At 28.1% G+C, this 179,008-nt stretch carries 162 protein-coding genes, 4 tRNA genes and 1 pseudogene; 51 read left to right on the forward strand and 116 right to left on the reverse strand.

The features are described 5' to 3' along the window. Positions 1 to 256: 256 nt before the first annotated feature. The 6 genes from FDK22_RS13835 to FDK22_RS13860 are packed head-to-tail and all read right to left on the reverse strand — an operon-like array spanning position 257 to position 6,876. Positions 257 to 2,167 carry a sensor histidine kinase gene (locus FDK22_RS13835; RefSeq protein WP_138153579.1) on the reverse strand — a complete coding sequence of 637 codons (1,911 nt, stop codon included), beginning with the start codon at positions 2,165 to 2,167 and terminating at the stop codon, positions 257 to 259. Between the two features lie 46 nt (positions 2,168 to 2,213). Next, positions 2,214 to 2,813, reverse strand: coding sequence for an ABC-type transport auxiliary lipoprotein family protein (locus tag FDK22_RS13840; RefSeq protein WP_138153580.1), 600 nt, complete (start codon positions 2,811 to 2,813; stop codon positions 2,214 to 2,216). Next, positions 2,813 to 3,757, reverse strand: a complete 945-nt coding sequence (locus FDK22_RS13845; protein ID WP_138153581.1) for an MlaD family protein — start codon at positions 3,755 to 3,757, stop codon at positions 2,813 to 2,815. The genes FDK22_RS13840 and FDK22_RS13845 overlap by 1 nt, the downstream gene beginning before the upstream one ends. Further along, the gene (locus FDK22_RS13850; protein ID WP_138153582.1) at positions 3,747 to 4,490 is read right to left on the reverse strand and encodes an ABC transporter ATP-binding protein; all 744 of its coding nucleotides are present in this window, start codon (positions 4,488 to 4,490) and stop codon (positions 3,747 to 3,749) included. Before FDK22_RS13850 ends, FDK22_RS13845 begins: the two co-directional genes overlap by 11 nt. Before the next feature lies 1 nt (position 4,491). Next, positions 4,492 to 5,577, reverse strand: coding sequence for an ABC transporter permease (locus FDK22_RS13855; protein WP_138153583.1), 1,086 nt, complete (start codon positions 5,575 to 5,577; stop codon positions 4,492 to 4,494). A gap of 9 nt (positions 5,578 to 5,586) precedes the next feature. Beyond that, the gene (locus tag FDK22_RS13860) at positions 5,587 to 6,876 is read right to left on the reverse strand and encodes a M20/M25/M40 family metallo-hydrolase (protein WP_138153584.1); all 1,290 of its coding nucleotides are present in this window, start codon (positions 6,874 to 6,876) and stop codon (positions 5,587 to 5,589) included. A 116-nt stretch (positions 6,877 to 6,992) separates the two neighbouring features. On the opposite strand from FDK22_RS13860, the gene FDK22_RS13865 reads away from it, so the two are divergent. Further along, entirely contained in the window at positions 6,993 to 7,556 is a 564-nt protein-coding gene (locus FDK22_RS13865; RefSeq protein WP_138153585.1) for a flavin reductase family protein, read from the forward strand. Between the two features lie 26 nt (positions 7,557 to 7,582). On the opposite strand, the gene FDK22_RS13870 is transcribed toward FDK22_RS13865, so the two are convergent. Further along, complete coding sequence (locus FDK22_RS13870) at positions 7,583 to 9,838, reverse strand: methyl-accepting chemotaxis protein (protein ID WP_138153586.1); 2,256 nt, start codon at positions 9,836 to 9,838, stop codon at positions 7,583 to 7,585. Positions 9,839 to 9,916: 78 nt separating this feature from the next. After that, a complete protein-coding gene (locus tag FDK22_RS13875; protein ID WP_138153587.1) occupies positions 9,917 to 11,152 on the reverse strand; it encodes an MFS transporter in 1,236 nt (411 codons plus the stop codon). Between the two features lie 244 nt (positions 11,153 to 11,396). Here FDK22_RS13875 and FDK22_RS13880 point away from each other — a divergent pair, with 244 nt between their 5' ends. After that, complete coding sequence (locus tag FDK22_RS13880; RefSeq protein WP_138153588.1) at positions 11,397 to 11,711, forward strand: hypothetical protein; 315 nt, start codon at positions 11,397 to 11,399, stop codon at positions 11,709 to 11,711. A gap of 322 nt (positions 11,712 to 12,033) precedes the next feature. Here the strand turns inward: FDK22_RS13880 and FDK22_RS13885 are convergent, their stop codons facing one another. The 5 genes from FDK22_RS13885 to FDK22_RS13905 all read right to left on the reverse strand — a co-directional run bounded on the left by FDK22_RS13885 (position 12,034) and on the right by FDK22_RS13905 (position 18,943). Then, complete coding sequence (locus tag FDK22_RS13885; RefSeq protein ID WP_138153589.1) at positions 12,034 to 12,882, reverse strand: DUF5718 family protein; 849 nt, start codon at positions 12,880 to 12,882, stop codon at positions 12,034 to 12,036. A 301-nt stretch (positions 12,883 to 13,183) separates the two neighbouring features. After that, the gene (locus FDK22_RS13890) at positions 13,184 to 14,167 is read right to left on the reverse strand and encodes an HpcH/HpaI aldolase/citrate lyase family protein (RefSeq protein WP_138153590.1); all 984 of its coding nucleotides are present in this window, start codon (positions 14,165 to 14,167) and stop codon (positions 13,184 to 13,186) included. 23 nt (positions 14,168 to 14,190) lie between these two features. Beyond that, positions 14,191 to 15,264, reverse strand: coding sequence for a MaoC family dehydratase (locus tag FDK22_RS13895; protein ID WP_138153591.1), 1,074 nt, complete (start codon positions 15,262 to 15,264; stop codon positions 14,191 to 14,193). 9 nt (positions 15,265 to 15,273) lie between these two features. Further along, the gene (locus tag FDK22_RS13900; protein WP_138153592.1) at positions 15,274 to 17,793 is read right to left on the reverse strand and encodes an aldolase/citrate lyase family protein; all 2,520 of its coding nucleotides are present in this window, start codon (positions 17,791 to 17,793) and stop codon (positions 15,274 to 15,276) included. A 16-nt stretch (positions 17,794 to 17,809) separates the two neighbouring features. Next, positions 17,810 to 18,943 carry an HpcH/HpaI aldolase/citrate lyase family protein gene (locus FDK22_RS13905; RefSeq protein WP_138153593.1) on the reverse strand — a complete coding sequence of 378 codons (1,134 nt, stop codon included), beginning with the start codon at positions 18,941 to 18,943 and terminating at the stop codon, positions 17,810 to 17,812. A 371-nt stretch (positions 18,944 to 19,314) separates the two neighbouring features. Between FDK22_RS13905 and FDK22_RS13910 the strand changes: the two genes are divergently transcribed. Further along, positions 19,315 to 20,052 (forward strand): IclR family transcriptional regulator, encoded by a 738-nt coding sequence (locus tag FDK22_RS13910; RefSeq protein ID WP_171013003.1) that lies wholly within the window; start codon positions 19,315 to 19,317, stop codon positions 20,050 to 20,052. A gap of 3 nt (positions 20,053 to 20,055) precedes the next feature. On the opposite strand, the gene lipA is transcribed toward FDK22_RS13910, so the two are convergent. After that, a complete protein-coding gene (gene lipA, locus FDK22_RS13915) occupies positions 20,056 to 20,964 on the reverse strand; it encodes a lipoyl synthase (RefSeq protein WP_171013004.1) in 909 nt (302 codons plus the stop codon). After that, positions 20,936 to 21,688, reverse strand: a complete 753-nt coding sequence (locus FDK22_RS13920) for a lipoate--protein ligase family protein (RefSeq protein ID WP_228711727.1) — start codon at positions 21,686 to 21,688, stop codon at positions 20,936 to 20,938. The genes lipA and FDK22_RS13920 overlap by 29 nt, the downstream gene beginning before the upstream one ends. A gap of 291 nt (positions 21,689 to 21,979) precedes the next feature. Between FDK22_RS13920 and aceE the strand changes: the two genes are divergently transcribed. The 3 genes from aceE to lpdA are packed head-to-tail and all read left to right on the forward strand — an operon-like array spanning position 21,980 to position 28,181. Next, positions 21,980 to 24,652 carry a pyruvate dehydrogenase (acetyl-transferring), homodimeric type gene (aceE, locus tag FDK22_RS13925; RefSeq protein ID WP_138153596.1) on the forward strand — a complete coding sequence of 891 codons (2,673 nt, stop codon included), beginning with the start codon at positions 21,980 to 21,982 and terminating at the stop codon, positions 24,650 to 24,652. 10 nt (positions 24,653 to 24,662) lie between these two features. Continuing rightward, positions 24,663 to 26,396, forward strand: coding sequence for a dihydrolipoyllysine-residue acetyltransferase (aceF, locus tag FDK22_RS13930; RefSeq protein WP_138153597.1), 1,734 nt, complete (start codon positions 24,663 to 24,665; stop codon positions 26,394 to 26,396). 9 nt (positions 26,397 to 26,405) lie between these two features. Further along, positions 26,406 to 28,181 carry a dihydrolipoyl dehydrogenase gene (gene lpdA / locus FDK22_RS13935; RefSeq protein WP_138153598.1) on the forward strand — a complete coding sequence of 592 codons (1,776 nt, stop codon included), beginning with the start codon at positions 26,406 to 26,408 and terminating at the stop codon, positions 28,179 to 28,181. Between the two features lie 445 nt (positions 28,182 to 28,626). On the opposite strand, the gene FDK22_RS13940 is transcribed toward lpdA, so the two are convergent. From FDK22_RS13940 to ccsA, 4 genes are all read right to left on the reverse strand, one after another. After that, positions 28,627 to 29,601 (reverse strand): GGDEF domain-containing response regulator, encoded by a 975-nt coding sequence (locus tag FDK22_RS13940; protein ID WP_138153599.1) that lies wholly within the window; start codon positions 29,599 to 29,601, stop codon positions 28,627 to 28,629. Between the two features lie 2 nt (positions 29,602 to 29,603). Next, positions 29,604 to 32,438, reverse strand: coding sequence for a transporter substrate-binding domain-containing protein (locus FDK22_RS13945; protein ID WP_138153600.1), 2,835 nt, complete (start codon positions 32,436 to 32,438; stop codon positions 29,604 to 29,606). 63 nt (positions 32,439 to 32,501) lie between these two features. Beyond that, entirely contained in the window at positions 32,502 to 33,239 is a 738-nt protein-coding gene (locus FDK22_RS13950; RefSeq protein ID WP_138153601.1) for a response regulator transcription factor, read from the reverse strand. Positions 33,240 to 33,347: 108 nt separating this feature from the next. Next, the gene (gene ccsA / locus FDK22_RS13955) at positions 33,348 to 36,155 is read right to left on the reverse strand and encodes a cytochrome c biogenesis protein CcsA (protein ID WP_138153602.1); all 2,808 of its coding nucleotides are present in this window, start codon (positions 36,153 to 36,155) and stop codon (positions 33,348 to 33,350) included. A gap of 137 nt (positions 36,156 to 36,292) precedes the next feature. Here ccsA and cmoB point away from each other — a divergent pair, with 137 nt between their 5' ends. After that, entirely contained in the window at positions 36,293 to 37,207 is a 915-nt protein-coding gene (gene cmoB, locus FDK22_RS13960) for a tRNA 5-methoxyuridine(34)/uridine 5-oxyacetic acid(34) synthase CmoB (RefSeq protein ID WP_138153603.1), read from the forward strand. Position 37,208: 1 nt separating this feature from the next. On the opposite strand, the gene FDK22_RS13965 is transcribed toward cmoB, so the two are convergent. From FDK22_RS13965 to FDK22_RS13975, 3 genes are read right to left on the reverse strand one after another with little or no spacing between them, the layout of a single operon-like run. Then, entirely contained in the window at positions 37,209 to 38,183 is a 975-nt protein-coding gene (locus FDK22_RS13965; protein WP_138153604.1) for a GGDEF domain-containing protein, read from the reverse strand. Between the two features lie 8 nt (positions 38,184 to 38,191). Continuing rightward, on the reverse strand, positions 38,192 to 39,061 hold the full coding sequence (locus tag FDK22_RS13970) for a GGDEF domain-containing protein (protein ID WP_138153605.1): 870 nt from the start codon (positions 39,059 to 39,061) through the stop codon (positions 38,192 to 38,194). Positions 39,062 to 39,068: 7 nt separating this feature from the next. Further along, entirely contained in the window at positions 39,069 to 39,662 is a 594-nt protein-coding gene (locus FDK22_RS13975) for an MBL fold metallo-hydrolase (RefSeq protein WP_138153606.1), read from the reverse strand. A 70-nt stretch (positions 39,663 to 39,732) separates the two neighbouring features. Between FDK22_RS13975 and FDK22_RS13980 the strand changes: the two genes are divergently transcribed. Beyond that, positions 39,733 to 40,551: a ferritin-like domain-containing protein gene (locus FDK22_RS13980; RefSeq protein WP_138153607.1), complete on the forward strand. Its 819-nt coding sequence runs from the start codon at positions 39,733 to 39,735 to the stop codon at positions 40,549 to 40,551. A gap of 42 nt (positions 40,552 to 40,593) precedes the next feature. Here FDK22_RS13980 and trpB read toward each other — a convergent pair whose 3' ends face one another. Next, positions 40,594 to 41,814, reverse strand: a complete 1,221-nt coding sequence (gene trpB, locus FDK22_RS13985) for a tryptophan synthase subunit beta (RefSeq protein WP_138153608.1) — start codon at positions 41,812 to 41,814, stop codon at positions 40,594 to 40,596. A 92-nt stretch (positions 41,815 to 41,906) separates the two neighbouring features. Continuing rightward, positions 41,907 to 43,037 (reverse strand): molecular chaperone DnaJ, encoded by a 1,131-nt coding sequence (gene dnaJ, locus FDK22_RS13990; protein WP_138153609.1) that lies wholly within the window; start codon positions 43,035 to 43,037, stop codon positions 41,907 to 41,909. Between the two features lie 73 nt (positions 43,038 to 43,110). On the opposite strand from dnaJ, the gene recR reads away from it, so the two are divergent. The 3 genes from recR to FDK22_RS14010 all read left to right on the forward strand — a co-directional run bounded on the left by recR (position 43,111) and on the right by FDK22_RS14010 (position 46,406). Beyond that, complete coding sequence (gene recR / locus FDK22_RS13995) at positions 43,111 to 43,683, forward strand: recombination mediator RecR (protein WP_138153610.1); 573 nt, start codon at positions 43,111 to 43,113, stop codon at positions 43,681 to 43,683. A 167-nt stretch (positions 43,684 to 43,850) separates the two neighbouring features. Next, positions 43,851 to 45,353, forward strand: coding sequence for a PAS domain-containing sensor histidine kinase (locus tag FDK22_RS14005; protein WP_138153612.1), 1,503 nt, complete (start codon positions 43,851 to 43,853; stop codon positions 45,351 to 45,353). 126 nt (positions 45,354 to 45,479) lie between these two features. Beyond that, positions 45,480 to 46,406, forward strand: a complete 927-nt coding sequence (locus FDK22_RS14010; RefSeq protein WP_138153613.1) for a dUTP diphosphatase — start codon at positions 45,480 to 45,482, stop codon at positions 46,404 to 46,406. 38 nt (positions 46,407 to 46,444) lie between these two features. Here FDK22_RS14010 and FDK22_RS14015 read toward each other — a convergent pair whose 3' ends face one another. Next, entirely contained in the window at positions 46,445 to 47,608 is a 1,164-nt protein-coding gene (locus FDK22_RS14015; RefSeq protein WP_138153614.1) for a TsoY family (seleno)protein, read from the reverse strand. A gap of 137 nt (positions 47,609 to 47,745) precedes the next feature. On the opposite strand from FDK22_RS14015, the gene FDK22_RS14020 reads away from it, so the two are divergent. Next, positions 47,746 to 48,585 carry a GGDEF domain-containing protein gene (locus tag FDK22_RS14020; protein ID WP_138153615.1) on the forward strand — a complete coding sequence of 280 codons (840 nt, stop codon included), beginning with the start codon at positions 47,746 to 47,748 and terminating at the stop codon, positions 48,583 to 48,585. A gap of 26 nt (positions 48,586 to 48,611) precedes the next feature. On the opposite strand, the gene FDK22_RS14025 is transcribed toward FDK22_RS14020, so the two are convergent. From FDK22_RS14025 to FDK22_RS14055, 7 genes are all read right to left on the reverse strand, one after another. Continuing rightward, the gene (locus tag FDK22_RS14025; protein ID WP_138153616.1) at positions 48,612 to 48,887 is read right to left on the reverse strand and encodes a c-type cytochrome; all 276 of its coding nucleotides are present in this window, start codon (positions 48,885 to 48,887) and stop codon (positions 48,612 to 48,614) included. 118 nt (positions 48,888 to 49,005) lie between these two features. Further along, positions 49,006 to 50,583, reverse strand: a complete 1,578-nt coding sequence (locus tag FDK22_RS14030) for an AMP-binding protein (RefSeq protein ID WP_138153617.1) — start codon at positions 50,581 to 50,583, stop codon at positions 49,006 to 49,008. Positions 50,584 to 50,594: 11 nt separating this feature from the next. Next, on the reverse strand, positions 50,595 to 51,782 hold the full coding sequence (locus FDK22_RS14035; RefSeq protein WP_138153618.1) for a glutamate mutase L: 1,188 nt from the start codon (positions 51,780 to 51,782) through the stop codon (positions 50,595 to 50,597). Positions 51,783 to 51,790: 8 nt separating this feature from the next. Further along, entirely contained in the window at positions 51,791 to 53,158 is a 1,368-nt protein-coding gene (locus FDK22_RS14040) for a methylaspartate mutase (protein ID WP_138153619.1), read from the reverse strand. Further along, entirely contained in the window at positions 53,158 to 53,568 is a 411-nt protein-coding gene (gene glmS / locus FDK22_RS14045) for a methylaspartate mutase subunit S (RefSeq protein ID WP_138153620.1), read from the reverse strand. The genes FDK22_RS14040 and glmS overlap by 1 nt, the downstream gene beginning before the upstream one ends. A 62-nt stretch (positions 53,569 to 53,630) precedes the next feature. Beyond that, positions 53,631 to 54,845 carry a sensor domain-containing diguanylate cyclase gene (locus FDK22_RS14050; RefSeq protein WP_212745009.1) on the reverse strand — a complete coding sequence of 405 codons (1,215 nt, stop codon included), beginning with the start codon at positions 54,843 to 54,845 and terminating at the stop codon, positions 53,631 to 53,633. Between the two features lie 85 nt (positions 54,846 to 54,930). Continuing rightward, positions 54,931 to 55,965, reverse strand: coding sequence for a sensor histidine kinase (locus FDK22_RS14055; protein ID WP_138153622.1), 1,035 nt, complete (start codon positions 55,963 to 55,965; stop codon positions 54,931 to 54,933). Positions 55,966 to 56,029: 64 nt separating this feature from the next. On the opposite strand from FDK22_RS14055, the gene FDK22_RS14060 reads away from it, so the two are divergent. Further along, positions 56,030 to 56,779, forward strand: coding sequence for a response regulator (locus FDK22_RS14060; RefSeq protein ID WP_138153623.1), 750 nt, complete (start codon positions 56,030 to 56,032; stop codon positions 56,777 to 56,779). Between the two features lie 54 nt (positions 56,780 to 56,833). Beyond that, on the forward strand, positions 56,834 to 57,217 hold the full coding sequence (locus FDK22_RS14065; protein WP_138153624.1) for a response regulator: 384 nt from the start codon (positions 56,834 to 56,836) through the stop codon (positions 57,215 to 57,217). Positions 57,218 to 57,240: 23 nt separating this feature from the next. On the opposite strand, the gene FDK22_RS14070 is transcribed toward FDK22_RS14065, so the two are convergent. The 7 genes and pseudogenes from FDK22_RS14070 to FDK22_RS14100 form a co-directional block, all read right to left on the reverse strand. Next, the gene (locus FDK22_RS14070) at positions 57,241 to 57,741 is read right to left on the reverse strand and encodes a gamma carbonic anhydrase family protein (protein WP_138153625.1); all 501 of its coding nucleotides are present in this window, start codon (positions 57,739 to 57,741) and stop codon (positions 57,241 to 57,243) included. Between the two features lie 72 nt (positions 57,742 to 57,813). Beyond that, the gene (locus FDK22_RS14075; RefSeq protein WP_138153626.1) at positions 57,814 to 60,402 is read right to left on the reverse strand and encodes a M14 family zinc carboxypeptidase; all 2,589 of its coding nucleotides are present in this window, start codon (positions 60,400 to 60,402) and stop codon (positions 57,814 to 57,816) included. 3 nt (positions 60,403 to 60,405) lie between these two features. After that, the gene (locus FDK22_RS14080; protein WP_138153627.1) at positions 60,406 to 61,908 is read right to left on the reverse strand and encodes a helix-hairpin-helix domain-containing protein; all 1,503 of its coding nucleotides are present in this window, start codon (positions 61,906 to 61,908) and stop codon (positions 60,406 to 60,408) included. Between the two features lie 26 nt (positions 61,909 to 61,934). Further along, on the reverse strand, positions 61,935 to 62,849 hold the full coding sequence (locus FDK22_RS14085) for an ATP-grasp domain-containing protein (protein WP_138153628.1): 915 nt from the start codon (positions 62,847 to 62,849) through the stop codon (positions 61,935 to 61,937). Between the two features lie 26 nt (positions 62,850 to 62,875). Continuing rightward, positions 62,876 to 63,967: a M20 family metallopeptidase gene (locus FDK22_RS14090; protein ID WP_138153629.1), complete on the reverse strand. Its 1,092-nt coding sequence runs from the start codon at positions 63,965 to 63,967 to the stop codon at positions 62,876 to 62,878. Positions 63,968 to 64,090: 123 nt separating this feature from the next. Beyond that, positions 64,091 to 65,329 (reverse strand): argininosuccinate synthase, encoded by a 1,239-nt coding sequence (locus FDK22_RS14095; protein ID WP_138153630.1) that lies wholly within the window; start codon positions 65,327 to 65,329, stop codon positions 64,091 to 64,093. A 111-nt stretch (positions 65,330 to 65,440) separates the two neighbouring features. Continuing rightward, a pseudogene (locus tag FDK22_RS14100) lies at positions 65,441 to 66,868 on the reverse strand (methyl-accepting chemotaxis protein); the annotation flags it as partial. A gap of 138 nt (positions 66,869 to 67,006) precedes the next feature. On the opposite strand from FDK22_RS14100, the gene FDK22_RS14105 reads away from it, so the two are divergent. Genes FDK22_RS14105 through lptB form a run of 4 tightly spaced genes read left to right on the forward strand, consistent with a single transcriptional unit; the run spans position 67,007 to position 69,397 of the window. Next, positions 67,007 to 67,258: a S4 domain-containing protein gene (locus FDK22_RS14105; RefSeq protein ID WP_138153632.1), complete on the forward strand. Its 252-nt coding sequence runs from the start codon at positions 67,007 to 67,009 to the stop codon at positions 67,256 to 67,258. Between the two features lie 3 nt (positions 67,259 to 67,261). Next, on the forward strand, positions 67,262 to 68,245 hold the full coding sequence (trpD, locus tag FDK22_RS14110; RefSeq protein WP_138153633.1) for an anthranilate phosphoribosyltransferase: 984 nt from the start codon (positions 67,262 to 67,264) through the stop codon (positions 68,243 to 68,245). An 8-nt stretch (positions 68,246 to 68,253) separates the two neighbouring features. Then, positions 68,254 to 68,673: a tRNA (adenosine(37)-N6)-threonylcarbamoyltransferase complex ATPase subunit type 1 TsaE gene (gene tsaE, locus FDK22_RS14115; RefSeq protein ID WP_138153634.1), complete on the forward strand. Its 420-nt coding sequence runs from the start codon at positions 68,254 to 68,256 to the stop codon at positions 68,671 to 68,673. Next, positions 68,666 to 69,397, forward strand: coding sequence for an LPS export ABC transporter ATP-binding protein (lptB, locus tag FDK22_RS14120; RefSeq protein ID WP_138153635.1), 732 nt, complete (start codon positions 68,666 to 68,668; stop codon positions 69,395 to 69,397). The genes tsaE and lptB overlap by 8 nt, the downstream gene beginning before the upstream one ends. Here lptB and FDK22_RS14125 read toward each other — a convergent pair. Genes FDK22_RS14125 through FDK22_RS14135 form a run of 3 tightly spaced genes read right to left on the reverse strand, consistent with a single transcriptional unit; the run spans position 69,394 to position 72,985 of the window. Beyond that, a complete protein-coding gene (locus FDK22_RS14125; RefSeq protein ID WP_138153636.1) occupies positions 69,394 to 70,686 on the reverse strand; it encodes a diguanylate cyclase in 1,293 nt (430 codons plus the stop codon). The genes lptB and FDK22_RS14125 overlap by 4 nt on opposite strands. 52 nt (positions 70,687 to 70,738) lie before the next feature. Next, entirely contained in the window at positions 70,739 to 71,461 is a 723-nt protein-coding gene (gene kdsB, locus FDK22_RS14130; protein ID WP_138153637.1) for a 3-deoxy-manno-octulosonate cytidylyltransferase, read from the reverse strand. Positions 71,462 to 71,488: 27 nt separating this feature from the next. Beyond that, positions 71,489 to 72,985, reverse strand: a complete 1,497-nt coding sequence (locus FDK22_RS14135; RefSeq protein ID WP_138153638.1) for a PAS domain S-box protein — start codon at positions 72,983 to 72,985, stop codon at positions 71,489 to 71,491. A gap of 71 nt (positions 72,986 to 73,056) precedes the next feature. On the opposite strand from FDK22_RS14135, the gene polA reads away from it, so the two are divergent. The 5 genes from polA (at position 73,057) to FDK22_RS14160 (ending at position 78,332) form a co-directional block, all read left to right on the forward strand. Beyond that, complete coding sequence (polA, locus tag FDK22_RS14140) at positions 73,057 to 75,759, forward strand: DNA polymerase I (protein ID WP_138153639.1); 2,703 nt, start codon at positions 73,057 to 73,059, stop codon at positions 75,757 to 75,759. A gap of 100 nt (positions 75,760 to 75,859) precedes the next feature. Next, positions 75,860 to 76,555 carry a response regulator transcription factor gene (locus FDK22_RS14145; RefSeq protein WP_138153640.1) on the forward strand — a complete coding sequence of 232 codons (696 nt, stop codon included), beginning with the start codon at positions 75,860 to 75,862 and terminating at the stop codon, positions 76,553 to 76,555. A gap of 42 nt (positions 76,556 to 76,597) precedes the next feature. Beyond that, positions 76,598 to 76,792, forward strand: coding sequence for a hypothetical protein (locus FDK22_RS14150; protein ID WP_138153641.1), 195 nt, complete (start codon positions 76,598 to 76,600; stop codon positions 76,790 to 76,792). Positions 76,793 to 76,795: 3 nt separating this feature from the next. Continuing rightward, positions 76,796 to 77,056, forward strand: a complete 261-nt coding sequence (locus FDK22_RS14155; protein WP_138153642.1) for a DUF2116 family Zn-ribbon domain-containing protein — start codon at positions 76,796 to 76,798, stop codon at positions 77,054 to 77,056. Next, positions 77,034 to 78,332 (forward strand): response regulator, encoded by a 1,299-nt coding sequence (locus FDK22_RS14160; protein ID WP_138153643.1) that lies wholly within the window; start codon positions 77,034 to 77,036, stop codon positions 78,330 to 78,332. Before FDK22_RS14155 ends, FDK22_RS14160 begins: the two co-directional genes overlap by 23 nt. Here the strand turns inward: FDK22_RS14160 and lgt are convergent. The 8 genes from lgt to FDK22_RS14200 all read right to left on the reverse strand — a co-directional run bounded on the left by lgt (position 78,325) and on the right by FDK22_RS14200 (position 85,805). Next, positions 78,325 to 79,143, reverse strand: a complete 819-nt coding sequence (gene lgt / locus FDK22_RS14165) for a prolipoprotein diacylglyceryl transferase (RefSeq protein ID WP_138153644.1) — start codon at positions 79,141 to 79,143, stop codon at positions 78,325 to 78,327. The two genes, FDK22_RS14160 and lgt, sit on opposite strands and share 8 nt — an antisense overlap. Then, complete coding sequence (locus tag FDK22_RS14170) at positions 79,144 to 80,445, reverse strand: (Fe-S)-binding protein (protein WP_138153645.1); 1,302 nt, start codon at positions 80,443 to 80,445, stop codon at positions 79,144 to 79,146. Continuing rightward, positions 80,445 to 81,812, reverse strand: a complete 1,368-nt coding sequence (gene hemN / locus FDK22_RS14175) for an oxygen-independent coproporphyrinogen III oxidase (protein WP_138153646.1) — start codon at positions 81,810 to 81,812, stop codon at positions 80,445 to 80,447. The genes FDK22_RS14170 and hemN overlap by 1 nt, the downstream gene beginning before the upstream one ends. A gap of 19 nt (positions 81,813 to 81,831) precedes the next feature. After that, positions 81,832 to 82,758, reverse strand: coding sequence for an ornithine carbamoyltransferase (argF, locus tag FDK22_RS14180; protein WP_138153647.1), 927 nt, complete (start codon positions 82,756 to 82,758; stop codon positions 81,832 to 81,834). A gap of 69 nt (positions 82,759 to 82,827) precedes the next feature. Then, positions 82,828 to 83,358: a 5-(carboxyamino)imidazole ribonucleotide mutase gene (purE, locus tag FDK22_RS14185; protein WP_138153648.1), complete on the reverse strand. Its 531-nt coding sequence runs from the start codon at positions 83,356 to 83,358 to the stop codon at positions 82,828 to 82,830. Further along, positions 83,351 to 84,508, reverse strand: coding sequence for a 5-(carboxyamino)imidazole ribonucleotide synthase (locus FDK22_RS14190; protein WP_138153649.1), 1,158 nt, complete (start codon positions 84,506 to 84,508; stop codon positions 83,351 to 83,353). The genes purE and FDK22_RS14190 overlap by 8 nt, the downstream gene beginning before the upstream one ends. A gap of 19 nt (positions 84,509 to 84,527) precedes the next feature. Next, positions 84,528 to 84,809, reverse strand: coding sequence for a P-II family nitrogen regulator (locus FDK22_RS14195; protein ID WP_138153650.1), 282 nt, complete (start codon positions 84,807 to 84,809; stop codon positions 84,528 to 84,530). Between the two features lie 15 nt (positions 84,810 to 84,824). Beyond that, positions 84,825 to 85,805, reverse strand: a complete 981-nt coding sequence (locus FDK22_RS14200) for a sodium-dependent bicarbonate transport family permease (RefSeq protein ID WP_138153651.1) — start codon at positions 85,803 to 85,805, stop codon at positions 84,825 to 84,827. Between the two features lie 201 nt (positions 85,806 to 86,006). On the opposite strand from FDK22_RS14200, the gene FDK22_RS14205 reads away from it, so the two are divergent. From FDK22_RS14205 to FDK22_RS14215, 3 genes are read left to right on the forward strand one after another with little or no spacing between them, the layout of a single operon-like run. Beyond that, positions 86,007 to 88,118: a ribonucleoside triphosphate reductase gene (locus FDK22_RS14205; RefSeq protein WP_138153652.1), complete on the forward strand. Its 2,112-nt coding sequence runs from the start codon at positions 86,007 to 86,009 to the stop codon at positions 88,116 to 88,118. Next, the gene (nrdD, locus tag FDK22_RS15930; RefSeq protein WP_138153653.1) at positions 88,099 to 88,257 is read left to right on the forward strand and encodes an anaerobic ribonucleoside-triphosphate reductase; all 159 of its coding nucleotides are present in this window, start codon (positions 88,099 to 88,101) and stop codon (positions 88,255 to 88,257) included. Before FDK22_RS14205 ends, nrdD begins: the two co-directional genes overlap by 20 nt. Continuing rightward, positions 88,238 to 88,909: an anaerobic ribonucleoside-triphosphate reductase activating protein gene (locus tag FDK22_RS14215; RefSeq protein ID WP_138153654.1), complete on the forward strand. Its 672-nt coding sequence runs from the start codon at positions 88,238 to 88,240 to the stop codon at positions 88,907 to 88,909. Before nrdD ends, FDK22_RS14215 begins: the two co-directional genes overlap by 20 nt. 5 nt (positions 88,910 to 88,914) lie before the next feature. On the opposite strand, the gene FDK22_RS14220 is transcribed toward FDK22_RS14215, so the two are convergent. The 3 genes from FDK22_RS14220 to hemB are packed head-to-tail and all read right to left on the reverse strand — an operon-like array spanning position 88,915 to position 91,792. Next, a complete protein-coding gene (locus FDK22_RS14220; RefSeq protein ID WP_171013005.1) occupies positions 88,915 to 89,595 on the reverse strand; it encodes a response regulator transcription factor in 681 nt (226 codons plus the stop codon). After that, on the reverse strand, positions 89,585 to 90,799 hold the full coding sequence (locus FDK22_RS14225; RefSeq protein WP_138153655.1) for a PAS domain-containing sensor histidine kinase: 1,215 nt from the start codon (positions 90,797 to 90,799) through the stop codon (positions 89,585 to 89,587). The genes FDK22_RS14220 and FDK22_RS14225 overlap by 11 nt, the downstream gene beginning before the upstream one ends. Positions 90,800 to 90,820: 21 nt before the next feature. Then, a complete protein-coding gene (gene hemB / locus FDK22_RS14230) occupies positions 90,821 to 91,792 on the reverse strand; it encodes a porphobilinogen synthase (protein ID WP_138153656.1) in 972 nt (323 codons plus the stop codon). A gap of 60 nt (positions 91,793 to 91,852) precedes the next feature. Here hemB and ribA point away from each other — a divergent pair, with 60 nt between their 5' ends. The 10 genes from ribA (at position 91,853) to FDK22_RS14275 (ending at position 99,713) form a co-directional block, all read left to right on the forward strand. Beyond that, the gene (gene ribA, locus FDK22_RS14235) at positions 91,853 to 92,428 is read left to right on the forward strand and encodes a GTP cyclohydrolase II (RefSeq protein WP_138153657.1); all 576 of its coding nucleotides are present in this window, start codon (positions 91,853 to 91,855) and stop codon (positions 92,426 to 92,428) included. Next, complete coding sequence (gene rsmG, locus FDK22_RS14240; RefSeq protein WP_138153658.1) at positions 92,428 to 93,003, forward strand: 16S rRNA (guanine(527)-N(7))-methyltransferase RsmG; 576 nt, start codon at positions 92,428 to 92,430, stop codon at positions 93,001 to 93,003. Before ribA ends, rsmG begins: the two co-directional genes overlap by 1 nt. Before the next feature lie 5 nt (positions 93,004 to 93,008). Then, positions 93,009 to 93,227: a PP0621 family protein gene (locus FDK22_RS14245; RefSeq protein ID WP_138153659.1), complete on the forward strand. Its 219-nt coding sequence runs from the start codon at positions 93,009 to 93,011 to the stop codon at positions 93,225 to 93,227. Positions 93,228 to 93,235: 8 nt separating this feature from the next. Then, positions 93,236 to 93,610, forward strand: a complete 375-nt coding sequence (locus FDK22_RS14250) for a hypothetical protein (RefSeq protein WP_138153660.1) — start codon at positions 93,236 to 93,238, stop codon at positions 93,608 to 93,610. 133 nt (positions 93,611 to 93,743) lie between these two features. Further along, positions 93,744 to 95,081 (forward strand): c-type cytochrome, encoded by a 1,338-nt coding sequence (locus FDK22_RS14255; protein WP_138153661.1) that lies wholly within the window; start codon positions 93,744 to 93,746, stop codon positions 95,079 to 95,081. A 10-nt stretch (positions 95,082 to 95,091) separates the two neighbouring features. Beyond that, positions 95,092 to 96,288, forward strand: a complete 1,197-nt coding sequence (locus FDK22_RS14260) for a hypothetical protein (protein WP_138153662.1) — start codon at positions 95,092 to 95,094, stop codon at positions 96,286 to 96,288. Between the two features lie 64 nt (positions 96,289 to 96,352). Continuing rightward, complete coding sequence (locus tag FDK22_RS14265) at positions 96,353 to 97,021, forward strand: response regulator transcription factor (protein ID WP_138153663.1); 669 nt, start codon at positions 96,353 to 96,355, stop codon at positions 97,019 to 97,021. 195 nt (positions 97,022 to 97,216) lie between these two features. Then, positions 97,217 to 97,375 (forward strand): hypothetical protein, encoded by a 159-nt coding sequence (locus FDK22_RS15780; protein WP_171013006.1) that lies wholly within the window; start codon positions 97,217 to 97,219, stop codon positions 97,373 to 97,375. Further along, positions 97,368 to 99,383, forward strand: coding sequence for a glycine--tRNA ligase subunit beta (glyS, locus tag FDK22_RS14270; RefSeq protein ID WP_138153664.1), 2,016 nt, complete (start codon positions 97,368 to 97,370; stop codon positions 99,381 to 99,383). The genes FDK22_RS15780 and glyS overlap by 8 nt, the downstream gene beginning before the upstream one ends. A 111-nt stretch (positions 99,384 to 99,494) precedes the next feature. Continuing rightward, positions 99,495 to 99,713, forward strand: a complete 219-nt coding sequence (locus FDK22_RS14275) for a hypothetical protein (RefSeq protein ID WP_138153665.1) — start codon at positions 99,495 to 99,497, stop codon at positions 99,711 to 99,713. Positions 99,714 to 99,729: 16 nt separating this feature from the next. On the opposite strand, the gene FDK22_RS14280 is transcribed toward FDK22_RS14275, so the two are convergent. The 4 genes from FDK22_RS14280 to FDK22_RS14295 all read right to left on the reverse strand — a co-directional run bounded on the left by FDK22_RS14280 (position 99,730) and on the right by FDK22_RS14295 (position 100,254). Then, a tRNA-Thr gene (locus FDK22_RS14280) sits at positions 99,730 to 99,806 on the reverse strand. A 179-nt stretch (positions 99,807 to 99,985) separates the two neighbouring features. After that, a tRNA-Met gene (locus FDK22_RS14285) sits at positions 99,986 to 100,062 on the reverse strand. A 20-nt stretch (positions 100,063 to 100,082) separates the two neighbouring features. After that, positions 100,083 to 100,159: transfer RNA gene (locus tag FDK22_RS14290), tRNA-Met, on the reverse strand. A 20-nt stretch (positions 100,160 to 100,179) separates the two neighbouring features. Continuing rightward, positions 100,180 to 100,254, reverse strand: a tRNA-Gln gene (locus tag FDK22_RS14295). Between the two features lie 109 nt (positions 100,255 to 100,363). Between FDK22_RS14295 and FDK22_RS14300 the strand changes: the two genes are divergently transcribed. Then, complete coding sequence (locus tag FDK22_RS14300; protein WP_138153666.1) at positions 100,364 to 101,395, forward strand: bifunctional 3,4-dihydroxy-2-butanone 4-phosphate synthase/GTP cyclohydrolase II; 1,032 nt, start codon at positions 100,364 to 100,366, stop codon at positions 101,393 to 101,395. Positions 101,396 to 101,459: 64 nt separating this feature from the next. On the opposite strand, the gene pckA is transcribed toward FDK22_RS14300, so the two are convergent. From pckA to FDK22_RS14320, 4 genes are read right to left on the reverse strand one after another with little or no spacing between them, the layout of a single operon-like run. Next, positions 101,460 to 103,046 (reverse strand): phosphoenolpyruvate carboxykinase (ATP), encoded by a 1,587-nt coding sequence (gene pckA, locus FDK22_RS14305; RefSeq protein WP_138153667.1) that lies wholly within the window; start codon positions 103,044 to 103,046, stop codon positions 101,460 to 101,462. Positions 103,047 to 103,064: 18 nt separating this feature from the next. Next, on the reverse strand, positions 103,065 to 104,402 hold the full coding sequence (locus FDK22_RS14310; RefSeq protein ID WP_171013007.1) for a sodium ion-translocating decarboxylase subunit beta: 1,338 nt from the start codon (positions 104,400 to 104,402) through the stop codon (positions 103,065 to 103,067). Positions 104,403 to 104,433: 31 nt separating this feature from the next. Further along, the gene (locus FDK22_RS14315) at positions 104,434 to 106,248 is read right to left on the reverse strand and encodes a biotin/lipoyl-containing protein (RefSeq protein ID WP_138153668.1); all 1,815 of its coding nucleotides are present in this window, start codon (positions 106,246 to 106,248) and stop codon (positions 104,434 to 104,436) included. Positions 106,249 to 106,253: 5 nt separating this feature from the next. Next, entirely contained in the window at positions 106,254 to 106,493 is a 240-nt protein-coding gene (locus FDK22_RS14320; RefSeq protein ID WP_138153669.1) for an OadG family protein, read from the reverse strand. Positions 106,494 to 106,809: 316 nt separating this feature from the next. Between FDK22_RS14320 and FDK22_RS14325 the strand changes: the two genes are divergently transcribed. Beyond that, positions 106,810 to 107,466 carry a S24 family peptidase gene (locus FDK22_RS14325; RefSeq protein WP_138153670.1) on the forward strand — a complete coding sequence of 219 codons (657 nt, stop codon included), beginning with the start codon at positions 106,810 to 106,812 and terminating at the stop codon, positions 107,464 to 107,466. Here the strand turns inward: FDK22_RS14325 and FDK22_RS14330 are convergent. The 5 genes from FDK22_RS14330 to mobB are packed head-to-tail and all read right to left on the reverse strand — an operon-like array spanning position 107,463 to position 111,998. Further along, a complete protein-coding gene (locus FDK22_RS14330) occupies positions 107,463 to 108,458 on the reverse strand; it encodes a peptidoglycan synthetase (RefSeq protein WP_138153671.1) in 996 nt (331 codons plus the stop codon). The genes FDK22_RS14325 and FDK22_RS14330 overlap by 4 nt on opposite strands. After that, positions 108,458 to 110,425: a methionine--tRNA ligase gene (metG, locus tag FDK22_RS14335; protein ID WP_138153672.1), complete on the reverse strand. Its 1,968-nt coding sequence runs from the start codon at positions 110,423 to 110,425 to the stop codon at positions 108,458 to 108,460. The genes FDK22_RS14330 and metG overlap by 1 nt, the downstream gene beginning before the upstream one ends. Positions 110,426 to 110,453: 28 nt before the next feature. Beyond that, entirely contained in the window at positions 110,454 to 110,657 is a 204-nt protein-coding gene (locus tag FDK22_RS14340; RefSeq protein WP_138153673.1) for a hypothetical protein, read from the reverse strand. After that, positions 110,647 to 111,495: a class 1 fructose-bisphosphatase gene (locus tag FDK22_RS14345; RefSeq protein WP_138153674.1), complete on the reverse strand. Its 849-nt coding sequence runs from the start codon at positions 111,493 to 111,495 to the stop codon at positions 110,647 to 110,649. Before FDK22_RS14345 ends, FDK22_RS14340 begins: the two co-directional genes overlap by 11 nt. After that, positions 111,495 to 111,998, reverse strand: a complete 504-nt coding sequence (gene mobB, locus FDK22_RS14350; protein ID WP_138153675.1) for a molybdopterin-guanine dinucleotide biosynthesis protein B — start codon at positions 111,996 to 111,998, stop codon at positions 111,495 to 111,497. Before mobB ends, FDK22_RS14345 begins: the two co-directional genes overlap by 1 nt. Positions 111,999 to 112,078: 80 nt before the next feature. Here mobB and FDK22_RS14355 point away from each other — a divergent pair, with 80 nt between their 5' ends. Then, a complete protein-coding gene (locus FDK22_RS14355; RefSeq protein WP_138153676.1) occupies positions 112,079 to 112,567 on the forward strand; it encodes a hypothetical protein in 489 nt (162 codons plus the stop codon). On the opposite strand, the gene FDK22_RS14360 is transcribed toward FDK22_RS14355, so the two are convergent. The 6 genes from FDK22_RS14360 to bamA form a co-directional block, all read right to left on the reverse strand. Then, entirely contained in the window at positions 112,521 to 113,960 is a 1,440-nt protein-coding gene (locus tag FDK22_RS14360; RefSeq protein WP_138153677.1) for a hypothetical protein, read from the reverse strand. The two genes, FDK22_RS14355 and FDK22_RS14360, sit on opposite strands and share 47 nt — an antisense overlap. Beyond that, entirely contained in the window at positions 113,960 to 114,238 is a 279-nt protein-coding gene (locus tag FDK22_RS14365) for a YggT family protein (RefSeq protein WP_138153678.1), read from the reverse strand. The genes FDK22_RS14360 and FDK22_RS14365 overlap by 1 nt, the downstream gene beginning before the upstream one ends. Continuing rightward, positions 114,235 to 115,509 carry a glutamate--tRNA ligase family protein gene (locus FDK22_RS14370; RefSeq protein ID WP_138153679.1) on the reverse strand — a complete coding sequence of 425 codons (1,275 nt, stop codon included), beginning with the start codon at positions 115,507 to 115,509 and terminating at the stop codon, positions 114,235 to 114,237. The genes FDK22_RS14365 and FDK22_RS14370 overlap by 4 nt, the downstream gene beginning before the upstream one ends. Before the next feature lies 1 nt (position 115,510). Then, positions 115,511 to 116,746: a M16 family metallopeptidase gene (locus FDK22_RS14375; RefSeq protein ID WP_138153680.1), complete on the reverse strand. Its 1,236-nt coding sequence runs from the start codon at positions 116,744 to 116,746 to the stop codon at positions 115,511 to 115,513. A 63-nt stretch (positions 116,747 to 116,809) separates the two neighbouring features. Next, complete coding sequence (locus FDK22_RS14380) at positions 116,810 to 117,880, reverse strand: dehypoxanthine futalosine cyclase (protein ID WP_138153681.1); 1,071 nt, start codon at positions 117,878 to 117,880, stop codon at positions 116,810 to 116,812. After that, positions 117,880 to 120,132 (reverse strand): outer membrane protein assembly factor BamA, encoded by a 2,253-nt coding sequence (bamA, locus tag FDK22_RS14385; protein ID WP_228711728.1) that lies wholly within the window; start codon positions 120,130 to 120,132, stop codon positions 117,880 to 117,882. The genes FDK22_RS14380 and bamA overlap by 1 nt, the downstream gene beginning before the upstream one ends. A 111-nt stretch (positions 120,133 to 120,243) precedes the next feature. Between bamA and FDK22_RS14390 the strand changes: the two genes are divergently transcribed. Next, the gene (locus FDK22_RS14390) at positions 120,244 to 121,074 is read left to right on the forward strand and encodes a prephenate dehydrogenase (protein ID WP_138153683.1); all 831 of its coding nucleotides are present in this window, start codon (positions 120,244 to 120,246) and stop codon (positions 121,072 to 121,074) included. 4 nt (positions 121,075 to 121,078) lie between these two features. On the opposite strand, the gene folP is transcribed toward FDK22_RS14390, so the two are convergent. The 5 genes from folP to FDK22_RS14415 are packed head-to-tail and all read right to left on the reverse strand — an operon-like array spanning position 121,079 to position 124,807. Beyond that, complete coding sequence (folP, locus tag FDK22_RS14395) at positions 121,079 to 121,888, reverse strand: dihydropteroate synthase (protein ID WP_138153684.1); 810 nt, start codon at positions 121,886 to 121,888, stop codon at positions 121,079 to 121,081. Further along, positions 121,885 to 122,520, reverse strand: coding sequence for a DNA polymerase III subunit delta' (locus tag FDK22_RS14400; RefSeq protein ID WP_138153685.1), 636 nt, complete (start codon positions 122,518 to 122,520; stop codon positions 121,885 to 121,887). Before FDK22_RS14400 ends, folP begins: the two co-directional genes overlap by 4 nt. Further along, positions 122,520 to 123,071 carry a HobA family DNA replication regulator gene (locus FDK22_RS14405; RefSeq protein ID WP_138153686.1) on the reverse strand — a complete coding sequence of 184 codons (552 nt, stop codon included), beginning with the start codon at positions 123,069 to 123,071 and terminating at the stop codon, positions 122,520 to 122,522. Before FDK22_RS14405 ends, FDK22_RS14400 begins: the two co-directional genes overlap by 1 nt. A gap of 10 nt (positions 123,072 to 123,081) precedes the next feature. Then, positions 123,082 to 124,293: an aspartate kinase gene (locus FDK22_RS14410; protein ID WP_138153687.1), complete on the reverse strand. Its 1,212-nt coding sequence runs from the start codon at positions 124,291 to 124,293 to the stop codon at positions 123,082 to 123,084. Between the two features lie 16 nt (positions 124,294 to 124,309). Next, positions 124,310 to 124,807 carry an RNA pyrophosphohydrolase gene (locus FDK22_RS14415; RefSeq protein WP_138153688.1) on the reverse strand — a complete coding sequence of 166 codons (498 nt, stop codon included), beginning with the start codon at positions 124,805 to 124,807 and terminating at the stop codon, positions 124,310 to 124,312. Positions 124,808 to 124,862: 55 nt separating this feature from the next. Between FDK22_RS14415 and hemW the strand changes: the two genes are divergently transcribed. The 5 genes from hemW to FDK22_RS14440 are packed head-to-tail and all read left to right on the forward strand — an operon-like array spanning position 124,863 to position 129,613. Continuing rightward, on the forward strand, positions 124,863 to 125,927 hold the full coding sequence (hemW, locus tag FDK22_RS14420; protein ID WP_138153689.1) for a radical SAM family heme chaperone HemW: 1,065 nt from the start codon (positions 124,863 to 124,865) through the stop codon (positions 125,925 to 125,927). A gap of 46 nt (positions 125,928 to 125,973) precedes the next feature. Beyond that, entirely contained in the window at positions 125,974 to 126,798 is an 825-nt protein-coding gene (gene prmC, locus FDK22_RS14425; RefSeq protein ID WP_138153690.1) for a peptide chain release factor N(5)-glutamine methyltransferase, read from the forward strand. A gap of 25 nt (positions 126,799 to 126,823) precedes the next feature. Then, entirely contained in the window at positions 126,824 to 128,791 is a 1,968-nt protein-coding gene (locus FDK22_RS14430; RefSeq protein ID WP_138153691.1) for a M3 family metallopeptidase, read from the forward strand. A 54-nt stretch (positions 128,792 to 128,845) separates the two neighbouring features. Then, on the forward strand, positions 128,846 to 129,331 hold the full coding sequence (locus tag FDK22_RS14435; RefSeq protein WP_138153692.1) for a hypothetical protein: 486 nt from the start codon (positions 128,846 to 128,848) through the stop codon (positions 129,329 to 129,331). Between the two features lie 3 nt (positions 129,332 to 129,334). Then, on the forward strand, positions 129,335 to 129,613 hold the full coding sequence (locus FDK22_RS14440) for a hypothetical protein (RefSeq protein WP_138153693.1): 279 nt from the start codon (positions 129,335 to 129,337) through the stop codon (positions 129,611 to 129,613). 6 nt (positions 129,614 to 129,619) lie between these two features. On the opposite strand, the gene FDK22_RS14445 is transcribed toward FDK22_RS14440, so the two are convergent. The 31 genes from FDK22_RS14445 to FDK22_RS14595 all read right to left on the reverse strand — a co-directional run bounded on the left by FDK22_RS14445 (position 129,620) and on the right by FDK22_RS14595 (position 167,947). After that, a complete protein-coding gene (locus FDK22_RS14445; RefSeq protein ID WP_138153694.1) occupies positions 129,620 to 130,672 on the reverse strand; it encodes a tyrosine-type recombinase/integrase in 1,053 nt (350 codons plus the stop codon). 74 nt (positions 130,673 to 130,746) lie between these two features. After that, entirely contained in the window at positions 130,747 to 131,832 is a 1,086-nt protein-coding gene (gene cheB / locus FDK22_RS14450; protein WP_138153695.1) for a chemotaxis-specific protein-glutamate methyltransferase CheB, read from the reverse strand. 18 nt (positions 131,833 to 131,850) lie between these two features. Then, positions 131,851 to 132,534 carry a chemotaxis protein CheD gene (locus FDK22_RS14455; protein ID WP_138153696.1) on the reverse strand — a complete coding sequence of 228 codons (684 nt, stop codon included), beginning with the start codon at positions 132,532 to 132,534 and terminating at the stop codon, positions 131,851 to 131,853. Next, positions 132,531 to 133,376, reverse strand: a complete 846-nt coding sequence (locus tag FDK22_RS14460) for a CheR family methyltransferase (RefSeq protein WP_138153697.1) — start codon at positions 133,374 to 133,376, stop codon at positions 132,531 to 132,533. The genes FDK22_RS14455 and FDK22_RS14460 overlap by 4 nt, the downstream gene beginning before the upstream one ends. A gap of 5 nt (positions 133,377 to 133,381) precedes the next feature. After that, positions 133,382 to 135,469 (reverse strand): chemotaxis protein CheA, encoded by a 2,088-nt coding sequence (locus tag FDK22_RS14465; protein WP_138153698.1) that lies wholly within the window; start codon positions 135,467 to 135,469, stop codon positions 133,382 to 133,384. A gap of 14 nt (positions 135,470 to 135,483) precedes the next feature. Beyond that, entirely contained in the window at positions 135,484 to 135,852 is a 369-nt protein-coding gene (locus tag FDK22_RS14470) for a response regulator (protein ID WP_138153699.1), read from the reverse strand. A 237-nt stretch (positions 135,853 to 136,089) separates the two neighbouring features. After that, entirely contained in the window at positions 136,090 to 138,273 is a 2,184-nt protein-coding gene (locus FDK22_RS14475) for a polyribonucleotide nucleotidyltransferase (protein ID WP_138153700.1), read from the reverse strand. Further along, the gene (locus tag FDK22_RS14480; protein WP_138153701.1) at positions 138,274 to 138,930 is read right to left on the reverse strand and encodes a phosphoribosyltransferase; all 657 of its coding nucleotides are present in this window, start codon (positions 138,928 to 138,930) and stop codon (positions 138,274 to 138,276) included. A gap of 3 nt (positions 138,931 to 138,933) precedes the next feature. Continuing rightward, positions 138,934 to 141,081 (reverse strand): LPS-assembly protein LptD, encoded by a 2,148-nt coding sequence (locus FDK22_RS14485; protein ID WP_138153702.1) that lies wholly within the window; start codon positions 141,079 to 141,081, stop codon positions 138,934 to 138,936. Continuing rightward, a complete protein-coding gene (locus FDK22_RS14490) occupies positions 141,074 to 141,505 on the reverse strand; it encodes an RDD family protein (protein ID WP_138153703.1) in 432 nt (143 codons plus the stop codon). Before FDK22_RS14490 ends, FDK22_RS14485 begins: the two co-directional genes overlap by 8 nt. A 14-nt stretch (positions 141,506 to 141,519) precedes the next feature. Further along, complete coding sequence (purD, locus tag FDK22_RS14495; RefSeq protein WP_138153704.1) at positions 141,520 to 142,788, reverse strand: phosphoribosylamine--glycine ligase; 1,269 nt, start codon at positions 142,786 to 142,788, stop codon at positions 141,520 to 141,522. A gap of 240 nt (positions 142,789 to 143,028) precedes the next feature. Beyond that, positions 143,029 to 143,664, reverse strand: coding sequence for a uroporphyrinogen-III synthase (locus tag FDK22_RS14500; protein WP_138153705.1), 636 nt, complete (start codon positions 143,662 to 143,664; stop codon positions 143,029 to 143,031). Beyond that, positions 143,657 to 145,246, reverse strand: coding sequence for a SulP family inorganic anion transporter (locus FDK22_RS14505; RefSeq protein WP_138153706.1), 1,590 nt, complete (start codon positions 145,244 to 145,246; stop codon positions 143,657 to 143,659). The genes FDK22_RS14500 and FDK22_RS14505 overlap by 8 nt, the downstream gene beginning before the upstream one ends. Before the next feature lie 26 nt (positions 145,247 to 145,272). Continuing rightward, complete coding sequence (der, locus tag FDK22_RS14510) at positions 145,273 to 146,706, reverse strand: ribosome biogenesis GTPase Der (RefSeq protein ID WP_138153707.1); 1,434 nt, start codon at positions 146,704 to 146,706, stop codon at positions 145,273 to 145,275. 73 nt (positions 146,707 to 146,779) lie between these two features. Next, entirely contained in the window at positions 146,780 to 147,322 is a 543-nt protein-coding gene (hpf, locus tag FDK22_RS14515; protein WP_138153708.1) for a ribosome hibernation-promoting factor, HPF/YfiA family, read from the reverse strand. Positions 147,323 to 147,401: 79 nt separating this feature from the next. Continuing rightward, entirely contained in the window at positions 147,402 to 148,547 is a 1,146-nt protein-coding gene (locus tag FDK22_RS14520) for a TolC family protein (protein ID WP_138153709.1), read from the reverse strand. Continuing rightward, a complete protein-coding gene (locus FDK22_RS14525) occupies positions 148,540 to 149,244 on the reverse strand; it encodes an efflux RND transporter periplasmic adaptor subunit (protein ID WP_138153710.1) in 705 nt (234 codons plus the stop codon). Before FDK22_RS14525 ends, FDK22_RS14520 begins: the two co-directional genes overlap by 8 nt. 12 nt (positions 149,245 to 149,256) lie before the next feature. Continuing rightward, complete coding sequence (locus FDK22_RS14530) at positions 149,257 to 152,334, reverse strand: efflux RND transporter permease subunit (RefSeq protein ID WP_138153711.1); 3,078 nt, start codon at positions 152,332 to 152,334, stop codon at positions 149,257 to 149,259. Between the two features lie 88 nt (positions 152,335 to 152,422). Continuing rightward, on the reverse strand, positions 152,423 to 153,295 hold the full coding sequence (locus FDK22_RS14535; RefSeq protein WP_138153712.1) for an EF-hand domain-containing protein: 873 nt from the start codon (positions 153,293 to 153,295) through the stop codon (positions 152,423 to 152,425). Positions 153,296 to 153,378: 83 nt separating this feature from the next. Beyond that, positions 153,379 to 154,716, reverse strand: a complete 1,338-nt coding sequence (gene fliD, locus FDK22_RS14540; RefSeq protein WP_138153713.1) for a flagellar filament capping protein FliD — start codon at positions 154,714 to 154,716, stop codon at positions 153,379 to 153,381. Positions 154,717 to 154,725: 9 nt separating this feature from the next. Then, positions 154,726 to 155,997, reverse strand: coding sequence for a flagellar hook-associated protein FlgK (gene flgK, locus FDK22_RS14545; RefSeq protein ID WP_138153714.1), 1,272 nt, complete (start codon positions 155,995 to 155,997; stop codon positions 154,726 to 154,728). A 10-nt stretch (positions 155,998 to 156,007) separates the two neighbouring features. Continuing rightward, on the reverse strand, positions 156,008 to 156,376 hold the full coding sequence (locus FDK22_RS14550; RefSeq protein WP_138153715.1) for a hypothetical protein: 369 nt from the start codon (positions 156,374 to 156,376) through the stop codon (positions 156,008 to 156,010). A 9-nt stretch (positions 156,377 to 156,385) separates the two neighbouring features. Then, a complete protein-coding gene (gene flgL, locus FDK22_RS14555) occupies positions 156,386 to 157,519 on the reverse strand; it encodes a flagellar hook-associated protein FlgL (protein WP_138153716.1) in 1,134 nt (377 codons plus the stop codon). A gap of 15 nt (positions 157,520 to 157,534) precedes the next feature. Next, positions 157,535 to 159,529 (reverse strand): flagellar hook-basal body complex protein, encoded by a 1,995-nt coding sequence (locus FDK22_RS14560; RefSeq protein WP_138153717.1) that lies wholly within the window; start codon positions 159,527 to 159,529, stop codon positions 157,535 to 157,537. 132 nt (positions 159,530 to 159,661) lie between these two features. Further along, positions 159,662 to 160,420: a flagellar hook assembly protein FlgD gene (locus tag FDK22_RS14565; protein ID WP_138153718.1), complete on the reverse strand. Its 759-nt coding sequence runs from the start codon at positions 160,418 to 160,420 to the stop codon at positions 159,662 to 159,664. A gap of 84 nt (positions 160,421 to 160,504) precedes the next feature. Next, a complete protein-coding gene (locus FDK22_RS14570; protein ID WP_138153719.1) occupies positions 160,505 to 161,785 on the reverse strand; it encodes an ArsS family sensor histidine kinase in 1,281 nt (426 codons plus the stop codon). Then, positions 161,778 to 162,461 (reverse strand): response regulator transcription factor, encoded by a 684-nt coding sequence (locus tag FDK22_RS14575; RefSeq protein WP_138153720.1) that lies wholly within the window; start codon positions 162,459 to 162,461, stop codon positions 161,778 to 161,780. The genes FDK22_RS14570 and FDK22_RS14575 overlap by 8 nt, the downstream gene beginning before the upstream one ends. 64 nt (positions 162,462 to 162,525) lie before the next feature. Next, positions 162,526 to 164,493 carry a DNA translocase FtsK gene (locus FDK22_RS14580; RefSeq protein WP_420836720.1) on the reverse strand — a complete coding sequence of 656 codons (1,968 nt, stop codon included), beginning with the start codon at positions 164,491 to 164,493 and terminating at the stop codon, positions 162,526 to 162,528. A gap of 290 nt (positions 164,494 to 164,783) precedes the next feature. After that, positions 164,784 to 165,731 carry a UDP-3-O-(3-hydroxymyristoyl)glucosamine N-acyltransferase gene (gene lpxD, locus FDK22_RS14585; protein WP_138153722.1) on the reverse strand — a complete coding sequence of 316 codons (948 nt, stop codon included), beginning with the start codon at positions 165,729 to 165,731 and terminating at the stop codon, positions 164,784 to 164,786. Between the two features lie 31 nt (positions 165,732 to 165,762). Further along, entirely contained in the window at positions 165,763 to 166,260 is a 498-nt protein-coding gene (ilvN, locus tag FDK22_RS14590) for an acetolactate synthase small subunit (RefSeq protein WP_138153723.1), read from the reverse strand. Further along, positions 166,253 to 167,947, reverse strand: a complete 1,695-nt coding sequence (locus FDK22_RS14595; protein WP_138153724.1) for an acetolactate synthase large subunit — start codon at positions 167,945 to 167,947, stop codon at positions 166,253 to 166,255. The genes ilvN and FDK22_RS14595 overlap by 8 nt, the downstream gene beginning before the upstream one ends. Before the next feature lie 149 nt (positions 167,948 to 168,096). On the opposite strand from FDK22_RS14595, the gene FDK22_RS14600 reads away from it, so the two are divergent. Continuing rightward, positions 168,097 to 168,909, forward strand: coding sequence for a flagellin (locus FDK22_RS14600; RefSeq protein WP_138153725.1), 813 nt, complete (start codon positions 168,097 to 168,099; stop codon positions 168,907 to 168,909). On the opposite strand, the gene FDK22_RS14605 is transcribed toward FDK22_RS14600, so the two are convergent. From FDK22_RS14605 to FDK22_RS14615, 3 genes are read right to left on the reverse strand one after another with little or no spacing between them, the layout of a single operon-like run. Then, positions 168,902 to 169,816: a Ppx/GppA phosphatase family protein gene (locus FDK22_RS14605; RefSeq protein WP_138153726.1), complete on the reverse strand. Its 915-nt coding sequence runs from the start codon at positions 169,814 to 169,816 to the stop codon at positions 168,902 to 168,904. The two genes, FDK22_RS14600 and FDK22_RS14605, sit on opposite strands and share 8 nt — an antisense overlap. Positions 169,817 to 169,823: 7 nt before the next feature. Then, positions 169,824 to 170,381, reverse strand: coding sequence for a CDP-alcohol phosphatidyltransferase family protein (locus tag FDK22_RS14610; RefSeq protein ID WP_138153727.1), 558 nt, complete (start codon positions 170,379 to 170,381; stop codon positions 169,824 to 169,826). Next, complete coding sequence (locus FDK22_RS14615; RefSeq protein WP_171013008.1) at positions 170,381 to 171,502, reverse strand: GGDEF domain-containing protein; 1,122 nt, start codon at positions 171,500 to 171,502, stop codon at positions 170,381 to 170,383. Before FDK22_RS14615 ends, FDK22_RS14610 begins: the two co-directional genes overlap by 1 nt. Before the next feature lie 104 nt (positions 171,503 to 171,606). On the opposite strand from FDK22_RS14615, the gene FDK22_RS14620 reads away from it, so the two are divergent. The 4 genes from FDK22_RS14620 (at position 171,607) to trxC (ending at position 174,203) form a co-directional block, all read left to right on the forward strand. Further along, the gene (locus FDK22_RS14620; protein ID WP_138153728.1) at positions 171,607 to 173,151 is read left to right on the forward strand and encodes a SulP family inorganic anion transporter; all 1,545 of its coding nucleotides are present in this window, start codon (positions 171,607 to 171,609) and stop codon (positions 173,149 to 173,151) included. A 90-nt stretch (positions 173,152 to 173,241) separates the two neighbouring features. Continuing rightward, positions 173,242 to 173,529, forward strand: coding sequence for a hypothetical protein (locus tag FDK22_RS14625; RefSeq protein WP_138153729.1), 288 nt, complete (start codon positions 173,242 to 173,244; stop codon positions 173,527 to 173,529). Then, entirely contained in the window at positions 173,519 to 173,770 is a 252-nt protein-coding gene (locus tag FDK22_RS14630) for a flagellar basal body rod C-terminal domain-containing protein (RefSeq protein WP_138153730.1), read from the forward strand. Before FDK22_RS14625 ends, FDK22_RS14630 begins: the two co-directional genes overlap by 11 nt. Position 173,771: 1 nt before the next feature. Then, positions 173,772 to 174,203, forward strand: coding sequence for a thioredoxin TrxC (gene trxC / locus FDK22_RS14635; protein ID WP_171013009.1), 432 nt, complete (start codon positions 173,772 to 173,774; stop codon positions 174,201 to 174,203). Position 174,204: 1 nt separating this feature from the next. Here the strand turns inward: trxC and FDK22_RS14640 are convergent, their stop codons facing one another. Genes FDK22_RS14640 through FDK22_RS14650 form a run of 3 tightly spaced genes read right to left on the reverse strand, consistent with a single transcriptional unit; the run spans position 174,205 to position 176,191 of the window. Further along, the gene (locus tag FDK22_RS14640) at positions 174,205 to 174,939 is read right to left on the reverse strand and encodes an N-acetylmuramoyl-L-alanine amidase-like domain-containing protein (protein WP_138153731.1); all 735 of its coding nucleotides are present in this window, start codon (positions 174,937 to 174,939) and stop codon (positions 174,205 to 174,207) included. Continuing rightward, positions 174,936 to 175,433: a 2-thiouracil desulfurase family protein gene (locus tag FDK22_RS14645; protein WP_138153732.1), complete on the reverse strand. Its 498-nt coding sequence runs from the start codon at positions 175,431 to 175,433 to the stop codon at positions 174,936 to 174,938. Before FDK22_RS14645 ends, FDK22_RS14640 begins: the two co-directional genes overlap by 4 nt. Then, positions 175,433 to 176,191, reverse strand: a complete 759-nt coding sequence (locus tag FDK22_RS14650; RefSeq protein ID WP_138153733.1) for a tRNA 2-thiocytidine biosynthesis TtcA family protein — start codon at positions 176,189 to 176,191, stop codon at positions 175,433 to 175,435. Before FDK22_RS14650 ends, FDK22_RS14645 begins: the two co-directional genes overlap by 1 nt. A 144-nt stretch (positions 176,192 to 176,335) precedes the next feature. On the opposite strand from FDK22_RS14650, the gene FDK22_RS14655 reads away from it, so the two are divergent. Beyond that, positions 176,336 to 176,536, forward strand: a complete 201-nt coding sequence (locus FDK22_RS14655) for a hypothetical protein (protein WP_138153734.1) — start codon at positions 176,336 to 176,338, stop codon at positions 176,534 to 176,536. A 190-nt stretch (positions 176,537 to 176,726) separates the two neighbouring features. Here the strand turns inward: FDK22_RS14655 and FDK22_RS14660 are convergent, their stop codons facing one another. Together FDK22_RS14660 and FDK22_RS14665 are read right to left on the reverse strand one after the other, a co-directional pair. Next, positions 176,727 to 178,595: a HAMP domain-containing methyl-accepting chemotaxis protein gene (locus FDK22_RS14660; RefSeq protein WP_138153735.1), complete on the reverse strand. Its 1,869-nt coding sequence runs from the start codon at positions 178,593 to 178,595 to the stop codon at positions 176,727 to 176,729. 31 nt (positions 178,596 to 178,626) lie between these two features. Beyond that, the coding region (locus tag FDK22_RS14665) for a glutamate synthase-related protein (RefSeq protein WP_240534060.1) at positions 178,627 to 179,008 on the reverse strand (382 nt) is incomplete at its 5' end.

Here is a 179,008-nt window from a genome sequence, read left to right on the forward strand (position 1 = left end):
ATTTTTTGCTGATTCACTTTGTTCTTTTTCATATGCTTCTACCATCCCTTTAACAAAATCTTCAGGGTGATAAAAAGATATATATTGACATGCGTCTGCTATACTTTGTATTATATCTTGTTCTGTGATTTTTCCCATTCCCAAGTCCTTTTATAAATTTTAAATTTCAATGATTATATCAAATATGAGATTATTAAAAAGAATGAGAATCATTAAAATAATAGGAACAAGCTATCATAGTTACGCAACTTCTCATTTAAACTAGGATTAATTTTATTGTAACCTTAGCCCCTAAGAATTTTTTATCGTTGTAATAGTATTCATGGTTCTTTATATCAATTGAACCATTTAAATGTTTTGTGATAATCTCTTCTGTCATATAAAGTCCAATTCCTGTACCTTGGGATTGGTGTTTAGTTGTAAAATATGGCTCAAAAATGTGTTCGATAATCTCTTTAGGCACACCTCCTGCATTATCTAGAATAGTTAGTATTATCTCTTGATTTTCAATATATGAGTCTATAAAGATATATTTCTCTTCTTGGTCTATTTTTTCTAATTCATCTTTAGCATTATTTATAAGATTTATAACAACTTGAATAAGTTCATTTTTTAATCCATAGGTTTGAAAATCTTTTGTGTTGTTTTTAACTATAATATTTTTATATATCAGTTGAGGGTTAACTATATTTAATGTGGCTTCAATAACATCTTTTATGGAAAATTCTATTTTTTCTTTATTTTTTGAGAAATAAGTTCTAAAATCTTCAATTGTATTAGATAAATATCTTGTTGCATCATTGATATGTTTAATACTTTTTTTAAAGTCATCATCACTTAAAACTCCAATCTCTTTTTTTAGTTCTATTCCTGTAGAAGTACTAAGTATCATTGAAAGTGGCTGTCTCCATTGATGGGCTATATTATTTATCATTGAGCCAATTGCAGCCATTTTTGATTGATGAGCTAAGGTTTCATTTTGTTTGGTAATATATTCAAGTTTATCATTAATCTCTTTTTTATAACTATCAAATTTGTTTTTTAAAACTCTTGAAAGATTTATAGAAAGTATAAGTAATACTAAAGAGAAGATAATTGTTATTAAAAAAATTTGTTCTAAATCTTCGTGAAACTTTTCTTTTAATAAGTTTTTCTCTTTTTCTACTCTTTGTTTTACATCATCTTCATAAAACCCTTTTCCTATTAACATATCCCATTTATCAAATCCCCTTACATAACTTGTTTTTTTCATAGGCATATCTATCCCAGGCTTTTTATTTTGTATATAAGTTATATATCCACTTCCATTATTTTTTGAAGTATTAATAGCATCAATAATAGTTTGATTAGTTCTTGTATCTTTAGCTTCAAGGGAATTTAAACCAATAATATCTTTTTTTATGTGAGTTAAATAGTTTCCATTATAGTCAAGGGCAAAAATATATCCATTGTTTGGATATTTTAAATCACTAATAAAGTTTAGTATTTTTGCTTTTTGGTCATTTTCAAAATCTTCTATATATTCACCAGTACCAATAACCCAATTAAAAGGTTCAAAGTGTTTATTAAATCCTAGTTTCTTATATTGTTTTTTCTTATCAGAAGGTTTATAATATTTCCATTGATAAAAACCTTCTTTTTGGGTTTTTACAATATCAATTATATTTCTTATTACATATGCTCCATTTGCATCTTGATAATTATAGAAACTTGTCCCCTCTAGTTCTTTTGCCAAAGGAAGTAAAATACATTCATGATCAAAGTTATAAATAAAAAAATATCCTCTTTTATTGTTAAACCTAATCTCCCTTAAGGCATCTGAAATCATTTTTTTAAGTATATTATTATCAAGTTCTTTGTTTTCATTATAGATATTCATTGCAATAGAGTAGGCTTCATTAACTCTATTTTTAAGAGAAGTTTTCAAGTTGTTTTCGGTGGAATGTTGCTCTTTTTGAATTAGATGATAGATTCTATCAACTTGGCTTTTTATAATTTCTTTGTTGTTTTTTATATATTCTTGTTCAATAAATTTTTCTTGATTTTTAAAATTAACTTCATTGTTTAGGTATAAAGATATTGATAGAAGAATAGAAATAATTATTGCTAAGATAGGGGGAGCATATTTAATGATCCTAATTATTTTATCTTCATTTTTTATATTCATATTGTATTTATTTCTTAGTAATTTAGTCAATTATACAATATTTTCATTAAAAACCATTTTCAAGGGATGAGGAAATAAAAATATTTAAATCTTTTAAAAATGTTGAAACTAAGCTATTTTGTGTTTCAACAAATCCAATGGCATCAATAGTTTTAGTTTCTTTTTTATAATTAAAGTTTTTGTATTCAACTTTTTTATTCTTATTATTGATTAAATAAACTCTTATTGATAGTTTTGCAAATGATTTTTTGTTTTCAATACTTTGATTAAATTCAAACAATTCACTATGTAAAGTATAATCACTTGCAAGTTTTATCTTTGAAGTTGTGATATATTTAAATCTATTTTTTGAGTTTAGGTATGAAGCTATACTTTGTTGTATAAGTTTAGTTGGCTTATCACTCCAACGACTTAGTACATATGAATCACTAATAAATCCATCTTTTTTGTAACTAATAGCCTTACTATTTAAACTTTCTAGTGTTCTTGGTTCTAAAATCATAATACTTTTATCAAAAAAAGCTTGTTTTTCTTGACTTATATCTGGGTTAAGATTATAGGTTTTGTATGCTGGCAATTCTTTTGTAATACTAAAGCACCCTGTAAATAGTATTGAAATAAATAAAATAGATAAAAGTTTAAACATTATTTTAATTCTCCCGGTCCAAAGTTTTTCTCTCTTGTATTAAAAATCATATCTCCTCCATTTGAGTTAAAACTTTCAATTGTAGAATCGATTTTTTCAATGGTTTGTTCTAAATCCCCTAATACTTTCTCTATACTTTGAGATGATTTTGCAGTATTACTAAAATCACTAATTAAATCTTTTACATCATTTTTCAATACTTCATCAATATTTTTACTCAATAAACTTAAGTTTTTAGAAAGTTTTTCTATCTCTTTTAGTGTTTTAGATACATCGTTTTTTACAACATTATCAATAGATTTAGTCATCTTATTAACATTGTTAACTGTTGTTTTTACATCATTTTTTAATAGTTGATTTGAATTTGTAATTAGCTGGTTAAAGTTATTCGATGACTTATTTAAATTGTCCAAAAGTTTTTCAATATTTTCAATATTTTTATCATCAAGTAGAAGTTCAAATCTTTTTAAAACCACTTCAATTTGTGAACTTATATTTCCTGCACTTGAAGTAAGTTTATCAATAAAAGATTTTTTTAAAGGTAAAACAGCAAATGAGTTTTCTTTTACTTCTACTTGTTTTGCATCATGAGTCCCACCCTCTATCTCTATAAGTTTATTTCCTGTAACACCTTGAGATTGAATTATTGCATAAGAGTTTGTTTTTATTATTTCAGGTTTTGTAATTTTTAATATAATCTCTATTTGTTCAACATTTTTAGGGTTGATTCTAATATTATCAACCAAACCTATATCTAAACCTTTGTATTCAACAATTGAGTTTTTATTTAAGCCTGCAATAGAAGCTTCACTATATATTCTAAACTCTTTTGCATTTAATTCTTCAACATCATATCTTGCAAGCCAAAGAATAAAAAGTATCATTGAAATTGTAAATGTAAGAACAAATATTCCAACAACTGTGTATTTAGCTTTATTTTCCAAACTTATCCTTTTGAAGTTTTAAAAACTTTTTTATTGTATCATCATTTGAATTTAATGCATCCTCATAGGTTCCAAGCATTGATAGTTTACCATTTGAAAGGATTAAAAACCTATCTAAAACATTTTTTATAGTATTTAATTCATGGGTAATCATAACAACTGTTAATCCTAACATATCTCTAAGTTGTGCTATTAGTGTATCAAAAGCCTTTGCACTAGCAGGATCTAATCCTGATGTTGGCTCATCTAAAAATACTATTTCAGGGTCTAAAGCTAAACTTCTAGCTAAGGCTACTCTTTTTTTCATTCCCCCACTTAACTCTTGGGGATAAAGTTTACCAACTCTTGAATCAAGACCAACCATTTTTAATTTTGTATAGGCAATGTCATCAATCAAATCTTTAGGTAAATTTGTGTTTTCTTTTAACATAATACCAATATTTTCAATTACATTTAAAGATGAAAATAATGCACCAAATTGAAATAAAACACCCCAGTTTTTTTTAATATTATCCCTATCATTCATATTTAAATTTTTTATGTTTTTGCCAAAAATTTCAATATCACCTTTTTGTATGGCATCCAACATAATTATTTGTCGAAGCATTACAGTTTTACCACTACCACTACCACCTAGGATACCAAATATTTCACCTTTTTTTATATTAAAAGAGATGTCATCATGAACAATTTTTTCTTTAAATGAGGTTGAAATATTTTTAACTTTTATCATTTTAGAACCCTAGTTGTATTGAAAGTAAAGATATTATAGCATTGATTATAATTAACCAAAAAATTGAATCAACAACGGCTTTTGTGGTATATTTTCCAATATCTGTACCACTTTTAACTTGTAATCCTCTATAACATCCAATAATAGCAATTAAAATACCAAATAATGGAGCTTTTAAGATACCAAGTAAAATATGCCTAATCTCTACATATTCATAAATTCTTTCTATAAACTGAGTATATGAGATACCAAGATGAATTTTAACTATAACCATTTCACCAATAAGTGAAGCCATATCAGCAAAAAATACTATTAAAGGTAAAACAATAATTAAGGCAATGATTCTAGGAATTATTAAAAATATATCAATATCAAAGCCCATTGTTCGCATTGCACTTATCTCTTCTGTTATTTTCATTGTTCCAATTTGAGCTGTATATGATGAAGCACTTCGTCCTGCAATTATAACAGCTGCTAAAAAAGGAGCAATCTCTCTAAACATACTCATTGTAGACATCTCAATAACTATTATTGCTGCACCAAATCTATTTAATTGTTCTGCCCCTTGATATGCTGTAACAAATCCAACTAAAAATAAGGCTAGAGCAACAATTGGTAAAATAGGAATAGCTGCAATCTCTATTTGATGAACAATAGATTTGAATCTAATTTTAGAAGGATGTTTTAAAAGATAAAAAATATAAACTATTAATTTTCCTATAAAATATAAAAAGTTTTTAAAAGAGTTTGAGGAATCAAATACCTCTTTCCCTATCTTTTCTAAAAATGGGGATTCTTTTGAGATAATCTCATCTTTATGTACATAATTACTTTTGTATAAATCAAACATTTTTTTATGTTTTGATGAGATGTTTTCAAGTAAAACTTCTATATTGTTTTTCTCAAAAATTATTACATATTTTATTAGTAAGATAATTCCTGATGAATCAATCTGTCCAAGTTTTTGAAAATCAAAACTTACAGTTTGAGAAGCGATGTTTTTTTTAAAAAAGTCATCTAATTCTTTTATTTTAGGTGTTAGTGTTGCATATTCCCAATCTTCTTTAACTGTAAATTGATTTATCAATGGGGTCCTTTAAAAAGTGTCAACGATATCTTTTACGATTTTACCAATGTTTAGTATCGATTTGATTTCAACTTTTTCTCTTGTTGAGTGTGGGTTAAATATATTTGGACCAATTGAAGCAATTTTCATATGTGGAAACTTGTCCTTAAATATCGCACACTCTAATCCTGCGTGAATTGCTTCTAAGGATGCATTAGGATTGTGTTTTTTATAAATATCTAAAATCATATTTGTAAACTCATTTACATCTGGTTTCCATGCTGGATATTTTCCATCAGTTTTTACTTCAAAACCAAAAGACTCCAATAACAAAATGGTTTCTTTTTTTAATAGTTCTAGATATGAATTTGACATTGAACGACCACTTAATTCAATCTCTATATCATCTATATTTGTTTTTATTTTTGCTAAGTTAATTGAGTTTAATACTACATTTAAATCTTTATCAAATGCTCTTACACCATTTGCAAATGTATAAATGAAATCACAAATATCACTTGACCAAACATTTAGATGTTCAGTTTTAGAATCAATTTTATTTATACAAATATTTTCATTTGGTATTATTTTTGGTTCATTTTTAAATGCAACAATTGCTTTTACATTTACTGGAATTGAGTTGATTCTCTCACCTCCATTTATGTCAAGAATTAGACCATTATTCTCTTTTATAGTTTGTGCAATTAATTTAATCCCATTTGGTACATTTAAGTGGATATCAACTCCACTATGACCACCTGGTAAGTTAGAGACTGTTACTTCATAAAGCTGATAATTTTCATTATTCTCAATAATTTGTTTTGAAGAGTTTTTTGCAAAAAAGTCTACTCCTCCAGCACAACCAATACAGATTTCACCTTCGGCTTCACTATCAATATTTAACATATACTGTGCATTTAATTTATGCTCCAAATTGTTTGCTCCAATTAATCCTATCTCTTCATCACTAGTAAATAAAAACTCACAGTCATAACCTTGAGTCATTAGTGAAAGCATATAAGAACAACCAATTCCATTATCTGCTCCCAATGTTGAGTTTTCAGCCTTTAAAAAGTTTTCCTCTTCAACAATTTTAGGAACACAATTATCACTTAAACAAACAATATCATAATGATTCTGTAAACATAAATTTGCTTTTGAATTCTCTTTTTTACATAAAATATTATTAAACTTATCAACTAAACAAAGATATTCATTTTTTGAAGCAAAATTTTTCATATAATTTATAAATGGTTCATGGTTCCCACTACATCTAGGAATAGTTGTGATTTCTTTGAAAATATCTAAAACATTATTCACAAATAGCCTTTTTTAGGTACTATTATAACTAATAATATAAAAAATTTCCTTATATTTTTAAGCTTTGTTAAAAAATATTATATTAAGATAAATAAATTAAAATTTAGGGAAGATAAATGATTATAGATTATAAAGATGTAAACGATTTAAATAGATATAAAATTATGTCTGATACAGTTGTACCAAGACCAATTGCATGGATTGTAACAGAAGATGATGGTGTGATTAATGCAGCTCCATTTTCATATTTTGTACCATTATCAAGTAATCCTGCTGTTGTTATTGTTTCTATTGGTATAAAAGAAGAGGGCGTTCCAAAAGATTCTTTACATAACATTTTGAAAAATAAAAAAGCAACTATTTGTTTTGTAAATAAAGATAACACAGAAGATGTAAAACTTTGTGCAAATATGCTTGATAAAAATGAGAGTGAAATTGAAAAGTTTCAAATAGATGTTCAAAAACCTTTAGAGGATTTTCCTCCAATGATAAGCTCAACTCAAACTGCTTTATTTTGTGAGTTTTATCAAAAAGTTGATATTCCAGGGAAAACTACACCAATTATATTAGAGGTAAAAAAACAATATATTGAGGATGGTAGATTAGATGAAAGATATCATGTTCATGTTGAAAATGTAGGTAGAAGTGGAGCTTTTTTTAAAGCAATGGTAGACTTATAAAACTAAGAGTTTATCTCTTAGTTTTATTAAAATTTATTTTCAGATACTTTTTTAACAACATTTTGTGCTATGTTGTTAGTTTTTATTGCAATAGTATTTGTTACTTCAGCAATAGCTGCATTTTCTTGTGTAAATTTATCTAATTGACCAACAGCGTCAGCTATCTGATTCATTCCTATACTTTGTTCTTTAGCCGCATTTGCTACATCACTTATAAGGTTACTTGTGTCATGAATTTTTAATTCTAATTCATTAAATCCTTCAATCATTTTATTACTAATATTTTTACCATTATCAGCTTTTGTTGTAGCATTTTCAACTAAGTCTTTAATCTCTTTGGCTGCTTCTGCACTTCTTGCCGCAAGGTTCCTTACTTCTTGAGCAACTACAGCAAATCCTTTACCTGCTTCTCCTGCAGTTGCTGCTTCAACAGCTGCATTTAATGATAAAATATTTGTTTGGAAGGCAATTTGATCAATTACTGAAATCGCTTCGTTGATATTCATAACTGTAATATTAATATCTTCCATTGCATTTACAGTGTTTGTTGCTAAATTCTTACCTTCTGTAGCAGAACTTCTAGTCTCGTTTGAGATAATAAGCATCTCTTGTGCTTTTTGACTTGTACTGTCAATATTACTTGTAATTTCATCAATTGATGCCGCTGTTTCTTCTAAAGAAGCAGCTTGAGAAGTTGCATTATTTGATAAAGTATTTACATTTGATGTTAATTCATTTGCATCATTTTGAAGCTGCATACCATCATTATGGCTTGTTCTAAGCATCTCTGTAATCATATCATTCATATTAGATATTTCATTTCCAATTTTACCTGAAGAAGATTTATCTAGTTTAGCAGTAAAGTCTCTTTTTGAATAACTTTCTAATACTTTACTTATAGTATTTAAATCTTTTCCTAAAATTGATTGAAGATTATCTAGCATTTGGTTAAGTAAGTCTTTTAATTCATTTAGTGAATCAGTAGATGTTGTTTTATTGATTCTTTTACTCAAATAACCTTGGCTTACTTCATTGGCTACAGTTTTTACCTCTTCAATAATCATATTATCTTCAATTATTGAAGTTTTTATCTTATTTATATTTTCATTAATGCTTCTAGCCATTTGTCCAAATTCATCATTTGAAGATATATTAATAGTATCAACATCAGAGGATTGTTTATTTAAAAATCTAAAAAATGATTCTATTCCATTTGAAATAGAAGAAAGATTCGATTTTAACACTGTTATTGAAAAGTAAACTACAATAGCTATAATTAATATTCCAACTAATGAGAAAATAATTGAAATATTTCTAATGAAGTTTGCATCAGCTAAATACTCATTTTTAGGAGCATTTACAAAAATAGACCAGTTAGTTCCCTCTTCACCTACCTTAAAAGGTTTAACAACATATTGTGAATCAAATCCATTTCCAAAAGATTTTTTTTCAAAAGAGTATGGTTTTAATTGTTTCACTTTTTTCAAAGCTTTGATATAATCAGGATCATTTTTAGAAACTTCTAAAAGTTCTTTATTAACAACTTCTTTTTCTGGGTGTCCTAAAATTATTCCATAATTATCAACAATAAAAAAATATCCATTATCATATATTTTGGTTTTTATTGTCATTTGCAAAAATTTATTTAAATCAATCTCTGCTCCAACTGCACCAGCAAATTCACCATCTTTATATAAAGGCATCGCAATTGTTGTCATTAGGGTATCAACTCCTGCAATAGGATAGACATAAGGTTTTGTAATAAAAAGTTTACCAGCTTCTTTTGGTCCTTTTATCCAACCATTTTCCTCATTATATGATGATCCAGACTCAATTATAATACCATCTTTTCCTCTTGTTATATATGGAGAGAAACTTCCATCTTTTGCATACCAGTTTTTTGGATGTTTACCATCATTTACGTTTGTTTCATATAAAATATTAGCTTCTTTTGTAGACCACCATATACCAAGTAATTGTTCATTGTCTTTCAGCATAGATTTGAACATTTCAATTGATTCTTTTTCTTTAAGGATTGTATTGTGATTTATAGCTTCTTGAAATTTAGCCCATATTGTTTTTACTAAACTTATTGATAAATTAACATCACCTTGAACTTTTGATGCATAATTACTTGAAACTTCATTAAGGTAAGTTTCTGCACCTTTTTGTGTTGTTTCATAAGAGTATTTTTCTAATATAAACATAGTTAAAGCAAATACAACAATAGTTGCACCTAGTACCCTAAGTAATAACTTATTACCAAAACTAGAATTTTTCATGTTTCCCTCGCCTCCCCTTTTTTTATTATTTTTCTTTATTATATAATAAAAAAGTATTAGAAGGGTATTATTTTTTAACTAGTTATCAAAACTTTCATCTTGTCTTGGATCCATTTCTGGTAATTCAGCCCCTGACGCAACAGGCATATTTACAAAGACACTAAGTTCCTCATGTGGAATTTTGTCTTTTGTTAAAGCATAAAAACTTAAAAATAATCCAAGTATTGTATAGCTTATAAATAAAAAGTTTGGATTGAAATAACTTATTCCAAAACCAATTAGTAATGGTGCAACAAAAGAACCAATACCATAGGTAAAAAGTAGGGTTCTACTAATCTCAATAACATCTTTATTTTCATCAACTACGTCATTTGCCCTTGCAACTGATAATGGATACATAGCAAAAATAGTAAGACCTAATAAAAATCCTAAAATATTTAAATACTCATTAGTTTGAGAAAAAAGTATAAATAAAATTGAAGTAATGGCTGTAATAAATGCTGTTATAGATATTAATTTTCTTCTTCCATATTTATCTGATAGTAAACCAATTGGCCATTGAGAAATTAATCCTCCTATTAATCCTATTATCATAAAAAATGATACTGTTTCAACTGAATCACTTTTTAATAGAATATATACAGGTAGCATTGCAAAAAAACCACCTACAAAGTATCCACTAATAAAACTCCCAACCGTAGCAAGTGGAACTACTGAATATATTTTTGGAAAACTATATCTTTCAAAGGGTTTTAAAATAGGCTCTTTTATTTTTGTTAGAGATATAAAGATAACTGAAACTAGAACTAATACAGAACCAATAGTAAAAATAGATTGTTTAAAATCTTCATCAATATTTAAAAACAATTGTCCAATTGCTGTTGAAAGATAAAAGATTATTGTATAAATTGCTAAGATTTTACTTCTATCTTCCTCATTACTTTTTTCATTTAGCCAGCTTTCTATTATTATTAAAAGTGCATAAAAAGAAAACCCAGAGATAATTCTAAGAACTATCCATAAAGTAACATCAAAAAATAAAGAGTGTATTAAAAATGTTATTACCATAAGTGAAGTAAAGGCAGCAAAACTTCTAATATGACCAACAGTTGAGATGATTTTTTGACTAAAAATTGATGATAAAACTGCACCTAGAAAAAAAGAGCCATTAATAAGTCCAATTATTGAACTACTAATGCCCATTTCTTTTAAATATACACCTATAAATGTAAGTATCATTCCATAACCAATTGCTAAAAAAGCAATTGCAAAAAACATAGATGAAATAGGGAAGATAATTTTTTTTAAACTCATATTGTTACTCATTGTAGAAAATATTTAATTTAGTAATAAATTTTCGTATTATAAAACAATAGAGATTAAACTCTATTATTTTTATTCAATAATTCTTTTAAGTTTGAATATTTACTTAAAAAAAGTATCTATTAGTAGTGGTTTTTTTAAATAAAATTTTATTTCATATTGTTATAACAATTTGAATTAATTTTAAGTTTATTTATGTATAATCCTCCTCCAAAAAACATTACAGAGGAGATAAATGCGAATCACAATTACAGAAGCTGAGTTTGAGGCTATTCAAAAAATATTAGTTCAAAATGATACAATGTTATATAATAGGTTTAATGAGGAGTTTAAAAAATCAATTTTATCATGTACTCCAAAAAAAATAAAAGCAACAAAAAAAGCTAATAATGTAAAAAGAAAAAGAAGTAGAACAGCAATAACAAATGCTGTTAATATGTTAAGATTTGAAAATAAAAAAATTACTATATATAATGTAGCTAAAACAGCAGAAATTAGTTATAACACTGCAAAACAATATAAAGACTTTATTATGGCTCAATCAGCTTAAACTCAAATATTTTATAATATTCATTTTTATGGTTTTTCAAAATGATAAAACAAAATGAAACAAGAATACCCTTTTTTCTTATTTAGAAATTAAAATATTTTAGTTATATTTATTTCAAATTGATATATCGTAATTAAAAAGAGAAAAAATTCTTTATCTAAGTCAATTATGGGCTAGTTTTATGATTTATTCAAAATGTTTTATCAAAGTGAAAGAGTATTTTAAATTTTAGTTATTTCAAAAAATTAATGGCTTTAAAAAATTAAAGACTAATTATTTCAAAATGATAAGATATTTTATCATTGTAAGTAAGGCATGAACCTTACTTTACAATTTGATGAAGTTTTGAGCATCTACTTAAAAAAGTATCCATCCCACACATATCATTATACATATCATCAAATGAATGAAAGTGTGCATCATAAATGTATACAAAGATCTCATCATCTTTTTCTAAAAAGTGTTTTTTCCCAAATTCTGCATAGGCTGTTGCACCTGCTGCAATTAATAAGCCTTTAGCATCTTTTGCATTTTTCGTAAATTGCGTTAACTCTTCTAATGGCCCAGCATCTTCTTGTGTATTTAATTTTTCTATCATCCAATCTTTTAATTGTTTAAAGAAGTATGAATAGGAATTAACAGCTGAAGTAGTACCATAATCATGTACTATCCCATTTCTTCTTATAAATGAAGCTATATGGTACCTATTTAAGATACCTTCTTCGGTGAAATTATCAATCTTAATTGCATCCCTTGAGATACCTTTTGTATTATTTCCCCAGTTTTTTTTAGTACTTAATTTATTTCCATCTTGTATTCTTATTGAAAAATCATTAAAAGCTGAAAAATATTTTGGAATAATATCTACAATTTTTTCATCTTTATAAACAAAGTCACAAATTAATGCAACTTCAGCTTCAACTTGTAAATTATCCTTTTCTCTTCCATGGGTTTTAATAGTCTCATCACATATTGGAAATGTACCTAAAAATGAATCATGACCTGGAATATAGAAGGGAAACATACCCTTTGGAGCATCTTTTTCTTTTGTTTGAATAACTGCAAATTCATCAGCTTCTCCAGCTTCTCCCAAATGATTTGCAAAGTTTCCTGCAACACCAAACCCTAAATAATCTTTTAATTCTTCTATATCTATATATATTTTTTCCATTTTATTACCTTTATTTTTTTTGTTTTAACAGTGAATTTTTTTTGTTTGTGATTATTTAAAATTGTGAGGATTTTTTTGAGGTTTACATTTTGAAAGTTTGATTTTTATCTATCGTTCGCGTGTAAAATGACTCTCACAATTTAAATTTTTGACTACCTTGACTGCTCCACAGAGCATGGCTAGTTTAATTGTGACAGTTTGCATTAGTTGTTTCATGTCTTTTTCCCTTTGTTTATTTGGGAAAAGAGATTACTCTCTTTTCCCAAAAGTATAATTTAGAAAATATATTTAGTTCAATATTTTAAGAAAAAAATCTAGTATTTACTTCATCCATTAATTTTGCACCAGAGAAATGTGCTCTTTGAACTAGTTCCCAAAAATATCTATAAGTAGCTCTATCGTGTAACTCACCATCATATTGGATTGGTCCCCACTCAGCATCTTGCGCATTTAATAAAATATTTTGTGCAGCTTCTAACTCTGTGAAATCTGGTTTCATTGCATCAACAATTGCTTGTACTTGTGTTGGGTAAATTGACCACATTCTCATAAATCCGAATTCATTTCTTGCTCTTTCAGCATCTTTATAAGTTTGGTATGGGTTTTTAAGATCAAGTGTTACATTGTGACAAGGAATAACATGGTTTTGAATTGCTGCTTGTGCAACTCTTGCTTTTGCAGCACCAATTAATCTGTGATCAAATTGACCTGGAGATCTCATATTAGATGCTGGGATTGCTCCTTGGTAACCAGAAACAAAGTCCATTAAACCAAAGTCTAAAACTTGAAGCCATGGTAAAGTTGCAATTTTTTCAACATCTTGTAAAGCTCCATGAGTTTCAATTAAGATATGAATTGGAATCTCTCTTGTAATACCAGATTTTTTAGCTACTTCTTGAATATACTCAATTTGAGTTTTAACATCTTCATAAGAAGTTGATTTTGGTAATGTAATATATGCTAATTTTTCTCCAGCACCTGGAACTAAAATATCAACATCTTGTCTCCAATCTGGGTGTGAGAAATCGTGAATTCTTGTACCAGCCATTGCGTATGGGTTAGCATCAGAGTTAACAACTCTAACAATCATTTCTGCGTGTTCAACTTCTTTTCCAGTTTCTGCTCCATCTTCACAGTCACAAGTAATATCAAATACAGGTCCAAGTTTCTTTTGCATCTCGAAACCTTTTAAAATTAGTTTCTCGCTTCCTGCAAAATGCTCACAAGTTGGGATAATTGGTAAAGATTTACCTGATTCAAATAGTGCTTCGTTTGGATGTGTCATAATTATTTCCTCTCTTTTATAAATTATTGTTTTTTAGTTTTTTTCTTTGGAACGATTACAGTGTAATCTAAATCAAGTACTACATTTTTTAAGTACTTACCATCTTCACCTTTTGGTGACTCAATCTCATCTGACTTTTGATTTTTAATAGCAACAGTTCTTAATCTTAATAATCCTAAATCATCTCTACTATGATCAATTACATCTAAAACCTCTGTATATGCATAGATTGTATCTCCAGCATATGTTGGGTTACAGTGAGCTCCTGAGTTAATTGCATAAACCCATTGAGCATTTTGTAAACCATTAAATGAAATTGCTCTTGCAATTGAGATTACAATACCACCATACATTAATCTTTCACCCATAGGAGTAGATTTCATCATATGGTCATTGAAGTGTACTTTTGCATTGTTTTGGTATAACTTTGTTGCTAAAGTATGGTCACTGTCATCAATTGTAATACCCTCTGGGTGATTTAATCTTTCTCCAACTTCATAATCTTCGAAGAAATATTCACCACCAGTTGCATTAGTATCAACCATGTCAATCTCTGGAATATTTATATCTTCAACTATTGGTGTTGATTCAGCAAATGTTGGAACCTCATTGATACCAATCATAGTTTCTTTATCTTTTTTGTGAACCATAACCCATCTTTTGAAGTTTAATACCTCTTTATCTTGTTCGTTATATCCAATTGAATGAACATAAACAACTCCAGATTTTCCATTTGAATTCTCTTTTAATCCAATTACAGTTGATTCCATTCTAACTGTATCCCCAATAAAAACAGGGTTTGGAAAAGAGATTTCAGCATAACCTAAATTTGCAATTGCATTTAAAGATATATCCTGAACCGATTTACCAAATGTTAAGTGAAACATTAAGATATCATCAATTGGTCTTTCGTTGTATCCAATCTCTTGAGCTAATTCATCAGATGAATGTAAAGCAAATCTAGAACCAGTGAAGGCGATGTATAAAGATACTTCACCTTCAGTTATTGTTCTAGGAAGAGGGTGGATAATTTTTTGTCCAATTGAAAAATCTTCAAAAAAGTTACCAACATTTATTTTTGTACTAATTTTAGACATCTACTTTCCTTATTTTCCAAATAGGTTTTGACCTAAAGATTTATATGTATCATAAAGGGTAATCATCTTTTTAGCCCATTTAATTCTACATTTGTCAACAAGTTTATCTTTATATTGGATAACCTCTTTACCATCTTTTTCAGCTTCTTCATATTTAGAAATCATCTCTTCATACTCTTGAACCTCTTTTTGAGTTGGAGTAAAGATATCATTTATATATTCAACTTGAACTGGATGGATTAATGCTTTACCATCAAATCCTAAGTTAAACGCATCTTTTGTTGAATCTTCACAAGCAAACTCATCATGTACATCATTGTGTGGTCCATCAATAACAGTTTTACCATAAGCTTTTGCAGATAATGCAATACGCGCTAGGTAATTAAACATAGCTTTTGAACCTTTTTTAATGTCAATTTGAAGTCTATTTGCTAAACTATTCGAACCAACAACAATAACTTCAGTTTTCTTTGAAGCTTCACAGATATCAGGTGAATTTAAAATCGCTAATGGAGTTTCAATCATCACCATCATTGTTAAGTCAGGATTAACTTCATTAATTAATCTTTCTGCTTCTAAAACTTGTTCAACTGTTTCGATTTGAGAAAATAAAATTGCATCAATCTCAATCTCTCGTGCAAGTTCTAAATCTTTTGTTAACTCTTCAGTTCCAATATTATTAACTCTTAAAACTCTTTCTGATTCACCAAACTTTGAACCCTCTTCAGCATAAACTTCTCTAATCGTATTTCTTGCAATCTCTTTTTGCTCATGTAAAATTGCTTCTATATCAAATACAACAGAATCAGCTAAAACTGTTTTTGCTTTTTTTACATATTTTTTATTATAAGCTGGAACAAACATCATTGATCTTCTAGCTTTATATTCAACAATCTCTTCACCAGTTTCAACTGCATGATATTGTTCATGTAATTGTTTTACAAGTTGCTTTCTTAATACTTTTCCATTTTTAGTTCTTGGATAATCTTTCATTCCAAAGATAACTTTTGGAGCTTTATATTTAGCAAGATTTGCTTGAGAAAATGCAAGAATCTCTTGCTCTTGTTCTTCAGTTAAATCTTCATGTCCAATAACTGCAATAGCAACTAAAGTTTTATCTTTTTCTAAATCAAGACCAAAGGCAACACAATCAGCTACTAAATCGTGAGTTTTTACAACTCTTTCAATCTCATGTGGAGATACTCTAAATCCAAATGTGTTAATGATGTCATCTTTTCTACCAATAAACCAGATATATCCATCTTTATCTCTTTTTGCATAATCACCTGTAAAAAAGTATCCATCGTGTCTAGCTTTAGCTGTTTCTTCTTCTAATTGCCAGTACTCTAAGAATAAACCTGGATCATCTTCACCAATACAAATCATTCCCTCTTCTTCTAATCCAACTTCTTCTAAAGTATCTGGATCAAGTAGTTTTACAGTATGTCCTGGTTGAACAAATCCTGCACTTCCAGGTCTAATTGGATTGTTTTTAGAGTGAGAAATATAATATGAACACTCAGACATACCAATTGCTTCAAAAATATCTTGATTAAATCTTTCTCTCCATAAACCTAACATCTCATCAGATAAATGTTCACCAGCAGACATGCAATATCTTAATGATGGACAATCATTGATAGAAAAATCAGTTTTTTGTATGATTTGTCTATAGATTGTTGGAACCCCAATAAAAATTGTACATTGGTGTTTTTTAATTAAATCAATCCATGTTGAAGCATCATTTGCCCCCTCATATGCAATTACAGTATGACCATTAAATAATGGATCCATAAGTGCAGAACCTAATACATATGTCCAGTTGAATTTACCAGAGTGCATGATTCTATCATTCTCTTTAAAATCAAACCAATATTCTGTAGCAGGAGTTCTTCCAACTAAAGATCTATGTGAGTGTAAAACTCCCTTTGGGTATCCTGTTGTTCCAGATGTATATACTAAGTATGCAGGCTCACCAGATTTTGACGGGTAATGATTAGGTGTCTTATCTGTAGTTGCTAAAATCTCATTTAAAGCATATACTTTCATCCCTTTTGGAACTTTATAATTTGCAACACTATCAGTCCCTGCAACAATGATTGTTTTTAAATTGTCAACATTTTCTAAATATGGAACTAGATTTTCAAACATAGTTGCACTCATAACAATTGCACTTGCTTGAGAATCTTCTGCAAGATATTTAACCTCTGAACCACTTAAAAGTGTAGAAGTTGGTACTGCAATAATTCCCGCTTTAATAGCTCCAAAAAACGAAATAGGGTAAGCTAGTGAATTTTTTAAACAAACTAATACTCTATCCCTTGCCCCAATCCCAATTGATGTTAGGAAGTTACAAACTTGATCAGACTTTTCAGATAACTCTTTATAAGTAATCTCATCAGTACCAAGTTTATCATCTTCAATAATCATTGCAGTACTGTTTTCTTTAGCTGTTCCTAAATGACTTGATGTACACGCAACACCAATATTTAAAAATTCAGGTACTTCAATTTTTACATTTGAACTCATAATTTCAACTCCCTAATTAGATTTGACCATAAGGCCAGTTTTCTTTAAATGTATGTAATGGCATTTTATTTAATACTGTTACAGCAAACTCATAATCTTTCTTACTTAAACTATTAAGTGCATTTGCTCTTAAGATGTTTTGTAATGATTTACCAAACATTGGTGGATCTAACATTTCACCTTCATATCTAATGGCACCACTTAATAAAGCATCTGTTTCAATAGCTGCTTTTAAAATATCAATATCTTTTGCAATCTCTTTTGGAGATGGAGTAAAGGCAACTTTACAAACATTGATATGATTAGGAGTAATAACTTGTTTACCTGTTAATCCCATTGCATATTCTCTTTGTGCATGTGCATATACATGTCTTGATGCATCATCACCATGTAAATCTAACCATCTTCTAATATCTTTTTTCTCAACACATGAATCAGGTAATGAATTTGGTGTAAGTAATACTTCAACCCCACCAATAACACCTTTACCTTTAATTCTAGCTTCCATTGTAAGCATATTAAAGAATGTTTCTAATTCATCTATCCAACCCTCTGGAGTAATTTTGTAAGCCATAGCTTTTGAGAAGTCATGGATACCAAATACAACATGTTGTACAGTTGAATATTGCATTAATTTATCAGCAATCTGTAATGATTTAGGGTGCTCAATAATTGGTTGAATCTGTAAATTTGCACCAATTGAAATTAACCAAGATGATAAATCTCTAATCTCAGCAGCTCCATAAACTTCACCAGCTTTTGCTAAAACAATTGCATCAATATATTTGTGAATTTGTTTTAACATTTTTAAATCTTCTTCATACTCTGCTGTTCTGAATGGATTAATTCTTACAGCAATTTGAAAATCTCTTTCAGGAAACTTTGGAAGTTCTTGAATTAGTAATTCCCTTGACATCTCTTTTTGTCTACATCCATCTTCTAAGTCAAATAAAACTGTATGAGCTTTTGTTTTATAAGCATGTTTTTGTAATCTATATTTTGCTTGCTCCATAGTTTCATAAGTTCCATCAAGTGGATTGAACTTAATTGGTGGATAATAAATTTGAATACCTGGCCATTTTCCCCCTAGCACAGGTGATAAATCGTCATTTGCAGTTAATTTTGATAAATCTACGAAAGATGAATTCATAATTTTTCCCTCTTTTCCTAATAATTTCTGTTAAAAATCTTATTCAGATTAATTTCTGATAAGCGAATTAATCCATATGTAAAATAAACTGAAACATTGTTTGAAAAACTAATTTTATTTTTAAGAAAAATTTTATTATCTTTGTAGAGCCCATCAAATCGAGATATTATAAAGTGAGAATATGATAGTTTCACAATGTGAGAAAATTTTTTTCAAAACTCTTATAATGTAAAAATTTTTTTTTAAAATTTGTACAATTTTGTATGTTATTTAGGAACAAAATATTCTTTTATATGTTTTTGTATGAAGTTTTTTTTTATACATTTATTGAAAAAATGATAAAATTTAAAAAAATTAATAGAAGAGATAAATTGCAAAATAGTCCAAATAAGTCGTTTAAAAAAGGGCTTCATGTCTTAAAAGAGATTATGAAAGCTAATAAACCAGTTACTGCTAATACTTTGTGTCAAAAACTTGAAATAGATAAAAGTACTATGTCTAGGTTGGTTACAACTTTAATGAGTGAAGATTTCATAGAATATAAAGGTGATTCAAAAGAGATTATTTTAAGTGATATATTAAGAAAAATTGTATTTAAAAACGATAGAGAAAAGATTATAGAAAAAACCGCAGCGTTATTGGATCAGATTTTTCATTTAACAAATGAAGCGGCATATATTTATATATTAGATAATAATTTAGCTTTAAATTTAAATCAAATAGATATGTCAACTAGAGTTTTAAAAACTAGAGATTCAATTGGATTACATTCTCCTTTACACGCAAATGCTTTTGGAAAAGTACTAATTGCTTTTACTCCTGAAGTTAAAATAGAGTCTTTAGAGTTAACAAAATATACATCTTATACAATAACCTGTAAAACAAAATTACAAAAAGAGTTAGACCTAATCAGAGAAAGAGGTTACTCAATTGGTACAGAAGAGTATGAATTTGGATTAAAATCTGTTGCCGTACCTTATTTTGATAAGCAAAATAAGTTTGTGGGTGCAGTTGGAATATCTGGTTTATCTGTAAGACTTGAAGATGAAAAACTTCATAAATTTGGGCAAGAGATATTTAAGTTAGTAAATAGTTATAACCAAAGGTAAGTCTTATAGACTTCCTTTGTTGTTTGATAAATATTCGTGTGCTAAATAAGAACTTCTAGCATATGGTGTTGAATGTACAAAAGAGAAACCTAATTCTTTTGCTAATTTTTTATATCTGTCGAATTGATCTGGATGAACAAACTCTTTTACCTTTGCATAGTCTCCACTTGGTGCTAAATACTGACCAATACTTAAAAAATCACAACCAACTTCTCTTAAGTCTTTAAATACTTGAATCATCTCTTCTTCCGTTTCACCAAGTCCAACCATTAAAGCTGATTTAGTTTTAATTTTATTACCACCTAATTCTTTTAGTCTTTGTAAAACATCTAATGATCTTTGGTATGTAGCACCTTTTCTAATTTTATACATTGATGGTACTGTTTCAATATTATGTCCAATAATTACTGCACCTGAATCAACAACTTTTTTTAAAGAATCATCATCTGCTTGAAAATCAGGTATAAGTATTTCAACTTGAGTATCTTCTGTATTTTCTAAAATACTTTTTGTAACTTCATAAAAATGATTTGCTCCACCATCTTTTAAATCGTCTCTAGCGGGGCTAGTTATAACAACAAATTTTAATCCTAATTTTTGAACAGAAGTTGTAATTTCTTGAACTTCTTTTTCATTAACATAACCGTTTGGATTTCCAGTTTTAACATTACAATATTGACATCTTCTTGTACACAAATCACCTAAAATCATAAATGTAGCATTTTTCTTAGCAAAACATTCACTAATATTTGGACATTTTGCTTCTTGACAAATTGTATGAAGTCCATGTTCTCCAAGTAGGTTCTCCATCTCTTTTTGTGCATGTGGTACAAGTTTTTTTCTTAACCATTCAGGTTTTTTAAAATCAATTTTTTTATTTATATTACTTAATTGATTCGTTGCTATAGTCATATTTTTCCTTTAACAAGTTGTTTTTTAAATCTATTTCTTTATTTTTTAGTTTTTCTTCTTTTAACATAACATTAAAAGTAGTTCTAAATGCTTCAATAATTTGATTGATTGCATCTTTTGAATCTAATTTTATTCCAATATCTTCAAGACTTATCCCATATCTCTCATCAAAATTGTTACTTTTTGTAGCAACCAATGGGATTGATCCATGTTGAAAAATTGCTTTTTTTGTTCGTCTTTGTGCATTCCCACCAATTTTTTTTCCATTTACAAGGATATCATAAGCTTCAAATCCCACTTGACAAAACTCACTTTTAGATAATTGTATCTTTTCATTGTCTTTTGCGTAGCAAACATTTAGACCTAAATTTTTGTAAAAATTTAGTAGAAATTGACATATATATTCATAAGATTTTTTTATACTTAGTGTTGATAAAATATCCGTTGGTATTATTAAAGAATATGAAATATCATGACCATGAAATAAAATTCCACCACCAGTTATTCTTTTAGCAACTTTTTCTTTTTGATTTTCTAGAAAATCATAAGATTCGATATTTTGGGAAATCCCAATTGTCAAACTATCATTGTCCCAAGTATATAATCTTAATATTGGTAAGTCATTATTCTCATAATTTTTCAATAATGATTCATCTGTTGCCATATTTTCTTTTGAAGAACCTTGATTTGATACAATCAATCTAAATGTTTTTTTATCAAACAAAATGTATAATCTACCTTTAATTTAAATTCAAAAAAAACTAAAACTTCTTTTAGAAAATAGTAAATTTTCATCACCTTTTTTTCATTATAATTTCATTTATATATAAGATATCTTAAAAAATAAATTAATTTTTTAAATTTAGTTTAGTTTAAAATAAGATAAGTATCATATGTTCAGAATTCGGATTTATGGTGCGAATTAGTACATAATTTTTACATAATGAACATATGTTCAGTCTTTAAAGTGAAAATTATCTTAAAAATTAAGAAAAATTTAAGTAAGGAAGTATGAATGTCAGAAATAAACTTAAACGACATTGATCCAGAAGAAACACTGGAGTGGATTGATGCCCTAGATGCAGTTTTAGAGAAGGAAGGTCCTAAGAGAGCTCACTACCTTTTAGAGCAATTAATTGATAAAGCTAGAAGAAGTGGTACATATTTACCATTTAAAGCTACAACTGCATATTTAAATAGTATTGATGTTGATAATGAACCAAAAATGCCAGGTGATAGAGATATTGAAAGAAAAATCAGATCTGCTATAAGATGGAATGCTGCTATGATGGTTCAAAGAGGTTCGAAAAAGAACTTAGAGTTAGGTGGACATATCGCATCTTTCCAATCTTCTGCAACTTTATATGATGTAGGGTTTAATCACTTTTTTAGAGCACCCAATGAAAAAGATGGTGGAGATTTAATTTTTTATCAAGGACATATTGCTCCAGGAATTTATGCAAGAAGCTTTGTTGAAGGTAGAATTACTCAAGAACAAATGGATAATTTTAGACAAGAAGCTTTAGGAGATGGATTATCTTCTTACCCTCATCCAAAACTTATGCCTAACTATTGGCAATTCCCAACTGTTTCTATGGGACTTGGACCAATTCAAGCAATTTATCAGGCAAGATTTTTAAAATATTTAACAGATAGAGGGATTAAAGATTGTTCTGAACAAAAAGTATATTGTTATATGGGTGATGGTGAGTGTGACGAACCAGAATCATTAGGAGCAATTGGACTTGCTGGTAGAGAAGGATTAGATAACTTAGTATTTGTTATCAATTGTAACTTACAAAGACTTGACGGACCTGTTAGAGGAAATGGTAAAATCATTCAAGAATTAGAAGGTAACTTTAGAGGTAATGGATGGAGAGTTCTTAAAGTTATTTGGGGTAGACACTGGGATGCTTTAATTAAAAAAGATACATCTGGAAAACTTCTTAAACTTATGGAAGAAACTGTTGATGGTGAATACCAAAACTTTAAACAAAAAGGTGGAGCATACACAAGAGAACACTTCTTTAACAAATATCCAGAAACTGCAAAATTAGTTGAAAATATGTCAGATGCTGAAATTTTTGCATTAAATAGAGGTGGACATGATCCATTAAAAGTATATGCAGCATATAAAGCAGCAAATGAAACTAAAGATAGACCGACTGTAATTTTAGCGAAAACTGTAAAAGGTTACGGTATGGGTGAAGCAGCTGAGGGTAAAAACATCGCACATGGTGTTAAAAAAGTTGATACTGACTCATTAAGAAAATTTAGAGATAGATTTAGAATTCCTGTAACTGATGAGGAATTAGAAACTTATCCATATTATACATTCCCAGAGGATTCTGAAGAATTTAAATATATGAAAGCTAGAAGGGAAGAATTAGGTGGACATTTACCACAAAGAAGACCTAAGTTTTCTGGAAAATTAGAGATTCCTGAACTTGACAAATTTAAAGCTGTTTTAGATGGAAGTGGTGATAGAGAAATTTCTACTACAATGGCTTTTGTTAGAATATTAAATGTATTAGTAAAAGATAAAAAAATTGGAAAAAGAATTGTTCCAATTGTTCCAGATGAAGCTAGAACTTTTGGTATGGAAGGTATGTTTAGACAATTAGGTATTTATTCTTCTGAAGGTCAACAATATATTCCTCAAGATAGAGATCAAGTTGCATATTATAAAGAAGATAAAAAAGGTCAAGTACTTCAAGAAGGTATTAATGAACTTGGAGCTATGGGTTCTTGGATTGCTGCGGCAACTTCTTATTCTGTAAACGATTGTCCAATGATTCCATTTTATATCTTCTACTCAATGTTTGGATTCCAAAGAACAGGTGATATCACTTGGGCAGCGGGAGACCAAATGGCAAGAGGTTTCCTAGTAGGTGGTACTTCAGGTAGAACTACATTAAATGGTGAAGGTTTACAACATGAAGATGGACATTCTCATATTATTGCTAATACAGTTCCAAATTGTGTAACTTATGATCCAACATTTGGATATGAAGTTGCTGTAATAGTTCAAAATGGTATTGAAAGAATGTATGGTGAGAATCAAGAAGATATTTTCTATTATATTACTACATTAAATGAGAACTATCAACAACCTGCAATGCCTGAAGGTGTTGAAGAGGGTATCTTAAAAGGTATTTATAAGTATAAAACTGTTGAAGCTAAGAATAACTTTAAAGTTAAATTATTAGGTTCTGGTTCAATTTTCCAACAAGTATTATCTGCTGCTGATGTTTTAGCTAATGAATATGGAATTGCATCTGAACTTTATTCTGTTACTTCTTATAATGAATTAACTAGACAAGCTCAAGATGTTGAAAGAAGTAACTTATTAAATATAGATAGTGAAGATGAAATTTCATATGTTGATCAAGTTCTAGGAAGTGATGATGAAAATATTATTATTTCAACAACAGATTATATGAAATCATATTCAGAGCAAATCGCTCCATTTGTAAAAGGTTCTTTTAAAGCATTAGGAACTGATGGTTTTGGTAGATCTGATTCAAGAGCAAATTTAAGAAAATTCTTTGAAGTTGATACTGACTTTATTGTATTTACAACTTTAGCACAACTTGCTGACGCTGGAAAAATAGAAAAGTCAGTTGTAAAAGATGCAATGACTAAATATGGTATTGATGCATCTAAAATTAATCCAGTGAAATTATAAGGAGTAAAAAATGGGTAAACTAGTAGATATTTTTATTCCTGATTTAGGTGCAGACAAAGACGTAGATTTAATTGAAGTTATGGTTGAAGTTGGAGATTCTGTTGAAGAAGAAGATGGACTTATAACACTTGAAACAGAAAAAGCATCAATGGATGTACCAACAACACACGGTGGAATTGTAAAAGAGATTCTAGTAAAAGTTGGTGATAAAATGAACTCTGGTGATTTAATTGCTAGAGTTGAAGTTGAAGAAGAGGCATCTTCTGAAACCCCTGCACCTGTTGCAGAGGTAAAAGAAGAAACTCCTGTATCTCAAGTTACTTCACCTGAACCATCATATGAAGATGGTTCTGGTTCAGTTATGGGTATTGCTGAAGCAGAAGCTGAGTTAAAAGCAATTAGTGCTAGTGGTGCTGAAATCTCTTGCCAATTTGTAAATGAACAAACAATTTGTTCAGTTATTGAAGAGGTTCATGTACCAGATTTAGGTGCTGATAAAGATGTTGATTTAATTGATGTTATGGTATCTGTTGGTGATACTGTTGAATTTGAAGATGGACTTATTACTCTAGAAACAGAAAAAGCATCTATGGATGTTCCTGCACCATTTGCAGGAGAGATTTTAGAATTATTTGTAAGTGCTGGAGATAAAGTTAATTCTGGTGATTTAATCGCAAAAATGGTTAAGACAGTTGTTATGGAATCAAAAGTTCCAACTCCAGCAAAAAAACAAGATGAACCTAAAAAAGAAGAGCCTAAAAAATCAGTTACTGTTCAAGAAGTAGCAGCTACTTCTGCACCTGTATCAAATGCTGTTTTAACTGAAAAAGCTAAAAAAGTTTATGCTTCACCATCAGTTAGAAAATTAGCTAGAGAGTTTGGTGTTGACTTAGGTTTTGTTAAAGGTAGTGGAAGAAAAGGAAGAGTTCTAAAAGAAGATATTAAAGCTTATGTAAAAGAGCAATTATCTAAACCAGCAGTTGCAGCAGCAACTTCAGGTAGTGGACTTGGATTTAACTTACCAGAAGCAAAAGTTATCGATTTTAGCCAATTTGGAGATATTGAAACTGTTGAGCTAAGTAGAATTCAAAAAATTTCTGGGCCATCATTACATAGAAATGCGTTGGCAATGCCACACGTAACACAATTTGATGAAGCAGATATTACAGAGATGGAAAGCTTTAGAAAAGCTCAAAATGCAATTGCTGTTGATTATAAATTATCACCATTAGTATTTGTATTAAAAGCTGTTGCAAAAGCACTTGAAATTCATCCTAAATTTAATACTTCACTTACACCAGATGGTCAAAGTTTAGTTTATAAAAAATATTTCCATATTGCTGTTGCAGTTGATACTCCAAATGGATTAGTAGTTCCTGTAATCAAAGATGTTGATAAAAAAGGTTTCAAACAATTAGCTTTAGAATTAAAAGAGATTTCTGCAAAAGCTCGAGATGGAAAACTAAAATCAACTGATATGCAAGGTGCTTGTTTTACAATCTCTTCATTAGGTGGAATTGGTGGAACTAAATTTACTCCAATTATCAATGCTCCTGAAGTTGCAATTTTAGGATTATCAAAATCTGAAATGAAACCTGTATGGAATGGTGAAGAGTTTGTTCCAAAATTAATGTTACCATTATCTTTATCTTATGACCATAAAGTTATTGATGGTGCTGATGGTGCAAGATTTACAACAACTTTATCTAAGCTTTTAAGCGATATTAGATTGTTAAGTCTATAAGGAATAATGATGGGTAAAATTATTGATATACATATTCCTGATTTAGGTGCAGATAAAGATGTTGACTTAATTGAAGTTATGGTTGAAGTTGGAGATTCTGTTGAAGAAGAAGATGGACTTATAACACTTGAAACAGAAAAAGCATCAATGGATGTACCAACAACACATGGTGGAATTGTAAAAGAGATTCTAGTAAAAGTTGGTGATAAAATGAACTCTGGTGATTTAATTGCTAGAGTTGAAGTTGAAGAAGAGGCATCTTCTGAAACCCCTGCACCTGTTGCAGAGGTAAAAGAAGAAACTACAACTACAACAAAGCCACAAGCAACAGAAGTATCTGTTTCTTCTGATGCTAGTGAAATAAAAGGGGAAGTTTTAGTTATTGGGGCAGGACCTGGTGGATATTCAGCTGCATTTAGATGTGCCGATTTAGGTTTGAAAACTGTTTTAGTTGAAAGACATCCAACTTTAGGTGGAGTTTGTTTAAACGTAGGGTGTATCCCTTCAAAAGCTTTACTTCATGTTGCAAAAGTTATTGAAGAAGCAGAACATATTAATCATGCTGGTATCAAATTTGCTAAACCAGAGATTGATTTACCTGGAGTTGCTGCTTATAAATCAGGAGTTGTAAAAAGATTAACTGATGGATTGTCAGCAATGGCTAAAATGAGAAATGTAACTGTTGTTCAAGGAAATGCTAAATTTATTGATGAGAATAATGTTATTGTTGAACATACTGATGTTGAAGGTAAACAAACAAAGGTTAGCTTTGATAATTGTATTATTGCAGCAGGAAGCCAGAGTTCTAAAATGTCATTTATTCCACATGAAGATCCAAGAATTTGGGATTCAACAAATGCATTAGAAGTAAAAGAAGTACCAAAAAGACTACTTGTAATGGGTGGTGGAATTATTGGTCTTGAGATGGGAACTGTTTATGAAAAATTAGGTTCTAAAGTTGATGTTGTAGTAAGAGGTCCTCAAGTTATGACAGGGACAGATAAAGATATTGTTAAAATTTATACAAAAGCAAATGAAAAAAGATTTAACTTTATGTTTAAAACTCAAACACAAGCAATTATTCCAAAGGCTGATGGTATTTATGTTGAGTTTAAGGGTGAAAATGCACCTGAACCTCAAATGTATGATGCTGTACTTGTAGCAATGGGAAGAACTCCTAATGGATTAAAAATTGGTCTTGAGAACACTGGTGTTGAAGTTGATGAGCATGGATTTATCTCAGTTGATAAGCAAATGAGAACAAAAGTATCTAATATTTTTGCAATTGGAGATATTATTGGTGGTCCTATGTTAGCACATAAAGCTGTTCATGAAGGTCATGTTGCTGCTGAAGTTATTGCTGGACATAAAGTATTCTTTGAACCTAAACAAATTCCAGGTATTGCATATACTTTCCCTGAAATTGCAACTGCAGGTTTAAGTGAAATTCAAGCAAAAGAGCAGGGGATTAATTATGAAGTTGCTACTTTCCCTTGGACTGCTTCTGGACGTGCGATAGCTTCTGATGTTTCACATGCTGGTATGACAAAGCTAATTTTTGACAAAGATACTCATCAAGTTATTGGTGGAGCTATTGTTGGTGATAATGCTGGTGAATTACTTGGTGAAATCTCACTTGCACTTGAAATGGATTGTGATGCAGAAGATATAGGTCTTACAATTCATGCCCATCCAACATTACATGAATCAGTTGGAATGGCAGCAGAGATTTTCCATGGTAGTATTACAGACTTACCAAATGCTAAAGCTGTAAAGAAAAAATAAATTAATTTATACCACAAAGAGTTTTCTCTTTGTGGCAAATATTGGGATTAAAGAATGCCTTTATTTACAAATAGATATCAAAAGACATCATTTACATATTCATTTATGTTGTCTTTATTGTATATTCCGTTTTTGTTAAGTTTATTAGATGAAAATCTTTTTATAAAAAATGAATTCTGGAATGTTTCTGTTTTTGTCACATTTACTATAGTTTTTATAACTACAATAAACTACAAGATAATGCTTTGTATGAAAAAAAGAGGTGTAAAATTTGACAATAGAGTTATATTTATACCTATTAATTTAATACTAATGTATATAGTCTCCCTTGCTGTACCTTTCGAATTTTCAAAAGATATCTTCTATTTATCCTTAGTATTGATATTAATACCATGGCTTATCTTTTTTAGAAAAGTTTACAGACTACATAAATTGACTTTATAAATTATTCAATTAAAAAAGCTTGATTTTTACCATTCTTTTTTGCTTGATACAAGGCATAATCAGCTTTTTGAATTATAGTTGATAGGGTATCATTATATTTGCAAGTTGTTATACCAAAACTTGATGTTAATTCTAAATCCTTACAAAAAGTATGTTCTTCAATAACATTTTTAAGTTTGTTTGCTATTTCGACAGTTGTTTCTAAAGAGCTTTCACTAATTATTATAAACTCTTCACCTCCCCATCTTCCAAAAATATCTTCAGTTCTTATATTGTATTTTATAATTTCACTAAATTCTACTAAGACTTTATCCCCTTTTACATGACCAAAATTATCATTAATCTTTTTAAAGTCGTCAATATCAATAAAAATAATGCTTAGTTTCTTTTGTTCTTTTTTATTAAATTTTTCAATTTTTTCAAGTAAGATATTATCAAGATATCTTCTATTGTATATTGAAGTTAATTTATCTGTTATTGCTAGTTGATTTAAAATAACATTATTATTTCTAATTGATTTGACTTCTGATTTTAATTGTTTAAAGGATTTCCTACTTTTTAGTTTTTCTGATATAGAAGTAATTGTTGATAATAAATCCCTATAATCAACTGGTTTTTGTAAAAATTTATATATACCTATATCTATAAGTTTTATCAGCTTTTCTGATTCTGTATGTGCAGAAATCACCAAAATAGTTTGGTCTTCATTTATTTTTGAAATCTCTTTACATAAACTAATACCATCAAATCTAGGCATACTTAAATCGGTAATTATTAAATCATAAAAAGTTCCATTAGTAGAATAATACTCTTTGAATCTTTTTAAACCTTCTTCTCCATCAACTTCAACATCAATATCAGAAAAAAAGTTTTCTAGAAGTTTCACAAGTTGTATTCTTACATCAAAATTGTCTTCAATAAATAAGACACTTAACGTTTGTGTATGCTCTAATAGTTCTTTTAAATTAGCTGACATATTTATACCTTTTTATATAGTGGCAGTTCAATTTGGAAATTTGCACCATCATTTGCGTTTGATACAAAAAGTCTTCCATTGCAATGCTCATTTATTATAATTTTACTCATATAAAGTCCAAGACCAGTTCCATCTTTCTTTGTTTTTGTAGAAAAATATGGATCAAAAATCTTTTCTTTAACTTCATTACTTATTCCACCAGCATTATCAATAATTTCAATAATTGCCTTAGAATTATCTTTTTTATATGTTATAACTGTAATTTGTTTATCTTTTATATTTGTATTTTCATTTAATGCATCTTCTGCATTTTTTAAGATATTTAAAATAACTTGTTGTAATTCAGAAGGGTATGAGTATATCTCTATTGTTTCATCTAAATGTTTTTCTAATTTTATACCATTTGAGTCAAGGGCTGTATTAATAAGATATAAAGATTTATTAATGACTTGATTTAGTTTAAAGCAAACTTTCTCTTTATCTGTTTTAAAGAAGTTTCTAAAGTCATCAATTGTAGATGAAAGATGTTGAGAATATTCAGTAATAAGTTTTAGTTCATTATCAAAATATTTCTTATCTACTTCATCACTTATAATCATTTTTAAAATTAGATTATTTGTTGTTGCAGAAATAGCCGATAGAGGTTGTCTCCATTGATGTGCAATCATTGATATCATTTCTCCCATTTGGGCTAATCTACTTTGTTGAACCAATCTTTGTGTATTTATCTCATTCTTTTTTATTTCTTCTATAACCCTTTTCTCTAGATTTGAATTTAAATCTTCAAGCTTTTGTTCAAGGTTTTTTCTGCTAGTAATATCTCTAATTACAGTGTGTAAAAAAAGTTTACTTTCTATCTCAATTGAAGTAAATACAATCTCTGCCCATATATCTGATTGACTTGCATCAGTTAAAACTAACTCAAAACTTACAACTCCATCATTTAATGCTTCATCCATATATTTTTTTATAATCGTTTTTGAACTTTGTGAATCTGGTTGAATTGCTGGAGCTAAATTCTCAAGGGTATTATTAATTATTTCTGATTCATCAAATTTTAAAATCTTTAAAGTTGCTTCATTACAGCTTGATATAATCCCATCTCTAATTAAAATAACCCCATCAGCAGATTTTGTATATAGGGTTTCAAAAAGAAGCTTTTGTTTCTCTAATTCTTTTGTTTTCTTTTCAATCTCTTCATTTGCAGAAGTAAGGTTTTTATTTAATTTATCTAATACATAATGTCTATATGAAAAAATTAAAATTAGAAAAAGTAGGGTAGATACAATTTCCCAAAAATATTCATAATCAGTAATTGCTTTATAATTTAAAGATGATGCAGTCCATTTACTAAATATTTCTCTTCTTTCTGTTTGTGAAATATTGTTTATAGATTTATTTAAAATAGATAAGAGTAATTTATTATCTTTTGCAACAGCCATATGAACGGTAAATGGCATATTTGTATATCTTGAAATATAAAGATTTTTAAGTGCATAGTTAGAGATATAATATGAAGCAATAGGTAGTGGTTCTAAGGCAAAATAAGCATTTCCTTTACTAACTGCTTCTAAAGACTCTCTATTTGTATTTGTTTCAATTACCTTTAAATCAGGATATGATGATCTTAAAACTTGAATTATTTTTGAATCTTTTCTTTTTGCTATACTTTTATCTAAGATATCTTCTAAACTTGTTGCAACAGGTTTGTTTTTTTGGGTTATAATAGCAAGTTTATAGCTTAAAAAAGGTTTTGTTACAGTTGCAAAATCAATTAAATCTTCGCTTTTTGTGACTGTAGGGATAAAATCACATTTCCCTTCTTTTAAAAAACTTTTGGCTTCTTCCCATGAATTTGTTTTTACAGGTATAAATCTCATATTAGTTTTATCAGTAATACTTTTTAGTATATCAATTGTAATCCCCTGAAATTTACTGTTTTCAAAGAACTCAATAGGTTTTAAATCTGGAATATTACACATTCTAAAGATTTTTTTTGAATTGATATATTTAATTTCATTGATATTTAAAAAATTAGAAGGTTTACTATTAAGTATATCTTTTACCCCAAACCATTTTCTTTTTAAGGCTAAAATCTCTTCATCAGTGACATTTTTTTGGGCTTTCTCAAAAATATCTCTTAATATAGTTTTATCTTTTGATGTACCAATTCTAATTAAACTAACCATTCTATTATCATCAACATAGTTTGTAGGTACAACCCCTGAGATATTGTTTAAGGTAATTACATAGTCAATCACATTTTTTTTACCAATTGTGGCATCGGCATTACCTAAAGAAAGTACTTTTAAACACTCTAGTGTATCTTTTACTAATATTTGTTTTATTTTTGGATAATACTTTGCAATAGCTTTTTGAGCAAAAAATCCTTTAGGCATAACTAAAGTTTTTCCTTCAAGTTTTTCAAGACTATCTAAGTATTCATTTCCTCTTTTTACATATATTGCATTTGCAGCTGTATGAAATATTGAAGTAAAGGCTATTGTTTTTGCCCTTTGTTCATTTTTTGAGATATTAATTATTGCATCTAATTTATCTTCTTGCAACATATTCATAAACTCATCCCAAGAAGGGCCAGTTATATATACTATATCAATATTCAGCTTTTTTGCTAAAAGATTCATATAGTCAATTGAAAAACCTTTTGGTTGTCCATTTTCATTGAAATTATAAGGGGGCCAGTTTAGTTCGTTGTGTAATCTTATTGGTGAATTTTTTTTTAAAAAATCTTTTTCTTCTAAGGTTAGATTTATTTCTTGTGAAAATAAAAAATTATTAATTAATATAAGTATAAAGATAATTCTTAAAAAATTCATAGTTCACTTTTGATTTTATTTTAATAATTGTAACAAAAAATAGTCTCTTAACTGTCTCATAAACTATAAAATTTTTTTATATTTTAATTTATACCCATGTCCATAAATTGATTCAAATAGCTCATAGTCAAGTTTTTGTTTTAATCTTGACATTAAATTTCTAACTCTTTTTGAACTAGTTGAGTATTCATCAAAAATATAGTTTTCTATCTCATCATATGTTTTTAATGAACCTTTAGTTGATATAAATAGAGTAAATAGTTTTATTTCTGATTTTGTTAGCTTTATCTCTTCTTCATCTTTAAAAAGTAAGGAATCTTCAGTATTCCATAAAAAATCATTTTCAAGATTAATTATATGATTGTTTATTGTTTTTAGTTTATTCTTTTCAATTATTTTAGATAAAGAGTTAGATATTTGATCAATTGAATATGGTTTTAATATATATCCATCAATTCCTGCATCAATTGTTTGTAAAAAATATTCAGTATTACTATGGGCAGAAAAAATTAGGATAGGTATCTCTTTATCAATTTCTCTAATTTGATTAATCATAGTTATACCATCTTTCACAGGCATTTCAATATCAGTAATAATTAAATCAAAAGAAGAAGATTCAAATTTGTTTTTTGATTTAAATAAACTTAGGCCTTCATTCCCATTTGTCGCAACTATAATATTTTCGAAAAAAATATTAAGCATTTTTAATGTTTGATTTCTAACATCATTATTATCTTCTATATAAAGGGTATTTAAACTTTTTGTGATATCTATTATTTTCTTTAAATTATCATGATTCATGTTAATCCTCTTTATTTAAATGAAATTATACTAAAAAAAAGTTAAATTATCTGAAAGATTATTATATTGTTAGAAAAGAGGGGATAACTAGGTCAAATGACCTAGTTATTATTTTGTTGTATTTAAGTTGTCTTTTAAGTCTTGATTTTTATATGCAAGGGCAATTGTAAGGAATACACCAGCTGTTACATAATATACCCACATTGGAATAGGAACTGGATCTCCTGTTGCATATGAGTGTAGTCCAGAAAGATAGAAGTTAACTCCAAAATAAGTCATAAGAATACTACTAAAGGCTAACAATGAAGCTACAGCAAAAATAAATGGAGTATTTAATGCTTTTACAAATCTTAGGTGAACAACTAAAGCATAAACTACGATTGAAACATATGCCCATGTTTCTTTAGGGTCCCATCCCCAATATCTACCCCATGATTCATTTGCCCAAACACCACCTAAGAAGTTACCTATAGTAATAGCACTTAAACCAATAATTAGTGCAATCTCATTAATTGCAGTAATATGTTTAATTGTTTCATCTAAGTGAGGTCTACCTTTTCTAAAGATAAATAAAATTAAGGCTAGGAATCCTAAAATTGCACCAAGTCCAAAGAAACCATAAGATGCAGTTAAAACAGATACGTGAATTGTTAACCAATATGATTTAAGAACTGGAACTAAATTTGTAATTTGTGGGTCAATAGTTGTTAAGTGTGCAGTAAACATAAAGATAGCTGCAACAATAACACCAGCACTTAAAGCAAGTAATGATTTTCTAAAGAAAACAACTGCTGCAAAGACTGCTGACCATGAAATATACAATAAAGATTCATATGTATCAGACCAAGGAGCATGTCCTGAAATTATCCATCTAAATCCCATTCCAAATGTATGTGCAGCAAATAAAAGACCTAAAATAATAAAGAAAAATAAAGTTGTTTTTCTAGGTTTGATTTTTGGGTTAAATACTACAACAAATGCAGCAATTAAGATAATAAATCCAAGGATAAGATATGCTATTGTTAATTTAGGGAAAATATTTAATTTATTAAACATAATTTCATTATCAATTTCACTTTGTTTTGGCATAACTTCAGAACCAACTTGTGATTGGTAATCCATAATCATACTAATAAATTTATTTGATAATTCCCAGTTTTCAGAAACAACTGAGTTTACAAAACCTCTTATTAAAGATTCAATTGCCCTTTGATTATCCTCTTGGAATGTTCTAATTGCATCAAGTGGCGAGTACCATGTATTATTATCATTTGCATTTACTTGTGGGAACATTCTAAATAGTGTACCATTGTAAACCATATACGCAATATTTAGTTTTTCATCTAATTTAATAATATCTTTTTCAAAAGTTCCCCTTTGATTTGGCGATAACATTGTAGCTTTTTGAGCATGCTCAGTTAATATATATTTACCATCTTTGAATACTTGTGAGAAAGAGATGTAATTTTGATTAGCATCAATTCCCAAAATCTTTTTAAGTTTTGGTGTTTTGATTTTAATCATAGCAACATTTCTCCAAACTTCAGGTCTTGATAACATACCTAAAACAATTTGGTCAGAATTCATACCAAATAAAGAGCTTTTTCCAGAAAGTTTATTTAAAATCTCATGGTTTAGTGTATTAAGTGGTTTCATTCTACCACCATTACTTTGTACTACAATTTTTGAAAATTTTTCAGCTGTTACACTAGAATTATTTTTAAAGTTTTCTAAATAAGTAGCAATATCATTTTGTGATGTTTTAATATCTAACCCATGTGTATTTGTTTCTTCTGCCATAAGGTTTTGAGAAGAAAAAGTAAAGAATAATGCAGTAAGAATTGCAGCTACATTTTTACTACTTACAAATTTAGTTAGTTTCCAAAATCTTGATTTTTTATCAAAAAGATTTAAAACTAATCCTAGAGTTAATAGGAAATAACCTAAATATGTAGGCCATTTTCCAGGGTCGTTGTTAACTGACAAAACTGTTCCTTGTTCATCTTGGTCATAAGAACTTTGGAAAAATAAGAAATTTCCTTCATGTAAAGTTCTATTCATAAATATTCTATAATCATAAGACTTGTTATCTTTTAAAACTGTAACTTCTGAAGCATAAGAAGAGGGTGCCATACTTCCTGGATATCTATCTAATTGAAAGTCTCTAAGTTTAATTGAAAATGGCAGTTCTAATGTTTTTGAACCATACTCTAAAGCAACAACTGTATCTTTAAACCCTTCAATTTTCTCAACACCTTTTTGACCTCTTTTACCTGGTAATCTAACTGTTCTAGTTTCACCATCTAATGTAACATTAACAATTAAAATACCCATTTCAGATCGACCTTTTTTACTTACAATATAGTCTACATATTCTATATTTAAGTTTTTATCATCAAAAATAATATTGTGGTTAAATTTATTAGCTAATTGTCCTAATGTTGCTACAATACCTACAGTTTCACCAGCTTCCATACCTTTTCTTAAACTTGAAGCAGCAAATTCATGTTGGAATTCTTTGTAAAAACTTTTATTTTTTTGTTTAATTTTTACTTGTAAATAAGGTTCTAATGAAATCATTCTATTTTGAGTTTGACCCTCTCTAATATGAACAATTCCTTCATACCCAATATATCTAGTAACAGCTGCACCAATCAAAATAACTACAAATGATGCGTGAAAAATAAATCTCGGTGTATTTTTCCACATCTTAAATTTAATGATAATACCAATTAAGTTTACTATCATTAAAACTAAAGCAGTTTCATACCAAATATTGCTGTATATAAGTACTCTTGCAGTTGAAGTACCATAATCATTTTCTATGAATGTTGCAACTCCTGCCCCTATTGCTAGGATTGCAAACAAAATTAGTGTTGTCTTAAAGGAGAATAAGACATTTGTCAGAGGTTTCAATTTTTGTCCTTTGTGTGTATAAAAATTCGTAAATTATACAATTGATGTATGGATTTATCGTGTAGAGATATACACAAATGTTAAAGAAAATAAAAAAACTTAAGTGATTTAAATATTTACTTTACTATAATTTCCAAATGGATTTAGATATATTAAAAAAGAAAAAAGATGAATGTCGAAAATGGAAAAATGTAGAACCTTGGTATAACCAACTTCTTAAGATTTCTGATTTAGATATTAAAAACGCAAAAATTGATTATGGTGATTGGTTTACAGTGGGGAAAAGGGAAAATCTTACTGATAATGAATTTGCCTTACTTGAAGAGACTGCAAAAAAACTTATTCCTTGGAGAAAGGGACCATTTAACCTATTTGGCTTAGAAATAGATAGTGAATGGCAAAGTAATATCAAATATAATTTAATAAGACCACATTTTAATCTAAAAAATAAGGTAGTCGCTGATATTGGATGTAATAATGGTTATTACATGTTTAGAATGCTTGAAGATAAGCCAAAAAGGCTTATTGGTTTTGACCCAAGTCCTCTGACCTTACATCAATTTGAGTTTGTTAATCATTTTGTAAAATCAGATATTATTTATGAAATGTTAGGGGTTGAGCATTTAGAGTATTACAATCATAAATTTGATTTTATATTTATGCTTGGTGTTTTATACCATAGACCAGATCCCGTGGGAACATTAAAATCTCTTGCAAGGGGATTAAATAGTAAAGGTGAAATTTTAATTGATACTTTTATGATAGATGGAGAAGATGAGATTTGTTTAACTCCAAACAAGAGATATTCAAAAATTCCTAATATTTATTTTATACCTACAATTCCTGCTTTGACAAATTGGCTTAGTCGTGCTGGGTTTGAGGATATTGAAGTTATTGCCACAACAACAACAACTAGTGAAGAACAAAGAAAAACATCATGGTCTTTTGATCAAAGTTTAGAAGACTTTTTAGATCCAGATGATAGAACTAAAACAGTTGAAGGGTATCCTGCTCCAAAAAGAGTTTATATGAAAGCTAAAAAGATACAGTAAGTTAGAATAAATCTATTGTATCTTCAGGGCTTAAGTCTTTATAATTAAAATATTGACTTCTTCCTTTATTTTTTGCTTCATAAAGTGCAATATCAGCATTTTTTATAGTTTTATCAATTGTGTCATCAATTTGGTCTCTTTTAAATACATCAACCCCAACACAAACAGTTTTTTGTAAAAATTGACCATTATTATGAACTGGCACTTTTATTTTACTAAAATCATCTATAATATTTTTACCAATTTTTTCAATATCATGCTCATTGTTTGTACTTAACATTGATATTAGAAATTCATCCCCTGCTAGTCTTGCTACCATATCAAATTCAGAGATATTAGTGTGTATAATTTTTGCTAATTCAACTAAAACTTGATCCCCAACATCGTGGTCAAATTCATCTATAATAGCTTTAAAATGATCAACACCAACCATGATAAAATAGATTTGATTATAATCTTTTTTTGATAATTGAATTTGTTTATTTAGATTTTCAATTAGATAATGTCTATTGTATACTTTTGTAACAGAATCTAAAGATAAAGTTTCTATAAAATTTTTCTTTATTATTCCATTTTGTAATATTGGAGAAATTTGAAACAATGCAGCTTCTATTACTTTGTATTGTTCTGAAAGCATCCCATGATGAACTTTTGATGTAGCACTAAATGATACAATTGCATTTAAATTAGTGTGAGTATTTATTATAAAGAAAAAAGATAATTCATCATCTAAATAAAACTCATCCCCTTCAATAAATATATTTTCCTTATTATTTCTTTCTATATCAAATAGGGAAAAAGTTACATTATCTACATTAAAGTTTGTATGTAACCAAAGATAAATATCTTCTGCCATTTGTTTTATATTTGAAGAATATTGAAGTTGATCATATAAATTGTAAATTTTTTCAAGAGCTATGTACGATTCTTTATTATTTGCTGCGTCTTTAATTAGTTCTAAAATATTATTTCTCATTTTCTTCCTTAAAATAACTCAATAGAATTGTCGTTTTTCGTGAACTTGTAAAACTGCCCTCTACCTAAATTTTTTGCTTCATATAAAGCTATATCTGTAGACCTCAAAATATCGTTGATTCCTTCTGCATCATCAGGGCAAATTAATATACCTGTACATATTGTTTTCATCAAAGATTGTTTTGTCTCTTCATTGATTATAACTTTTGCTTCCTTAAAATTATTTATTAACTTTTTTGCTATCATTATAGCATTGTTTTCATTATTTATATTATGTAGTATAACTAAAAATTCATCAGAATCAAACCTTGCTATTAAATCTGACTCCCTAATACTATTCTTTAGTATATAAGAAAGTTCTTTTATAACTTCATCTCCAATCTCATAATCAAACTCATCAACGACAGCTTTAAAGTGGTCAATACCTATTTTTAAAAATGCTAGTTTTTTACCTTCTCTATTTACAAGGGGTAAAATTGTTCTTAAGTATTCATAAACATAGTTTCTATTGTATAAACCTGTTAAAGTGTCTTTTATTATAGTTTCTTCAAGTTTTTGTTCTAAAAACTTTGCATATAAGGTTTGTGACAAAATGTTAAAGATTTTATTTAAATCATTATCATAATTTTTCTCTGATATATAATTGATTATTAAATCATCATATTTATTTATCTTTAAACAAATAATATTGTTTGCTTTTTCTTCATCTAAATTTGTAAAGATGATTTTATTTTTTATTGCAATTGAAAATTTTTCTATTGAAAATAAATCTTTTAGGGTAAAAGAAAGATGATTAGTTATCTCATCAAAACTGTTAAAACAGATTAAGTCTTCATTGAATTTTATAAGTGATTTTAAACTGATATCTAAACTATTCATGTTTCTCCTATAAATAGTTTTTCCAGTTTTCTAAAGATGGTCTTTCTGCTTGTAATGTTGTAGAAGAACCATGACCTGGATAAATTCTAATATTTCTGTTCCATGATAAAACTTTATCAATACTCTCTTTCATACTTTGAGGACTTGAAAATGGGAAATCTGTTCTTCCTATAGAGTTTTGAAAAATAAAATCTCCTGAAAATAGATTATTATCAATCTCAATGGCAGAACATCCTGGTGTATGACCAGGAAAATGATGAAACTTCACTTTTACCCCGTCAAAATCAAACTCTTCATCAGGTTCAACTAATACATCTGCATTTGATGGAGTCATTCCTAATCCATAAGGATCTTTTTGTAACATAAAATTGTCATCTTTTGGAGTATAGATTTTTAAACCTAACTCTTCACTTACTTGTTTATTAGACCATACATGATCAAAATGGCCATGTGTATTTAAAATTGCTATTGGATTTGTAACATTAGCCTTTACCCAATTTGTTGCACCCACACCAGGATCAATAATAAAATCTTTGTTGTCAACGCTTATTATGTAACAATTAGTTTGGTAATCCCCCATAGGCTGTATTTTAATTCCCATATTATTCCCTATAAAATTTAACTTTCATTTTGTTATTATAGTATATATTATAAAGGCTGTAAGGAAGTTTATGAATTATTATGAATCATTAGAAAAAGTGATATTAACAACAAACCCAAAAGAAAAAATTGAGCTTTTTGAAAAGTTTTATAAAAATTTTAAAGAAAAAAAATTATATTTTGAAAATACATATAAACCATATGAATTAATTAAACCCTCATATAATGATATTTTAAAAATTGTTTTACCAAAAGAGGTTAAACAAACTAAATATGTAAATACAAAAGAGGGTAAAAAGATTTTACTACATACAATTGCACATATAGAATATTCTGCAATAGATATGGCCTTAGATGCAGCATTAAGATTTAAAAATATGCCAATAAGTTATTATGAAGATTGGCTAGAAGTTGCCGAAGATGAGATAAGGCATTTTTTAATGCTTGAAAAATTATTAATTGAACTAGATTCATTTTTTGGAGATTTAGAGGTTCATACAAATTTATTCGAAGCACTTAAAAAAACTCCAGATATTCTTTCAAGAATGGCAATTGTACCAAGGTATCTTGAGGCAAATGGTTTAGAACAAAATCCAAAAATTATGGAAAAATTAAAATCAAATCCTGATGAGTTTAATGAAAAAATCATAAATGCATTAGAAATTATTTTAGAAGAAGAGGTTGAACATGTATCTAAAGGAGATAAATGGTTTAAATATCTTTGTGAAAAAGAGAATTTTAATGTTGAAAAAAAATATTTTGAGATATTAGAAAATATTTATCCCGGATCAACTTCTAAAAAATATGATTTAAATATTGAAGCTAGAAAAAAAGCAGGCTTTTCTTGTGATGAGTTAAAGTTTTTATCTAAAAAAGAGGATTGTAATTAATGATATAAAAGAGAATCTCTTTTATATCATAATATTTTTATTTTAAAATTTTGCGTTTGGAATAGGGTGGTTCTCAACTACAAAATCAATATCTTTATCTCCACGACCTGAAAGATTTATTAATATTGTTTTATCTTTTGGTAGTTGACTTGCAAGTTTCATGGCAAATCCAACTGCGTGTGCTGATTCAAGTGCAGGAATGATACCTTCAAGTTGTGATAATTTATAAAAGGCATCTACAGCTTCTTTATCATCACATAATCCAACTTTTGTTCTACCTATATCTTTTAAGTGAGCATGTTCAGGTCCAACAGATGGGTAATCAATTCCAGAACCAATTGAATATACAGGTGCTGGGTCACCATTTTCATCTTTTAACATTATCGAATTAAACCCATGCATAACACCTTCTTCACCGTAAGTTAACGTAGCTGCGTGATTACCTAATCCCTCACCTCTACCTAAAGGCTCAACACCATATAATTCAACTGAATCTTCATCGATAAAAGGTGCAAATATTCCCATCGCATTTGATCCACCACCAACACAAGCAACAATATTATCTGGCATTGCACCATTTTCATGTTCTGCAAATTGCTCTTTTGCCTCAATTCCAACTATACTTTGAAAATCCCTAACCATCATTGGAAATGGATGTGGCCCAACAACTGAACCAATACAATAAATTGCAGTATCTGCTTGCCCAACATAAGATTCAAAAGCAGAATCAACTGCTTCTTTTAATGTTTTAAGTCCATGGGTAGCTGGAATTACTTTAGCACCTAGAATTTTCATTCTTACAACATTAGGATGCTCTTTTGCAATATCAACTTCACCCATATGTATTTCGCACTCTAAACCAAAATAAGCTGCAGCTGTAGCTAAGGCAACACCATGTTGTCCAGCTCCTGTTTCAGCAATAACTTTTTTAAAACCCATATGTTTTGCCAAAATTACTTCAGCCATACAATGGTTCAGTTTATGGGCACCAGAATGGTTTAAATCTTCTCTTTTTAAATAGATTTTAGCTCCACCACAATAATTTGTTAAATTTTTTGCATATGATATTGGAGTTGGTCTTCCTTGATAATGTTTTCTAACATATTTAAGGTCTTCAATAAATTTAGGGTCATTTTTTAATTCGTTGTAAGTTTGTGTGATTTTAGCAAAAGGTTCTTCTAGCATAGGAGGAATAAAAGAACCTCCAAATTTACCAAAAAAACCTTTTTCGTCAGGGTTATTTTCTAGATAGTTTGATGACATATAATTTCCTTTTTTTTGTTCTTTTTAGATGTAAAGAACTTTCGTAAAGGAAATTATAGAAAATTATTTTTTAAATGTTACTTTTTTAGTTACTATTTGAACCAATTTTTTACTTTATCAAACATTGTTTCAAAGCTACTCTCATGTGGTTTACTCTCAACACCAAAGCTTTCTTGTAATTTTTCTAAAAGTTCTGTTTGTTCACTATTTAATGAATTTGGATAATTGATTTTAACTTGTACAATCAAATCTCCTTTACCATAACCTTGTACAGATTTAACACCTTCTCCATGGAATTTAAATTGTTCTTTATCTCTTGTTCCTGCAGGGATTTTTAAATCAAGTTCTCCCCTTAATCCAGGGATTTTAATTTCAGCTCCAAGTGCTACTTGTGTAAAGAAAATTGGAACTTCAAGATAGATATCATCATCATGTCTAACAAAATGAGAATCCTCTTTTACTCTAATTTGTAAATATAAATCTCCCCTTGATCCATCTGGAGCTATATTTCCTTTATTTGATACTCTAATTCTATTTCCATCGTTTACACCTTCTGGAATATTTACCTCAAAAGTATCTTTTATTTCATCATATCCTAAACCATTACATGACTTACATTTATCTCCAACTGATTGACCAGACCCATTACAATGTGGACATGTTTGTGCAAAAGTCATAAACCCTTGTCTCATGTGAATTTGACCTTGTCCTTGGCAATGTGAACAAGTACTTAGTTTTCCACCTTTTGCACCCGTCCCACTACAATCTTTACAAGCATTTTTATAGCTATATTTAACCTCTTTTTTACAACCAAATACAGCTTCATTGAATTCAACAACTAATTCAACTGCGATATCTAAATTGTAATTATAAGTTTTTCTTTCTCTTCTTCTTGAGCTTCCACCAAAGCCTCCAAATCCAGAGCCACCAAACATCTCTTCAAAAATTGAACTGATATCTTCAAATCCTCCAGAGAATCCTCCACCTCGACCATGTCCTTCAAGGCCAGCTTTACCGTATCTATCGTAAATTTGTTTTTTCTCATCATCACTTAAAACTTGATAAGCTTCATTTACAGCTTTAAATTTTTCTTCAGCTTCAGAGTCCCCTGGATTTTTGTCAGGGTGATATTTCATGGCCATTTTTCTATATGCTTTTTTTATGGTACTTTTATCCGCATCCTTAGTAACTTCTAATAATTCATAATAATCTACTTCAGTCAATTACTAACTCCTTGTTTAATTTAAATTTCGCGATTTTATCTAAAAATCCATTAATCTTTGATATAATTCGCCAATGAAAAAAGGTTTAGAAAAATTTTATGATTTAGTTGATGCTTTTGAGTCTTTACCAACTATTGGGAAAAAATCTGCAATTAGATTAGCTTATCATATTGTTATGAATGATTCTTATACGGGGGTTAAAATAGCCCATTCTATTGAAAATGCCCTTAAAAATATACAAAGATGTGTCAAATGTGGCTCTATGAGTGAGCATGAAATTTGTGAAGTGTGTTTGGATGATAGAAGACAAAAAAATTTAATGTGTATTGTCCAAAGTGCGAAAGATATTTTTATTATCGAGGAATCAAAACAATTTGATGGTTTATATTTTGTCATTGAAGATTTAGACCCTGACTCTATTGATAGACTTTTATCATTTGTAGCTGAAAATGGTGTTAATGAAATACTTTTTGCTATAACACCATCTTTGTCAAATGATGCATTTATTTTGTTTATTGAGGATAAATTAAAAGATTTAAATATAAAATTTAATAAAATTGCTCAAGGTGTTCCAACTGGTGTAAGTTTAGAAAATGTTGATATTTTATCTTTATCAAAAGCAATTCAAAGTAAAGTAAATATATAGATGAACAGAATATATTGTCAAAAATGTATATATTATTATGTAACTTGGGATCAGAAAAAACCACATGGATGCAATGCTTATGGATTTAAATCACAGGCAATACCATCTTTAGTAGTAAAAAGAAGTAGTGGAATGGAATGTTCTTTTTTTCAATTGAAGAATAATAAATGAATTTAGTCTATTCTAAAAAATATGTTACTGCTTTTGAAACAAATACAATTAAAATTATTAGGTATTGGATAGGGAATGTCGATGTATTAAGCTTATTAAAAAAGTATAATATTGATATTGCTTTTTTTATAAAAGAATTTGCCCTTGATGTAATCTCTTACTACTTAGGAATATTTAAAAATATTAATAAAATTGGTGATTGTCCCTCAATTGATAAATTAATTGAATATTTAAAAAAAGAAGGTATTACATCTTCTGAACTATTTATTTTATGTAATAATTTTAGAAACTCTCTTGAAAAAGTTAGTTTTGAACTTAAAATTGCAGATCAGCAACTATTAGAAGAACTCAATTATGTATATACAAAAAATTTTACTTCAATTTTAGATAAATATAATAATTCTTTTTCACGGATACAAAGAAAACTTGATAAAACAAGTGACATAATTGATAGATATGTAATTACTTCAAGAGTATCTGCAAAGGGAAAAATTTTATATGCATCGGAAGCATTTTCTAATATTTCTGGTTTCTCTAAAGAAGAATTAGTTGGAAAATATAATAATATCCTAAAACACATCGATATGCCAAAGAAATTCTTTAATGAATTTTATAATCTTATAAAAAAGAAAAGCAGTTTTTCTGGTGAAATTAAATGTTTGAAAAAAAATGGAAGCTTTTATTGGGTTGATGTTTTAATCTCACCACATTATGATACTAACAATGAATTTATGTATTTTGATTTACTCTCACATAATATTACTTCAAGAAAAAAACTTCAACAGCAAAAGAAAATGCTAGTTGAACAATCAAAACTTGCTGTAATGGGAGAGATGATTTCCATGATTGCACATCAATGGAGACAACCTTTACAAGCTGTATCAATAATGTCTCAGAAGATATTGATAAATAAAAGCCTTGAGGGTGAAGTAAGTGAAGAGTTTTTAGAAGAAACAATAAATAATATAAATACTCAATTAGATTATATGAGTAAAACCATTGATGATTTTAGAGATTTCTTTTTACCAAATAAAGTAAAAGAAAAAACTAGCATAGAGTTTGTAATTAATAAAGCATTAGAGTTTGTCTCTTATTTAATAAAAAATGATTCAATTGATATAAATATTGAAAAAGGTACTGATACTAATATAGAACTATTTATCAATGAGATAGTTCAAGTTATTATAAATATCATAAAAAATGCAAGAGACGTACTAAGTGAGAGAAATATTGAAAATAAACAAATAAAAATAAGATATTTTCAAGAAGAAAATTTTTTAGTTATAGAGATAGAAGATAATGCAGGTGGAATAAGTGATAAGGTAATTGAAAAAATATTTGACCCATATTTTTCAACAAAAGATAATAAAAATGGTACAGGCTTAGGATTATATATGTCTAAAACTATTATTGAAAAACATAGCGATGGTATTTTAGATGTTCAAAATACTAAAAATGGGGCAATGTTTATTATAAAACTACCAATAAATAATACTTAGCAACTGTTTTACATTAGTATTTAACAATGTAATAAAATCTAAAATAAATAATGACAAAAGTTAATTGTGGAAATAAAGTAATTTTTTTGTAAAATAAGCTTTCGTATACGAATTTAGGAGTGATAATTGTTATATAAAGAATTGAAAGAAAGTATTAGAACATTAGGATTTCTAACAATAGAAGATTTTGTACATTATATTGGAGTAACTCCATCAGATTTACTTGAATGGGAAGAAAAAGATGAAGTTCCTTATACTGTCTCACTTATTATTCACCTTTTAAAAGGAGATGTTGATTTACCAAATAACGCTGCACTTGATAATCTTGTAGAAGAGTGTTTACCTTTGGCTGAATTACTGGAAGAAGCATCATCTTTTCCTCATAAACTAGAAGAGATGTTTTTATTACAAAAACAATTAAATGATTCTACAAATGGTAAAAACTGGGAATTAGGTCAAAATAAATTTGGAAAAGAGATAAATTGGCTTAGATGTATTCATATGGAAGTTGCTGAATTAATTGATTCAACACCATGGAAACATTGGAAAAATATAAATGCAGCACCAGATATGAATAATATTCATGTTGAACTTGTTGATATTTGGCATTTTTTAATGTCTTATATATTACAAGAAACAAATGTACCAAAAGCTGTTTCTTTAGTAAATACTCATTGTATATATGAAGCTGTAGAAATTGAAGAGATTGATGTAAAATTAATGGTAAAAGAAGCTGAAAAATTGTCATATATCTCTTTGGCAATAGAAACAGGAAATATGCCTTCATTTAGTGGAGTTGAAAGATTTATTGACCAATTCTTTAGATGTTGTAAAATCTCTGGTTTATCTTTTATGTGGTTACAAAAACTTTATATTGGTAAAAATTGTTTAAATAAATTTAGACAAGACCACGGATATAAAGAGGGGACTTATATAAAAGAATGGAATGGTGATGAAGATAATGTAGTTATGGTTTCTATTCTAGAGAAAATGGAAAATGTTAGTTTTGAAGAACTATATACTGCTTTAGAAAAAAACTATCCTGGAAAATAAACTAAATTAAAAGTTAAGAGAAAATCTCTTAACTTTTCTTAAAACTGGAATTTCTTTTTTAATACGAAAAATACTTGAATCGTTTTAAATTGTACATAAATAAATGGAATCATTAAAATAAAATATCCAACAGAATATTTTGTTAATACTTCATTATATGTTAAACCTAAATTTATGAAAAACATTCCAAATACCATAAATGCAACACCTGGACAAATAAGAGCAAATGCCACAGAAGATTTATTTTCATCTGAATAAACATATTTTTCAAAATAGTTATTCATTTTCATAACTTTATATCCTAAAATTCCAAATAGAATTTGAAGTGATAGAATAGTTGAAGATAATGTAAATAGAGAAGATTTACTCATGTGAGAATCAAAATTATGATCTAAGCCAAAAGATACTCTAATCATCATAATACCAAGTAGTGTTAAAATTGGAATTATAATCCACAATGATGGTGAAGCTTCAACAGAAATTCCTTTTTCAAACATATTTGTAAATCCAAGTGTCATTTTAATGATTATTAAAAGAACTGCAAAAGATCCAAAAAAGATAGCTCCAAAAATACCAATGGCATTTATTGTTAGATTGTGACTCATAGCTCCAGGAGCTGCAAATCCAACTGCAACCATTGAAAGAGCAAAAATAGAAATCATTTGTGAAAGGTTATTATTCTTTGTAAAGTCAAAATCACCTGCAGTTAAAAGTCTTGAGAAGTAATTAAATAAAATTTTTAAAGCAAAATAACCAGTTGTCATAAATCCTATAATTGCGAATGGAAACATATACTCAACAATACTCCATAATTTTGGTACAAAAACTGCACCTAACACAAAACATACATTAATTGTCATTGCAAATGTTAAAGGAATTGTCATTAGTGTAATTTCTGCATTTGTTCCAAGTAATTGCTTATATGAATCACTTTTCTTGTAAATATTAAACTGTTTTGTATTCCATATTAAAAGTTTAAAATGAAAATATGCAAAAGCAATTATAAAAACTAAAGAAAAAGCAATAACAAATGATAACCATGTCCCTTTTAAAAGTTCTGGAAAGATGAAATCAAATGTTGCCAAGGGAACACCTTCATGGGGTACTAAAAACATTAAATACATAAAAAATGATACAGATAAACCTCCTGCTCCCAATGATGCTAAAAAACACATCGGATTAAACTTTTCTCTATATTGCATATAAACCCTTTTATTATAAATTTTTTTGAATCATACACAAAGAATTATTAAAAAAACATAAGTAAATATAATAAGTTTTACTTATAATTAAAAAACATACAGAAAGTATTTTAAGAGCAATAAGGATAAAATTTCGAATGTATAAAATTTCAGTAGATAAAGAACTTTTTAAAAATATTCAATTCAAAAAAACAAAAATATTAGAAAAAGCAACATCTCTTTATTGGAAAAGAGAATTATTAGAACCTAGAATAGAAAATGATAAAATAAAGTACACAATAAGACAACTTGATAAACTTAAAATCACTAATGGTTTAGGGGATGATAAACCACAACTTATTATAGAGTGTGAAAAAGTTGATTATTCTTTTAAAAAAGATCTTTTTGAATTTTATCTTGGAAAAATATTAGAACAAAAAAATACTGATATTCAAGAAGATTATAAAGATTCCTTAATAAAACAATTATTAAGGGAAAAAGCTGCCTTAGAAGATGATATGAATAAAGACCATCTAACACAAGTTTATAATAGACGAAAGATGGAAGCTGATTTAGATCTTTTTATAAATCAAAATAATTCTGACCTTTTATGTACTGTATTTATTGATGCAGATAGATTTAAAGGTATCAATGATAATTTTGGACATGATGCAGGAGATAGAGTTTTAATATACCTTGCAAAAAAACTACAAAAATATGCAAAGATATTAAATGGTGAGGTTTATAGGTATGGTGGGGAAGAGTTTGTTATTTTATGTTTTATAAAAAAATCTGAGTTGATCTCAAAGTTAAATGATTTAAGAGCAGAAATTAAAGCTCAAAGGATATATCACAAGATTAGAGATATATCTGTTACAGTTAGTATGGGAATCTCTTTTTTTAGTGAGTGTAAATCAAAAGATGAAATGCTTATTAAAGCTGATAAAGGTGTTTATAAAGCTAAAAGTAATGGAAGAGATAGGGTAGAGTTTGGTTAGTATTGTAGAGATTTCTCTCTACATTACTATTTACCTATTTTTTCAGCAATAGCTTGAATATCTGCATCAGAAAGACCTGCAACTTGAGGTGTCATAACTGCTTTCATTGGCCCACCATAAGTTCCATCTTTATATCCTTTTAATGAATCAATAATCTCTTGTTTTGTCATATCTTTCATTATTTTAGACTTTCCTAAAGCTACCTTTTCTCCATTTGCACCGTGACATGCAACACATTTTGCATATGGATTTGCAAAAGCAGCTCCAGCTAAAATTGCACTTAAAATTAATACTTTCTTCATTATCTTCTCCTTAAATTTTATTTTTAAAATTATAAGTAAAGATTGTAGAATAAAAATGGATTTATGTCAATAAAAAAATAATTATTTTTTAAAAAAGTATAGTATTTTTAATACTATACTATTTTAAAGAGTCTAATAATTCCGCTTTTAATTCCTCTTTGTTAATTTTATTCTTATCACTTGGAATTAGAGGAAGTGATTTTTTATAAATTATTCTATTTGGAATCATATAAGAAGCTAGATGATTTTTAAGTTCAAAAGTTATCTCTTTTGGAGGAATTTCACTTCTAGCGCTATAAACCATAACTATCTCTTCTTCAATTTCATCATTAGGAATTGAGAAAATTGCACATTGATCAATTTGTGGGAAATTCTTTTCAACAACTGATTCAACCTCAAAAGGGCTTACTCTAAAACCTCTAGTTTTAATCATATCATCACGTCTACTTACAAAGTAAAAGTATCCCTCTTCATCTTTATAAACATAATCTCCTGTTGCAACAACAATTTCATCTCTTAGTTGTCCCTCTAAATTGATTACATTTTTTAGAATTTGAATTGATTTAAATCTTTGAGCTGTTTCAATTGGTGCATTCCAAAAACCTTTGTAAATATATCCACCTCTGTGGATTAATTCACCAACTTCTCTTGGCTTACACTCAAATCCCTCTTCATTGATAACATAAAGTTCAACATCTGGAATAGCTTTTCCTATTGATTCAGGTCTAATATTTATTTGTGATGGTTCTAAATATGTAGATCTAAATGCTTCTGTTAAACCATGCATTGAATAAAAGTTTACATGTGGAAAATATTTTTGAATATCTTTTACCATTTTAGGCGTAACATTTCCACCTGAAGAAGTTATTGTTTTTACATTCGATAATAATTCAGGACTTGGTATTCTATGCTCATCTTCATCAAACATTGCATTTATAGTTACAGGCATCATTGCAACAACTGTAACCTTATCATTGATTAAATGGTTGAAAAAATCACTTGGTAAAATAAATCTATGTAAAGCTAATGTTGCTCTTTTGTAAAGTGAACAAAAAATCTGATTTAAACCATAATCTAGGTTAAAAATTAAAATTCCAGAAAGAACATCATCTTCTTGTAAATCTAAATATGAAGAAACAACTCTTGCACTATCAATTAAGTTTCTATGAGATATTACAATACCTTTAGGTGTTCCTGTTAATCCAAAAGAATAAGTAATTACAGCATTATCATGACCATTTACAGTAGTTTCATATGGTTTTTTATAGTATTTAAAAATCTCTTCAAAAGATGGAATATCTTTGTGTGCAGTTTCATATGAAATGATATGTCCATCAAAGTTAATTGATTCAATAGACTCAAGTTTTAATTTATCAGTAATAATACATCTAATATCACAATCATTAATTATATATTCCACTTGTTCACTTTTAAGTAACTTTGTAAGTGGTACAAGTACATAATTGGTAGATAATATAGCTAGTATTGCTATAACTTGGTCCATACCTTTATTTGAATATATACCAATTCTACTTCCTGCTGGTAAATCTAACTCTTTTAAATAAAAAGCAACTTGATTAACTTTTTTTAATAACTCTTCATAAGTAATAGATTTTTCATTATGTTTAATTGCTATTTTATCACTATGTGTTAAAGCTGCACTTTCAATTAATGATCTTATACAATTTATTGACATTTGTTGCTCCTTTATTTATTCATACCCAAAGTCCAAATATCATAATTGTTATCCATCACGATAGTTGGGTTATGGTTAGAGTTTAAAATCTTCTTATAGAAAAATGATACAATATCTTCTATTTCCTCTTGCTTGAGAACTTTTGTAATTCCACCTGTTAGCACAATAGAGTTAAGTACATTCAGTTTTAAATTAACATAGGCTTTTCTAAAAGTTGAAACTTTGCATAAAACTAAGAATATGGCTAATTGCATTAATATTCTAGTATTTTTTTCACCTTGTTCATCAAAAATATTTTCAGTAACTTTTAAATGGGCTAATAATTCATAAACAAATTCATTGTTTTTAGCTGCAAAGATTAATGATTCTCTTGATTTATAAACACCAAGTTTTTTAAATACTAATCTATCATATTCATTTTCAGTAACCATATTTTCATCAACTAAGTCTTTTGAATAGTGAATATCAGTTGTTGCACCACCAATATCTATCAAGATATATGGATTAGCAACTGAAAACTTACTATCAATCATTGGTAAAGTTTTATTTACAATATATGGTGTTGAGTAGATTTGGTTTGATGTAATATCATATAGACTTTTTATATCTTCTTTACCCATAATATCAGCTTGATAAAGATTTGTTAAATACTCTTTTAAATGTTCCTCTTCCACATGAAGTCTATTTGTAATAATATTTGGAAGAACAACAAGGTTTTCTATTTTTTCTTTTAAAGAAGGAGCTTCCTTTGAACTTCCAACATATACAATATTTGAATATTTTATTTTTTCAAGATATTCAAATAATTTTTCATCAAAAATATTAGAAACAGAGTCGATTCCACCTACAACAATTACTACATCGATTAAATCACTTGGAATTGAAGTTTTTTCAATATCCTTATATAAAACAGTGTCAATAATATTAATACCTGAATTAAAGGCGATATTAGTAGCATATTTTAAAGAAAAAGAGTTAGTAACACCAATAATTAATGTACTTAAACCACCGTTAGCTGATGAACAAATATATACATCATCTTTTTTATAATTATGTATTGTATCACCACATTTATATGTTAAATCATCATAAATATCTTTATTAAAATCTCTAAAATGTTGCTCAACTCCATGTACTGTACATACTTTAAAATATGTACTTCCAACATCAATTAATAATTTATCATTTATTTCACTCATATTTATCCTTACCACTGCATAATACCGATATCATGGATAATATCGTTTACGATTGATGTAGTATCTTTTTTTAAGTCACATTGAGATTTTTCATATTCAAAACATCTGTCTGGAATAGGAACTTTACCTCTATCTATTATTCTAATATTTTTATTTTTATCTCTTATTGTAATCATATTATTGTGATTAATAATATGTGGAGAGAATGGTACGTCTATAGTTCCATTTTTAATTGAATTAAAAACTTTTCTCCATAAGGTATCTGCAGAGTCATTAAATACTGCTTCCATAATAGCCATAACTTCAGCAGTTAGGTTTTCCTCTTCCTCTTTGTCTACAATATTTGGTAAACCATTTAAAATTCTAAGTAAGTATTGAGTATTTGCAACAGTTTCTGCATTTGCTTCTTTTGTTGGAATTCCCGATGCTTCTTGTTTTGTTTTTGTAATAATTTTATCAGCTCCAACCATTGAAGCAATAACCGTACTCATAGAGATTAGTTGAGTCGCATAGTTCTGATTTTCAGGGAATGCCCCCATCCATTGGTGATAAACAAGATGAATATCTGCATCTTCACACCCAATCTCTTTAGCATAATATTTTGCCATTTTCTTTAAAACTGCAGCTGTTACAATATCTTGATTCATAGAACCTTGTTGTGAAAAAGAAACAGAAAATGATTTAACTCCCTCTTCAAGAGAAAGTAACATCTCTAAAAGTTGTATTACAATAGTGATACAAGGTGGAACTAAAGTAGCAGTTAGTGGACCAAATGATTCTCTATTGATTGGTTCATTTAGTTTTGAATATTGAGCACATACTCTTTCTACATATTTCCAGTATAAAAATGCTTTATCAAGTGGAAAGTTCTTAGAGTAGGGTAAAAGGTAAGTTATTGGACCACCTTCAATCTCAAAAATTCCAGAAGCAATTGCTGTTTCAATTAAAAGTCTTGCATCTGGAGTACCATGTCTTAAAGATATAGGCTTATTGAAGTGAGTCATCATTTTTCTAGTAGTTCTATATCCATGGTTAATTAAAGGGTAACCATTTAACATATCAACTTCACTCTCTTCAGAAAGTCTAAGCATCTTTTTAGAAGTTGCATAATCATTTAATCTTGTATTTGAATCAATTGTACAAGGAAGAACGTCTACATCAGCATCATTAAAAAACTCATATAAAGCAAACATTTTATTGTATGTAGGAAAACCACCTCTTGGTTGTACTAACATTTTATTTTTTGTTTTGAAATTATAAGAGATAAACAAATCTTTTGAAGCATTTTTAACAAAGTCTTCAACTTCTGCAAAATCAAAATTATCAACATATTCATTGTTTAAGATAATATTTCTTTCTTCTTGAAGTAAACTCATTATTTTCTTCCTTCCATGAATTTTTCAAGTTCATCTAAACCAGTATTTAAATCTACTTGGTGAAATACTAAATCAAAACCATAATTTTTAAATCTAGGAACAATATCATCAGCACTCCCTGTACCAACTACTAAGTTACCACCAATCATAAACACAACATTGTCTAATAAATTACCATATTGAGCTTTTAAGATTCTAAGTTCTCTTGCCCAACCTTCTGCTTCACCATTAAGTGATGAGATTAATAATATATCTGCATTTGTCTCAATCACTGCATCAATAAACTCTTCAAGGTAAGTATTAACACCTAAGTTAAATACTTCAAATCCCCTTGCTTGCAGTGAAAGCTCTATAAGTCTGTTTGCTACTACGTGGATATCATTCCCCACTACGCCAGTTACTACTTTCATGTACTTTACCTGTTATTTTTATTGTTAAAAAGGTGCTTATATTATCTAAAAAAGGGTAAAAATTAGATTAAGGTATTTACTTGGTTTCTTCCATTATTTTTTGATTTATAAAGGGCATTGTCAGCTCTGTTTAAAATATCGTCAATATTGTCACCTTTTTTGTATTGGCTAATCCCAAAACTTGCAGTTATATTTTTGAATATCTTAAAATCATGTTTTTCGATATGACTTTTTAGTTTAAGTGCCACATTTTCGCCAACATTTAAGTTTGAATTTGGACATATAATTAAAAATTCTTCACCACCCCATCTACCTATATGGTCAACTTTTCTTGTGTGTTGTTTAAGTATATTAGAAATTTCAACAAGTATTTTATCTCCAATTAAATGACCAAATTGATCATTAATATTTTTAAAATGATCCACATCTAAAATTATTAATGAAAATTCAGTATTATACCTTTGTGCATATGAAATCTCTTTTTCTAATAGATTATCTAGTTGTCTTCTATTAAAAACATTAGTTAATGTATCTTTAATAGAAAGATTTTCAATTATTTTTTTATCAGTAATATCTTGATTTATTGTTGTATAACATTTGATATTCCCAAATTCATCAAAAGTAGGAGAGATAAGAAGTTTTATCCAAAATTCACTTCCATCTTTTCTAAGGTTTTTAATCTCGCCATCCCATCTTTTTCCTGATGTTACGGTTTTCCACATATCTCTGTATAAAGTTCGAGGTGTATCAGGATGTTTTAATACACTATGTTTTTTACCAATTAGTTCATTTTTTTTATAACCTGTTATATGGCAATAAGCAGTGGAAATATTAGTAATAATACCTCTTGTGTCTGTTGTTGAAATAATTACATTCTTATCAATAATATCAACATATTCATTAACACTATTTTTATTATTTACTTCTTTTGTAATATTTTCAATAAATCCATAAATATATTCAATATTTCCGTCATCATCTTTTTTAAGTATTTTTGCTCTAGATGAAAAATATTTTATTTCATTTCTTTTTTTCTCTAAGAATGGAAAAATCTTAGAATATTCAGTATCTTTAGATTTTAAACAATCTTTAAAATCATCGAAAAAATCACATGAGTTAATAGGGTGTTTATTTTTGTCATTTGGTAAATTGAAATTCACAGACATTAGTTTATTACAGTAAAAATGCTCAGGATCATTTTTGCAGTCAATTAACCACCAAGCTATGTCAGAAAAGTTAAGGATTTGTTCAATATTATTAAGATATGCCTCAAGCAAATTTTTCATAGGGAAAAGTATACAATAAATATTATTACTTTTATATAACTTTTTAATAATTTTTTAAAAAATAAAAGAAAACTTTTTAAATAAATTTGTTTATTATAATTTTAAAGCTTGTGTTTTGTTTTTCTGATTTGACTTTTATTTCACCTTTAAAATGTTTTTCTATGATAGTTTTGCACATATAAAGTCCTAATCCTGTACCATTTCTCTTCTCTTTTGTTGTGAAATATGGATCAAATATTTTATCAATTATATTTTTGGGAATTCCTCCAGCATTATCTTTTATAATTATTATTTGTTCATCATGAGTTTCTTTATAGCTTATATTAATAGTTGGGTTTTCTATTTTATTTTCACTAAATGCATCTTGCGAATTATTTAGTATATTTAACATTACTTGTAAAAGTTCATTTTTATAGATATATAACTTATTTAATTTGATTTTTTTGTTTGTAACTTTTATATTAGAAAGGGGTTTATTTAACATCTCTAAAGAGATATCAACTATATAATCTAAACTTACAAGCATTTTTTCTTTGTCTTTTTTGAAAAAATTTCTAAAATCGTCAATTGTTTCAGACATATAAATGATATATTTATCCATATCAACTAGTTTATTTTGTAAACTTTCTTTATCGATTTTATCAATTTCAAGTCTAAATTTTAAGTTTGAAATGGCTGCTGCTATTGAAGCTAAAGGTTGTTTCCATTGGTGTGCAATCATAGAAATCATTTCTCCCATTGCTGCCATTCTTGATTGTTCTATTAATAAAGTTTCATTTTGTTTTAATTCTGTTAAATTTAGTACATATAAAATTTTGTAAGAGCTATTTTCATATTCAAAATCTTTAATTTTTATGATTGCTGGAACAATCTCAGCATTTTTTGAAAATAAGGTAACCTCTTCATAAATATCATTATTAAATTCTAAAAATTTTTTATGTATATTAGGTATTAAAATTCCTGTAGCTAATTTATTTATTAGTTCCTCTTTTTTTTCATACTTTAATATATCAAGCATAGCATTATTTATATTCTTAATAAAACCATCTTCTATTATTATAATTCCCTCAATTGTATTATTAAATAAAGAATCTAAATATTTATTATCCATTATTTTTATACCTTTTATAAATTATTTTTATAGTATAATTTAATAATTCTTTTTGGGAGATAAAATGGTCGATTATATAATGCTTGAAAAGTATGCAAAAAACAAAAGTGTTCTTTTGGTTGAAGATGATGAAAATATCATTAAAGAGACTAAAGAATTACTTGAACTTATTTTTTCAAATGTTATAGTTGCAAAAGATGGTGATATAGGTATTCAAAAATATCTAAATTACAAAAAAGAAAATGATAAATATATTGATTTAGTAATTACCGATATACAAATGCCAAAAATGGATGGTATTGAGCTTACTAAATTAATCTACAAAGAGAATAGTGAGCAACTTTTAATAGTATTATCAGCTCACAGTGAAAGTCATTATTTACTTGAGTTAGTTAATATAGGAATCTCACATTTTATAACAAAACCACTAAATTATGACTCTTTTGTTCATGTTTTGTATACAAAACTTAAAGAGGCAAATGACAGTAAAAATGATGAAATTAATACTTCTATAGTTGTTATTGATAAAGAATTAAAATGGGATAAAGAGTTAAATCAAATTTATCAAAATAATCAAATTGTTAAACTTACTAAAAAAGAAACTAAGCTTTTAGAGTTACTTTTAAAATATCCAGAAAAGACACTAAGTGTTGAAGCTATATTAAATTATTTATGGTTAGATGATGAAAATAATGCTCCTGATATAGCTAATTTAAAAAATATTATCTCAAGATTAAGAAAAAAAATACCAACTATTGATATTGAAAATGTTTATGGTTTTGGTTACAGAATTAACTTAAATTATACAAAATGATACTTTTTTAATACACTCTTTGTATATACTTCTTATATAAGCAGGAGGTGTATTATGACACAACCAGAAAATTCAAAAAATTTTACAGTACTTTATGTAGAAGATGAATCTTTTATAAGAACCAATGTAGAAGGTTGCCTTAAATATTTTTTTAATGTAATAGTAGCAAAAGATGGGCAAGATGGTTTAAATATATTTTCTAATGAAAAAATTGATTTAATAATTACTGATATTAATATGCCCAATAAAAATGGATTAGAGATGTTAAATGATATAAAATTGATTAATCCATCAATTCCATGTATTGTAACATCTGCCTATGATATTGATATTATAAATAAAACAAAAAATTTAGGTGTTTGTCGTTATATTACTAAACCTTTTGATATAAAAGATTTATTAAATGATTCATTAAAGATTTTGAAAGAAAATGTATAAAAAGGCTTTAAAACCTTTTTATACTAAGAGTATTCGTTTTTATAATCTACATAATGACCAGCGTGTTTTATTAATTTTTCAACATCCTCATCAGTCAATGTTTTTACAACTTTAGCAGGGCTTCCCATGATTAAACTTTTTGGAGGAAACACTTTTCCAGAGGTAACTAAAGAGTTAGCCCCTACAATTGAACCTTCTCCAATTACAGCATGGTCTAATATTGTCGCACTCATTCCTATTAAACAATTATTTTCAATGGTACAACCATGAAGCATAACTTTATGTCCAATAGTAACATTATCACCTAATATTGTTTTTGAATCTGTATCCATATGAATCATTGATAAATCTTGTACATTTGTATTCTTACCAATGATAATATCGTTTACATCTCCCCTTAAAACACATCCAAACCAAATTGATGAGTTTTCTCCAATAGAAACTCTTCCTATTATATCTGCACTTGGTGCAATCCAAGCACTCGAATCTATTTTTGGATAATGTTCTTTAAATTTTAATATCATCTTTTCCCCTTAGAATTAAAGGAATTATTATATCTTGGAGAGTTTAAAAATGCAAGAAGCAAAATAGTTTAACTATTTTGCTTCATATTTTATAATTACAGGCTCTGAGTAGTTTGGAACTTCATCATAGGTAAAGATTGCATAATATTTATCAATGTCTTTAGCTCCAAAGTCATCAAAGGTATAGTTATCCGTTCCTGCATAAAGTTTTTGTCCATCGTGAGTAGAATAGGGCTCTCTAAATGCATTTTTAATAACTTTAGTTCCTTTAAATCCAATCTCTTTAGGATTTTCCCAGCTTATTTTGATTTTACCATTTTCCAAAGATAATGAAGTATTTGTAACTTTTGGAAGCGGATATCTTCTTTTAGGAATATGTTCTATAATTAATTTTGGAGAAAGTGCTTGGTTTTTAATCTCCCACGATACACTTTTATTTTTAATACTCTTTTTAGAAGAAGTTGGTTTTAAAACAAAGGCTACATCAGATTTATTTTTTAGTTTCTCATTTAAAATAATCTCTGCAAAACTATCAAATAAGAAATATTGAGTTTGATTGTTTTTTAATTCATTTGCACTAACATCATATCCAATATTTTGAATAATCTCTCGATTTGCTATTGAATCATAATCTTGGTCAATATTTTCATCCACAAATTCAAGATGAAATCGAATATCATCTTTTATATAAATATTTGTAGAGTTCAATTCAAAATAAGCTTTAGTAATCATTGTATCTTCATATGGAGGCATTGAAGATAGATTAAACTCAAAGGTAGAATATATTTTTTTACCATTTTCATCAAAACCTGATGAGATTCCATCTTGATTGATACTATTTCTACTAACTGTAAATACTTCTTTTGGATATAACTCAGTTATAGTTGGTTTTATTGTGTATGTTAATTCTAATCTTGGTCTATAAGTTAAACCATAACCAAATTTTCCATATCCTATATCCCATTGCATCATTTGTCTAGTACGACCAATAATTAACTCTTTTGGACCTTCAACCCTAAATACAACTTTTCCATATTTTTGACCCATTTCTTGAAGGGTTTTACACTCCATACCCGAAAAACTCCATGTTCTCCAAATACCTTGAGTTAATTGGTGAGATTCTGTAGGTCTTCCAACATATTGGATAATTTGCATATTATCAACATCTTCATATTTAGTGATATCACCCATAGTTTCTTGGTTTACAATACCAACATTCCATTCACCATATTTTTCAATAGTTGTAGAAACTCTATTAATGGGATAAAGGTTTATTGAGGCATCTTTAATGATTGCATTTTCAGGAACAGATTTTAAACTAACTGTTACAATAGCATAAGAGATACCTTTATTTTCATCTATTCCTACAAATAAAGAGTTTACTCCAAAATGTGAAGCATTATTGTTTAAATTCTCTGCAACATATCCAGTTTCTTTAGCTGTTGCATAATAAGTTCTACTAAACTCATCATAATCACAATCTGTTCTAAGTCTTATTTGAGGATAAAAAGGTGACTTCTCTCCTGTTAATTTATTTACAACTCTAATATTGTAGAAATAATCTTTATTTGAAGTTAGATTAATATCACTAAATTCTAAACTTTGTGTTCGTGCAATTAAATTTGAACTATTACAAAATTGTTTATCTTTTTGGGCTCTATAAATTTCAAAGAAAATATTTTCATTTGTTTCATATCCCCATTTTAAATTTACATGGTGGGAACCAATTTCAGTAATTTCAAAACTATCAACTCTTTTTACTGAATTGTTTTTTGAATAGTTTGGTACTTCATTCACTGCATAAAGTAATGCTGGAATATGCTCCCTTAAGTTTTCATTCATATCATCCATATAATCACTTATATTTCTAGTCCCCACTTCTACAACAGTAGAGATAATCCCTAAAGAATGATAAAATTCTCTTCCGCTTCCTGAAATTAATTTAATAGGCGGTTTTCCTTGATGAATACCATATTCTCTACCTGAAATTTTTCTAATCTCTTCAGCCATATTTGCACATAAAGTGTTCATATCTGTGGTATCAATTGTATCTTCATGTCTAAAGTCATGTGCCGGGAAGAATACATTTCCTTGAGAATGGTAATCTAAAGCAATCGTAATATTTTTATGGGTTTCAACAAAATCTCTTAATGCTCTAGTTTCAGGTTCAGAAAATGGTTCTGGACCTCCATATACATTAGATGTTGTTTTTGTTGATTTTACATAACCTATTGGAAAGTTTCTATTTAAATCAACACCATAAGAACCATCAATATTTGGTCTTCTATTTTTTCTCCAAAAAGAGAAATGATTATAAGAATAATCAAAACCATCTGGATTTGCACATGGAACCATATAAATTGTGGTTCCTTTTAAATATGATTGTATAGTTGTATCTGTATCTAATTTTTCTAATATATATTGTGCAAATTCTACTGCTAATTCATGTCCTATCCATTCTCTAGCATGGATAGTACCAGTAAAAAATAGTGCTGGTTGTTCATCTGCTTTTTTAATATCCATAGAGATAGTAATTAGATTAATATCTCTTTTTTCCCAAGTTTGACCTATAGATTCTAACTTGAAATTATTAGGAAATTTTTTTTCTAAATCTTTAAAAATTTCAGTCGATTCATTATATGATCGATAAAGTTGTTTCAAAAATTACTCTCCTATTTTAAGTCTAGATTTTAACTGAGCTAATTTGTTTTTGCCAATTCCCTCAAGCTCTTTTAATTGATCTAAATCTTTTATCCCTTTATTTTTATTTCTGAATTCAAAAATATTTTTTGCAAGTTTAGCACCAATACCTTTTATTTTCTTTAATATTGATTCGTCAGCTGTGTTTATGTCAACTCTCATGTCATCTAAATTTTCATCCCAAGTTTTTAGAACTTGTTCATCTATAGATTCTAATTCTAATAAATCGCTTGAATCAGTAATAACATTGTTTTTTGCATATTCGCTAATCTCTAAAGCTAAATCCTCTTCCATCCCATGTAAAGTCATTAAATCTGTTAAAGATGCACAATTTAAATTTATTTTATTAATCTCTAAATTATCTCTTATTGCATTTTTTGATAACTCTTTTGCAATTGGTAACTTTTCAGGAGCAATAGAAGCAGGTACATCACTTGGTAAGCTAGGTTCTGCAATTTCCATTTTGAATTTATCCTTTGGTTCATTAATAAAATAAGTTCCATCACAAGATGGTTTGTATTTACTAAAGCCAATGTGTCTCATTGTTCTTAATAATGATGAATCAATTTTACCAAGCTCTTCCCATGAGAATAAAGGAACATGTGGCATAGGAAATCTACCGTTTGAAAAATCCCACATTAAATATTGACAAATCCAATCTCGAATATAAGGAAAAGCTGCAAACGCAGTTGCACATTCTAGTATATAAGCTTTGTCAGTTTTTGCATCAATAGCAATATCACAAGCCCAGTATTCAGCTTTTGCAGCTTTACTTGCTTCAACTGCTAATTCTAAAGCATTCATTGGAACATTTTCATATGACATAGAACCACCTTGAGAAGTATTTGTAATCCATTGTCCTTCCCCAGAAAATCTCCAAAAGGCACAAACAGGTTTATGCCCAATTAACATAACTCTAATATCTCCAGAGAATTTTAAATCTATGGCATCTTGTGTATAAATTGGGTTGTATTTTTCTTTTTCCAGAAGAGTTTTAGCTTCTTTATAATTATCAACTTTATGAACATAATATCCGCCATAATTTGATGGTCCATAACTTCTTTTTACTATTTGTGGATATTTAGCTTTGTTTTTAAGATATTTGAACCCTTTTTCTTTGTTATAAAAGATTTTTGTATAAGGTACTGATAGATTATACTTTTCACAAAAAAGTGTAACATTCTCTTTTGATTTATTTGAAAATTGTGTTTCTAAAGATGGAACAAATCTAACATTTGGAAGTTCTTTTGAGATTTCAACAAATGTATCGTAAGCTGTTGCAGGAATATTTCCTATTAGTACATCAATTTTTTTTCTTTTAACCTCTTTTATAAATCTATTTTTATCATTTTTCCAATGGTATGTAACCGTTTCAATTTTGTCTGGCCAACCTTTGAAATTTGATTTGTCAAAGAATCTCAAAACATAATCTAAATACAAAAAACCTAACTTTGGTAATTTTTTCATTCCTACTTTTCTCCCTAGTTTATTAATTATTTTTTAGTTTTTCTATCAATTAAATCAACAATCAATTCAATTTTTTTATCATTATAGTCTATACCGATTTTTTCTTGCTCAGGAGTTATAAATGCAGGTATTCCATTAACCTCTAAAACAATATATTCTTCTTTTTTTCTATCATAAATAATATCAACTCCAGCGATATCAAGACCAGTAACTTTAGCGGCATTTAGTGCCAATTCGATTACACTATCTGGAATCTCTCTTTTGAAAACACTTCCACCACTTGTAACATTTGTTCTCCAATCTGTTCCGCTAGCTCGTCTCCCATATCCACCAACATAAGTGCCATCTACAATATCAATTCTAAAATCACTATTGTCATAATCAATAAATTTTTCAACATAAAAAAATCTTAAATCCATTTGATTTAAAAAAGGCAATAACATATCTAGAGTTTCTTCATTTTCTATTTTAGTTAATCCGACTCCACCCCAACCATCAGTTGGTTTGTAAACCATTTTATCCCATTTTTTAATTATCTTTTTTAATTGCCATGTATCATCTCTATGACAAAGTTTATAATCAGCAGTTTGTATTTTATTTCTTCTTAAAACAAATGAAGTATGAAATTTGTCTTCAGTTAATTCAAATGATTCAAAAGAGTTAATCATTGGAATAACTTTGCTTAGGGCCTTATATAAATACATTTGATATTGAGTTTGTTCCCCTGCATTGTATGAAAAAAATAAATCTAATTTATCTAATTTGATATTTTTGCCATCTCTTTCATATAAAATGTGACCATTTTTTGCAATTGCATCTCTAAGGTTAATATTAGGAATAACCTCAATTCCTCTTTCATTTAATTGTTCAATAATTTTTTTTTGAATTATATCCCCACCACCATTTTGGTATAACCACATACCAATTGTTCTTTCTCCCATAAATTCTCCTAATTTTTATATTCCTACTATTTTTGTTGATAAAAACTTAAAATTTTTGTCATCATTTCAATTCTTTGTTCAAATGAACTTTTTAATGCCCTTTCTTTTTTTGTATGGTCGCCATCTCCATAAGGACCAAAGCCATCAATTGTTGTTACTCCACAACTTGCAACAATATTGGCATCGCTAACACCACCTCTTCTTTCAGTTTGAATTTTTTGATTAGTCAATTCTTCAAAAAATTTAATCAAATCCAATTGATTTTGGTTTTGCTCCATTACTCCTCTTTGGATTATCCCCTCAGCATGGGAAATGGTTCCTTCAACGAAAGATTTATTAGTAATTTCTTCTACACTTTTCATAACTCTTTCTTGTTCACTAACTTTATCAAACCGAAACTCCATATGCATCTCACAATGGGGCGATACAGTATTAATTCCAATACCACCTTCGATTTTCCCTACATTTACAATAGTTCCTTCATCAAAGTTTATTAATTCATGAAATTTTTGAAGTTTAATTGCCCCTTCAAGATTTGCATTGATACCTTTTTTGTATGAAGTTCCCGCATGTGCAGCTTTCCCCTCAACTTTTATAATGTATCTTCCTACACCTTTTCTTGCGGTAACTACCTCAAGTTTTTTTCCAGCTGCTTCAAATACAAAACAATAATCATAATCCTTTGCAATCGATGATGTTACCTCTTTTGAGTCATCACTTCCTGTTTCTTCATCGGAAACCAATAAAAAGTCTATATTGAAAATTTCTTTGTTTTTATTAAAAATATTTCTAAGAGATTGTAAGGCAACAATATTACCACCTTTCATATCACATACACCTGGACCATATATCCAATCTTCATCTTCACTAAAACCCTCAAAATAACCATTAGGAAAAACAGTATCGTTATGTCCTAATAAAAGTATTTTTTTCCCATCTTTTTTAGCAGATTGATATAAGATATGATCACCAATTAATTCTCTTTTGTATATTTTTTTGGAAAAGCCAAGATCTTCTAGCCATTTACTCATGTAGCCACTAACTTCGTCAACACCATGTTTATTATGAGTGTATGAGTTAATATTAATGATTGTTTCTAAGTCTCTTAAGTAGTTCAAATTTACCCTTATTCGTTTAATAGGGCAGTCTTTAAAGTAAGAAAGCCAAGTAATTATATAATTACTTGACTTATATGTGTAGTTTAAGCTGGTTACTTTGTAACCATTTTGTAAATAAAATATCTATTTGTTTTGTGATTGACCAGCAATGATAAATCTTAACGCATTAAGTCTAATAAATCCTTCTGCATCTTTTTGGTTGTAAACTTCATCTTCTTCAAAAGTAGAGTGTGCTTCAGAAAATAAAGATTTTTCAGATTCTCTTCCAACAACTATTACATTACCTTTATAAAGTTTTAATTTAACTCTACCTTCTACATTCTCTTGAGTTTTATCAATTGCAGCTTGAAGCATCTCTCTTTCAGGAGAGAACCAATAACCTTGATAGATTAATTTAGCATATCTTGGCATCATCTCATCTTTTAAGTGAGCTTCTTCTCTATCTAAAGTAATAGATTCAATTGCTCTATGAGCTTTTAGCATGATAGTTCCACCTGGAGTTTCATAACATCCTCTAGCTTTCATACCAACATATCTATTTTCAACAATATCAATTCTTCCAATACCATGTTTGTTACCATATTGATTTAATGTTTCAAGAATAGTTGCAGGAGACATAGCTTCACCATTTATTGCAATAGGGTCACCATTTTTATAATCGATTGTGATGTATTCTGGTTCATCAGGAGCATTTTCTGGAGAATTAGTCCATAACCACATTGCTTCTTCTGGTTCTGCATTTGGGTTTTCTAATAATAACCCTTCATATGAAATATGTAAAAGGTTTGCATCCATTGAATATGGACTTACAACTGGGTTTCCATTTTCATCAATATGTTTTTTATCAATTTGTATACCATTTTTCTTAGCATATGCAAGTAGTTTTTCCCTTGAATTTAAATCCCATTCTCTCCAAGGAGCTATAACAGTAATATCTGGATTTAATCCTAAATATCCTAACTCAAATCTAACTTGGTCATTACCTTTTCCTGTTGCTCCATGTGATACAGCATCTGCACCCATTTTGTTTGCAATTTCAATTTGTTTTTTTGCAATTAATGGTCTTGCAATTGAAGTACCTAATAGATATTCACCCTCATAAATTGCATTAGCTCTAAACATTGGGAATACGTAATCTTTTACAAATTCTTCTTTAATATCTAAAATAAAAATATTTTCTGGTTTAATTCCACATGCAAGTGCTTTTTCCCTTGCTGGTTCTACTTCTTCTCCTTGACCTAGGTCAGCTGTAAAAGTGATAACTTCTGCATTATACTCATCTTGTAGCCATTTTAATATTGTAGATGTATCTAGCCCACCACTGTAAGCAAGTACAACTTTTTTAACTTCTTTTTTGCTCATAATATATCCTATGAAATGGTTATTTTAAAGAACGCATTTTAACAAAAGAAAGCTATAAAATAGTTTATATAACTTTCTTCCTTTTTTTATGTTATTTTTTGTTTAAGCAGTATCTTTTCCGATAAAGTTTTTTTCATTTGCTTCAGAAACAATAAATTTAGCTATTTCATCTGTTTGTTGAGCTATAACTTTAGTTTCATTGGCAATTGAAGCATTTTGTTGTGTTTGTTGGTCAAGACTATTGATTGCATCATTAATCTGAACAATTCCAGATTCTTGTTCTTTTGAAGCAGATTCCACATTTGAAATAAGTTCAATTGTTTTATTAATATTTTCATTTAGATAGTTATACCCTAAAATCATTTTATCGGAGATAACTTTCCCATTATTTGCTTTAGTTGTTGCTTTTTCAACTAGATTTTTAATCTCTTTTGCTGCTTCAGCAGACCTAGAAGCTAAATTTCTAACTTCTTGTGCAACAACGGCAAACCCTTTACCTGCTTCACCCGCTGTTGCAGCTTCTACTGCTGCATTTAGTGAAAGAATATTTGTTTGAAAGGCTATTTGGTCAATTACAGTAATTGCATCATTTATAGCATTAACTTCGTCATCAATTTCATTCATTGCCGTTGTTGTTTGTTGTGCTAAATCTTTTCCTTCATTTGCCGAGATAGTTACTTGATTTGCAAATTCAGTCATTTTTATAACATTTTGCGTATTTGCTGAAATATTTGAGGTAATCTCTTCTAATGCAGCAGCTGTCTCTTCTAATGATGCAGCAGCTTCATTTGAATTAATATTTAAGCTATCAACATTCGATAGAAGAACATTAGAACTTTTTTCTAGTGCAAGTCCATTTTTTTTGTTATCTAATAACATTTTATTAATAACATCTGCTAAGTTGTTTAGTCCAATTGCTGTTTCTCCTAGATTATTATCATCTTCTATTTTATATGTAAAATCAAGGTTTTGATAAGAGATTAAAGCTTTTGTAATATTATTTAAATCATTATTAACTTTAGAAGATACAATTTTAAACAATTCATTGATTCCATTTTTAAGTTCTTCAATACCTGTGTTTGTTGTACTTTCTTCTATTGTTTGGTTCATATTACCTTCTTTTGCAACATCAATAGCATCTTTTACTGACGTAATTACCCTTTTTGAGTCTGTAATATCTTGAGCAAATTTAACTACTCTTATCACAACACCCTTACTATCCCTAACAGGAGTATAAGAAGCTTGAATCCAAATTGAGCTACCATCTTTTTTAAATCTTTCAAACTCATTGATATTAGATTTACCATCAGCTAAATCTTTCCAAAATTGTGAGTATTCAGAGGTGTTTACATAATCTTTATCGCAAAACATCCTATGGTGTTTACCTTCAACTTCATCTAAAGTGTATCCTAATGCATTTAAAAAGTTATTATTAGCATGTATGATTGTCCCATCAGGCTTAAAAGATATAATTGCATAGTTTTCTTCCATTGCAAGTAATCTCCCTGATTCTTCCTGTGTTTTCCCAAAATTAAACATAATAAGTGTCTCCTCTTATTTACTTATATTTTATTTATTGAAAAAATTATAGTAGAACATAGTATTGTGAAAGTATTATTTCTTACTTTTATTCTTTAAAAAAAGTGTTTTTAAATAGTTTTAGATATAATTTAATCTATGAGAATAGATAAATTTTTAAATGCGGTTAATATTACAAAAAGAAGAGCAGTTGCTGAGGATATGCTTGAGCACAAAGTTGTCTTTATAAATGGACAAGCTGTTAAAAAAGCAAAAGAGGTAAAAGTTGGTGATTTAATTGAGATTAAATACCTTGAAAGAAGTGATAAATTTAAGGTATTACAAATACCAACTACAAAATCTACACCAAAATCTAAAATGGCAGAATATGTCGAAAAAATAGAAGGATAATAGATGTTCAATATGGCTAAATTAAAATTTGATGATATATTTGAGAATAAACTTCCTGAGGACGAGGTTAGAGAATATCTAATTGAATTATATGAAAGAGGTGAAACTGCTGCTGAAATTGCAGGAGCAGCTAGCGCTATGAGAGACCATTTAATTCCTTTGCCAGTTCATTATGCTTTAAAAGAAAAATTGATTGATAATTGTGGAACAGGTGGTGATAAATCAAATTCATTTAATATTTCAACTACTGTATCAATTGTTTTAGCTGCTTGTGGGTGTTATGTTGCAAAACATGGTAATAGAAGTATTACAAGTAAGAGTGGTAGTGCAGATATGTTAGAAGCGCTTGGATTAAATTTAAATCTGTCTTTGGAAAATACAGCAAAAATGTTGGAAGATACAGGTTTTTGCTTTATGTTTGCACAAAATCATCATCCAGCTATGAAATATGTTATGCCAATTAGAAAATCAATCCCACATAGAACTATATTTAATATTTTAGGACCTTTAGCTAATCCTGCTACTGTATCAAAACAATTAATTGGTGTATTTAGTGATTCTTATATTAATAAAATGATTACGGCACTTACCTTATTAGATACAAATAGAGCAATGGTAGTAAGTTCAAAAGATGGTATGGATGAAATATCTATAAGTGATGTAACTTATGCAACTAGTTTAATTAATGAAAGAACTAGTGATTTTATTATAGATCCGCAAGAGTATGGAATGAAATTATCTCCTAAAGAAGCAATATTAGGTGGAGATGCTGCTTATAATGCAAAAATTACAAAAGCAATATTATCTAATGAAGAAGAGGGTGCAAAACTTGATATCGTCTTGTTAAATACAGCTGCTGCATTAATTGTTGATGAAAAAGCAAATGATTTTAAAGAGGGTATTGAAATAGCAAGAGATGCAATTTATAGTGGAAAAGCAAAAGAAAAACTTGAAAAATTAATTGAAGTATCTTCAAAATTAAATTAGGAATTTTATTGAAATCATTTCTTTTAAATGAAAATGAACTTAATGTTATTGTAGATGAATTGAAATCTCAAATTGAAGCTTTAAATAATGACTGTATAATTATTCTTAGAGGAGATTTGGCAAGTGGTAAGACTACATTTGTAAAAAATTATGTTAAATCTTTAGGAATTAATGAAAATGTTACTTCTCCAACTTTTTCTCTACAATCTATTTATGATAATAGAGTTTTCCATTATGATGTTTATAATAAAACATTAGAAGAGTTTATCTCTTTAGGTCTTTTAGAAGAATTTGAAAAAAATGGTATCCATTTTGTAGAGTGGGGAAATGAGAAACTAGAAGAATTATTGAAATCTTATGGTTTTAATGTACTTATTTTAAATATTGAAAAACTAGAGAATAAAAGGCAATATAAAATAGATGAATAAAAAAAGTAAATTAAGAATTGAAGGTATTACTAAAAGTATTAAAAAAACACAAATCTTACATGGTATTTCCCTTGAAGTAAACTCTGGTGAGATTGTAGGTTTATTAGGTCCTAATGGAGCAGGAAAAACTACAACTTTTTATACAGTATGTGGACTTGTTAGTCCAACAAATGGAAAAGTTTATTTTGATGAAGAGGATATAACTGAACTTCCTTTACATAAAAGAGCATTAAAAGGGATTGGTTATCTTCCACAAGAATCATCTATTTTTAAAGATTTATCAGTTGAAGATAATTTAATGTTAGCTGCTCAAATTGTTACAAAAGATAAAAAAGAGCAACATAAGCGAGTTGAAGATTTATTAGAAGTTTTTAATATTGAACCAATAAGACAGAGAAAAGGTATCTCTTTATCTGGTGGAGAGAGAAGAAGAACAGAGATTGCTAGAGCTTTAGTCTCTAAGCCAAAATTTTTATTATTAGATGAACCTTTTGCTGGTGTTGATCCTATTGCTGTTAAAGATATTCAAGAGATAATTCATGAATTAACTAAAATAGGGATTGGAATATTAATTACAGACCATAATGTAAGGGAAACCTTAGAGATTTGTAATAGAGCTTATGTTATGAAAAGTGGTAGTTTACTTGCTTCTGGAAATGCAGAAGAGATAAAAAGTGATGGTAGCGTTAGAGAACACTACTTAGGGGAAAGTTTTAACTTTTAAGAACAATTAATACAATTGTTCCCTCTCTTTTTTGCTTCATCTAAAGATGATTTCACTCTTTTTATTATTGTTTCAATATTATCTTCTTTATTTAAAACTGTAATTCCAAAACTTACATTTAATTTATTATCAACAAAAAGTTTGTTTTTAAGAATATTTGTTTTAATTTTTTCTGAAACATATTGTGCCCCATCAATTTTAGTTTGAGGTAAAATAATTAAGAAATTAAAGTCATCCCATCTTCCTATACTATCAAACTCTCTGATATTGTTTAAAACTATTTCACTTGTTTTTTTTAAAATTTCATCATCTAAAGGTTTATTTTCCAGATTGTTTATATCAAAAGCAATAACTGATAAATCATTGCCATATCTTTTATCTCTTCTAATCTCTTTTGATAATATATCTTTAAATTTATTGTAATTAAACAGTCCAGTTAAACCATCATGATTTGCTTGAAAATCTAATAGATTTAATTTTTCATTTATTTGGGTAATATCTAAGAGAGTTACAATATATCTATTTTTTTCATTTTCAATTTTATCAATATTTATTAAAAATGAGAGTTCATTATCATCATCACTTTTAACTTTTACAATTTTATTTAAATCATCAAGTTTTTTGAATTTTTCAATATCATCTGTTTGAGATATATTTAAATAAGGTTCAAAAAAAGATTTAGAATTAAAGATTTTATATAAAGTATCAAATTCTGAAAGAAATTTATCTTGATCTTCAATTAAAAAAAACTCTTGAAAACTTTTATTTACTTCGATAATTTTTTCATCTTCTATAAGAAGTATCATATTTTTTTGAGTATCTAAAATATGTTTTATCTCTTTTTTTTCATCTTGTATTTTATTCTCAAGTTCAATATTTACAGACTCTAACTCTTTTTTTAAAAAAAGAGGTTCTGAGGCTCTTATCATATTTTGAACTAACTGATATAAATCTACAGGTTTTAGTACATATGAACTTACATTTAAATCGATAGCTTTTTTTAGAAAGAAGTGGTCACTATGGGCACTTGTGATTATTAAAGGAATAGAAGAGTCTTCTTTCCTAATCTCTTCACATACTTCAAGTCCACCTATTTTTGGTATATTAATATCCGTTAAAATTAGATTAATATCTTTATTGTTTTTATATATCTCTAATGCTTCAGCCCCGTTTTTAGATACAAAAACTTTTTTTACAATAGAGGATAAGGTTTTAAATGTAAATTCTCTAATATCATCTTCATCTTCAATATATAAGATTACGAGGTTATTTAATATCTCTTTATTCATATAAAACCTTTTTTTTAATGCATAATATTATAAAAAAATTATTTAAAAGAAACTAATTAAAAATCTTAATTGCATTTTTTAGATCCTCTTCTGTATCAATTCCGAAAGATTTTGATTCAACTTCTACCATAGCAACTTTGTAATCATTGTCAATAGCTCTTAATTGTTCTAGCTTTTCAATTGTTTCTAATTTTGATTGTTTAAGGGAACAAAAATCATTTAATGATTTTTTAGTAAAGCCATAAATTCCTAAGTGTCCATAATAAGAAGATGATTCATAATGGTCTCTATGGTATGGAATTTTAGATCTTGAAAAATAAATTGCATTTGAATTTTCATCTAAAATTACTTTTACATGATTAGGGTCATCTGCTAGTTCTGAAGTAATTTTCTTAAAACAACTAGTAATCATTATATCTTCATTATTTTTTTTAACTTGTTTTACTCTATTTATTACTTTTTCTATAACTTCTGGTTCAATGAAAGGTTCATCTCCTTGAACATTTATAATGATTTCATCATCATCTAGATTTAAAATATTTACCGCCTCATTAATCCTATCCGTACCACTTTGATGTTCACTTGATGTTAAAACAGCATCAAAACCGTATTCATTAGCTAAATCAATAACTTCTTGAGAATCGGTTGCTATAACTACTTTATCCAAAGAACTTACTTGTTTAGCAGTTCTTATAACCATTGGTAAACCTAAAATATCTACTAGAATTTTGTTTGCAAATCTACTTGAATTTAATCTTGCAGGTATTATAATCATTTAATTAATCCTTTTTAATTGTTAATATTATTTTTCATATGGTAATGAGATTTTTATTGTTGTACCATCTGTATTGTTTTTTGCAGTAATTATTCCATTTAAATGGATATTTACAATTATTTTACTCATATAAAGTCCTAAGCCAACACCATGTTTTTGTTCTTTTGTTGAAAAGTATGGCTCGAAAACTTGATGTATGATATCTTCATCTATCCCTTTTGCATTATCTGAAATCTCAATTATAATCTTATCATCAATTTGATTTTGATTTATTTTTATTTTCTTTTTTGTAATTTTATTTTTATCAAATGCCTCAATTGAATTTTTTATGATATTAATTAGAACATCAATTAATTCATTTTTTAAGGATTTAAATATCAAATCTTTTTTTATCTTTTTTTCAAAAATTATATCTTTTATATCATATTCTAAACCAATTTTTTCAATTGCTTGATTAAGAATTTCATCAAAAGATATCTCTTCTTTTTGATTTTTTAATTGAAGAAATTTTTGAAAACTTTCAATTGTATTAGAGAGTTTAATAGCCTCATCATGGATTGTTTCCAATGTTGAAATAGTTTCTTTTTTTGATGGATTTTTATTCATAGAATAATTGATTTCAAGTTTCTGGGCTTGAATAGAGATAAGATTTAAAGGTTGTCGCCATTCATGGGATAACATTTGTAATGTTTCAGTCATAATAGCTAGTTTTGATTTTTGTAAGAGTAGTTTATCTTTTTGTTCAATCTCATCTTTTGCTTTTGAAATTTCAGATTTTAATAAAGATGAGGAGTCATTTAAATTTATCTCTTCTGTAATGTCAAACATTAAATAGGTATATCCTGTAACATCACCATATTTATTGTAAATTGGTTTAGCGCGTAAATTTATCCAAAAAGTTGAACCATCTTTTTTTAGTTTTTTTAATTTTCCACTCCATTCTTGAAAATTTTCAAGATTAGATAAAATATTTTTATAAATAATTAAATCTGAATCCCTATGGGCTAAAGATGAAAATGATTTTCCAACTAATTCCTTTTCATCATATCCAGAAAGTTTACAAAAAGCTGAGCTTGCTTTTGTTATGTGTCCATGTAAATCTGTATGCATTGATATTACATAATCATTTAAAATTTCATCATCGGAGATTTGTGAGGTTATATCTTTTGTATTTATTACAAAAAGATTATTATTTAACATCGTAGATATAGTAATTTTTAAATATACTCTTTTTTTGTCTTTTCTTTTACAAACTAAATCAATCTCTGCTTTATATTTTTTACTTTTGTCAGTATTTTTTAAAAGATTTAAAAATGATTCTTTAAATTTATCTTCCATTAGTGAAGAAAAATTTGTACTTAATAGTTCTTCTTTTGAGAATCCTAGTATTGGCATAAATGCATTATTTATATAAATAAACTTGGTATTTTCATCAATAATTCCAATTCCATCCCAAGAATTATTTATAATCTCTTGTAATTCTAAATTATTTCTTTTAAGCTTTTCAATGTCTTGATTAGTCAATATAAAACCTTATTTTTAGTGACAATATTATAATATAAAATCTTTAAACAAGAGTATGAAAGAGTTATTATATGAAGAAAACTATTACAGTTATTGATACATTTGGATTTTTATTTAGAAGTTATTATGCCTTGCCTCCACTAAAATCAAAAAGTGGTTTTCCAACAGGTTTATTAACAGGTTTTATGAATTTTATTTCAAATATAGGAAAAGATTTTCAAACAGATTATTTAGTATTTGCTTTAGATTCTAAAGGAGATACTTTTAGAAAAGATATTTATAATGAATATAAATCTCACAGACCAGATGTTCCCGAAGATTTATTAAAACAACTTCCAATTGCAATTGATTGGATTGTTAAAATGGGATTTCAAGTTGCAATGGAAGATGGATTTGAAGCAGATGATATAATTGCTTCAATTGTAAATGATGCTAAATGTAACGATATTGAAGTTAGAATAGTTTCCCATGATAAAGACCTTTATCAATTAATTGATGATAAAAATGAAATTTATTTATTTGATCCAATTAAAAAGACAACAATTAATGAAGAAAAATGTTTTGATAAATATGGTGTAAAACCAAAACAATTTATTGATTATCAATCTTTATTAGGGGATAGTGCTGATAATGTTCCAGGAGTTAAAGGAGTAGGGGCAAAAACTGCAGAAGCTTTAATTCAACAATTTGGAAGTTTAGATTCAATATATGAAAACATTGAAAATATTGAAAAACCAAGATGGAAAAAGCTTTTAATTGAAGGTAAAGAATTAGCATTTATTTCAAAACAATTAGTTACTTTACATACAGATTGTCATAGTATTGAAGAACTTGAAAACTACACTTTACCAGAAGAAAACCCAATATTAAAAATTGCTGATACCTTACTTGAATATGATATGAATAGAATAATTGAAAGGGTTAATAAAGAGGGATTAAACTATAAAACTAAAATTCCAGAACAACAAATTGATATTCCCGTTAAAAAAGATGAGAATATTGAATATGTTCTTTTAAATGATGAAAATGAATTAATAAAAATAGTTGAGTCAATTAAAGAGGATACTCTTGTAGCATTTGATACAGAAACAACTGACTTAGATACAAAAAATGCGAAACTTGTCGGTTTTTCTTTTGCCTATGAGGAGAATAAAGCTTTTTATGTACCTATTAATCATAATTATTTAGGAGTACCAAACCAAATCTCAATTGATGGTGCAAAAAAAGCTATAAATGAATTAAATAAGAAAAAATTAATCCTACAAAATTTTAAATATGATTATTCAATTGTAAAAAATCAGTTAGATATTGAACTGATTTTATTTGCAGATACTATGATTTTAGCTTGGCTTTTAGATTCAAGTTCAAAAATTGGACTTGATGCTTTGGCTTTAAAATATTTTGACCATAAAATGATTGCATATAAAGATGTTGTTAAAAAAGGTGAAAATTTTTCTAATGTAGAGATTGAAGAAGCATGTAAATATGCTGCTGAAGATGCACTGTATACATATAAGACTTATTATAAGTTATTAGAAGAGTTTAAAAATAAAAATTGTGAAAATTTGATAAAAATAGCCCATGATTATGAATTCGATTTTATTTATGTATTAGCGAGTATGGAAGAGTTAGGAATAAAAATTGATGTTAAAAAACTTGAAGAGCTAAAAGTAACAAATCAAGAGACAATCCAAAATTTAACAGCAAGCATATATGAAAAAGCAAATACAGAGTTTAATCTTAATTCACCTAAACAATTAGGTTCAATACTTTTTGAGACCTTAAAACTACCACCATCAAAGAAAACAAAAAGTGGTTACAGTACAAATGAAGTAGTCCTTCAAAAATTAAAAGATGAACATGAAATAGTTCCTTTACTTTTAAATTACAGGGAGGCTTTTAAACTTCAATCTACTTATATTGAACCTTTACTTGAATTAGGTAATAAAAATGATGAAAATAGAATTTTTACCTCTTTTTTACAAACAGGAACAGCAACAGGAAGATTAAGCTCTAAAAATCCCAACCTACAAAATATTCCTGTAAGAACAGAAGCAGGGTCTCAAATTAGAAGTGCTTTTATTCCAGCTGAAGGATATAAATTACTTGGAATTGATTATTCACAAATAGAATTAAGATTACTTGCTCATTTTTCACAAGACAAAGCTTTACTTGATGCCTTTAATGAAGATAAAGATATCCATAGACAAACAGCAGTAAAAATTTTTGGTGAAGAGGAAGCTGATTCAAAAAGGTCAATTGCAAAATCAATAAATTTTGGTTTATTATATGGTATGGGTAGTAGAAAACTTGGAGATACATTAGGAATTCCTGCAAAAGAAGCAAAAAAATATATTGATGCTTATTTTGAAAATTTTACTAGTGTAAAAGAGTATTTAAAATCTATTGAAGATAAAGCTTTAGAAGATGGTTATGTTGAAACTTTAATTGGTAGAAGACGATTATTTGATTTTGATTCAGCAAATGCAATGATGAGAGCTGCATTCTTAAGAGAATCAGTTAATACATTATTCCAAGGAAGTGCAGCAGATTTAATAAAACTTTCTATGATAAAAATTCATAATGAATATAAAAGTAATAAAAATGTAAAAATGTTACTCCAAATCCATGATGAATTAATTTTTGAAGTAAAAGATGAAGAAGTTGATAAAATAACAAAAAATTTGGTAGATATAATGGAGAATATCTATAAATTAAGAGTTCCTTTAAAAGTCTCAAAAACTCTTGGTTTAAGTTGGCAAGAGTTGAAATAACAATTAAGATATAAATTTTTTTTATTTTTTAATAATTTTATTTTGACATTTCTATTTATTTCTGATAGAATTTAAAAAAATTATTATGAAAGAGGGCATTATGATTAAGACCTTAAAAAACATAAGAAAACTTTACAATGCAAAGTTACTATTTATTAGTAATGATGAAAATGTAAAAAACACAATTGAAAATGAATTTGATGAGTATTTTAAAGAATTAACATTAGTTAAAAGTTATGATGAGGCAATTTCATTAATTAATGAAAATAGTTATGATATGGTTGTTATTGATACTGACATATCAGGAAAAGATTTTGAAGAAGCATGCTCTAATATTAGTGCAGCAGCACCAAATTTACCTAAAATAGTTATTTCAGGTGATGATAACAATGAAAATATTGTTACAGCAATTAATAATAGTGCGTATACGTTTTTAACTAAACCTTTAAGACCTAAAGGTGTAAAACTAGCTGTAATTATGTGTTTAAATCAAACTAAAAGAGGTGATAAAATTGAATTCCAACATGGAATTTATTTTGATGAATATAGAGATCAGTTTTATAAATCTGGTGGAACACTTATTGATTTTACAAGACTTGAAAAAGGTTTCTTAAAACTACTAATTGCAAAAAAAGGTGAAATTGTTGATTATGATACAATTAAAAATGTAGTTTGGAAAGGTAAAAACATGTCAATTTACACTATGAGAAATATTGTAAATAAAGTTAGACAGAAAACCTATTATGAGATTGTTAGAAATCACTCTAATAAAGGTTATGTAATTGATGAAGTTTAATTTTCACTTCATCTTTTTTTACTATAATATGTAAAGATTAGCATGGAAGAGATAATCGTATCTAAAGAAGAATTGATTGATATGTTTGAAAATCAAGAAATTACTGATACTGGAAGAGGCTGGATGATGGGTAATGAAGAGATTGAAATAATTGCTCTTCATGATATTGATCCAAAGTTTCTCCAAGACATAACAAATGCTAAATTTTATAAATTAATACCAAAAAAGGGGAAATAACTAATGTCACATTGCCCATACTGTGGAAAGAAAATAGCCATGAGTAAAGCTTTCTGTTCTAGAGGTTGTAAAGAAAACTATTTTCAATTGATTGCAATTCAAGTTCCAAAACCATTTCTAAAAAGAATTTTTGTATTCAGTACACAAGAAGAGCGAGAAGCAGAAATTGAGAATTTCGCAAATAGACATGGTTGGAGAATTGATTTACTGCAAAAGAAAATTGATGAACTAGCAGTAGAATATGGCTACATCGAATCAAACTAATACAAATTTCTCCGTTGAAGATTCTATACTTAAACGATCTACTCTCTTATACTTAGAAGATGATGAAACAATAGGCCAAGAAACTTTTTCTATTTTTGAAAAAGTGTTTGGTAAAGTTTATTTTGGAAAAGATGGACAAGAAGGAATTGATCTTTACAATAATCATAAAAATGAAATTGATATTATATTAACAGATATAAACATGCCAAATATGAATGGTTTGGAGTTTATGAGTGAAGTTAGAAAATTAGATTTTGAAATACCAGTTTTAATCATTACTGCTTTTAATGATGTAAATATTTTAACACGTGCAATAAAGTTAAATGTAGCTGATTATATTGTAAAACCAATGCAATTAAATTCAACATTAAAAATTCTAAATAAAATTTTAACTAATAGACATAATCAAAAACTTGTTTTAAAGCAACAAAATGAATTACAAATTTACAAAGAGATTTTAGATAGGGAGAATCTAGTTAGTGAAACAGATTTAAAAGGTTATATTACATATGCAAATGATATTTTTTGTAAGGTATCAGGTTATACTAAAGAAGAATTAATTGGTGCAAACCATAATATAGTAAGGCATCCTGATGTTTCACCAAAAGTATATGAACAAATGTGGCAAACAATACAAAATGGTAATATTTGGAAAGGTAAAATTAAAAATAAAGCAAAAGATGGTTCAGCTTATTATGTAAAAGCAACTGTATTTCCTGTTTTAGATGAAGATGGAAATATTGAAAAATATATGGCAAGTAGATTTGTTGTTACTGAAGATGAGGAAGAAAAACATAAACTTAAAAAGTTTATTATGAAACAAAAATCTGATCAAATAAAACATGAAAAGCAATTAAAAGAAGAGTTTGATGATGCAGTTCATTTTGCAAAAATGCAAAAAGATGAGCAAGTAGCTAAATTTATTCATGAATTAAATGAACAAATTAAAAGTCTAAGAACAAAAAATGCTGATAATAAAGGGAGAATTATCTCTTTAGAAAATAAATTAAAAGAGGCTTTAGATAAAAATGATGATTTACAAAAAGGATATCAAATAAGGATTGAAAAGCTTCACAAAACATCTGTACTAGCAGTTGAAAATTATCAAAAAATTAAAAAAAGAAGTGATATTATTAGTGAAAAATATGAAAAGGCTCAAGAGGGAATAAAAACATTCCAGGGCTATATTGATGAGTATAGAGAAAAAATAAAAAATTTAGAAGATGTTATAGCTGCCTATGAAGATAAATTTGGTCAACTTGGGCGACTTAAATAGTTTTTTTATTTTTTTTAATTAAAACTAAAACTATTACACTTAAAATTGCAAAAATTCCTGATTGTAACATCCCCATTGTTAACCAGTCTCCATATAAAAAACCCAATTGAATATCAGGTTGTCTGAAAAATTCTGCTGTAATTCTTGCTAATGAATATAAAATACCATACATAATTGCAAGTTGTCCATCAAAAAGTTTTTTATTTCTTATTGTGTAAAGAATAATAAAAATTAAAACACCTTCTAGAATTGCTTCATATATTTGAGAAGGATGTCTTAATGTGTTGTTTACATAAATACCCCAAGGTACATCTGTAACTCGGCCAACAAGTTCTTGATTAAAAAAGTTACCTAATCTACCAAAAGCATATCCAGCACTAATTCCAAGTACTGAAATATCTGCTAAAAACCAAAAAGAAACCTTATTCTTTTTACAAAATAGTAATGATGCAATTAAAAAACCAATAAAAGCACCATGGTAACTCATCCCTGATATACCTGTGAATTCACCATTTATAAAAGGATTAAATATCTGCCAAGGGTGAGTTAAATAATAGATTTTTTGAGGGTCATAAAATATTATATAACCAAGTCTAGCACCTAAAATAACACCAATCTCAGCCCACCAAATGTATGAATCAAAAAGTTCATCTGAGATTGGAAGTTTATCTTTTTTTATTAGCCATTTAGCTACAAATATGGCAGAAAGTAGGGCAAGTGCATACATGATTCCATACCAGTGTACTGCAATAGCCCCTAGCTTAAAAGCTATAGGGTCAAAGTTAGAATAAATATTCTGCCAGTATTCCATTTAATCTTCTAATGCGTCTGCAATTAATTCAATTGGATTTTTAAATGTAACATCTACATTAGATACATGAAGTGAGTTAGATACTTGAATTCTACAGGCACTACACTCAGCACTTACAATTTCTGCTTTTGTTTCTTTAATCATAGCAGCTTTTGGAAGTCCAGCAGCCCTTGCTAATTCATATTTCTCTGACTGCATTGTAACCCCACCAAATCCACAACATCTATTTGGATCACTCATCTCTTTCATAACATAGTTTTGACTTAATAATGCTCTTGGCTCTTGCCAAACACCTTGAACTTTTCTTGCGTGACATGCATCATGATATGTTACAGTTGTGTCAAATTTTTTGCTAGAATTTGCAAGTAATTGTTTTAAATTAGTATTATCTTCAAGCCATTTTGTTGCCATAAAAACTTTTTTAGAAATTTTTGCAGCTCTTTCTTTCCATTCTGGTTGGTCATGTAAGAAGTGTTCCCAATCTTGGTTAATCATTGCACTACATGTAGCTTCAGGGATAACAATCGCATCAACTTCATCTAGCCATTGTTCAAAATATTCAATATTATGTTTGACTAGATAATCAACAGTATCAAAATCACCTGTAAAATAAGCTGGTGCTCCACAACATAATTGTTTTTTAGGTATAAAAATATCAACACCAACTTTTTTAAGAATTTTAACTAAACCATCACCAGTTTTTGTGTATGCATAATTACTCATACAACCAATAAAAATAGCAACTCTTTGTTTTTTCTCTTCAGTTTTTGTTCCTGTATTAACTTTAATGTTTTCAGGGTATTTATTTAAGAAACTTCTTCTATCAGCATAAGTTAGCGCTCTTTCCTTTTTAATTAAAGGTACTGGAAATCTTAAAAAAGATGTTTTCTTTTCTGTATCTTTTTTTATAGCACAAGATTGGAAAACCCAACCTAAACTTGCTAATAAGTCCATAGTTTTTCTATGTCTTAATAACCAGAAAAATGCTCTTTTGTACCAAGCAATTCCATATTTTTTTCCAATATCATATCTTACTTGTTCAATAATCATATCTGTTGGTAAGTCATTTGGACATACATCAACGCAGTTTGTACATAAAAAACATGATTCAAAAATATCTTTTGCATTTTTATCAAGTTCTAATTCATCCCTTTTGTATGCACCTAATAAATCAATAAAACCCCTTGGGCTAGTTGTTTCATCTTGATTAATATTAAAAATTGTACATACGGGTTTACATTTTCCACATTTTACACAATCATCACTAATTTGTGTATAATCAAATTTTTCCATTGCATTCATTATATCGTTTTACTAAACCTTCTTTTATTTTCAGGAACTTTTTTTAAATATGCATCAAAAGGCATACAAATATTTCTAATTAGCATTGTTCCTGTAGGAGAAACTGTTATTTTTTCATCATTGATTGATACTAATTCAGCTTCTATAAACTCATCAAGTAATGGTAAGTCATTTTTGAAATATTCATTAAAATCTATATTAAATTTTTCTTCAACTCTTTTTATATTTAAAGAGAAATTACTCATTAACTCCATGATAACAAATTGTCTTAAAATATCATCTTCACTTAATCTATAACCTTTAAAAATAGGAAGTTCATCATTATCAATTGCAGCTTCATATTGTTTTAAATCTTTATAGTTTTGTGCATAGTAATCAACACCATTGCCTATGGATGTAACACCAATTCCTATTAAATCAGCTCCACCTTTAGTTGTATAACCTTGGAAGTTTCTATGAAGTTCACCTTTTTCAATTGCTTTAAATAGTTCATCTTCAGGTTTTGCAAAATGATCCATTCCAACCATTTTATATCCATTTGTTGTGAAAAAATCAATTGTATCTTTTAATATTTCAAGTTTTTCAGATGGTGGAGCAAAAGTTGTTTCATCAAATTTTCTCATAGTTTTCATAAGCCAAGGAACATGGGCATAATTAAATACTGCTAATCTATCTGGATTAAGTTTTATAATCTCTTTAACTGTTTCATTAAATGTCTTTCTATTTTGATGAGGAAGACCATAAATTAAGTCAATATTTATAGAGTTTATTCCCGCTTCTCTTGCAATATTCATAACATTTTGAGTTGTTTCATATGGTTGTATTCTATGAATTGTTTTTTGTACTTCTTCATTTAAATCTTGAACACCAAATGAAAGTCTATTAAATCCACCTTCTTTTAATACAGCCATATGCTCTTTTGTAAAATATCTTGGATCTACTTCACATGAAATTTCAGCATCATCACTAAAATTTGGAAAAGTCTCTTTAAGCATTTTAATTACTTCATTCAACTGCTCTGGTGAAAAATATGTTGGTGTACCTCCACCAAAATGCATTTGAGTAACTTTTCTATTTGTATTTAAATGTTTCTTTAAAATATTTAGTTCTTTTTTTAAGTATTCTAAATATCTAACTTTTTTATCCTCTTTTGAGGTAAATATTACATTACACCCACAAAAATAACAGGCACTTCTACAAAATGGTAGATGTATATATAAAGATAAATCTCTATCATCGCTTTGTTTACTGTAATATTCTATTAAATCTTCTTTTGAAAACTCTTCACTAAACTCTGGTGCAGTTGGATAAGATGTATATCTTGGACCTGGTTTTGAATATTTTTCAAATTTTTTAAAATCAATCATATCTACTTCTTATATCTATCTATTTATTTATTTGTCTACTTAACCAAACCATAACACCTTTTTGTGCATGTAATCTATTTTCAGCTTCTTCAAAAACTAAGCTTTCTTCACCTTCAATAACATCTTCTGATACCTCATAACCTCTATAAGCAGGAAGACAATGTAAAAATACCGCATTTGGTTTTCCTAACTTCATCATCTCTTTATCTACAATATATCCATCAAAGTCTTTTAATCTTTTCTCTTTTTCATCTTCTTGACCCATTGAAACCCAAGTATCAGTTGTAATAACAGTAGCATCTTTACAAGCTTCTTTTGGATCATTACCAATGATGATTTTTGCTCCAGATTCCTTTGCAAAGTTTAATGCCTCATCTAAAATATTTTGATTTACTTCATAACCTTTTGGTGTAGCAATTCTTAATTCAAAACCTAATTTTGAAGCTAACATTAGCCAAGAATGAGCTAGATTATTTCCATCACCTACATAAGATACAACTAAATCTTTTTCTAATCCAGCTTCTTGAATAGTCATATAATCAGCCATTAATTGTACAGGGTGATATTCATCTGTAAGCCCATTGATTACTGGTACTTTAGAATATTTTGCAAACTCTTCAATCTTTGATTGTGCAAATGTTCTAATCATTACCATATCAACCATACTTGATACAACTCTTGATGTATCACTCATAGGTTCACCACGACCTAATTGAATATCATTTGAAGATAAAAATAGACCAACTCCACCTAATTGATAAATACCAACTTCAAAACTTACTCTAGTTCTAGTGCTACTTTTTTCAAAAATCATTCCAAGAGTATTTCTTGGCATATAATCTTTAAAAACTTTATTTTTAGTTTCTCTTTTGATTTTTGCAGCTAGCTCTAAAATCTCTAATATTTCTTCTTTAGTATAATCTCTAAGTGTTAAAAAATGTCTCATTTAAGTATCCTTCTTTTGTAAAAACGACCATTATATATTAAATCTGTTTACTTATAACTTAACGGTTATTTACTTTTTTTTAGGCATTTGTGCTAAATACTCTTTATATTTTAAAGAATCAAGTTTTTCAACTTTACTCATAACTTCATTATTCATTTGCTCTTTATAAATAGAGATTTTTTCTCTTATTTCACTATTGTTTGAACCTATAATTTGAGATGCCAAAATTCCAGCATTTTTTGCTCCATTGATTGCAACAGTTGCAACAGGAACACCACCAGGCATTTGTACAATTGATAATAATGAATCCATACCCTCTAAATTTGAACCTCTAACAGGAACTCCTATTACAGGAAGTGGAGTTAAAGCTGCAACCATACCTGGTAAATGAGCTGCCCCTCCTGCTCCAGCAATGATAACTTTTAAGCCTCTTTCTACTGCACTTTTAGAATATTCAACTAATCTATCAGGAGTTCTATGAGCTGATACAATACTTACTTCAAATTCAATACCAAACTCTTCACACATTTTTACTGCTTCACTCATAACCGGTAAGTCTGAGTCACTTCCCATAATAATTCCAACTAATGGTTTAGACATATCTTTTACTTCCTTTAATTTTTAAAATATCTTTTGCTTTCATAGCTTTTTCTAATGCTTTGTTTATATCATCATCTAAAACTGTAATGTGTCCCATTTTTCTAAATGGTTTTGTATAAGATTTTCCATAAAAATGAAATGATAATTCTGGAATCTCTAAGGCATCATGAATTCCATGAATAAATGGCTCACCTTCATAATTCTCTTCACCTAATAGATTTATCATAACTGCAGGAGAAATCAATTTTGTAGAACCTAAAGGTAAATTTGTAACTGCTCTAATGATTTGTTCAAATTGTGATGTTGCACAAGCTTCAACTGTATAGTGGCCTGAGTTATGTGGTCTAGGTGCAATCTCATTAACTAAAACTTTACCATCTTTTGTTAAAAATAGTTCAACCCCAAAAATACCAATTCCATTTAAGGCTTCAATAGATTTTTTTGATATCTCAATAGCTTTTTGTTCTATTTCAAATGGGATCCTAGCTGGAGCTAATACACTATCACAAATATTAACTCTTTCGTCAAATAACATTTCAACAACTGGATAACATTTAATTTCACCCTCTATATTTCTAGCAACAATAATTGCCAACTCTTTATCGATGTTAACCAACTCTTCAATAAATGATTCATCTCTAATTGCTTTAGTATTAACCTCTTCTTGAGATTTAAGCATCTGAACACCTTTTCCATCATATCCACCAAGTTTTGCTTTTTGAATAACAGGAAATCCAAAGGAAGCTAAATCCTCATCATTTCTAACATCTTTATACATAGGAACAGGGATACCTTTTTCATCAAGAAGTTTTTTCTGTTCATATTTGTTCTGTATTAATTCCATAACATATGGTGATGGGTGAATTTTATGTCCATGGTTATATAACTCTTTTAAAATAGTCATGTCAACGTGTTCAAGTTCAAAGGTTGTTACATCATTTTCTTGAACTATTTGTTCAAGTTTATCTTTGTCATAAAAACCACCAATAATATGTTTATCAGAAACTTGAGCAGCAGGGCAATTAAAAGTTGGGTCTAAAATAGTTACATGAAAACCCATTTTTTTTGCTTTTTGAGACATGATTTTACCTAATTGTCCCCCACCAATAATACCAATCTTTAAATTTGAATAATTAAAATCTTTGTTCATATTTCTCTTCTTTACTTTTTTAAATTAGTAACATAACGTCACTTACAATGCATTTTCCACCATATCTTTTTATAAATTTACTAATAGAATCTTCAATATTTAAATATTTTGATTCTTCACATACTGTAAAAACATAATTATTACTAAATACATCAGTTACATCATCTGCAGTTTTAAGTCCATGACCTCCTGCACCTTGAATATCTTTGATTATTGTATAACCATTGATATCATTACTTTTTAATAAGTCAATCAATCTGTTAACATAAACAGATTCAATTATTATTTCAACTTTCTTCATCTCCCTCATAAATCCTTACCCCCAAATTAAGTTTATAAAATAGTAATACAATGGAATACCAAGAGATATATTAAATGGGAAAGTTATAGCTAAACTTAATGGTAAATATATACCTGGATTTGCTTGAGGTACTGATAATCTCATAGCAGCAGGAACTGCAATATAAGAGGCACTACCACTTAATAATGCTAGTAAAAATGCATCACCTTTTGATAAAGAAAAATAATATCCAAGTGTTATGGCAACACTTGCATTTATAATTGGCATCAATAAAGCAAAAATTATTAAAAACATACCAACTTTTTTAAGTTCGTATATTTTTCTTGCAGCAACAAGCCCCATATCTAATAGGAAAAATGCAAGAAAACCTTTAAACAAAGTTCCAAATAAAGGTTCCATTGAATGCCAACCTTTTTCTCCTGTTAAAATTCCAATGATTAAAGCCCCAATAAGTAGGAAAACTGATGGATTTAAAAAAGATTCTTTTAAAATCTCTTTCCAATTTGTTTTTTCATCTTTATCTTCCTCTGAGCTTTTTGCAAATAAAGCTGCAAATACAAGCCCAATAACAATTGCTGGTGACTCCATTAATGTCATAGCCGCAACCATATGACCACCATATTCTATTCCAATTGTTTGTAAGTAAGTAATACCTGTAATAAATGTAACAGCACTAATTGAACCATAAGTAGCAGCAATAGCAACTGAGTTATAAGTATCTAATTTTGTTCTTAAGATAAAATAACTATATATTGGTACAATAGATGCCATAAATATTGCAAGTATTAAAGATTTAAATACATAAACATCCAAGCCACTTTTTGATAATTCATATCCTCCATGTAAACCAATTGCAATTAATAAATAAAGGGAAAAAAGTTTTGGTAGAGGTTGTGGAATAGTTAATTCAGATTTTAAAAAGACAGCAAGCATACCTAAAAAAAAGAATAAAATTGGTGGATTTAGTATATTTTGTAATATTAAATCAATATTCATAGATTAAATTCCTAACTAATTTTTCTTATATTAAATTGATATTATATCTCAAAAAAGCTTTTTCTATTTTGAAGATAAATAAAAAAATTTAAAAAAATTATTTTTATTTCCAAATTAACCATTATGTGACACTTTTGTGACTTTCTATATTATTATTTTTTAAGTAGGAAAGGTCTAAAATTTTGTTTGAAAAGGATACAAATGATAGAAAATATTTTAAAAAGAGATGGAACTTACAAGCCATATGAAGAGTATAAAATAAAAGATGCTATCAAAAAAGCATTTAAAAGTGTTCATACAACGTACGATTCAATAATTTATTTAAATGTAATAGAACAATTAAATAAAAAAAGAGTGATTGCAGTTGAAGATATTCAAGATTTAATTGAATCAGAACTTTTTAAAGCTAGATATTTTGAAGTATTAAAATCATTTATGCTTTATAGACATATGCACAAATTGCAAAGAGAACAAGTTTTAGGATTAAATGAAGATACAACATATATTAATTCGACACAGACAATTGAAGAGTATATTAATGGAACAGATTGGAGAATTAAAGCAAATTCAAATACAGGTTATTCTCATGCAGGACTTATAAATAATAGTGCGGGTAAGGTTATTGCAAATTATTGGTTAGATAAAATCTACTCAAAAGAGGAAGGTTATGCCCATAGAAATGCTGATTACCATATTCATGATTTAGATTGTTTAAGTGGGTATTGTGCTGGTTGGAGTTTAAGAGTTTTATTGGATGAAGGTTTCAATGGAGTTAGAGGTAGGGTTGAATCACGTGCACCAAACCATTTTAGAGAAGCTTTAGGTCAAATGGCTAATTTTTTAGGAATATTACAAAGTGAATGGGCTGGAGCTCAGGCATTTTCATCATTTGACACCTATTTAGCACCTTATGTATTTAAAGATAAATTATCTTTTACTGAAGTAAAAAAGAATATTAGAAGTTTTGTATATAATTTAAATGTCCCTGCAAGATGGGGACAAAGTCCTTTTACAAATATCACAATTGATTGGACAGTTCCAAGAGATTTAAAGGATCAAATCCCTACAAAAAATCAAGAACACTTATTAAAAAACTTAGATGATGAAGAGTTATTAAAAAAAGCAAAAGAAAAAGGTTATGAATCTTTAACAGAACTAACATATAAAGATTTCCAAAAACAAATGGATATGATTAATAAAGCATACTATGAAGTTATGACTGAGGGTGATCAAACAGGACAACCTTTTACTTTTCCAATTCCTACTGTAAACTTAACAGAGGATTTCGATTGGTATGGTGAAAACACTGATTTATTATTTGAAAATACTGCAAAAATTGGAAGCTCTTATTTCCAAAATTTTATTGGAAGTCAATATACAAAAGATGAAAATGGAAAATTAATACCAAATGATAATGCCTATAAACCTGGGCATGTTAGATCTATGTGTTGTAGGTTACAACTTGATTTAAGAGAACTTTTAAAAAGAGGTGGTGGTTTATTTGGTAGTGCAGAGATGACAGGAAGTATTGGAGTTGTTACAATCAATATGGCAAGACTTGGATATCTTTATAAAGGTGATAAAGATTCATTATTTGATAGACTTGAAGAGTTAATGGATTTAGCAAAATCAACTTTAGAGAAAAAAAGAGTTTTTGTAAACGATTTATATGAAAGGGGATTATTCCCTTATACAAAAAGATATTTACCTGGATTTAATAACCACTTTTCAACAATTGGTGTTAATGGTATCAATGAGATGATAATAAACTTTACTGAAAAAGAGTTTGATATTTCTAAAGAAGAGGGTATTTTATTTGCCAATGAAATTTTAGATTTCATGAGAGATAAAATGGCAGATTATCAAGAAGAAACTGGAAATTTATATAATCTTGAAGCAACACCAGCTGAGGGAACAACATATAGATTTGCAAAAGAGGATAAAAAGAGATATCAAGATATTTATCAAGCAGGATATGGTAAAAATATTTTTTATACAAATTCATCGCAACTTCCTGTTGATTATACAGATGATGTTTTCCAAGCCTTAGATTTACAAGATGATTTACAAGGTAAATATACTGGTGGAACAGTTCTTCACTTATATATGAAAGAGAGAATTAGTTCAATTGAAGCTTGTAGGAAATTAGTAAGAAATGTAATTTCAAATTATACTTTACCATATATCACTATTACCCCAGTTTTCTCTGTTTGTCCTAAACATGGATATATAAATGGTGAATATGAATATTGTCCAATTTGTGACCAAGAACTTTTAGATGAGGAGTTAAAAAATGAAAAGCTTAGAGCCTGAAAAATTAAAAGAAAAAAGAACAAAATGTATTGTTTATACAAGAGTTATGGGATATCATAGACCAGTTGAAAGTTTCAATATTGGTAAAAAAGGTGAACATTCTCAAAGAGTAAAATTCATTGAAAAAAATAATTTATAATATAACACCGTTTACAACGGTAGATTATAAAGATCATTTATCTTGTATTGTATGGTTTAATTCCTGCAATATGAGATGTAAATATTGTTATAACCCTGATATTGTTAATTCAAAATCAGGGCTTTATACAATTGAAGATTTAATCAATTTTTTAATGAAAAGAGTAGGCTTATTAGATGGGGTTGTATTAAGTGGTGGAGAAGCTTCATTACATGATTTAGAATATATTTGTAAATGTATTTCTACTTTGGGTTTTAATATAAAACTTGATACTAATGGCTCAAATCCTAATATGCTAAAAACTCTTTTAGACCAAAAGTTATTAGACTTTGTTGCAATTGATTTTAAATCAACTAAAGATAAATTTTATGATATTACAAAGTCAAATTATTACAATAAATTTTTAGAGTCATTACATATTCTTGAAAATTCAGGAATCGAATATGAAGTAAGAACAACTTTACATGAAGATTTGTTAGATGAGGATGATATAAATGAAATGCAAACAGTTTTAGTCGAAAATGGTTACGACAAAAACTATTACATTCAAAATTTTTTAGAAACTGAAAACCTTTCAAATCTAAAATTATCAGAAAAACATTTTGATAAGAGTAAACTTATTTCTGATTTAAATATAGTTTGGAGAAACTAATTTATTTATTTATTTATAATATAACCTTGTCCTGAAATATTTTTTATTAGCTCTTTATCTGTTTTAGCTCTAAGCCTTTTAACAAATGTTCTTAATCTTTCATCGGTAACATTTTCTTCTTCCCAAAGTGATGATTTAATACTCTCTGTGGAAGTGATATTATTTCTGTCACTAAGAAGTAAAGATATAAATTTCTTTTCCCTTTTAGTAATATTTACTAGTTTTTCATTCTCAAAAAGATTATTTGTATTTGTATCAAAAGAAAAATCTTCATTTAAACATATAATTCTGTTTTTATTTAATTTGTTTGCTATAAAAATTAAATACTCTAATACCTCTTCAGGGTCAAATGGCTTTATAAAATATTTAGTAATACCTATATCTATAGCTTTTAATAATTTCTCTTTATCAGAAAAAGCACTAAGGACAATAATAGGAATATCTTCATTTATTGTTCTAATCTCTTTTGTCATCTCTAATCCATCAAGGTTAGGCATCATTATGTCTGTAATTACAATATCCGGATTAATATTTTTAAATTTTTCAAGCCCCTCTATTCCATCACTTGCAACTGTAAAAGAATAAAAATAATCCGATAAGGCATCCTTTAAAAGTTTTGAGATATTTACCTCATCTTCAACAAATAGTATTTTTAACTCTTTTAGTACAGATTCATCATTGTTCATTATTATCTCCTAAAGGTATTTTAATTGTAAACTTCAAGCCATTATCTATATTCTCAACTCTAATTGTACCATCTAAACTCTTTTCAATAATCATTTTTGACATAAATAAACCAAGTCCTGTTCCATTACTTTGATGCTTTGTAGTAAAATAAGGCTCAAATATTTTATCAAGTAAATTTTCACTAGCACCACCAGCATTATCTTCAAATTGTAATACTGCGTAGTTTTCCTCTCTTTTTATAACGATAGTTATTTTCTTATCTTTTATCTCATTTACTTTAAAAGCTTCGCTTGAATTTTGTATTAAGTTTATTATTACTTGTGATAGTTCATTTAATACCCCAAATACTTCAATATCTTCAAAATCAGTTTGAATATTTAAATTCTCTTTTTGAACAAGCTTCTTTGTAATAAGTAAGGAATCATTTATTGCATTTGTTAGAAAAAATTTCTCTTTTGGCTTATTTGGATTAAAAAAGTTAGAAAAATCATCAATTGTTTGTGACATATTCTCAATAATTCCTAAAGACTCTTTATAGTACAAATCTAGTTTCTCTAAATCACATTTTTTTGCAGTTCTTTTAATATTAAACATAGTAAGACTAAGTTCTGTTAATGGTTGCCTCCACTGATGGGCGATATTTGCAAGCATTTGACCTAAACTTGCCATTCTAGATTGCCAAAAAAGCATTTTTTGTTTCTCTTTGTTTTTGGCAATCTCTTCATTTACTCTATGTTCTAAGGTTTGGTTTAATTCAATCAGTTGTGCTGTTTGCTCTTTAACCCTTTGCTCTAGTGTTTTATTTAAAGTTAATAGTTCTTTATCTTTTTTCTCTAAAGCTTTTTTTAATTCAACTTCTTTTGTCACATCATATCTAATAGCAATAAATTCTCTTATCTCATCATTTTCATCAAGAATTGGTGTAATTGTTGTATTTAAATAAACAGTTGAACCATCTTTACATTTGTTTTTAACTGTTGTTTTATATGGCTTTTTATCTAAGATTGTAGTCCATAGTTTTTCAAAATCTTCTTCAGGAACTTCTGGATGTCTTACAATATTATGATTAGCTCCAAGAAGTTCCTCTTTTGAAAATCCAGAAATTCTACAAAATTCATCATTGACAAAAGTTATTACACCATTAATATCTGTTTTTGAAACTACATTTGAGTTTTCTATGGCTTCTTGATATGTTTGACCCATTGTTTATTTTATACCTTAATATTATTTATTTAATAATTCACAAGCTTCTTTTGCATGGTAAGTGATAATTAAATCAGCACCAGCTCTTTTAAATCCAATTAAAGTTTCAAGCATCACTCTTTCGTAATCAATAAGTCCAGCTGCCCCTGCATGTTTTAACATTGCATACTCACCACTTACGTTATATGCACAAATTGGAAGATTTGAATTGTTTCTAATATCTCTAATAACATCCATAAATGCTAAAGCTGGTTTAACCATTAAGATATCTGCCCCTTGTTTTTCATCTTCAAGTGATTCTTCTAATGCTTCAAGTCTATTTGCTGGATTCATTTGATATGTTCTTCTATCCCCAAATGATGGAGTTGATTCTGCAACATCCCTAAATGGTCCATAATATGCACTTGCAAATTTTGTTGAATAAGCCATGATAGGTAAATCTTTAAAACCATTTTCATCTAATGCAGTTCTTAAACATTCAATAATTCCATCCATCATACCACTTGGAGCAATCATATCAGCTCCAGCTTTTGCATGTACAATAGCTTGTTGAGCAGAAATTTCTAATGTTTTATCATTATCAACTGTTTGTGTTTTTGGGTCTAAAATACCACAATGTCCATGGTCTGTATATTCACAAAAACATAAATCTGTAACAATAAACATGTCTGGAAATTTTCCTTTGATTGCTTTAATTGTTCTACTAATAATACTCTCTTCACATAAACATTCACTACCAACAGAGTCTTTTACATCGGGAATGGCAAAAAGTATAATAGAGTTTAAACCAATTGTTCTAATATATTCACACTCTTTTAAAATCTCATCAATACTCATTTGAAAAACACCTGGCATAGATGATACTTCTATTTTGATATTTTCACCTTCTTTTACAAATAATGGATATATAAAATCATTCTTTGTTAATGTAGTTTCTTGTACTAAGTTTCTTAGAGTTTCATTAATTCTAAGTCTTCTAAATCTTTTAAACATATTATTTACCTTTGTTCGCTATAATCTCGGGTATTTTAACAATTTAAGGTTTAAAAGGATATGAATATAGAGAAATCAAATATTGCTAATCTACCTACCAAACATGGAAATTTTAGAATAAGAGCATACAAAGAAAATCATCAAGAACATTTAGCAATTATGAGTGAAAATTTTGAAGAAATTGAAACACCTTATGTAAGAGTTCACTCTGAGTGTTTAACTGGCGATGCCTTAGGAAGTTTAAAATGTGATTGTCAAGCACAACTTAATCTTGCTCTTGAATTTATAGCACGTGAGGGTGGTTTAGTAATTTATCATAGACAAGAAGGAAGAAATATAGGCCTTCTTAATAAAGTAAACGCTTATGCATTACAAGATCAAGGTAGAAATACTATTGAAGCAAACCTTGAACTTGGATTTAAAGAAGATGAAAGAGATTATTCTATTGTTGAAGAGATTTTTAAAGATTTAAAATTAACAAATATTAAACTTATTACAAATAATCCATCAAAAATAGAATATATTGAATCAATAAATGTAGGTGTAGAAGAAAGAATCCCAGCAATTACTGAATTAAATAAGCACAATATACATTATGTAGAAACAAAGAAAAAACATATGGGACATCTTTTTTAATGTTTACAAAAGAAGAATTGATTGACTTTAAACTTGATAGTGAGTTTATAAATAGGTGTGAAACTTTTACTTCCCTTTTAAAACAATGGGGAAAGGTGCATAATCTAAGTGGAAGTTTAGATGATGAAAGTATTAAAGAGAATATTATTGATTCTATTTATCCACTTTCATTTATTGATAGTTTTGATAGTTTTGCAGATATTGGAACAGGTGCAGGTTACCCTGGATTGATTTTAGCTATGGCTAATTCAGATGCTAAATGTTATTTAATAGAACCAAGATTAAAAAGAGTTGCTTTTTTAAATTTTGTGAAAAATACTTTAAAACTAAAAAATGTTGAAGTTATAGCAAAAAGAGTTGAAGACGTTGAAGGTGTGAATGTTGATTTAATAACATCAAGGGCTGTAACAAATACAAAACTTTTAATGGATATTACAGAAACTATAAAAAAAGAAAATAGTAGTTTTCTATTTTATAAAGGGTCTTTGTTAAATGATGAGTTAGAAGAAGCAAAAATCAATAATCAAAAAATAGTAAAAAGAAATGATAGAAACTATTTGTATATAAAAGGGTAATAGATATGATATTAAAAATATTAGCTGTGGCTGTAGTTCTTTTTTTAATTTACATTGTTTTATTTAAAAAAGATAGAGAAAAAAGTGTTAAACAAGAGGATGAAAAAATAGAAGATATTATGGTTGAATGTCCTACATGCTCAACTTTTGTTTCTAAAAAAGAAGCAATATTAAGTAACGGTCATTTCTTTTGTTCAAAAGAATGTTTAATAAATAAAAAATAGGTGGTTATATGATACTAATTGGAGATAGACTTATTCCATATGAAACAATTTCATTTATAGATTCAATAGCAGATATTGATCATACTTTACCAAACTCAACTTTGGTTTTTAATTATGATGAAAATTTAGTTTTATTTACAAGAAAAAATCATGTAAATTGCGCAGTTGTTGTTAATAGTATAAAAGAAGCAATATATTGTAATGCATTAAATTCAAAATATATAATTTGTGATAAAAAATTAGCTAAAAGTATTCAAAAAATTGCAGAGAATTATATGTTTGATTCTAAAGTTCTTGCAATAATTGAAGATGATGATGAGATTGAAAAAATTGCCTTGTCAGAAATTGATGGTGTTATTTACTCATACTTACTTAATAAATAACTTCTTCTAAAATAAGAAGAAGTTATCTCTCCCAAAAAAATTTCATAACTTTAATTTATATTAAATATTAATCTAACAAAAAATTAACATATTACTCATATAATTTAATCTAAATTTTAAATAAGGAGTTTCTATGGATTTAATAGGACAATTTCCGTTGTTTTATTTTCCTGATTATGGAAGTGCATGGATGATGGGTATTACTGGAACCATCCATATTTTAGCATCACATACATCAGTTGGTGCTGCAATGTTATTTGCATTTTTAGCCTATAAAGCTTATAAAGAAAATCGTACTGATCTTTACCCATATATGAAAAAATATGGTATGTTTTTACTGATTTTTTCTTATGTTATTGGTTCAATTACAGGTCCAGGTATTTGGTATACTGCTACTGCTGCAAGTCCCCGTGGAATTAGTGCTTTAATACATAATTTTGTATGGGTTTGGGCTACAGAATGGGTCTTTTTCGTATATGAAGTAATTGGTGTTTTTGTATTAGTTTATTTTATAGATAAAATAGATAGAAAAACACATCTTAAATTAACTTATACTTTTGCTTTAGCTTCAGTTGGTACTTTAGCCTTAATTATTGGAATAATAAGTTTTATGATGTGGCCTGGTACTACAGCTTATTATGCAACCGGAAGTGCAAGTGATGCTTTCTTTGGACTAAACACTTTTCCTCATATGTTCCTTAGAATTGGATTTATGATTATGTTATCAGGTGTTATTGGTTTAGTTATCTCAAGTGCTATGAAAAAAGAGAATGAAGAATTATCAATTGAACTTAGTAAAAAAATGGGATATGTAAGTATTTTAGGTGGATTTATAACTCTATTCTTCTTTATGTGGTATATGGGAACTTTACCTGATAATGCCCATGCTGTATTTAATGTAACAAAAGATGGGGTTATTCAAAATAGAATTATTTTAACTCTTGTATTTATGGTTTATTTTTTAGTTGCAGTATTTAAACCTAAGATTATTAATCCTGCAATCTCTTCAACGATGATTGTGGTTATTTTACTAGCTGGACTTTGGCCTGGTGAGAAACTAAGAGAATCTATGAGAAAACCTTATGTAGCTGGACAATATATTTACTCAAATCAAATTATTAGTAGGGATGTAGAAGGTAAAGGGATTAAAAGTGAGCTTCCTATAATTGCTCAAAAAGGACTTTTAAAAGTAAACCCTTTTATACCAGATAATTTAAGAACAATTACAGCTGAAAATAAACTCCAAGTGGGAGAGCTATTAACTAAAATGTCATGTTCTAATTGTCACTCTTTAGAACTTACTGGCGTTTATAGACCGTTAAAAGATAGATTAAAAGGGGTTGATAAAGAGGGTGTTAAATCTATTCTTTATGCTATAGGTAGTGGAGCAATCCCTTATATGCCAAAACTACAATTACCAGATGATGAATATGATGCAATTGCTGAATATATTGCATCATTAAAATATTAAAGGAGGATTTATGGACGCATCTGCTTTATTGGCCCTTAGGGATCCAGCTGGGGTACCATTTTATCCTATTGTATTTCAAGGACTTTATGTATTAACTTGGGCATTACATGCCGCTTTTGTTTTATTGGCTTTAGGGGCAATGGGATTATCTTTGTATGGAACACTAAAACAAAAGAGTGATTCCCACTGGAAAATTTTGACTCCTCATTTAATACAAACAGGAAAAATTAGTGTTTCAATTTTAATTGTTCTTGGTGTAGCACCTTTATTGTTTACCCAAGTTATTTATGATCCAAATTGGTACGTAGCGAACACTTTATCAGGTATGTGGGTTTTTATTTTTATTTATACTTTAGTTATTGGTTATATTTTATATTATTGGTATTATTATGCAAATAAGGCAAAAGAGGGTGGAGGAAAGCTTATTGGTATTATCTCTTTCTTTATTTTAGTTTTTGCTGGTTTATTAATGCATAATTTTGCAGTTACTTCAATTATGCCTAATGACTGGATGGATATGTACGCACCAAATGGTATTGTTGATACTAGTGGCTGGACATTAAATATTAAACTAGTTAGATTGTTGTTTTTTGTGAGTTTATCTATACCTGTTGTTGGTATATTTTTGCAAAATTATAGTAGATTTTTAAGTACAAGGGATGATTTTAAAGGTAATTTTATTGAGTATACATCATCTTTAGGTACAAAACTAACTGTTATAGGATTACTAATTAGTGCTGTATTTTTTGCTCTTTGGATGAGTTCTATTGGATATTTAATGCATCCTTTAAGTATATCAATTATTGTAGGGGTAGTTGCTTTATTACTTATCTCATACTCAAATTCAAATAGCTATATTACGACTGGTGTATTAGTTGTTGTTGCCTTATTAATTTCAGCAATGAGAGAGCTTATTAGATTTGATATTATGAGCAATTTAGGATATAATATTTATGATTATCCTGTTAATTTAGAGATACCATCAATTGTAATGTTCTTATTAACATTTTTAATTATGGGTGGTATTGGTGTTGCTTATTTACTAACAATGGCTTGGAAAGTTGGAAAGTCACAAGAACCTATTTTTGATGGCTCAAAAGATAAGGCTGTTACAAGACTGGGTAATTATACCCTTGTAATAATGGTTACTTGGATGGCTGTTTATTTTGCTTGGGGTATGTTTATTTTATTTAAAAACATACTATAAGTTTATACAAATATGAGGCTAAAAGGGCTTATGCCCTTTTAGTCTTATCTCTTAAGATTGGAAAATGGGAACAAAAATACTTTTTTTAGAGGATGATATCCTTTATCAAGATACAATAAAAGATTTTTTAGAAGATGATGGTTTTATTGTTGATACTTGTTCAAATGGAGAAGAGTTTTTAAATAAAATTTTTGATGATATTTATGATTTATATATAATAGATTTAAATGTTCCAAAAATTAATGGTTTTGAAATAATGAAAATGCTCGCAGAATATAATGACTCAACAATGAAAATGGTTTTAACTTCTATAAAAGATAGTTTGAAAAAATCTTTCGAAATAGGATGTGACGATTATTTAAATAAAAATACTGACACAGATGAACTTCTTTTAAGGGTAAAAGGTTTAATAAAAAGAGCTTACAACTCACACAGTGATTATATAGAAATTGCACAAGATATTAAATATGATTTGTTTAATAAAGAGGTTTATAAAAATAATAAGAATATTGAGTTGGACTTAAAGTCACATTTTATTTTAGATTATTTAATTAAAAGAAGAGGGCAGTTTGTTTCAAGTTTTGAATTAGAAACAAGCAGTTATCCTTGTAATAGTAAATCTAAATCAAATGTAATTAGATATCATATTTGGAATCTTAGAAATAGGATTGGCAAAGATTTAATAGAATCCAAAAAAAGCATTGGATACAGATTAAAGCCACTTTTTAAGTGACTTTAATTTTATTGGTTAGGAGGAGGTGTTCAAACAATTTTTTATTTGTTTGAATCAATAAAAGTATATATTCCTAGTGTTAATTTTTTATTAGTTTTTTAAAACTATATTCTCTTTTTTTTAAATCACTCTTACCAAAAAATAAGTAATTTTTAGATATCATATTTGCCTTTAATAAATACCATTAGGATTAACTTGAAAGAGATTTTAGACATAATTGTACTTATATTATTTGCCTTTATGATTTTTATGTTTATTAAAGGTTTTAATAAACAACAAATAGACAAACATGCAAAAAAAATAGATGAAAATAAGAAAAATGATAGCAAGAAGAAGGAACCTGTAAATGAATAAACCATTATTAATTGAGATTGGTGTTGAAGAATTACCAGCAATCCCATTCTTAAAAGAATTACCTAATATTGAAAAAAAATGGGCAAACATACTTGAAAACAATAGATTACTATGTGATTTTGATTTCTTTTACACACCAAGAAGATTAGTGTTATGGCATAGAGAATTCCAAGTAAAACAAGAAGATTCAGTTGAAGAGATGTTTGGAGCACCAGTTAAGATTGCTTTTAAAGATGGAGAACCTACAGGAGCAGCTTTAGGTTTTGCAAAAAAATGTGGTGTAGATGTTTCAAAGCTAGATAGAATTGACCAAGGAAGAGGGGAAGTATTATATTTCAAAAAAGAAGTAGAAGGAACTGATTCTAAAGATTTATTAAATGGTATGATTAATGAGTTTATCTCTTCTTTAAATTTTGGTAAATCAATGAGATGGGCAAGTAGAACGGATAGTTTTATTAGACCTATTAGATCTTTATGTGTTATGTTAGGTGAAGAGATTGTTGATGCAAATCTTTATGGTGTTAAATCTTCAAATTATTCATTTGCCCATAGAATGGTTTCTTATGAACCATTTACTTTTGAATTTGCAGGTGATTATTTCTGTAAATTAGATAAAAATGGTGTAGTTTTATATCCAGATGAAAGAAGAAAAACTATACTTGAACAAATGAAAAAGATTGAAGAAGAAAATGGTATCAAGATTGAAATTGACACAGAATTACTTGAGGAAGTTGTTGCAATTACAGAATATCCAACTGCTTTATTAGGTAAATTTGATGAAGAGTTTTTAGAATTACCTGAAGAGGTTATTGTAACTTCAATGAAAGAACACCAAAGATATTTTGCAGTTTATAAAGATGGTGAATTAACAAACAATTTTATTGTTGTATCTAATTCTAAAACTGAAGATTTTACTCAAATTATTGCTGGTAATGAAAAAGTATTAAGACCTAGACTTGCAGATGGAATGTTCTTCTGGAAAAATGACATAAAAAATGGTTTATCAAATGAGGGCTTAAAAAAACTTGTTTTTGTTGAAGGTTTAGGTTCAATGTATGAAAAGGTTCAAAGGGAGACTAAAATAGCTTCTTTATTAGCTGATACATTTAAAGTAGAAGAAAAAGAGCTTTTAGAAAAAGCTGTATACCTTGCAAAAGCAGACTTAATGTCTGAAATGGTTTATGAGTTTACGGAACTTCAAGGACTTATGGGATATTACTATGCAAAAATTGCTGGTGAAGATGAAAAAGTTTATACAGCAATTAAAGAGCAATATTTACCTGATGGTGAAGATTCAGAATTACCATCTTCTAAATTCTCTTCAATAGTTGCTTTATCTTATAAATTAGATAATCTTTTAGGATTATTTTCTGTTGGAAAAATTCCTAGTGGTTCAAAGGATCCATTTGGTTTAAGAAGAGCTGCTGCAGGTATTGTAAAAACAGCTATAGAACACAAACTTCCAGTTGATTTAGGAAAAATTATTGATGCGTTAAGTTCTGAGTATAAAGGTTTAGATAAAACTCAGTTAATTGAATTTTTTAATGAAAGATTATTTAAAATATTTGATGTTAATCCTTCTGTTATTAAAGCAGTTCTTGGAAGTGGAGAAACAGATGTTTATGAGATTTCTAAAAAATTATGTGCTTTAAATCCAATTGTTTTAAGTGATAACTTTAAAGAGTATACAACAACATTTAAAAGGGTTGCAAACATTATAAAAGATTTAGATATTACATCAGAATTGAGTATTGATGAGAGTTTACTTGAAGATGATGCTGAAAAACAATTAGTATCTAAATTTAATGAAGTTATTTCAAAAGAATACTCAAATTATGAAGAAGAGTTAGATGCTTTATTTGGTTTAAAACCGCAACTTGATAATTTCTTTGATAATGTATTTGTTAATCATGAAAATCAAGCAATAAAAACAAACAGAAAAAACACTATTGGAAAAGTTTATCAAGCATTCAAGAAAATTGCTGATATCCAAGAGATCACTATCTAATAAATTAATTTTAGGGCTAAAAAGCTCTAAAATTACTCACTTTTTATTAACTTAAACAACTATTTAAACTATAATTCTGTAAAATTTAAAAAAAATTTTAAAGGTTATTATATGTTAAAAACAATTACTACAATTTTAATTACATTATTTGTTCTTAGTGGATGTGCTACATGGAAAGGTGTTAAAAAAGATTCTTCTGATGCATGGGATGCTACAAAGAAAACATCAAAGAAAGCATGGAGTGCAACAAAAGAGGGTGCTAGTGAAGCTTATGATTCTACAAAAGAAGCTATTCATGAAGCTACTGCTGATAAAGAGGGTGGAAATTAATTTTTGATTTTAAAGGTGGAGCTGGTGAAGGGAGTCGAACCCCCGACCTGCTGATTACAAATCAGCTGCTCTAGCCAACTGAGCTACACCAGCACCAAAAATAAATGTTACAACCCATCTAATAATATTTAATAATAAAATCAAGTTAACTATTTTATTCAATAATTCTATTCAACATACAGTATAAAAAAATGATTTCGATAGGTTGAAACTAAATTTAGAAGAACAAAAAAGAAAAGTCTGTCCAAACTTGACGATTTCAAGTTTTTACATGGTGTCAAGAGAGAGACTTGAACTCTCGACCTCCGGCTTATGAGACCAGCGCTCTAGCCAGCTGAGCTACCTTGACCTAAGACTTCTTTTTTGAATTGGTTGCGGAAAGTGGATTTGAACCACTGACCTTCGGGTTATGAGCCCGACGAGCTACCTAGCTGCTCTATTCCGCGACCTAAAAAACACTTAAAAGTGGATGGGGTAACAGGATTCGAACCTGTGAATGACGATACCAAAAACCGTTGCCTTACCACTTGGCGATACCCCAACTTTTTAAGTGCCGAAATTATAGTGAAATTGTAAATATTTGTCAAGGGTTTTTAGTAGAAATTTTAAAATTTTTGATATAATTTAAAAAAACAATTAAAAGAAGTAAAATGGATGCAATACAAAGAGTAAAAGAAGCAATAGAAGAGATTCAAAAAGGTAACATGGTTATCATGTTAGATGATGAAGATAGAGAAAATGAGGGTGATTTAGTATATGCTGCACCATTAAGTAGTCCTGAAAAAGTTAATTTTATGGCAAGCTATGCAAAAGGTCTTATTTGTGTATCTGTAACTAAAGAAACAGCAATTAGATTAGAATTAAATCCAATGGTTAATTCAAATACTTCCTCTTATGAAACAGCTTTTACTGTTTCAGTTGATGCAGCTAATGCAGCTACAGGAATTAGTGCAGGGGAGAGGGATGATACTATTAAAATTTTAGCTAATCCAATCTCTAATGCAACAGAATTAGTAAGACCAGGTCATATCTTTCCTTTAATCGCAAAAGATGGTGGGGTTTTAGTAAGAACAGGACATACAGAAGGTAGTGTTGACTTATGTAAACTAGCAGGATTAAATGGAGAAGCAGTTATTTGTGAAATTATGAAAGAAGATGGAACAATGGCTAGACGTGATGATTTAGACATCTTTGCCGAAAAACATAATTTAAAACAAATATATATTTCTGATTTAGTTGAGTATAGATTATCACATGAAACTTTAGTTGAGAACATTTCAAGTGAAGAGATTAAATTTTTTAACACAGATGTAATTAAAAAAGATTTTAAAGATCATTTAGGACAAGTACATACAGTGATCCAATTTGGTGAATTAACTGATATTACTCATGTAAAGTTTCATACTGTAATTCCAGATATAAAACTTTTTTTAAATGATGAAAAACTTCATTCAATGTTAAAAACAATAAACTTTTTACAAGCAAAAGGTGGATTATTGATATTTTTAAATGATGATATTGCCAATAAAGAATCACAAAAAGATTATGGAATTGGTGCGCAGATTTTAAATAGTTTAAATGTGAAGAAGATTAAATTAATGACAAGTGGTGGAAAACATTCTTTTGTTGGTTTAAATGGATTCGGATTAGAAATCAAAGAAGAGATACAAATAGAGTGTTAATATATATTAAGCAATAAAAAAGGGGTGGGATTAAATCCTACCCCTTTTTTTATAATGATTTTATTTAAATGTTAAGATTAGGTCCCGCAGAAGTAAAATCATAATCATTTTCTAAAGTTAAATACTTTTTAGAATAATTTTCGATATACATCCCTGCAAGTTTTAATGCAGTTTCATCGTAAGATTCTTTATCTTCCCAAGTATTTCTAGGGTTTAATACTTTAGTTTCAACACCATCAAGAGTTTTTGGAATTTTAAGATTAAAAATAGGTAATGTTTCAAAGTCTGAATTTTCAATTGAACCATCTAATATACCATTAATACAAGCTCTAGTATTTTTAATACTCATTCTAGAACCAATACCATATGGACCACCAGTCCATCCTGTATTAACTAAATATACATTTACTCCATGCTCATCAATTTTATCACCTAATAGTTCGGCATAAACAGTAGGGTTTAGTGGTAAGAACGCTTCACCAAAACAAGATGAGAATGTAGCTACTGGCTCAGTAATACCTCTTTCAGTTCCTGCAACTTTTGCAGTATATCCACTTAAGAAATAATACATTGCTTGCCTTTTATCTAATTTTGCAACTGGAGGTAAAACACCAAATGCATCAGCACATAAGAAAATGATATTTTTAGGATGGTCACCTCTCATATCTTTTTTATGATTTTCAATATGGTCAATTGGATATGAAACTCTAGTATTTTCAGTTTTACTTCCATCTGTATAATCTACTACACCATTTTCATCAGCTACAACATTTTCTAAAATTGCACCTTTTCTAATAGCACCAAAAATTTCAGGTTCTGATTTTTCATCAAGATTGATAACTTTTGCATAGCAACCACCTTCGAAGTTAAATACACCATTATCATCCCAACCATGCTCATCATCACCAATTAATGCTCTATTTGGATCTGTAGATAAAGTTGTTTTACCAGTACCTGAAAGTCCAAAGAATAAAGCAGTGTCACCATCTTTACCAACATTTGCTGAACAGTGCATTGGAAGTTTACCCTCTAATGGCAACCAGTAATTCATCATTGAGAATACACCTTTTTTCATCTCACCAGCATACCAAGTACCACCAATAAGTGCAGTGTTTTCTTCAACATTGAATACAACAAAAACTTCTGAATTTAAACCATGTGAAGCATAAGCCATATCAACAGTTTTACAAGAGTTATAAACTGTAAAATCTGGTTCAAAATTTTCTAAATCCTCTTTTGGAGGCACGATAAACATATTTTGAACAAAATGAGCTTGCCAAGCTACTTCTGTAATAAATCTTACAGATTTTCTACTATCTAAAGAAGAACCACAGTAAACATCAGTTACATATAAATCTTTATTACTTAATTGTTTTTTAGAAACTACTTCTAAATCTTCATATACTGCTTTTGTTACTTTAAAATTAATATCACCCCAAGCTATATATTTATTTGATGGATCTTGGTTTACAAAAAATTTATCCCTTGGACTTCTTCCTGTAAATATTCCCGTATCAATCATTAAAGCACCAGTTGAAGAGACCTTAGCCCCTTCATTTTCTACAGCATGTTGAATTAAAGTATCAACATCAAGATTTCTATACACTGTTCCAACGTTCTCTAGTCCAAGTGTATTTTTGATTTCAGACATTTTTTTCCCTATTCTTTTTTATTTAAATATTGATAAAAGTACACCAGCTGCAACAGCAGAACCAATTACACCGGCAACATTTGGCCCCATCGCATGCATTAATAATACATTTGATTTATCATATTCTTGACCAACTTTACTTACTACTCTTGCCGCCATTGGTACTGCAGAAACTCCAGCAGCTCCAATTAATGGATTTACTTTACTTTCTTCAGAACTAAATTTGTTCATAATCTTAGCCATAATAACACCAGCTGCAGTACCTGCTGCAAATGCAATTAAACCAATAACCATAATCCCTAAAGTTTCTAAAACTAAGAATTTATCAGCTGCTAATTTAGAACCCACTCCAAGTCCTAAGAAGATTGTTACAATATTTATTAATGAATTTTGCATTGTATCACTTAATCTCTCAACAACTCCTGATTGTTTTAAGAAATTTCCAAATGCGAATGCTCCAATTAGAGGAGTTGACTCTGGTAAGAATAAAATTGCTAAAAATAAAATTAAAATTGGTAAAAATAAATTTTCTAATTTATGTACTTTTCTTAATTTTGGCATTTTAATCTTTCTTTCTGCCTCAGTTGTTAAAGCTTTCATAATTGGTGGTTGAATTACAGGTACAAGTGCCATATATGAATATGCAGCAACGGCAATAGCACCAAGCATTTCCGGAGCTAATCTATTTGCAATAAAAATAGATGTTGGTCCATCAGCTCCACCAATAATTGAGATGGCAGAAGCAGATTGTAAGTCAAAACCTAGTGCAACAGCACCAACTAAAGAACCAAAGATACCAAATTGAGCAGCTCCACCTAAAATAGCAGCTTTAGGATTTGCTAATAAAGGAGAGAAGTCAGTCATAGCTCCTACACCCATAAAAATCAGTAAGGGGAAAAACTCATTTGCTATACCCATGTTATAGATAATACCTAACATACCATGAGCACCGCCCATATTTGCTAGAGGAATATTTGCTAAAAGTCCACCAAAAGCAATTGGTAATAATAGTAAAGGTTCAAAACCTTTAGCAATTGCAAGATAAAAAAGTACAATTACAATTGCAAACATAATAATTCTACCCCAAGATTGTTCAAAATGAGTCATTGGTCTTGCATCTGCTGGATTAGGTTCAGAAGTCATAACATCATCTTGAGGATCAATAATAGCTTTGATTCCTGTAGTTTCGTAAAAAGATGCTGCTAGTTCTGAAATTGATTTTGGCTTGTATTCATGCTGTACTTCTTCTGTTCCACTTTTAGCAACTACATCATGTGTAGCACCACTAGCGAATAGTGGTGAACTAAAAATAGAAATAAAGAATAAAAGCATTAATGCCATAAATTTTTTATTCATATAATTTACTCCGTTTTTTCTACACATTTTATTAGCTAATCGTTGCTATTGCTTCACCTTCTTCAACAGCATCACTAGGATTTTTCAAAATTGCTGAAACAGTTCCAGCACAAGGAGCTTCAACAGGAATTTCCATTTTCATAGCTTCTAAAATTGCAATCTCTTGCCCTTTTTCAACTTTGTCTCCAACTTTTACATGGATTTTCCAAACAGCTCCAGCTACAGTTGCAGGAACTTCTGCTCCACCAGCAGGTGCACTTGAAGGTGCTGCTGTTTCAGTTACAGGTGTTACTTGAATATCAGCATTTCCCTCTGCTACAGTTACATTAAATTTTTGTCCATCTACTACTACTGTATAGTTTCCAGTTGCGTTACTCATACCTTTATTTTCTCCTAAACTACAATTTTTATCATTTTCACACAGTATATCATCTGATTTACTGATTTTTCTTATATTAAGTGGTCCTTCACCTTTTAAGAAAGCAATACCTTTTTCATCACAAGCTGCCGCAATAAATATATTTTCTTCGCTTGTTTCGATACCTTCTTCTTTTAATCTACCTTCCCAATAAGACATTGTTTTCTTTTCATCTCTATCAGCAATATCTAATGGATTTTCAGTAGTTGGTTCAAGTTTTAATTTTTCAGATGCTAATTTAACAACTTCTTCATCTGGTGCAACAGGTGTTTTACCAAAATATCCAAGAACCATTTTCCCATATCCTGGTGCAATTTGTTTCCATGGTCCAAACATTACATTTGCATATGCTTGTTGCCAATAAAACTGAGAAACAGGAGTTACAGATGTACCATATCCACCTTTTTCAACAACTTCTCTCATTGCTTTAATAACTTCTGGGAATCTATCTAAAGTTCCATTATCTCTCATCATTTGTGTGTTTGCAGTTAATGCTCCACCTGGCATTGGTGAGAAAGGGATTAAAGGTGATACTTGAGTTGCCTCTGGTGGCATAAAGTAATCTTTTAATTGGTCATTTAAAACTTCTTGATATTTTAAAATTTTATCAATTTCTAAGCCACCTAAATCATAATTCATACCTTTTACAGCATGCATCATAGTTAGAATATCTGGTTGTGATGTTCCTCCAGAAACTGGACTTGCAGCTAAGTCAATTCCATCTGCACCAGCATCTAAAGCAGCAAGATAACAAGCAACAGAAACTCCCGCAGTTTCATGTGTATGTAATCTAATATGTGTATCTTCTCCTACTAAACTTCTTGCCATTTTAATTGTATCAAATACTTTTTGTGGTGATGAAGTTCCCGAAGCATCTTTAAAACAAATAGAATCAAATGGAACCCCACTATCTAAAATGTTTCTTAGTGTTTTTTCATAGAAAGGAACATCATGTGCACCTTCACAACCTGGAGGTAAATCCATTAATGTTACAACAACCTCATGATTTAACCCATATTTTTTAATACATTCAGCTGAATATTCAAGATTTTGAACATCATTTAATGCATCAAAGTTTCTAATTGTAGTTACACCATGTTTTGCAAACATTTTTGCATGCATCTCAACTAATTCTCTTGAACCAGTATCAAGCATAACAGTATTAATACCTCTTGCTAGTGTTTGTAAATTAGCATCAGGACCTACAATTTCTCTAAATCTGTCCATCATCTCAAAAGCATTTTCTTGTAGGTAGAAAAATAAAGATTGAAATCTTGCTCCTCCACCAAACTCAAAGTGTGTAATCCCCGCATCTTTCGCAGCTTCTACAGCAGGAAAGAAGTCGTCCATTAAAACTCTACCTCCAAAGACAGATTGAAATCCATCCCTAAAAGTAGTATCCATGACATCGATATATTTTTTAGCCATATAAGTTAACCTTTTAGATTTTTGTGATGTTGTACAGCAGCTACTATAGCAGCTATTTTTGCAGTGTTATTTGAAGTATTTGCAGTTTGTGGTTTTTTAGGTACTGCTTTTTTTTCAGGAAAATATTTAGCAATAATTTTTGCCTGAAATTTTAATGCATATACCATAACAATTAAGAATGTGAATACAATTCCCATACCTAAAACCATAAACTTCAATGCCTCAGCAATTAAGTTAGTTTCCATATTACTCCCCGTGGTTACCATCGTAATTTAGTATTACCATTTTATATTAAATATGCTTTAGTAAAATTTATTTTCTGCCCTAAATTAGAGAAATTTTGGAATTTTAATCAATGGAAAAAATTATAAAATTTTGTTACCACATTTAAGTAAAAAATTATCAAAAGTATGAAGTATTTTTATAACATTGCTTGTTGCTTTTTCAATTTTTTGTGACATTTTATATCCTTAATTAATTTATATGTCAAATTTTATACTTTTTTTTCAATTTACTTGAAAAATATTGCATTTTGTAATATAATACAAAAAAGGAGCAGAAATGTTACAAGTTTTTGAAATAATTGAAAAGTTAAAAGATATCTTAAGTAAAGATGGCAAATGTGGAAAAGTATTTGATAAAGACGTTGCAAGTGCACTTGATTTGAGTCAGGTTAATTTTGCGACAATGAAAAATCGTGGAAAAATCCCTTTTTCAAATATTTTGGATTTTTGTGCAAAAAAGAAAATTTCAATAAATTGGCTACTTTACAATCAAAATCCTGGCTCATTAGTTGATTCAACAGATAAATATTGGATTAGATACTATCCAGAAGTAAATGTTAGTGCTGGTGGTGGTGCCTATGAAAGTAATGATGAATATGAGAGTTTAGAAGTTCCTCCATATTTTATAGATATGTTAGGTGGCAAAGAAAATTTAAAAAATATTGATGCTATTAATGTAGTAGGGGACTCAATGGAACCAACATTAAATAGTGATAATATAATATTTATTGATAAAACACGAAATGATGTTTCAAGGGATGGAATTTATGCATTTACTACAAATCATGGACTTTTTGTAAAAAGAATTCAAAGAAGAGTAGATGGAAAATTAGATGTAATTTCAGATAACAAAGACTATCCAATACAAATATTGGATAAAAATGAAGTCTTTGTTGTGGGTAAAGTAGTTAGTAGCTTTGGTATGGTTTATTAAAGTAGTGATGGTTCGTTAGCTTCTTTTGAAACTTGTTCATAAAGTTCATCGTAGCTAACACCAATAAAATATACTGCGTTAAAAGTATTTTTCTTTAAAAATTCTTTTAAATCACACAATGAATTTATAAAAATATAATCAATATCTCTATTATCATCAATTTCATTTGTTGTTAAATAAATCACTTTTGCATAATTGTATTTTTTTTCTAGATATTTAACTTCTCTTAAAATTAGTTCATCATTATTTTGAGCAATTAAAAATTTATCACTTCTTCCATAATCAGTATGATTTATTAATTTGTCAACAAATATAGGTTTTAAATTATGAAATTTTCTTAATTTATTTAAATCTGCATCAAAACCTAAATAACTATAAACATCTAAAAACTCAGTAATATACAAACTTGAAATTTTAATTTTTGAAAAATATCTTTCTTGAAAAGAAAAACTAGTTTCAAAAATTGAATGTTCGATTAAGTTTTTAATTTCATAATCTTTTGTGTTAAAATTAAAATTTACAGGATATATATTATCAAGTATATTTTTATCTGAAGATATTATTGTATCATTCTCTTCAATTTCATCAATTAATTTAAAAAATTTTGACAATTCTTTAGGAACTATTTTAATATTTGTATGAACTGTAGTTTTTAATAGAATTTTAAATAAGTCATAACTAACGTTATTACAATAAAAAGCATTTAATCTTTTATTTGATAATAAGTATCTAACAAGTTTAACAATTGCATCATTCATCGATTCAACAAAAATCCATGCTATTTCATTATCGCTAATAGAAACCTCTTTATCAACTATAATTGCAAAGGCTCCATTTTCTATTGCTTTTGGAATATCCTCATCATCTTTTACAATAAATAAGTCACCTTCTTTTACTTTTTTAGGATTAGTTTTAATTGAATATATAAATGAGATTGATGGATGATTTAATAATCTTCCATCAACTATATCTAAAATTGAAGTAATTTGCACTAGCTTATTTTAGTTCCAGATTTTTTTGGTGTTTCAGGTCTAATCAGTGATAATCCATTTTCATCACGTGCAGCCATTAACATACCTTCACTTAGCATACCCATAAGTTTTGCAGGTTTTAGGTTTGCAACAACACATGCTTGAGTTCCAACTAAATCTTTTGCATCATAAAATTCTTTTATACCAGCTAGGATTTGTCTATTTTTTCCTTCACCTAAATCAACTTGTAATTTTAAAAGCTTTTTAGATTTAGGAACTTCTTCCGCCTCAATAATTGTACCTACTTTAAGAGTTGTTTCAAAGAATTGATCAATTGTAATAAGATTATCAGATTCTTCATCATTCTCTTTCTTTTGATCTATCTTAGCTTTTGCTTTCTCTTCTGGTTCTGCTTTAGAAACATCTGCCGTAGAAGCTTGCTCTAATAAAACTTCTTCAATTCTTGGGAAAAGTTGTTCAACTTTTGTAATTGTTGTTTCATCTAAAAGTTCTTTATTTACAATCAATTTATTATAAGTATCCGTATTAATTTCAATTCCTAAAGAATCAGCTATTTTAGAAATTTTTTCTGGCATAACTGAATCTAAAAGTAGGGCAACTTTAGCCATAATATTTGTAATTAAAGCAACTAATGCCATAGCTTCTTCAGTTTTACCTTCTTTCATTTTAGCCCAAGGTTCATAATCACCAATTGCTTTATTTGCAATTGTTAATACCTTCCAAATATCTTCAAGATATCTATTTAATTGCATATTAAAGATGTAACTTTCAACATTCTCCAAAATCTCATTAACTTCGTCAAGTTCTTTTTTATGAAATTTTTCTACATCTACAGAATTAACTTTAAAATCAAAATATTTCCCACTCATACCTGAAATTCTATTAAGTAAATTACCTAAGTCATTTCCTAAATCAGAGTTAATTCTATCCATTAATGCTTTTTGAGAAAAGTCACCATCTTGACCAAAAGGTACTTCTCTTAACATGAAATATCTAAATGCATCAAGACCATAAGCATCAGCAACTTCTTTAGGATTTACAACATTACCTTTTGATTTAGACATCTTTTCACCATCTCTTGTCCACCAACCATGTGCTGCAATATGAGTAGGTAGAGGTAAATCTAAAGACATTAAAAATGCAGGCCAATATATTGCATGGAATCTTAAAATATCTTTTCCAACTAATTGTACTTTAGCTGGCCAATAATTCATATTTTCTTCTTTATTTCCATAACCTAATGCTGTAATATAGTTTAATAATGCATCAAGCCATACATACATAACATGTTTAGGTTCATTTATAGATTCTGGTAATTTTACACCCCAATCAAAAGATGTTCTTGAAATTGAAAGGTCTTTTAATCCACCTTTTACAAAGTTTACAATTTCATTCTTTTTAGATCTTGGTAAAATACAATCTTCATTTTCTTCATACCATTTAATTAATTTATCTTCGTATTTTGATAGTTTAAAAAAGAAACTTTCTTCTTTTACTATATTTGTAGGTTTTCCACAATCTGGACAAAACTGTTCATCAACTAATTGTTTCTCTGTAAAGAAAGTTTCGCAAGATACGCAATAAAAACCTTCATAATCACCTTTATAGATATCACCTTTATTGTACATTGTTTCAAATGCTTTTTGAACACCAATTTTATGTTCTTCATCAGTAGTTCTAATAAATTTATCATATGAAATATCAAAGTCATCCCAAAGTGTTCTAAATTTTCCCGAAATTTCATCTGCATACTCTTGAGGAGTTCTCCCTCTTTGTTTTGCACTTTGTTCAATTTTTTGACCATGTTCATCAGTACCTGTAAGAAAATAAGTATCTAACCCAGTTAATCTTGAATATCTTGCAAGCATATCTGCAATTATTGTAGTATAAGCGTGTCCTATATGTGCAACATCATTTACATAATATATTGGAGTAGTAATATAAACATTTTTATAACTTTTATCCATTAATTTACCTCTTTGTTATAATTATTAATTAAAATTCAAATCCACCGCCAGAGCCTTTATTCATAGACTCATAAACGGCAATGACATATTTTTTTCTAAGTTCACATTCAAAAAATTTGTTACAGGGTGTACATGAACTTAGATTATTAGATTTTTGACATTGGTTAAGCTCTTCAAGCTTTACATCAAGTTTTACATCCCATTCATCTTTATGATTCTCTTCAGCTTGCATATTGTTTGTAAACTTCTTTTACTTTTTCTACTTCTGATTTAGAACCAAAGAAACATGGAGTAGTATCGTGAATATGAGTTGTTTCAACTTCTAAAACTCTTTTAAATCCATCTGTAGCAGCACCACCAGCTAACTCATAAACAAATGCAAAAGGGAATACTTCAAATAGTTGTCTTAACTTACCTTTTGGTCTATCAGTCGTTGCAGGATATGAGAATAATCCTCCACCTTTTAATAGTATTTGATGTAAATCAGGAACCATACCACCAGAATATCTTAAATAATATCCTTCATCAAACATCTCTTTTAAAAGTTTTTTATGTTCAGTTGGCCAAAACATTTGTGTTGAACCTGTAGCATTTAAATTACCTTTAAAATCAAGTTTTATATCTTGAACATAATGAAAAATACCACCGTTTAATCTATACATTTTTACGGAACCTTCTGCTGCTACAACCATCTCTATTCTTGGCCCAAAAACAACATATATAGCTGCAATAATATTTTTTGACGTGAAGTCATCTTTATAAATACCATAAATTGATCCAACTGAAAGATTAACATCAACCAATGATGAACCATCTAATGGGTCATAAGCAATTAAATATTCACCATCTTCATGTAAAGGAACAATAGCTTCTTGCTCTTCACTAACAATCTCTTTTATAGATGGAATCTCTTTAAAAATATTTTCAATAATAATATCACTTGCAATATCAAGTTTTAACTGAGTGTCACCAGTAGAGTTTTCATTTTCACTTTTCCCAGTATCACCTTTATCAATAACTTTTTTTATCTCAATACTGGCTTTTTTTATTGCTTCAATTATATCGTTCATCATACCCTCTTTGCATTTTTTTCAATCCATGAGATAATCTCTTCTGGATTGTTTAAGTCTAATTTCTCAATATTGTTAGGAATATCATCAGCACTTATTGTTGAATCATGAGCAATAGCATTGGTAACTGGAAAATAACTCTCATCAAGTTTATTTCTAAAGACTGAAATTCTTGGAAGAGGCAAGGTCTTTAATCCCTCAACCAATAAATAATCAAAGTCACCAAACAGTTCTATCATCTCATCAATAGTTGATGTTTCTTGTTTAAATAAAGTTGTTCTAGAAGGACTAACAACTGCAACATTTGCACCTGTTTTAGTGAATTTATCACTATCTTTTCCCTCTTTATCAAATATAGCTTTATCTTTTGGGTCATGTTTTACAATACATACTTTATAACCCTTTTGATTCAGTATATTTGAAACATTAACTACTAAAGTAGTTTTACCACTATTTGAAGGCCCGCTAAACGCAACAGCTAGTTTCTTATAATTCTTATTCATGAGGCTGATTTTACCCAAACCATGGTTAAAGTAACTTTAGTGTAAAATTCCATTTATCAAATATTTGGAGATATACTTTAATGAAAAAAAATATATTAATTTCTGCCTTAATAATTTCATTTGTTTTTATTGGTTGTGCAAAAAGAAATGATTCCTTGAAGGGATTTAAAAATACTAATCAAAGTCCTATGGCAATACAATATACTAAGAAAAGAGATTTAATTTATAATGGTTCATTAAAAGTTATGATATTTGGTACATATTTAAATAAAATTTCTAAAAAATATGAAACAGATAAATTAGATAGTTTTGTTGTTGGAATTCATATTAAAAATCAAGAAAATCATGATTTAGTAAAAAATAGATTTAGAGTTACATTAAATAATGATAAGCCAAAAACTATGGTTAAGGTTTCAAATGATTCAGATATAGTTGAAATTATTCCCTTAAAAAATCAATGGGCAGATTATTATTTAATACATTTTGATAATAAAAAAGATGTTACAGAACTAAATCTAAGAATTATTCATCCAGTTTATGGATCGGTTTCATTAAATTTTCAAAAATAGATTGTAAAGATATTTTATCTTTACTTTTTTTTGTTAATGAATTATAGTATAAAACATAATACATTAAAAAGTTTTTCTTTTCTTCTAAATTATCTTTTAGTAATAACTCTAAAGATATGTAAGGTTCTAAAGTATTAAGTTCTATTTTTTCAAAATTTATCTTTACCCCATCAAAAACAATAGAAACCAATAAAGGGTTTTTATATCTATTCTCAATATTTGAAATATGAATATTTGCAAATTTTAAGTTTTCATCAATATTAAAATAATCTATTTTTTCATTCTCTTTTTCTAAATTTAGAAGATTAGAAATTGAATCAATTAAATCAACTTTTAATTGGAATATTCCAACATTAAAGTCCCTAGAAATCATATTTAAATCAAAGTTTGATTTAGTTTTAGCAAGTGAATAAAGTAGGGCGATTCTATTTGTATCATACTCTTTTCTTAACGAGTCTATATTTTCAATTTTAGTTAATAATGTACCTAAATCAATATCTTTTTTAACAATTTCAATTGCATTATATGAATAGAAATTTAATTCATTGCTATTTAAAAGATTATTTAAATAAGTTTCATCTTTTGTGATTTTATACAACCAAAAGTTAATTTTATCAATTTGATATTGAGAACTTGTTTTTAAAAGTGCATTATTAAAATAAATAAATGCTTGATTAAAATTATTTATTTTTATATTACTTAATCCAAGAAGAAAAGATGATGTAAAGTTTAACTCTTTATCATCAATTTCAAGTAGAGAACTATTTAAATTGTCTAATTTTGAATCTGTTAAAGAGATGTTTAAAAATTGATTAAATTTTTCTTTATCTATAAAAATTTTTTCAAAACTTCTTTTAGGTAATTTATAATTAAAATATTTTTGTCTAAATTCTTTATTTACATTTAAAAATATATCGTAAAAATCGTCTTTTTTCTGAGTAATTAGTTTTGTAAAAGGGATTGCCGCTGAGACCACTTTTAATTTATTTGAAAAATCAGGGTATTTGTTGTTGACTTTTTGTTTTATTAAATCAAATTCAATTGCTGATAATCTTGAAAGTTTTTTTGTATCAAGCCCCAAAACAATACAATCTGCATATGTATTTATAAGATCTTTTACACTCATATTCATACATTGTGCAACAGCAAAAGTCTCATCATGATTATATTTTTTTGCAAAATTAAAAAATAACTCATTATTCATATTATCAATTAAAGATAAACTTTCATAAGCTATTTCAGAAGAGACATCTTTTTTCAATAATTCATTTATATAAAAATCCCTTTTTATACCTTTTTGAATCAGTTTAATATCTTCGAACTCTTTTGAAAAAGAATTGTCATCAGCGTTAGAAACTATTAAAAAGAAACAAAAAAGAAGAATGTATCTCATTAGATTCCCATAAATAGTCTGCCAAGAAATGTTTCTAGAAAAATTAAAACTAAAATTACAATTAATGGAGCTAAATCCATTCCACCAAAAACAGTAGGAATAAATCTTCTTACCAATGAATATGCAGGTTCCGTCAATCTATAAAGCATCTGAACAATAGGGTTATATGGATCAGGCCTTACCCAAGATAATAAAGCTGAAATAATAATAACCCATTTATAAAGTGTAATAACAGATAATATTACTGTAAAAACCGATCCTAAAAATGCATCCATCATTTTATAATTTCTCCAATATAATTTTTAATTAAAGGGTAAATATTATTCATATCTGGCCCATTTTCATTACCCAAAACCAGATAAGTGATTATTTTTTCAATCTCATTTTCTTTTAAACTAGTATTATTTTCAATATATTTTTTTAATTCATTAAAATTATTGAAAAAAGGTGCCTTATTCATGCAACTTTTTAGTTCTAAAATCCCATCTTTTAAAGTACTGTTTTCTTCTTTAGTTTGAAAAATTAAAGTTATTTTTTCTTTTAATTCTTTTATTGTACTAACTTCAGTTAAAAATAGTTTTGCAAGATTTCCTATATCAGCGTCAGCATAAGATAGGATTTTTGATAATCTAAGATTATCCATTAACTCTATATGCTTTTTATTTATTTTTTTTAATTCATCAATATCAAAAACAATATTATTATTAATGATGTTTTTTACATCAAAAGATTTAATAATATCCTCTAAAGAAAAAACTTTATTTTCATCTTTTAAACTTATAGATACCAAATAGTTTGCAATGGCACTTGGTAAATAACCCTCATCAATAAACCATTTAACATTATTTAAAGACTTATTATTTGATATTTCTGGCAAGTGTAAATAATCTATTTTTGTGTCGTATGATAATAAAGCTCTAGTATAAGTTTCTCTAGCAGCATTAATTGACTCACCATCATTAGAAACAACAGTTGAGATATTATATAACATATCATCAATAGCACTTGCATAAACTTTTTTAGGCATTTTATCATGTGCTAAAGCAATATATGAATCTATTTCATAAGGTTGATAACTTATCTCACCTTTTAATAAATCATTAATAGTTACTTTACTGTCCGGTTCTTTAATTCTAACTGTAAAAGGTGCATTACAATTTAAAACAGTCTCGTCAGATAAAGTTGAACAGAAACCATCATATCTAATAGGTTTATTTGCTTTTTTTGCTTCCTCTTTTAACTCATTTAGTTTTTCTTCGGAACAAAAACATGAATAAGCTTCTTTTTTTGCCATTAACTGCATAATGATTTTTTGATGGTATTTCAAATTTTCACTTTGATAAACTACTCTTTCATGGTCAATTGAAAATAGATTTAAAAGTTCAAGTATCTCTTTTTCTATATTTTCAATATTGTTTTGTTTATCTGTATCATCAATGCTAATTAATAAAGGTTTGTCTAATTTTTTTGATAAGATATAATTAAATATACCAATTCTCAAAGTTTCAATATCTAAATGTTTAGTTGCGCTAACTCTAAATCTTACCAAACTATTTCCTTATAATAGAAAAAGATAATTTGTTAATCTCTTTGTGAGATTTAATATATTGATTTAAATCCTCAAGTTTTAAAGATTCTATTTTTTCAAGTTCTTTTTGAGAATGGTCTTGTTCTAATCCCCTATAATAATTAGTAAAAGCTCTATTTAATCTACTTGATAAAGTTTCAGTTCGTAAAGGTTCACTACCTAATAAAAATTTTTTAGCAGATTCTAGTTCCTCTTTTGTAACACCACTTTTAACAAAATCTTTAACTAACTCTTTTACAAGTTTAACAGCTTCATTTGCACTTTCATTTTTTGTTTGTAAGTAACCTGTAAAATAAGAGTGTGATTTATTTTGAGACACATAACCATATGCTGAATAAGCAAGTCCCCTTTTTACTCTTATCTCTTCCATCAGTCTAGAACCAAAACCACTTCCACCTAGTATAAAAGAAGCAACTTTTGCCATATATGAATTTTCATCTTTTACATCAACATAAAATGGACTACCAAAATAAATATATGCTTGTTGAGTTTCTTTTTTTACAGTATTAGTTTGTGTTGTTTCATTAACTTTTATTTTTGTTAACTTATTTTTATTTTTATTATTAAGAGCTTTTACAAGCTCTTTAATTTTACCTTCAATCTCATCAAAGTTAAAATCTCCACCCACAACAATAATAAGATTGTTTAAATCTAAAGACTTATCTAAAAAGTTTTTGATATCATTTAATTTAATTTTTGATATAGAGTCAATTGTACCAGATGATGGATTAGCTAAAGGAGTATCTTTAAAGATTATCTCTTTTAAGTTTTTACTAGCTAGGTAATCGTAATCGTTCTCTTTTCTCTTTAAAGAGCCACTTGTAATTGTTTTGATTTTTTCTAAAACTTTTTCATCGTAATTAGGATCTTCCAAAAGATTTTTTAGAAGTTTAATAGCTTTTTCATGAACATCTTTAATAGAAGATAATTCAATTACAAAAGTTTCAAAACCAGTTGAAGCATTTAGTGATATAGCTGAGTTTTCTAATTTTTCTGCAAATTTTGTACTACCTAATTTTTTTGTACCTTCATTTAAAAGTTTAGCTGAAGTTGAAGCTAGGCCACTTATGTTATCTTGAATATATCCAGAGTTTTTAAATACTAACTGTAAGTTTAATATTGGAAGATTTTTGTTTTCTTCAAATACTACTGGAATATTTACTCCTTTTATATTAATATGCTTTATGGTAGCAGCCATTAAAAATCCTTGTAAAAATAAAAATGTTAATAAAATTTTTGAAAAATATGTTTTCATAAAAGGTTAAAACCTCTCTAATATCTCATATGCAGTGTTTCTTTTTGCTGGGTTTTCACCAACATCTCTTATAAGTTGTATCATTTCATCTTGATTCATACAATTAGTTGCACCTGCTGCTGCAACTACATTTTCTTCCATCATTGTAGAACCTAAGTCATTTGCTCCAAATTTTAGAGCCATTTGACCTATATAACTTCCTTGTGTTACCCATGAACTTTGAATATTAGGGAAATTATCTAAATAAAGTCTTGCAACTGCTAGTAATCTTAAATATCTATTTGATGATTGTGGTTTTAAATCTGGAATCTCATCTTTTAATTGTGTGTTATCACTTTGAAAAGACCACATAATAAAGGCTCTAAATCCATTTGTTTCATCTTGAAGTTTTCTAATCATTTCCCAATGTTCAATAATCTCTTCATCTGTTTCAACTGTACCAAACATCATTGTTGCAGTTGTTTTCATTCCAATTGAGTGAGCTAGTTTATGTATTTCAATCCACTCAGCAGCATCAATTTTTTTAGGAGCTATTATATCTCTAACTCTATCACTTAAAATTTCAGCACCAGCTCCTGGAATAGAACTTAATCCTTTAGCTTGTAATCTTTTTAAAACTTCTAATTTTGAAATTTTTGATACTTTTGCAATAAAAGATATTTCTATTGCAGAAAAAGAGTGCAGGGTGATTTGTGGAAATTTAGTATGAATATGCTCAACTAAATCCTCATAATAATCAATTTTTAAATTTGGGTGAACCCCACCTTGCATAAGAATTTGAGTACCACCTATAGCAAGTAGTTCTTCAATTTTTTTATCTATTTCATCATATGATAAAACATATGAGTCATCATCTTTTTTATGTCTATAAAAAGCACAAAACTTACAATCTACCCAACAAACATTTGTATAATTTATATTTCTATCAACTACAAACGTTGTTACTTTTTTTGGATGTAATTGTTCTTTTTTTTGTGTTGCTAATTTCCCTAACTCAACTAAAGAAGCATTTTTTATTAAATCTAATGCTTCTTCATTACTTAGTCTTTTGTTTGCATAATCTATTTTTTTAACCATTAGAATGTAGACCCTAAAGAAAATTCGAAATTTGATATATCATCAGTATCTTCATTATCAATTGGTTGAGCAAATATTAAAGTAAGTGGTCCAAATGGAGATACCCATTCAAATAAAGCACCAGTAGAAGATCTTTGAATATCATCAAAACCATCTTGTCCAATCATACCATAATCATAAAATAATCCCCATCTCATCTTCATATCTTCAATTAATGGGAAACTAACTTCAAAAGAGTTTGCCGCCATCATTTTATAAGGATCTTCAATAATACCATCATCATTGTTTGGTCCAAATGCATATGATTTATAACCTCTTAATGATTTAGTTCCACCTAAATATAATGAATCTCCTTGATTAATTTGTCCATTATCAATTAAAATTTTGGCTTGAAGTTTATATCTAAATATCCAATTTAAATCAAATTTATCTTCTAATGAATAAAATGTTTTTAAATAAGATGAAGATTTAATATATTTTGAATCACCACCAAGCCCTGCATACTCTAATGAAGAACCAAGCTTAAACCCTTCTGTCGGGTTATAATAATCATTAGTGTTGTCAAAACTAAAATATGGCGTTAATGAACTAGTAGTATACTCTTGATCCTCATAATATTTTTTTGTTGGATCAAATACAAATCCATCTTCATATGTATAATCTTCAGTAATCGAGTCAAATCTATATGTTAATCCAGCTCTTAAGTTTCTAATAATCTCTCGACCTACTGTAACAGAAAAACCATTTGATTGTTTGTCTAAATCATAAACATCATTATTTATTTCTGTACTATCTGCATGTATTTCAATCTGTCCACTATATTTACTATCTCTAATAGATGGGTTAGAAAGATTTATCGAAAAATCTTGTGTTTTTTCAGAGATATCTCCTGAAAATGAAAAACCAATACCTGAACCAAAAAGATTTTTCTCATTTAAAGATCCACTAAGCATAAATCCATCGTAAGAACCATATCCCCCACCAAGAATAATATTTCCTGTTGGAGCTTCTTTTACTTTTACAATAATATCCATAGTATCAGCAGAAACTCTTTTTTGTTCAATTGATACATCTTCAAAGAATCCACTTCTTCTTAGTTTATTTATCGAGTCATTGTAATCAGTTTGATTGTATAAATCTCCTGGAGCTAAATAAACATTTCTTCTAATAACTCTATCTAGTGTTCTGCTGTTTCCTGAAATTTTAACATCTCTAATTGAAACAACATCTCCTGGTATTACATTAAAAATAATATCTGCTGTTCCATTTTTTTCATCTTTTTTAATATCATAGTTAACTTGTGTAAAGGCATATCCTCGGTCAGCAACCATATTTTTAATATAATTTGCATCACGTCTTAACATCTTAACATTGAAAACTTTATCTTTTTTTAGTTTTAATTCTGGATAGATATCTTTTGGGTCTAAAATCTCTTGATTTAAATAAATTGTGATTGAATTAGTTTTATATTGAATCCCTTCATCTATATAAAAGTCTAGGTCTGCTTGATTTGAAGCAAAATCAACTTCTAGAAATGGATTTTGAACTTTGGCATCAAGATAACCATTTTCAAAATATAATTCTTGAATTCTTCTACTATCATATTGCAATTCTTCAGCTTTTAATTCACCATCATTAAATATTGGCAACCAAGATAACATCTCTTGTTCTTTATTTGCAGTAACTTTTTCAAATTGACTTGATTCTAGATTTTTAGAACCAAAATAATTTACTTTTTTGATAACTATCTCATCACCTTTGTTTACATTAAAAGTAACAGAAACAGCATCTTCACTTAAGTTTTCAATATCAACTTCAACAACTGAATTAATATATCCTTCTTTTTCTAACTCTTTTAAAAGAGCTTCTTTAGAATCTTTTATTAGTTTTGTAGAATACATTCTACCTTTTTTAATACCAATTTGATTTTTTAGTACTTCAATATCATCTTCTCTTTGTTTATACCCTGTTATATCTACATTAGCAATGGAAGGTTTTTCTTTGAAAAGGATTTTTAGTTTTCCATTATCAATTGATGCCGTAATATCATCAAAGTAGTTGTATTTATAAAACTCTTTTATTGCCTTATTAACTTTGTTTGGGTCTAATTCTTCCCCAATTCTAACTCCTAAAGTGTCATTTGCAATACTAGTAGAGATTTTTGTTAGGTTTACATATTCGATTGAAGTAATTTGCTCAGCTTGAAGCAGTGAAGCTAAAGCCATTGAAAATAAGATACTTTTTCTTTTCACAGTTATCCTTATTATGCTAAATATTTTAAGCATAAATGTATCTAAATAAACTTTATAGGATGGTTAAGATATAATCTCATCTCAAAAAAAATTATTTATAAGGTATGAAATTTGAATATTGGTATTATAGGTTTAGGTTTAATGGGAGGTTCTTTTTCAAAGGCTCTTAAAAAATATTCTATCTGTGACAAGGTATATGGATACGCAAGAACACCAAAAACAATAGAAAAAATTTTAGAATTAGATTTAGTAGATAGATTATTACCCCTTGATGAATTAAAAAAAGAGTGTGATATTATTGTTTTAGCTATTCCAGTTGATTCAATAATTGGTTTAATGGATGATTTGAAAGATGTTGATGATAATACTACAATAATAGATATGGGATCAACAAAAGAAATCATCGTAAAAAATATTCCTCAAGAAATAAGAAAAAATTTTGTTGCTGCTCACCCTATGACAGGAACGGAAAAATTTGGACCTGAGGCTGCAATAGATTATTTATATGAAGGTAAAGCAGTTGTTTTATGTGATTTAGAAGAAAATGATGAATTACATAAACAAAGAGCAATAGATATATTTCAACAAATTGGAATGAGAATTATATATATGAATTCAAAAGATCATGATATCCATGCTTGTTATATGTCTCATCTTCCTCACGCTATTTCATACTCCCTTGCAAATACAGTTATGAATCATGAAGACCCAAGATCAATTATAGCTTTAGCGGCAGGTGGATTTAAAGATATGAGTAGAATTGCAAAATCAAGCCCAGATATGTGGACTGATATTTTCAGACAAAATAGAAATAATCTTTTGAAATCGATTGATTTATTTGAAGAAAACATGAAAGATGTTAGGCAAATGATTGAGAAAGAGGATTATAAAAGTTTAAAAGAATGGATGAAAAAAGCTAACACACTACATGAAATACTGTAATTTATTACAGTATTTCAGCACTATTTATTGCTTCAAAAACCTTTATAGCTTGGTAATGCTCTTTTACATCATGACATCTAATAATAGATGCTTCATTTTTAATAGATTCAAGATGGATTGCCAAGGTACCAGGTAATCTTTCTTCTATTGAAGTAGGGCAAATCATATTAATCATAGATTTTCTACTTGCTCCTACTAATAATTCATAACCAAAATGTTTGAAATATTTTAGATTTTTTATTAGTTGTAAGTTATGATCAAGTGTTTTCCCAAAACCAATACCCACATCAAGAACAATATCTTTTATACCAAATTGTTTTGCTTTTTCAATTCTTTCTTTAAAAAAATCTTCAATATCTAAAATAACATTTTTATATTCAGGATTTTTTTGCATATTTAAAGGGTCATTTTGCATATGCATTATTACTGCTGTTGCATTGTATTTCGCAGTTATTTTACAAACTTCATCATTTTGAAGTCCCGTAATATCATTTACAATTTTAAAACCTCTATCTAAAGCATACTCTAAAACTTTTGGTTCATATGAATCTAAAGAAAATAATACTTTTTCATAAAGTTTTTGTTCATAGACTAAATCAATTATTGGTTTTACCCGTGATAGTTCTTCTTTTATAGATACAGGTGCAGAACCTGGTCTACTAGAAACACCACCTAAATCTATTATTTTTGCCTTATCTTCAATCATCTGTTCTATTCTAATAATGGCATTTTTACCTTCAAACCTACTATTTTGAAAAAATGAGTCTTCATTTGCATTTATGACACCCATTATTTTTGTTTTTGTATAATTCATCTAAAATCTTTTTCTCTATTTAAAAGCATTAAAAGTAAAGTTGTTAAAACATTTATAGGTCTTGAGTTCAAATCTAATAGTTTAATTGATTTAGAAAATAATTCAAGTTCTTTTTGACTTAATTTAATTTTTTGAGAATTAACTTTAAATAAGATTGTTTCAACAATTTTTTTTGCATCATTTTTGTTAATTCTTTGATTCTCTTTTAAAAAAGCATATAATTCTTTTAAATCTAATCTAGAAATATCCATATCAATTTCATTTCTTAATACACTTCTTTTTAAAAATTTATGGGGAATTCTCGAAAAAATAGTTGGTAAAATTGAAGATTTAGAATTTGTAATTATTATAAATACAATATTATTAGGTGGTTCTTCTAAAACTTTTAATAAAGAGTTTTGAGCTTCACTTCTAAAAGTTTTACCACAAAGAATTATATATTTCTTTTCATTTGATGAGATATAGGCTTCTTTAACAGCTAAATTTGCTTGAGCTAATAAGAATTCATCCTTTTCTTCATTTCTAATAATTCTAACTTGATGTTTAGGATAATGACTAACTAAAGAGTTTAAAGTCTCTTCAATATCATTAACTATTAAAATATGTGGAGTTTCAATTCTATTTTCTATCATTAATGCTCTACGTTAATTTCTGCAAAAAGTGCAGCATTTAAAGTTTTATCAAATAATCTAAACATTTGCAATAGTTTCATATCTAAAGCTTCATCACTTGTTTTTAAATTAAAAGCATCTTGTATCTCTTCATCAAAAATCCAAAGAAATGAGTTTTTTGAAAATTTAGGTAAATTAGCTCTTATATCATTACTTTTACCAATATACCAAAAACAATAGCCATTTGGAAAAGAGATATTTAACATATCTTTTATAAAACTAATATCATCTTCAGTTTTTAAATCATCTAAATCTTTATAGAATGATTTAAAATTGTAAAAGGGCAAAAATGGTCTATTTTTTCTATTTGAATTTAGATTAGTTAAAATATATTTTAAGAACCAATCTCTTTCACTATCTGTAATAATAAGAACAGAACACCCTTTTTCAAATATATTTATTATAGATTTAGAAACTAGAGGAACCCATTCATATTTTTTTTCCTCTAGCCAAGGGGAGATAAGTCTATCTTCCCTAATAGTATCCACTGTCCAATTTAAAAACTCTTGCACTATTTACTACCTATTTATCCAAGTTATATGCGTCATGTAAAACTCTAACCGCTAACTCAGCATATTTTTCCTCAATAATTACAGAGATTTTAATTTCAGAAGTAGAAATTATTCTAATATTAATATTTTCATTTGCTAGTGCAGTAAAAGCTTTTGATGCAACACCTGTATGTGATTTCATACCAACACCAACAATTGAAACTTTACAAATTTTGTCATTATAGTCGATATTTCCAACTTCACCTTTAAAAGTTTCCATAACTTCTTTACAAATTTCCCAATCAGTAGTAGGGATAGTGAAATCTAAATCAGTTTTACCGTCAACACCAACTGTTTGTACAATCATATCAACGTTGATTTTTGCATCTGCAAGAGCAGTAAAGATAGTTGAAGCAATACCCGGTCTATCTGTTACTCCATACATACCAACTCTTACTTGGTTTTTATCTAATGCAATACCACTTACTACTGGTTTTTCCATAATATTTTCTTCCTTAGTTATTAATGTTCCTTCAACCTCAGGGGTGAAGCTACTCCTTGAAACTAAATTTACATTTAGTTTTTTTGCCATTTCAACAGATCTGTTTTGTAGAACTTTTGCACCAGCACTTGCTAATTCTAACATCTCATCATATGAGATTTGTGTAAGTTTTTTTGCCTTAGGTTCTATTCTAGGATCAGTTGTATAAATCCCATCAACATCAGTATAGATTTCACAAACATCAGCTTCAATTGCTCCAGCAATTGCAACTGCAGTTAAGTCACTTCCTCCACGTCCTAGTGTTGATACTCTATTTGTATCCATTGTAACACCTTGAAAACCTGCTACAATAATTATTTTACCATCATCAATAGCTTTTTTCATATTCGCAGTATCAATAGATTCAATTCTAGCTTTCATATGTGCATTATCTGTAACAATACCAGCTTCTCTACCACTCATTGAAGTAGTTTTGTAGCCTTGTTCATTTAATGCAATTGAAAGTAGTGCAGAGGTAACTCTTTCCCCTGAACTTAAAAGCATATCAACTTCATCTGCCTTAGGAGTTTTTGAATAATACTCAGCATATTCAATTAACTTATTTGTTTCACCACTCATTGCAGATACTACCGCAATAATATCATGACCTTCATCTCTAATTTTTTTGATTATTTCAGCGACATTTTGAATTCTTTCTAATGTCCCTACACTTGTTCCACCGAATTTTAAAACTTTTAACATCTACTTTTACTAACCTTTAAATATAACCTTCTTTTTTAAAGTACTTTAAAACTTGTTTATATACAGTCCTTTTAAAAAAAGTTATGTAATTATATATATTTTTTGTAGCTACAAATTTATATTCACTAAACTCAGGGATATGAGTATTAATGTTTATTTTTGCACCTTTTTTTAATTTAACTAAATAATACTTCTGAATTTGTCCATCAAATGGATACATTTTCTTTGCAATTGAAGGAGGAAAGTCATAACTAACCCATTGGGGGTATTCTGCAATTATTTCAATCTCTCTTGTTCCAATCTCTTCTTCAAGCTCTCTAAATAAAGCCTGCCTTGGTGATTCTCCATCATCAATCCCACCTTGGGGGAATTGCCATGCATTATCTACATCAGTTCTTGAAGCAATAAAAACTTCACATTTTTCAGGGTATTTTGCTGATAGTACTATTGCCGCTACATTTGGTCTATACTTTTTCTTATCTTTACTTAATTCGTCATTTTTTTTATCAGTCATAAATAATATTTCCCTTATAATTAGCCGCATATTATAATAAAACTAGGATTAAAAATTGCTTTTATACTTACACATTCCATTTTGCGATTCTAAATGCCACTATTGCGCATTTAACTCATATACAGATAGATTTCATTTGAAAAAAGAGTATATGAAAGCATTAGAAAAACAACTAAAATTTGAACTTGAAAAAAATATGGGCGAAAATCAATTTTTACAAACAGTATTTATTGGAGGAGGTACTCCAAGTACAGTTAAAATTGAAGATTATGAAAATATTTTCAAATTGATAAATAAATATAAAACAAAAGATACAGAGATAACAACAGAGTGTAATCCAAATTCAGCTTCTTTAAAATGGCTTCAAGGGATGAAAGATTATGGTGTCAATAGAATTAGTTTTGGAGTACAAAGTTTTGATGATAATAAGTTAAAAAAGTTAAATCGTGCGCATAATTCAAAAGGAGCAATATCTGCTATACAAAATGCATCTTGTATAGGTTTTAATAGAATTAACTGTGATATAATTTACGGAGTTGAAGGTGATAGTTTTGATTCTTTGAAAGATGATTTTGATACTATTTTCTCACTACCAATTAATCATATTAGTGCTTATTCTTTAACACTAGAAGAGGGTACAAAATTTTTTAATAAATCTGAAATAAAAATTGATGATGAAGAGTTGTCCTATAAAATTTTTAACTATTTAGAAGAGAATGGGTTTAGTCAATATGAAATTTCAAACTTTTCTAAGACAAAAGATGATGAATCAAAACATAATTTTGGTTATTGGCAACATAAAAACTATATTGGTGTTGGTGCCGGAGCTGTTGGTTGTGTTAATAAAGTTAGGTATTACCCAAATAAACTAATAGAGAAGTATATCTCGAATCCTTGTGAATATGAGATTGAACACTTAAGTGATGAGGATGTTATAATAGAAAAAGTACTTTTAGGTCTTAGATGTTCAAATGGTTTTAACATAAATATATTAGATGACAATCAAAAAATAAAAGTGAAAGATTTGATTGAAAATCAAAAACTAATAATAAAAGATGATAATATTTATAACAAAAATTTTCTTTTAGCAGATGAATTAGCCCTTTATATCCTAGAGTAATCTATTTTTGACTATAATTGCATCTTTTATAATAAGGTAAATATAAATGACTATAAAAGAGTGTGTTAGAAAGTATTCACAAGAATTAAAATTTGTAACTCATATTCCAGCAAAGGAGATTGAGATATTAATTGGATATTTACTTGATAAAAATCCAATTTGGTTACATCTTAATTATAATATAGAGTTTGAAAAAGAAAAAGAATTAAAAAAATTAGTCTCAAAAAGAGCAACAAACTATCCCATAGAATATTTAATAAAAAAAGCTTCATTTTATGGAGAGAATTTCATTGTTAGAGAAAATGTATTAATTCCTAGACCTGAAACTGAACTTTTAGTAGATAATGCCATTGAGATTTTAAAGGAACAAAAGTCAAAAGTTAAAGTTTTAGAAATAGGGACAGGTTCTGGAATTATTTCTGTAATGTTAGCAAAACTAATAGAAGATATTGAAATAATTGCAGTTGATATAAATGAAGATGCATTAACCCTTGCAAAAGAGAATGCAAAAAAACATAATGTTGAAGAAAAAATAGATTTTAGATTAAGTAATTTATATGAAAGTGTTGTTGAGAATGATATTTTTATGACAATTTCAAATCCTCCTTATATAGCAGATGATTACAAACTTCCAGAAAATGTAAAATATGAACCTAAGAATGCACTTTTTGGTGGAAAAATAGGGGATGAACTTTTAAAAAAGATTATAGATGAAACTTATAACAAAGATATTCTTTATCTTTTATGTGAAATGGGTTATGATCAAAAGGAGCCTTTAACGAAATATTTAAAATCGTTAAATCTAAGTGATTTTAATTTCTACAAAGATTATGAAGAGTTTGATAGAGGTTTCACTTTAAAATTAAAATAAATCAAAATAAAATAGGAGTAATAAAATGTTTAATGAATTTAATATAAGTAATTTAGAAAATGCAAAAAGTAATTTAGAAGTATTGTTAACAACAAGTAAAAATGAAATTGATGAACTTTTAAAAATTGAAAATAAAACATATGAAAATTTTGTAAAACCATATGAAGAAATAGGGGAGAGGGTAAATGAATTCCTAACACCAATTTTTCATATTGATTCTGTTAAAAATTCAGAAATAACGACAAAAGTTTATGAAGAGTGCCTTCCTTTAATCTCAGATTATGAAACTAACATATCTCAAAATGATAATATTTATAGGTCTTTAAAAGATATACAAGATAACTATAGTACCTCTTTAAATGATATACAAAAAAAAGTACTTGAAAATGAAATTAGGGATTTTAAATTAAGTGGATGTCATTTAAATAATGAAAAGAAAGACAGACTTAAAGAGTTAAATTTAAAACTTAGTGAACTATCTCATAAGTTTTCGCAAAATCTTTTAAATGCAACAAATAGTTATGAGATGATTATTGATAACTATGAAGATGTTAAAGAATTACCACAATCAGATTTAGCTTTAGCTAAGTTTGAAGAGGATGGAAAAACTAAATATAAATTTACTCTTCAAATGCCATCTTATTTGGCTTATATAACTTATGGTTCAAATAGAGAAAAAAGAGAAGAGATTTATAAAGCTTATTGCACAAGGGCACCAGAAAATGGAAAAATTATTGAAGAGATATTAAAACTAAAATATGAAAAAGTTAATATTTTAGGTTTTGATAATTATGCACAATATTCACTTTCTACAAAAATGGCTAAAACAGAAGAAGAAGTTGTTAGATTTTTAGAAGAATTAGCATTAAAAGGGAAAGATAAAGCAAAAGAGGAACTTAAAGAATTAGAAGAATATGCAAAAGAAGATAATATTACAAATCTTAAAAGTTATGATTTAGCATATTACAGCGAAAAGCTTAAAAAAGCTAAATATGATATTGACCAAGAATACTATAGACCATTTTTTGAACAAAACTCAGTATTAAATGGTTTTTTCAATTTTTTAAATGAAGTATTTAACATAAAATTTACTCTTACAGATGCAAAAGCATGGGATACTACTGTTAATGTATATGATATAAGTGAAGATGGAAAAACTATTGCTAGAATTTATATAGACTTACAATCAAGAAAAGACAAAAGAGGGGGTGCATGGATGAATAATTGGCACTCTTACTATATAAACTCAAAGGGTAAAGAACAATTACCAACTGCATATATTGTTGGTAATTTCCCCCCAGCAAAAGATGATACACCATCATTACTAAGACATGATGATGTTGTTACACTATTTCATGAAATGGGACATGCTCTACACCATCTTTTAAGTAAAGTTCCGGAAGCACTTGTTAGTGGTATTTCTGGTGTTGCTTGGGATGTTGTTGAATTCCCATCACAATTTTTAGAATACTTTGCATATGATAAAGAGGTTCTAAAATTATTTGCAAAACACTATGAAACAGGTGAAGTTTTAAGTGATGAAGCTATTGATAGAATAATAAATGCAAAGAATTTTCAATCATCTTTAGGAATGTTAAGACAAGTTGAATTTGCATTATTCGATTTTAAATTACATCAAAAATTATATGAAACAGAATATGAAGTACAAAAAGTATTAGATAGTGTAAGAGATAAAGTATCAGTAATGAATCCACCTAAATATAATAAATTTCAAAATGGTTTTAGCCATATTTTTGCAGGTGGATATGCAGCTGGATATTATTCATATAAATGGGCTGAAGTATTAAGTGCAGATGCTTTTTTTATGTTTATTGATTCAGGTAAAGTTTTAAATAAAGAGTTAGCTGTTAAATATAAAAATATAATTTTAAAAAATGGAGGTTCAAAAGATATGGACAAACTTTTCTTTGAACTAACAAATAGAGAGCCAAGTGTAGATTCTTTATTAAAAATTGATGGAATTATTAGTTAATTTTTGTAATAATATGGCTTTTAAATCATATGAAAAATTATAAGGAATATCTAAATGACAAATGCTGAGACTATCGCTAAATTAAATGACGCTTTAGAGAAACTGATTAAAGGTTATGAAGAGTTACAAAACTCTTATGAACAACTGCAAGATGAGAATAATAAATTAAATAGTGAAGTTAGCAATTTGAAAGATAAAATAGCAGATCTTGAAGAAAGTAAAAGAGTATTAGAAGATAATGTAAATGAACTTCAAGATAATACAGAAAAAGATTCATCAAATATTAGCTCTATGCTAGATAAAATTGAAGGTTTATTAAGTAAAAAAAACCATCCTGCTGCACCAAACTATTCTAAAAAAGAGGAAGAGGGTAATAATTCAACTTCTTCTAATATTTTAGATATTAATTCTTCTGAAACTCCTAAAAAAGATATAAAAGAATCTTTTGGTGAAATAATAGTAGAAGATAAAAAAGAAGAGTCCTCAGATAAAATAGATTTAAATAGAATGGCATCACTTCTTAATGGTTTTAATAAATAGTATATGATTTTACTTTTAAATAAGATTTCTTTATTTTCAACTTTTGGTGTTGATTCCTTTGATTCCTTAGATGCTAGTATTAACACAATGGCACCTTCAATGGTTGAATACTATTTGTCTGATCTTTCTTCTGGAAATGATGACACTTATTTGAATAAAAGAAATATTCAAAATAGTATCAATATTGGTGAATATTCTATTTATTTAGATTATGATGATGAGATATATTTAGAAATAGAGGATAATCAAGAAGATGACTATGAAACAGCTTCTTTATGGTAGAAGCTGTTAAAAAATATCTGTAGTCTTTTTCAATTTATCTTTATCAAAATGGGTATAAATTCTAGATGTATTTATATCTGCATGACCTAATGATTCTTGAACTAGTATCAGATCTTTACTTTTTTGATAAAGCATAGTTGCAAATGTATGTCTTAACATATGAGCACCATTTTTCTCTTTTCTAATTCCTACGCTTAAAAGTATTTTTTCAACTATACTACTAATATATGCTTGACTTAAAGGTTTTCCTTTTTGATTACAAAAGAGTAGGTTATTTTCACAACATTTAATATCCATCCAAGAGCTAAGATCTTTTTTTATAATAGATTCTTTTATCATTACAACTCTAGGTTTATTACCCTTACCTCGAACTTGTATTATATAAGCATCTTCATCTTTATTAAAATCTTTTAAATCAATATTAATTGCCTCACTAACTCTTATGCCTGTATATAGTATTATTTTTATTATAAGTCTATTTCTAGCGGCAATTTTTACACTAAATGAGTATAAATCAATACCTTCAATAAATCTTTGAACTTCTTCTTTTTGCATAAAAGAGGGCAGTTTTGTACCACTTTTTCCAGATAATCCACCCCAGTTTTTTAATTCAATACCATATCTATATACAAATCCATTAGATTCTTCGTTTTGTTTATCAATATAACCAAAAAAAGTTGTAAGGGCAATTCTGTAGTTCTTTTTAGTTGCATCTGATAATGTACTTGTTTCAGTTGCCAAGAAATCACTTAATAATTCTTCATCTATCTCTTTCATAGAAGAAGCACCATAATTGTCTAAAAAATTAAATAGTTTTGAAAGGGGTATAAAATAGACATGAATACTATTGATTCCAATATTTCTAACTTCTTTTACAATATCTTTTAATAATTCAATTGAGTCAAAGCCTTTAACTAATTGTTGTAATATTTTTGCTAAACGCTCTTTATCTTTAACTTGTCTATTTGACAATGAAGTGATTTTATTTCTAATAAACCGTGATAACCAGAATAAATAAGTTTTATTAAAAGATGATTTAAAATCTAGTGGATATTTCAAAATAGGCCTTTATAATATATTTTACTTTTGGAAACTATAATTTCCAAATTATAATATATCCTACCTTAATACTCCTATCTTTTCTTACCTGAACTAAAATCAATTATATACTGTGCAATTTCATTTAAATGTACAATATCTTTTACTGCACCTTTTTGTATAGCTTTTGCAGGCATACCAAATACTACGCAACTTTCTTCATTTTGTGCAATTGTGTATGCACCATTGTCATATAGTTCTTTCATTGCAATTGAACCATCATCACCCATACCTGTCATCATAATAGCCATAGTTGAACCACCACCAACAACATTGTTGATTGATCTAAACATTACATCAACACTTGGTCTATGATGACTTACTTTTACAGTATCAAGTAATTTAGTTTTGTAAACACTACCAACTTTCTCAATGGTTAAGTGCATATTCCCAGGAGACAAATAAGCATGCCCCTCTTCTAGTATCATCCCATCAGTTGCCTCGTGAACTGTTAAGCATGAATTGTCATTTAATCTATCAGCAAAAGATTTAGAAAATCCATAAGGTATATGTTGCGTTATTAAAATGGGAGGAAGATTGTTTGTTAAACTCTTAAAGACCTTTAAAAGTGATTCAACCCCACCTGTTGATGAACCAATTGCAATAAGTTTTTTTGCTCCAAAACTACTTCTTGCCGGAGTTGATCTAATAACTTCATCCGGATGTATTTTTCTTTCTACATCCATATGTTTTTTTGATATAACTTTCTTTTTTGGGGTTGGTTTTTTTAATGTGTATCTTTTAAGAAGAAAAGTTAGGTTTAATAAACTTTCTTTGATTCTTTTTGCAAATGCAGCCATAGATTCACCAGAATCAGGCTTTGGAATAAATCCAACAGCTCCATCATCAAAAATATCATTTCCCCTAACAGATTCACCTGAAATAACAACAGCTGGCATAGGGTGTAAACGCATAAGGTTCCTTAAGAATGTAACACCATTCATTTTTGGCATATTAATATCAATAGTTACTAAATCAGGTTCATACTCTTTTATCTTTTCCCTAGCATCATATGCATCATATGCATCAGCAATTACTTCAAACTCATCAATACTATTAATCATATCTTTTATAATTCTTCTCATTGATGGAGAATCATCAATAACCAAAACTGTATACATACTTACCCTATCCTCTTATTAGAATAATTCAATTTCCATCTCTGGTTGAGCAGCTTTTATAGTTGTATCATTACCAAATAGGTCAACTCCTCCAACATACTCTTTAATAACTGGTGCTTTTGTAATTTCTGTTTGAAGAGCTTTTTCTTCATTAAGAATTTTATTATCTGTTTCACTTTTTTGAGTAACTTTAATGAAAGTTTGAAAGGTATCAGTTAGAAGAATTAATCTTCCGTGTTCACCTCTTGTATGTTCACTTATAAGTTTAAACCCTTCTGATTTACAAAAATCTTTTGCAAATTCAACATTTCTGTGCCCTATTGATATGCTACTAACATTAATTTGCATAATGTCAGCCCCGCCAGATATCTTTGCAGTCATATTTTGTTTACTACAACCAAGTTTATACATTTCATTAAGCATTGCTTCAACAGAGTAAAGTCCATATTTCATATCATCATTTGTACTATTTGTAGTTGGAAGTAAGAAATGATTCATCCCTTTTATTTTTTGTACAGTATCATAGAACATAATTGCGACACATGAACCAAGAAGTGTTTTAAATGCAATATTATCTTCATCTCTACCCACTGCAAACTCACCTCCAATAATAGTATGAGTTAAGAAACCTTTTGTTCTTTGAGTAAATCTTGCATTTGAAGCTTTTTCTATACTTCCATCTTTATGTCCAATTATAATCAAGTTAATTCCTTTGTTTTAATGAAAATATTTTGCCCTATTCTTTGAACAAAATTTATCAAATCGTGGGGATTTTCTGAATGTCCTAAATATAAAGTCCCCCCTATTTTTAAATGATTAAACAATTTTCTTAATATTTTATTTTGATCAACTGTAGAAAAATAGATTAATACATTTCTACAAAATATTACATCAAATTGATTTTTTTCATATGGATAAGAGGGATCATTTAAATTCATTACTTGAAAGGTACACATTTTCTGCAATTCAGGTTTTACTTTTATTAAAACTTCTTCTGATGCAAGATTTTTTTGAACTCTTCTTTTAAAATATTTTTGGGGTTTAATCCACGAAGGAAACTCTTTAGAGGATTTAGAATACCTATAAACACCATTTGCAGCATATTGAAGTACATTTGTATCAATGTCTGTAGCTAAAATTGTTGCTTTTATATTTTTATTTAATTCTTCTGCAGTTTCTAGAACTGTCATTGCCATTGAATAAGGCTCTTCACCAGTAGAAGATGCAGAACAATACATTTTTATAGTCTCTCCACTTTTTGCAAATTGAGGTAAAACTCTATCTTTTAAATCTGTAAAGTGGAAATCTTCTCTAAAAAAATGTGTTTTATTTGTAGTAAAAGAGTTTATAAATTCTTTTTGATAATTACCTTCTGTTTCAATAGTCTTTAATAACTCTTCTATATCACCAGTGTATTTTGTGTCTCTTTTTAATTTATGAAGTCTGTTTGCAATCATAATATCTTTATTCTCTGAGAGGGTAATCCCAGTCAAAGAATAAAGTATTTTTTTTACTCTATCATGTAAAGCATTATTATCTAGCATACTTGTTAAGATGCTCTTTGAGCAATATTCATATCTTTTTCAATTTTTATTTGAGCATTAATTATTCCTAATACATCTAGAATTAATCCAATACTTCCATCACCTCTAACTGTTGCAGCTCCAATACCTTCAACACTTCTAAAATTTTTGTCAAGTGGTTTTACAACTACTTGGTGTTGGTTTAAAAATTCATCAATAGAGATTGCAACTTTTTGATTTCCTGATTTAACAACGATTAACATACCATCTTCTAGTTTATCAAAAGTTGGTTCAACTCCAAATAGATTATGTAATCTTACAACAGGAATAAACTCTTCTCTAAGCATTAATAAGTCCTGAGAACCATCTCCAATTTTTTTGATCATATCTGAAGTTGGTTGTAAAGATTCAACAATTGAACTTAATGGTAAGATATATTTTTGATCTCCAACAGCAATATCAAGACCATCTAAAATCGCAAGTGTAAGTGGTAACATAATAGTAATTACAGTACCTTTCCCAAGTTCTGTATCTAGTTTAATTGCTCCACCAAGTTTTTGAATATTTGTTTTAACAACATCCATTCCTACACCACGACCTGAAATGTCAGTTACTTTATCTGCAGTTGAAACACCTGCTCCAAATACTAACATTGCTTTTTCATTGTCACTCATTGATTTATATTGATTTTCATCAATTTGACCTTGATCTAAAGCTTTTTGAGCAACTTTTTCAATATCAATACCTTTTCCATCATCTTCAATGGTAATAATCATCTGACCATTAGCTTGCTCAGCAGAAATAGTAATAGCACCTGTTTCTTCTTTATCATTAGCAACTCTTACATCTGGTGTTTCTAATCCATGGTCAAGAGAATTTCTAATAATATGCATTAATGGATCAGTTAATCCTTCAATCATAGCTTTATCAATCTCAACACCATCACCATAGTGTTTGAATTCAACTTTTTTACCAAGTTTTTTAGAGATATCCCTAACAACTTTTGGAAATTTTGAATAAATTGATTCCATTGGTACCATTCTGATACTCATAATTGAATCTTGCATATCTCTAATGTGTCTTTCAAGAAGTTCAAGTCTTTCTAATACTGCATTTCTTGTTTTTGTTTCTTCAATTGATGTAGAAAACTGAGTTAGCATTGCATTTGTAATAACTAAGTCACCTACATTATTCATAAGTAAATCAATTTTATCAAGATTTACTCTAATATTTGAAGATGAAGATTTTTTTGATGATTCTTTTTCAACTTCTCTTGAAGGTCTTGCTTTTCTTTCTGTTCTTGCAGTAGGGGTAGCTGCTTTTACAGGAGTTTCTGTCATTTCAGGAGTTGCAATTTTTACTTCTTCTTTAATGTTACTAATTTCCACTGGTTTTTCTAATTCCTCTTTTTGATCTTCATTATTAGCTATAATTTCAGAATCAGGAGAAAGGTCTGGCATATCATCAAAGAATCCAAAGTCATCATTATCTTCATGTATAATTTCAGGTGCTATATAAGTTTCTGATTTTTTATCTAATTCTTCATCAAAGAACCCATATTTACCATCTTCTGTCTCAAAGTCTTCTTCTTTGAAAAATCCATATGAAACATTAAATTTATCATCATTAATTTCTTGTTCATAAAAACCAAAGTTTTCATTTTTTTCAGTCTCTACTACAGTATTAGAAGAAGTAGCAGATTCAGGAATTTTCCCACTAATATATGCTCTAATGTCTTCAAGTAATGAAGCTGTCATATCTTCAAAAGTTGCTCTATCAAGTGTACCTGATACTTCTAAATCTAAAAGCTCTTTCATTACATCTAAACCATCAATTAAAGTTCCAGCCATTTCAGGAATAAACTCAATTTCATGGTTTCTTAATTTATCCATCATATTCTCAACATCATGGGTAAATTCAGCAAATAAAGTCAATTCTACAGATGCACCACTTCCTTTTAACGTGTGTACATCTCTAAAAAGTTGACTCATCTCCTCATCAGTTAGAGTTCCGTTGTTTTCTGCTTCTAATAATACATTATCCGCAGATTCGAAAAGCTCTTCAGCTTCCTCAACAAACATCTCTCTGTATTTAGAAATATCAAATCCAGACATAATTTAACCTTTTTTTATCTACTTAGTACAATATTAACTGCTTTTAACAATTGTTCTGGAACAAATGGCTTAACAATCCAACCTGTTGCTCCTGCAGCTTTACCTTTTGCTTTCATTTCATCACTTCTTTCAGTTGTTAAAACTAAAATTGGTTTACTTGAATAAGCAGAAAGCTTTCTTAATTCTCCAATAAGTGTCAAACCATCCATATTTGGCATATTTACATCTGTTATAATAAGATCAAAAGTTTGAGACTTTGCCTTTTCTAGTCCATCAACACCATCAACTGCCTCTACAACATCAGTGTAACCACCTTCATTTAATGCATAATTAAGCATATCTCTCAACATTGTAGAATCATCAACAATTAAAAGCTTAGCCATAAAAACCCCTTGTTTTTTAATGAAAAAATATTATTTTTACTATATTAACTAAAGAAATATTAATTTAAGTTTAGTAATTCAATCTATTTATTATGAAATGGAAATTGTTGCTATTATAGGAGTCAGGGGTATTTATTAATTAATAATTAATGGAAAAAGAAATAAGTTTTAATAAATACATTAAAATTATTAGTGAGGTAAAATAAAAGCTGAATAGAGTATTCAGCTTTTATTCTTTTATAAAGAACTAGATGCTAATTCTATTCTGTCTTTTTTTACTTTTAATACTTTTATTTCAACAGAGTCATCAACATTTAAAACATCTTCAACTTTCTTAACTCTTTGTTTAGAGATTTTAGAAATATGTAATAACCCTTCACCACCTTTTGGTAATTCTACAAAGGCACCAAAGTCTGCAAGTCTAACTACTTTACCAGTTAAAACTTCATCTATTTGATATAACTTTTCAAAGTCTATATTTTTCTTTGGATTGTCTTTTCTCGAGCTTGCATTATTTGAAATAGTTTTTATATGTTCACAAGCATCTAAAACATTTTGTTTATTATCTCCACTTACTTTTACATTACCTGTATCTCTATCTAAATCAATTGATACTGAGAATCTTTCAATTATCTCTTTTATTGTTGCTCCAGCTTTTCCAATTATTACCATAAATTTACTAGGATCAATTGCAAATTGTTCAATTAAAGGTAAAGCTTCACTTGGTACAATTTCTAAAGATGCTTCTTCCATTAATCCTAAAATATGCTCTCTACCCTCTTTTGCTTGTAATAATGCTTCTTTTAAAACTGATAATTCAATTCCACCAAGTTTTATATCCATTTGTAAAGCAGTGATTCCTTCTTTTGTTCCAGCAACTTTAAAATCCATATCTCCATCATGATCTTCTAATCCCATAATATCTGTTAAAACTGAATAATTATCACCTTCAACAACCATACCCATTGCTACACCAGCAACTAGGTTAGAAATAGGAACTCCTGCTGCTTTTAGGGCTAAAGAACCACCACAAACAGTAGCCATAGATGAAGAACCATTAGATTCTAAAATTTCAGAAACAAGTCTTACTGTCTCATCATAATCTTTATCAATAGTAGCCTCTAAAGCTTTTTTAGCTAGATTTCCATGACCTAATTCACGTCTTCCTACACCAAACATAGGTTTTGCTTCACCAACTGAAAAACCAGGGAAGTTATAATGAACCATGAAATTTTCTACATTTGTAGATTTTTCTGTTAAAATCTCATACATTTGACCATCTTTTGGTCCAGCTAAAGTTCCAACTACTAAAGCTTGTGTTTCACCTCTTGTAAATAAACAAGATGAGTGAGTAGATGGTAAAATATTTGTATCAATAGTAATAGGTCTTACATCTCTTAACCCTCTTCCATCAGCTCTAACTTTATCATTTACAATCATTGCTCTAACTGCTTCTCTTTTTACAATAGATACAGCTTCATATACAGTTGAGAATTCAATCTCATTTGAAACACAAAAATCATCTTTTGCTATTAATTTTGCAACATCTTTAAGCTCTGTGGCTCTTTCACTTTTTGCTAATTTTTTTAATGCTTCTTTAACGTTAGAGATATAGTTGTCTCTTACATAGTTAATTACTTTTTCATCAATTGTAAATTCAACTAATTCAACTTCACAAATCTCTTTACAAACAGATTCAAAAGCTTTTTCATAAGTCTCGTTTGACTCTTTTAAAGCCTCTTGTGCAACTGCAATTGCTTCAACTAACTGATCTTCATTCATTTCATTTGTTTTGTGAATTTTAGAAAATGCCTCAATATCAACTTCAACCATCTCTTCAGATGAAATAGCTTTCATCTCAATCATCAATAGTTCCTCTTTTGAACCTGCAACATAAAGATCTAAAGTTGAATCTTCTAATTGTGAACTTGAAGGATTAACAACATATTCACCTTCAATTTTAGCAATTCTAACACCTGAAATTGATTTTTTAATTGGAAGGTTAGAAGTATAAAGGGCAGCACTTGCAGCATTTAAAGCTAAAACTTGTAAATCAACATCTTTATCTGCACTTAGAACAATTACGGTAATTGTAGTTGGATATACATAACCCTTTGGGAAAAGTGGTCTTAAACTTCTATCAATAACTCTCGATGTTAAAGTTTCAAATTCACTTGGTTTTGCTTCCCTTTTTATAAAACCACCTGGCAATTTTGCAGCGGCATATGTTTTTTCTACATACTGAACAGTTAAAGGAGTAAAATCTTCTTCAACTGGATTATCAAATTCACTTACAACCGTAGCTAGAACAACAGCATTTCCTAATTTTGCTAATACAGATCCATTAGCTTGTTTGGCAACCTTCCCAAACTCAAATATTTCTTGTTTTCCATTCAACTCAAACTCACACACTGTTGACATCTAATTTCCTTTTTCTCTATATTTTTTTACATCATCGTAAGTTAACATTTCCAACTCATCATAATAAAAATCGATACTAATAAAATGATCAAGATTTTTTACATAATAAAGGTCATCTGCAATTGATTCTATTGTAGGAATACTAGCAGTTGGTAAAATTGGTATTGCCACTGAAACTGACTTTGCTCCAAGATGAATTGCAGTTTTAATGCAAGCCATCATAGTTAAACTTGTATTTAAACCTTCATCTATTAGTAAAACGTTTTTGTTTTCTAAATCTTTTAATTTGTTACCTTTTCTAAACTTGTTTACACAAGAAGATAGTTCATTATCAAAGATATATCTAGATTTTGAAAAAACAAAATCTAAACTAATATTAAAAGCTTTTACTAATTCTTCATGAATTACAACTTCCTCAGTTTCAGTCACAATAGCAATTTCACACTCATCATTATTAGGTGAAAATATTTTCCTCGAAAACATTATATCAAGTTTTGCATTTAATTCATTGGCAATAATCTCTGCAATTGGGTATCCATTATATGAACTTGCAATAACTGTCCAATCTTCTAGTTTCATTTTATTAATTGGAAGAATATCAATAAGTCTATATGCAGCCACATCTCTATTTTTAAAATATATTTTATCTGGCGTCATGTTTTAATTATCCTTATTTATTTCATACTCTTGCATTACACCACCTAAGGGTTTTAAAAATAGTTCTATATATACAATATCTTGTTCAATTCTTCCTAGATTATTGTTTGTAGATGCAGCAGTAATCTCATTTTTATATTTTAGATTTAAATCCCAACAACTATCGTTTATAGAAAATTTAAAGGTTTGGTTTGTTCTTAAATTTTCTTCTATATTATATCTTGTACTATACCCTATAGAATATCTATTTGATAACTTATATCTAGAATCTATTGTATATGATTCTAAATTTTCATCAAAACCTGCATTAGCCGATTGTCTAGCCAAATAATGTCCAAGTTTTAAATAAAAATTATTATAATTTAATGAAAAAGAAGTTGAACTTTCTACAAATTTTTTATCTTGTTGATTATATATAAATTTATTTTTCATAGAACCAAGAATATAATTATAAACAATCTCATTTTCTAAATTTTGTAACTTTGGATTATCCTCTTCGTATAAAATAGTTTGTTTAATCTTATGTTTTATTATCTCTTCTAAACTGTTTTTATCATAAAAAGAATGATTTAAACCAAAAGCTATAGTATCTTGACTTTTTGCAACAGGAAAAGAACTGAGCTCATCATATCTTTGATTATTATTTAAATCATTTGTGGAAATAGGATTGTCAATTTTAATTAGATTAACACCAATTAAATCTCCATTTTCTTTTATTGTGTTAGCTTTATTAAAATCTGTAAATAGGTTTACAGAATGGATATAATCATCATATGGTTTTATTAAATCACTATTTAAAGATAAAGTTGTATTTGTTTCAGCAAAAGTTCCATCTTCATATTTAGTTGTTGAAAAATTACTATAGTTAAATCTATTTAAAGATAATGAATGTTTAATCTCAAAATTTAAGTAATCATCAAGCAGTGAAAAAGAGTATGATAATGGAGCATTAAGTTCATATTGATTAGCACTTATTCCATCACGTCTAAAATGATTTGTAACTTTCAAATCGGCTGAATACAATAGTTTATCTAAAAATAAAGGTCTTGAATAGCTATGTAATTGAACCTTTGGTAACTCTTGTAATGTAGTAGCATTTGAATCTTTTGTAGTATCAATGTAATATCGAAAATAAGAACCTAAAAAATAGTTTGGTGTGTTATAAATATAGTTAATTCTAGATTCAATTTTACTCTCTACATCATCTCTATATTTTTCATCTTCTAAGGTTTTATATTCAATATCATTTAAATAGTTTAAATCAACATAAATACCATCTGTTGTATCAAGTTTTTTACCATTGAATAGATTATATCTTTCGTATTTTAAATCAAAACCATAGTGGTCTGTATTTCTTAAATTGTACTCTTTAACATAGTCACTTTTTTCTTTAAAATATCCACTACTTAATTCAAAAATTGAATCTGGTGAATCAGCATATCTAAAATATGTGTATAAACCTAAACCCCTAGCTGATCTAATTTGTGGTATAAACTCTATATCATAGTTTTTCGCAGGTGCAAAATAGATTGGTTGAGAGAAAAAAGTCCCTTCTGAAGAAGATAAACCAAAACTAGGCATTAATAATCCTGTTCTTCTTGATTTATCAGTAGAAAAACCTAAATAAGGAGAATAAAATAAAGGGATATCTTTCATATATATTCTTGGATTATAGATATTAATCCATTTATCTTCAGTATCATAATCAGCACTTGAAGATCTTATACTCCAGTCAGGGTCAATACAATCACAACTCGAAACAATAGAATCTTCTATATAAATTTTTTCTTTTTTCTTATCTGACTCATTTGAACTAATCCAAACTGATGTTGATTCATCATAATACATTGTTGGTTTTTGATAAATTCCATCATTTTTCATATCTAAAAAAGCATAGTCACTTTTTGATTGAACGTTATTATTCCTTAGAATCATAACATCATCAAACAATTCAAAAGTTTCTTTTTCTTTATCATAGATTATTTTTTGTGCAGTGATATAATAGGTTTTAGAATATATTACTACATTACCAGTTGCAACAACTACATTGTTTTCTCTTGTTTTAACATCATTAGCAATAATCTCAAACTTTTCATCTTGTGCATGTAAAGAAGCAACTAAAATTACTGTAGCAATAAATTTTCTAAGCATTAACGACTAAAGTCCTTCCAATTTTGTCATGAAATGTTTGTCTTCCATCATTAAAAAAAGCAAAAATAAATCCAATATAAAAGAACATCTCACTGATAATTCTAAGAATAGATCTAGTCATTGCTGTAAATATTGAAACTCTACCAAAATGGTTATAATCAATAACTCTGATTTTAGCTACTATCTTACCAATAGTTGCTCCATAGTACCATACAAAAAAAGTTTGATATATAAATTTTAAAAATAAAACTTGCCATACAAATTCATTCATTATTAGTAAAAGGGTTGCTAAATCATCACCTGTACTTGATATACTATTCCAATACATTGCAATAACAATAAAAGTGATAAGAAAATCATCAATAACAAATGCTAAAGTTCTTGAACGTATTGTTGCTAATTCTAGATTATCAGTGTTATTCATCTAAAACAAATCTCTTATTTTAGTGCCTGATATGCAATATCAGTTCTGCATTTTTTCCCAGCAAAATGTACTTGCCCACAAAGTTTATATGCTCTATCTCTTGCTTGTTTGATTGTTTCACCAAAACCGACACAAAGAAGAACTCTTCCACCAGTAGCAAAAAGTTTACCATCCTCTTTACTAACACCAGCATAAGAAATATGTGTATTATTTAAAATCTCTTCATCAACTATTTCATCAACTATTATTTCTGAAGCTGGGCTAGAACCATAAGGATAGTTTCCACTTGCCATTACAACGGCAACTCCATATTCATTTTTTATTTTAATATCTAATTTATCAAGTTGTTTAGTTGCACCTTTGTAAAAAAGTTCTGAAACAGGAGTTTCAAGTAAAGGCATTAAAATTTCACACTCTGGATCACCAAATCTAACATTGTATTCTAAAATAATTGGTTCACCATTTACTACCATAACACCAATAAATAATACACCTTCAAAAGGAGCACCCTCTTTTTTCATACCCTCTAGTGTTGGTTTAATAACTCTCTCTTCAACTTTTTTATAAATATCATCATTTACTAATGGAGTTGGAGCATATGCACCCATACCACCTGTATTTGGTCCAGTATCTCCATCCCCTACTCTTTTATGATCTTGAGCAGCAGGTAAAACTTTATAGTTGTCACCATCACAAATTGCAAAAATAGATAGTTCATAACCGTCTAAATATTCTTCAACAACAATTGAAGTTCCAGCATCTCCAAAAGATTCTCCACTTAACATATCAGAGGCTGCTTTTTTAGCTTCTTCTTTACTTTGAGCTATAATTACACCTTTACCTGCACATAAGCCATCTGCTTTTACAACTATAGGTTCATTCATTGTATCAATGAAGTCATGAGCTTCTTCTACAGAAGTAGTTTCTATAAACGCTGCTGTTGGTATGTTATACTTTTTAAGAATATTTTTCATATACACTTTTGAGCCTTCAAGCTGAGCTGCAGCTTTACTTGGACCAAATACTGTTAAACCATTTTCTTTAAATATATCAACAACACCATCTACTAATGGAGCTTCAGGACCTACTATTGTTAAATCAATTGTATTTTCTTTTGCCCATTGTGCTAATTCGTTATAATCTTTAATATTTATATTTGTACCTAAATTGTCAGTTGCCCCATTTCCTGGCATAAAAAATAAGTTATGATTTTCCTCTTCTTTAGAAATAGCTAGTCCAATAGAGTATTCTCTACCACCAGAACCAAGTATTAAAATGTTCACTAGATTGTCCTTAATAATGAGTAATAAATTAATCCAAGCAGCCGTTAACCATCAAAATGGCCCACAAAAGCCAACGTTAGCAGACAAGAATTATACTTTAGGAACGAGAATACAAAAGCAAACGTTCAACACCGTATAAATTACAATCATCCACAAAAATATAGTAACGGACCCTCAACAATGGAAATCCCGCACTACTTAGATTATAATAATTTTAGCTAATTTCGTTTAAATAAAAGATTAAAAAGTAACCATTTGAGATAGTTTTATACACTCTTCAACTGATGTAACAGGGCTTATTTTAAAATTGACATAATTAGGTAAACATTTAGAAGTGGTTTTACCTATAACAATTGCATTAAAACTTTTATCCCAAGAATAGTTTTTAAAAAAACAATTAACTGATGATGGGGAGGTAAATATTATAGTTGAATTTTTTTCTAATTCTATATTTAATTTATCATTGCAAACAGTTTCATATGTAATTAATTCATCAATATCGGTATTAGACTCTTTTAATATATTTACTAAATTTGAAGCAACCTCTTTAGCTCTTACATAAAGAACTTTTTTATTCGCCAGTTTATCTTTTAATTCTTTAGCAAAATCATTACCATGTCCACTAGAACCTGTATATTCTACTATCCCGCCATTTTTTAATATAATATCAGCAGTTTTTTTAGCTATTGCATAACAAGGTACTTTTATCCAATCATCATTAAAACTATTTAAAGAATAAATAGCATTTTTTGAAGTTATAATTAAGGCATCATATTTTTTTAAATCAAAACTAGATGGAATATATTTTATTTTAAAAACTTCTAAATTTATAACACCATCAAATTTTTGATTATTTAAAAGGTATGTTTTAGCCATTAACAATCTCTTTATGCTGTACATAATTTATAGCATCATCAATATTAGTAAATATTTTTATTTTTTTAAATATATCATCTTGATCTAATTGCATTATAGTTTTTCTATGTCTATATTTTGAAATAAAGATTACATTCATTCCTCTTTTTTTCAATTTGTCAATTATATTTTCTAAAATAAAAATTGCAGATAAGTCCAATGAAAAGGCATTTTTAAAATCAATTATAATTGTTTTAATATTATCATCAATTCTATCAATTTTTTCATCTAAGATTGATGCAGTACCAAAAAATAACTCACCATTAATCTTAATAGTATAAATAGAGTTGTTATCTATATCAATATCAAAAGATGATTTTTTTATATTTCTAACAGTTTTTATTTGAGTACCCTTTGATACTTTATATATTGCCATTATAGAAGCAATTGTTATACCCACTCCAACTGCCATAATTAAATCTACAAAAATTGTTAAAAGTAATACTGTAACCATTACAAGTAAATCTCTCTTATTTACTTTTTTAATAATCTTAATAAATTTATAATCTAGAATATCAAATCCAACTTTTATCAAAATACCTGAAAGTACAGCCAATGGTATTTGCGATGCTAATGGAGCAAGAAATAAAACAATAAGTAATAGTGTAAAAGAATGAACCATTCCAGAAATTTTTGTAGTTCCTCCACTATTAATATTTATAACTGTTCTCATAGTTGCACCTGCTCCAGGGATTGCTCCAAAAAGTGAGCATATAGAGTTACCAATACCTTGTCCAATTAATTCTTGATTTGGTCTATGTTTTGTTTTTGTCATATTATCGGCAACTAAAGAGGTTAATAACGAGTCAATAGAGCCTAATAAAGCTAAAGTAATAGATAATGTAATTATCTCTTTTAGATTTACAAAACTAAAGTTTATAGGTAATGTAATCTCTGGTAATCCTGTAGGAATTTCACCAATCTTAGGTACATTTAAATTTAAATAAAATGATAAATATGTTACTGCAATTAATGCAATTAGTGCAGGAGGAATAATTTGTCTAACTTTTTTAGGAGTTAAAAACATAATTCCTAGTGTAATAGAAGCAATTATCAGTGCATCTTTATTAGTTTGTGATATTGTATCCATAAAGTTTAATACAGTTAACAGTATTGAAGGTTGCGAATCTACCCCTAAAAAAGGATTTATTTGTAAGATAATAATAATAACACCTACTCCACTCATAAACCCTGAGATAACAGGATATGGAATAAACTGAATCCATTTACCAATTTTTATAACAGCAAAAGAGATTTGAATCAACCCTGATAGAAATATTATTGTCATAACAGTGTTAATATCACCAGGAAAAGCAGCAATTGCCGTTGCTGTTACAACTGTCATTGGTCCAGTTGGTCCTGATATTTGTGTTGAAGTACCACCAAACAGTGCAGCGAAAAAACCTAAAATGATTGCACCATATATACCTGCAATTGCACCAGCACCACTTGCAACACCAAATGCTAAAGCTAAAGGTAATGCAACAACGGCTGCTGTGATACCACCAAGAACATCATTTTTTAAATTGTTAATGCTAATCATTCAAAACTCTCCCACTAAATGAGTTTTTAAAAGTCTTCTAACTCTTCCTCACTCTCTTCTCTTTGTCCTTTTCCTCTTGCTACAAGATGAATAGGTGTACCTTCAAAGTTTATATTATCCCTTAAAAAGTTTATTAAATATCTTTTATATGAAAAATGTAAAAGTTTAGGTTTATTCATAATAAGTGCAATTCTTGGAGGTTTTGTTTCAAACTGTGTAGAATAATAAATTCTAAGAAAATTACCTGCAGGACTTGGAAGAGCATGTCTCATTACCGCTGTTTCAATTGCCTTATTTAGTGTTGAGGTTGGAACTCTTTGACTATAGTTTTCATAAATCTCAACTAATTTGTCTTTTAATCTATCGATACTTCTACCTGTTTTTGCTGAAACGGCAATTATAGGTGCATAATATAAAAATTTAAATTTTCTTCGCACCTTTTCTTCAAACTCTTTAAAATCTTCTCTATTTTCATCCCATTTATTTAAAACAATAATAGTCCCTAAACCATATTGATCAACTAAACCTGCAATTTTTTCATCTAAATCATATAGTTCTTCTGAGGCATCTAAAACAACTAAAGCAAGATTTGCAATTTCAAGCATCTCTTTTGTTCTCATTAAAGCAAATTTTTCAATTCCTTCAATCTTACCTCTTCTTCTTAGACCTGCTGTATCAACGAAGGTAATATTTTTATCTTTATACTCAAAAGATTCATCAACTGGGTCAATAGTTGTTCCTGCAATTGGAGAAACAACTGATCTTTCTGCTCCAACAAGTGCATTTAGAATTGAAGATTTTCCAACATTTGTTCTACCTATAATGGCAACTCTTATCTCACCATCATCTTGGAAATCAGCTGACTCATTTATATCTTCAACTGGAGCTAAAAAATCTTCTAAGTAGTCATCATCATCTACTTCGTAGTTTATAACTTCTTCTTCAACTCTTGGTGGTAATTTTTCCCAAATCCATTCAAATAAAGATTTTGTTCCTCTATTATGTGAAACTGAAATACCAAAAAGATTTTCTTCATCAATACCAAATTCAAAGAAAGCCCAAAGTCTTTCATCTTTTTCTTTGTCGTTATCTATTTTATTTACCACTAAAGCTAATTTTTTACCTAGAGTTTGAAGCTCATAAAATAATTCTTTATCCTTTTCATCTGGTATCTTTTTACCATCGACCATAAAAAGTATTATATCAGCCTCTTTAGCACACTCTACTGCTTTTCTTTTTACATTAGAAAATATAGCATCGTTTGTATCATCTATACCCCCTGTGTCAAGCATAAGTGCATCTCTATCAAGGATTTCAACCTCATGCTTTCTAATATCCCTAGTTGTACCAGCCATATCAGAAACAATAGCAATTCTTTTTTTTGCAATTCTATTAAATAATGATGATTTTCCAACATTAGGTTGTCCAATCAATGCAATTTTTTTCAGTTCGTTTGTCATGTAAACTTTTTCCTTTAAAATAAAAAAGGTATTAGCCTTAAGCTAATACCTTTAAGAAACATTAGATTATATCTTAATATAATCCAAATTTTCCTTCATCTTTTGATTTGTATAATACTCTCATATTATCATCTTTGTCAAAGAATACTTTAAATTGAGCATCAGAACCTTTTAAATCATCTAATGCCTCTTGAATATCCATTGGTTTATAAGAAGTAAGTCTTACTGGGAAGATTTCATCTTCAAATTTCTCTAATTCGTTAGCTATTTGATCTTCAATCTCTGCAGCTGCAACTTCTGTTAATTTTGTAGCTTTATGACCCGTGATTTTATCATGGTGTCTTCTTAAAACTTTTGAAACTCTATCTACAGCGATATCAATTGCTGAATATAAATCTTTATCTTTTTGTTTTACAACAACAGTATCTAAATGTGCGATATTTAACGTAAATTCAAAAGTAAATGCTTTTCTTCCATTTTTTTCTTCTTGGTCAATAATTGCGTTTACAGATATAATATCTAAATTATATTTTTTGAAAATCTCAATTGAACTATTAACATAATCTTTAATAGGTTCGGTTAATTCTATGTGTCTTCCTACAATACTTGTATTCATAACATACTCCTTTTGCTTATATAGTAATATTATTTTAACATACTAATTATTAATTATAACTACTATTTTGAAAAAAGCTTTAATAATACATAGTAATTAGTTCAAGTTGTATATTTAAATCATTAATTTTCAAATCCAATTCTCTCATTTTTTTAGTATTTGATAACACTTCCACATCTTCTATTGCTTTATAACCTGCATTGTATTCATCTTTTACTGTTTGTAGTAGTTCTTCATATAATATAATATCTTTATTTGCTATATTTTTTAAATTTTCATAGGTTTCAATATTTTGTATTAGTTTTTCGTATTCCATTGATTCATCTATGATTTTTTGTTCTTTTTCATTTTTTGATAAAAGGTATTCAAGTTTTGATTTTTCAATATCATTTAAGGTTGAAAAACTAATTGGTATTGTTAGGTTTACACCATAGTTATATGTTTCATCCTCTGTATTTTCATAATTTTTGTTATAACTTGATGAAAAAGATATTGTTGGCATATAGTCAGTCTTTTTGATTTTATAAGTACTTTTTGCAATCTCTTCACTATAAACAGATAAATTTACATCTTTTGAATTTTTTATAAAATCATCTAATTTTTTAATTTTCAAATTTGGTATATCAATATTTTGATAATCTTTATTTGTATATTGTTTTAAACTAAGAAGATATTGTTTTTTTGATTTAAATAGATTAATCAACTCCTCTTCTAATGTATTCTTTTCCATAATTGTATCATTTAAATCAGAGATTCCAACCTCACCTGCACTATATTCACTTTTTAAAATTGCTAAGTCTATCTCTTTGTTTAAAATTGTTAATTTTTGTTTTTCAATACTTAGATCTGTTATCTTTGCATTTAATGTGTTTGAATATATATTGTTTAAATATTCACTGAAGGTTATTTTTAAATCAAGCAAATCATACTGTTCTTGTATTTTTGCTAAATCTATTGTTTCAAAAATTCCACCAAATTTAAATATATCTTGTTCGTATGATAGACTCATACTTTTAGAAGTATTGCCATTATTGTCTTCAGAAATATTCGAACTTATATTAATATCTGATAGCCAACTTTTTTGATTTAACTTTTTATCCTCATTAATGATTTTTTCTTTTGTTTCTATAATAGATTTTTGTGTAGGAGAGAATAAGTTTATCTCTTCATTGGCAGTTAAAGATGAACAAAAAACTAAACTTGTAATTAATATTTTATTATTCATCTTTAAACTCAACTTTCATAATTTGTCCAAATTCATTATTATCTAAAGTTAAAACTACTTTATGGGCCGATACATATGTTTTATCTAGTGTTTTATCTATTTTTTTTATTTTTGCAAGACCTTTTTCATCATTAATATAAACTTTCTTTTTTGATATGTTTTCATAATCATCTTTACTAACATAAACTACTAGTTTAGATTTAGATATATTCATTGCAGTGGCCAATTGTGTACCAGTTGAAACATAATCATTTTTATCTACATCAAATTGCTTGATATATAACTTATTTACTTTTATACTCTTTTTTGAGATTGTATCTTTTAATGAGGCAATTGATAATTTTATAGAATCAATATTTATTTTTAAATCTAAAATATCATAATACTTGTCATCTTTATCAGATTGACTTTTACCTCTAATATTTATAAATTTTTCATAATTACTTTGGGCAATTGATAATTTTTTGTTGTATAACTTTAATTGGTTTTGATAAATTTTTAACTCTTTTTGTTCTAAAGAATCATCAATTCTGATAAGTTCCTTTGTTACAATTTTTGTTTCATCATTTTTGTCTAGTTTAATAATTTGTCCTGAGGCTTGAGCATAAATAATAAACTCTTCATATGGTTCAATTTTGGCCATATAAGTTTGTGAATATAAAAATAGTGGTAATAATAAAAATATAAGTTTTTTCATAGTTAAATCCTTTTAGTCTTTTATTTTGAATATTGTTGCATATAATGCTGGTACATAAATTAAATTTAAAATCGTACCCCAAGCTATACCAAATCCTAAAGATATGGCAATTGGTTGAAGCATAACTGATTCTCCTGTTGGGAAGAATATCAATGTAGATAAACCTAAGATAGTTGTAATTGATGTAATTAATATAGGTCTTACCCTTTGTTTAGCTTTTTTATAAAACTCTGATTTATTTTTAGTTCCATGTAAAAAGTCTAACATAATAATACCATCATTAATAACAACTCCTGCAAGGCCTAACATACCTATAAATGATTGGGAATTTAAATTTATTCCCATTATGGTATGTCCTAATACAGCACCAAAAACTGTAAAAGGAATAACTGAAAGAATAATAAAAGCACTTTTAAAAGATGGGAAGTTTATTAATAAGGTTAAGAAAATTAAAAATAAACCAACTAAAAAAGCTTTTAACATATCACTAGCCATTTGAGCACTTTTTTCACGCTCTCCCCCATAAAAAATCTTCATATTAGTATTAGAAATCTCTTTTAAAAGTGGATCAATTTGAGCTAATACTTCATTTGAACTTGTTACACTTTTTTCTATATTTGCATAGATTTTCTTTTGTATTTCACCATCTTCTTTTTCTATTTTTTCAAAGTTTCTTTCAATCTTGAAATCAACTAACTCTTGTAGCTCAATTTTTTTGTCATCTATATTAATTAAGAAGTGTTTCATCTCATCAATACTATCTTTATAAATTGATTGAGTTATAATATCAATTACTCCGTCATTGTTAAAAGTATTAGCTTGATCTTTTTCCATAAAGAAATTTGCAACTTGTGTTGCAATTGTACTATCTGTAAGCCCTAAAGATTGTGCATAAGAATTTAATGAAAACTTGTACTCACTTTCACCTAATTGGGTATTATCTGTTACATCCTTTACACCATCTATATTTGATAATTCTTTTTTTATTTTATCGATACTTTTAAGAAGTAAACTTTTATCATCGCTACTTAAATTTAGTTCAATATCAGTTTTTACAATACCTATTCTTCTTGTAACAATATTAAATTCAACTGCTTTATCTTCTTTTACTAAAGGATTAATCAACTCTCTTATTTGATTCATTGCTGTTTGTGTGTCAATAGTTCGAATTTTATCCTTTCTTTCGAAATCAAAACTAAGACTTAAAACGGGATTTACATATTTTTCTAAAAAATTATCCTCTTTAAAATCTTCAAGTTCAATATTTAAATTAAATCCATTTTCAATAGTTTCACTATCACTTGCTATATTTGAAAACCTACCTACGGTGGTGTCAATATTTTTAATAAAAATCTCATTTTTATTTTCTAGTAATAGTTTTTCATATTTTTTAACTACTTCATTTGTTTCTTTTAATCCTAAAGATTCATCTAATTTTACTGATACAGTAATACTTCCAAAATCTAAATCAGGCATCATTTGAAATCTACTATTTGTAATAAGTAAATAAGTTAAAGCAGGAACAATGATAAAAAAAGACAAAAGAAATATCTTTTTAAAATGTATTATTTTATGTAAAATATTTTCGTAAAAGTTGTAAGCTTTTGTCCAGTCAAGCATTTTATCTTTTCTTTTTAAAATATGCTTTGCATGAAGTGGAAGAAAAATAAATGACTCAATTAATGATGCAAAAATAAGTACTGATATTACAATTGGAACAAGCTTCATAAGATTACCTAATTCACCACTTATTAGAAGCATAGGTAAAAAAGCAAATATTGTAGTAAAAGCAGCAATTAAAACAGGTGCAATCATCTCTTTTGCACCAATTAAAACTGCATCATTGAGCTTTTTACCTTCATCAAGATGTCTTTGTATGTTTTCACTTACAATAATTGCATCATCAACTACGATACCTAAAGATATCAACATTGCCATTAATGAAATCATATTTAAACTAAAGCCGAATTGTTCAATTACTAATAAGGCTAAAATAAATGAAAAAGGAATCCCCATTACAATTACTATTGATAACCTTGGGCTAATTAATAAGTGCATACATAAACCAACTAGTATAAGACCTAAGGTGATATTTGCAATAATAGTTTTAATTCTATCATCAACAGGTTCACTACTATCTCTAGTAATTTCCATAGTTAAATCTTCTGTTTCTTGTTCATAATTAGCTAAAATATTTTTAACTTTTTTAGCTATAGCAATTGAATCACCAACATCATCTTTATATATGTTAAATGAGATTGTTGTTTGTCCATTTAATCTAGAGATAGTCTCATCTATTGGATAATCAATTGAAATATTTGCAATATCTTTTAAATAGACTGCTTTAGAGTCAACTTTTAATATAGTATTTTCCCAAGTGGTTTTATTAAACTTATTATTGTTTGCACTTAAATATACATGATTACCTGTTTGTTCTATTTGTGCTACAGGATATATATAGGATAAATTACCAATAGCACTAATAACAGAAGAGCTTTCTAATCCATACATATCAATTTTTTTATGGTCTAGTAAAATATCAATTTGAAGTTCACTATCACCATATATTTGAATCTCACTAATATTTGAAACTGAAAGCAGTTTTGTTTTTAAGTCTTTTGAGATATCAAGAAGTTCTTTTTTTGATCTATTTTGAGAAAGAATTGAGACGTTCATCAATGACATTTGTCTTTGAACAGAACTAACTGTTGGTTCTGTCATATCACTTGGGAAATATTTTTTAGCTGAACTAACAGCATCTTTTACTTCATCTTGAATCTCTTTTTTATCTACTCCATCTTGTAGTTCAATTTTAATTGAAAAACTACCATTTGTAATAGTTGAGCTTACCTCTTCTATACCAGAAATAGTATCTATTTGATTTTCTAACTCTACAACAGCAAAATTATTTAAACTACTTGCACTAGCACCACTATAACTTCCATTTACTTGTATACTTTCTAATGTGACAGTTGGAAACATCTCTTTTGGTATTTTGTAATATCCAAAGATTCCCATTATCAAGATAAAAAGTAAAAGTGTATGATTTAACCTTGAATTTTCAAGAAAATATTCTATTATTTTATTCATTTTAACTTTCTTTTTAAATTAATTGTATATACAATTATATCTGATGAATATTAACGGTATGTTACTAAAAAGTAATAGCTACGCTTTTCTAAACGTAGCTAAATAACGAACTTGAAGTAGATTTTGAAAGATAAGAATTTAATTCACTATTATTATTTTGAGTATTGATGATTTTCATCATTCCACTGAAACTATCTTGGTCAATAGGATCATCAGAATTTGATTTTAATGCTTCCATAAGCATTTTAATGTTTTGAAGACTATTATCATTAGCTGTTTCAGTACTTTCATCTTCACTTGAATTATTGCTAATACCATAATATGCTTCTAATTCTTCCCTTGATATAACCCCATCTTCATTTGTGTCAATCTCAGAGTAAGTTTCTTCATCTTCGCTTTCACTACTAGCTGAAGATTCTCCTCCTCCCATTGGAGCTCCACCAGCTGGTGGTGGTGTAGTACCACTTGCTACTTTATTTATGGCAGATGTTAATTCTTCTGTTGATATTGACCCATCGCTATCAGTATCTAATGAAGAAAATTCCTCTTGGCTTAACAAAGAAACCTCTTCACTTGTAAGAAGTGAATCCCCATCAGTATCATATGCTGACATTAATTCTGCAGCAAAATCACCACTCATAGAGTCTGTGTTATTACTTGGTTTTTCAGGAGGTTCTGGTATCTCTAAGCCTAAGTCTGAAAGTAAAGAAGAAAATTCTTCTGGACTAGGCATTGAACCTCCATATTCAGAAAGTTTACTTTCTATTGCAGAACTTAATTCTGCTTGTGTTGCATAACCATCTGAGTCACTATCTAAGGTATTAAAAAGTTCTTCATCAATACCTAATTCTTCTAAACTTAATGCTGAATCTGAATCAGTATCTGTTTGAGATATTATATCTTTTGAAATATTACTAACCGATGGCATCATTGATGTCAAACCAATTGAAGATATGTTCATAATAGGCTCCTTTTAATTTAAATAGTTTTTCTATTATTGAAAGTTTATACCTTTAAAGTAAATAATTGGTAACAATTAATTTTCTAATCATCATCTCCATTAATAATCATTTCTAATGAAGCAAAAGCATTTTCCATTTCAGTAATAATTACTGTATATGCAGCAAATTGTTCAGCCATTTGTGAATATTTTTCATCAAGTCTTTCTGATTCTTCTTCATATTCTTCTTCTAAAGTTTCAAGTTTATTATCTAACTTATCTTCATATGTAGTTAAAGCACCATCTAAAGAATCTAAATCATCAAGATAATTACTTAATGTTGTAGCTAAACCTTCTTTTTCTGCATATCCTACAAATAGTTCTTTTAAATCATCATAATTATTTGCTAAAGCATCAGCCAACTCGTCAGAATCAACTTCCATATAACCATCTTCATCAAAAGAAATTCCATAAAAAAACGCTGATTCTTCATCCTCTAATCCATATGATTCATAGAATATATTCTTTATTTCACTCATAATAGATCTAATTGAACTTGTATCTTGTATAACTCCTGTTTCATCATCGTCACCATCTGTATATGTAGAAACTAAATCAACAAGTTCATTATAGATTGTAGCTAAACTTTCAATTGCCTCAATAACATAACTATCATCATTAGTTATTGTTATTGATGAATTTCCTTCATCAACTGCACTAATAATTAATCCACTACTTAATGTAACTTTATTAGATGAAATATCATAATCAACTCCATCAATTGTTGCAATTAAATTTTGTGAAGTTAATACATGATTTTCTTCTTCCTCAAAACCTAAATCTAAATCATCCCCTTGACTTATTGTTACTGAATTAGCTAGACCACTTTCTGCACTTTTAATAACTAATCTATACGAGTTATCACCAACTTCTTCTAAAGATGCCTCTAAGGAACTAATATAATTTATTTCAGTCACTAAATCTTCATATGTCATACCTGATGTATCAAAAGTATATGATTCGTCACCTACATCAATAGTTAAATCAGAATCTATTAATTCTTCTTCAATATCAGTTATAAGATTTGATTGATAAACATCTTTTTTTGCCAATTGTTCAACTGAAACAGTAACTGTACCTGGGTTTAAATCACTTGAATCTGCGGCATCAAAAGAAACTGAATCTCCTGATGTATTTGCTGTCATTTCATCAAACACATTAGTATCACTAGTATATAAATCAAAATATTGTACTACTTCATATAATTCATCAATTTTTAAAGCAATTGTATCAATGGCTTCAATTTCTAATTCAGTCTCTTCTATATCTTCAGTAATTGGATCTAAATATGCAGTATCCTCTGCTGCCCTTAATTTTTCTAATAGTTCTGAATTTAATTCTAAACTACCAGAACTTCCTAATCCTAATATTCCGTCAGCCATCTTATCCTCCTACATATCTAAAATTGTTTGTAGCATTTCATCTACAACAGTTATAACTTTTGCATTAGCTTCATATGCTGCTTGATACTGTATTAAGTTAATCATCTCTTCATCACTATCTACACTAGTTTCTTCTTCATATTTGGACTTTAAAGATTGAACAACTGCTTCTTGAGTTTCTAGTATAAATGCATTATCTTCTACAGAAGAAGATATGCCCACTAGAAAATCTTGATAGTATTCTGTAAAGGAACCAGAAAAATCACCAATTGAGTAACCTTCTCCCCATTGTATTTGTGCAATATTTTCTAAATCATCACTACTTAAACTATCTATTACACCATCAACTAATTCCATATTGCTAACGGAATCTCCACTAAAAATTGTTGTTGAACTAGCACTATTAAATTCAGTAATTAAAGCCGAAGCAAAATCATCTAAACTTTCCATAGCTTCATATATTGCAGAATCAGATGATAAATTTTGTGTTAAAGATTTTAATGACCCACTAGACATTTCAAGTTCATTATTATAAATGGTTAAGGATGTATCACCATCTTCTTCTACAATTGAAACTTCATGCAAATTTGTGCCATTAAATATAGCTGTTACTCCACCAATTTTTAAATCATAATTATCATTTGAAGTATCAACTTCAATATCAACATATTGAGCAAGTTCAAATTCTAGTTGGTCTTGTTTATCAAGTAAGTCATTTCTAGATTCACTACTATTTTGAATTTGTTCATTTATATAAACAATATCTTCTAATATAGTATTTACTTCTGAAACTTCATCTTCTAATTGAGATGAAATAGAATCTTCTAAATCTTCTAAATCACTATATAGACCTTGTAATGAAGTAATTAATAACTCTGTATTACTTTCAACTTCACTGGCATAAATTGAATCAGTTGGGTCACTTCTTAAACTCTCAATTGAATTAAAAAAATCACTTAATGTAGTTGATAGACCACTTGTATCTGTTTCTTGAAAAATAATTTCAATTTGTGATAAAGTAGTATCTTGTTGTTCATAATAAGACTGTTTACTTGATTGATTTAGTATTTGGGTATAAAGATATTGATTTGTAGTTCTACTAACACTATCAAAAGATACACCATTACCAATATTATCTTCTAATGAATCAACTTCACTTGTATCACTTACTCTTTTTTTATAACCTTCTGTATTTTCATTAGCAATATTATTAGAAGTTACATCAATTTGAGACCTAGAAGTAAACAGTCCTGATTGAGCTGTATACAAAGAATTTATCATAATAAATCCTTTAGTATACTCTTGTTACTTTAGAAAAATTAATATATGACAATTCATTATCTAAGATATATTTTTTGTCAATATTATCAAATCCTACTACTTCATGACAAATAAGATTTACTTTATCATCATTTGTAATTTGTAGTGATGAAACATTGTATTGTTTGTTTTCACCATTTCTATTTTTTCTACCATCTTCAACAACTCTATCTATCATATTAACAAGATTAGTTATTGTCATTCTAACCATAACATTTTTTAAATCTCTAATTTTTGCTTCTAAATCATCAAAGTTAGTAGTTTTATGATTATCCATAAAATACGAATAACACTCCAATACTTGAGATTCTAAACCAATTAAATTTACTGTATTCTTCATTTTTTACTCCTAACTTAAATAATTAACTAATGAAAGACTGTTTACTCTATTTATTGTTGAATAAAGCGCCGTATAAGTGTTTTCTAGTGATTGTGCTTCAACAGCTAGTGATGTTAAATCTGCACTTGCAAACTCTTTTTCTAGTATTGTTAGATTTGTAATTTTTGAATCTATAATTTCTTGATAACGTTCAATTGTATTTGTTCTAGTACCAACTAATGCATGGGCAATATTTTGTGAATCATATGCAGTATTAATTTCATCAATTAATGAACTTAAAATATTACCACCTTCATCTTCCGTTATAGAATTACCATCACTATCTACTAAATTTAGTGTATTTATCATTTCATCTAATAAATCAAATACTGAATTCATTGATGTTAATGAACTTAATGTACTATTTGTAAAAGTATATGTATCATCTAAATTATCTGTAACAGAAATTGAAGTTGATGATAGGTCTCCATCTAAATATAAACCATCAATTGATCCATCATTATTTGAATCCATTAGTTGCCATTGATTTCCACTATTATCTAAAATAATTTGATTTTCACTAATAGTTATTGATTCACCATTACTAGCAGTTGAATCTTCATAATAAAAAGCTTCAATACCATTAACACCTTGATTTGCATATGTACCTTTTTCAACATTTAATGTTTTAGTTGAATTGTCACTTACATATGCTACTTTTTTTGTAGTTTCATCCATTACAAAAGGTTGTGTGTCAGTATTTAAACCAGAAAATATATATTGATTGTCTATAGAAGTATTTGCTAAAGAATAAAGTGTTTCTTTATATCCTTCAATTACATCTGCTATAGTTTGTTTATCTGTCCAAGAAGTTGTGTCTGTATTTGCTTGTAGTAATCCAGCAATTATAGATTCTGTTGCACTTTTAACTGAACTCATTGAAGAATCACTAGATGAATTATAAGAACTACTATAAGAAATTAGTTCTGATATACCATTATATGAATCTAAGCTATTTTGTATAGTTAAGATTTGGTTATATAGAATACTATCATCACTGCCATTTTGTATAGCATTTCCACTGCTAAGGCTATAAGTAACCTTAGCATTTTTTTCATTTAACAATTCAAGATTGTACATTATAGAATTAATAGAACTAACCATAATAAATCCTTTAATCTATCTTTTCATCTGAATTAATGTTGTTAAAATATCATCTGCAGTTGTAATTGATTTTGAGTTTGCTTCAAATGCCCTTTGAAAAACCATTAGATTTACAAGACTCTCACTTAAATCAGCTGTACTTAGCTCTAGTGTTTCACCTTCTACAGTTGTAGAGTTTTCATTGTTAATAGTATATATAGCTTCACCACTTGAATTTGTACTAGCAAGCAAATTGTCTCCAACTGATTCAAGACCAATATTGTTGTTAAATTGGGCAATTGCAACTTGACCAATTGCATAATCAACTCCATCTTGAGTCATAGTAATAACACCATTATCATCTACAGAGAACTCTCCAAATGCAGAGTCTGTTAATCCAAGTGATTCAAGACTTAATTGTAAAGATGATTGAGAAGTTGTTTGATCAATAGTTGAAATAATTTGCATAAACTCAGCTCCTGCTCCAGTACTTCCACTTAAGTCTAAATTTTTCTCTTTTTCATAAGTAGTTGAAGTAGAAGAATCTGTAAAACTTAATACTCCTGAAAACTCTTCACCACTTTCTTTTGATTCTATTACTAAGTTTCCATTAATGTTTATTGCCTGAATTTCAGTTTGCATATCTGATGCATTGATTTTAGTTATTAAATCTTCCATAGCTTCCGCATAAGTTGTTAATGTATTAGCACTTGTAACTGTTACATCAACCCCATTTACATTTAATGTATATGATAATGTATCTCCTGTAGCCCATGTAATAGCTGTACCATCATCATCTGATAAAACATCTGTATCTTGATAAATATCTTGTTGGCTTCCTGTAACAGCATCTTTTAATGCTTCCATAATAGATTCAACTTTACCCTCCCCTGAACCATCCACAGATTCAGTAATAGTAGTACTTGTACCAGCTGTCTCAATTGAACCGTTTACTTCTGATACATCTCCTACAGTAAATGCTTCACCTGGAATAATTGAATCAATTTTTATAATTCCTTCTAAAACATCACTTGAATCAGTACTTTGGGCATAAATAGTATCTGTAGATGTAGTGGTTTCACTTACTGTATAAGCATTTAGTCCAGTAACATTTGATATTTCATCTGCTAAAGCTTTATATGTAGCTATTCTACTAGCAGCAATATTCTGATCATCACTATCTACAGTACCATCACCATCTAAATCTGTAGATGTTAATGTTTCTGTTGTGGTAACACTTATATAATCTTGTGTAATTTTATCTCCATTAATATATACATAAATTTGATCACCTTCACTATTTAAAGATGAGTCTGTACCCTCTGGAAAATCTATAACTGTTTGTTGAGCAATTGCAGGTGATGAGGTAACATCAGGATCTAAGGCATACTCTTCAAGTGCAGCTTCATATTCAGAAATCAACGCTTCAACATCAGAGATTTTAGTTGACATTGTTTTAACTCCAGAACCAGACAATTCTTCAGAATCACTAGTAGCTGTAGATGTATAGTCTGTTGTTTTGGCTGTAAATGTTTGAATTTTATTTGAAAATTGGATAATTTGATTTCCGGCAATACTTGTAAAATCACTTGTAAATGATGTTAAGTTAGAGTTTGTTGAAACTACATCATTTTCAGTATCAATAGTACTCATTGCCCAACCTTGTACTTCATTTCCAGAAGCATCTTGCAAAGTACCATTATCACCCATTCTAAAGTTACCAGCTCTTGTATAATATGTTTCAGAAGTTCCAGTTGTACTAACATCTTTTACAACAAAAAATCCATCTCCATTTAATGCCATATCATATGATGAACCTGTTAAGTTTAAACTTCCTTGAGTATATTGTTTCTCTGCACTTGTTACAGTTGAACCTTTACCAATACTATCTTGATACATCAAATCAGCGAATGAAACTCTAGAAGCTTTATATCCTACAGTATTAACATTTGCAATATTATTTGATTCGTTGTCAAGGGCAACTTGTTGAGAAGCTAATCCCGAAATTCCAGTCCATAATGCACCAATCATAATTAATCCTTTATAATGAAAATTCATTTGGTATAAATATATTAGGGGATTAGAGTAAACTTGGGGTGCCAGTTAAATAACTATATTACACCCCAATTAAATAAAAAGTAACAAAGAATGAGTTTTGTAACATTAGTAAATTCTAGTTACATTTGTATATAAAAGTGTTTCTGCCTCAGAATTATATGAAGTTGCATTTTCTAATGAATATCCAAAATCAACATCTGATGAAGATAAAGAACTTCCACCACCACTTACAGTCATAACTAATTGATAAGTTCCGTCACTAGTTTCACTTAAAGTAGCATTTATTCCATCAATAGTATTTAACTCTTCAGCGAGTTCTTCATAAGTTTTACCATAAGTAGATATTTCATATTCATTACCTGAACTATTTGTTACTGTTAACGTTGCATCTTCACTCTCTGAATCAGTTACAGTTGAAGTTGAATCAACTTCGGTAAAACTATAAATATCATAATAATCTTCAATTGCATAAGCTGTTAGATAAATTGTTCCATCTGTGCTTGCCACAGAAGAAACTCTATATTGAACTGTATTACCAGAATCATCAGTTTCACTAGTTTCAACAATATTACCAATTAATGAAGCAGAATCAGAAAGTGCTGATTGAGCAAATGAAGTTGCTAAAGATTCCATTGATTCGGTTAACGTAATATTTGTTTCAAGAGTTTGAAGTGCAAGTTGGTCATCAAGCATAGAACTTGAATCAACAGGTTCAGTAGGATCTTGCATGGATAGTTCAGTTAACATTAAAGTAATGAAATCTTCACTTGCAAGAGCATCATTTCCACTTATTGCTGTAGTATATGTATTTCCATAGGCATCGGTAGAACTAGTAGATGTAATACCATCAATTGCTGTAGACATTTTAAACTCCTTTTAAAGTTTTCTTAACTTTATCAGGATAAAAAAAATAAGTGGTAATTAATTAGTTACGAAAGTAAATGGAAGTTAATCCTTAGGTATCACAAATTGAATTTTGAAAATATGATATCCTTTTGAAAATTGATAATAAAGTTTGAACCCATGACTCTCAATTACACTATTCGTAATATACAGTCCTAATCCTAAACCTTTATCTATTGATTCATATTCTCTGTTAAACGGTTTTAAGTACTCTTCAAAAGGTTTTTTTAAAGCATCTCCTTGGTTTTTAATAATCAAACAATCCTCTTTAATAAATATCTCTGGATTACCATTAGTGTTATATCTTGTTGAATTATCTATAAGATTTTTTAAAGCTATTGAAAAAAGTTCAAAATCAACTAGCACTTTTGTTCCATTTGGATAGATATCAACCTTTAATCTATCTATTAATAGTAAATCCAATGATTGGTCAAGTAAATCAATTACTCTATATTCTTTTTTAACAAGATTCATTTTACCTGAAGTCAGTTGCTCTAGTTTAACAAACTCTTCAAGTAAAAATTCTAATCTTATAAATGCTCTTTGCAGTACATTTTTCTTCTTGCCATTTTCTAATGTATCTGATACTAGTTTACCTTTTGTAATAGGAGTTTTTAATTCATGTAAAATATTTCTTAAAAACAGTTTTCTTGAATCATCTAAATCTTTTATCTTTTTAATTGCATTATTAAATTCGTTTGAAACCTGTGCGATTTCATCCTTACCTTTAATTTGAGTATTGATATCTAAACTACCTTTTGAAAATTTTTCAATCTCTTTTTTTAAGTTATGTAAAGGAATTAATTTTTTATATAAAAAGTAATAAAACCATACTAAAAGTAAATCAATTATAAAAAGAATTCCAAACCAAAAAGTTATAATATAGCTATCTTTTAAATTGTCTATAAATAATATATCTTCATCTTTTACAAAGTTTTTATCAAATTTTTCAGGTTTAGGTGGTTCAAATTTTGGAATAAACTTTGGCTTTTTTGGATTGATATATTTTTTATCTTTGTAGATGTAAATATCAATTGGATGATCAGTTAGTTTTTGTTTTTGTCCATATTTTTTTACTGTATCTAAGTCAATATTAGCAAGTTGAGTATAATAAACTTTTAATTTTTCTTCTATTTGTTTTTTAGTTAAATTTTCATGTTTACTATCTTTTATAATTCTAACAGATTGAAAATATCTTTTCATATTCATCATGTCATTTGAATTATCATTAATAAAAAGTTGTATCAAGACAATTAAATTAATCACTAGAAATATAGTAATAAAAAATAGTGTAATTTGAAAAAGAATTGAATTCTTTTTACTCATTAACCAGTTTATATCCCACTCCTCTAATTGAAAGAATATATTTAGGCTTCCTAGTGTTTAATTCTATCTTACTTCTTACTCTTCCTATTAATACATCAATACTCTTATAAGTACTTTCATATTTAATAGAATCTACATTTGAAAGGAGTTCTTCCCTAGAAATTACAAAACCAGCTTTAGAAATCATATATGCTAAAATATGGTATTCTGCATTTGTTAGATCTAAAAGCTCTCCTTCTTTTAAGATCTCCATCTTATCTTGAACATGGGTAAAAATAGACTTTTTCTGAGATTCAGGTGTTGATGGAATATCAAAATTACATCTTCTCAAAATAGATTTTATTCTAAAAATCAATTCTTGTGTATCATATGGTTTTGGCATAAAATCATCAGCACCATATGAGAAACACGCAATTTTATCACCTATATTAGATCTGGCACTTGAGATTATAATTGGAATATTATGATTGTCTCTAATCATTCTACAAACTTCTATACCATCAATTTCAGGTAAAGATAAATCCAAAATTATTAAATCAAATTTTTTTATTCTTAATGCAGAAATACCAAGTTCTGGTGATTCGTAATTTGTAACTTTTATATTATATTGGTCTAAATAGTCTATGAGGATATCTGCAAGTTCTAAATCATCCTCTATCATAAGTATATTTATCAAATACTACTCCTTAAAAAACATAGTAATTATAATAAATAAAAGTAAATGGCATGTAACAAAAGGCTTATAGAAGGATTTCTCTATTACCTTTTGCATTAGCTTCACTTAAAACTCCAGTTTGTTCAAGCTGTTCTACAATTGTTGCGGCTCGGTTATAACCTATTCTAAGTTTTCTTTGTATATAAGAGATTGAAGTTTTTTTATCTGTTAATACAACCTCTTTAGCATCTTCATAAAGTTCATCTAATTCACCTAAATCTAAAGAATCTCCAGCTCCAGAAAGACTAGAGTTTTCTTTATCTTTTACAAAGTTCATATCATATTCAACTTCTCTCTGGTCTTTTAAGAAATCAACTACACTTTCAATTTCTGTTTCAAGTGACCAAGGGGCATGAAGTCTTACAAGCCCAGACATTCCAGGAGGTGTAAATAACATATCTCCACGTCCAAGTAATGATTCTGCGCCTAAAGAATCAAGAATAATTTTAGAATCAACCTTTTGCCCTACTTTATAAGATAATCTACTTGGCAAGTTTGCTTTTATAAGTCCTGTAACAACATCAACTGATGGTCTTTGTGTTGCAACTATTAAGTGAATACCAGAAGCCCTTGCCATTTGCGCAAGTCTAGCAATAGATAGTTCAACATCTTTACCGCTTGTCATCATTAAATCTGCTAACTCATCAATTACAACTACAATATAAGGAATTGTTTCATAACCTTGTTTTTTTGCTTTTTCATTATAAGATTCAATGTTTTTAGTTTTTGTTTTAGACATTAAAGTGTATCTTCTTTCCATCTCTGAAACCATATTTGATAAAGCATTAATTGCATCAGTTGGTTTAGTTATTACTGGAGTTAAAAGATGTGGAATATCATTATACATCGAAAATTCAAGCATTTTTGGGTCAATCATTACAAGTCTTAAATTATCCGGTGAGTTTTTGTATAAAAGCGATAAAATCATTGCATTAATACCAACAGACTTACCTGAACCTGTAGTTCCGGCTATTAATAGGTGAGGAAGCTTTTTAAGATCTGTAACAAAAGGTTTACCAACAATATCTTTACCTAAAATCATTGTAAGTGGTGATTTAGAGTTTTGAAAAATCTCACTTTCTAATAATTCTCTTATGAATATAGTTTGCATATCATCATTTGGAACTTCAATCCCAACAACATCTTTCCCTGGTATTGGAGCTTGAATTCTTATAGTTTGAGCTTTTAAAGCCATTGCTAAATCATCTTGTAAATTTAGTATTTTAGATACTTTTACATTTGGAGCTGGTTTAAACTCAAAAGTAGTTACGACAGGACCTGTGTAAGTTCTTACAACATCACCTTCAATTTTAAACATAAGTAATTTTTCTAATAAGTCACGAATTTTTTTATCAATTTCAGCTTCAGATACTTTTGATTTTTTCTCTTTTGGTGGCTCTTGAAAAAATTTAGTTGATGGCAATTCAAAATCTTTAGGTTTTTCTGTAACCCCTAATTCTATCTCTTCTTGAAGTTTTTTATTCTCTTCTAATTCATCAACAATAACTGCATGAGGATGTTCATCTTCAGAAGTTATTTTTATCTCTTCAATATCTATTTCATCTTCAAAAAGTGAAGGTTGATTTGTATTTATATTTTTATGAATTTCATCAAGTGGAATGATGTTTAAATCATCTGTCTTAATCCCCGAAACACTCTCATCTACTTCTTCAATAACTATTTGAGCAACATCACCCTCTTCTTTTATAGAAACAGACTCTTTTGCAGGTGGCATTGTTTTAACTCTTTTTTCCCTTTTTTTACTCTCTATTCTTTTTGGTTTAACACTAGTATCAATTCTTTTAATAGTTGGCATTTTAGGTATAAACTTTTTAGGGTTGATATTTATTTCTGTATCATCTAAAAGAATCAAACATGAGATAATAAAAGAGATTAAAACAAAGAACCAAAGTCCAGCAAGTCCGATAAATGGGAATATTGAATCAATGATATAATTACCAATATCACCACTATAAAGTCCTTTTTCAACCACTAAAGATTGAAAGGTAAGTAACGAGATTAATAATAATACTACAGAAGAAACCTTGATTGAAAACTCTTGCCAATCAAAATTTTCTTTAAAGTTTAAAATATATAATGGATATAAGAATAATAATAAATAGATATATGATAAAAATCCAAAATATCTATGTGAAAAATTGGAAAATAAAGTTCCAACAGTTCCTACACTAGTTTTATCTCCAATAAAAGTAGCATATTCAAAATAAACAATGACAAAAAGAAAAATTAGTGATAATATTTTTTTAACTATTTTGAAGCCTTTTATTTTAATAATTTTGCAATTTTTCCTTGGAGTCTAAGCCAAATTCTATGTTCCATTATAGGGAAGCCTGCCCATTGTTTTTTAGGTTCAGTAATAGATTTTGTAACTCCACCTCGCGCTGAAATAGTTGTAAATGGTGCAATTTCTAAGTGACCAGTTGTAGCACTTTGACCACCCATTACAACATATTCATTTAAAATAGTTGAACCTGATAGACCAACTTGAGTAACTAATATTGAACCACGCCCTACTTTACAGTTGTGGGCAATATGAACAAGATTATCAATTCTTACTCCATCTTCAATAATTGTTGATTGAAAAACAGCTCTATCGATTGTACAATTAGCACCAATTTCTACATCATTACCAACAATAACATTACCATTTTGATAGATTTTTATATATTTTCCATCTTTTCTATTTGCAAATCCAAAACCATCACTACCAATAACAGTACCCGCGTGGATTATTGAATCACTACCTACTTTACAATCTCTATAAACTGTAACATTTGGATAGATAATAGTATTATCTCCAATAGTAACATTGTCACCAATAAAAGCACCTGCCATAATAGTACAATTTGAACCAATAATTGAACCTTTACCTAAATAAACATTTGGCATAATAGTTGTATTTTCACCAACAATACAATCTTCGCCATTAGTTTCAACTACTTTTGGTGCAAAAAGTTTTGAAATATAAGCTAAAGATAAATATGGTTCATCACAAACTAATGCTGTTGTTCCTTTTGGAACTTTTAAAGCAAATTCCTCTTTTACTAATACCGCAGCTGCTTTTGTTTTTTCTAAATCATTTACATATTTTTTATTTTCTAAGAAAGTTAATTGATTCTCGTTTGAATCAAGAAGCGTATTAAGACCTAAGATTTCGATATCTTTATCACATTGTATATTTAAAGTTTCAGCTATTTTATTTAGTTTCATTTAAATCCTTAAAAAAGATAAGAGAAAACTCTTATCTTTCCATTGCAACTACACCACTTTTTACTACTTCAAGTGGTCTAAATTTATTCATAATATTTGTAAAATTTGCAATTCTACTTGGTGCATCTGTAGCAGAGATTACAATAGCTTCATCTGTAACATTTTGAATATGTCCATTATAAGCTCTTGCAATTACTTCTATATCACTAAGTGGCTGATCAATTGGTATTTTAATTAATACAGTCTCTTTTTCTATAACATTTTGATGTTCGTTAACTTTTAATACTGGTATTAACTTATTCAATTGTTTAACAATCTGATCAATAACTCTTTTATCTCCAGTTGTAACAATTGTCATTCTTGAATATTCACTTCCTGTAATTGGTGCTACAGTTAAAGAATCGATATTATATCCCCTTGCAGAGAATAGTCCAACAATTCTTGATAAAACGTTGTGTTCGTTCATTACAATTACTGAGATAACTTGTCTTATTGTAGTTGAGTCATAATAGTGGTTAAAATTATTCATTGTTATCTCCTATAAGTGTCATTTCATTTAATGCATGTCCATTTGGTACCATAGGCAATACAATTTCATCCCTTGCTACTACTACATCAATCATTGCTGGTTTTTTCTTTTCAATTGCATCTTTTAATGCTTCATCAAACTCTTTTTTAGTTGTAACTCTATAACCAACTCCACCAAATGATTCAACAAGCATTTTAAAATCTGGTTGCATAGAAAGATCTGTTTCAGATAATCTATTTTCATAAAATAATGTTTGCCATTGTCTTACCATACCAAGATAGTTGTTATTTAAAATAATATTTATAACTGGTAAATCATATTCTACACAAGTCATTAACTCTTGGATATTCATTAAAATTGAACCATCTCCAGTGAAGTTAATAGAAACTTTATCAGGATTACCTCTAGCAACACCCATTGCTCCTGGAAGTCCAAATCCCATAGTTCCTAAACCACCAGAAGTATTCCATTGTCTTGGATAGTTAAATGGATAAAATTGAGCTGACCACATTTGGTGTTGACCAACATCTGTAGAGATTATTGCTTTATCCCCTAAAACTTCACCAACTCTTTGGATAACCCATTGAGGTTTAACCACAGAATCTGAATCTATGAATCTTAAAGGTTCTTTCTCTTTATACTCTTTTAAAAGAGCAACCCAATTATCATATTTGTTAAACTCCATTTCACGTGCTGATTCAATCATACCTTCAACAGTTACTTTTAAATCCCCAACAATTGGATAATTAGTATGTACTAATTTTGCAATTGATGCTGGGTCAATATCAACATGAATTACCTTTGCTTTTTTAGCAAATTCATCAAGTCTTCCTGTTACCCTATCATCAAATCTTGCTCCAAGTGATATAATACAGTCTGTATCGTGAGCTGCCATATTTGCAGCAAATTCACCATGCATTCCAAGCATACCAATTAATAAATCATGTTTATGCCCCATTACACCTCTTGCCATTAGTGTTTCAACTACAGGGATATTAGTAAGCTCTGCAAATTCTCTAATTTCATATGAACAATTTGATAAAATTGCTCCACCACCAACATAAAGTAAAGGTTTTTTAGATTTTGCAATCGCTTCCATCGCTTTTTTCAACTGTCTTTTATTGTAATTAACAGTTGGTTTATATGTAGGTAAATTAACACTCTTTGGATATTTGAATTCTGAAACTTCAGCTGTAATATCCTTTGGAATATCAACGTGTACAGGCCCCGGTCTTCCTGTTTTTGCTATATGAAATGCCTCTTTAATAATTCTAGGTAAATCTTTAATATCATTAACTAAATAATTGTGCTTAGTACAAGGTCTACTTATACCAACTGCATCAATCTCTTGAAATCCATCAGTACCTATAATTGTAGTAGGAACCTGCCCAGAAATAACAACTAATGGAATTGAATCCATATAAGCATCAGCTAGACCTGTGACTGCATTAGTAAAACCTGGTCCAGAAGTTACGATTGCAACACCAACTTTTCCAGTTGATTTTGCATACCCTTCTGCGGCATGTATAGCAGCTTGTTCGTGTCTAGTTAAAATGTGTTGAAAAAAACTCTGTTTGTAAATTTCATCATAGACATTCATAATAGCGCCACCAGGGTAACCAAATACTACATCTACCCCTTCTTCTCTTAATGATTCAGTAACCATTTTTGCGCCAGTTATTCTCATTGTCTCTCCTGTCATAAATTAGTCAGATATTCTACAAAAATTATTATTAATAGTATCTTTAATGCCCACTACATAATATTTCAGGTTAATATTAAATTAATCTTAAGTTTAGTAAAATGGACTAATAATATTTAAAAAGAGGAGAAAATATGGATATTAATAGTATTAATAATAATTTAACAAGCTCCTTAAATAATGTTCCTAATCAACAAATTGGGGCATCTAACAAAACAGAAAGTGTTAGTAAAAGTGAAGATTCTTTTTCCCTTTCAATTAATGAATATAACAAAAAAAGAGATGAATTATCAGCTTCTTTACAGACTTTCAATGAAGGTATTGGTATTGCAATTACTGCTCAAAGTGGTATTGAAAAACAAAAAGAAACTTTAGAAAAAATCAGCGAAAAGTTAAGTTTTAGAGAAGAAGATTTACAAAATAATGTTGATAAAAATCAAGTTAAAAATGAAATAAATCAAGAACTGTTAAATTTTAGAGAAATTGCATTTGAAACAACTTATAAAAGAGAAAATTTATTATATGTTGATCAATACGATGAAACAACTTCAATTGATATCTCTACAAAAGAAGCTTATTTTTCAATGGATAAACCAAATACTCCTGAAGTAGCTATTGCAGTTGGAAATGCGATTAGTAAAAATGATTTAAACAATCAAGAGCAATTAAATGAAACAATTGAGATTGTAAAAGAGAGTATTAAAGCACTTGATGATGTTCATTCACAGTTTCAAGATTTAAGAACAAATCTTGTGGAAAGTGCTAGAGAATCAATTCAAGAACAAAAAGATTTAACTAATCAAAATAGAATTACAAAACAATATGACTTCCCTAAAGAGGTTACAGATTTTACTAAATCAAATGTTATAGCAAATGCTGGATATTTAGCTGCTTCACAAGCAAATATTGTACAAGAGCAAAGCGTTAAACTAGTTGGTGTTAGATAGATTTATTTAAACAATAATCTATTGCAACACCTTCTCTTAAACCATCATCCAAAACAATCGATTCATTTTTTTCTAAAACTTCAAAAATAGCTTTGTATATATAAATACCAACTTCGATAAACTCTACTCTACCTCGTCCAACTAATTTTGTAATAGTTTCATTATTTGAATTTTTAAACATCTCTAAAGATTCATCTAAATCTTTTAAATTTACTATTGTTCCATTAACTTCATCTTTATCATAATGGAAAAAGTCTTGTCCTAGTTTAATTGCAGCAATTGTTGTAGGTGTTCCAGCAGTTGCTACAAAGGTAAAATCTTCTAAATTAATATCTAGTTCATCTAAAAAAAGGTTTATCTCTTTTTTCCAATTATCTAATTCTTCAATTAGTTTATTACTTGTAAGATATTTTTGTGTAAGTGTTACAATGCCAAAATTAAAACTTTTTGAATTAAAATTATCACCCTCATTAAGAATAATTTCTGTCGACCCACCGCCAATATCTAATAATATAAATTTAGAAGAATCTATTCTTTCCCTTTTTAATGCATACTTAACAGCTAAAAGTGTTAATCTAGCTTCCTCTTTTCCATCTATTATTTTAAACCTTGCACCAGTAGTTTTTTCAAAATATTTTAATACGTCATTACTATTTGAAGCTAATCTCATTGCGGCAGTTGTTACGCAAACTGCACTTTTAGGGTCATATTCTAAACTTTTTGATGAACGCATAATTGCATCAACTACTCTCTCTTGGGCTTCAAGAGAGATATTACCAGTTTCATTTAAACCATCAGCCATACCAACAACTTCATTGTATTCGTTGATAATTTTGTGATTTAAACAATCATAAATTAAGACTCTAAATGAATTAGAGCCTAAATCAATAGTAGTAACTTTATTCATTCAAATACTAAGGGTGTGGAATTTTAATTTTAGAATTTAATGACCATCCAATTAAAATCATTAAAATAAGTACAATATTTTCATTTATAATCCCAGTTAACCATACAAGATAAACTACCCATAATAAAATTGCACCTAGTGGAGTAGGAACCCCAGTGAAATATTTTTCTACACTTCCCTCTTCGGCATTTATATTAAACTGAATTAATCTTCTAAGACCTGAAATTACATAATAAATAAAAGCAAATGCAACAAGTGGAGTAAAAAGCATCAGCTCCTTAGTGTCTATAATTGCAAAATAGATAAACATGGTTGGAACTATTACAAAAGATAAAAAATCAGCAAAAGAGTCTAATTGAATACCAAACTCAGTTGATAGATTATATTTTCTTGCAATTTTCCCATCAACAATATCAAATCCTCCTGCTAACCATGCAAAAAGTGCTGCAGCAAAAAACTCATTATGTGTTAAAAAATATATGGCCATAATACCTGCAGAGATGTTAAAAAAAGTTGCCAAATTAGCTAAATTAAAATGGCTATTTTTATTAAAAAGAAATGTCATTAGTTCCCTTCGTTTTCATAAATTGTATACTGATTTCTACCGTTTTGTTTTGACAGATAAAGTGATTCATCAGCAATCTTGTATAATCTATTACAAGATACATAAGAGTTTGCTTCGTAAATAACAGCTCCTATTGATATTGTAACAATGTTTGATATTTTACTATTTTTATGCTCAATATTTAATGATTCAATAGTTTTGTTTACATCTTTTAAGCACTCTTCTAATGTTTCTTTATCTATATCAAATAAAATTACCCCGAACTCTTCACCACCTAATCTAAAAACATACTCATAATCTTTGTTAAAATATGTCTTTAAAGAATTAGCCACTGCTTTTAATGTTATATCACCCATATCATGGCCATAGGTATCATTATACTGTTTGAAAAAATCTATATCTAACATAACAAAGGCAGTGTTCCATTTATTTGCATTAGATATAAATGGCATATTGTCAAATATTTGATCAAAATATTTTCTGTTGTAAAGGGATGTCATTGCATCAGTGATTGATTCTATTTTATATTTTTTTGTTAAAATTTTAAGTTGATTATCTTTTTTTACAATAGAATAAATAATTAATGCAATAAATAAAAATGATATAAACACTAAAATAACCATATTATAAAAAAGATACTCTTTCATTGAAGTGTACTCTTTCAAAAAAGCTTTACGTTTTTTATAGGCAACATTTTTTTCATGTTGTTTTAAAAAATTTATCTTTTTTATTACATCTTTATATTGAGCTATTTTTGCTTTATAGTTCAAAGAGTTGTTTACTTCAATACTTATCTTGTCAACTACAATTCTCTCTTCATTACCTTTAAATGCATTGTCATAATAGTTCCATTCTTTTTTAATTTCTTTAAAAAAGGGGTCTCTATCACATTTTTTATATGTTCTCATGCAAGTAATTAGATTCTCAAAGTTATCTTCAAGTGTATGAAGTTTTAGTACTGGGATGTAATTGCCAAAGTAGATATAATCAATTCTTTTTTTTAATTTATCAATTTGAGAATTAAACATAAAACTAGAAGTAAGTAATGAAGCTAAGATTATAAAACTTAAAATAGCTAGTTTAAAAATAGTACTTTTATAAAATTCTTTATTAATTTTCATGGGCAAATTATATCAAATAATTTATTATAACTGATTATTTTTAACTTAACTTGTGCTTAATAATCTATTAGATATAATCGCGACTTTCAAAGAAAGGTATTAATTTGTTAAATATTAAAAATACATTTATAGGTCAATCTGTAAAAAGTGATGTACTATCCGGAATTGTTGTTGCAATTGCTTTAGTTCCTGAAGCAATTGCATTTTCAATTATTGCTGGAGTTTCTCCATTAGTTGGGTTGTATACGGCATTTATTTTAGGTTTAATTACAGCTTTAGTTGGTGGAAAAGCTGGAATGATTAGTGGAGCGACAGGAGCTATTGCCGTTGTTCTTGTTGGACTTGGGATTGAAGTTAAAGAGTCTTTATCTCCTGAAATGTTACAGCAATTAAGTACAAATGGTGAACTATCAACTTATATATTACAATATATTCTTGTGGCAACAATAATAGCAGGTATAATTCAAGTTTCAATTGGTGTTTTTAAATTAGGAAAACTAATAAGACTTGTTCCTCAACCAGCTATGTATGGATTTGTAAATGGACTTGCAATTGTAATTGCAATGGCTCAATTTCCATTATTTGAAGGTGAAAATTGGATTATGTATGTTCTTGTAGCTGCAACAATGATTATAGTTAAGTTTTTTCCTAAAATCTCAACTGCAATTCCATCAGGTCTTGTTGCTATTATTGTTATTTCAGCAGTAGTTATTAGTATGGATTTAGATACAAAAAGAGTTGGTGATTTAGCTAATATTTCAGGGAACCTTCCAAGTTTTGGAATTCCAACTTTACATATAACAATGGAATCAATTATTACTGTATTACCATATTCAATTTTAGTTGCATTAGTTGGTTTAATTGAATCACTTTTGACACTTTCAGTTTTAGATGAAATGGGTGGTAAAAGAGGAAGTGGAAACCAAGAATGTATTGCCCAAGGTAGTGGAAATATTGTTTGTGGTTTCTTCGGAGGAATGGCAGGTTGTGCTATGATTGGACAATCTATTATTAACTTTTCAAACGGTGGTTGGGGAAGATTATCAGGTGTAACTGCAGCCTTACTTTTAATCTCTTTTGTTGTTTCATTATCTTCTTATATTGCCATGATTCCTGTTGCTGTTTTAGTTGGAATTATGTTTATGGTTTCAATTGGTACTTTTGAATGGGAAAGTGGTAATAGAATTAGATTTATGCCAAATTCTGATAAATTTGTATTAGTTGCTGTTACTGTAATCACAATATTTGCAGACTTAGCAATTGCAGTAATTACTGGTATTATAATCTCAGCACTTGTATTTGCATGGAATCACTCTAAAGTTAGGTCAAGAACTTATAGAGAAAATGAAAATACAAAGGTATATGAGTTTGATGGACCTTTATTTTTTGGTTCAACAACTTCATTTTTTGAACTTTTTGATACAAAACATGATCCAGAAAATATTGTATTAGACTTTAAAAATGCGAGAGTAATGGATATTTCAGGTGTTGAAGCAATTGATAATATAACAAAAAAATATGCCGATATGGGTAAAAAACTTGTTATTAGACACTTAAGTAAAGATTGTAAACAAATTCTTAAAGATGCAGGTCCTTTTTGTACTTACGAAGAAGATGATCCAAACTATAAAGTTGCTATTGACTACTAAAATTTTTGGGATAAAATTAGTTTTATCCCTTTCTTTACTTTTATTTTTTTCTTTGATATAATCACATAAATATACAAAAATGAGTTCATTATGGAAATAAATAATAATTTATCAAGTTCTTCTTCAATATATATGCAATTGGCTCAAAAAAGAGCGCAATTATCAAGTATTGATAGACAAGAGATAAGTAAATCAACTCAAGATTCATATGATAAATTAAATGAATCTAACTCTACCTATGATAAACAAGAGTATCAAGGAAGTTTAGATGTATCAAATTCTGTAAATGAATTAGGTTCTGCAGATGCCCAAATATCAAGAAGTGCAAATTTAAATAGAATGTTACTTCAAAGTATTGGAGAAAATTATGAGAATTGATAATAACTTAAATGGTATGCTAGCAGTACAAATGCAAGTAAATCAAAATGCACAAACAATTGCAAGTACAACAAAAAGTTCAACTGATATTGAAAATCAAGAGAACTTACCCTTAAATACACAAGATTTTACAAATGCAATGGTTGATATGATTCCTCAAACAATAGCTTATGAAGCAAATGCTAATGGGATTAGAACAAAAGATGAGATGATGTCTACCATTTTAGATATAAAGGCTTAAAATGGATAAAATTAATATAGTTTGTCCTCACTGCAAAAAAATTAATTCAATACCAAAAAAAGATTCTTATTTAAAAGCAAATTGTGGTTCATGTAAAAATTCGTTACTTGATACAACACCAATTGACTTGGATGAAAGTAATTTTGACCATGTTGTGGTTAATTCAGAAATTCCTGTTGTAGTTGATTTTTGGGCACCTTGGTGTGGACCTTGTAAAATGTTTGCTCCAATATACAATGAAACATCTCAAAAATTCCCTTTAAAAGCATTATTTGCAAAAGTAAATACAGAAGAGCAACAAAATCTAGGTGCAAAATATGGTATTAGATCAATTCCAACACTTGTAGTTTATAAAAACGGTATTGAAGTAAAAAGAGTAAGTGGAGCACTTGACCCATTAAGATTAGCTAATTTAGTTAATGAATTTATATAAATTATTTTCTTAAAACCAAAATACCTGGAGTTTTTTTAACATAATCAACAAATAATTCATCTACAACTTTTCTGTTTGATTTTTTACTTGAAGCATGTCTAAAAAAGGTTTTGCCATCTTTTTTTATAATTATTCCAGTGTGAGTTACATCTAGACCTTTTAAGTTAGTATAGATACCTATATAATCTCCATTTTTCAACTTCTGTAAAAAGTTTTTATCTACAAACTGTGGCTCAAGATATTCAAACTCTCTTTTATTTATATTAATACCTTTTAGATATAAATTTTTATCATCTTTTTTATTTAGATATTTAGTTGTTTTTTTACTATTTTGTGATAGTTTTGAAGTGATATTTTTAAAACCATTTTGAGTAATCCAATCAGTAAAAAAATGGTTTCTATTTTCATAAGTGATTTGTGATTTTTTATATCGAATTTTTACAAGATTTTCTTTAAACTCTTTATAATTTTTTGATTCTTTGATTGCTTCAACATAATCAATATAAGTAAAACAATCTAAATTTACAAAATCTATAACTAATTCCTCTTTTTTATTATATGAACCTATTAAAACATTTGCTTTATAGGGTGTATTTAAAAAAGAAGCTGATATTTCATTTATTGATTTTTCTTTTTTTAAGAAGGTATCGAAGCTTTCTTGATTCCACTTTCCTAAATCTATCTGCGAAGAAAAAATACTTGAGATAAAAATAGAAAGTAGAATTAAATATTTCATTTTTTATTTTCTTTTAGATATCTAAAAAACTCTTTCATTTGGGTTTCATTGAAAACTGTTACACCATTTTCAATAAGTAGTTTTGCAGTCATACCTTGCCCCTCAACTAGATTTGAAGTAAAAGTACCATCATAGATTTGAGTATTTCCACATGAAGGGGAGTTTGACTTTAGAAGTGCAACTTTTATATTTTCACTTTTACATAAATCAAGAGTATTTTTTGCCCCTAATAAAAAGTTTATTGTTACATCTTTCCCCTCTTTATCTTTTACAATAAAAGGTTTTTCTCTAGAAACGATTTCCGCAGGAGTTCTTGGGGTTGATAAACCTCCACTAACTTCTGGACAAAATGAATAAATTTCATTAGAACAAAGCATATCCATAAAACGCTCTTTTTGAGAAAAGGTAAAAGAAGAATTATAAGCTATTGATGAATTATCTCCATCATATCTAACATTTTCACCTAAAAGGCAAGAAGAGATTAATATTTTCATTAATCTCTATCCAATAACTCTTTATCAAAAAAAGTTGACGTTTGGATATTGTTAAATGCTGCTTTCATTGAGATAAACATTTGAGGATTCTCTTCTTCCATTTTTTCTAAAAGCTCTTTTGTTTTAGCTCTTGCATATGGCATTTTAATATCAAATCTCATTGCAGGACATGCTTCATCACCAATAACCATAATCTCATTTGTTTGAGCAAAAGCTCTTAATTGTCTTTCTCTACAAAATATAAGTGGTCTAATAACCTCTAAACCATTTTCAGCCTTATAAACTGGTGGCATAGATCTTAAAGCACCATTATAAAGAAAATTCATAAAAAACGATTCCATTGCATCATCAAGGTGATGTCCAAGAGCAAGTTTATTGTAACCTTGTTCTAGTGCAGTAGAATATAAATACCCTCTTCTCATTCTAGAAAAGAATGAACAAAATGAAGAATTCTTTCTAATTTTTTCTTTTGATAATTCAAAGATTTCAGTATCAATAATCTCATGCTCAATTCCATGTTCTTTGCAGTGATCTGCTAAAAATTGAACTTGTTCACCCATACCATATGTAACTGTTACAGCTTTGAATTCAAAGTTAAATGGTGTAACTCTTTTTAAATGATTTAAAGCATGAATAAGCGTTGTTGAATCTTTTCCACCTGAAAATCCAACTAATACTTTATCACCCTCTTTTATAAGTCCATACTCTGCGTTTGTTTTACCTACTACTTTTGAAATTTTTTTACTTAACTCTACCAAAATAAATATTTCCTATAATTTTTTCGCGATTATAACATAATTTACTCAAATTTTAATTATGATAAAAACTTAGGGATAAATTAACTATTATTTTAGGTAATTTTATTATAATTTGAGTCCAAGTTTAAAAAAAAGAATTAATATATGACTCAAGAAGAGATACAAGAATTTAAAGAAACAATCGCTAAAAATATTATGCCACTAGTGCAGAACATGACTGAAGAACAAATTAAAAATACTATTATGAATGTTGAAAAAAATAATCCTGATTTACCAAAAGGATTTGGGAATATGCTTTTTGAACAGATAATGATTTTAAAATTTATTAGAAAAAGTCAACAGTAGTTAGAAAGAAAAAGTTTAACATTAAAGAAGCAGACAAATATAATCTATTAAGGAGTGGGAGTAGGAATATAAAGCTATAGTTGCCTGTTCTTTATTGTTAAAGAATGATAACAATTAAAAGTGTCTAAAAAGTAGTGAAATTAGATTTTTTTTCTAAAATATTAGAATTTTTATCGTAATTTCTCCCTTTTTATATTATATCAATAAATTTTTTCTTATTTGTGTTTGAAACCACATTTTGAGCTATATCTTTTACATCTTTTGCTACATCATTTGCTCCTGAAGCAGACATAGCATTTTGTTGAGTTACTTGATCTAATTGATTAATAGTTTCATTGATTTGTTCCATTGCTATTGATTGTTCTTTTGACGAGGAAGAAACCTCTGTTATTAAGGATAAAGTATTTTGAATATTGTTATTTAACTTTTCATAACCTTTAATCATCTGTGCTGAAATCTCTTTACCCTCAAAAGCTTTTTGTGTTGCATTTTCAACTAAATCTTTTATTTCTTTTGCAGCTTCTGCACTTCTACTAGCTAGATTTCTAACCTCTTGAGCAACAACAGCAAAACCTTTTCCTGCTTCACCAGCAGTTGCTGCTTCAACTGCTGCATTAAGAGATAAGATATTTGTTTGAAAAGAGATTTGGTCAATTACTGTAATTGCTTCTGCAATAGCTTGAGTTTGTTCATTAATCTCATCCATTGATAATGTAGTTTTAGTTGCTAAATCTTCCCCTTGTACAACTGATGTTGATACATCATTTGCATAAGATGTCATTTGGGCAATATTTTTTGAACTATTTTGCATTTTCGCAGTAATCTCTTCAATTGATGCTGCTGTCTCTTCCAATGAAGCTGCTTGATTATTTGCTGCATTTGTTAAATCATTTACATTTTTTGATAAATTTTCTGCACTTAAAGAAAGTCTTTGTCCAACATCTCTATTCTCAACCAACATTGAGCAAACAGCATCTCCTAAACTATTAATATCATTACTAAAAGCTTTTAAATCACCCTCTAATGAACTAGTATCAACCCTTTGTGTATAATCATATTGTGTATATGTTGATATAACTTCCATAGATTTTTTAATATTATTTTCAATCTCTTCTAACATTTGATTTATTTCATTTTTTAATTGATTTAACATAGGGTTTGAACTATTTACTTCTATTCTAACATCCAAGTATCCTTGCTTAGCTTTTGTTGTAGTTTGAATAGTACTATCTAAAAGTTTTCTATCCTCTTCAATTTTTTCTTTACTTCTTTCTATATTGGAATTGATTAATGCTGCCATTTTTCCTAATTCATCTTTAGAATCAATCGCAATTTTATCTACAGTTGTTTTTTCAAGATTTAAATAACTAAAAAATTCCAATAAACCTTTTTCAAACATTTTTAAAGGAGTTTTAATATTTTTTGTCACTATAAATGTAATTAAAATAGATAAAAATAAAGCAACAGCGATTAAAATGTACATAACACTTATTGTTAAATCAATACCCTCTAAGTTTTTATTATAAATATCAGTATTTATTTTTTTTGTATTATTATTTATTTCATTAAGTTCTTTTTTTATTGTTTCAAAATAAACCTCTGCTTCTATTATTCTATCAAAGGTGATATTCATTACATCATTCATAGAATCGTTTATTGAACTATTATAGGCTGTAAGATTTTTTTCAAGTTCTTTTATATTCTTTAATAATTTATTATTACTTTTTGCTAAAGTTTTTAATTTTTTTAAATCTTTATTTAAATCTTTTTGCATTTTTGCAATTAAATCAATTTGTTCATAAATCTCTTTTTCTTCATATACATTCATAACAAAATTAAAAACTTTATATACGATGATATTATATTCTCTAATATCAATTAGAAATTTATTTCCTATGTTTAATAATTCAATTTTTTCTTCTACTATGTTTTTAAAATTAGCCTTACTATTTTTAAAAGTATCAATAGAATAAAGAGATAACATTACTAAAAATAACATTACAACTAATGGAGATATAAGTATTTTACTACTTATTCCTAAATTTTTTAAATTAAACATAGTTTTCCTTTTTTATCATTCTAGACAAAAGTTAATTTATTTTTGTATTTTGAGTACTATTGAATATTCTTCTTTCAAATAAACTATCCATATCATCATGGATAATAGAATCTCTGTCTAAGAAGATTAGTTTCTCTTTATCTAACTCTTTTACATTCTTTAATCCCATAACTGCTAATAAACTTTTCATACTTTTAAGAATATTGTTATGGTAGTTTTTTATGTAATCTGAGTGTTTCTTTACAAAATAGTGTTTTCTTTTTTTAATATCTTGAGTAGCAAGTCCAACAGGACATTGGTGTTTACTAGCCCCAGAACAATATCTAGCTCTAATACAACCAGCACTCATCATAAAACCTCTTGCTATTTGTATAAAATCAGCACCAATACATAAAGTAATAATTACATCATCA

Origin of the sequence: Arcobacter arenosus (assembly GCF_005771535.1) — a bacterium.
In the GTDB taxonomy this organism is placed as follows: domain Bacteria; phylum Campylobacterota; class Campylobacteria; order Campylobacterales; family Arcobacteraceae; genus Halarcobacter; species Halarcobacter arenosus.

What these genes read in the sequence shown, in the direction of transcription:
- aceF (WP_138153597.1), top strand. Translation starts at nt 24,663, where the DNA reads ATGGGTAAACTAGTAGATATTTTTATTCCTGATTTAGGTGCAGACAAA.
- FDK22_RS14260 (WP_138153662.1), top strand. Translation starts at nt 95,092, where the DNA reads ATGGACGCATCTGCTTTATTGGCCCTTAGGGATCCAGCTGGGGTACCA.
- FDK22_RS14035 (WP_138153618.1), bottom strand. Translation starts at nt 51,782, where the DNA reads ATGAGTGAAATAAATGATAAATTATTAATTGATGTTGGAAGTACATAT.
- FDK22_RS14355 (WP_138153676.1), top strand. Translation starts at nt 112,079, where the DNA reads ATGAAAAAAAATATATTAATTTCTGCCTTAATAATTTCATTTGTTTTT.
- FDK22_RS14375 (WP_138153680.1), bottom strand. Translation starts at nt 116,746, where the DNA reads ATGGCTGCTACCATAAAGCATATTAATATAAAAGGAGTAAATATTCCA.
- FDK22_RS13900 (WP_138153592.1), bottom strand. Translation starts at nt 17,793, where the DNA reads ATGAGTTCAAATGTAAAAATTGAAGTACCTGAATTTTTAAATATTGGT.
- FDK22_RS14660 (WP_138153735.1), bottom strand. Translation starts at nt 178,595, where the DNA reads ATGTTTAATTTAAAAAATTTAGGAATAAGTAGTAAAATACTTATATCT.
- fliD (WP_138153713.1), bottom strand. Translation starts at nt 154,716, where the DNA reads ATGGCTGACGGAATATTAGGATTAGGAAGTTCTGGTAGTTTAGAATTA.
- FDK22_RS14015 (WP_138153614.1), bottom strand. Translation starts at nt 47,608, where the DNA reads ATGCAATATAGAGAAAAGTTTAATCCGATGTGTTTTTTAGCATCATTG.
- FDK22_RS14560 (WP_138153717.1), bottom strand. Translation starts at nt 159,529, where the DNA reads ATGATTGGTGCATTATGGACTGGAATTTCGGGATTAGCTTCTCAACAA.
- FDK22_RS14480 (WP_138153701.1), bottom strand. Translation starts at nt 138,930, where the DNA reads ATGACGCCAGATAAAATATATTTTAAAAATAGAGATGTGGCTGCATAT.
- FDK22_RS14345 (WP_138153674.1), bottom strand. Translation starts at nt 111,495, where the DNA reads ATGAACGATATAATTGAAGCAATAAAAAAAGCCAGTATTGAGATAAAA.
- metG (WP_138153672.1), bottom strand. Translation starts at nt 110,425, where the DNA reads ATGGATAAAAGTTATAAAAATGTTTATATTACTACTCCAATATATTAT.
- FDK22_RS14525 (WP_138153710.1), bottom strand. Translation starts at nt 149,244, where the DNA reads ATGAAAAAACTTATATTTTTATTATTACCACTATTTTTATATTCACAA.
- folP (WP_138153684.1), bottom strand. Translation starts at nt 121,888, where the DNA reads ATGAATTATACAAAAACAAAAATAATGGGTGTCATAAATGCAAATGAA.
- FDK22_RS13905 (WP_138153593.1), bottom strand. Translation starts at nt 18,943, where the DNA reads ATGAATTCATCTTTCGTAGATTTATCAAAATTAACTGCAAATGACGAT.
- FDK22_RS14005 (WP_138153612.1), top strand. Translation starts at nt 43,851, where the DNA reads ATGAATTTAGTCTATTCTAAAAAATATGTTACTGCTTTTGAAACAAAT.
- trxC (WP_171013009.1), top strand. Translation starts at nt 173,772, where the DNA reads ATGGATAAAATTAATATAGTTTGTCCTCACTGCAAAAAAATTAATTCA.
- FDK22_RS14505 (WP_138153706.1), bottom strand. Translation starts at nt 145,246, where the DNA reads ATGATTAGCATTAACAATTTAAAAAATGATGTTCTTGGTGGTATCACA.
- FDK22_RS14550 (WP_138153715.1), bottom strand. Translation starts at nt 156,376, where the DNA reads ATGAAGAATACAGTAAATTTAATTGGTTTAGAATCTCAAGTATTGGAG.
- trpB (WP_138153608.1), bottom strand. Translation starts at nt 41,814, where the DNA reads ATGTCATCAAACTATCTAGAAAATAACCCTGACGAAAAAGGTTTTTTT.
- hemB (WP_138153656.1), bottom strand. Translation starts at nt 91,792, where the DNA reads ATGTTTAAAAGATTTAGAAGACTTAGAATTAATGAAACTCTAAGAAAC.
- argF (WP_138153647.1), bottom strand. Translation starts at nt 82,758, where the DNA reads ATGAGACATTTTTTAACACTTAGAGATTATACTAAAGAAGAAATATTA.
- FDK22_RS14340 (WP_138153673.1), bottom strand. Translation starts at nt 110,657, where the DNA reads ATGCAAGCTGAAGAGAATCATAAAGATGAATGGGATGTAAAACTTGAT.
- FDK22_RS14070 (WP_138153625.1), bottom strand. Translation starts at nt 57,741, where the DNA reads ATGATATTAAAATTTAAAGAACATTATCCAAAAATAGATTCGAGTGCT.
- FDK22_RS14250 (WP_138153660.1), top strand. Translation starts at nt 93,236, where the DNA reads ATGATACTAATTGGAGATAGACTTATTCCATATGAAACAATTTCATTT.
- hpf (WP_138153708.1), bottom strand. Translation starts at nt 147,322, where the DNA reads ATGAATACAAGTATTGTAGGAAGACACATAGAATTAACCGAACCTATT.
- FDK22_RS14325 (WP_138153670.1), top strand. Translation starts at nt 106,810, where the DNA reads ATGTTACAAGTTTTTGAAATAATTGAAAAGTTAAAAGATATCTTAAGT.
- FDK22_RS14500 (WP_138153705.1), bottom strand. Translation starts at nt 143,664, where the DNA reads ATGGCTAAAACATACCTTTTAAATAATCAAAAATTTGATGGTGTTATA.
- FDK22_RS14225 (WP_138153655.1), bottom strand. Translation starts at nt 90,799, where the DNA reads ATGGGTCAAACATATCAAGAAGCCATAGAAAACTCAAATGTAGTTTCA.
- FDK22_RS14205 (WP_138153652.1), top strand. Translation starts at nt 86,007, where the DNA reads ATGATAGAAAATATTTTAAAAAGAGATGGAACTTACAAGCCATATGAA.
- FDK22_RS14595 (WP_138153724.1), bottom strand. Translation starts at nt 167,947, where the DNA reads ATGAGAATAACTGGCGCAAAAATGGTTACTGAATCATTAAGAGAAGAA.
- FDK22_RS14625 (WP_138153729.1), top strand. Translation starts at nt 173,242, where the DNA reads ATGGAAATAAATAATAATTTATCAAGTTCTTCTTCAATATATATGCAA.
- FDK22_RS14360 (WP_138153677.1), bottom strand. Translation starts at nt 113,960, where the DNA reads ATGAGATACATTCTTCTTTTTTGTTTCTTTTTAATAGTTTCTAACGCT.
- FDK22_RS14195 (WP_138153650.1), bottom strand. Translation starts at nt 84,809, where the DNA reads ATGAAGAAAGTTGAAATAATAATTGAATCTGTTTATGTTAACAGATTG.
- FDK22_RS14155 (WP_138153642.1), top strand. Translation starts at nt 76,796, where the DNA reads ATGTCACATTGCCCATACTGTGGAAAGAAAATAGCCATGAGTAAAGCT.
- FDK22_RS13865 (WP_138153585.1), top strand. Translation starts at nt 6,993, where the DNA reads ATGATTATAGATTATAAAGATGTAAACGATTTAAATAGATATAAAATT.
- flgK (WP_138153714.1), bottom strand. Translation starts at nt 155,997, where the DNA reads ATGATAAATTCTTTGTATACAGCTCAATCAGGACTGTTTACTTCTAGG.
- FDK22_RS14485 (WP_138153702.1), bottom strand. Translation starts at nt 141,081, where the DNA reads ATGCTTAGAAAATTTATTGCTACAGTAATTTTAGTTGCTTCTTTACAT.
- trpD (WP_138153633.1), top strand. Translation starts at nt 67,262, where the DNA reads ATGTTCAATATGGCTAAATTAAAATTTGATGATATATTTGAGAATAAA.
- cheB (WP_138153695.1), bottom strand. Translation starts at nt 131,832, where the DNA reads ATGTATACAGTTTTGGTTATTGATGATTCTCCATCAATGAGAAGAATT.
- FDK22_RS13980 (WP_138153607.1), top strand. Translation starts at nt 39,733, where the DNA reads ATGAATTATTATGAATCATTAGAAAAAGTGATATTAACAACAAACCCA.
- purE (WP_138153648.1), bottom strand. Translation starts at nt 83,358, where the DNA reads ATGTCTAAACCATTAGTTGGAATTATTATGGGAAGTGACTCAGACTTA.
- FDK22_RS14095 (WP_138153630.1), bottom strand. Translation starts at nt 65,329, where the DNA reads ATGAGCAAAAAAGAAGTTAAAAAAGTTGTACTTGCTTACAGTGGTGGG.
- FDK22_RS14315 (WP_138153668.1), bottom strand. Translation starts at nt 106,248, where the DNA reads ATGGCTAAAAAATATATCGATGTCATGGATACTACTTTTAGGGATGGA.
- FDK22_RS13940 (WP_138153599.1), bottom strand. Translation starts at nt 29,601, where the DNA reads ATGTCAGCTAATTTAAAAGAACTATTAGAGCATACACAAACGTTAAGT.
- FDK22_RS14025 (WP_138153616.1), bottom strand. Translation starts at nt 48,887, where the DNA reads ATGAAGAAAGTATTAATTTTAAGTGCAATTTTAGCTGGAGCTGCTTTT.
- FDK22_RS14475 (WP_138153700.1), bottom strand. Translation starts at nt 138,273, where the DNA reads ATGTCAACAGTGTGTGAGTTTGAGTTGAATGGAAAACAAGAAATATTT.
- FDK22_RS14380 (WP_138153681.1), bottom strand. Translation starts at nt 117,880, where the DNA reads ATGGTTAAAAAAATAGATTATGCAAACAAAAGACTAAGTAATGAAGAA.
- FDK22_RS14435 (WP_138153692.1), top strand. Translation starts at nt 128,846, where the DNA reads ATGACAAATGCTGAGACTATCGCTAAATTAAATGACGCTTTAGAGAAA.
- glyS (WP_138153664.1), top strand. Translation starts at nt 97,368, where the DNA reads ATGAATAAACCATTATTAATTGAGATTGGTGTTGAAGAATTACCAGCA.
- FDK22_RS13965 (WP_138153604.1), bottom strand. Translation starts at nt 38,183, where the DNA reads ATGAGAAATAATATTTTAGAACTAATTAAAGACGCAGCAAATAATAAA.
- FDK22_RS14060 (WP_138153623.1), top strand. Translation starts at nt 56,030, where the DNA reads ATGGTCGATTATATAATGCTTGAAAAGTATGCAAAAAACAAAAGTGTT.
- rsmG (WP_138153658.1), top strand. Translation starts at nt 92,428, where the DNA reads ATGTTTACAAAAGAAGAATTGATTGACTTTAAACTTGATAGTGAGTTT.
- polA (WP_138153639.1), top strand. Translation starts at nt 73,057, where the DNA reads ATGAAGAAAACTATTACAGTTATTGATACATTTGGATTTTTATTTAGA.
- FDK22_RS14080 (WP_138153627.1), bottom strand. Translation starts at nt 61,908, where the DNA reads ATGAAAAAATTACCAAAGTTAGGTTTTTTGTATTTAGATTATGTTTTG.
- hemN (WP_138153646.1), bottom strand. Translation starts at nt 81,812, where the DNA reads ATGATTGATTTTAAAAAATTTGAAAAATATTCAAAACCAGGTCCAAGA.
- FDK22_RS13850 (WP_138153582.1), bottom strand. Translation starts at nt 4,490, where the DNA reads ATGATAAAAGTTAAAAATATTTCAACCTCATTTAAAGAAAAAATTGTT.
- mobB (WP_138153675.1), bottom strand. Translation starts at nt 111,998, where the DNA reads ATGAATAAGAATTATAAGAAACTAGCTGTTGCGTTTAGCGGGCCTTCA.
- FDK22_RS13975 (WP_138153606.1), bottom strand. Translation starts at nt 39,662, where the DNA reads ATGGGAATTAAAATACAGCCTATGGGGGATTACCAAACTAATTGTTAC.
- FDK22_RS14145 (WP_138153640.1), top strand. Translation starts at nt 75,860, where the DNA reads ATGATTAAGACCTTAAAAAACATAAGAAAACTTTACAATGCAAAGTTA.
- FDK22_RS14030 (WP_138153617.1), bottom strand. Translation starts at nt 50,583, where the DNA reads ATGTCAATAAATTGTATAAGATCATTAATTGAAAGTGCAGCTTTAACA.
- FDK22_RS14200 (WP_138153651.1), bottom strand. Translation starts at nt 85,805, where the DNA reads ATGAATATTGATTTAATATTACAAAATATACTAAATCCACCAATTTTA.
- FDK22_RS14640 (WP_138153731.1), bottom strand. Translation starts at nt 174,939, where the DNA reads ATGAAATATTTAATTCTACTTTCTATTTTTATCTCAAGTATTTTTTCT.
- FDK22_RS14020 (WP_138153615.1), top strand. Translation starts at nt 47,746, where the DNA reads ATGTATAAAATTTCAGTAGATAAAGAACTTTTTAAAAATATTCAATTC.
- FDK22_RS13840 (WP_138153580.1), bottom strand. Translation starts at nt 2,813, where the DNA reads ATGTTTAAACTTTTATCTATTTTATTTATTTCAATACTATTTACAGGG.
- FDK22_RS14085 (WP_138153628.1), bottom strand. Translation starts at nt 62,849, where the DNA reads ATGGGAGAAAGAACAATTGGTATGTGGTTATACCAAAATGGTGGTGGG.
- FDK22_RS14320 (WP_138153669.1), bottom strand. Translation starts at nt 106,493, where the DNA reads ATGGAAACTAACTTAATTGCTGAGGCATTGAAGTTTATGGTTTTAGGT.
- FDK22_RS14535 (WP_138153712.1), bottom strand. Translation starts at nt 153,295, where the DNA reads ATGAACATATCTTCAATTGGTTTGACATCAATGATGCCATCGGTTAGT.
- FDK22_RS14265 (WP_138153663.1), top strand. Translation starts at nt 96,353, where the DNA reads ATGGGAACAAAAATACTTTTTTTAGAGGATGATATCCTTTATCAAGAT.
- FDK22_RS13950 (WP_138153601.1), bottom strand. Translation starts at nt 33,239, where the DNA reads ATGAATCATGATAATTTAAAGAAAATAATAGATATCACAAAAAGTTTA.
- FDK22_RS14365 (WP_138153678.1), bottom strand. Translation starts at nt 114,238, where the DNA reads ATGATGGATGCATTTTTAGGATCGGTTTTTACAGTAATATTATCTGTT.
- FDK22_RS14150 (WP_138153641.1), top strand. Translation starts at nt 76,598, where the DNA reads ATGGAAGAGATAATCGTATCTAAAGAAGAATTGATTGATATGTTTGAA.
- der (WP_138153707.1), bottom strand. Translation starts at nt 146,706, where the DNA reads ATGACAAACGAACTGAAAAAAATTGCATTGATTGGACAACCTAATGTT.
- FDK22_RS14610 (WP_138153727.1), bottom strand. Translation starts at nt 170,381, where the DNA reads ATGACATTTCTTTTTAATAAAAATAGCCATTTTAATTTAGCTAATTTG.
- FDK22_RS14605 (WP_138153726.1), bottom strand. Translation starts at nt 169,816, where the DNA reads ATGAATAAAGTTACTACTATTGATTTAGGCTCTAATTCATTTAGAGTC.
- FDK22_RS14530 (WP_138153711.1), bottom strand. Translation starts at nt 152,334, where the DNA reads ATGAATAAAATAATAGAATATTTTCTTGAAAATTCAAGGTTAAATCAT.
- FDK22_RS14055 (WP_138153622.1), bottom strand. Translation starts at nt 55,965, where the DNA reads ATGGATAATAAATATTTAGATTCTTTATTTAATAATACAATTGAGGGA.
- FDK22_RS14400 (WP_138153685.1), bottom strand. Translation starts at nt 122,520, where the DNA reads ATGATAGAAAATAGAATTGAAACTCCACATATTTTAATAGTTAATGAT.
- kdsB (WP_138153637.1), bottom strand. Translation starts at nt 71,461, where the DNA reads ATGATTATAATACCTGCAAGATTAAATTCAAGTAGATTTGCAAACAAA.
- lipA (WP_171013004.1), bottom strand. Translation starts at nt 20,964, where the DNA reads ATGACTATAGCAACGAATCAATTAAGTAATATAAATAAAAAAATTGAT.
- FDK22_RS14440 (WP_138153693.1), top strand. Translation starts at nt 129,335, where the DNA reads ATGATTTTACTTTTAAATAAGATTTCTTTATTTTCAACTTTTGGTGTT.
- cmoB (WP_138153603.1), top strand. Translation starts at nt 36,293, where the DNA reads ATGGATTTAGATATATTAAAAAAGAAAAAAGATGAATGTCGAAAATGG.
- FDK22_RS14245 (WP_138153659.1), top strand. Translation starts at nt 93,009, where the DNA reads ATGATATTAAAAATATTAGCTGTGGCTGTAGTTCTTTTTTTAATTTAC.
- FDK22_RS14220 (WP_171013005.1), bottom strand. Translation starts at nt 89,595, where the DNA reads ATGAACAATGATGAATCTGTACTAAAAGAGTTAAAAATACTATTTGTT.
- pckA (WP_138153667.1), bottom strand. Translation starts at nt 103,046, where the DNA reads ATGTCTGAAATCAAAAATACACTTGGACTAGAGAACGTTGGAACAGTG.
- FDK22_RS14310 (WP_171013007.1), bottom strand. Translation starts at nt 104,402, where the DNA reads ATGAATAAAAAATTTATGGCATTAATGCTTTTATTCTTTATTTCTATT.
- prmC (WP_138153690.1), top strand. Translation starts at nt 125,974, where the DNA reads ATGACTATAAAAGAGTGTGTTAGAAAGTATTCACAAGAATTAAAATTT.
- FDK22_RS13895 (WP_138153591.1), bottom strand. Translation starts at nt 15,264, where the DNA reads ATGTCTAAAATTAGTACAAAAATAAATGTTGGTAACTTTTTTGAAGAT.
- lpdA (WP_138153598.1), top strand. Translation starts at nt 26,406, where the DNA reads ATGGGTAAAATTATTGATATACATATTCCTGATTTAGGTGCAGATAAA.
- FDK22_RS14125 (WP_138153636.1), bottom strand. Translation starts at nt 70,686, where the DNA reads ATGAATAAAGAGATATTAAATAACCTCGTAATCTTATATATTGAAGAT.
- FDK22_RS13945 (WP_138153600.1), bottom strand. Translation starts at nt 32,438, where the DNA reads ATGAATTTTTTAAGAATTATCTTTATACTTATATTAATTAATAATTTT.
- FDK22_RS13870 (WP_138153586.1), bottom strand. Translation starts at nt 9,838, where the DNA reads ATGAAAAATTCTAGTTTTGGTAATAAGTTATTACTTAGGGTACTAGGT.
- FDK22_RS14170 (WP_138153645.1), bottom strand. Translation starts at nt 80,445, where the DNA reads ATGAATGCAATGGAAAAATTTGATTATACACAAATTAGTGATGATTGT.
- lgt (WP_138153644.1), bottom strand. Translation starts at nt 79,143, where the DNA reads ATGGAATACTGGCAGAATATTTATTCTAACTTTGACCCTATAGCTTTT.
- FDK22_RS14490 (WP_138153703.1), bottom strand. Translation starts at nt 141,505, where the DNA reads ATGAATAACACTGATAATCTAGAATTAGCAACAATACGTTCAAGAACT.
- aceE (WP_138153596.1), top strand. Translation starts at nt 21,980, where the DNA reads ATGTCAGAAATAAACTTAAACGACATTGATCCAGAAGAAACACTGGAG.
- FDK22_RS13835 (WP_138153579.1), bottom strand. Translation starts at nt 2,167, where the DNA reads ATGAATATAAAAAATGAAGATAAAATAATTAGGATCATTAAATATGCT.
- FDK22_RS14040 (WP_138153619.1), bottom strand. Translation starts at nt 53,158, where the DNA reads ATGAGTTTACTTCAAGAAGAAAGAAATATTATCTTAAACAATGAATAT.
- lpxD (WP_138153722.1), bottom strand. Translation starts at nt 165,731, where the DNA reads ATGAAACTAAATAAAATAGCTGAAACTTTAAATATACAATGTGATAAA.
- FDK22_RS14645 (WP_138153732.1), bottom strand. Translation starts at nt 175,433, where the DNA reads ATGAAAATATTAATCTCTTCTTGCCTTTTAGGTGAAAATGTTAGATAT.
- FDK22_RS13885 (WP_138153589.1), bottom strand. Translation starts at nt 12,882, where the DNA reads ATGGAAAAAATATATATAGATATAGAAGAATTAAAAGATTATTTAGGG.
- ilvN (WP_138153723.1), bottom strand. Translation starts at nt 166,260, where the DNA reads ATGAATAATTTTAACCACTATTATGACTCAACTACAATAAGACAAGTT.
- FDK22_RS14300 (WP_138153666.1), top strand. Translation starts at nt 100,364, where the DNA reads ATGGATGCAATACAAAGAGTAAAAGAAGCAATAGAAGAGATTCAAAAA.
- FDK22_RS14160 (WP_138153643.1), top strand. Translation starts at nt 77,034, where the DNA reads ATGGCTACATCGAATCAAACTAATACAAATTTCTCCGTTGAAGATTCT.
- FDK22_RS14255 (WP_138153661.1), top strand. Translation starts at nt 93,744, where the DNA reads ATGGATTTAATAGGACAATTTCCGTTGTTTTATTTTCCTGATTATGGA.
- FDK22_RS14470 (WP_138153699.1), bottom strand. Translation starts at nt 135,852, where the DNA reads ATGGCTAAGCTTTTAATTGTTGATGATTCTACAATGTTGAGAGATATG.
- ribA (WP_138153657.1), top strand. Translation starts at nt 91,853, where the DNA reads ATGAATATAGAGAAATCAAATATTGCTAATCTACCTACCAAACATGGA.
- FDK22_RS13970 (WP_138153605.1), bottom strand. Translation starts at nt 39,061, where the DNA reads ATGAATAGTTTAGATATCAGTTTAAAATCACTTATAAAATTCAATGAA.
- glmS (WP_138153620.1), bottom strand. Translation starts at nt 53,568, where the DNA reads ATGAAAGTAGTAACTGGCGTAGTGGGGAATGATATCCACGTAGTAGCA.
- FDK22_RS14190 (WP_138153649.1), bottom strand. Translation starts at nt 84,508, where the DNA reads ATGAACAAAGATTTTAATTATTCAAATTTAAAGATTGGTATTATTGGT.
- FDK22_RS13880 (WP_138153588.1), top strand. Translation starts at nt 11,397, where the DNA reads ATGCGAATCACAATTACAGAAGCTGAGTTTGAGGCTATTCAAAAAATA.
- FDK22_RS14105 (WP_138153632.1), top strand. Translation starts at nt 67,007, where the DNA reads ATGAGAATAGATAAATTTTTAAATGCGGTTAATATTACAAAAAGAAGA.
- recR (WP_138153610.1), top strand. Translation starts at nt 43,111, where the DNA reads ATGAAAAAAGGTTTAGAAAAATTTTATGATTTAGTTGATGCTTTTGAG.
- FDK22_RS14415 (WP_138153688.1), bottom strand. Translation starts at nt 124,807, where the DNA reads ATGACTGATAAAAAAAATGACGAATTAAGTAAAGATAAGAAAAAGTAT.
- nrdD (WP_138153653.1), top strand. Translation starts at nt 88,099, where the DNA reads ATGAAAAGCTTAGAGCCTGAAAAATTAAAAGAAAAAAGAACAAAATGT.
- FDK22_RS14410 (WP_138153687.1), bottom strand. Translation starts at nt 124,293, where the DNA reads ATGTTAAAAGTTTTAAAATTCGGTGGAACAAGTGTAGGGACATTAGAA.
- FDK22_RS14430 (WP_138153691.1), top strand. Translation starts at nt 126,824, where the DNA reads ATGTTTAATGAATTTAATATAAGTAATTTAGAAAATGCAAAAAGTAAT.
- FDK22_RS14065 (WP_138153624.1), top strand. Translation starts at nt 56,834, where the DNA reads ATGACACAACCAGAAAATTCAAAAAATTTTACAGTACTTTATGTAGAA.
- FDK22_RS14520 (WP_138153709.1), bottom strand. Translation starts at nt 148,547, where the DNA reads ATGAATAATAAAATATTAATTACAAGTTTAGTTTTTTGTTCATCTTTA.
- FDK22_RS14275 (WP_138153665.1), top strand. Translation starts at nt 99,495, where the DNA reads ATGTTAAAAACAATTACTACAATTTTAATTACATTATTTGTTCTTAGT.
- FDK22_RS13875 (WP_138153587.1), bottom strand. Translation starts at nt 11,152, where the DNA reads ATGAGTTTAAAAAAAATTATCTTCCCTATTTCATCTATGTTTTTTGCA.
- FDK22_RS14465 (WP_138153698.1), bottom strand. Translation starts at nt 135,469, where the DNA reads ATGTCTGGATTTGATATTTCTAAATACAGAGAGATGTTTGTTGAGGAA.
- FDK22_RS13890 (WP_138153590.1), bottom strand. Translation starts at nt 14,167, where the DNA reads ATGACACATCCAAACGAAGCACTATTTGAATCAGGTAAATCTTTACCA.
- FDK22_RS14565 (WP_138153718.1), bottom strand. Translation starts at nt 160,420, where the DNA reads ATGTCTACAGCAATTGATGGTATTACATCTACTAGTTCTACCGATGCC.
- lptB (WP_138153635.1), top strand. Translation starts at nt 68,666, where the DNA reads ATGAATAAAAAAAGTAAATTAAGAATTGAAGGTATTACTAAAAGTATT.
- FDK22_RS14615 (WP_171013008.1), bottom strand. Translation starts at nt 171,502, where the DNA reads ATGAAAATTAATAAAGAATTTTATAAAAGTACTATTTTTAAACTAGCT.
- FDK22_RS14655 (WP_138153734.1), top strand. Translation starts at nt 176,336, where the DNA reads ATGACTCAAGAAGAGATACAAGAATTTAAAGAAACAATCGCTAAAAAT.
- FDK22_RS14570 (WP_138153719.1), bottom strand. Translation starts at nt 161,785, where the DNA reads ATGAGTAAAAAGAATTCAATTCTTTTTCAAATTACACTATTTTTTATT.
- flgL (WP_138153716.1), bottom strand. Translation starts at nt 157,519, where the DNA reads ATGGTTAGTTCTATTAATTCTATAATGTACAATCTTGAATTGTTAAAT.
- FDK22_RS14460 (WP_138153697.1), bottom strand. Translation starts at nt 133,376, where the DNA reads ATGCTAGATAATAATGCTTTACATGATAGAGTAAAAAAAATACTTTAT.
- FDK22_RS14630 (WP_138153730.1), top strand. Translation starts at nt 173,519, where the DNA reads ATGAGAATTGATAATAACTTAAATGGTATGCTAGCAGTACAAATGCAA.
- FDK22_RS14600 (WP_138153725.1), top strand. Translation starts at nt 168,097, where the DNA reads ATGGATATTAATAGTATTAATAATAATTTAACAAGCTCCTTAAATAAT.